Genomic DNA, 230,686 nt, shown 5'->3' with positions numbered 1-230,686 from the left:
GGGGGCCGCGCCATGGAGTGGGCGGTCTATTGCCGCGGCCGCTCGATCAAGCCTGGCCAGCGCATGACCTCGCAGCCGCGCAAGGAACCGGCGTGATCGATACCGACCTGCGTCTGGCGGACCTCGACTATCCGCTGTCGGAGCACTCGATTGCGACGACGCCCGCCCAGCCGAGGGACCACGCGCGGATGATGGTGGTGGATCGCGCCAATGATGAAGTCATCCATGCGCAAGTGAAGGATCTGCCGAAGTGGCTTCATCCCAATGATCAATTGGTCCTGAATGAAACGAAAGTCGCGCCGGCACGGGTCATCCTCAAGCGAGAGTCAGATGGCAAGCTCTTCGAAGGGCTGCTCGCGGAACATCGCGGCGCAGAGGCCTGGCTGCTGCTGGCCAAGAACAGCCGGAAGTTTCGCGCCGGCGACATGCTTCGGTTGCAGGCCGAGGATGGAACACAGGGCGCCGCGTTGATCTGCCGCGAAAAAGATCCCGAAGGTTGGCTCGTTGAATTCCCAAAGTCGGAGAATCCGCAACAGGCGCTGGAAACTTGCGGAAGGACGCCGCTCCCGCCCTACATTCTGCGCGCCCGCGGCGAGAAGCCGATGCCCGACGCCTTCGATCGCGAGCGCTATCGAACGACCTTTGGGAAGGATGCGAGCTTCCATTCCGTCGCGGCGCCGACGGCGGGATTGCACTTCACGCCGGAACTTTTGCAGCGCGTCGAGCAGGTCACGCAGCGAGCGCCGGTCTTTCTCACCCTGGAAGTCGGCATGGGCACCTTCAAGCCTGTTGAAGCGAAAAAGTTGTCCGACCACCCGATGCATTCGGAGCGATTCTCGGTTTCATCGCAGGCGATGGAGCGAATCCAATCGACGCGCCCGAAGGGCCGGATCGTGTCCATCGGCACGACCACGGTCCGTGCGCTGGAGAGTCTTCCCGATCCGCTGTCTGCCGGCGATTTTCAAGGGGAGACCAAGCTGTTCATCAAGCCGGGTTACGCCTTCAGGCATGTCGACGCCTTGCTGACGAATTTCCATCTGCCGCGCAGCACGCTGCTGAGCCTGGTGGGAGCCCTGGTCGGACTCGAGCGCCTGAAATCGCTCTATGCTCAGGCCCAAAAGATGGAGTACCGCTTCTATTCTTACGGCGACGCCATGCTCATTCTCTGAACCACTCATTCGCAAGCCGCACCCACCATGAAACTCAGCGAACTCGTTCAACACGTCAAGGGCCTCAAGCAAGCTGCTGCGGGCGATCCCGAGATCCGCAGCGTGATCGATGACAGCCGGGCCGCCCAGGCCGGCGCACTTTTTGTGGCGCGCACCGGATCGAAAGCCGCGGGGGCGGCCTTCATCGAGGACGCGGTGAAGCGCGGCGCCTCGGCGCTGGTGGTCAGCATGAACGACACTGTTCCCGCAGGCATCCCCGCCTGGCGCACTGCGAACCCGACGGCGATGGTGGCGCCGCTGGCCCACGCCTTCGCGGGTTTCCCATCCAAGCACTTGAAGATGCTCGGCGTCACGGGGACCAACGGCAAGACCACGGTTGCCTTCTTCGTGCAGCAGTTGATGCTGGCGGCGGGCTCCAAGTTCGGCCTGATGGGCACCATCCTGACCGACGACGGCAAGACCCTCGCGCCCGCGGAGCTGACCACACCCGGCGCCGCGGCCATCGCGCCGCTGCTCAAGCGGATGCGCGACAATGGCTGCAAGGGTGTGGCCATGGAGGTCAGCAGCCACGCGCTGGAGCAGGGGCGCGTGGCCGAAATCGATTTCGAGGTGGCCCTCTTCACCAATCTCTCGGGCGACCACCTGGACTACCACGGCACCATGGCGGCCTATGGCGACGCGAAGGCGAAACTTTTCGAGGGGCTGCGCGGCGACGCCATCGCGATTGTCAACGCCGACGACCCGATGCACGCGCGCATGCTGCGCGACTGCCGGGCGCGGGTGCTGCGCTGCGGAGTGGCCGGCGGAACGGCAACGCATGTGGATGTCGAGGCCAGCGTGCTCGAAGCGAGAATCGGCTCCATGCGGCTGCGCTTGCGCGGGCCCTGGGGCGAAGTCTCGGCGCGGCTGCCGGTGATGGGCCGCCACAATGCCACCAACGCGCTGCAGGCCACGGCAGCGGCATGGAGCCTGGGTTCCACCCGCGATGCCATCGAAAGCGGTTTGTCGACGATTCAAGCTCCGCCGGGTCGACTCGAGCCGGTGACGGCGCTTGATTCGCCTTTCGCGGTGCTGGTGGACTACGCCCACACCGACGACGCACTGCTCAATGTGCTGAGGGCGCTGCGCCCGGCCCTGCCGACGGGCGGAAGATTGATTGCGGTCTTCGGCTGTGGCGGCGACCGCGACAAGTCCAAGCGTCCGCGCATGGCGGCGGTGGCGTGCGAGCACGCGGACCTGGCCATCATCACCAGCGACAACCCGCGCACCGAGGATCCCGCGAGCATCGTCGAGGAGGTGGCCGCCGGAGTTCCCGCCGCCTCGCGCGGCAGCGTGATGAAGATGGTCGACCGACGCGAGGCGATCATGCATGCGGTCTCGCTGGCGCGGCCGGGCGACGCGGTGCTGATCGCCGGCAAGGGGCATGAGAACTACCAGATCGTCGGCACCGTGAAGAGGCCCTTCGACGATCGCGTGGTCGCACGCGAGGCGCTGGGCGCCGCGGAGTGCGTCAAGTGAAGGATTTTCTCACGCCGGAGGAGTTTGCTTCCGCCACCGGGGGAAAATGGCTCGATCCGGCGCCCGCCTCGATCGGGGGAGTGGCCATCGACACTCGCGGCGATCTCACGGGGAAAATGTTCCTGGCCCTGCGCGGCGAGAAGAGCGACGGTCATGCCTACCTGGACGCCGCAAAGAAGTCCGGCGCCGAGGCGGCGATGATCGAGCGGCGCGAGTGCACCTGCGACGGCCTTCCGCGCCTGTTGGTGGCGGATGTTCAAGCGGCCCTAACGGCTGCCGCCGTCGCCTGGCGAAAAAAACTTCGCTGCCGCACCGTCGCCATCACCGGCAGCGCCGGCAAGACCACCACGCGCCGGCTTCTGGCCGCGGCGTTTGAACCCTTCGGCCTCACGCACTCCAGCCCCAAGAGCTTCAACAACCATCTGGGTGTTCCGCTCACCATATTGTCGGCGCCGCGGGACACCAAGTTCCTGGCGGTCGAGATCGGCATGAACCACGCAGGCGAAATCGAACCGCTGGCGAAGTTGACGCGGCCCGAGATCGCCCTGATTGTGAACAGCGGCTCCACGCACCTGGGCGGACTGGGCAGCCGTGAGGCGATCGCCAGGGAAAAGTGCGCCATTGCGCGCGGCCTGGACACCTCGGGCATCTTCGTGATCCACGGCGATTCTCCGGGCCTGACGGAAATCGCCCGCACCGAACGCCTGCCCGCGGGTGGAGTGCTGCAACTCTTCGGTCAGGGGGGCATGTGCCTCTGGCGATTGCGCTCCCGCGAAGTCGCGGCGGACGGCACCCAGAAACTGGTGGTGCAGGGGCCGCGCTGCGAAATCCGCTTCACGCTGCGCCTGCCCGGCCACTACAACGCGATCAACGCCACCGGGGCCATCGCCGTGATCGGGGCGATGGGTCTGGACCCGCAGCGGGCAGCCGACGCCATGAGCGCAGTGGTTCCCTCCGAAGGCCGGATGGTCCGGGAGCGGGTGGGCCAGATCGAGGTCTACAACGACTCCTACAACGCCAACCCGGAGGCGGTGCTGGCCGCGGTCGCTTCCTTCGCCGAAGTTTCCGCCACGGCGCTGCGCCGCGTGGTCGCCCTGGGGGACATGCTCGAACTTGGGGAGGAAAGCCGGGCTTTGCACCGGATGGTCGGCGAGAAGCTGGCCAGCGCCTTCGATGGCAAGCCGCCCGATCTGCTGATGACCTCGGGGCCGCTGAGCGCCGAGATCGCGCAGAGCCTGAAGGCCTCCTCGCCGCAGGCCCAGGTGGAAATGGTCACCGACCTGGCCGCCGAAGCGCCGCGACTGGCCCGCCTGCTCAAGGATGGCGACGCGCTGCTGATCAAGGGCTCGCGGGTCAGCGGCATGGAGCGGCTGCTGGAAGTGGTGCGCAGCGCGAAATCACCCGCGGAGATCGCAAAGACTTCCTGACCAATCGTCCGATGAAGAACACAACGCATCATGCTTTTCAATCTCGTCGAACTCTGTCAGAACTGGCTTGACGAGCGGGGGCTCTACGCCCTGGTGCAGCTCATGTACCAGCTGGAGTTCCGGGCCTTGGTGGCGACCGCGCTCTCTTTCTGCATAACGGTCTTCGCGGGCCCCAAGGTGATCCGCTGGCTGCACCGCAGGAAAGTCGGCGATTCCCCGGAGTTCTACAACAAGACCCTGAACGAGCTGATGAAGTCCAAGACCAACACGCCGACCATGGGCGGCATCCTGATCGTGGGGGCGATCGTCATCAGCACCTTCCTGCTGGCCGACTGGGTGCACAGCCGACACGCCCAGGTCTGCATGATCGTGCTGCTCTGGCTGGCGGGCGTGGGTTTCTTCGATGACTGGCTCAAGTTGAACGCCCGCTTCCGCAAACTGAGCACGCGTGAGGGTCTCTTCATGTGGGAGAAGCTGCTCTTCACGGTGGGCATCGGGGCGATCGCCGGGTACTTCCTTTTCCGCGGCGCCCAGCACATCGACGCGACCGTGCTCAACCTGCCTTTCCAGCGCACCTATCCGCCCACGCCGATCGCGGAGATCATCGTGCAGCCGCCCAATGTCGCTCCGAATGTGGTGCTGCTATCGCTGGGCTGGTTTGTGCTGCTGGCCGCCTTCTGGATCGGCCTGATGAGCAACGCCGTCAACCTTACCGACGGCATGGATGGGCTCGCGGCGGGCACCGTGCTGATCGCGAGCATCGTGACCTCGATGCTGGTGGTGATCGCGGTCAGTCCGCGGGCGAGCTTCTACCTGATGGTTCCGCATGTGCCCGAGGCCCGCGAGTTGCTGGTGATCGTCGGCACCATGGCGGGGGCGTGCATGGGATTCCTCTGGTTCAACTTCCAGCCCGCGGCCGTTTTCATGGGCGACACCGGCAGCCTGGCCCTAGGCGGATTGCTCGCCACCATTCTTGTGGCGATCCGCCAGGAGCTGCTGCTGCCGCTGGTCGGCGGGGTCTTCCTGATGGAGGCCGGAAGCGTGGCCTCGCAGGTCGGCTGGTTCAAGATCACCAACAAGCTCACGGGGCAGGGGCGGCGCATCTTCCGCTGCGCGCCGATCCACCATCACTTTCAGTTGGGTGGCTGGAGCGAAAATCAGACCGTCGGGCGCTTTTGGCTGATCGCGCTGCTGCTGGGCATCGCGGCGCTGGCCATGCTGAAACTGCGGTGACGCGGTTCAGACCATAATGGAGCCGGTGAAAGACTTGACGCAGAACACCGAGGTCCCAATCCCTCCTTTGGTTTGGAAGGGTTGGTGGCTTTATTGTCTTCCTGCGTTCTTGGGTTTCGGTATCTTTTTTTTCGGTGATGAATACTTTGATGCAAGAGGCGGCTCGGGTTCAGGTTTGTCTGAAATGTTGTTTATGGTCATTTCGTTTAATGTGGGATTGTTTGCCAGTGTGCTCATTTGCTGGAGGAAATACCGACGACTTCGTTCTTGGCTTGAACGCTCCGATGGCTGCATGTGCACTGCATGCGGGTATGACTTGCACTTGGCGCAGGACGCAGGGGACTGTCCGGAATGCGGTCATCCCTATCGGCGAGCCGAAGCAATCGCGGCATGGGCCGCATGGAAGTCGACCGCATACTCCAGCTCGAATCTGAAAAAGATTTTTTCCCCATATTTCTCATTCTTTGGGTTTCGATTTCGTCGTAATGAATTTTTTATCGTGATCGCGGTCTTTCTGATAGCGAATAACGCAGGCGACTGGCTTCACGTCGGTCCAGACGGCACAGAAGTTTCACGGGCAGAAGAAGCGTTCGCTGCAGCGCACAATGCATCGGAAATGGCGCGGCAAGAGTGGTACCGCGTGATGGATCGAACAAGTGGAGCAACAGATGAGCAACGAAAAGCCGCCACCTTTACGTCGAATGCGACGGCGCAAGCGGAGACGGAAGTGATCGCCCGCGCGCATGAGGTATCGAAGGCCTGTCGCCGCGCGAGACGCAGGATCTTTGCGGGTTATACGGCGTTTTATTTGGGCGCGGCTTTCGCGTTTCTAACGAGAAAATACTGGCTTCCAGGTCGCGTCACACATTGAACAGGAAGTGCACCACGTCGCCGTCGTGCATGACGTAGCCGCGGCCCTCGCTGCGCATCTTGCCCGCCTCGCGGATCGCCTTCTCGGAGCCGTACTGCTCGAGATCCTTCACCAGGTAGCACTCGGCGCGGATGAAGCCCTTCTCGAAATCGGTGTGGATGACGCCCGCCGCCTGCGGCGCGGTGTCGCCGCGATGGATGGTCCAGGCGCGGATCTCCTTCGGACCCGCGGTGAAATAGCTTTGCAACCCAAGCAGGTCGTAGGCGGCGCGGGCCACCGTGGCCAGAGCCGGCTGCTTCATGCCCAGGCTCTCCAGCATTTCCTTGCGATCCGCCTCGGGAAGCTCCGCGAGCTCGCTCTCGATCTTGGCGCAGACGCAGATCACGAGGCCGCCTTCCTTCTTGGCCCGATCCAGGACCGGCTTCACCATGGGGCCTTCGCCGTTGAGGTCATTTTCCGCCACGTTTGCCACGTAGAGGACGGGCTTGGCCGTGATCAGGCCCAGGCCGCGGGCCAGTTTTCGCTCCTCCGGGGTGAAGTCGCCGCCGCGCAGCGGATCGCCCTTGGCGAGCACCTTCAGGGCCTTCTCCAGATAGGCGACCTTGGCGATCGCCTCCTTGTCGCCGCCGCGGGCGGTGCGGCGGAGACGATCCAGACTCGCCTCGACCACGCCCAGGTCGGCCAGGGCCAGTTCGGTGTCGATGGTCTCGATGTCGCGGATCGGGTCGGGCTTGCCGTCGACATGGACGACATCAGGATCCTCGAAGCAACGCACCACGTGAAGGATGGCGTCGACCTCGCGGATGTGGCTGAGGAACTTGTTGCCCAGCCCCTCGCCTTCGCTGGCGCCGCGGACCAGGCCGGCGATGTCCACGATGCGGACCGCGGCGGGAATGATCTTCTCGCTCTGGATCTTCTTGGCGATGACCGGCAGGCGATCGTCTGGGACGTTGACCACGCCCACGTTCGGCTCGATGGTGCAGAAGGGGTAGTTGGCGGCCTCGATGCCGGCCGCGGTGAGCGCGTTGAAGAGGGTGCTTTTGCCGACGTTGGGTAGCCCGACGATGCCGCATTCCATGACGAACTCCTGTGGGGGAAAATCTGAGTGTGAAGGGGGAACATCGTAGCGGGATTGCCGCCGCCGAGGCGATACGCTTGCTCCATGCCGTCGACCGACCGTCCCACCGCCCGCGCCCGCAAGCGGCTGATCTTTCTCGGCGCGCTGGCCCTGCTGGCGACGGCGGCGCTCGCGCTGCGGCTCTGGTCGCTGACCGTGATCGACGGCGAGGACCTGCGCCAGGAGGCGGAGCAGCGGCTCGACCGGACCATCTGGCTCCCCACCGTTCGCGGATCCATCGTGGACCGCCTTGGCCGCGTGATCGCCGAAGACATCCCCGCGTGGGACGTGGCCATCGACTACTCGGTGATCGACGGCTCATGGGTCCGCCAGCGCGCGACGCGAGCGGCGCGCAAGGCCTACGGGCGCTCACTGTGGACTCGGCTGACGCGCGAGGCGCGGGAGTCGACCATCGAGCTCTGCCTCGCCGGCGAGGAGGAGGCGCGTAACCGCATGCTGGATCAGGTCTCACAGCTCTGCGGCGTCGATCGCGCCAAGATCGACGAGGAGATTGAGACAATCCGCACCCATGTGCAGAAGCGCGCCGAAGCGACCTGGGCCAGGCAGCGCGAAGTGCTCGCCGCCAAGCTGGGCCACGATCCCGGCGACTCCTTCCACCCCGAGCCGATCCGCGAGCAGAAGACTTCGCATGTGATCGCGCGGCAGGTCTCCGACGCGGCGGCCTTCGCCATTCGCAAGCTGGCCGATGACTATCCCGATTCCGTCGAGGTGATCGACGCGGCGCGGCGCATCCGCCCCTGGGAATCCGCCGATGTGCGCCTGAGCCAGCAGACGCTGCCACGGCCGCTGCGCCGAACGGCCGACGCCAACATTCGCGTGAAGGGAGTCTTCGATCATGTGCTGGGGACAATCCGCGAAGAAACCTGGGCCGAGGATCTGGCGCGGCGTCCCTTTGTCAAAGCCGACGGCACCATCGATCCGGGCGGCTACCGGCCGGGTCCCGATCTCGTCGGCGGGCGCGGTCTGGAGGCGGCCTACGAGGATTGGCTGCGCGGCAGCCGCGGACTTCTGCGCACGCGCATGGACACCGACCAGAGCGAGCGCGTCGAGCCGGTCTTCGGCCGCCCGTTGCGGCTGACGGTGGACATCGAACTGCAGGCGCGGGTGCAGGCGATCCTGAATCCGGTGTTCGGCCTGGCCCGTGTGCAGGAGTGGCACCACGGCGAGGAAGCGGGGCTTCCCATCGGCGCTCCGCTGGCCTCAGCGGCGGTGATCGTCGAGGTGGAGAGCGGCGACATCATGGCCCTGGGAAGCTGGCCGACGCTGGCCGACGCCGAGGCGCTCACGGCCTCGGACCAGTTTCGCCTGCAGCCCGGCGTGAACCGTGCGACGGAGGCGATCTATCCGCCGGGCTCGATCGTGAAGCCGCTGGTCTATGTGGGCGCCGTCGGCGCCGGAAAATTTCCCGTGGGCGGAGTGGTCGAGTGCACAGGTCATTATTTCCCTGAGATCAACGACAAGGCTCGCTGCTGGATCTACCGGAAGCAGTTCGGCATGACCAACCACACCGCGCAAACCGGCGGGCCGCTGGCCGTGGAGGGCGCGATCGGCCGCTCGTGCAACATCTACTTCTACACGGTCGCGCACCGGTTCGGATTGCGACCGCTGGCCGACTGGTACCGCGCTCTTGGCGTCGGCTCGACGCTGGGCACGGGACTGCAAGGGCCGTTGCCGGCAGGGCAGCGCAAGGCCGGCGGCGAGTCGCCGGGCAGCGTTCCCAGCGAGGAGCAATGCTCCGCCATCGAGGCGCGGCACGATCTGTTCACGCCCATCATCATGGGCATCGGGCAGGGGCCGGTCTCGTGGACCACGCTGCAGGCGGCCAACGCCTACGCGACGCTGGCTCGCGGCGGCGAGATCCGTGACGCGAAGATTGTCGCGGACCCCAACGCGCTTCCACCCGATCGCCGCACCGGCCGGCTGGAGATGCCGGCAGAGGCGTGCCGCCGCGCGCTGGAGGGTCTGCGCGAATCCGTGGAGGAGAAGTTCGGCACCGGCCATCACATCAAGTACGACGACGGCACGCAGGAGCCGATCTTCGCCATTCCCGGCGTCACGGTGCGCGGCAAAACCGGCACGGTGCAGACCTCGCCGCTGGCGATGGACGACGATGGCGACGGCAAGCCCGACCGCATGCTCAAGGACATCGACCATGCGTGGTTCGTCGGCCTGGTCGGCGACGCTGGCGAGAAGCCGAAGTACGCCATCGCAGTGCTGGTCGATCGGGGCGGAAGCGGCGGCAAGGCGGCGGGGCCGATCGCCGCGCAACTGGTGTGGGCGCTGCTGGAAGAGGGCTATCTCGGCCCGGATCATGGCGCTGAAAAAGCCCGCCAAAGCAGGCAAAATCAGCCATTCACGCCTTCGACCGAGCCGCAGCCGATGGATCCCGAGGAGAGCGAAGGATGAGCGCCGCCGCGAGCATGACTTCGCCACCGTTGGGCTACACCGGCGGCCGCGCACTTGGGCGCGGCGGATTCTCCTGGCTCAACTCCGGATGGATCGTGGTCGCAGCGGCCGCGATGCTGACACTGCTTGGATGCGCCGCGATCGCGACCACCGAGCCATCGCTCGCCAAGCGACAACTTGTGCTGGCGGTATTCGGCATGGTCGTCGCCGTGGCGGCCTGCTTGCCCAGTCACAAGTTGCTCTCCAAGAGTGCGTGGCCCATGTATTTCATCTCTCTGTTCTTGCTGCTGCTGGTGCTGGTGCCTGGCACGCCGGAATGGATTGTGCGCCCCAAGAACGGCGCGCGGCGCTGGATCAGCGTGGGGCTGTTTGAATTCCAGCCGAGCGAGATCGCCAAACTGGCCCTGGTGCTGGTGCTGGCGAAGTGGCTGCGGCGGCCGCCTGCCCTTTTCAAGTGGCGCGGATTTTTCGCTCCCTTCGTCATCGCCATGCCGCTCTGCCTGCTGACGCTCATCGAGCCCGATCTTGGCTCGGCGATGCTCTTCATTCCGCCGGTGCTGGCCATGCTGCTGGTGGCGGGGGCAAGGAAGAAGCACATCGCCACGCTCATCATCGGAGTGCTGGTGATGGCGCCGATCTCCTACCCGTTCCTCTGGCCGCATCAGCGCGAGCGCGTTGATGCGCTGCTGGCACAGTTTCGCGGCGACGACCGCTACGCCCGCGATATCGGGTTCCAGGCGGACCGGGCAATGACGCTGGTGGGCTCGGGCGGTTTCGCGGGCAACGGACGCGACCACGCCGAGGCCCTGGTGCGCAACAATCATCTTCCTGAGGAGCACAACGACATGATCTTCGCCGTCATCTGCTGCCGGTGGGGGTTCCTTGGCGGGCTCTTCACCTGGGGACTCGGGCTGCTCTACGCCGGCGGCGCCGCGATCTGCGCGCTCTCCACGCGGGACTCCTTCTCGCGGCTCATCGCCACCGGCGTGGCGGCCATCGTCTTCACGCAGATCTCCATCAACACCGGCATGGCCCTGGGCGTGCTGCCGGTGACCGGTATCACGCTGCCCTTTGTCAGCTACGGCGGCTCGAGCATGGTCTCGGGCTGGTTCGCCACCGGAATTATTTTTGGACTCGGGTTGCGAAAGCCGCGCACCCTTGAAAGCCTCGGAGGCGTCCGATGAATCGCGTGCCCGCGCCGCCGCCGCACTTCCATGAAGCGCTCAAGTCGCAGTCGATCGAGCTCGATCCGGGCGACGAGGAGAAGTTGACGGAATTTTTGTCGCACCTGCTCCATGTCAACCAGCAGTTCAACCTGACCGCCATCAAGGACCCGGCCGAGGCGTGGGTCAAGCACATCGCCGACAGCCTGTCGCTGCTTCCATTCCTTATGGCGCTGGAGGCGAAGCAGGTCGCGGACATCGGTTCGGGGGGCGGGTTGCCGGGTATTCCGCTGGCCATCGCGATGCCGGGGACGCACTTCAGCTTGATCGAAAGCACCGGGAAAAAGGCTCGTTTCCTCTCGGAGGCCGTGCAGCGGCTCGGGCTCAAGAATGTCACGGTCCTGACCGAGCGCATCGAGGAGGCCGCCGCCTTTCGCCGCAAGGAGCGCGAGGGCATGGACGCGGTGACCTGCCGCGCCGTCGGACAACTGGCGTCGATCATCGAGCTCGCGGTGCCGCTGCTCAAGGTCGGAGGCGTGCTGCTGGCCATCAAGGGCGAGCGCGCTCCACAGGAGATCGCCGCCTCGGACAGGGCACTCGAATTGCTCCACGCCAAAGTTGACACCACCACGCGCACGCCGACGGGAACGATCGTCGCGGTCGTGAAGCTGGCGAAGACCTCGCGCCTCTACCCGCGCGACCAGGGCCTGCCCTCGCGAAAGCCGCTGGGCATCGTCGAAGCCAAGGACGCCGGCCCCGAGCCTCGCTAGGAAATCTCCGTGACGCTTCCCGCCGAATCAATGCTCTGCGAAGATGGCCCGCTGGCGCGGCGCCTTTCCGGCTTCGAGACGCGCCCGCAGCAGGTGGAAATGGCGCGGCGCGTGGAGGAGACGCTCGCCAAGCGCGGCCGTCTGCTGGTGGAGGCTGGCACCGGCGTGGGCAAGAGTTTCGCCTACCTCATCCCCGCGATCGCGCGGGCGGTGGAGGCCAAGGAGCGCGTGGTCATCTCCACCTACACCATCAGCCTGCAGGAGCAGCTCATCGAGAAGGATCTGCCGCTGCTTCGCGCCGCCTCGAGCGACGAATTCAGCGCGGTGCTGGTGAAGGGGCGCGGCAATTACGTCAGTCTGCGCCGCCTCAAGCTGGCCAGCGAGCGGCAGGAGCGGCTCTTCGGCGACGAGGAGGATCGCCACCAGTTGCACGCGATCGAGGATTGGGCCATGACCACCCGCGACGGCACGCTCTCCTCGCTGCCCGTGCTCAAGCCCGATTCGATCTGGGACCAGGTGCAGAGCGACACGCACAATTGCATGGGCAAGCGCTGCCCGACCTACGACAAGTGCTTCTACCAGTCGGCGCGGCGGCGGATGGAGAACGCCGACATCCTGGTCTGCAACCACGCCCTCTTCTTCAGCGATCTGGCGATGCGGGCCCGCGGCCGCGGCTTCCTGCCCGACTACGCCCACGCAATTTTGGACGAGGCGCATGAGATCGAGACGGTGGCCAGCGAACACTTCGGTTCGCGACTGACCGAAAGCGGCGTGCGGCATCTGCTGCGCACGCTCGTCTCCAGCAGCGGCAAGGGTTACCTGCCGCAACTTCGCCTGCAGAGCGCGGGCCTCGAGCGAGTGGAGCAGGCGGTGCGGAAGGTGGAGCTCTGCGAGCATGCCGCCGAAGCTCTCTTCATGGACCTGCGCCACCTGGCCCAGAACGGGTCCACGGATCCGGAGTCCGCCGGCGAGCAGCGCGTCCTGAGCGCCGCCGCCGTGGAGGACGCGCTGAGCGGCCCGATGGGCGAGTTGGCAGGCACGCTGCGGATGCTCCGCGAGTCGGCGGGGGAGGCGGACCAGTTCGAGCTGAACGCCTTTGCCGAGCGCGCGGAGGCCCACGCCAACACCTGCCGGGCGCTGGTCGCGCAGGAGATTCCGGGTTGCGTTTACTGGGTGGAAGCCCGGCGCCGAGGCCGCAAGCGCGGCCGCGCGACGGTCGAGCTGCAGGCAGCGGCCGTGGACGTGGCGCCGCTGCTGCGCGAGCAACTCTTCTCGCGGAATATTTCGGTGGTGCTCACCAGCGCCACCCTGGCCACCGACGCGGATGACTTCTCGCTGATCGCGCGGCGCCTCGGCTGCGACGACGCGCAGACTGTTCAACTGGGGAGCCCCTTCGATCTGCCACGGCAGGTCAAGTTCATCGTCGACGCGACCATGCCCGGTCCGGCGGACGAAGGCTTCGAGCCGGCGCTGGCCGACCGGATCCTGCGCCATGTGCGCGAGACCGATGGCGGCGCCTTCGTTCTCTTCACCAGCCTTGCCACCATGGAGCGCGTCGCCCGCGTCGTGGAGACGGAGCTCGGCCGCCAACAGCACCCATTCTTCGTGCAGGGCCGCGGACTCTCGCGCACCACCATGCTCGAGCGCTTCCGCGACGATACGCGCAGCGTGCTCTTTGGCGTGAACAGCTTCTGGCAGGGGGTGGACGTGCGCGGCGACGGACTTCGCAATGTGATCATCACGCGGCTGCCCTTCGAGAGCCCGGACAAACCGCTCACCAAGGCGCGCGGCGAGAAACTCACGCGCGAGGGGGGCGACTCCTTCCGCGATGACCAGTTGCCCCGCGCCGTGCTGCGCTTCCGTCAGGGCTTCGGGCGGCTGATCCGCTCAAGCCAGGATTTCGGGCGCGTCGTGGTGCTGGATTCCCGGATTCTGCGCAAGAGCTACGGCCGCGCGTTTCTCAAGGCTCTGCCCGAAGGCGTGGAACCGGAGATCGACGAGGGCGAGGGCATCGATCCGCCCGGTGTTGATGAGTGAAGGCATGGGCGCCGCAATCAACTCATTCCACTAGCACATATTTATCCAACTCCACGCGTTCAAACCAAATTGCCTGAATCGGCTTCTCCGGAGTGCCATCCTCATGCCAATTCGCATTGACGCTGATGGTGCTCCCTGGCATGTACACAAGCCAGTACACCACACGCACTCGAACTTCTCCCCGTTGCTCCACTGTGAGCAATTGATCCAGCGCATCCCGATGACGCAAGGATCCGAGGAAGTAATTCGGTTGAAGATCCGATCCCGCGATAGCCATGGGTCGTCGCCCCACGGTCGTTGTCGAATCGCCAACGGTGTATCCCGCAAACATCAGAAACAGTCTTGATCCACTGTCGTAGGCGACATGCGTCACACGAAGCACTGCGGGAAACATCTGACCCGCCTTCACATGAGATGGCACAATCATTTCTGCTGCAAATCCTTCGCCATAGAACCGTGCCAACAAGTTCTGCGAGATCTGTCCCGTTGCAGCCATCGATTCAAACCACCGGATCGAACCTCGGTTGTACTGGCTCTTTGCCCGCATAGCTAGAACTCTTTCTGCCATGGTCCAGATCTCCCAGGATTCCAGAGGGCGAGTCTCCAACTCCATCCAAACGGGCGGTGTGTTCAATGGCGCCACATAGAGAGACGCGCACAACAGCGGAGTGGGCAGGTATGGCGACAGGAACGCCATACAGGAGACCGGAGTCATCGCCACCACGGTTGTGCCCACCATAAACATCAATCCGGCAACGATCCACTTCGGTGGCCGCGATCGCCGGCCTTGCTTGAGATGGCCAAGCCATTCTTTGCCGCACTCCGGGCATCGGCGAGGCGCCTCGGCCGCGTCGCCAAACTGGAACTCGTATTCGCACTTGGGGCAATGCATCGATGTGCCGGCTCGATGTGTGAAAAATGTTCTCACGAGCATCCCGATCAATGGAAAGGACAGCAGCCACCACGGAAAGAGGTCGCCCGATCTCGGAAACCAGTCAAAGGCAATGGCAAGCACCCAGTAAAACGCCACGGTCATCAGCACGGCCATCAAGAGGTTGAGCCAGAGAAGTCTCTCGGGCTTCATCTTTTTTAAAGCGATCGCCAATCGCCAGTACAACGCAATTGTCACAACATCCACCATTGCGATCTCGACCGCTGACACCACCAATTCATCGACACCAAGGTGGCCCAACGCCGATTGCATGCAACCAACAAACATGGCAAGAATGGAATAAAGAACCAGGACCCAACTCAAGACGCGGGTACTTAGCGTTGGCGGTGCGAGATAGTGCTGTTTCACCACTCGCTCAAATCATATTGTCTCACGCTCGCGCCTTGCTCACGCCTTGATGATCGAGCTCTTGCCGTAGGTTCCGCCCAGGATCTTGGCGCTTGGCGCCTTCATCCACTCGTCGAGGATGTTGGCATAGACACCGCGGAAATCCTGTTTGAACTTCAGATCGCCCTGGTCCAGGTCGGTGAGGCTTGGATGGTCGCCGTGCACGCCGGCCTTGACCTTGGATCCGATCACGAACATTGGCGCCGCGGTTCCGTGGTCGGTGCCGCCGCTGGCGTTTTGCTTGACGCGCCGGCCGAACTCGCTGAAGACCATGGTGATCACGCGATCTTCCGCATGTTGCGCCGCCAATTCCTTCTGGAAGGCCGCCAGCGCATCGCCCACCTGCTGCAGCGTGCGGCCGTGGCTGCCCAGCTGCCCGGCATGCGTGTCGAAGCCGGACTTGGAGACGTAGTAGACGCGCGTCGAGAGGCCGTCGCGGATCAGCGCCGACACAATGCGAAGCTGGTCGGCGATGTCGGAGTTGGGCCAGGTCGTCAGCGGCGTCTTGCCGACGGCGGCGCGGATGCGGTCGCTGCTGAGCTGCGCGTCCAGCGCCGTGCGCATGAGGAAGGCGGCCTGGCTGTTCTCGGTGGTTTCGGGAAGCGTGCCGGCGCGGTTGATCTGCTGATAAGGCTCATCGAGGCTCTTGTGCAAGTCCTTGCCGAGCCAGCGGAACAATTCGGCGCTCTCAAAGGAGATCGGCTTCTGCAATTGCCCGTTGAGAGCCAGCGGCGCGGTGCGCCCGATGCTGATGGAGCCCTCGGGCAGCGGCGTGCCGTTGCAGGTGTTGTCGAAGTAGCGGCCGATCCAGCCGTTGCCCTTGGCGTCGGTCTTGGCGGTCTGCCAGATGTCCATGCTGGTGAAGTGGCTTCGGTTGGGATTGGGATAGCCCACGCCCTGCAGCACGGCGAGTTTGCCGTCGTCATACAAACTCTTCAGTCCCCTGAGCGAGGGATTCAATCCCAGGCCGCGCTGCTGGTCGAGCATCAGAGCCACGCCGGTCTGTCCTCGCGCCGTGCCGTTGGGCGCCGGAATGCCAATGGTGGGGCGCGCGTTGTAGTAGTCGTTCATCCCGAAGGGAATCACGGTATTCAAGCCGTCGTTGCCGCCGCCCAGCTGCACCACGACCAGGATGCGATCCTGGGGCAGACCCGCGCCGCCGGGATTGCCCGCGAGCTGCGAGATCATGCCCAGCGCCGAGTTCTGGATGAACTGCGGGATGGTGGTGACCATGCTGGCCAGGGCCACGCCATGCTGCAGGAAGAAGCGGCGCGAGTAGGGGGTGGTGGGTTCGCTCATGGTGGGCTCCCTAGCAGAGTTGGTATTCCGGCATGGCCGTGGTCAACGCGAGCACGGCGATGATTCGATCGTTGTCCAGTCGCTCGCCGCGACTCTTGGCGAATGATACGACTTGCTGCACGCGAAGCGGCGAGGGTTGCTGCGCCAAATTGAACTGAAGCAGGTACTCGATGCCGGCCGTCATGTCGACCGTGCCGTCCGGCTTGCGCAGATGGTCAACCAGATGCGTGGCGTCAAAGGGAATGTCACTGGCCTGCCACTCGTACATGTCGGGCTTGCGCCCCGTGAGCAGGTAGACCAGCAGATTCTGGCGGATGAAGAGGGTGCTGGTGTTGATCCAGCTGCGGCCGCCATCCCACCCCTTGACGTTGGGCGGGAAGAAAACATTCTGCCCCATCAGGTCGGTGGCGCTGGCCAGCGCGCTGAGCTCGCGCACCGGAGTGCGCAGGCTGCGCACCGCCTGCACGGTCAGCTGGATCGGGCTCTTGATGATCGCGCCGCGGTTGGCGGGCGAGTAGAAGTAAGCGCTCGAGAAGACCGCGTCCAGCAGCGGCTTGAATTCGTACTTGGAGGAGCGCAGCTTGTTGGCCATCGCAAGCACAAAGGCCTTCTGCTCCTTGGAGGGGTCGCCCGGCGTGTCGTTGACGAAGAATTTGAAGAGCTTGGCGGCGATGAACTCGGCGCATTCCTTGCGTGCCAGGATGAGATCGAGGAAGCCGTCGCCGTCGTAGGCGCCGCTCTTGCCCATGATGGTCTTGGTCGAGGTGTCGTGATTGTTGGCGTTGTAACGGAAGGTGTCATCGTCGAAGGTGTATCCGGTGAGCGCCCTGGCGCCCTCCTTGATGTCCGCCTCGGTGTAGCCGTGTCCTTCGCCCAGCGTGAAGAGCTCCATGAGCTCGCGGGCCAGGTTCTCGTTGGGCTTGGATTTCTGGTTCTCGTCGTTGTCCAGGTACTTGATCATCGCCGGATCCTTGATGATCCGGTGGGCCAGCTCCCCGAAATTGCCGGTGGCGAACTTCCGGAAAAGCTGGTTCTGCTGGAACATGTGGTAGCTGTCTTCGATGGTGCGGTAGCCGGTGGCGAAGTGGCCGTGCAGGAAGAGCGTCATCTTCTCTTCCAGCGGCCGCGGCGTCTCGATCATGCGCTTGATCCACCACTTCTGCAGCTCGGCGATCTGCTTGCGGTCGTCGCCCTGTCGGCGCTGGCGCTCGCGCTGGATCTTCGCCAGCGCCTCCTCGTCGTTGGATTGGCGGGCCTTGCGCGCCTCTTCGCGCTCCTCGTCGGTCGGCGGGCGCATGATGTCCTTTTCGAAGAGGTCCGCCTTGACCGGCTCGATCGGCTTCGCTTCGTACTTCACGAGCTGGTCGACCGCCTTGTCCAGCCCAAGATCCGCCAGCGAGCGGGCCTGCGCCGGCGTGCCGCCGAAACCGGCGCGGTTGAGCAGATGGACCGCCGCGTCGTAGTCGAACGACTTCGCGGGCAGGGGTTTCAGGGCGTCATCAAGCATCCAGGGTCCTCAGGTTCAAACCCAACAATCGTCCAAAGATCGCAGGTCGTTGAGTCGGTTGTCGCAATATTCGCACTCAGGCCGTGGAACGCCCCTGATCTTCGGCAATTTCAGGCTCTTTGATCGAATTGTCGCTTTGCCAGAGGGCCGCCGCCAGAATCACCCCGAGCGCGATCAGCAGAAAGGAGGTTCTCGCCCCCACCATGCCCCGCTCCGCCGCGATGGCGGCGACGAAGATGGCCGGCCAGGCGACCAGGCCCGGGACGCGCCGCAGCTTCAGCAGCAGCCACGCCGGAAAGAGCACGCCGTAGAAACCCAGCCATCTCAGATAGGAGGCCTCGCCCGGGCCGCTCAATGGAGCGCCGGGCGCCAGCAGCTCGCTCGCGGGCATCATCGCTGGGACATCCACGGTGATGGCGGTCAAAAGGTCCAGCACGAAACGGCCCAGCGCCATGCCGACCACGGGCAGGGCCAGCACCGACACGAAGCCCATCAAGCTCGGTCGGCCCGCGAATCGCGGCAGCCAGGCAGGCGCCGTCGCCCAGCCGCGCTTCGCTCCGGGGCTGGTCACGGCGACCATGGCGCACATGGTGAAGGTGGTCTGCATGACAATTTGCGCTGCGACCGGCCAGGCCAGCGAGGCGAGACCGGTGGCGGCGTCGAAGGTGGACGCGGCGAAGAGAAGTTGCGCCGCGAATGCCACTCCAAAGACCGCGAAGCAGTGGCGGCTCGGGCTCTGCTGCAGCGCGCGGTGGAAGGTCGGATCCAGGGCCGGACAAAGCAGGAATCCAAAGGCCATGAAGGGCGCGGCCCACGCCAGCGAGATCGGCGCCAGCGTTCCAGCGACGGGAGGATCGCCCAGCGACCCTGAGCCCGACATCGCGAAGAGCGTGAAGCTGGCAAGCGTGCAGAGTGTTCCGGCGATGATCCAGAAGCGGCTGCTTCCCGGAATCATGAGGAAGACCAGTGGAAGAAGTCGGCAGAGGTCCGGCCAGTTCATCGTGGCGTTGAGCGCGCCGTTCATGCCCAGCTTGCGGTCCGCCCACGAACCGAACCAGGATTGGTAGGCGATGGTGATCCAGGCGAACCAGCGGATCGACGGGGCGAAGCGAGCGACGAACTGGCGGCTGGATTCGGGTGTGAAGAGGTATCCGAAGGCGACGCATCCCAGAATGTTCGGCACCGCGAAGGCGAGGAAGCCCGGCCATCCCCACCATCGCAGCAGAAGGATCGGCAGGAACATTCCAATGCACCAGGTCCAGCTGCTGGCGAGATAGAAACCCCATCCCGCCACCTCGAGGGATCGTCGCATGCGCCGCATAATGCCCGCAACACGCGGCGCTGTCGAGTTCAGTTGTCGGCGGCGGCGTCGGCCTCGGAGAGCTTCTTCGATTTGCGCAGGGCCCGGGCCTTGGCCGCGGCCTTTGGCGTGCAATGGAAGATGATCCGACAGCGGCCGACCCGCTTGTCGCCGCGCTTCTTGCCCATCTGCTGGTGAATGTTGATGTCGAGGTCGATGTTGAACTCGCCGCCGGCCTTAACCAGTTCGTCGATGTCCTGCTCGGCGGCGATGTCGTAGAGTGCCGGGCCGACGCAGGGGCGCAGGAAGCGGTACTCCATCTTCTTGCAGACCACGAAGTAGTCGCTGCCGACCTTGCCGAAGAGGAAGAGTCCCGCCGCCACCTCGCTGTTGCCCAGCAGCGCCGCGCCCGCCATGGCGTTGTACCAGTTGCGGTTGCCGCGGCTGAAAGGAAGCAGTGCGGTGAAGCGGTTGGAATCGACGCGCCGCATGGTGATGCCCGAGCGGAAGGCGTAGGGCAGCCAGATCAGGCTGCACACCTTCTGCCAGAACCAGTTGCGGGTGCTCAGCCGGCTGATGAAGGCCTCGGCGCGCTCGCTCAGGGTCTTCTTGGCGACGGCCGGCTCGATCGGCGCTGTCCGAGCGACAGTCGTCGATTCCACCTTGGTGATCCGGGATTCCGCGGGGGCACTGCTCACGAGGCCATCTTAGGGGCAGTTGAAGCCCGCTTCTAGGGGCGAAGCCGCGTGCATGGTGACGCCGCGGTGTTCGCGGACGCTCGGAACAAGGTTCGATAGGCTTTGAGGCGATGCCGAAGCGCCAACTCGCCGTCTGCTCCTGGAGCCTGCGTCCGAAAGATCCCGGTGAATTGCTCGCCCGGCTGAGATTGGCCGGGATGGACCGCGTGCAATTGGCGCTGGTTCCACTGGTGGCGCAGCCGGATCTCTGGGGCGGCGCGATTGAATTGCTTCGCGGCGAGGGCATCGAAATCGAAAGCGGCATGCTGGCGATGATCGGCGAGGATTACTCGTCGATTGCGCGCATCCGCGAAACCGGCGGCGTGCGCTGCGATCAGCATTGGTCCGCCAACCGCGAGCGCGCCGGCCTGGTCGCCGACCTCGCGCGGAAACACGGCATCGCATTAGTCACCTTTCACGCGGGCTTCCTGCCCGAGGACACCGGCGATCCGCTGCGCGCCGTGATGCTCGAGCGCCTCCGCGAGATCATCGATCTCTTCGCCAAGCACGGCGTCCAGGTCGCCTTCGAGAGCGGCCAGGAAAAGTCGGCCACTTTGGAGCGGGCCTTGGAGGATCTGCAGAGGCCCGAGACGGGGGTGAACTTCGATCCGGCCAACATGCTGCTCTACGGACTCGAGGATCCGCTGCCGGCTTTTCGCCGCCTGCGCGAGCGCGTGCGCCAGGTGCACGCCAAGGACGCCATCGCCAGCGGTCAGTCCGAAGTCTGGGGCCGCGAAACCGCGGTCGGCGCAGGGCAGGTGCCGTGGAAGCTCTTCATGGAGCTGGTCGCAGCCCTGCCCAGGGAGGTCGCGGTGGTGATCGAGCGCGAAGGCGGAGAGCGCCGGGTGGAGGAAATTGCGGCTGCAAAAAAATTCCTTGAACCTATGCTTTCGTGAAGAGATTGCCCGATGCCCACCTATGTCTACGAAGTGGTCAAGCCTGGAGGAGAAGCCGGAGAACGCTTTGAAGTGTTCCAGCGGCTGAGCGATCCCGCGCTCACGGCGCATCCGGAAACCGGCGAACCGGTGCGCCGCGCGATCGTGCTGCCGCAGGTGCAGACCATGTCGGACAAGGGCCGCTACTCCAAGTCGAACCTGGAGCGGCTTGGCTTCTCCCGATTCGAGAAGCGGGGCGACGGCCACTACGAGAAGACCGCCGGGCAGGGGCCGGACGCGATCTCGGCGGATGACTAGGACTTCGCGCCCATGAAGCCATCGACGACGCCCGCCAAACGCGCCAAGGAATTGACGGAGCTCCTGGAGCGGGCGAACGAGTCCTACTACACGCACGCGGCCCCCTTCATGAGCGACCGGGAGTTCGACGATCTGCTCGCCGAATTGGCGGCCATCGAGAAGGCGCATCCGGAGCTGGCCGATCCCAACGGTCCTGCGTCGCGGGTGGGCGGCGCGCCGAGCAAGGGCTTCCAGAGCGCGGCGCACCGCGTGCCGATGCAGTCGGTCGACAACACCTACGACCTTGACTCCTTCCGAGAGTGGTATGCGCGCTGCGAAGCGACGCTGGGCGAGGCGCCGGTCGTAGTTGCGGATCCGAAGATCGACGGCGTGGCGATCTCGCTGCGCTACGAGTCGGGGCTGCTGGTCCAGGCCGTGACCCGCGGAGATGGCGCCACCGGCGACGATGTCACCGGCAACATCCGCGCGATCCGCAGCGTGCCGCTGCGGCTGAAGGGCACCGCTCCGCGGGTTCTGGAAGTGCGCGGCGAAATCTACATTCCGCTCACCGTCTTTGAACGCGTGAACGAGCAGCGCGAAAAAGATGGCGAGCCGCTGTTCGTCAATGCGCGAAACTCCGCAGCGGGAACACTCAAGAGCCTGGATCCCGCAGTGGTTCGCTCGCGCGGCCTGCGTTTCACCATGCATGGAATCGGCGAAGTCGATCCGATGAAGGAAGGCTGCTACTGGGACATGCTCGCGCACTCCAGGACATGGGGCATTCCAACCAGCGATCGAAGCGTGCGCTGCAAGGATTGCAAGTCGGCCTGCGCCGCGATCGAGCAATTCGACGCCGATCGCCATCAACTGGACTTTGGCGTCGATGGCATGGTGGTCAAGATCGACTCCTTCGCCATGCGCGGGAAACTGGGCTCGACCAGCAAGTCGCCGCGCTGGGCGATCGCCTACAAGTATCCCGCCGAGCGCAAGCCGACCACGCTGGTCCACATCGAGTGGCAGGTGGGCAAGGGGGGCACGCTCACGCCGCGGGCCACCATGGAGCCCGTCTTCGTGGGCGGCACCACCGTGCGCCATGCCACGCTGCACAACATCGAGGAGATCTGGCGCAAGGACATCCGCGTGGGCGACCGGGTGGTGATCGAAAAGGCCGGCGAGATCATCCCGCAGGTGGTCGAGGTGGATCTTTCCGCGCGAAAGAGGAGCAGCGCCAAGGTGGTCGCACCCGTGGAATGCCCCAGTTGCGGCAGCGAGCTGGAGAAGGAGGGGCCGAAAATTTTCTGCCGCAATCCGGCGTGCCAGGCGCAGTTCCGCGAGCGCGTGAAGTGGTTCGTCGGCCGCGACCAGATGGACATCGAGGGGCTGGGCGAGAAGGTGGTCGACCAACTCGTCGACGCGGGGCTGGTGAAGCGCTTCGCCGATCTCTTCAAGCTGGACGCGGCCAAGCTCGCCAACATCACCAGCGAAGCGACGACGGCCACAGGGACGCAGACGCGCAAGATCGGCCAGAAGACCGCGGAATCCATCGTGGCCTCGGCGGAGCAAGCGAAGAAGCGGGGTCTGGCCCGCGTGCTGGCGTCGCTGGGCCTGCGCCACATCGGCACCGCGGCGGCCAAGACTCTGGCCCGCGCCTATCCCGACGCGGACGCGCTGCTGAAGGCGACCCGCGAGGAGCTCGAGGCGCTGGAGGACTTTGGCGAGATCACCGCGGCGAGCCTGGAAAGCGATCTGCGCCGCAAGGATGTCCGCAAGATGCTCAAGGACCTCGAGAGCGTCGGCGTGGACCTGAAGAGTCCGCTGCACGGGGCGAAGTCAGTGGCGGGGGGCGACTCGCCCTTCGCGGGGAAGACGATCGTGCTCACCGGCACGCTGGAGAACTTCGAGCGCTCAGAGTTGACCGAGCAGCTCGAGTCGCTCGGTGCCAAGGTGACCGGTTCGGTCTCCAAGAAGACCGACTTTGTCATCGCCGGCAGCGACGCCGGCAGCAAACTGGAGAAGGCGCGGACGCTGGGCGTGCCGGTCTGGGACGAAAAGCAACTGGTCTCCGCGCTGGAACGGGCGAAGTCGCAGCGATGAATTGCCGCGATTTTGCGCTTACTTCTTGATGTCAGGCTTGGCGGCCAGCTGTTTCATCGAGATGATCTGCACGATGTCCACCGGAACATCCTTCGAAGGAATCGCACCTTGCGGCGTGTTGAGCGGCTTGCGGGTGGTCGGCACCACCTCGATCGCCTTGACCACATCCTGGCCGTCGATGACCTGCCCGAAGACCGCGTAGCCGGGGCGGCCGCTCTTGGAATTGAGGGCGGGATTGTCGACGGTGTTGATGTAGAACTGGCTGGTCGCGGAGTTGGGATCGTTGGTGCGGGCCATGGCGATCGAGAACTTGCTGTTGCTCAGGCCGTTGCCGCCCTCATTCTTGATCGGGGCGTTGGTCGGCTTCTGGGTCAGGTCGGTGGTGAAGCCGCCGCCCTGGATCATGAAGTCGCGCATGACCCGGTGGAAGACCGTGCCGCTGTAGTAGCCGGAGTTCACATAGTTGAGGAAGTTCTCGACGCTCGCGGGAGCATTCTTGTGGTCGAGCTCGATCACGACGTTGCCCTTGCTGGTCTCCATCACGACGTACATCTTGTCGGCCATGGGCATCGGCGCCGTGGCGGGGGCGGCCGGCGCGGGAGCCGTCGCGGTGGCAGGCTTGGGAGCCGCAGGAGCGGTCGGTGCCGAAGGCATGGGCTTGGTCGGTGCGGCCGCGGGCGCGGGAGTTGTGCTCGCAGCGGTCGAAGCGCTGGTGGAAGCGGCCGGAGCGCTCGCAGCGGTTGCCGCGCCCGGGGTCGACGCGCTGGAAGTCGAAGCAGGAGTCGAGGTGCTCGTCGCCGGCGCGGCGGTCGCCGCCGGGGTTGCCTCTTCGTGCGGCGTGACCGTTGTTTCCGTCGTGGACTTGCAGGCGCTGATCCAGGTGGCGGCGGACAAAAGACCAACAACGACGGCGGTTCGGATGGATGGATTCATGGTGTTCCTCATGGGGCGCGTATCGTAACCATTTCTTTTCGCGTGGCCGGGTCCGCCTTCCCCTCGTAGGATTGCGGCCCCGCCCATGAAGCTCCTTCGCTCGATCTCCGACCTCTTTTCAAATGTGAAGCTGGGGATCACGCTGCTGGTGACGCTCTTCGTCTACATGACCGTGGGCAGCGCCGGCATTGTCTATCCGGTCCACCCCAATCTCTTCCACCCCGACGCCTGGCGGCACGCCATGCTCCGGCAGTGGCGGCCCTTCGAGATGACGGAGTTTGAGTGGTTCCATTGGTGGCCCTTCACCACGCTGCTGGGGCTGATCGCCGCCAACATCGCCTGGACCACGCTGCGGCGCATTCCGCTGCGGCCGGTCAACTTCGGCGTGTGGACGATTCACACCGGCATCCTGACCGTGATCGCGGGAAGCGTCTGGTACTTCTCCACCAAGGTCGAAGGCGACGCGCCGGTGTCGCGGCGCGAGGTGGTCCTTGAGATCGCTTCGAGCGACGGCGCGGGCAAAGGCGCCGGCCGGCTGCTGGCTTCGCCCGGCAATCAGACGCGGATCCAGGCCGGCGGCGAAGTGTGGAGCGTGCAGGTGGCGTCGATCGATCCCTCCTGGGAGATCCGCACCGGAAGCGCCGCGGGCGAACATGCCTACAGCATCATGCTCGCGGTTGAGGGGCCGCGGCAGAAATTCATTCGCCAGGTGATCGCGGGGCATCCGGAATTGTCGGAGGACATTCTGTTCACCGGGGATGCGCAGAAGCCCATCGAGCGGGCCATGAAGGCCAAAGGCGTGCCGATCATCGAGCCTCTGCTCGTGGCTCGCGTGGAGTACGCGGGGCAGCGCTGGTTCTATTTGAAGAATGACCTGGTGAAGTCGTGGGCCCTTTATGTGCGCCGTCCCGGCGATCTCGCCTGGAGCATGCGGCCAATCGAGGGCCTGCCCTTCTACAACGACTCGATCTCCGAGCGCGGCCAGGCGATCTCGACCAGCGGCGATGAGCCGGTGTTTCCGATTGACGTGGCGATTCCCGCCGTCGCCGCGGACGATCCTTTTCGCGACACAGATTTTTTCGCCACCGGCTACCTGCGCTATGCCGTGGAGCGCAGCCGCCTTGGCCGCGGCGCGCCCAACAGCCCGCTGAATCCGGCCCTTCGCGTGCGGATCGAGCGCTCCACCGGCGCCTCGCGCGACTTCACGCTCTCCGCCTTCGACTCACGCGGCCGCGTCTCCGATGGCGACCTCATCCGGTTCCGCTTCGTCTCGTCGGCGCCGGAGCTGGCGCAGCGCACCCGCGACTCGGTGATTCAATTCACGCTGGAGGGCGCGGGCGAATTCGCCGTGTCGCTGACCACTCCCCCCGGCGCCGACGGATTCATTCCGATCGGGCCCGCCGGGCGCGGCTACGCACTGCGGATCTCGGCGGTCCAGGATGACATCGTGCTCTCGGGGGGCGAGGTGAGCGTGGCCATCGTCGACCTGCGCACGCCGCACGGCGAGTTCCGCCGCTGGATCTTCGATGATCCGGCGCTCAATCGCGACATGAAGGCCGGCGACAATCCCGATCCCAAATCCGCGCCGGTGAGCATGGCTCCCGAGCTGGTGGCGCGCTACGTGCCGGGCATCGGCCACTATCCCATCACGCTGATCGCGGGCCCCGATCCGGCGCAGCTCACGGTGGCGCTGGCCATCGGCGAGAAGCCCGAGATCCGCCCGCTCGCGATCGGCGAGTCCGTTGCCGTGGGCGAGGGGACGGCGATGCGCGTCATGGAGTACTTCCCCCGCGCCGTCGAAGAGTCGCTGCCGCTGATCGTGCCGGAGAATCAGCGAGCCAAGGAGACCGGTGAGCGACTGGCCATGGCGCGGATCGGCACCAGCAACGGCGAGTCCAAGTGGATCCGCTACAACGACTATGCCTTCGACCGGCCCGAAGATGTGCTGCGAAGGCAGGCCTTCCAGCCGGCGCGGATCCGCCTGGCCGATGGGCGCGAGGCGGAAGTCTTGTTTTCGCGCCGCCGCCTGCCGCTGCCTTGCCCGGTCGCGCTGGAGACTTTCACGCTGACGGCGAATCTTGGCGGCTTCACCGGCGAGACCGCGACGATCCGCGACTACACCAGCCAGTTGCGCTTCGGCGAGCCCGACGGATCATGGAGCGAGCCCCAGGCGGTGAGCGTGAACCAGCCCGTCGAGCGCAGCGGACTCTGGTTCTTCCAGGCGCAGTGGGATCCCCCCGACGCGGGCGAGGAGGGTGTGCCCGCCAGCGCCGGACTGAACTTCACGGTGCTGGGCGTGGGCTCGCGCCAGGGCGTCTGGCTGCAACTGGCGGGAGCCATCCTGGCAGCGCTGGGCATGTGCTACGCCTTCTATGTGAAGCCGGTGATCAAGCGCCGGTCGCTGGAGAAGTCCAAGAGCGCAGCGCAGAGCCGGCTGCATCCGACGACGGCCATGACCAGCGCAATGTTGCTGCTCGTCGCGCTCTTCATACCCGGCAGGGCGCAGGCGCAGCCACCCGCGCCGAACTCCGCAAGCGCCAGCATCACGGTGCGCGAGAGCGGGCTCGCGCCGCAGGGTTCCAGTGGAAATGACTTCGCCCGCGAGGTCGACCTGGCCCCGCTCGAGACGCTGGCCATCATGAACGAGGGTCGCATCAAGAGCCTGGGCAGCTTTGCCTTCAGCTACATGCAGGATGTCTCGGGCGGCCGAAGAATCGGTGGGCAAACCCCGCTCTTCACGCTGCTGGACCTGGCCCTGCGGCCCGATGCCTACGCCGACGCCGACGTGATCCGCGTGAAGAACGCCGAGGTCCGCGCCCGGATCGCCGAGGCCCTGCGGATGGCGGATCCCGCGCTGGCGGATCGGATGCGCGGCTTCCAATCCCACGGAATGATCGCGCGATCGCTGCTCTGGTCCGACGACGAACAGAATTGGATCGAGCCGGTCGCGCCGACCATGCGCCAACTTTCCGGCGACCTGATCCGCACCGCCAAGCAGGTCGACCAGCTGCGCGGTGCGATCGCGCTTTTGCAGCCGGAGCAGATCCTGCCGCGCCTGCGCGCGGTGCCGCCCGGCGCGGGTCCGGGGCAAAGTCCGGCGCCCGAACTCTGGCTGCCGCTGGATGACGCCGGCGGCGCGGCGGGGGAGCAATGGTTGAAGTTGCAGGAGGCGTGGCGCCTGGGGGACGCCTCCGCCGCGAGCCGCGCGGCGAGGGATCTCGCCTCGGCCGTGGCGGCGATCGATCCGGCGGCCTACCCGTCGACGGAGCGATTGTGGTGGGAGAGCTGGTACTTCCGCACCGGTCAAATGACCTGGACCTGGTTTTTCTTCTTCGCCAGCGTCGCCTTCCTGCTGCTGGGCGCCACCTGGAAGTGGCCGGTGGCAAGGCGCATCGGTCTGGTGATCTTCGTGGTCGCCTTTGCGCTCCAGAGCGCGGCCTTGCTGCTGCGCTGGTACATCAGCGGGCGCTGGCCCAACTCAAACATGTTCGAGGCGGTGACCACCTCGGCGTGGTTCGGCTCCTGCCTGGCCCTGGTGGCGGAGATCCTCTTCCGGCGCACGGCGGTGCGCGGGCTCTTCGCGCTGGGCGCCGCGGTGGCGAGCATGACGGCGCTGATGGCCTGCGCCCTGCTGCCGGCGCAGCTCAACCCCGCGATCTCCAACATGATGCCGGTTCTCCACGACATCTGGCTCTACATCCACACGAATGTGGTCATCTTCAGCTACGCGCTGATTTTCATGGCCGCGGTCTCGGCGGCGCTCTACCTGGCGTGGCGGATCGGCGGCGGGCCGCCCTCGCACGCGCGCATCGGCGGCGCCGGCGAGATGATGATGCTCAGCGCCGACGGCGTGCCCGCCGACGCGATGCCGGCCTCGCGCGTGGGCGAAGTCCTGGACGGCGTCACCATGACGCTGATGGAGCTTTCTTTCGTGATGCTCTGGTCGGGCATCGCCATGGGTGCCATCTGGGCCGACCACAGCTGGGGCCGACCCTGGGGCTGGGATCCCAAGGAAGTCTTCGCCCTCAATACCTTCGTGGTTTTCGCGGTGCTCATCCACACCCGCTGGCGCAGCAAGGACAAGGGACTCTGGACCGCGGTGCTGGCTCTAATCGGCGCCGGGGTGATGCTCTTCAACTGGATCGTGATCAACTTCGTGATCACCGGGCTGCACAGCTACGCCTGAGTCATTTTTTTGCCGACGCGCCTTCGGGCTTGGTCTGCTGTGGATAGATCAGCACGCGGTCGTGGGCCAGCAGGATCAGGTCGTCCTTGCCGTCGCCGGTGACATCGGCCACCACCCCCATGTTGGGCTCGAACTCCTTGGGCTCGCCGCCGGAGAACATCTTGCTCTCGAAAACCTCGAAAGCCGTCCCATAGTGGACCTTGCCGGACTGGCTGAAGGTCAGGATCTCCGCCATCTGGTCGGAGGCGTCCAGCGCGGTGACATCCAGAAACCCGTCGCCATTGATGTCGCCGACCACCAGCTCATGCTCGACGCGGCGCGGCTCGTCGCTCTTCCATGAGGCGACCTCCTCCAGGCGCCAGCGCTCGCCCTGCAGGCGCACCACCGCGAAGCTGCTGTCGCCGATCACCAGGACCACGTCGTTGTCATCGCCGCCCAGCGGGCCGGCGAAGATCTGATTGAACTTGAAGCCCGGCACCTCGATGGCCTCGCTCTGCTTCCATTCCTTCTTGTCGTTCTTGGAGAAGACCACCAGCCGGCCATTCTCGCGGTCGCCGGCCACGATCTTGTCTCCCATCAGCGCGATGCAGGTGAGCTTGGCGTCGGAGGCCTCGGCATTGATCTGCTTGACCACCTGCCAGCCCGGGCTCGTGCCCGCAGGCGGCGCGGGGTTGTAGGTCAGGGCCCGCACATAATTGCGGTCGGCCACCAGCAGCTCGCTCTTGCCGTCGCCCAGCAGGTCCAGGGCCGCGGTGTTGCGTCCGTTGGCGGCCTGCACCAGTCCGAACTGCCCCATGTCCTTGCTCTCGAAAACCTTGAGCTCGGCCTTGCCATCCTTGTCCATGACGTCGCGCACCATGATCATGGGCTTGTCGGGGGTGAAGACCAGCAGGTCGGTGTGGCCGTCGTGGTCGGCGTCCACGCTCAGGATGGTCTCGGGCCCGCGGCTGAGCGTGCCCAGGCTCACGCTGCGGTGGTTCTTGGGATCCATCGACTGGTCGCCCGTCACCGGGATCAGCTGCAGCGTGTAGTTGCGGCCATCCTTGGTGACCACGGCGAGCGTGGCGGCGCCGTTGAAGTCGACCAGGTTCATGGTGACCGGCGAGCTGCCCGCGGGGAGGGGAATCGCCTTGGGAAAGCTGATGCCATCGGTGCCCGCGTCGGAGCGGCCGACGATGCCTTCCTTTTCGGAGAGCAGGAAGACCAGCGCCCGCTGATCGCCTTTGGCGGATTGCGCCGCGATCGAATCGAGGTCGGAGAGCGCCGGGAACTTCTCCGGCGTCTCGAAGCCCTTGCCCGGCTTCTGGCGATAGAGCATGACCGCGTTCTCGCCGGTGTTGGTGGCCAGCAGGTCCAGGCGCCCGTCGCCGTCGATGTCGGCCACGGCAAAGTTCCGCTTCTTGTTCTGCGGGTCGTTGAAGGTGACGGTCTGAATGCTCGCCTCGCGGTCGCCGGCGCGCTTGATCGCCGACTTCGCCAGTTTGCTGAAGACGATGCGCTTGCTGGGTTTCTCGATGACGGCCAGCTGCGCCTGCTTGTCGCCGGGCAGGTGCAGGCACTCCGCCTCGCGCAGCGGCGGCATCTCGAAGCGGTTCTGCGGACCGATCACCAGCTTGTCGCCATCGACGCTGGTGAGCCAGATCCGGATCGGGCTGGAGTCCTCGGGCACCACGCCCGCCAGGTCGGTGGTGCCGTTGCCGTCGAAGTCGTCGGCCATGATCGCCACGATGCTGCCCTCGCCGGCGCTGAGCTCCAGCGGCGTGCCCACCTGGTCGTTGTCCAGCGGCCAGACCGAGATCTTGCCGCCGGTGTTGGTGATCAGCTCGGGCTTGGCGTCGCCCATGACGTTGGCCAGCAGCAGGTTGTCGCGGTTGCCCACCAGATTCTTCACCGGCACCTTGTGCACGATCTCGAAGACGCCGGGCTTGCTCTGCTTCACGAAGGCGATCGTGCCGGGCTGCCCCGCGTAGATCAGGTCCATCTTTCCGTCGTGGTCGAAATCGGTGGGCAGGACCGCCAGGATCTCGTGCGGAACCGAGATGACCTCGCGGCGGAAGCGCCACAACTCGGGCAGCTCGTTGGAACCCGGGGTCGGCGGCTTCTCGTCGCCGGGCTTGGCATCGGCGCGCTGGTAGTAGAGCTCGATGCGGCTCTTGCGGTTGTTGACCACCACCAGGTCCTTGAGCCCGTCGCCGTTGAGGTCGACCGCGATCATCGGCCCGGCCTTGGCGTCGATCTTCTGCACCTCGAGCGGGTCGAAGCCGAAGTGCGCGGAGAGGTCCGAGGTCGGCGGCGAGGCGAGCAGGGCGGCGGCCAGGGCGGGGGCGGTCAGCATCGGGGATCTCCGTAAGTCGGCGGTCGAAAAAGTTTCACAGGCGGGAGCGTACGGCCACGGACGGCGCGGCGGACGGGCTATCATAAGCCCGTGCAAAAAAGAATGTCATCGTCGGCGCTCGGGACGTTGGTCAGCGCCATTTTGTTCGGCGCCGCGATCGGGCAAGTCCGGGCGGATGTGATCCACCTGCAGAGCGGCTCGACCATCGACGGGCAGATCGTCAAGCGCAGCGACAAGCGGGTCTGGATCGACATCGGGGCGGACGTGCTCTCCTTCGACATGGAGGATGTCGCCAAGATCGACTCGGCCGCCGCGGCAGCCCCGCTGAAGGTGGAGAAGGACGACCTCTTCCACACCGCGGTCAACGCGCCGACGCAGAGTCCCAAGGAGCACGCCAGGACACTCGGCCCTGCGGTGGTGAAGATCAGCACGCCCAGCGGGCTGGGCTCCGGCGTCATCATCGACAAGGACGGTCACGCCATCACCAACGCCCACGTGGTGCAGGGCGAGCAGAAGCTCAAGGCCACGGTCTGGTTTCCCCAGAGCGACGGCACGCTCAAGCGCGTCGACATCGACAAGGTGGAGCTGATCGCGGTGAACAACCACCTGGACCTGGCCCTGGTCAAGATTCCGCAGCCCAAGGATGGCGAGTTCACCTTCGCCCCGGTCCAGAAGGAGGAGCAGCTGGACATCGGCCAGGCGGTCTTCGCCATCGGCAATCCGCTGGGACTGGAGCGCACGCTCACCCAGGGCGTGATCAGCACCACGCAGCGCAGCTTCGACGGGCTCACCTACATCCAGACCGACTGCCCGATCAATCCCGGCAATTCCGGCGGCCCGCTTTTCAACACCCGCGGCGAGGTGATCGGCATCACCAACATGGGCATTCGCGGCGGCGAGTCGCTGGGCTTCGCGATTCCGGCCCGCTACGTGAAGGACTTCGTGCGCAACCGCGAGGCCTTCACCTACGACCGCAGCAATCCCAACTCCGGGCACAACTATCACGATGGCCCGACGCGCTCCGACTTCGGCACGGCGAGCGAGCTGCTCGACGCCTCCGGGGCCGCCAAGTAAGCCGGCGCCTTCGCATCCATCCACACGTTTTCAAGGGAGCCTCATGAACACGCCGCTCAAAAGTCTCGTCGCCTTGTGCGCGATGGCGCTTTCGCTCGCCGCCCGCGCCGCCGACGAGGCGAAGTTCGAGTCGATCGTGCCCGAGGACGCCTGGCTGGTGCTCAGCGCCGAGAACATCGCCGCCACCCGCGAGCGCTGGTCGGCCACGCCGCTGGGCCAGTGGTGGCAGAGCGAGTCGGTGCAGGCGATCGTGAAGGAAGAGATCGAGGCGTCGCGCAAGAGAATGACGGCGCGGCGGCAGGAGCTGGGCGTGGAGGAGGACGCATGGAGCTGGCCCGCCTCCTTCGGGATCGGCCTCTACGTGGTGCATGACGAGGATCTGGATGCCGACCTGCCGCACTTCATCCTGTGCGGCACCTGGAAGGACAACCCCGACAAGGTCGCCACCATCTTCGACGCGCTTTTCGTGGAGATGCAGAAGAAGGATGCCGGCGCGGTGACCAGCCTGGACATCCGCGGCAAGCCGGCGCGGGCGATCCGCATTGCCGAGGAGCACCCGACGCCGAAGAAGAAGGCGAAGTCACGCAAGCGCGGCGAGGGCAACGCTTTTGTTCCCGACGGCGCCTTCGACCACATCGAGACGATCTACTACGTGCGCGACGGCGAGCGCTTTCTTTTCGGCAGCGTGAAACAGGACTTGGACGAGGCCCTGGGCGTCTACGAAGGGACCTCGCGGAAATCCGTCGCCGAGAGCGCCGATTTCAAGAAGACCCTCGACAGCGTCGGCCGCAACGATGGCTGGATGGTGCTGCTGACCTCGTCGCTGCACAAGGTGGCCGGGGCCGGCGGCCCGCAGATGGCGCTGGTGCAGCCCTTCCTGCAGACGCTCTTCGGCGACGTGCACGGCTACGGCTTCTCGCTTTCCTCCGAGGCGCCGGGGGCGCAGTTCGAACTGCTTTCGAGCATCGTGATCGAAGGTGAGCGCATGGGATTGCTGGCGCTGCCCAATCCGGCCCGCGTCGCCGCGCCGCCGCCCGCCTTCGTCGCCGGCGGCGCCAGCGGTTACGGCACGGTCAATGTGCAGTTTCCCCTGATCATGAAGCTGGTCGAGTCGGTGGTGGCCTCGCTGCCCGAGGAGATGGCGGAGCCCTTCGACGCCACGCTGCAGCAATATGGGCCCGATCTCACCCGCGCCTTTGCCCGGCTCGGGCCCGACGTGCACATCATTCGCCGCGACGCGCCGGAGCTCAACCCGGCCAAGGACTCTTCGAGACGATCCGGGGCCGACAAAGAGGAATCGCTCTACGCCATACGCTGCGCCGACGAGCAGGCGGTCACCACGCTGCTGAATCTCTTCCTGCCGGAGGCGGGCTTCGAGTCGCGCGACTTCAACGGCAACACCATCTTCGACGAGAAGTCGCGCGAGGCCTGCTGCGGCTTCGGCGGCGGCTGGTTCTTCATGGGCAACTCCAGCTTCGTCGAGCAGTGCCTGCGCACCTCGGGCAAAGACGGGACGGGCACGCTGGCGGAGACCCCGGTCTGCCGGCAGGCGCTGGCGGATGTCGGCACCAAGCCCGTGCTCTGCTGGGGCTACCAGGACATCCTGATTCGCCTGGATTCCAACCGCAGGGAGAGCGCGAAGTCGACGGGCAAGGTTTCCGTGGGCGTGACCTCGGCTCCCGACGACTTCGAGCACCGCATGGCGACGCGGGCCGGACTGGACATTCCCAACGACCTGATCATCAAGCTCCTGCAATGCGATGCCAAACTCTGGAAGGAGGCGATGGGTCCCGGGGTCTACTCCGTGACGGAGGAATCCTCGCTGCTGCTCACGCGCGTCCGGCTGCTTCCGCCGACGGCGCCGTGATCGCATTCAGAAAGTCCCCGAGAGCCCGGTCGAATTTTTCCGGATCGCCCTGGCGCAGATCGTCGTGGCGCTGGTAGCGCAGAATGGAAAGCGTGCCGCGCGGCGAGGCTTGCGCGATGCGTCGTGCGTCGTCTGCGGGCGAGATCGGATCACCGTCACCGGCAAGCACCAGCAGCGGCGCCTTGAGCCGGGCGGCGTCGATCTCGAGCGGTCGATCCATGCGGCCCAGAAGTCGAAGCGTCAGGATGGCGATCTCCGAGAAGGGCTGTTGCGGGAGCTCCTTCAGCGCCAGGCGGCCGGGAATTGGCGAGCGCAGCGTGCGGTAGGGTGAAAAGGCGATCACTCCCGCGATCGGAAGACCCAGCGGCTCCGCCAGCAGCGCCACTCGCAGGGCGATGCCCGCCCCCATGGAATGGCCCGCAAGAATCAGCGGCCTTCCCGGCGACTGCCGCGAGATTTCCTGCAGCGCGTGCAGGACGCAGGCGGGCTCGTGGGCGCCGACGGATGAAAGCGCGGCGCGATGCTCCCCATGCGCCGGCAGGTCCAGCAGCACCAACTCCGAACAGGCGCCGAGAAAGGGGCCGACCCGTGCCAGCGAGTCCCAGCGCGAGCGGCCCCACCCATGGACCATGAGCAGGATCGGCGCCAGCGGATCGGCGGCGCGTCCCGCGATGCGCCAGGCGGGGCAGGGATGGCGCTGCCCCGAGGAGCACTCGATCTCGTCGAACTTCAAATCGAGATCCGCCGGATCCTTCGCTCGGCCGGTGGCCAGCGCCCACGCCAGCGCCTTGCGCTGCGGCCTGAGCGCCTGCAGCCCCGTCATCACGCCGCCCCACACGCAGAGGATGGCCAACGACGCCGCGAAGAGCACCAGGAGTCCCCACGGCTGCGGCATGGCTACTTCGCCTTCAACAGGTCGGAGATGGCGCAATCGATGGTGTCGGCGGCGCTGTGCACCGATGACATGGATTGGTTGAGCCGGCTTTCAGTCGCGGCGCGCTCCGCGCCGGCGGGAAGCTGCGGAAGATTGACGCGCACGTTCCACGCCGCCGCGTCAGCGGCCGCCTCTGCGAGCTTCGCCGCGATCGCCAGGTCGCTGGCAAGATTGGGATTGCTGCTGGCCACCAGGGGCTGGAGCGTTTTCAGAATGCCTTGCGACAAGGTCAGGATGGCCATCGGTGCCGCGATCGCTTCGCGCAGCGCGGCGGGCTCCTCCGCGGCGCGCTTCGGATCGCCCGCGGGCACTTTCATCAGCGCCGAGAGCGCGCCGTAGGCGGCGGCGTCGCGGTCGGCCAGGGCCAGGGCCTCGCGCTGGGCGTGGTGCAGCGCATGGTGCGCCGCCTTGTTGGCCTCCTCGAAGGCCGCGTACTTCGGCTTGCCCAGGGTGTAGGCCAGCACCATGCATCCCAGCGCCGCGGCGTTGCAGGCGGTGACCGCGGCCACGGCGCCTCCGCCGGGGACCGGCTGCTTGGAGGCCAGGTTGTCGGCGAATTCCTGCAGCGACAGCCGCGACATCGCCTCGCTCATGCGCGAAGCTCCGCGCCGAGCTCCGCTTGCAGCGTCTTTACCAGCGCCTGCACCTCGAGGTCGATCTCCTCGCGGCGCAGCGTGCGGGCGGCGTCGCGGAAGACCAGCCGCAGGGTCAGGCTCTTGCGATCCGCGCCCGTCTGCTTGCCCTTGTAGGTGCCGGTGAAGGAGAGCGACTCCAGATGCGCCGGACGCGAGCGCAGGATGACCCCCTCGACCTCGGCCCAGGTCTTCTCGTTTCCAAGAATGAGCGAGAGGTCGCGCTCCACCGAAGGCATCGAGGGCAGCGCCGCGGCGGGTCGCTCCGGCGGCCAGTGCTTCAGCAGGGACTCGAGGGCGACTTCGGCTGCGATCAGCGGCTTCTCCAGGCCGAAAGCCTGGCGGACCGCGGGCGTGAGGAATCCGATGCGGCCGATCACCGCGCCGTCAATAGAAATCTCGGCGGCGGGATGCATGACCGAGTCCGATGCCGTCGGCGCGAAGCGCGCGGGCTTGGCGGCGATCTCATGCGCCAGCCGCTCGATCACGCCGCGCAGCGATCGGTAGCCCTCTTCTTCCTTGGCGGCATCCGCAATCATGCCCAGCGAGACCGATTCGCGGTGCTCCTTGGCGGCGTTGAGATGGAAGATCGAGGCGATCTCGAAGAGGCGCAGGGAGTCGATGGCGCCGCGGTCCTCGTTGATCTTGCGGGTCGCGAGCAATCCCGGCAGCACGCTCGGGCGCAGGCAGGGGGTTCCTCCCGCGCGCTCGTCCTCGATGCGCAGCGCCGCCAGCGGCGGGTGCAGCATCGCGTTGGCCGAGGCGTCGGAGATCAGCGCGTGGGTCACGCACTCCACGAAGTCCATCCCCGCCAGCGTGTCGCGGAGGCGCTCGCCGGCCTCCATCTTTGCATCGGGCGCCGCGGTGCGAATCTGGATCGACTCGCCCGTGGGGACGCGCTCCAGTCCGATGAGCCGGATGACTTCCTCGATCAGGTCCACTTCGCGCTCGATGTCCATGCGCTGCGGCGGCACCGTGCACTCGAGCAGATCGCCCTTGGCCTTCGGGGCGAATCCCAGCGTCTGCAGCGTGCCGGTCATCTCCTCGTCGGCGATCTCGGCGCCCAGGATCCGGCGGCACCGGGCTTTTCGCATGGAGACAATTCGCGGCGGCGGCAGGGGCGCTCCGGCCTCGACCACTCCCGCGCAGAGTGTTCCGCCCGCGGTCTCCAGGATCAGCGCGGCCAGTCGCTCGGCGGCGGCGTCGATCGACGCCGGATGCACGCCGCGCTCGAAGCGCTTGCTGGAGTCGCTGGCGATGCGGTGGCGCCGGCTGCTGGCGCGGACCTGCGATGGGTTGAAGGTCGCGGCCTCCAGCACGATGTCGGTGGTCGACTCCTTCACGGCGCTGGCGGCGCCGCCCTTCACGCCGGCCATCGCGACGGCGTTCTTGGCGTCGGCAATCACCAGATCAGCGGGGGTGAGCTCGATCGGAGCCATCTGCTCGCCCAACGGAAGGAAGACTTCCTTGGCCCGCGCCCGGCGCACCCGGATCTCGGGCCCCGCGAGCGTGGCCAGGTCGAAGACATGGGTCGGCTGCCCCAGTTCCAGCAGCACGAAATTGGTGCAATCCACGATGTTGTTGCGCGGAATCTGCCCCGCGTCGCGCAGGCGCTCCTGCAGCCAGACGGGGCTCGGCCCCACCTTCACGCCGCGAATCACACGAGCCGTGTAGCGCGGGCAGCCTTCGTGCTCCTCATTGGTCACCTTGATGATTTTGGATGCCGGCTCGCCCGTCGCGGGTTTCGCGCCCGAAGCCTTTGAAGCGGAATGCGATGCCGGCGGCTTCAGCGAGCGCTTGGTCCGCGCCGCCAACTCGCGCGCCAGGCCGTAATGGCAGAGGCAGTCACCGCGATTGCTGGTGGTCTCGATCTCCTGCCAGATGGCACCGTCGGGCAGCGTCTCGCGGCCGTCGAAGTTCAGACCGACCGCCGTGAGCGCGTCGGCCTGCTCCTCGGCGGTGGCCGGTCGATCCAGGTAGTCGTTGATCCATCGCACGCTGGTCCGCATGAGGGGAAGAGTAGCGAAGGCGCCGCCGGCAGGGTGCGCCGAGGGGCGTGGTACTCTTCGCCCGTGAACGCCGGTCGCACAATTCCTTTCGCGGGGCAAGGCTTCAGGCGCAGCGTGGCGCGCCGGTTCCTGCCGACGATGCCGCTTCTGCTTCTGGCCGCGCTCGCCGCTCTCCCGGGCTGCTCCGCGGCGCCGCCGGATCCGCTGGCGACGCCCAACTCGCTGACCTTCGACGTCACGATCCTCAGGGGAGAAAAGGTTCCCTTTCGCACCGAGGCGTGGCTGCAGCCCGGCAAGATGATCGTCTTTCCCGACGGGACGATGCTCGCCGACTTCGGCCCGAGCGTGAACACCCGGGTGCGGCCCGGCTCGGTCCGCGTGCTCTACCAGCGGCAGGTTCATGAGATGTGGGATGTGGCCAAGAAGCTTGGCTTCGGCGACCCGGAGCTTGCCGATTTCGATCGCAATCCCTATCTGGTCGAGCCTGAACCCAACGAAATCGTCTACATCATGACCTTTGCCGCCAACGAAGACCGCTGGACCTTTGTGCGGCGCTTCGACGGAGCGGCGAACCCCGATCCCGCGAGCGAGGAGTGGATGAAGGTGATGGCCCAAGCTGCTTTCGCCACCGATCTGACGAGCAATCAGGACCTTCCCATCCGCTACGACTTCGGCCCCGATCCCTACGCATGGTTCAGGCCGCCGAGAAAGTGAACGTGGGCGCGATGATTCGAATCCTGCGATGGATGCGGACCGGCTGCGCGATCGCGCTGGGATGCTGCGTCCTGTTCTGCGCCGGATGCGCCTCGCATGGCACGGGCGCCGCCGACTCCCCGGTCGATGGTTGGCGCTTCCAGATCACGGTGAAGTATCCCACCCAGCAGCGCTACGAGCTCTTCAAGATCACCACCGAGGGGCAGATCCAGTATGGCGGCGGCATGAACGCCATCAATGACATCACCACCTGGGAGACGGCGCTGACGCCGCAACAGGCGAAGGAATTCGTCGGCATGATGGGCGCCTCGCCGTGGGTCAAGCAGGCGCCCGATCGCGGCGACGACAAGAGCGAGCCGATGATGGTGGTCAAGTTCCAGCGGCGCGGCTCCAGCGAGCGCAATTTCACGCTCTACGGCAGCAACAGCGAGGCGGAGAAGTTCATCGCCTTCATGAAGGAGCTCTCGAAGCAGCGCTACGAGTCGATCCTGCAGAAACTGCCCGAGCCGACTGAGAAACCAGCCGCGCCAGCGCCTTCGACAGGAACTTCGCCTGCAACCAAGGCGCCGCCGGCGGAAGCTCCCGCGACAACGCCACCGGCACCGAAGCGCTAGGATCGCCCATGTCGCCGATTGTCGGAATCGATCTTGGCACGACCCACTCGCTGGTGGCCATCTGCGACGAGTCCGGCCCGCGCGTGCTGCTTGACGATCAGGGGCGGGCTCTGCTGCCAAGCGTGGTGCGCTTTCTCGGGCCGGGCAAGAGCAGCGTCGGCTGGAGGGCGAAACAGGAAGCGGCGAAGTTTCCCGAGTCAACCATCGCCAGCTCCAAGCGCTTCATGGGGCGCGGCCACAAGGAAAGCGAATCCATCGCCGCAGAACTTTCCGTCAGGCTGAAGGCCGGCCCGCGCGGTCTGGCCGCCTTTGACGTGCAGGGCACCGCAGTGACGCCGCAGGAAGTCGCCGCCGAAGTGCTCTCCGAGCTGCGCCGCATCGCCGAGTCGCGGCTTGGCGTCAAGGTGACCCGCGCCGTGATCACCGTGCCCGCCTATTTCGACGACGCGCAGCGGCAGGCCACCCACGACGCCGCGCGGCTGTGCGGCCTGACCGTCGAGCGGATCGTGAACGAGCCGACCGCCGCGGCCCTGGCCTACGGACTCGGTCGCAAGGGCAAGCCGGAAACCGTGGCGATCTACGACTTGGGCGGCGGCACCTTTGACGTTTCCATCCTGCGGATCGAGCCGATGGATTCCGCGGATCCCGGATCGGGCGAGGCCTTCCAGGTGCTCTCCACGCGCGGCGACACTCGCTTGGGCGGCGATGACTTCGATCAACTCATCGCGCAATGGCTGCAGAAGGAGTTTGTGGCGGAGCACAGGGGCGCGAAGATCGACGCCGGTCAGTGGACGGCCTTCGGTATGGCCGCCGAGCAAGCCAAGCGCGAGCTTTCCAATCGGGAGACGGCGACGATCGAAGTCCGCGCCGGCGGTGAGGCTGGAAAGGAACTTGTCCTGCGCCGCCAACTCACGCGTGCGAATTTCCAAATGATGATCGCCCCGCTGATCGACCGCACCATCGAGGCCTTCAAGCAGGCCCATCGTGACGCCAACTCGATCAAGATCGATCGGGTTGTGTTGGTGGGCGGTTCGACGCGGATTCCCTATGTGCGAGAAAGGGTGGCGGCACTCACGGGTTTGACGCCCTACACCGCGCTCGATCCCGACCAAGTCGTGGCCCTTGGCGCGGCGGTCCAGGCCAGCATTCTGGCAGGGGGCCGCAGGGATTTGCTGCTTTTGGATGTGATTCCACTGAGCCTGGGCATCGAGACGCAGGGGGGCGCCTTCGCCAAATTGATCCTGCGCAACTCCGCCATTCCCTCGCGGGCCACGGAGATGTTCACCACCAGCAAGGACAATCAGAGCGGCGTGCTGATCCATGTCGCCCAGGGAGAACGCGAGATGGTGGCGGACTGCCGCAGCATCGCTCGCTTCGAGCTGCGCGGACTTCCCGCCATGCCCGCGGGCATCCCCCAGGTCGAGGTGGAGTTTCTCGTCGACGCCAACGGCGTGCTCAACGTCTCCGCGGTCGAGCGTCGCAGCGGCATGCGAGCCGCGATCCAGGCGGCGCCGAGCTACGGCCTGACTGCCGCCGAGGTCGAGCAGATCGAGCGTGACAGCCTGACCCACGCCCGCGAGGACATGCACCGCCACCGCGTCACCGACCTGGCGGTCAACGCCCGCCTGGACGTGAAGTGGATCGGCGAGGCGCTCACTCGGACTCGCGAGGCACTGCTGCCCGCCTACGTCGCCGAGCTCGAAGGGGCGATGAAGGCCCTGCTGGCACTGTGCGACCAGGCGGAGCGAGATCCCGGGGCGGTCGACGCCAACGCCATGCAGAAAGCCAAGGAGCTGCTCGACCGGCAAAGCGTGCATCTGCACGAGACCTCCATCGCCCAAAGTCTTCGCGACATGCGCGTCTCGGCCGCGCCGAAGCCGTGAGCCGTCGTCCCGACTTGGGCGAAATGTTGAAAAGTTTTTAGCGCTTTCGGAAGTTTTTGACGTATAGTGCCCATGCCAATTGGCTCGCAGTCCATCGACGGATTGCAAAGGAGATCGACAGAGTTGACGAAGCAGGCCATCCCCCCGTTCCACATCGCATCCGCAACATCCGCGGTCACGCCCGTGACGCCTCCGGGCGAACCGCGACCGCGCAACGGCCGAACCTCCACTGAGCCCGTCTGGACAACTGAAGATTCCGTCGACCTGTACAACGTGCGCGGCTGGGGCAAGGGATTCTTCGATGTCAACGACAAGGGCCATGTCGTGGTGCTTCCCACCAAGACGCCCGGCGCCGAGATCGATCTGCACAGTGTGGTCGAGGGCCTGCGCGAGCGCGGCCTGAAGACGCCGGTGCTGGTGCATTTCAGCGATCTTCTCGAGAAGCGATTGAATGACATCCATGAAGCGTTCGCCGCCGCCATCAAGGAGCACAACTACAAGGGCGAATATGTCGGCGTCTATCCGATCAAGGTGAACCAGCAGCGGCGCGTGGTCGAGGAAGTGCGCCAGTACGGCATGAAGCTGGGCTTCGGCCTGGAAGTCGGCAGCAAGCCCGAGTTGCTCGCGGTGCTGGGCATGACCAGCGACACGCCCGAGCGGCTGATCATCTGCAACGGCTTCAAGGAAGCCCGCTACATCGAGTTCATCACGCTCGCGGCCAAGCTGGGTCGCACCATCATTCCGGTCATCGAGAATCTCACCGAGCTCAAGCTGATCGTCGAGTACGCGCAGCGCTACCAGATTCGCCCGCGCATCGGCGTGCGCGTCAATCTGAGCACCCCGGGAGCGGGCCGTTGGCGCCACTCCAGCGGAGCCAAGGCCAAGTTCGGCCTGAGCTTCAGCGAAGTGCTCGAGGTGCTTGAATACCTGCGGGCTCGCGGCATGGAGGATTGCTTCGAACTGCTCCATTGCCACATGGGCAGCCAGATCCACGAAGTGCGCCAGGTCAACGCCGGAGTCAACGAACTGGCCCGCACCTATGTGCAGCTGGTCAAGCTCGGCGCCGGCATGAAGTACCTGGACGTCGGCGGCGGCCTGGGCATCGACTATGACGGCAGCCAGACCAGCTTCGAGTTCAGCACCAACTACACGCTGCCCGAGTACGCCGCGACGGTGATCTACCGAGCGATGAGCGTCTGCGACGAGGAGGGCGTGCCCCATCCGACCATCGTGACCGAGAGCGGCCGCGCCATGGTCGCCCAGCAGAGCGTGCTGATCTTCGACACCATCACCGCGGATCGACCGGATCGCACTCGCGTGCCTGCGGAGCTGCCGGCGCTGAAGGCAGGGGAGGAAGAGCTGCCGCGACCGCTGCTGGAGCTCTTCGACACCTACAAGAACATCTCCGAGCGGCGTCTGATCGAGCAATACCACGACGCCAGCGAAGCCCGCGACGAGTCGAGCCGACTCTTCAGCCTGGGCTACATGAACCTGGAGCACCGCGCCCTCTGCGACGCGATCTACTGGGCGACCTGCGCCAAGATCCGCGACAAGTGCCGCGAATCGGAGGAGACCCCGGAGGAACTCGAGGATCTCGAGAGCCTCTTGAGCGACACCTACTTCGGAAATCTGAGCATTTTCCAAAGCCTGCCGGACATCTGGGCCATCCGCCAGCTCTTCCCAATTCTGCCGATTCACCGGCTCAACGAGAAGCCGACGCGCAAGGCCACCATCGCCGACATCACCTGCGACTCGGACGGCCGCGTCGACCGCTTCGTCGATGACCGCGACGTGAAGAAGTTCGTCGAGTTGCATGAGTTCGACGAGAATGAGCCCTACTACATCGGCGCGTTCCTGGTGGGCGCCTACCAGGAGACGCTGGGCGATCTGCACAATCTTTTCGGCGACACCCATGTCGCCCACGTGAAGTACGACGGCAGCGGCAACTGGTGGATCGACGAGATCATCGAGGGTGACGCGGTGCGCGACGTGCTCTCCTACGTGCACTACGACGTCAACACGCTGCTGGCGCAGGTCCGCCGCGAGTGCGAGAAGGCCGTGCGCATGAAGCAGATGACCGCCACCGAGAGCCAGTCGCTGGTCCGCATCTACGAGAGCGGCATCAACGGCTACACCTACCTCGAGCGGGAAATTCCTTCGATCGAAGGCTGAGCGGGGGCTTCACTTCGCATAAAACCGCGCTGCCGATCGAAGGGTCGGGCCGGTTCGGTCGCGCTCACTGACCCATCACATACGCAAAAACCATCGGAGCCACGATCGTGGCGTCGCTCTCAATGATGAAGCGCGGCGTCTTCGGCCCCAGCTTGCCCCAGGTGATCTTCTCGTTCGGGGTCGCGCCGGAATAGCTGCCGTAACTCGTCGTCGAGTCGGAGATCTGGCAGAAGTAACCCCACAGCGGGACGTTCTTCACGTGCAGATCCTGGTGCAGCATGGGCACCACGCAGATCGGGAAATCACCCGCGATGCCGCCGCCGATCTGGAAGAACCCGATCGAATTCTTGGGCGCCGTCTTCTGGTAGATGCCGGCGAGGTACTGCATGTATTCGATGCCGCTGCGCACCGTGTGCACATTCTTGATCTCGCCGGTGATGCAGTGCGAGGCGTAGATGTTGCCCAGCGTCGAATCCTCCCAGCCCGGCACGATGATCGGCAGGTTCTTCTGCGCCGCCGCCAGCAGCCACGAGTGCTTCGGGTCGTTGTCGTAGAACTTCTTCAGCTTTCCAGAAAGCAAAATCTTGTAGAAGAACTCGTGCGGAAAGAATCGCTTGCCGGCGCGGTCGGCGGCCATCCACTCGGAAAGCACGGCCTTCTCCAGCCGGCGGATCGCCTCGTCCTCGGGGATGCAGGTGTCGGTCACGCGATTCATGTGCCGCTTGTAGAGCTTCACCTCGTCCTGCGGCGTCAGCTCGCGCCAGTTCGGCACGCGGGCGTAGTAGGTGTGGGCCACCAGGTTGAAGATGTCCTCCTCCAGGTTGGCGCCGGTGCAGCAGATCATGTGCACCTTGTTCTTGCGGATCATCTCCGCCAGCGAAATGCCCAGCTCCGCGGTGCTCATGGCCCCGGCCAGCGTGATCATCATCTTGCCGCCCGACTTCAGGTGCTTCACATAGCCCTCGCTCGCGTCCACCAAAGTGGCCGCGTTGAAGTGGCGGTAGTGCGTGCGCATAAAGTCGCGGATTTTCATGGCTGGGGTCCTTGGGATCGAGGCGGTTTCAGGCCGTCAACTGCTTCATGCGCATGCTGGCCCGGATGAGATGGCAGCCGTTGAGAATCAATTGCACGCCGAAGAAGATGGCGAAGACGAAGATGGCGATGCCGGGCGCGAAGAGCATCACCGCGCCGGCGGCCAGCGTCAGCAGGCCGTTGATCAGGAGCAGCGCCCAGTGCATCCGGCCCGCCAGGCCCAGCGCCGCCACCACCTGGAAAATGCCGATGACGGTCGTGAACACTCCGAGCACCTGGGTCAGCGCCACCAGGCCTTTCTCCGGCGTGAACCAGAGCACGGAGCCGAGCAGGATCGCCAGGCAAGGTCCGACGAAGATCAGCAGGCTGTGCTGGCTGTGGCCCATCGTGCGCAGCGCGGCAAAGAGGCTCATCACGCCGATGACCACAAGGATGAGTCCGAAACCCGCGGCGAAGGTGAAGGCCGCGAGGAAGGGGACGAAGACCAGCGCCGCGCCGCCCAGCAGCAGCAGCACGCCATTGAGTGCGATCATCCACCACTGCGTGTTTCGAAGCGAGTTCGGCATGGCCGTTCGTTCCTTGGGGTTCGGGGCGAGTCGGAAGGAAGGGGAATCTACCTTCCGCCGGGGAATCCTGCGGCGGGGGATTCCCGCTGCGTCGAGTGGAAAGGAAGCCGGAGGCGTGATAGCGTTGACCCCATGAACGAGTCAAATCTTGCGTCGCGGCTTGACCGCGTGGAACGGTCGCTGTCACGGGTTCGCACCACCAATTTCGCGCTGATCGCGGCGCTGGCCGCCCTGCTGGTCGGCGGCGCCCAGACCGCCCCGCAGGACACCCTGACGGTGCGCCGCCTCGCGGTGGTTGACGCCGCGGGCAAGGAACGTCTGGTCCTCAACGGCGAGGATGACAACAAGGCCGCGGGCCTGGCGTGGTACGACGAGGAGGGATTCGTCCGCCTCTCCGCCAAGACCTATTCGAGCGGGCAGTCGAGCTTCCAGTGCCTGGACACCAAGGGCCAGAGCCGGATCGCCCTCACCACCCAGACCAGCGGCGAGAGCAGCCTGCAGTGGCGCGACCTGAACAACAAGCTTCGCATCGGCGCCTCGACCAAGGCCAACGGCGAGGCTTTCATGATCTGGCTCGCCCCCAACGGCAAGAGCCAGATCAAGATCTACACCGACGAGAACGGCACGGCCAAGTTCACCTCGGGCGGTTGAGCGACTCGCGAATCATTGATGGATCGCACTCGGCGGCGCGCCGCATCGCGGTCTTTGCGACCTATTTCTTGGCAGGCAGGAACTGCGCGATCAGCGCGCTGGCCGCCTGCTCGACCGCGGCCTTTGCCTTGTCACCGCCCTGGTTCGTCGCCACAAGCACACCAAAATCCTTCTGAGGCGAGAGCCAGACCACGCCATCGCTGAGGTGGCTGCGCCCGGGATGGCTCAGAGTTCGCCCGCCCGCCCATTCGCGTTCGGGCCGCATCCAGCCGCAGGCATAGCCGGACTTGTCCTCGGCGACTTCGCCGGCGAGCGTGTGCAGGTGCTCCAGCGTCTCGGGCTTCAGCAGCGGCGGAGTCGGCTGGTGCCCCAGGTGCACCAGACAAAACTTGGCCCAGTCGGTGACATTCATGTGGATGCGCGCGGCGGGCGTGACCGCCTCGGGGTTGACCAGGAAGGTCGGCAAGCCGGACTCGATGTGCGGATAGGGAGCGGTCACCTCATCCGCGCTGCCGGCGTTGCCGAATCCGGCGCTCTTCAAACCCAACGGCGCGAAAACCTTCTGCTCCATCAGCGTCTCGTAGGGGGTGTTGGTGATCGTCTCGGCGATGAAGCCGAGAATGGCGTAGCCCGCGTTTGAATAGAGATACTTGCCGGGAGGAAAGCGCGGCGGCTGCGAGAGGATCGCCTCCACATAGGCGATGCGCTGCTCCACGGGCGTGCCTTTGGCGCGCTTGGCCGCCTCCCAGATTTCGCTGGGACCATTGGGCCATGAGCCGCTGCGGTGGTGCAGAAGCTGGTCGATGGTCACGCCGGCAAAGTCTGGATTGATGGAACTGATGTCGCGTCCGACGAGGTCGCCGATGGTGCTGTCCCACTTCAGCTTGCCCTCGTCCACAAGGATGCCGATCAGCGTGGCGGTGAGAGGCTTGGTGGCTGTGCCAAGAAAGAAAGGATCGTCGCGAAGGACGGGAAATTGATTTGGGTCGAACTCAACTTTCGGGTCCGATCCCTTTTTCTTGCGAATTCCCGCGACGCCCGCTCCGAGGATTTTCCCATTCACGATGACCGCCGCGGCCATGCCGGGCAGATCGTTCTCCTTGACCACTTTGTCAAGGGTTGCGGCGATGGAGGCGTCGACCGCCGAGTCGGGCAAGGAGTCGTTCGACGCGGCAGGCGTCGCTGGTGCCGCGGATGCCGGCGCGGCGGCGGGCGGATTAGATGCGGGCGGAGCGGGGGCCGCAGGCGGAGCGGTCGCAGGATTCGTTGGGGCCGCCGGCTTGGCGGCGTCCGGTTTCTTGACCGGATCCGGCTGCTTCATCGTCACGGTGGGCACGCGCGGCGCCCCGGGCTTGTTCGACGCGCCGAGTTGCGAGAGGGTGAATCCGATTGCGATCACGCCGATGATCAGCGCCGCCATGCTGATCAGGACGCGCTGCGAGGAGGAAGCCGTGGGCGGAGTCTTGTGTGGTGAGGTGCTCATGGTTAGGGGTGCCGCATTATGCCCGAGTCTCAGCCCGTGTTCGCCTTCAGCGAGGATTCCAGTTCAGGCTTGATGGAGGCCCCCCACATGGCATAGCCCTTGGGCGAGAAGTGCAGGGCGTCGGGCATGATCGCCGGGTCGATCGTGCCGTCGGGCTGCACGAACTGGTCGCTGACGCGCACGAAGCGGGCGTGAGCTGGAAGGCCGCCCCGCGAGAGAGCCTGGTTGACCTGGGCGATCTTGCCGCGGGCGTCGTTCATGGTCTGGCCGCGCGGCGGAATGTCCAGCACGATCACCGTGGCGTTGGGGCATTGGCGGGCGATCACATCGACCACGGCGCGGATGCCGGCCAGGATGTCCTCGGGGCCGTCGCGGCCGGTGTTGTTGGTGCCGATCATCAGCACGACCACCTTCGGATCAACGCGGCCCAGCGGTGCCTGCTCGAGCCGCCACAGCACATGCTCGGTGCGGTCGCCGCCCACGCCAAGATTCATCGCGGTGTGCGAGCCGACCATGTTCTTCCAGTTGTCGGAGCCTTCCCAGCCCTGCGTGATGGAGTCGCCGATGAAGACGATTTCGGCATTGCCGGTCCGTGCCCGCTGCAGCACTTCATTCTGGCGAGGCAGCACGCCGCCCTCGCGCGAGAGCGGGGCGGTGGAGAGCCGCACCTGCGGGGCCTTGGCCGGGGTTTCGGCTTTGGGCGCGGCATCGGTTGGCGCCGCACCCTGTTGAGACGACGAGGATTGCACTGCACCGGGCGAGACATTCTTGCTGACGATGATGCATCCGCCCAGCAGCGCCGCCGAGCCGAGGAGAAGAACGAGGAGCAGTCGATTCGTTGATTGGGTTTTCATGGTTGGTCCTTGCGGTCAGAGGTGCGTTGATGAAGGTTACGGCGTGCGGGCTTGCCGCTCAATCACCAGCGAGGCATTGAGTTGATTCTGCAGGGCGTCGCCGCGCTGGTAGGTCGAGGGCTCGAAGCGGAAGTTCCAGCCGCCTTGCTTCTGAAGCTTGGCGACCAGCGACTCGATGTAGGGATGGCGCCGCGCGGGTGAAGTCCGCGTGGTGGTCGGATAGAGGTGCATGGAGCGCTTGGTGACGCGGAGCAGTTCCATCACGGAGTCGTGGTGCCACTGCTCGGTGAAGGGGGAATCGGGGAGGATGCCCCCCGAGGCGGGGTCGCTGTAGGTCACCAGCAGATGGGCGGTGAAGGTGTGGTCGAAGGACTCGTCCTTGAAGGGAAGCCGCGGCAGACTGGCGTTGATGTAGCGCGAGGCGCTGCGATCCTGCTGGAAGTCGCCCAGGAATATTTTCAGGGCGGCGTGCTTGTTGTCCGCATAGGCCGCCAGATCCAGGTCGGTGTAGGCGCCGCCATGGGCCGCCATGGCCTTGAGGGTGTAGGCGATGTCCTCCTCGCAGCGCCGGCGCAGCTCGTCGGCGTTGTGCACAAAAAGCGGATCGACGCCGACCGCGTGGACGCCGGCAGCGACTGCCTCGGCGACGAAGGAGCTCGGACCCGCGGGGCAGTCCAGCACGCGCCGCCCCTTGAGCGCATCAAGCGTGACGCCAAACATGGCGTGATAGTCGCCCGCCAGGCGCCCGAAGAACTGCATGCGGTCCAGGATGAGCGTGGGCTTGGTCACGGCGGCATTGTGACCGATGGGGGTGAAGCGGGTAAAGTGGACATCGGCCAAGGCGATTCGCCCATGCCATCGAGGTGCCCCTTGTCGATCCTTCGGAATCAAGTGTTTGAAACGGTCCGCAGGATCGTGCAGGTGGATCTGAAATTCTCCGGCATCCCGGTCGTGGACAGCCTGCAGCTGGTCGGCGGCGGGCTCGAGCTCGACTCGCTGGACCTGCTGATGCTGGTCACCGGCATCGACAAGGAATACAAGCACAAGATTCCCGCCCAGAAGCTCAACCGCGGCTCGATGGGCACGGTGGGGGAGTTCGTCGATTTCGTGCATGGCGAGCTCGCCGCGGCCGGCCTATGAGTTCGCCGCTGATCCACAAGCTTCCCCATCGCGACCCCTTTCTCTTCGTCCACGCCGTGCATTCGGTGGTGGCCGGGGCGATCGAGGCTTCCTGGAGCGTGGATGGAAGCGAGGCGTTCTTCCGCGGGCATTTCCCCGGCAATCCGGTCGTGCCCGGCGTGCTGATCATCGAGGCGCTGGCGCAGGCCGCCGGACTGGTCATGATTGCGCACGATCCCGATCGCATCCGCGCCGGCATGCTGGTGCAGAGCGACATCCGCTTCCGCCAGCCCGTGCGACCTCCGGCGACCATCGACTTGAGCGCCACCCTTGAGGGAAGCTTTGAACAGGTGCATCGTTTCAACGTGAAGGCGCGCGACCGCGGCGTGGTCGTGGCGGAGGGCACGCTCGTGCTCTCCATCACGCAATCCTGATTCAGCGGACCAGGTTGCCCAGGACCCGGGTGATGCCGCGCAGAAATGGCGTAGATGTGCCCGAGAGCCGCGCCAGGGTTTCGTCCAGCGCCAAAATCACCCGGTCGCATTCGCCGGGGCCGATGACCAGCGGCGGCGTGAACTTCAGGACATTCGATTCATGATCGGTGACCTGGCTGAGCACGCGATGCCGAGCGAGGATTTCCATGGCGAAGGCCTGCCCGAAGAGCGATCTCTCCAGGGATCCGAGTCCGGGGATCGCCGCGATCGCGCGCTCCACGGATCCCTTGTCCAAGCCGACGCCGATCATGAGGCCGCGGCCGCGCACGCTTGAGATGGCGGTGCGGCGCAGCGCGATCTCCTCGAAGCCGGCGTGAAGCCTCGCCCCCATTCGGTCAGCGTTTTCGGAGAGGCGCTCGCGGTCGTGGACCTGGAGCGTGGTGAGCGCGGCGACCATCGCCAGCGTGCCCCCCTGAAAGGTGGAGGTGTGGATGAAGGAGTTCGACATGGAGTCGAAGGTGCTCCGCCAGACGTCGCCGCGCACCAGTGCCGCACCGACGGGAACAAATCCGCCCGAGAGCGCCTTAGAAAGCACGACGATGTCCGGAATGCACCCGGGATCGTGCTCCATGGCGAGGAATTTTCCCGTGCGTCCGATGCCGGTCTGGATTTCGTCGACCACCAGCAGCGTGCCATGCGCGCGGCAGAGGCGCGACGCCTCCGCCAGGTATCCATCGTCCACTGTGAGGCAGGTCTTGCCCTGCACGGGCTCGATCAGGAAGGCGGCGAAGCGGCGCGAGGCCAGGGCGCGCTCCAGCGCGGCGAGATCGTTAAAGGGAATGCTCTGTGATTCCCCCAGCGTGCCGAAGCCCTCGCGCAGCTGGGGATTTCCATTGGCGGCCAGGGCGCCCAGGGTGAGTCCATGGAAGGCCTTGTCGCAGTGGAGCAGGGCGTCGCGACCCGTGAATCGCCGGGCGAGCTTGATGGCGCATTCGACGGCCTCGGTGCCGGAGCTGGTGAAGAGCGCGTGGCGCAGGTCGCCCGGCATGCGCGCCGAGAGGCGCTTGGCCAGCAGCGCCGCCAGCGGGTTCAGCTCGAATTGCACCCAGCCCGGATGCCCGCTCGCCAGCGCCGACTGCAGCGCCGCGACGACGTCGGGGTGCGAGCGGCCCAGCGCGTGCACCGCGAAGCCGGCGATGCAGTCGATGTACTCGTGTCCAACTTCGTCATAGAGAAACGGGCCGGCGCCGCGCACATAGACGCGATCGAATCCGGTGGTCCGCAGCAGCTTGGCGAAGTGGGGGTTCACATGCTCGGCGTACGCATGGTCGCCGTCGCGCCGCGCTTCGTCGAACAAGGACTGGAACAGATTGCACACATCGGACATCTCTCTAAGATAGTCCAATGCGTTGCGTCGCCCTCGTGCCGGCCTATCAGAATCTGGCGACGCTTCCGGGAATTCTCGACGAATTGGCACATGCAGGGCTGCCCATCCTGGTGGTGGACGACGGTTCGACCGATGGCAGCGCCCAGTGGGTCGGTCAATGGTGCCGCAAGGGGGAGAATCGCTGGATGATTTCACTGGAAGCCAATGGCGGAAAGGGCGCCGCGCTGGCGGAGGGTCTGAAGGAGGCCGCGCGGCGCGACTTCGAGGCCGCGCTGACCCTCGACGCGGATGGGCAGCACAAGGTGGCGGACGCGGTGCGGCTTCTCTCCGAATGCAAGCCCGGCCAAGTGATGCTTGGCGCGCGGGACGAGACCATGGCCGGCTATCCCGCCACGAGCCTCTTCGGCCGGCGCCTCTGGTCGCTGGGCATTCGCGCGCTGACAGGACTGGGAATGTCCGATCCCGTTTGCGGCATGCGCGTCTATCCGCTGCCGCGCAGCGCGAAGATCGAGTGCTTCAGCGGTCACTTCGCCTGGGAGGAGGAATTTCTGGTTCGCGCCGCGCGGCTGGGTGTCCTGATCGACGAGCGCCCCATCGCAACGGTCTACCTGCCCAAGCAGAGCCGGGTCTCGCACTACAGCCTGACGCGCGATTGGGGGGAATCCCTCGCGGTCTTCGCGGGGCTGATGATCGAGTGCCTCGTGCTGGCGATGCCGCTGCGAGGCAAGGATCAGCCGCTGCGCCGCCGCGACATGTCCTTCCGCAGGATTGTTGGATGCGCGGCCTTTGTTGGCGGTATGTGCGGGCTTTGGTTTCCCATGTGGTTCGCGGTGCCGCTGGCGGCGTGGATCGCGTGGAAGCTGCATGCCTGCTGGCCTGCGGCGGCGGGATGCGCCATCGCCTTCGCGCTGCTCTTTGGCTCGCTGCCGACATGGCTGCTGACCGGCTCGGTCGTGATGGTGGCCTTCGCCCTCACGCAGGCGGCGCGACTCCTCGATAGGAGCTGAAGATGCCCAATTCCAGGATGTGCCGGGTGCCGATGAATCCGCAGGATTCAAGCGCTTCGATGATGCGCGGCGGGCGCACCGCCTGCTCAATCGTCTGGGCCCAGTAGCGCATCATCGGGAACGTGGAGGGGCGGCCGCTGGTGACCACGCCGATCGTGGGGGCGCACCACTTCATGGCGAAGTCGAAGAGTCCCCTCGACGCGCGGCCCTCGGGGCGGGTCACCTCGAGGATCAGGATCCGTCCTCCCGGTTTCAGCACGCGCCGCGCCTCAGCGAAGGCGACGCGCAGGTCCTCGATGTGGCGCAGCATGTAGCTCATCGAGATGAAATCGAACGAGGCTCGATCGAAAGGGAGGCTCTCGGCGCGGCCGACCACGGTTTCGCGCACGCCGCGGCGGCGGGCCATTTCGAGCATGCCCGTGCTGGGATCGATCGCGGCCACGCGGCCGGCGGGTCCGACAATGTCTTGCGCAATTGAGGCGCAGAGCCCGGTGCCGCAGCCCACGTCCAGCAGCGAGGAGCCGGCGCGAAGCCCGCACTGCAGGAGCATGCGCCGGCGGTGCCAGCGTCCGCTGCCCAGGAATGGCGTTGCGCTCGAGGCGTCGTAGCGGCACGCGGTTTCGTCGAAAAGTTTTTTGGTGAAGGCCTCGCGGTCTTCCTGCGCCTCGAGCCCCGGCAAGCGCTGCAGGACCGGCTCGATGCGATCCGTGCCCGCGAGTCGCATCACCTTGCCGCTGGCCGTCTTGGGAAGTTCATTCCGAATGTCGAGCGATCGTGGCATGGCGTGCGAGGCGATGAGCGGCGCGAGGAAGCTGCGCAGCTCCTCGATCGCGGGGGCGGCGGCGCCGGGACGCAGTTCCACCTTGAGCCCGACGCGGTTGAGCGATTCGCCGGCGCGGATCGGGTGGATCATCGCCCGTGCAATGGCGGGATGGGACTCCACGGCCTGCTCGACCTCGATCGGGTTCACCTTCAGTCCGCCGACATCAAAGACGAGCTTGGCGCGACCCGTGATGCGAAAGGTTCCATCAACACCGCGCAGACCCAGGTCCCCGGTGCGGAAAAACCCCTCCGAAAGCAGGGGCATTCGCCTTCCCTTCTCGGCCAGGATCGCGTCGCCCATCGCATCGCTGCGGACGGCGATCTCTCCCTCGCGTCCATCGGCAATGTCCACGAGCCTTGAAGTGTTGGTTGCGTCCACGATCCGCACCGAGACGCCGGGCACCATGCGTCCGCCCTTGCCGCGATCAAGCCAGATGGTTCCCGTCTCGCTTGCTCCATAAAGATCGACGATGTCAACGGGAAAGGCGCGCAGCAGCCTCTTGCGCACATTGGGAGTGAGAGCGGCGCCGGCGACGACGATGCAGCGCAGCGCGGTGGCGGGCGGCGCATGCTCCGCGAGAGCCTCCGCGGTCGCCGGCACCAGGCACAGCGTGGTCGCGCCATCGGCGAGGCTCTGTGAGGCTGCGTTGACGGAGAAGGCACGGTGGGCGTGAATCCGCGCTCCTGCCAGGATCGGCGCGAGGCACGCATGCTCGAAGCCATAGGCGTGGGCCATGGGCATGAAGCAGGGCGACGCATCGCCCGGTCGGGTGAGTCCCTCCTGAAGGATGGTGGTGGCGACACGGTCGATTGCCTCGCTGGGGCGGAAGATGAAGCGGGAGTGTCCAGTCGTTCCCGACGAAAGCAGAACCACGCCCGCCGGGTCGGCGGAATCCTTCGTACATGCCGATTCGGATTGAGCCGATGCGCAGCGAGCTTCGTCCATCACCACGACCGCACCGAGATCGGAAGCGATCCGATCGGCGATCGTGCGCGGCAGGGGGCAGGGAACCAGCACCGGCACTCGCCCCGCGCCCGCGATCCCCAGGAGTGCGCACCAGAAATGGCTTCCCGACGCGATTGAGATCGCGACGAACGCGCCCGGCGCCATCCGTCCATCCAAAAAAGTTTGGACGCGGCGTGCGCGATCGGCGATGGACTCCCACGAATGTGCGCTTCCATCCGGATCGACCACCGCGATCTGCTTCGGCCGATCCGCGGCATGCCTTGCAAGCGCCTCCAGAATCAGCCGCATCAGGCCATGCTCTCCATGGGCGCCGCCAGGCGCAGCTTGAAGGGCCGCACTCGCGGCGCGATCGGTCGGCGCCGCTGGATGGAACACATCGTCCGCAGCAGGAGGCAGCGGGCGGCCACGCCGAAGGGAATGTCGTCGATCTCGCCGGCGAGCAGGGTGATGAAGGCGCGCTCGAGTCCGCGGGTTCGCCTGGGCGAGAAGAGCAGGTCGCGGAATCCCGGATCGTAGAAGCCCTCCACCAGCTTGAAGGCGCGGTTGGTGATTCGCGTGGTCCAGGCGTTGTGTCGGGCACGCTCGGCGGCCGGGCTTGCGCCCTTGATGATCCGGACCACGCCCGCCGCCGCTTGCTCGGCGCCGAGCAGTCCCAGCGTGAGGCCCGTCGACCAGACCGGATCGAGAAAGGCCGCTGCGTCGCCGATCAGGAAGTGCCCCGGCCCCGCGAAGGGATCGCAGCGATAGGTGAAATCGGAGATGGTGCGGTTGCGGTCCGGTCCGACCGCATTGGCCATGCGCTCGCGCAGGATCGGCGTGCGCTCGATCGCCCAGCGGAGGCGCTGGTCGGCAGGAACATCCAGCGAGGCGTGCAGCTGCTCGCGCGCCACGAACCCCACGCTGGTCCGCGTGGCATCCAGCGGAATCATCCAGAACCATCCCTCGTCCGCGATGACCAGGCCGAAGCAATGGTCGCCCTTGCCGCTGGGCCGCACCACCTTCTCGAAGTGCTCGAAGTAGGCCACGTTGCGCAGGAAGGAATGAAAGCGTCGCGTCGACCGCTCTCGCCCGACGGCGGTCGCCTGTCCGCTGGCGTCGATCATCCATTTGGCATTGACGGGACCCTGCTCGGTGTCGACCTGGACATCGCCATCTTCGAGCCGCGCGATCGCCTTCACGGCGCAGGAGGTGCGGACCTCGGCGCCGGACTCACGCGCGGTCTCCATCATCATCGCGTCCAGATGGATGCGCGCCATGTTGAAGGTCTCCCGGTCGCCGCTTCCAAAGACATCGCGGAAGTAGAAGTACTGCGGCCCATGCCGCCCGTCGCCCAGCGAGATCTCCACGCCGACCTTGCGCGCGTGAGGCAGGGCCAGGCACTTGTCGAGCACGCCGAGGCGGCGCAGGGCACGCTTGGTTCGGGGCAGGAAACTTTCGCCGATTCGGAAGCGCGGAAACTCGCCGCGGTCAAGCACCAGCACATCGAGTCCGGCCCGCGCCATTTCGATCGCCGCGGCGCTGCCCGCCGGGCCGGCGCCGATCACCAAGCAATCATGGGTGCGCGGCGAGGACATCGCAGATTCCCTCGATTTCCACCAGCAGCTCGCCGCGGCAGAGCGGCGCCTGCAGGATGCGCTCGACGCCGCCGCCGAAACGCGCCGCGGCCAGCTCCCGGACGCGGTCGAGATCGGCGGCCTCGCGCACATAGATCTGGAGCGACCGCCAGGCGCCCGCGGCGCCGGCCGCTTCCGCCAGCGACTGCAGATTGTGAATGGCCTCCTGGAATTGAAGGTCAATCGAGGCGTCGTGAACGGTGTCTTCCCCGACGACGGCCGCGGTTCCCGAGGCCATCAGGATCCGGTGGGTGGTCGTGCCGCGCACGAAGGCGGGCGGGACCGGGCCGAATTTTCGCGAGTAGAGCCAGGCCGGGCGCTGCCGCGGATTCTCCACCGTCACGAAGGGAGTTCGCAGGGCAAGAGCGTGAATCACCAGCAGTGCGCCGGCATGTCCGACGCAGGTGCCCGCGGGCACGGCAGTCAATTGATCGCTGAGCGAGCGGTATGCGTTGGTCCGTCCCTCGTTGAAGCGCATGTAGCGCTCGAGAAAATCGTCGTCGCGCTCGGTCGGTCGCGGCAGGAAGGCCCAGATGCGGCAGGGGCCGACGGGAAGTTCCGAGAGCGCGGCGAGGATTGCGTCCCGCGCGGCTTCGGCCAGTCGTTCGCCGAAAAGCTCCTGCGCCGGAACGCTTCGCGACGCAAGCGTGGCCTCTCCATCGTCGAAAGCGCGCGTCCATGAGGGAAGGTCGCGCCGCGGATCGCCGCTGGCCACCCATGCCTTGATCAGGCGCGGCTGGGCGTCGGTGGAGTTGGTGTCGGTCGTGGGCCCCATGCAGGTGCTCGTGAAGGGATCAGCGGCGGAATCGTCGATGGTGCATGCTACTGCGCGGTCATGCTCCAGCAGGCGCCATGCGGGTCGGATACAAGGATGGAGTAGGGTTCGTCGCGAGTCGATCGCAGTGCGTTGCCGACATACAGCGACGCCAGGGCGGATGCGGCGCCGAACTCGGCGATCGAAAGTCGTGTCGCGGCGCGATCGCTGGATGCGATGCCGCGATCCAGCGGGGATTGACTGGTGAACCACGCGCCGCATCTATGCCGCGGATCGAGTGCCTCCCGCATCGAGGATTCCGCCTTGGCAATGTTCAGCGCCGAGGTTCGGCCGACGCATCGATGCAGGGCAATCGTCTTGCGGCCTCTCGGGGTCGCAACGGCGGATGCGGGCTCAATCAAGATGGCGATGCCGGAAGAGCGCAGCGGAACGGGCTCGCCGGCGCACAGGGACATCAACCGCTCGGTCAGGGGATGCGCCTCCTCGGCGGCGACCACGATCGCCCGCGGCCAGGCGCGGGTTCGGATCTTGGCCGAGGCCAGCGCGACCGCCTCGACCGCCGCCGTTCGCCGTCCGATCACGCTCAGGCTGGCGGCGCGGATTCCCATGGCGATCGAGCAATGGGCGCTGCCGACGTTGGGAACGCTCTCGGCGAAGAGCATCGGGTTGGCGAGGTCGATCCCCGATCGGACCAGGTCGCGGTAGTACTCGTTCAGGAATGCCGGAGTGCCGGTCCAGTTGGCCGCGATGAGCGGCGTGTCGCGAAGCTCCTCTGGCGTGATGCCGCCGCTTTCCACCAAGTCGCGCAGCGCGGCGATCATGATTCGCGGCATCGAAGCGAATCGGCGGGTCTTGGCCCGGTCCAGCAGCGGAGTCAGCACCTCCTCGGAGAGGTGACCCCACGGACATCCTTCGCGCGCATGAGCCACCAACGCATCAATGCCCCGGCCCGCGGGTGAAACGGCGCCGACCGCGGTGATGCAGATCTCCGGACGGCCGCGCGCTTCCGATTCTCGCACTGCATTCACGCGGACTTGCGGAGGGTTGGCTCCCCGAACGACGCGCAAGGCCGCGTTCGCCCCGCCAAATCCAGCCGAAAGAGCGATCAGGTCGGCGGGAGCGCCGGCACGAACGGCTCCCTGAAGCAACTGGAGATCCGGAAATGCAGTCGCGTCGCGCCCGCGACCCGCCGTGGTCGGAGTGAAACCCGCCTCCGCGCAGCCCAGAGCCGCGACCAGCTCCAGCGCGCCCGCCGCGCCCAGCGGATGCCCCAGCCGGCTCTTGAGCGCGACCACGGGGATGCGCGGCAGGCTCGATCCGAAGGCTGCGCGATAGGCCTCGTACTCGGTGGCGTCGTTGGCCATGGTGCCGGTGCCGTGGGCGACGAGAAGTTGTGGCGGCGGGTTTGAGTCCGCGACCCGCGCCAAAGCCGCGGCGGCGCCGATGCCCTGGGGATGGGGATGCGTGAGATGGTGGGCGTCGCTGCTCTCGGCTGCGGCGGCAATGAATCCGATGATCGTGTCGGAGCGATCCCGCAACGCATCCTCGCCGCGTCGAAGCACCATCAGCGCGACGCCCTCGCCAACTTTCATCCCGGCGCGGTCGGGGCTGAAGGGACTCAGCGCGTCCGCCGCGACCAGCTGCAACGCCGCGAATCCGCCGTAGGGGAACTCCGAGATCGGGTCGTAGCCGCCGGCGATCGCCCAGTCGATCTCGCCCGCCTCCAGCAATGCGCAGGCATGCGAGATCGCCGAAAGACCCGAAGCGCAGGCGCAGGAGACGGTGATGGTGGGGCCGGTCAGGCCGAGATCCTGGATGGCGTGGCCCAGGACCGACGACGCGGTGGTGTGCCCGTAGTGCTCATCCGACTCGGCGGCGCGCCCGGCGTGCTCCAGGCGCAGGCCTTCGCCGCCATGGCGCATGCCGGCGAGGGTGGTGCCCAGCACCATGCCCCAGCGGTCGGGCGCCTTCGCGATCGCATCATGCTCCTTCGGCGAGAGCAGTTCCGCCAGCGTCCGGCGCAGCAGCAGCTCGGCGCGCCAGGATCCCATGCACGACGTCGAGTTGGGAATCTCGCCGGCGCCGGCGGCGAATTTCGGAGTCTGCTCCAGGTGCAACGGCACGCGGATGCCGCACTCGCCGGCACGCAGCGCCGCGACCATCTCCGCCACGGTGGTTCCCAGCGCGCCTTGCGCCGCGATCCTCATGATGGCGACCGGCTTCATGAGGTCGCTCCATTCATGGGCGGCCCTGCGGGGCGGGCGCCTCGCGCAGATCCATGAACGCCATCCACTGGTCGGGGTGGGCGCGGATGGCTCGCTCCATCGCCGCCACCAAGGCGCGCTGGGCGGGATGCGCCGCAGACTCGCGCGAGGTGATCGGCGCCGTCGGCGCGGGAATGACCCCGTCGCTCCAGACGCGGAAGCCGCGGTTGGTGCGGGCGCAAAACGTTGGAATGATCGGAGCGCCGGCGGCCGCCGCAAGTCGAACCGGCCCCGTCGGAAGATGCGCCTCCGGGTCGCCCAGGAAGGGCATCTTCGCCCCGTGCTGCCCCGGCATGACGCAATCGGCGTGCAGCACCACTGCCTCGTCCGCGTGCAGCGCGTCCAGCAGCTCGCTCCACGCGGCGACCCCGTCGGAAATGCGGTGCTCGATCACACCCAGGCGCCGCCTCAGACCCTGTCGCGCCCGCTCGAAGCGCGGCATGGGATCGGGCTGGAAAAGGACATGCACGCGCCGCTCGTGGCGGCAGAGCATCGCCAGTGCCGGCTCGAAGGCCCCCATGTGGACACCCGCAATGACTGCTCCGCGACCCAGCTCCCGCGCGGCGAGATAGTCCGCCGACCCGTCGAGATCCGCCACCTTGGAGCAGAGCTGGTCGCTGGTGAGGTCCTTCGACGCGAAGATGTCGGCGATCGAGCGCTGCATCGCGCCGAGCATTCGGTAGGCGCAGCGCACTTGCTGGCCGCGGGTGGAGCCCGGCCCCAGCGCCCGCGCGGCGTTGGCCACCAGGCGCGCCCGCCAGGCGCGCACAAAAAGGAAGGAGGTGGATTGGGCCACGAATCCGGCCAGCGGAGCGCAGGAGGGAAGGGACTCCAGGAGCCGGTGATAGATGTCGTCGGTGACGATGCGGGCCAGGTCGACGCGGGCGGCCGTCATGTGACCCCGGTCGTGGAGTGCGACGCCACGGGGGCAAGCCGTGCCGCCAGCTTTTCCAGAAAGGCGTCGGAAGCCTCATGCTGCTGGGCGACGATCGAGGAGCGGAAGCGGACGGTGACGCGGCTGCGCAGGCTCAGCATGCGCCGGGATCTCGGCAGCGCCTCGCGGGTCCCGTCGATGCGCACCGGTATCACCCGGCAGCGGGTCGCGATCGCGGTCAGGGCCACACCCGGGCGCAGCTTGCCCAGGGCGCCGTCGCGCGTGCGAGTGCCCTCCGGAAAGAGCACCACGCTGGCGCCGGTCTTGATCGCGTCGGTGATGACATCGACCGAGCGGTGCGGGTCGATGTCGCCCCCGACGAAGATCGCGCGGTAGGCGTGGGCGGCGAGCCCATGAAGGAACCAACGCTCCAGCCGCTCCCTCCACGGGGCCTTCGCGGGGGCGTGGTTGAAGCGGGTGTCGCTGGCGACGATGCGCAGCTTGCTGCGGCGCGGCGCCGGCACCGCATGAAAGATGATGGAGGTGTCGATGTGGCTTTGGTGGTTCGCGGCCAGGAGCACAGGCTCCTCGCCGGCGAGATCGCGCAGTCCGCCCTCGTCGACCACCTCGACTCGCATGAGGGTCCCGTGGCGCAGCGATTTGTTCAGCAGCGATTCGAAAAGACACCAGCCCGTCACGGCTGCGGCCTCGCCTGGTGGTTGAAATCCAGCTCGACCTCCGTGGTTCCCTCCTCGATCTCGAACTTGGAGTGCTCCCAGCTGGGAGGAACCATCAGGGGGCTGCCGCGGGAGATCGCCCACGGGTCGATCGGAATGCCCAGGCCATTGCGGCGGAACTCGCCGGAGTTGGTGGCGTCGAAAAAGGCCGACACGGAATAGGTTCCGACGGGAAGCTTGGCCATGACGCAGGGTTCGCCGGCGCGGGCGATGGGCACGATGGCGGAGCGCACCCACTGCTGGCCATGCATGAAGCTTTCCTCGCTTCCCCACAGCGCGACATAGATCGATCCCTCCGTGACATCCTCCGGCAGGCCGCTCATCAGGATGACGATCTTCGATGTGCCCATCTTACGCAGGGGATTGCTGGTGGAGAGGCTGCTGGTTTTCTTCGCCGCGCAGCCGAAGGCGCCGAGGGCAATCAGCAGCAGCGCCGCGCCAAGCCGGAAAGCAGTGGTGGCGGCGCTCATGGGATGATGGCTTCAAGGCGAGGTTTGGGTTGGGCGTCCGGCGCGCTCTTCGCGGGAGGGCGGGCGCAGAGGACGAAGCGGGCGCCCTTGCGGCGCTGCAGTTCGATCTCCTCGAGTCCGGCCGCCTGGGCGAAGGAGAGCGCCTCCTCCAGCGTGAAACTTCGCCGCACGCTCAGCATCGCGTCGTCGCGCACGATCCGGGAGGAGCCCAGCGTGGCGAGCCTTGCCCCCAGCAATCCGATGCGCGACCGCAGCAGATCGTTCCAGACCACAAGTTTCGTCGCGGTGTGGGCCATGCCGCGCAGCGCCTCGACTACGTCCGCGTCGAGCAGGTGGTGCAGCATCAGCGAGGCGTGCGCCACATCGAAACTTCCGGGGGCGAAGGTCGTGCCGGCGCCGAGGATGTCGACCTGCTGGAAAGTCATGCCCTCGCCTGACCCCGCCGCGCGGCACATCTCCACGACATCGGGATTGCGGTCGGTGGCGTGGACGCGAAGCCCCCAGCCTTTCCCGCGGGCGGATTCGATGGCGCTGCGCGCGATGTCGCCGATCCCCGCGCCGAAGTCGATCATCGAAACGCTGTCGCCGGCGGCGGGCTGGATGCGCGACTCGATGGCGTGGATGAGGTGCCGCGCTGCGCGGGTGAAGGAATTGAGGCGGCGCAGCACTCGGAACTCCGCTTGCAGCAAGCGGGTGTTCGGCCGTGGTGCATCCATCGATTCACGTTCAGTGGATCTCGGGGTCGTGGGATGCATTCTCATTGAAGATCTCGCATGGATGCTACCGCGGTGACCTCCGCGGCGAACGCGCGGCCCTGGAAGACGCAGGTTCAAACCCGCCGCGGAAACCGGGGCAGGAGGTGGGGGTACTCTTTGATTTCCGAGGTTGTCACGATCAACGAGAACAATCGTTTGAAGGAAACATGAGCACGCCCAGACCCGAACGCCATTTCCTTGGCTGGACCGAGAGCGCGGCGCAGAGCGTGGCGCGGTGGCTGAGCGAGCGGAGCGAAGCGCTGGCGGCCATGGTCGACGGCGTCCTGGATTTCAGCTCGGTGCTGGTGGTGGTGCCCGGCGCCGGAGCGCGGCGGCAGGTGCTGGCGGCGCTGCGCAATGCGATCAAGGGAGCGATGATTCCTCCGGAGATGGCCACGCCGGGGAAGTTCGTCCTCAGCGCCTTCCAGACGCCGGCGGGCGCATGCGTGGCGGGGCCGCTCGATCGTCTGGCCGCCCTCTCGCGGGCGCTGGCCAAGGAGGAATCCCTGCGCAGCACGTTGATTCCGGCGGCGCGCGGAACGTCGCTGGCGGCGCTGGCCCGGCCGGCTCGGCGTCTGCTCGATGTCATCGACCGCGCTGACGACGCGCACTGGAGCGTCGAGGCGATCGCCAGGCTCGATCTGCTGCAGGCGAGCCCCACCATGCGCGAGGCGTGGGAGCAGTTGGCGCAACTTCGCGTCGCGATGAAGGGCGAGCTGTCCCAGATGGGCCGCGCCAACGGCATGGAATTGCTCGAACGCAGCGACGTGATCGACCTCGCGGCCAGGGGCTGGAAGCCCCGGTGCGGCGCGTTGATCCTGGCGGGACTTCCCGATCTGGCTCGCAATGTCGCATTTCTCTCGCGAGAGCTGGCGGGCATGCAGTGCAATGGCGCGCCGGTGCAGGTGCACGCGCTTGTGCTGGCGCCGCAGAGTCATGAGAGCGGCTTCGATGATCTGGGCGTCGTCGTGGAAAGCGGCTTCACCAGCGGTCCGGAACTTGCGGACTCCATGATCGAGGTGGCGGAGGATCCCGCTGATCAGGCCGCGGCGGCGCTGGCCCGCTATTCGATGCTGGCCGGTGCGAGCGACACGGGGGACACGGCCCTGGTGCTGGCGGATGAGTCGATGCTGCCCACCATGTCGCGGGCGTTCGCCGAGCATGGTCGGACGGTGCATGCCGGAAGCGGGCTGCGGTTTTCCCAGACCGAAATCGGCAAGTGCCTGGAACGTCTGGAGCGGGCCGCGCAGAGCGGCGAACCCGCTTCATTCGTCGAGTTGATCCGCATTGCCGCGATCACCGGCGCGCCGGAGGACAATGCCATCGACCTTGTGCAGGAGCTGGACAAACTTCGCGAGCGGATGAAGCCGGGCTCCACCGCGGCGTTGTGGACGCGGTTCAAGTTCACCTCGGGCGAGGAGCGCAAGAAAGTGGCCGAGGCAATCGAGTCGAAGTTGAGCTGGTGCCTCGCGGACTTGTCTCCCGAGGCTGGGACAACGAGGCCGCTGGGCGAGCGCTGGGGGCAGTTGGTGCAGTGGATGCCCGCGATGTTCGCCCAAAGCGATTCCGCCGTCACCGCCCGTGCGCTGGAGGAATTCGTCAAGACCATGCGGCGGGCGCAGGAAAGCGCGGCGGCCGGCGAAGTGGGCACGGCGGCGGACGCGCTCTCGCTGGCGCTGATGCTCTGCGCGGATATTTCCGTGCCCGACTCGAGCGACGCGACCAGCGTGGACACCGTCGGCTGGCTCGAAACCTTGTTCGAGCCAGCGCGGAAATTCGTGCTGGCCGGCGTCTGCGAGGGCAGCCTGCCCTCCTCGCCCCAAGCCGATGGATGGTTCAACGAGGCCATTCGCCAACGCATCGGCCTGCCCAGCCGCGCCACTCGCTTCGCCCGCGACGCCTATCTGCTCAGCGCGCTGGCGGCGCGGAGCGGCGCGGACCAGCTGGCGATCATCGCGGGGCGATCAGGTTCCGATGGAGATCCGCTGAAACCCAGTCGCCTGCTCCTGCCCAAAGACCCGGTGGCGAACGCGCGGCGCATTCTGCTGCTCACCGATCCGCTGGCGGCGCCGATCCGGCACCGCCCTGTATTCCAATGGAAGGCGGGCAAGCGCAGCGCCTTCGCAATTCCGCCCGTGCCGCAAGCGAAGGCGCCTGAGGTGATGAACGCCACGGACTTCTCCGCCTACATCAAGAATCCCTATCGCTACTGGCTCGAGAAGATCCTGCAATTGAATGCCCCCGAGCCGGACGAAATGGAACTGAACGCCGCCGATTTCGGAAACCTGCTCCATGACGCGGTCCAGGGTCTGGCGGAGGAAAGCGTTGTGTCATTGGACGGCGATGTAGCGGATTACGAGGAGCGATGTCTGGCGCATCTCAAGAAGAAACTGCACGAGAAAGCTGCGCACAAATATGGCTCGTCCCTTCGGCCTTCGATCCAGCTGCAGGTGCGCGAAATCGAAAGGCGTCTCGCACACCTGGTGAACTGGCACCATCAGCAGATTCGGCTGGGCTGGAGCGTCAAAGTGGTCGAGTGGGCGACCATCGTCACGATCGATGTCGACGGTCAGGAACAGAAGATCTCGATGCGCGTTGACCGCATCGACTTTCATCCCGATCATGGCTGGCGCATCATCGATTACAAGTCCAGTGACAAGGGATTTGACTTCAAGAAGAAGGTCTTCAACGGCAGAGAGTGGATCGACCTGCAGTTGCCCCTCTACAAGGGATTGGTCGGTCAGTGTGCGGCGGACGAAGCTGCTCTCGCGGGCCTGGCGGAAGCCGCAGCGGACAAGATCGAAGCCGGCGTGCTTTCGATGCCCGCTTCCAATGAGCCCTGCGCCTGGTGTCCGCTGGCGGCGCCCGTGGAGAGCGGACTGGAAGCGGCACGCGAAGTCATCCGGTGCATCCGCGCCGGAAAGTTTGCCGACACCGGCGAGGATCAAGGCGAGAAATTTGCCCGCGTGCGGCGGGCGCTCTGCCTGCCCACGGGCGAGTCCGATGCGTCGGATGAATCCGGCGAGGGAGCGGCCGAATGAGCGTCCGCGCCAACGATCAAGCTCGCATCGAAGCTGCCGATACGGGATCCGGCATGAGTCGCATGGTCCGCATCGTCGCCAACGCCGGAAGCGGCAAGACCTACGAGCTCTCGACGCGTTACATCGAGATCATCGCCGCGCTGCTGCAGCGCGAGGCCCAGGGCGGCGAAAAGTTCAACGCCGCCTCCGTGCTCGCCACCACCTTCACCCGCGCCGCGGCGGGGGAGATCCGCAACCGCATTCTCAAGCGGCTCGCCGACGCGGTGCTGGGCGCCACACCAAAGGCCACCGCGGCCCAGAAAAAGGAGCGCGCGTCGCTGGAAGGCGACATCCTCAAGCGCAATCCGGAGCTTCGCACAGCCTTCGATCCGGCGCAGATCCTCAATCGATTGACCCAGGAATTCGACCGCCTGGAAATCCGCACCATCGACAGCGTCTTCACCCGCATGGCCCAGTCCTTCGGACGCGAGGCGGGCCTGCCGCTGCCCCTGCAATTCCTGAGCGAGGCGGAGACGATCGCGGCGTCGCGGCGGGCGCTGCAGCGGGTGATGGACGCCTCCGTCAATGTGGAGGCGGACGCCCAGCGATTGCAAAGTGTGCGCTCCGGTGTCGCGGCGAGTTCGGTGGAGCGTGTCCTGCTGGACAAGGTGGACAATGGCCTGACCGCCTACCGGGATTCGATCGCACCGGGGACCGATCCTGAATCGATTCCGCCCGCGTGGTCGCCGCCAAGTGAAAAAACTTCCGGAAAGCTGCTCGACGCAAGTCAGCTGGCCAAGGCCGTTGATGATTTACGGCGGGCCGTGGATGCCATGTCAAAACCCCGCAGCGGCTATGGCAAGATGCTGGAAGACTTAAATCCGCTTCCGCGCACAATGAATGAATGGCGCGAATGGAAGAAGGGGGGGCCGCAGGCGAGTGTCTGCGAAGATCCCCATGCACCTCTCTACTATCGCACTCCCATTCCCAGCGATTGCGTCGCCGCCATCCGGATGTTGCTTGGGCACATCGCCGCGATTGAGGACCGCGCCATCGGCGGCGCCGCCCGCGGCTGGGCGGAATTCCTGCAGCGCATCGACCAGGAGTGGCGGCGCATGATGGCCGAGGAGGAGAAGGTGACCTTTGAATCGGTCACCCGCTCGCTCTCGATCGCCATGCGTGACATCGACAAGAGCGACATCGCCTTCCGACTCGACGCCCGCATCGACCACCTGCTGCTGGACGAGTTCCAGGACACCAGCGTGGGGCAGTGGCTGGCGCTGCGGCTGCTGGCCCAGGAGATCGCCTCCACCAACGACGACGAGCGATTCCGCAGCCTGATGGTGGTGGGCGACCCCAAGCAGTCCATCTATGGATGGCGCGCCGGCGAGCCGCGGCTGCTGCGCAACTTTGAATCGATGATCCATGAGGGCCACGCCGAAGGGCGCATCGTGAAGCGCGACCTCTTCACCTCCTGGCGCAGTGCCCCGGTGATCCTTGGATTCGTCGACCACCTATTCAATCGCCTGCGAACGGGCGATGCCAATGTGTTCGCGGATCCTGAGGAGCCGAGCACGCAGAATTTCCAGGTGGCCTGCCGCAATTGGACCGAGGGCTACTGCAATCACGAGGCCGCGCCCAAGCACAAGGATCTTGCCGGGTGCGTGCAGGTCCGGGCGCTGAATTTCATCCAAGGCAATCGCGGGCAGATGCTGATTGAGGCCAGCGCCGCGATCGCGATCGAGCAATTTCGACGAGCCGGCGGCAAGATCAGGGTCGCGATTATCGCGCGGCGCAACAAGGATGTGGCCCGCCTCGTCGAGCGCATCCGCGCCATCTCGCCCGAGACACCCTGCGTGGCCCGCGCGGGGGGCGACCTGCAGACTTCGCCCGCGGTCGTGGCGTTCCTGGACGTGCTGCGCTTCAGCTCCCATCCCGGCGACACGATCAGCCTCTTTGGCGCGGCCACCACGCCGCTGGGGCGCGCGCTGGGACTGGATCCGCAGTGGGCGTGCCAGGATGCGCCGCCCGAAATCCGCAAGCAGCGGGACATCGCGCGCGGTCAGGCCGCCGCCGCGATCCGCCGGACGCTGGCCCAGCAGGGAATTGCCGGCACATTCTCGCAGTGGCTTCGCCGTCTCAATCACATCGACCAGCAGGAGAAGGCCGGGGAATCCATCTTCGACTCGAGCGACCGGCTGCGACTGGCGCGACTCATCCAGGAAGCCACGCAATTGGAGCAGGATTCGTCGCGCACCATCGATGACTTGGTGGAGTCGCTGGCCGCGCTGCGCGTGCAGGATCCGCCGAGCCACGAGATCGAGGTGATCAACATCCACCAGGCCAAGGGTCTGGAATGGGACGCCGTGATCTACCACGCGGGCATCGATGCCAAGGAGTCTTCGCGTCCCACATTCGCCGTTGATCGCGAGCAGGTGCTGGAGCCGCCCAAGTGCGTCGTGCCGTGGATCACTGCGCATCCGGTGCCCGAGCGCTACCAATCCACCATGGAGCACGCGGAGGATTTCCGCCTGCAGGAGCAGCTGAGCCAGCTCTATGTCGCGCTGACGCGGGCCAGGCAGGGTCTGTGGATCACCGCGGCAAAAAAGAAGGATAGTTTCGGTCCAACTCCCGCCGGAATGGTGTGCGAGGCGATCCTGACCATGACGGACGCCACGACGGAAATAAAGAATGGCTTTGAGATCACCACGCTGGGCAACGAGCAATGGACTCGGCCGGTGGGCGACACAAAGGAGGGCGCCCAAGATGGCGCCAAGGAAATTCGGGTCGCAGTGTCGGCGCCGGCGGCGCACGGGGCGAAAGTTCGCGCCCTTCGTTCGCCTTCGTTCGAGGCGGCTTCGGCGCCCGCAGTTGCACCCGCGTCAGGAAGTTGGACCGCGCGAGCGGCGCAACCGACTCGAACGCCGGGGAAATTGCTTGCGACCGAGCGCGGCACCATCGCCCACCTGGTCGCGGAAAGCGTGCGCTGGAGCGGCGAGTGGAAGCCCGATGCTGCGCCACTTGTCGCCAAGGCGCGGGCACTCTTTCCGCAGCGATCGCCGACGAACATCACGGAGGTGGTGAAGCGGACCATCGAACAGTTGCAATGCGGCGACATCAAGTCAATGCTCGCCAAACCCGAGGGCGATGCGGCGCTCTTCAATGAGCGCAAGTTCGTCCGCCTCTTCCAGAGCGGCGGCGTGCAGGAGGGCATCATCGACCGGGTGGAGCTGATTGGAAAACCAGGGCAATGGACGGGCGCCCGGATCATCGACTTCAAGACTGACGCATTCGACCGCGACACGCAAGACCAGCAGGCGTGGAAGCAGGAGCGGGCGGCGCACCACGCACCGCAATTGACCGCCTATGCGCAGGTCATCGCCGAGGAACATGGCCTCTCCATGACGAATATTTCGATGCATCTGGTGCTTCTGGAGGCACAAACCACTTCCTCTGTGTCACAAGTCGCTCTTGGCGAGGAGTAATCGCGTGCGTTTGCCCATGTGGCCGCAATGAAGGCGGCCCGCTCCCGTTGAAAAGAGTCCCGCTCGCGCCTCGACGCGCGTTGGGATTTGAATCAAGGCATGCTAGGATTTTCGCTGCTCCGCTGACTTCCTCGAAAGGAACACCAATGTCCGACCCGAACTCATCCGCCGCCGCACACGCCGAGACCGACGCCCACCGTGCTTCGATCTGCAAAGCCGCTTCCTGCGGACCCGGGTGCGGGCCGGATTGCCAATGCGGAAGCCGCCTTCAGAAATTGGAGACGACCACCAAGCGGATGCTCTTCTGCCTGTGGGTGGCGCTTTTCATCGCGCTCATGATGCTGGCGTTCGTCGTGGGTCGAAAAGTGCAGGGCCGCCGAACCATGGCTCCACGAAACATGATGGGGCAATTCGACCAGCGCATGCGGGCGCAGGGCGGACCGATGAACCGTCCGATGCAGAATGGTCAGGACGGCCAGATGCAAGGCGACCCGCAAGGTCACGGCAACAATGATGGCCCACGTGCCGATCAATTCCGCGACAACAATCGCGGGCCCGACGGCGACAAGCCGATGCGTCAACCTCGCAAGCGAGATGGCGTGCCGACGCCGCCGCCTCAGCCCAGCGCCAACTGAGCGACCTGGGATTCGGAAGTCTCAGCGTTCATTCGCGACGCGCTCGCGAGGGACGGCTCACCAATGCACTTGGCTGTTGTCGTCGACCAGCGAGTAGAAGCCCTGGCCTTCGCGGCGCAGCTTGCCCGCGTGCACCAGAGCCTCCCACACATCCATCGGGAATTCGCGCGGCGGAATCATCGCCTCGATCTTGTGCTTCGATCCGCCGCTCATGGGTCCGACGCCCAGCTTTGACTCGGCGTCGAGCTGGGCGAACTTCACGCGGCGGCGGAAGGTCTTGAGCGCGCTTTGCATGACCGCCGGGTCGACCACGGGGGCGGAGGGCGGCGGCGCGATGGTCTCGGAGGCGATCTCCTCGCCGCGCAGGCGGGCCAGCACGTGCTTCAGTTCGGTCACGTCGCGCGAGCCGACCAGGCGCATGATGGCGTTGGGGTCGACCTTGGCCTTGAGCAGCAGCTTGTGCACGCCGCCCCAGTGCGGGCCGGCGCCGGCGGCGTCGGCGGACTCAATCGCCGCGACCTTGGCCGCCAGTTCGCTCAGGAGTTGTTCGGGAAGCGGGGGCATGGGACGCACGCACTATATCGCGGAGGCTCAACGGCCTTGGCGCCAAACGGTGAGGCACGACAGTGCACTCGAGTGCGAGCACGCTTACGCGATGACGCGCCGCCGGTGGTTCATCACGCCAAACGCCAGTAGCAGGGCGGCTCCCGGCGCAGGCACGGGAGCCGCGCCCGGTTCGATGAAGCCGCTGGTCGTCGTTGCAGAGCCGCCGGCATCGGTCCACGAAAGATCGGCTCGCTTGATGAAGTAGGCCTTGCTCTGTTGATTGGGCGCCGTGGAGGACAGCACGGCCGTGTAGGTGTGCCCGGCCCGCAGCGTGATCGGAGCCGCTTGGAAAACCACATTGTTGAACTGTTGCGAGAACGCGGAGCTGCCCAGGGTGACTGAAAGCAGTGTGGTAGCGCTGGCCACGTCGTCGTTCAGCGTGATCTCATTGATCCGGAACGTGATGCCGGCGCTGGTCTGCGAACCGCGCTTCATGACCAGGCTCGCGCCCATTACATCGGAGACATCCTGGGTGACATGAAAGGTCCATGATTGCGTGTGGTTCGTGTCGCACTGCACCTGGGCGCCCATCTGGCCGGTGGAAATGTAGAAGCCCGCCTCGCTTCGGGCCGCGCAGAACAGGGCGACGCCGGCGGTGAAACTGCAAAGGATCTTGAGAGGTGTGGTGGACATGAATTAATCGCAGGTGTTCATAGACGGCATCAGCCGGTCGCATGTGCAGAATCGCATTGCATCCGCGTGGGGGCCGCGATCAGAAGGAATTTGCCGCACATTGAAAACGGAATAAACCGAATTGGGCCCGGCGCAAGCCGATAAATGCCTGTCGGCTGAGCGAATTCACGCAGGTTCGATGCGCCGTCATCGTCGCGCGGCGCAGCTCGTCTGCGTGCACCAGTACCATGCGCCGGTGACATCAGCCGCGGATCCCATTTCGTTCTCGCCACTCTTCAAGCCGACGACTCCGATCGGCATTCTTGACATCGGCGCCAGCCATGTCGGGACGGATCCGCCCTACAAGGAATTGCTCACCAGTGGTCTGGGACGGCTCATCGGCTTCGAGCCCAATGAAGCCGCGTGCGAAAAGCTCCGCCAGATGTTCGGCCCCCCGCACCAGTTCTTCCCCTACTTCATCGGCGACGGGAAAGCCGCCACCTACTACGAGACCAACTGGGTCGCAACCGGCTCGCTCTTCCGGCCCAACACCAAGCTGCTGGAGAAATTCAACATGCTCCACGAGCTCACGACCCCCGTCGCGGAGCATCCTGTGCAGACCACGCGCCTGGACGATGTGCAGGGCATCGGCGATGTCGACTTCATCAAACTCGACATCCAGGGCTCCGAGCTGAGCGTTTTGCAAAACGCCCAGCGCGTGCTCAAGGACGCCACCGTGGTTCAGGTCGAGGTGGAGTTCGTTCCGATGTACGAGAATCAGCCGCTCTTCGCCGATGTCGACATCTTTATGCGCAGCCAGGGATTCGCCTTCCACGCGTTTCCGATGTTCGGCAGCCGCTGCTTCAAGCCGTTGGTGGTCGACGCGAATCCCATGCAGGGGCTGAATCAATGCCTCTGGTCCGACGCGACCTATGTGCGCGATTGGATGAAACTGGATGAGCTGAGCCCGGACAAGCTCGGCAAGTTCGCGGTGCTCTGCGCCGACATCATCAAGTCGCCCGATCTGTGTCTGCACATCCTCACGCATCTGGACGCGCGCAGCGGCTCCACCTATTGCGGCAGCTATCTGAGGAAATTGCAGGGCAAGTAGGAATCGCCGCTCGATGTGCGCGAATCCCAACGAAGGGATTCAATGATGACCCCTTGAATCCGGCATGGCCCGTCGCATACGCTCGCCCGCAAGGAGAATGATGTGATGCAGTCAATGCGCAGTTTGGGTTTGTTCGGCGTGGTGGTGATGGCAGTCTTGGCGGGAGCCGCTTCAGTCAAACCGCCCGTTCCGCCGAAGCAGCAGGTGGGCGGCGGTTCGGCCATTCCGGCGGGGGACCCCGCTCCTGCAGAGGAAATCTTCCGCCCCTCGATTCTGGGCGGCCTGCCTGCGCAATTCACGACCGTGTCGGTGAAGAATGCCACGGCGCAGCGGCAATACTTCTACATCGTGCTCACGCCGGTCTCGGTGTCCAATCCCAGCTACCCGCACTCGGAAGAGATTTTCAACTTGGGCCAGGTGGCGTTCACGGGAAGTTTCGCGTCGGGCGAGGGGGTGATCACGCCGACCAACGGCCCGATGGGCACGGCGACACAGGGCCACTTCTTCCTGAATGCGGGAAACACGGCGTCCTTCGCGCCGCATCTGACCTTCTCTGCGAACTTCTATGTCAACGGCACGGCCGGCACCAACAACAGCCAGTGCATCACCGATGTCACGCAGGGGGTCGGCATCGGGGCCACCTTCGCGGAGGTCACGCTGAATGTGGACTCGCGGTACTTGGGCGGCGAGGTCGTCGACATCAGCGAAGTGAACGGCGTCAACGCACTCTGGGAGATGACGCTGCCGATTCCCGCGGGCAATCTGTCGATGGCGCCGCCGAACGGACACTACCCGTACTTCTTCAGCACCAGCGGATATCTGTTCCCCGCGCAGACGACGGTGCCCAACTGGGGAACCTTTGGCGCGAACCAGCTCATTCCGGTGCCGTCGATTGCCAACAACCCTGGCGCGGCGCCGACCTTCAGCGGCGATCGCAACGCGACGCTGCCCTATGGAGCCGGACATGGAACGGTGGGGGTCTATCCATTCGGCTGCGACAATTGCATCAGTCGCGACCAGCCGGGTTGCACGGGAAGCTATCCCGCCGCCAATCTGGTCGAGCAGACCAAGGAAATCTGCCAGGTCTATCGCGCGGCCCAGTATCAGACCGGGGGCAATGTCGGGATCATCCTGAAGCAGTTTCCGTATCCGTGAGTGGGCTGAAGCAATCGGCGATTGCACGATCGTATGACGAGCAATTCAAAATGAAGAGGTGGCCGATGTTAGTCTTTCCGCACCCATGCCCCTCAACGATTCTTCAGGAGACCAGCGGCCTCTGACTAGGGCTCAGATGAAAGAGGCAGCAAAGCGATTTGCCCAAGTATGGGAGGGCAATAACGGGATCAAACCAACCAAAGAAGAAAGTCATAAGCAGACTTGGTGGGCGGAACTATTCAAGGTGTATGGCATCGACCGAAAGTTGGTGGCAACATTTGAGGAGCCGATTCCTAATCTCAAGGGCTACACATCCGCCATTGATGTCTTCTACCCCGGCGTCATGATCGCCGAGCAGAAGAGCAGGGGGTGCTCAAAAAGCGAATTTGCCAAGGCTCTGAAACAAGCAGTTGACTATGTGCAGTGCTTCGCACGTGAAGGTAGACCGCACGAAGCACCCCGATACTTGGTCATCAGCGACTTCGAACGAATTCGGGTCTACGACCTGGAATCCGATGGTCTCAAAGAACCGCTTGCCAATTTCAAGACCATCGACTTGCCGAAGAACATCGATGCTCTGATGTTCATCGCCGGCAAGAAAGCCGAGCGGCCGGAGCACGAAGTTGGCATCAACATCAAGGCTGTTGAAGTCCTGGGCAAGTTGCATGATGCATTGGAGGCGGGGGGATACCAAGGACATCAACTCCAGCAATTCTTGGTTCGATGCTTGTTCTGTTTGTTCGCCGAAGACACTGATATTTTCCAGGACAACGATTTTTACGACATCGTCAAATCCACGCGCGAAGACGGCTCGGATTTGGGTGCCATGCTGGCCCATGCATTTCGCGTGCTCGACACTCCAACCCAGGAAGGCAAGCGCAACCCAAGCCCGCCGCCCCTGTTCGAGAACCTGCCGTATGTCAATGGCGACCTGTTCAAGGAAGATTTAGGGTTTACAAATTTCAATAGCGCCATGCGTGACGCCTTGGTGCGCTGTTGTGACTTTGATTGGTCGCAGATATCGCCTGCGGTCTTCGGAAGCCTTTTTCAATGCGTCATGGAGAGGGGCGAGCGGCGGCAGGTCGGTGCGCACTACACCTCCGAAGCGGACATCATGAAAGTCATTCGATCCTTGTTTCTGGACGAATTGGAACGGGAATTAGAGGGGTGCGGAAACGAACCGAATCGGCTTGTGAAATTCCATGAAAAAATTTCCTCGCTTCAGTTTCTGGATCCGGCCTGTGGTTGTGGAAACTTTCTCGTGTGCGCCTACAAGAACTTGCGACGACTCGAGCATGAATGCCTTGAGCGATTGTCGCAGTATGAGCGCAAGAAAAAGGGGGATGTCAAAAGGCACGGCCGTAATTTGGACCCACAAAAGCTCAAGGTTTCGCCAAGCCAAATGCATGGCATTGAGATCGGCGAGTGGCCCGCGCGAATTGCGGAAGTCGCCTTGATCCTTGCGGAGCGCCAGGAAGATCAAAAGATTCTGCATGGAATTTCATTCTCGCGCCTGCCGCTGCGAAATGTCGCCAAGATTCAACTTGGAAACGCGCTTCAACTGGACTGGAACCAAGTCCTTCCGGCGTCGCGCTGCTCCTTCATCATGGGCAATCCGCCATTCGTCGGGGCCAAGCTTCTTTCGGCGGATCAATCCAAGGACATGGAGCGGGTGACCGATGGCATCAAGAGCGGCGGCCTGCTTGACTATGTGTCGGGTTGGTATCTCAAATCCAGCGATTACATCAAGGGCACGCCGATTCGATGTGCCTTCGTTTCCACCAACAGCATCAGCCACGGCGAGCAGGTGGGCGTGCTGTGGGGCGAACTCTTCAAGCGCGGCATCAAGATTCACTTTGCCCACCGCACATTCCCCTGGGAGAGCGAGGCTCGTGGAGCGGCGCATGTCCATGTCGTCATCATTGGGTTTGGGCAGGGGGTCCCGACGGAGCGGCGCATCACGGACTATGAAACGTCCAATCCCCTGGTTGTGCAGGCGAAGAACATCAGTCCCTATTTGGTCGAAGGTGGAGACATTGTCATCACGAACCGGTCGACGCCGCTTTGCAAAGTTCCGGAGGCGGGGGTTGGCAACAAGCCAATTGACGACAGCAACTATCTCTTTACCTTGAAGGAGCGTGACGCTTTTATTGCCCAGGAGCCGAAGTCGGCGAAGTACTTCCGCCGATTCATGGGCGCGGACGAATTCATTTCAAATGTGCCGCGCTGGTGCCTTTGGCTTGGCGACACGGAGCCGGCGGAATTGCGTTCCATGCCGCTGGTTATGGAGCGTATCGCGGCGGTGCGGAAATTTCGTGAGGCAAGTAAAAGTCTTCCGACCCAGAATCTGGCTCGAACGCCAACGCGGTTTCATGTGGAGTTCATTCCGAAAGCTCCGTATCTGCTCATTCCGCTTCATACATCTGAAACGCGACGATTCATTCCGATCGGATACTTGCCAGCTGACACGCTTACAAGCAACAGTTGCTTAGTCATCGCTGATGCAAAACTCTTTCATTTCGGAATCCTAACTTCCACCATGCACATGGCGTGGGTGAAGCAGATCTGTGGGCGCATCAAGTCGGACTATCGTTATTCGGTGTCCCTTGTCTACAACAACTATCCATTCCCACAGGATTTCACGGATGCGAAACGAAAGTTGATTGAAGATGCCGCGAAAGCCGTTCTCGACACGCGGTTCCAATGCAAAGGTCAGACACTTGCGGATTTGTACGACCCAAGCGCAATGCCGCCAGCCTTGGTGAAGGCGCACGACGCGCTCGACCGTGCCGTGGACAAGTGCTACCGCAAGGAGCCCTTCACAAGCGAACGTGAGAGGGTGGAGTTCCTTTTCAGCATGTATCAGAAGCTGGAGCAACCCTTGCTTGGATTAACCGGCAAGGCAAAGAAGCCCCGCAAAGTTTCAAAGTGAATGTGCTTTGGCTTCAAGCGAGCAAAAGGGCTCGGATGCTCAACGTTCAACTTAGGAAGATCGGGAGAGGGGTTTTCCAAAAAAAGCTCTAGAAGCGGCCTCGTCACCTCCCCAAGGGACGGGCGGTCTGTTCGAGGAGGGTCAAGCCGCGGCGCAGTACGATGGGATAAACAGGCCATTGTCCTCGATTTGACTTTGCCGAACAGTGTGGTAAGATTCGATTACCATACGAAAGGGTACTTATGAACAAGGGCATTAAGTCGGATCGGGTAGTTGAGAGGATCGTAGGAGAACTGCTGAACAGAGGAGGTCGTCCGACCTCCATTGGTGACGGCTCGAACCTGATGCAAGCAGGTCTCACGAGTCAGGATGGCGTTGAGTTGGCCTGTGACTTGGAGGCAAGGCTCGGAATCACCGTTCCCGGCGACTTCAATCCGCTGGTGCACGAGAGGGAGAATCGCATGCGAACTCTTGGGGAACTCAAGGCATGGGCGCGTGCACAACAGCCGACCCCGGCAAAGAAAGGGGCCTGACCCGATGTCCGCATCAGGTATGCAACGTGATTCCATCGCAAACCGCCTGCGCATTGCGCGGGAGCAAGCGGGCCTGAGCCAGGGCCAGGTGGCCAAACTAATGGGTTGGCACCGACCAACAATGAGCCAGATCGAGGCTGGTCAGCGCCGCGTGGCTGCGGAGGAACTTCCACTCTTCGCCCAGCATTACCGCGTTTCTGTGTCCTGGCTGACGAAGACAGAGGACCCGGACAAAGAAGCGGTTGATCCCCAGCTTGAGCTTGCGGCGAAAGAGCTCAGGCGGCTCAAGCCCGCCGACCTCAAGCGCGTGATCAAGTTGCTCACAGCGATCGGGAAGAAAGGTGGCGCGTGATGCTTGCCACCATCGATGTTGCCCGGCTCGCACTCCGCCGCGCGATCGAACTCCGTAAACGGCTCGCTATCCCCACCGACCACGCTGTGTGCGCAGTTGATGTCGCCGAACAGCTGGACGTGGAGGTCTGGTACAAGCCGCTTCCCAGTTTGGCTGGAATGTACTCAGGAGGGGACGACCCGACAATCGTCCTTGGGTCAGATCGTCCCGCCGGCTACCAATCCTCGACTTGTGCGCACGAGATCGCGCACCATGTGTTCGGGCACGGCACGAAAGTCGATGAATACATCGAGGGTGCCGGTCGAAGTCGTGCACAAGACCCAGAGGAAATGCTCGCCAACCTCTTCGGCGGACACTTGTTGATGCCACAAGCCGCGGTGACTCGCGTATTCGGGTCACGCGGATGGTCGATGGCGAGGCCAACGCCCGAGCAGGTGTTCATCGCCGCGGGGCATTTGGGCGTTGGGTATCAGACACTCGTCCATCATCTCCGCTGGACGATCCGCTCCATCGCTGGTCCCGTGTTTGATCACTTGGTTGGGTTCCAAGCGAATTCAATCCGCCAAACAATCACAGGTCGCCCAACTTCCGAGAATGTCTTTGTCGTGGACAAGCACTGGTCGGACCGTCCCGTGGACCTTGTCGTTGGCGACTTGGCATTTCTGCCGGCCGGCTCCAGTATTGAGGGGAACGCCGTGGAGATCGTTGACCAGTCGGCCGACCGTGTGACCATCTGCGCGGTTCGACGGGGACTAGCACGAGCGGAGGATGCCCGTTCGGAGTGGAGCTCATTCATTCGCGTAATGCCAAAGTGCTACGACGGTGCTGCGGTGCACAGGCACTTGGAGGATCCCGATGAGCCATGACGCCATCGTCGTGCCCGCGGGAAACTTGTCCGTGGCGTGGGCGCTAGCCTTTGTGCGTGTGTTTGACGCGCCGAGGGGCGAACTCCCGCATCCGCTTGTTCTATCGATCACCGAGTTCAATGGTCTCCGCGAACCCGTTGAAAACGCCGAAATCCGAGCGGCGCTCGACCGGACGATCATCGCCATCAATCGGGTTGCCGGCAAACGCAAAGTCCAGAATGTATCCGCCACCGCGAGCACCATCTTCCCACACATGTGTTGGTCGCCCCGTGCTCCGCGCCCCGCTACGGAGCTTTTTGAGCACTACACAACGAGAGTGTTTCCTCGGCTCAAACGTATCTGTGGGCTCAATCGCCGCGGCACCTACTTCCTCCGGATGATTGATGCCACCGGGGTTCACGGTGTCGCCCTTGAGCCAAAGCGGGTCAATCAGCTTGGAGAAATCCTTCGGTGGTGGGAGCGCGATGAGGGCACGACCAGACGCAGTGCACTCCAGGTAAGCCTCTACGACCCGGCAAAGGACCACACCGGGGCCGCACTCGCCGGATTCCCATGCTTGCAGCAAATCAGCTTCAGTCACACCGATCAAGGGCTCGCTCTTTCGGCGTATTACCCTACGGAATACATCTTTGACCGTGGATACGGCAACTACCTCGGCTTGTGCCAGCTCGCGACGTTCATGGCCCACGAAATGGACCTGCCCCTCGCCCGCGTGAACATCTTTGTTGCCCTGCCCGAACGCGGCGGCGTTTCCAAGTCGGCCACACGGGCGCTCGCCACCTGCCTGCGAGGAATCGTGTCGGAAGCACCCGTAGCGGAGGAGGCTACTGCATGACCCTAGGACGCTTGATCATTTTGGAGGGACCTGATGGCGCGGGTAAGAGCACGACTTCACGGCTCTTGGCCGAGCGATTGCGTGCCGACGGCAAGGCTGTGTCATGTTTCGCATTTCCAGGCAACGAACCCGGAACTTTAGGGAAACTCGTTTATGATTTGCACCACAACCCCGCTGTATATGGCGTTACTCGCATCGATGCGGCAGCACTTCAGGTGCTTCATGCCGCCGCCCACATAGATGCTATCCGAACCCGAATTCGACCCGCATACGAGCGGGGCGATACCGTCATCATGGATCGCTTCTGGTGGTCCACGATTGTGTACGGCCGTGTTGCCGGTATTGACGATACGACCCTAACCCTGCTTCGGCAACTCGCCGAACACCACTGGGGTTTTGCAGCACCGACCGCCGCCTATGTGCTCATGGGGCGCAGAAGCGGTGCGGCGGCGCCATGTGACGACTGCAGTCGTCTCCACACCGCGTACTCGGAATTCGTGGAGTCGCTAGGAGTCTCGTTCCCAGTCCATGTCCTTCATGACGATGGCAACCACGCAGACAATTCCGAACTCATCCTGGGCGGATTGGCTGCCCAGCGCCCAACTCCTTCTGCCTGAGTAACTCGATGCCGCGCGCCACGACCAAGATCCGAAATCGCAAACCTGCGTCGACGATGCGCACTGCTCCGCCGTATGTGTTTAGCCGGCTGAGTCCGGTTAACACGACCCCGGTGTATGAGAGCTACTGGAGGTTTGCGGCTGAGCGTCAGGCGATCTTGATGAGACGAGCACGGGGCACCCTGTCGCCTTGGACGAACGACCCGGTGCTTCTGCGTCACAAGTTTACCAATGCATACCGAGCGGCTGACCGTGTGAGTCAGTTTCTGATCGCTCAGGTTATCTACCGTGGGTCCGATCGTGCCGAAGAGGTTGTCTTCCGCATACTACTGTTCAAGCTGTTCAACAAGATTGAGACATGGCATCTGCTCCAGCGTCACTTGGGCGAATTGGCTTGGAAGGGATTCAACCCGACCCGGTATGCGAGTGTGTTGACGCGCGCACGGACAACTGGACTCCGTATCTACTCTGGCGCCTACATCATGCCCTCTGGACGCTCAACGTTCGGTTCCGCAGAGAAACACCGCAATCACCTTGCTCTGATCAACTACATGATGAAGGATGGCATTGTGAACCGGGTCACGAGTGCGTCCTCTCTGGGAGCCGTGTACGAAGCTCTGCGGTCATACCCCACCCTCGGACCATTTCTCGCCTTCCAACTTGCGATTGATCTCAACTATTCACCGGTCATGGACTTCGACGAGATGACGTTCGTGGTGCCCGGGCCGGGAGCGCGTGACGGCATCGCCAAGTGCTTTGGTTCTCGGGGCGGGCTCAGCGAGGTCGACCTCATCAAGCTCGTGGCCGATCGGCAGGACCACGAGTTCGAACAGCGCGGACTGCAATTCGAGCGATTGGGAGACCGTCGTCTCCAGTTAATCGACTGCCAAAATCTGTTCTGCGAGGTCGACAAGTACGCCCGGGTGATCCATCCGAAGGTGATTGGACTGACAGGACGCACCCGTATCAAACAAGTATTCCAAGCTAGGCCCGAGCCGTTGGCGCTCTGGTTTCCACCGAAGTGGAAAATCAATGATTTGCTTTCCAAACAACTGCGACGGACCCGCACTTGAAGGTATTTGACGCACAATCTGCGGACGCTGTCTGGCGTCAAGCGGCTTCCTCAATCATCGGCCGCGTCGGCACTCACGAGGTGGGCTCGCGTGCCGGCAACACGGTTGAGATGTTGCACGCTTCAGTCTCGATCAGCAATCCTCGGGCCCGCTGGGTGGCGTCTCGATTGCCCGCTATGAACATCGCTTTCGCTATCGCAGAGGTGGTACAGATTCTTGCGGGGGCAGATGACGTGCCCTTCCTCGAACATTGGTTCCCGGTGTATGGCAAGTTTGTGGGTGGCGGCGCACGAGCGGCGGGTGCGTACGGCGCTCGGCTCCGAGGGCGATGGGGATTTGACCAACTCGGCCGTGCGGCCGCTGTACTGAGTGCGAACGGAGAGACACGCCAAGTGGTGCTCTCGATTTGGAACCCGCCGGACGATCTCCCGTCCGATGACGGCATTGCGAGATCTGGAGACGTGCCCTGCAACGTGCTCAGCTGCCTGAGGCTGGTCCATGGCCGACTTCATTGGCTTCAGACTTGTAGGAGCAACGACCTGTTCCGTGGCCTGCCCTACAACCTTGTGCAGTTCACGTTCATCCAGGAAGTCATAGCCGGATGGTTGGGTGTCGAACTCGGCAGCTACTCGCACGCTATAAGCAGTCTCCACGCCTACACGGATGCGCTAAAGGAATTCACAATCGACCCTGACCCTCCGCCGTTGTTCGAATCGGCCGACATCCGCCTTCCTCGCAATGAAGCAGAGTCTGCCTGGCGAGCGCTGTATCGCCTGGCCGTCGAACTGACTTCTTGCGACCACTCTCAACTGGTGAGACTTCCGTCCATCCGCAGCGCGAGTGGCCTAGGATGCCTGGAGCCGATGTACTGGATACTGGTCGCCGAGGATGCAAGACGGCGCGGGCTGCGTGACGAGAGCAACGAAGCAGCGAGCCAATCTCGCGATGACGCGCTAGCCATCATGTGGCGAAGATGGCTGGGCCGCTGCGACAAGTCCATCAAGGGGTGAATTGCGTGCCAGCGCGGTCGACCGGCTCCTGCTTGGCCGTAGTTGGCCACGCCGCTACCGAAATCCGGTACGCAGTCGTGCGTACCGCGCTAGATATCTCGCCCACGCAGACGCACGATGGCGAGACCCGTCGGGTTGTGCAACCGGTACTTGGGCATGCGCGGTGAAATAATGGACGTTGCCTAGCTCATAGGCAACTCTAAGGTCGAAAGTGTTAGTTACCGCCTTGCAGCACCGTTTGAGCCTCTCTGCCAAACATGGGCAGGTTCGCTAATTCGCGATCCGCAGTGCTATCACACGAAAGCGGGCAAAGGGACTCGAACCCTCGACATTCAGCTTGGGAAGCTGACGCTCTACCAACTGAGCTACGCCCGCAGCAAGGGTGAATTGTAACGAATAGATTGCACCCGCATGCCACGGACATCGGCGAGCGCCGCAACATTTCGCGCAGGTATCGATCAGGAGTGGCTCTCTGCTTCCTATGAAGCCTCGCTCGGTCGCGCCTCAAAAACTACGGGTCAGAGACGCACGCAGCTCGGCGCCTTCTACACGCCGCAAATTCTTGCGGATGTGCTCATTCAACTTTCGCTCACACCCTGGTTGAAGGACCATCTGAAAAGGTCACACGCTGCGTCAACGCGGCCCTGCCCTAGCGTGCTTGACCCAGCATGCGGCAGCGGAAATCTGCTCATCGCGGCCGCCCGCTCGCTCGTGAAAGCCGGTTTCGCCAAGGAGGCGATCGCGAAAAGTCTGCACGGCGTCGACATCGATCCCATCGCGGTTTCCATAGCGCGAACTCGGATTGCGCACATTCTCAAGTTGTCGCCAGCGGCAGCGAAGCAGTTCGCGAAACAAATTCGAGTGGGCGACGCGCTGTTTGAGAGGAGCCTCATCGGTTCCTTTGACATCGTTGTGGGCAATCCACCCTTCCTTAGCCAGTTGGGCGGCGCGACGGTGGTGCAGCGAAGCCGCGCCAAGAAATTGCTCGACCGCTTCGATGGCGTGGTGCGCGGCTACGCCGACATGGCCGGCGCATTCCTGGTGCTCGGCGCCGAGGCATTGAAGCCGGGCGGCCGCATGGCCATGATCGAGCCGATCAGCGTCCTGTCGGCGTCCCACGCAGAAGCGATTCGCGATCGCGTGAGCACTCTGGCCCAACTGGAGTGCATCTACTTTGATCGGCAGCGGTGGGTGAGCGCCTCGACGCATGTTGCGATTCTTGCTTTTCACAAAGCGAAGGGAAATGGGCGGTCGCACGCGCCATCGCTGCGAGTGCTGCCTGGCCCGGGCTTGAAGCTGTCGTGGCCGGAATGGAAAGGTCGCTGGAGTGCGGCCATGGCGGCGCACGCCGGAGTTCCCCGGGTGAAGTCCCGCGCATCGGGCGTCATCGGCGATCGCGCTCGCGTGGCCGCCGATTTCCGCGATCAGTACTACGGCCTGCGCGGCGCGATCAAGGATTCCCAGAGTTCGAGCGGCCTGCGCATTGTCACCACCGGCCTGATCGACTGGGCGCATTGCATGTGGGGCGAGAAACCGGTTCGGCTTCTTGGGAAAGCATGGAAGCACCCCGAAGTCAATGAGCGAGCCGCCGCCCGAGATCCCTACATGAAGGAGTGGCTCGCCGACGCCCGTCGCCCCAAGGTGATCGTGGCTGTGCAGACCAAGGTGATCGAAGCAGTGGTCGACGCGACCGGCCGCCTGGCTCCAAGCGTTCCGTTGATTCGCGTGGTGCCGCACAAGAGCGCGGACCTGTGGCGAATTCTGGCGGCTCTGCTCTCGCCGGTGACTAGCGCCGAGGCCTGGTGGCGTCACGCCGGTGCCGGGCTTTCTCCGAGCGCGCTGAAACTCTCCGCCAAGCAAGTCGCGGCGCTGCCGCTGCCGACGAACACGGCCGCATGGGACCGCGCCGCCAACGTGCTGCGCACATTGCACAAATCAAAGGGCGCGGCCCGCGAAAAACAAATCAACGAATTCGCCCGGCTCGCCATGGAAGCAGGAGAGGTGCCGCAAAAGGACCGCGCAGCGCTACTCGCCTGGTGGCGGCCGCTGATCACACGCCGCAGGGGACGCAACTGAAACTTCGCGACCAACCCGGTCGCCGTTTCACTTCGCTTCCGCTTTCGCTTCCGCCTTTGCTTTCTTCAACCTCAGGTTGGTGAGCGTGTTGAGCGCCTTCACCATCAGGAACACGCTTGCCGCCACGATGAGGAACTCGATGCACATGTTCAGGAATGCGCCGAGCTTGATCGCAACATCCGGAACAGCGGCAATGTTCGCCGCCGGGTTCGCCTCGACGCCCCTCTTAAGCACGATCTTCCAGTTCGACAGGTCCACGCCGCCGATCAGCATGCCGATGACGGGATTGATCATGTCCTGAACGAGGGAGTTCACGATTTTGCCGAACGCGGCTCCGATGATGACGCCGACGGCCAAGTCCATCGCGTTGCCTTTGAGCGCAAAATCCTTGAATTCCTGAATGATCTTCATAGCGAACCTTTCTGAGAGGGGATTGAATCAAAGCTCCATCATGAACCGAGCCAAGGTGAATCAAAGTTCCAGTTTCAAGCCGAAATAGCCGCGGAAGTCATTGCCCGTGGATCCATTGGAGGGCTGGCTCTGGTAGTCGTCGCGCAGGCCGGCGACCACGCTCAGGCCGGTGTACAAGTCGATCTTCATGCTCCACTCCAGCCGCGTCTGAATGAAGTAGTTGTTGAAGTTGGCCAGGTCGGGGGAGATGTAGCTGGAGAAATTCAGCTTCTGCCGCTCGGAGATCTGCCAGCCCATGGCAATTTCCGCGTAGCCGTTGGGCTGGGTCATGTCGGAGCTGCCGAACTCATGCGTGGCACCCAAACCGAGCTTGCCGGTGAGCGTGAACTTCTTGGGGTCGTCGAAGAAGCGGTAGCCGACTCCACCCCACGCGCTGATCCGGTTCTCCCAGTTTTGCGTCATGTCGTACTGGTACTGCCCCTTGCCGAACAAAAGCCACGGAGTCGGGTTGAGGAAGCGGTCGTAGGTGATGTTGGTGAGCAGGTTGTTGTCGGTGATGTTGCCGTTGCCGGATGAGCTGGTATTCGGGCTGAGCGTGCGGAAGTAGTACTCCGCGTAGGCCTTGAGCTTGTCGTCGATCGTTTCGCGGGTGACCTGGGCGGCGGCGCGAAGGTCGAACTGCGTGTTGACCGCGTCGACGAAGGTGGCGTTGAACTCGAACTGACCCTTCCAGACGGGTTCGTGCGGATCTTTGGCGGCATCGGCCGCGGCCTTGGCGAGCTCAGCGGGCGTGGCGACGACGGTGTAGTCGGCGGACTTGATCAAGGTGTCGGGCGCCTTGACTGCCTCGGAGGAGGGCTCGTTCGCGCGTGAAGTTTCCGCAGGCACGGACGCAGGTTCGGCCGCCTTCTCAGCGAATTTGGTTGCGGGCGCCTTCGCTGCCGCGTCGGCAGCGGGCGGCGTCTTTGCCACAGGGGGCGCGGGCAGCGCCGGCGCCGGCGAGATTTTCACGATCGCATCGCGATTGATCTTGAGTTCGCCCAGCAACGCGTGCTTGAGCATCACCACGCCGTCCTTGTCGCTGATCACCTCGCCGCGCAGCACTTCGCCCGAGTTCAACGTGACCAGGACATCTTCTCCCACCGCGAAGCCGAAGCAGACGCTTGAGAGCAAACAGAAGAACGCAAGGGCGCGAAGGATTGGAAAGTTCATGTGGTGGCCCAGAAGTCTTGAGGGGTTTGGGAACGAAGGGAAAGGCGCGCCGGGAAGATAGCAAGCCTTGTGCAACGCGTGGATTGGGTAGGATTCCGGTCATGGCGGTTCACCCAGCGCTTGAGAAACATGCTCTCTTCCGTGAGCCGCACCAACTCATCAGCCGCGTGAATTGCCCCAGTTGCTGGGTGGGTTTTGCCCCCAGCGAAACACTTTTCATTGCGGAGGATCGGAGGTTAATTGGCGACCCGGTCGCCGGTCCGGCGGAGCAATTGCGTTTTCTTCCGACGCGATTCGACCTGGGCGGCGCTGCATTCGATCCCGAGGGGGCACGCTGCACCCGCACCGCCTGCCCGCGCTGCCGCATCGAATTTCCCCGGGAAATGATCGAGCTGCCAAGCACCTTCATCAGCGTGGTGGGGGCCCCGGGCTCGGGCAAGAGCAACCTGCTGACGGCGATGACCTGGGGGCTGCGCCGCGAGCGGAGCCGCCTGGGAGTTTCAATCGTGGACACGGAGCCCAAGCTCAACGCTCGCCTCCATCGCGACGAGAATCTGCTCTTTGGTTCGCCGGATTCCAAAGAGCCGGTGCGCCTGGCCAAGACCGAAATCGCAGGCGATGCGCTGCTCTATCGCACCGTTCGCGTGAAAGGCAAGGAGGAGACGCTGCCTCTGCCGCTGGTTTTCAGTCTGCACCAGGGCGGGCACGAGGATCCCTCGATCGTCGTGCTCTACGACAACGCGGGCGAGCATTTTCTTCCCGGCGCCGACGCGGCGGCGCAGCCGGTGACGCGCCACCTCAGCCACAGCCGCGCCATCATCTTCATTTTCGATCCGACGCAGAACCCCAGCTTCCGCACCGCGACCAAGATGCCCACCTGGGAGGGCGCGACGATCCGGCAGGACCTGGTGCTCACGGAGACTTTCGCGCGGGTGCGCCATCATCGCGGCCGCCACGCCGCCGACAATCTGGATGTGCCGCTGGTGGTGGTGATCTCCAAGGCCGATGCGTGGAGCAAGGGCGCCGGCTTCGATCTGAGCAAGGAACCCTTCCTGGACAAGGGCGAACTTGATGCCGCCGCGTTGATGAAGATGGATCAGATGCTGCGGCCGATTCTTGAAAGCGCCTGCCCCGAGTTCATGAACGCGGTCCGCGCCGCGAGCTCGCGCACGTTGATCGTGCCCAGTTCGGCGTGGGGTTCGAGCGAGCTCACCGCCGGACGGCTCGGCGTGCGGCCTTCTGAAATTCGCCCGCAATGGGCCAGCGTTCCACTGCTCGCCTGCCTGCCGCTGGAGGTCGACGCGCTCGCCAACGCGTCGCTCTGGACATGAGCATCGAGCTGATCCACACCTCGCTGGCCCGCGGCCTGGATGGCGACAGCGGCTACACCGTGGCGGGGCGCACCGGCGGCATGCCCATGGCGATGTCGGACGCGTTGAGCCGCCTCTCCGGTCTGCCGCCCTGCTGGAGCGGGGCCACGCAGCGCGAGAAAACCATGCACGCCTTTCGCCGTGTCTCCTGCGCAGGGCAGGAGATCTCAGTTCTGAGCTGCATCGCCCCCAGCGGCATGGACTACACCGGGCGCGAGAACCGGCTGTCGCACCACCGCGTGATCGATGCGGAGGCCATGCGGAAATCGGATCCGGCGGCGCTGCTGGAGGATGGCTCCCTCTGGCTGGAGGAGTGGGTCGGCGCCGCGCGTGAATTGTCCAAGGGCGAGATCAAGCCTGCATCCACGCGCGATGACGCGCCGCTGCACACCTGGGAAAAAGTTTTCGGTGACGCGGGTTTCGCGGCGAGCGTGCTGGAGGCGGTGCAGAAAAGCGGCATCGGCCTCTGGCTGGTGGTCCCCGCGCATGGCAAGCGGTTGCGTCTGGCCGCCGAGATGGCTTCGCTGCTTCCTCTTGAGAAGCGCTGGCAAGTGACATTCGCCACGCGGCCGATTCCGCTGGGCGGCGAGGCGAGCGTGAAGATCTGCTTCGTGGATGAGCGCGAGCCGGAGCTGGCGACGCAGGCTGCAAACAGCGGGTGGATTCTGCGCGTCGGCAGTGGGGCACTTGCGGCCAAGCCGACGGGCACTCTGGCCGAGCGGGCGCGACATGGCGCCGACACGGCAGCTTCGACAGCGCGAGGCTCGGCAACGCGAAGCAATGGAGATCCGTCGCGGACCGGAACCGAAAAAGTGGATTGGCAAGCGCCGGCAAGATTGACAGCGCCGGGGAAGTCGGCCGCGCCGCGCTTGCAGGACTTGGTCGCCGCCAAAGTGCGCGAGGTTGATCGCGATACCGACGCACGCCAATCGAAAGCGGCGGAAGCCACGATTGAAGTCTGGCGAAGCGCGGAGAAGTCTTCCTCCAACAGCGCCTGGAAATGGTTCCTGGCCGCGGCCATCGTAGTCACCTCAGTGCTCTGGCTCGCCTTCAAATACGGGGCGACCATATGAGCATGCATGACCGCGACATCGTGGAGATGATCCGCCAGCTCGTGCTGCGCCAGCAGCCCGATCGCGAGGATGTTGCCAAGGTGGCGCAGGAATTCGCCCAGCAGGTGCGCAGCGTCAACAAACAACTGAACCAATGCCATCGCTGGATCCACGCCGGGCTCTTCGCCGAGGCGGTGAGCTACGGCGAGGCGCTCGACCTGGCCAAGACCGCCTCGCGTCTGCTGCTGGAGGGCATGTTCACCCAGTGGCGTGACCTCTGCCACGCCAGCAAGCTGCCGCCGCCGGAGTCGATCGACCAAAGCCTGCTCGAGCTCTACTCCGACGCCTGGTCGCGCTTCCATTCGCTGGCCCCGGCCGAGGCCAAGCACCGACTGCTCTCGCTGCAACGGGCGCCGCTGATCGAGCGGTTGAAGGCTCTGCGCGAGTTGGTGGAGCTGGACCCGCGGAATCCCGAGTGGCTGCGCAGCGTGACGCGACTGCAGCGCGAGGCCGCGGCGGAGCTGGTGCGGCTCGCCGGCGAGGTGCTGCAGAGCAAGGACGACGCGCTGGCGATCACGGTCTCCGATCTGGTCGACGCCTGCGGCGGCGCGATTGGCGAGCACCAGGAGCAGCTGGCGAAATTGCAGGTCTACGCGGTTGCCGCCAAGTCGCGCGGCGCCCAGCAGGCCGCGCGGGCCGCCTGCAACGACATGCACACCGCGGCGACCGCGATGAACATGGACGCGCTTCGCGCCGCCAGCCTGCGCTGGCAGGCCGCGATCGCCGAGTTCGAGCCCGACGCGGATCTGCGCCAGACCGCGGCGGCGAGCCTGGGCTTGCTTCAGGCGGAGCAGGATCGCGAGCAGCGTCAGAAAAATCAGCGCGATGCCGTCGCGCGGCTCGAACTGGCCCTGGACCAGGCGAAGTCCCACGATGAAATCCAGTCGCTGGTGAAGGCCGCGCGAAATCTCGACGCCATGCTGCCGGAGGCGATCGTGATGCGAGTCGCCGCCGTCGAGGATGCGCAGCGAGCCGTCGGCCACCGCAAGTTCGTGCGACGCGGCGTGGCGGTGGCGATGGCCACGGTGGTGCTGCTGGCCGCCGCGTGGTGGATCGTGCAGTGGCAGCAGTCGCTGGAGCAGGTCAACTCCATTGCCAAGGAGGTGGAGACGCTGCTTGTCGCGGGCGCGCCCGACACCGCGTCCAAGACGCTGGCCACCTGGAAGGAATCGCACCAAGAGCTCGCCGGCGCGCCGCAAGTCTCGGCGGTCGGCGCCAAGGTGGCCGCAGCCCTTGAAAAAGAGAAAACCGAAATCGCCCTGGCCCAGGCCGCGATCGACCGCGCCAAGCAGTTGGCGCAGACTCCGGCCTATCCGGTGGAGTTCGACAAGAGCGCGTCGGAGTTGCGGCAGATGGCCGAGCGGGCGCCCAAGTCGATGCAGCCGCAACTGCTGGCCGCCGCCGACCAAATGACGAGTCAAGCCGCGGCCAGCCGCACGGTTTCATTGGACAAGGCCAAGGCCGAGTTCAATCGCCTTGAGGCCGCACTCAATGCGCTGCCCATGACCGCGGCGGAGCAGGTCGATCCGGCGTCGTGGAACCGCAAGGCCGCCGAGTACCAGTCGATCGTGGACGCCGCGAAGATCGCCGCCAGCGCCGCCGTCACCAATCGCGACGCCCAGGCGATCGCGGAGTCGCTGCAGGCACTGGCCCTCAATGCCACGCGCTTGCGCGAGCAGGCAGAACAAAATGCCAAGATGTACGGCGAAGCTGCCGAGTTGCTGCAGGCCGTGGAGCGCATCCCGGCGAGCGAGTCCGCCTATCGCGACCTTTATGTGCGCCTGCTGCCGGTCGCGGGCGACTTGCTCAACCGCCGCAAGTTGCTCAAGGCCTACGAGCATGGATTGAAAGTCGCCGAGGGCGGCGCCGCGGTCGAGTCGTGGCGGCAGCAGATCGTGCCGGCGATTCTCTCGGGTCGCACCGGAAGCATGGGCGGACTTTCCGAGGTGGACTTCGGCGACGCGGCCACGGCGCGATCGCTTTCGCCGATTCTGGCCAAGCATCTGACGGATTTTCCGACCACGCCGCACGCGGAAGCTGCTCAGTTGCTGCAGGGGATCTGCAAGCGAACCTTGAGCAAGACCGCCAACACCGAGGGCATCGGCGCCGCGGCCGCGGCCTGGCTTTCGCAGTCGGGCTGGGTGAACCTGGGCGAGCAGTCGCTGGAGGATGGACGCAGGATCTACCGCAAGCGCACCGACCAGATGGGCAATCCCTGGGCGCAGGCGGTGCAGTCGAAGAACGATCTTGCCGTCGTGCCTGAAAATCTGAAGGCGCGCGCGCCGCTCAATGGAAAATTGCTGGGCGTCAATGCGCCGTGGGCGCCGTCGCAGGCGCTGGTGGCGGTCGCCGCCGACTTGCCGAAAGCCTCCTGGCGAAACGCCCGCAACCTTTGGCTGGACATGCTCGCCAAGCAGGCCGCGATGCAGCCGAGCAATCCCATTCTTTCCTGGCACATGCAGAAGGATTTGTGGAATGCGTGGCTGGAGTACTTCGCGGAGGAGCGCGACCCCGTCGACGCCGCCGCTGCCAAGTGGGTGCGCTCGCTCGAGTCGCTGCGCGCCATCTCCGCCAGCGATCCCTTTGTGGTGGCCGCCGGCGACCAGGCGGCGCGCTCCGAGGATGTGCGCAAGGTGGCGCTGCAGTCGCTCTCGCTCATGCCGGACATCCAGGGTCTCATCAAGGCCGCCAAGAAGCGTGACCAGGTCATGGATGAGGGCATGATTCCCGCCGCGAGCGTGGCGATCATGCTCGCGCCGCAGGACAACGCCTATCCGGTGCGCGGCATCGCCAACGGCAAGGACGCGTTGATCATCGGCAAGGGCGTCGAGGGCTCGTGGCGCTTCTTCCCGGTGCGCATCGAGAACAACGAAGTGCTCTTTGTCCGCGACACGCCCAATCCGATACCCCAGTCGCCGCAACTGATCTTCCTCCGAGGAGCCGTCAAATGACGCAAGTGCAAGGCCGCCCGCGTTCGCCATCCGCATCGACCCAAAAGCCGCTGCTGCGCTTCGCCTCCGTTGATCCGGAGGCGCGCCTCTCGCTTCCCTGCGGCACCTACACCACGCCCTCGCTCAGCAGCACGCTGCTCGGCTCGATCGCCATGATGCTGGTCGTCTACACGCCCGCCTTCCTCTTTCGCGGAACCGAGGCCGGCGCGCTGGTGTGGAAGTACCTGACCGCCTTCGAGCGCGTGCCGATCCTGATCATGTTCCTGAGCACCTGGAGCGTCAGCATCCTGGTGCTCAAGGCGCTGAAGATCGCGGCGCAGCGCAAGGCCTTTCAGATCCACTTCGCCCCCGACGATCCGGAGTGGAGCATCGCGCGGACCAACGCCATGCAGGTGGTGGAGGCGATCGAGTCCAAGGTGCAGGGGGTGGAGAGCTTCATGTACCTCAACCGCGTCACCGGCGTGCTGCGCACCATCCGCAACGTGGGCCGCGTGGGCGACATCGACGAGATGCTGCAGAGCCGCGCCGACAACGACGAGCTGCAGATCGACGGCGGCTATGTGGTGGTGAAGGGATTCATCTGGGCGATTCCCGTGCTCGGCTTCATCGGCACCGTGGCGGGACTTACGCAGGCCATCGGCAAGTTCGGCGGCGTGCTCAGCAACAAGGACTCCGACCTGCGCGCCATCACCGGACAGCTCACGCAGGTGATCGGCGGACTGGACACTGCCTTCGTCACCACCGGCGAGAGTCTGCTGGCGGCGCTGACCATCCATCTCTTTCTCACCTTTCTGCGCCGCGCCGACGACCGCTTCATGGACGACTGCCGCGACCAGTGCGCCCGCCACGTGACGGCTCGCGTCCGCGTGAGCGAGGGCGACCGCTGAGATGAGGCCGTCGCGTCAAAGCAACGACAATCCGGTCTCGTTCTTCTCATTTCAGGACGTGATGATGTGCACGATCGGCGTGACGATCGTGATCACGATGACGCTGATCCTGCAGGTCGGCGCCGCCGCAACCGCGGTGGAGCTGGTCGCCGCCGAGAGCAAGGCGGATCTGGGCAAGAGCCGCGCCGAGCTGGCCACGGAAGCCGCAGGATTGAAGGAACGGCTCAACCGCGCGGCGCAGAGCCACGCCCCAAACCAGGCGATGGCCCGGGGCGCGCTGCGTCAGGATCTTCGCTCTGAGCTTGAGAAACGCGACCGCGCCGCAGCCGTCGAGAAGGAGACCGAGCAGAAGGTGCGCGAGGCCGTGGCGCTTTCCAGCGCCGACCCCAGCGCCATCGAGGCCGCGGAATTGATCCGCAAGCGCGACGAACTGGAGGAGCGCCTCGCCTCCACACAATTGCGCCGTCGCGTGACCTACCTTCTGGCCGAGGATGATCGCAAGCCGGTGATCATCGAGGTCTCCGGCTCGCAGCTGGTCGCGGGCACCAACTCCGAGCTCGACTCGCCGCTGGCCCTTCCGCTCAACGACGCACAGACCGCATCGGCGCTCTTGAAGCAGTGGATCCAGAGCCTGCCCGACGCCTCCAAGCGCACGCTGCTTTTCGTGGTGAAGCCCAGCGGCGTGGCGATGTGGCGCGACATCACCCGCAAGTTCGCCGAGGATCCTCAACTGGGCGCGCTGCCGCGCGGCCTGGACCTGATCGAGGAGGACTCCTACACCAGCGAGCGCTTCCGGCCCGCCGCCACGGAGGCCAAACCGTGACCCGCCGCAAGCGGGCGGGGGAGAATTTCGACAGCCTCTACCTGCTGCTGGACACGGTCTGCAACACGTTCGGACTCTTCATCTTCATCAGCATCAACGTGGCGATTCTGGTGGGCACGCGCAACACGCAGAGCGTGGTGGAGGGCTTGATGCAGCAGGCGGAAGCCTCCGATCCGCTGGCCGGCGAGCGCGCCGCGATCAAGCGTCTGCGGGTCATGGTGACCGACGCCGAGCGCAAGACCTCCACCGAGACGGAGACCGCCGTCGCCAGCGGCAAGCTGGCGTCGCTGCGACAATCCAATGAGCGCAGCGCCCGCAAGGTGGAGGAGCTTTCCAGCATCCTGAAAGTCGGCGGCGAGCGCACCGAGGCGCTGAAGGTGGAGCTGCCGCAGCTCCGCAAGGAGATCGACCTGCTCGAGAGCGAGCTCAAGTCGGAGGCCTCCTCGCTGGACAAGAAAGTCCGCACGCCGCGGCGGCGCGAAGTGGAGGGGCTGCTGCCCGTGCAGGTGATCCTGTGGCGCGACCGCGTCTACTGGATCAATCCCTGGCGCGGTTCGATCGACGAACCCTGCGCGCGATGGAGCGAGTGGAATCCCAATGCGGTGGACCTGGCGGCGCGGCCCGAGAGCGTGATCCACGAATGCTTCCGCGGCGGCGGCCAGTGGATCGAGCGGCATGTTCCGCTGCGGGTGGATGGCGGGCTTGAAGTTGGGCTTGAAGGCGAGACCTCCTGGGAGCAACCGCTGAGCGACCTGCTCGACCGGCTTGCGACCACGAAGCATGTGGTGAGCTTGAAGGTGGCGCCCGATTCGCACCGCGCCTTCGGCCAGGTGCGCAACCTGATCGCGGAAAAAGGCTTTGCCTACGACGTCTCGCCGATTCAATTGGGCGACGGCGTTTACCGCGACGAGATCCGCGACGGCGTGGCGACGGCGCAATAGCGGCTCACCTTGCCATCGAAAAATGTTTAGATCGGCCTGCCGCACTTGCCGGCTCACGGCGCGGGCGGCGGCGCGGCCTGTGCGGCAATGCCGCGGTACTGGCCGCCGTACTGGTTCGCGATCCCCGTGAGCATGGCGACGTCCACATCCTGCCCGAGCCCGATGGTGTGGATGCGCGTCTGGTCAGAGCCGCCGTTGAGCTGTTTCAAAAGCTCGGCGGGATCGGCGTTGAAGTGCCCGTCGGTCAGCAGGAAGAGCTCATGCGGTGCGGGATTCAATTTGGTGAAGGCGTAGATCAGCGCGCCGCTGGGATCGGTGCCGCCGCCGGCGCCGACCTCCTGGATCTTCTTCAGGCATCCGTTGGCGCCGGCCGATCCCGCCAGCACCCAGTTGGGCTCAAGCATGAACGCCTCGTCGCTGAAGAAGAGCACCTCGAAGTGGCTGCCCGAGGGCAGGGCCATGATCGTGCGCGTCAGCTCGTTGCGCAGGGCGATGAGCTTGTCCCCCTGCATCGAGCCGCTGATGTCGCAGACGAAGCAGACATATTTTCCGCGCACCCGCGTGCCGAAGAAGTCGATGCCGCCGGTGGGCTCCTTGGTTCCCTGGCCGGATGCCGCCGTGGTGGCGGAGGGCGACGCGGCCGAGGAGGCGCCGCCGCTCGATGCGATCGTTGGTTGGGACTGCGTGGCCGCCTCGAACTCGGCGCGTTCCATGCGCCGATAGCGCTTGCCGTCCAGTTGCAGCGTGTCGTCCTTCTCGACGATCCACTTGGCGTCGTAGGGCAGCGGCTGCGCCGGAGGAACCACGCGCTTGGCGGGCTGGCTCGAAGTCGCGGGCAAATCCAGCGCGGTCGGCGAAAAGCGGCAGGGGGTCGCGGGGTTTTCCGTCATCGTCACGCCGCCGTTGAGGTCGAAGGTGGCCCGCAGCTCCGCGGCGATCACCAGTTGCGCGGGCGCGCCCCAGCTCCGGTAGATCTGCATCGAGCGCTGCGTGGGGCGGATCGCCAGGATCGACTGATCAAATCCGCCCGGCGCAAAATCCGGCTCGTGCTTGGAGGCGTCGACCTGCTTCCAGTAGCCCAGCAGCGGCGCGTACTTGGACTGCGCCACGGTCGACGCGGTTTCCGGCGCGGCGTCGCCATGCTCAACGGCGGCATCGGGCACGTCGGGCAGGGGGATGACGGATTCGGTGGCGGGAGTTTCGGATTTGGTCTCGGGCTGCGCGGTGGCATGCGACTCCTTGAGGCGCTGCGTCTCCTGGACAGTGGTGCCTGCGTTGGTGGCGTCGTCCTTCTTGGCGCCCGCGCGGTTTGCGTCGGCGATTCCCGAGTCGCCCGTGCCGGCGCCGCTTCGCCGGATGGTTCCTGCGCCCGCAGCGGGATCTCTCCGCCCGGCGCTCGTGTCCGTCGTAGAAGAGTTGGCGCCTGAAGTGGCGCTGGTCGCGGTGGTCGCGCTGCCGCCCGGGCCCGTGATTGATCCGCCGCTGGCGGAAACGGCGCCGTCGGCGGATTCTGCCACCTTCTTGGGCTTGAAGGGCTGGTTCGAGGCGCTTTGATTTCCGTTGACCGCATCGACGATCTTGATGAGCTGCGATTGGGAGCCGCCTGAGTCGGCGCCACCGCCCGCACCGCCACCGCCCTTGTTGCCGCCGGTGGCGCCGCTTGATCCGCCGCTGGCTCCACTTGCACCACCGCCGGCGCTGCCGCTTGAGTTGCCGCCCGCGCCGCCGCCCGAGCCGGTACCAGCGCCGCCTCCTGCACCACCACCCGAACCTGCACCTGCGTTGCCGCCTCCGCCAACACCACCACTAGCGCCGCCACTGGCGCCCCCTCCAGCACCGCCACCCGCACCACCCGCTGCACCGCCGGCACCGCCCGCGCCACCACCAACTCCACCACTTGCTCCGCCACCCGCACTTCCACCTGCGCCTCCGGCGGCTCCGCCACTAGCACCACTGCCGGTGCTGCCGCCCGGGTTTCCAGCGGCGCCGCCACTCGCACCACCACTGGCACCGCCACCGCCGCCATTGCCTGCGCCTCCGCCAGCGCCCGTGGTCCCGCCCGCGCCTCCACCTGCGCCACCACCCGCGGCGCCGCCCGAGCTACCAGCGCCGCTGCCTGCGCTGCCTGAGCCGGTTCCTGTTCCTGCGCCGGCGCCGGTTCCATTGCCACTTCCGGACCCCGCTCCGTTTCCAGTGCCCGATCCTGTTCCAGATCCCGTTCCGTTGCCGGTGCCATTTCCATTGCCCGAGCCGTTTCCGGCCCCACCCTTTGCGAGACCGCCACCCGTGACTGCGTTCTTGCCGGCGGGAATCGGAGTCGAAGTCTGCGTCACCGGCAGCGGCGCGAGCTTGGAATCCGCTTCAGGTTTGGTCGCCTGCGGAGCGACCTGTTTGGCGCAACTGGTGACAAGTGCCGCGCCGGCGCAGAGTGCGCCAAGGCACAACGCGCGAGTCAGCCAGCTTGGTTTCATTGCGAGATCCACCATGGAGCTTCCTTATCGGTCGGCGCGGCCGCGCCCGAACTATTCGCACATCGGGTCAGCCAGGATGCTACGCCGTCGATTCGCTGCACGAATTGTTTCTCAAGATCGCTCAGCGGATGCGCCGTGGACATTGAACCCGTGATCCAGGGGCGGCAGCGCTCCCAATCCTCCGCCCAATCCACGGGCACCCAGACCCCGTCGACCTGGACGCAGGTGAGCTGCCAGGTGGTTTTGCGACCCTGGACCGCCAGAAATGTCTTGGGGGGCAGCGATGAATTTTCCGTCACGAAGAAGTCGCTCGACTCGAGGGGAAGGATCCGCTCCTGCCCGTCGAAGAGCCGGTCCGACCATGGAGCCAGCGGCGCGTGCGCCAGCAGCGTGCGCCATGCCAGCCGGGCATTCGCCGAGAGATCGCTCTCCCAAGGCATCCGCTCCTTCCATGTTCCGGGGTTCATCCAGCCGCTGCCCGCGATGTCGGCGATGCCCTCGGCGAGTCGCTTGAGCACATCGATGTCATCCTCCGAACCGACCAATTGCTTGCAGATGCCCTTCGCTTGCTTCGAGGCGTGGGCGGCCAGCAGCGCGCTCTGCAGGTTGCGGAGGGACTTTGAAAGTTGCGCGGCATCAAAACCGGGATCGACTGGACCATTGGCCAGGCGGATCGCGGCCTCATGCAGCTCGTCGCGCCAGGTTCGCGGCAGTGAAGAGGCGAGCAGGCGAGCGTCTCCGTGACTCACGCTGATCAGGAGATTGCGGGCGTTGATGGCGGCTGGTTTCGGAAGCACGAACTCGATCAGCACCACGACCACGGCCAGCACCGTGATGGTGATCGCTCCCAGGATCAGCGTCAGCTTGCGCGAGCGCATCAGCCCGCCGCCCGCGCTCGGCTTCTTGGCGAGCGTGCCGAGTTCGGTGACGAACTCGCGGAATCGCGCGTGCTCCATCTCGGGGCAGGCCGTCAGCCAGCCGAAGAGTTCCTGCTGCTGCCGCGCGGAGAGCAAGCCCAATCGCAAGAGAGTCGATCGCGCCAATTCCGTGTCGCCCAGCCGGGCCGCCGCCACCACCTGCAGAAGGTCCAGCTCGTCCCGCGAGATGTCGCCCAGACGATCCACCGTCTCGATCGAGGCGCGGACTTGGGCGAACGTGCCGGGGTCGCCTTCGCGGGCGGCCTGCGCCGCCTGCCGCATGAGAGTGCTGAGGCCGATCGATGTCATGGAATGCGCGCGGAGGGATTCACTCCAAGGGGCGGCGGCGGGAACTCGATGTTGTACTTCTGGTCGTTGCTCAATTCCAGAAGCTGCGAGTAGAGCGATTGGCGGATCGACTCATTGGAGATGCCGACCGGCAGGGTCTGCATCCAGCCGGTCATGGCCTCGGGGCGGCTCAGCTCCTGAAGTTTGCTCTCCAGCTTCGCGATCGCGCGAGTGTCATCCGCGGAGAGCTTCCGCTTCGGATCCTTGAGCAAGTTGAGCTGGGCCTCGATGAAAAGACGCGCCACCAGCAGGTCGCTCTCCGCCAGCAGCAGGACGCTGGCGCGGAAATAGGATTCGGTGTCGCTCCTGTGCGCGGCGGCGACATCCACCAGCCGCTGCGAAGGCTTGCTCTTCAAGTCGATCCAGTTGGTCAGCTTGAAGGTGGACTTCAGATGTTTTGTCTCCGATGAGACCTGCTGCTGGATCGCGGCGAGCCGGTCCGCCTGATCCATGGATTGCTTGAGCCAGGCCTGCGGCTTCGACATCTCCGTGAACGGCGAAAGCTGGACGCTCGACAATTCGGTTCGCGCCTTGGACCAGAGCTCGCGCTCCGCCTGCGCGATGTTGGCCGGCTCCGGCGTGGTCGGCGCCGGCGAAGGCGTGGTCGTCGCAGGGGCCGATGGCGGATTTTCCGGCGTCACCGTGGCGGGCGGATTCCCGGCTGCCGCGGGTGGCGCGCCGACGCTCGGCCCAATCACGGGAGAATTGTTCGCGGTCGTTATCGGAGCGATCGGCGGAATTTCCGGCGCGGCCGGTGGAGCCGCCGCCGGTGGAACCGCAATCGCGGGCGTCGCATCGGCGGCCTGGACCGGTGCTTGCGGAGGCGGCGCGCCCGCGGGCTGGTTGCGCGCCCTCACGATCAGGTAGAGGATCGTCAGCAGGATCAGCACCAGCGCCAGCACGATCCATTGCAGGGATTTCAGCACCCGTGCCGCCAGCATGAGGTGCCATCGCACCTCCGTCGGTTCGGCGATGACGTTCAGGGCGGCGACGCGCTCATCCTCATCCAGGCCCAGGGCGGCGACCTTCTCTGGAAACCCCAGCGATCCGGTGAGCAGGGGCCAGCGCACATTCGGCGCCGCGGCGACGGATTCCGAAGCGGTCGCCAGCCGGACGCCGGGAGTCGCGGCAAACAATCCCAGTCCCCAGGAGAGCAGGCTTGCCTCGCGCTGTGGAAGCAGCTTCAAGAGCCGCAGCAAGGCGCGACGATTGGCGGGCTCGTCAGGTACCAGGGCGCAGGCGTTCTGATGGGGCGTGGCCAGCAGGATGTCGTAGAGGCGCCGCTCCAACTCGCCGGCTTGTGGCAGCAGATCTTCGCTCTCGCCCAGCGAGACCCAGTGGGGCTCCTTCTTCAGAAAGGCGCCGCGCTCAAAGGCGTTCTCGTCGCTCAGCAGGGACTCCAAGTCGCCGCGCACCGCCTCGCGCCAATCCAGCGCCGAAAAGAGAATGCTGCGCCGCTCCACGGTGTCGCGCCCCGCGACATCCGGCTCGCCGGGAAAGAGGCGGGTCAGGGCGAAGCGCCCGCCCGGCAGCAATCGCCCCGCGACCGAAGGCACCTGCACGAGCCGGTCGATCTCCTCCTGGCTCTTGGGCGCGCCGAATCCGAAGATGGAAAGGGCCCGCTCCTCGGCCTCGCTGACATCGTCGCTCTTGTTGAGCGTCTGATAGCCGTCGGTGGAGCCGAAGAGATGGGTGGAGACCTTGATCACAGGAACTGCCTCACCACCAGCCAGGTCAGCACGCCCACCGCGGTGAGACAGGCGAAGAGCACGACGTTTGCCCAGAGCCAGAAGTGGGTGTCCTTCTGCTGCGCCTCCAGGTCCTGCTTGATCTCGCGCTGGACAAATTCCTGCCGCGCCCGCCGGGTGCTCTCGGTGCGACGGCGAGCCCGCTCGGCGACGATGCGGCGCAGGCAGAAGACGATCGGGTTCTCCAATCCGCGCGCCGGCCGCGTGAGGTCGGGGATGTCCTTGCCCAGCGCGTCGCGGCGCGAGCGCACGGCACAGATGCCGAAGAGCGTCAGCGTGGGCACGATGCGCAGCAGGTTGTTGCAGTACTTGGTGGCGAAACCGCGCAGGCCGCCGTGGTGGCGGATCAGGTCGGCGTTGACGTCGATCTTGGTCAGCACCAGGCAGATCGGCACGGTGGTGCCGCCGGGCAGGCCGCGGATGAAGCGCAGCGCCTGCACCATGCCGTAGTCGTCGTCGGTGGACTCGCCGATCTTGCCGCTGGCCAGCACCTTGGGGTCAATCAGCAGCACGATGCCCGCGGCGCGCTGCACGTGGTCGATCAGCTCGGCGGTGTTGGCGTCCTCCACCTGCTCCACGAACGCGCGGCGGAAGACCTCGCCCGGATAGTCCAGGCTGACCATGGTGAAGGTGTGGTATTGCCAGGTGATCTCGAAGTCGAGATAGGTCGAACCCTCCGTCGCCGCCGGCCAATGGCGCTGCTCGCCCATCTCGGCGACGGCGTTGAGCAGGGCGAGATGGGTCTTGCCCGAGCTGGTCTCCATGTGCAGCGGGCCGTTGCCGCGCCAGGACTGCTCGTAGAGGCGCGAGAGGTAGATGGTCTTGCCGGCGCGGGTGCGGCCCAGCACCACGATGCGGTCGCGCACGGGCTCCTCGGCGGAACCGCGAATGGGCGGGGGCGTCGCGGCGGCGTTCTCCGAACTGCCGATGTGCGTCTCGCCGTCAATGCCCAGGTCGTTGGTGGCGTCGATGGAAAGCTCGAATTCGTCGGCACCCTGTGGCTTGCGGGGCGCGGAGGAGGGATCGTCGAGCGACATGGCTCAATGCTAATCGACTTCCGCCCGGCGCTGCGGGAGCCCGTCGGGTCGGCGAGTTGGTTAGACTCCGCCAAGATCCGCCGAAGGTCCCCATGAAGCCGAGACTCCCGCTCCCGAGAAAGTTTCCATGACCGACCCCAGCCCATGGAGCGACGGCGCTCCTACTCGTAAACCGAGTTCGTCCTCCGGCCGCTTTGCGCCGTCGATGGGATTGATCGTGGTCCTGCTGCTGCTGGGCGTGGGCATCGGCGGAGGCGCCGCCTGGTTGATGAACTCCGCCGCGATCGGCGCCAAGGAGCGCGAGCGGGCGGGGGCCGTCGCCGACTTGGCGGCGCTCTCGATCAAGATGGATGCCGCGGAGAGCGCGGCCCGCGACGCCAAGAAGCTGCTCGACGAGGCCCAGAAGAAGTCGGCGGACGCCGGCCGGCAGGCCGAGGAGGCCACGCGCCAGCTCGCCGACGCCCGCAAGGACGCCTCCAGCGTGCGCACCGAGCGCGACGAAGAGCGGGCAAAGTCCACGGTGCTGCGCGGCGAGATGGACAAGGAGCGGACGCTCGACGTCAACCCGGCGACCTTGCCGGTGGCGGATCTGTCCCGAGCGATCAACGGCGTCAAGGCCGTGCGCTGCTCGGCGGTGGTCTCCATCGCAACACCGGCGCCGGGCATGAGCGACACCGAGGCCAAGACCCAGCTCACGCAGGCTCTGACGGGCGTGGGCATGACCTGCTCCGAACAAAGTCCTGTGGAGATCATGCTGCTGGTCTCACTGAGCGATGAACAACCGCGCCGCGCCCTGGGCGTGATGCTGATGGTGGTGCGGGCGATGAAGGTGCCGGGCGAACCTTTGTCACGGCAGTCGGCGGTGTGGGGTCAGCAGCGGATCAGCCTGGTGAATTCGGCGTCGGCGGCGACGCAACTGGACGCCCTGATCAAGGAACTGGTCACGGCGATGAGCGCAGACCTAGCCGTGAAGTCGGGGCCGCCCTCCGCGCCTCCGGCCGCGCCGCCCGCGGCGGCGCCATCGAATACGCCCGTGACGCCGCCGGCGCAACCGCCCGCGACTGTGCCCGCCAATGGAACTCCCTAAGGAAAGCGGCACGGGGCAGCCGAGGTCGGTGGTGGTTCTCGCTGTCGTCGTCGCGGCCCTGGGATATTTCGTCGACATCTTCGACCTGCTGCTCTTTGCGCTGATCCGCAAGGCCAGCCTTCGCGAGGTGCTGGCCGCGAAACTTTCTGCGCTGCCCGCGGATCAGCATGACTTGCTCCTCAAGGACTGGGGCGTCTGGCTGGACAACATCCTGCAGATGAGCGGACTGATGGTCGGCGGCGTCCTTTGGGGCGTGCTGGGCGACCGATTCGGCCGGCTCACCGTGCTCTTCGGATCGATCCTGGTCTATTCGGTGGCGAACCTGCTCAACGCGGCGATCGCGGATGTCGATCCGAACGGAACGCTCGCGTTCCTGCACACCATCGGCCTGGGCAGCGCGATCCGCCAGTACGAAGTGCTGCGATTCGTGGCGGGCGTGGGACTGGCGGGCGAGCTCGGCGCGGGCATGACGCTGGTGAGCGAGCTCACGCAGCCGAAGTGGCGCGGCTTCGCCACTACCATGATCGCCACGCTGGGAATCATGGGGGCGGTGGTCGCCTACTTCGTCACCCAGTGGGTCGCCTGGCGCATGGCTTTCGTGGTCGGTGGTCTGCTCGGATTTTCGCTGCTCTTCCTGCGACTGGGCGTGGCCGAAAGCGGCATGTGGAGCAATCTGCGGACGAAGGCTCCGCGCGGATCGCTGCGCGTGCTCTTCTGGCCGCCGCGGCGAGCGTGGCGCTTCGCCTGCGTCGTGCTGATCGCGATTCCCATCTGGTTCGTCGTGGGCACGCTGGTGAAGTACGGCGACGTGATCGGCGCCAGCCTGGGACTGCCCGCCGACGCCAAGCCCGACCCCGGGCGCTCCATCATGTGGTGCTATGTGGGGCTGGCCGCGGGCGATCTCTTCAGCGGTCTGCTGAGCCAGTGGATGCACAGCCGGCGCAAATCCATTTTGCTCTTTCACCTGCTGACCATCGCTGGCATGGTGCTTTACTTCTGCGTGGGCAACCGGAGCCAGAGTTGGTTCTACGCCTGCTGTCTGGTGCTGGGAATCGGCAGCGGATACTGGGCGGTCTTTGCCACTACGGCCGCGGAACAGTTCGGCACCAACATCCGCGCCACCGCGGCGACGCTGGCACCGAATCTGGTGCGTTGGAGCGCCGGCGGCAGCGCGGCGCTCTGGGTATGGAGCGAGAAGTGGTTCACGGGCGATCCCGGCTCCGCCTGGAAGGCCGCGGTCGTGGCTGGCGTCGCCGTGATGATCGTGTCGATGGTCGCGCTGCTGGGCGTGAATGAAACCTACGCCGTGAATCTGGATTACGAAGAGGCAGGCTGAGCCGGAAATTGCGAGAGTGAATGGTCTTCATCCATTCCCTCAATGTTCCAGCAGGCCGGCTTCCATTCTTGCCATTGCGACCGCACTTCGCTTACCGGGCGCCAGTCGTGGCACTTCACGCATTCGGAGTTCGTGCCCTCGACGTTCAGGTCGCCGCCGCATTGCAGGCATACCAGGTCATCTTTCTCCGTGACTCGCCGGCACACGCGAAACGAGGCGAGGGCCGATCCGGTCTTGACCCAGATTGGGAATGCAAAGCCAAGAAGCGCAAACTTCGCCATCATGAGTCCAGGAGCTAGGGTGATGAGCAGACCGGCCAGCGCCGCCATGATCACAAAAACCAGCCCGAGCGAAGTCCATCCAACGCGGCGCATCCACGGGGGCAAGGCTTTTCTATCCACCTGAATCGATCCCGCAATCTCAGAAAGCCGTTTGAAGCGATCCCAGTACAGTCGAAGTCTCGCGGGATCGCAGTGATGACCGCATTCTGGACAAGGTCCCGGCATAGTCATGTCGGCGACGTCGAACCCGCAGTGCCCGCACAGGCAGCGACCGCTCTTGCGAATGTCATCGCACCGCGAAACGGTCCCCCAGATCGACCAGAGAAGCACGCCCATCAACCCAATCACGACAGTTACAAACAGAACCATACTGCTTAAAGCAAAGTTCTGATTATGCGGCAGCACGGCCTCAGCTGCATCGAACAAGCTGAAGGTCAGGAAACAGCCAGCCACGAACAAGTAGAACCATCGCTCATAGCGGCGCAGGATCGGCGGCAGGATGTTAATGAGCCAAGACACGGGCTCATTGTACTAGGGTGCGCTCGGATTCAAGCACGCGGAAAGCTTCCTGCGCCGTGTCGAAGGTGCGCACGCCGCCGTAGATCTCGGCGAATCCGGCCTGCTCGAGCACTTCGTGCGCCGCGGATTGCACGCCGGTCAGCGCCACCGGAATGCCCGCCTCCTTGAGGCGATTGATCGCGGATTCAAGATTCACGATGCCGGTCGCGTCGATCATCGGCACATCGGTCAGGTCGACCACGGCGGCATATTCGCCTTGGCGAAACTGCACTTCGCTCATGGCGCGCTGGGCGGCGCCGAAGAAGAGCGGGCCGCGAATCCGGTAATACAGAATTCCCGCGGGGGAGGCGCGGACCGTCTCTCCATGCTCGACGGGATTCAGTTCGACCGCCGAGAGCTCGGACATGCGCCGCATGAAAAGAATTGACGCGAGCACGAAGCCGGCGCCGACCGCGACCACCATGTCGAAGACCACCGTCAGCAGGAAGCAGATGAGCAGCGTGGCGCTGTCGCCCAGCGGCGCGGTGCGCACCACGAAGACGCAATGGCGCAAATCGCTCATGCCCCAGGCCACCATCACCAGCAGCGCGGCCAGGCTCGCCATGGGCAGGTAGCCCAGCAGCGGCGCCAGCGCCAGTACCGCGGCCAGCAGGAAGACCGCGTGCACGATCGAGGCCAGCGGCGTGGTGGCCCCCGCGCGGATGTTGGCTGCGGTGCGAGCCAGGGCGCCGGTGGCCGCGAAACCGCCGAAGAGCGGGGCAATCACATTGGCCAGTCCCTGCCCGACCAGCTCGCCGTCGGGGTCGTGGCGCTTGCCGGTGACGCCGTCGGCGATCACCGCGCTGAGCAGACTTTCAATGGCGCCCAGCAGGGCGATCGCCACGGCGGCGCGCAGCAATCCGCGCACCGTGTCGTAGCTCCAGTCGATCGCGGGCAACTGTGCGCTGGCGATCCAAGGCCAGGCAAAGTGCGGCGCCGCCTGCGGAATGCCCGCGACTTCGACGCCATCGATCATGGTGTGGAAGCGGCTGGCGATTGTTGCGGGTTGCCACGCGGGCACGAGCCATCCCAGTCCGATCGCGAGCAGGCTCACCAGCGGCAACACCACCAGCGCCGCGGGAATTTTCCGCCAGAACTTCGCGAAAACGATCAGCAGCATCAACGTCGACACGCCAAGAATCGCGTCCCCCATCTGAAAGCTTGCGAAGGCCTCGACGGACTGGATGAGTTTTTCAATGGCGCTGTCGCTGTGTTCGATGGTGAGTCCGAACATGTCCTTCAATTGAAGAATGGCAATGGACACGGCGATGCCCAGCGTGAATCCGGCGGTGACCGGAAAGGGGATGTATTCCACCAGGCGCCCCATGCGGAAAAAGCCCAGGGCCATCAGCGCCACGCCCGCCGCCATGGAGGCGATCATGAGACCGGCGACGCCGAACTGCGCAACCACCGGCACCAGGATGACAATGAAGGCCGCAGTCGGGCCGGTCACCTGCACGCGCGAGCCGCCGAAGATCGCGGCGACCACGCCGCCGACGATCGCAGTGTAGAGGCCCGCCTGTGGCGGCATGCCCGTGCCGATCGCCAGGGCCATCGAGAGCGGCAGCGCGACCACGCCCACGAGCAATCCGGCGAGCACGTCGCGGCCCAGTCCCCGCGCGGTAACGCCGTCGGCGATCGCGCTTCGACACGCGGTGAACATGATCGGCGTGGATGCGACCTTTTTGCCGCGAAACAGTTTCGCAATGCGCTTCACCGGCCGCGCCACTTGCGGTAGGTCTCGATCAACTGGTTGGTGCTGGAATCATGGGCCGGCTTCTTTGCCGCGCCTGACAACTCGGGAATGATGCGAACGGCCAGGACTTTTCCAAGCTCCACGCCCCATTGGTCAAAGCTGTTGACTCCCCAGATCGTTCCCTGCGTGAAGACCTTGTGCTCGTAGAAGGCGATCAGCCGGCCGAGCATGCGCGGCGAAAGTTTCCTCGCCAGGATGGTGCTCGAAGGACGATTGCCCTCCATCGTCTTGTGGATCGCGAGCCAGTGCGGAACTCCCTCGGCCTCGATCTCCGCGGTGGTCTTGCCAAAGGCCAGCGCCTCGGATTGGGCCAGCACATTGGCGGTGAGAATGTCCTGGTGCTCGCCCATCTCGTGCAGCGGCTCGGCGAAGGCGATGAAGTCGCAGGGGACCAGCTTGGTTCCCTGATGAATCATTTGATAGAAGGCGTGCTGGCCGTTTGTGCCGGGCTGACCCCAGACCACGGGGCAGGTCTGCCACTTCACATGCTTGCCGTCGCGGGTGACATGCTTGCCGTTGGACTCCATCTCCAATTGCTGCAGGTAGGCGCTGAAGCGATCCAGATATTGACAGTAGGGAAGCACCGCCAGCACATCCGCACCGAGGAACTGGTTGTTCCACAAGCCGACCAGCCCCATGATCACCGGCAGATTCTTCTCCAGCGGCGTGGTCTTGAAGTGCTCATCCATGTCGTGAAAACCGTCGAGCATCTCGCGGAAGCCCTCGGCGCCGACCGCGATCATGGTGGAGAGGCCGATCGCGGAATCCATCGAGTAGCGCCCGCCGACCCAATCCCAGAAGCCGAACATGTTCTTGGGGTCGATGCCGAACGCCACGACCTCCTTCTCCGCCGTGCTCACCGCCACAAAGTGCCGCGCCACACTCTTCACGTCGCCGCCCAGCCCCTTCATCGACCATTGCCGCGCCGTGTGCGCGTTGGTCATGGTCTCCATCGTCGTGAAGGTCTTGCTGCTGATGATGAAGAGCGTCTCGGCCGGGTCCAGGTCGCGCGTCTTCTCGTAGAAATCGTTGGCGTCCACATTGGAGACGAAGCGGCAGTCGATCAATGGATGGGCGAAGTTCCGCAGGGCGTCGTGGGCCATGGCGGGGCCGAGGTCGCTGCCGCCGATGCCGATGTTGACCACCGTCTTGATGCGCTTGCCGGTGTGGCCGGTCCACTTGCCGCTGCGGATCGCCTCGGAGAATTCGCCCATGTGGTCGAGCACGGCGTGCACGTCCGGCACCACGTTGCGGCCGTCGGCCTTGATGACTGCGTTGCGCGGCGCCCGCAGCGCCACATGAAGCACCGAGCGATTCTCCGCGTTGTTGATGCGGTCGCCGCGGAACATGGCGTCGCGGTGGGCCTCCAGTCCGCAGGCGCGGGCCAGGGCGAGGAGCAGTTGCAGGGTCTCGCGGGTCACACGCTGCTTGCTGAAGTCAAAGTGCATGTCCAGCGCGTCGATGGCCAGCTCGCTGCCGCGCTTGGGATCCTGCTTGAAGATCTCGCGCAGATGCAGCGGCTTCACCTTGTCGGCGTTGGCCTGCAGTGCCTTCCACTCGGGCCGGCTGTCCAGGGGCGTGATGGGTGAGATCGCTGGGGCGGTGGCGGTGGTCATGGTGGAGTCCTTTGTAAAAAGCCAAAGGTATCCCAACCGGGCGCCGATCGTGGAGGGGCGGAAATGGCCGCCGCGCGATGCGCCGCGGCCCCCGCATCAGCTAAGATTCGGGCCAAGGAGAATCGCATGAAAGCCACCGCACTTCTTTCAATCGCCGGTCAGAGCATCTGGGTCGACAACATCACGCGCAGCATGCTGCAGACGGGGCAGTTGAAGAAGTACATCGACTCCTACAGCGTGGTCGGCCTGACCAGCAATCCCACCATCTTCGAGAAGGCCATCACCGGTTCCAAGGACTACGACCCGCAGATCCGCGAACTGCTGGCCCGCGGCATCGATGGTGAAAAACTTTTCTTCGAGTTGGCGATCGCCGACCTGACCAAGGCGGCGGATCTGTTCAAGCCCACCTTTGATCGGACCGGCGGCGTCGACGGCTGGGTGAGCCTGGAGGTGAGCCCGCTGCTGGCCCGCGACGCCAAGACCACCATCGAGCAGGCGGTCATGCTGCACGGCAAGGCCAATCGACCGAACCTCTACATCAAGGTGCCGGGCACCACGGAGGGATTGGTCGCGATCGAGGAACTGATCTACCGCGGCGTTCCCATCAACGTGACGCTGCTCTTCAGTCCGAAGCAATATCTGGCTGCCGCCAACGCGTACTTGAAGGGGATTGAGCGGCGCCTCAAGGAGGGCAAGTCCCTTTCGGTCGAAAGCGTCGCCAGCCTCTTCGTGAGCCGCTGGGACAAGAAGACCGCGCCGGCCTTGCCTGAGGCGCTCAAGAACACCGCCGGCATCGCGGTGAGCCAGGTCAGCTACAAGGAATATTGCGAGCTCTACTCCAGCGAGCGCTTCCTCAAACTGCAGGCCGCGGGAGCCCGGCCGCAGCGGCTGCTCTTCGCCAGCACCAGCACCAAGGATCCCAAGCTCGCCGACATCATGTACGTCAAGGCGCTGGCCGCGGCGCGCAGCGTGAACACCATGCCCGAGGGAACGCTCAACGATTTCTTTGATCACGGAACGCTTGACGGATTGCTCCGGCCCGATGGCGGAACCGGCCCAACCACCGTGGCGGCCCTTGAAAAGGCGGGCTGCTCCATCGACAAGAACGGCGCTGAGCTGCAGGTGGAGGGCGCCGACTCCTTCAACAAGAGCTGGAACGATCTGCTGGCCCAGATCCACTCCAAGAGCGCGGCGATGGCGCATTGAAAATAGTTAGACTCCGTCCATGGCGAACTCCGACTTCGTTGGCGAACTGACCTGGCGCGGCATGCTGCACCAGACCACCGAGGGTCTGGCTGCGCACATGTCCACGCCGGGACGGGTTGCCTACGCGGGCTTCGACCCGACCGCCGACAGTCTGACCATCGGCAATCTTGTTCCTGCGATTCTGCTGGCGCGGCTGCAGCGCTGCGGCCACAAGCCCATCGTGGTGGTGGGCGGCGCCACCGGCCTGATCGGCGACCCCAGCGGCAAGAGCACCGAGCGGCAGCTGCTCGACCCGGTCCAGGTGCACAAGAACGTGCAGGGGCAGCGCAAGGATTTCGAGAAGATCCTGGACTTCACCGGCCCCAACGCCGCGATCATCGTGGACAACGCCGAGTGGCTGCTGAAGATGGGTTACATCGAGGTGCTGCGCGACGTGGGCAAGCACTTCAGCATCAACCAGATGGTGACCCGCGACAGCGTGGCCAACCGGCTGGAGAGCCGCGAGCAGGGGCTCAGTTACACCGAGTTCAGCTACATGATTCTGCAGGCCTACGACTTTGCCCACCTCTACAAGGCCCACAAGTGCACGGTGCAGCTGGGCGGCAGCGATCAGTATGGAAACATCCTCAGCGGCATCGATCTGATTCGCCGCCTCTCGCACGGCGAAGGCTTCGGCCTGACGGCGCCGCTGCTGCTGAAATCCGACGGCACCAAGTTCGGCAAGAGCGAGTCGGGCAATGTCTGGCTGAGCCCGGCGCGGACCTCGCCCTATCGCTTCCACCAGTTCTGGCTCAACGCCGCGGACGATGAGGTCGGCAAATTGCTGCGCTGGTTCACCTTCATGGATCGCGGCGCCATCGAGGCGCTGGAGGCGCAGCAGAAGGCCAATCCTTCGGAGCGGGCGGCGCAGAAGGCGCTGGCCGACTCCGTGACCGAGATGATCCATGGAGCGAAGGAGCTCGCTCGCGCCAAGGCGGCGGCCTCCGCGCTTTTCTCCGGCGATGTCCGCGCTCTCGACGCCCAGCTTCTGGGTGAGGTCACCCAGGATGTCACCACCACCTCCATCGCCGCCGGCTCGCTCGAGGGCGAAGGCACGGTGCTGCTGGACCTGCTCGCCGCGACGCCGCTGGCGGCCAGCAAGCGCGAGGCCCGGGATTTCCTGTCCGCCGGCGCGGTGAGCGTGAACGGCGAAAAGGCCGCAGCCGACGCCCGCCTGACCCGCAAGGATCTGCTGCACGGCACGACGATCCTGCTGCGCCGCGGCAAGAAGCAGTGGCACGCGGTGAAGGTCGCCAACTGATCAGGGAGATTTCGGCGTCACCGGCGCGGGCTCGGCGTCCGGCACGGTCGACGTCGTCGGCTTCGGCTCGATCTTCAGCGCGATTTCCGGATTCAGGATCTGCTTGCCGCCTACGCTCTCCACGCTGACCCGAGGCGGCAGGATCCAGCTCTGCACCGCCTTCTTGGCGATCTTGCTTCCCAGGTCGCCGCTGGTGAGCGGCACGATGGCGGTGACGGTGAACTTGCCGCTCTCGATTTCCTTCAGCGCGTCGGGCGGGCCGACCAGTGTGACGTCGCGCAGCACGCCGCCCTCCTGGTTGATGACGACGTCGAAGCCCTTGAGATCGGTGGGCGAGCCGGCGATCTGCACGCCGACGGTCGCCAGATTGAGGCTCTCGGTCTTGCGCCGCAGTGTGAAGGTCACCTCCGCATGGTCGGGCACGAAGGTCACCTGCTCCGGCTTCACGGGAACCGACTCCGGCAGGCGCAGTTTGGCCGTGGCCCTGTTCATGCCGGGCGTCAGGTCCTTGGCGTCCACCACCGCCTCCACCTGAATGCCCTTGACGGCTTCGGCGGCGGAGGCGGGCAAGGTGACCAGGGCCACCGAAGGATCGACCGAGGCGGATTCGAAGTCCGCCAGCGGAATCTTGACCACCAGCGGATATTGCGTGGTGGTCAGGCTTCCCACCAGGACCTTGGCGGACTCGGGTCGCGAGGCGAGCACCGTGGCGTCGGTGGCGATCACCTGGGGCAGGTCATTGATGGCGCTGGCGAGCATGACGTTGTAGGTGCCGTCGACCCCGGGGAAATTCTCGGTGCCGCTGGGGATCGCCACGCCTTCGTCCAGCAAGGTCTGGATGCGCTCGATGCTCGCAGGGCTGGCCTTCACCGAGAGCGTGATGGCAAAGGTCTTGGTGGGATCGACGAAGTGCTGGGCGGGATCCGAGGAGCGGAAGGCGACCGTTCCCTTGAGCTCGCGGATCTCGCGGGTGCGGTCCGCGGCCCAGGTCCAGATGAGCAGCGTGGCGATCATCGCCACGAAAATGGTCGAGATTCTCGAGGTCCAGTTGCCCATCACGCGCTCCGCCGCACGGAGCGGCCGTCGGAATCGTTCTCGGGCTGCTCGTGATCGTCGGGATGGCCCCGGTTGTCGTGGTGCTCGTGCGCGTCCTCCTCATGCTCCGCGGCGGCGGCCATCGTGGCCTGCGCGTTCACCTCGGAGTGAATGGTGTGGTCGGGCTGCACCATGATGGGCGCGTCGATGCCGCCGACTTTGCTGACAAAGCGACCCAGCAGCGAGCGCTGCTTGGGCCGGCGCAGACCGCGCGAGAGCCGGTGCCGCAGCCCCGCGGCGAAGTCTTCCTGGTCGACGGGCTCGGAGAGGTCGCCGCGCTCGGAGAAGCGGATGTGCCCGCTTTCCTCGCTGACGATCACCACCACGCAGTCGCTCTCCAGCGAGGCGCCCATGGCGGCGCGGTGGCGGGCGCCCAGCTTCATGCCCGCGATCGGATCGGCGATGGGTAGCTGCACGCTGGCAGCCGCGATCCGCTCGCCGCGGATGATCACGGCCAGGTCGTGCAGCGGGCTCGAGGGCCAGAAGATGCTCTCGATCAGCTCGGCGCTGATCCGGGCGTCGATCACCACGCCCTGGGCCACCAGCCCCGCGAGCGAGGTGCTGCGCTCAATCACGATGAGCGCGCCGAACTGGTTGCGGCTGAGGAACTCCACCGAGCCCTCCAGGGCGTCGACCACCGGATCGATGCGCCGCCGCTCCGAGGGGGACATGGTCTGGCCGATGCGGACCATCGCCTGGCGCAGCTCGGGCTGGAAGATCACCAGCATGAAGATGGCGATGGCGCTCATCAGTCCCTCGCTCAGGAAGCGCAGGCGCGAGAAGGATTCGCTGAAGAGGCCGGCGAAGCGGATGCCCAGCACCAGCACCGCGATGAGCACGATGATGCCCTTGAAGACGCCCGCGCCGCGCGTGCCCTGCAGGAACCGCAGCATGATCAGAACGCCAACGAAAATCACCAGCAATTCGATGGCGATGGCCACCGGCTGCCCGCCGTGAAAGAGCTGGGTGAGTCGATCGAACACGCTCGAACTGTACCACGCACCCTCGGGCCGGAGCGATAGGATCCAAGGGATGAACCGCGAAGCAACGCCACTTTCCATCGGCAAGGCCACCTACCTCTGCGCGGCCAGTGGCGAGGTGCTCGCGGCGGGCACCACCTGCATGTCTGCCATCCGCGAGGGCGCCGAGCAGCGCCTCGAGCGACTCGATTTCTCCATGGCGGCCTGGCTCGCCGGCGCCCGTCCCGAGGGCATGGTCTGCTTCTGGAAGACGGTCATGCCCGAGCCCGACCGCAAGCGCGGCATCGTGATCGACGACGAGGCGGTGGAGGAAATCTTCGAGCGCCTCGCGGGCGATGACCGGCCCAACCGCGTCGCGATCCGCTGGCTGCTGGCCATGATCCTGCTGCGCAAGCGCCGGCTCAAGCATCTGCGAGTGGAGCACCGCGACAAGCTGGAGGTCTGGCTCTTCGCGCGGCGCGGCCAGGCGGAGGGTGCGGCACCGGTCGAGGTGCAGCGGCCCACGCTGGACGATTCCGCGGTGCAGGCCCTGGCCGACGAGCTGGGCGAAATCGCCTCCTTCGATGGGTGAGTCGAGCGTGGCCATGCGCGACTTTGTCCTTGGCTTCGCATGCGTTCTGGGGATGGGAGTGCTTGCTTCTTGCGCTGCGCCACCCAGCACGACGTCGAGTGCATCGACCAATCCGAAAACTTCCACCGATGGACCATCGACCGGAGCGGGGGAATCCACAAATAACTCGCAGCCTCCCAGCGCCGCGTCGATCGTCGCTCAGCAGAATCACCGCGTTGCGGGATTGATGCGCTTCGCCGCACGCGGCAGCGCGGAGCTGCGCTGGCGCGACGATGCGGGCGACCACTTTGAACAAGCCCAGGTCGACCTGGCATGGCGAAAGGGCGGACAGGAAATTTCACTTCGCGCCGACAAGATGGGCGAGCGCCTGGCCTGGGCCGGCGCCAGTCCGACCCAGTGGTGGCTTTTTGAACCCAAGCGGGAACCCAGCCGTCTGTGGCTTGGCGCACGCAATCGCCCCGTGCCCGATTCGCTTCTGCCTTTCGCGGGGCCAGACGCGCTGCTTGAGTTGCTGGCCGCTTTGCCGTGGCCCGATCAAATCACCTGCACCAATGTCGATCCGGGAACTTTCACCGCAGAGTTTGCCCGGACGCCGCGGGGCGAATGGTCGAGGAGTCGCATTCAAGTGGACCGGGCGAACAACCTTCCGATCCATGTCTGGCTGCTTGACGCCAAGGGCCAGGCGCTGGCCGAGAGCGAATTGTCGCAGCCCGTGCTGGCGGCGATGGACCACCTGCCCATGGCGGACCGACCCATGGTGGCGAGCAAGATCATCTTGAAATCGGTTTCCAATGTGGGCACCTGGCAGATCTTCTGGGATGAGCCCGGCGCCCGCGAGGACCGCCTGAAGGATCGGCTCTTCGACCTTGAGGTGATCCGCTCCGTCATGCTTCCGGCGGAAACCATCGACCTGGAGAAGGCGCCGGCGAAGCAATGAGCCTGATCGCACGAGGCGGGATCGCCCTTCTGGCCGTCGCGATCGCCATGGGCGCAGCGACGGAAAAGAATTTCACCACCATCGCCGCCAGCTCGGGCACGCACCTCTGGTGGATCTTCAAGGGCGACGCGCAATTCGAGCTCCTGCACCATGCGGGAGTGGCACCGCCGGATCACTACCGGATCGCTGCGGCCTTCGTGGAGCGTCCCGTCGCGATCGCCGCCGACGGCGACAAGGTGTGGGTCGCATTCGCATCCACGTCGGGGCGAATGGAAGTTGTTTCGGGAGGCACGCACTTCAATCCGGCGAGCGAACTCTGGTTCACCACTCCCAATGGCAGCCTGCAGTTGTGTCCCAGCATTGCGGGCGAGTCACTGGAGTCCCTGGCCGCCTTCGACGGCGAGCCGTGGGCGATCGTCTCGGGCGAGCGCGGCGCCCGCTGCCTGCGCGGCGGCGCCTGGAGCGAGGTCGAGCTGCCCGGGGCACTCCAGACGGGCTCGCAGCGCCGGCTCGCCTCCACCGGTGGCGCCCTGAATGTGCTGGGCCGCGATTCCAGCGGCGCCCTCCTGCGCTTCAAGCGCGAGCGCGATCGCTGGATCGAGTCGGCGCTGGACGCCCCGGGATTTCTCTATGCCGTTGATCATTCGGCGCGCTTCGCCTGCGTGGCCAGCGCGAAGCCTTCCGAGGAGTCGCTCTTCTGGGTCGAGGCTGGAACGCTCGCGCCGATTGCGCCTGGGCCCGCGTTCAACCGGCAGGTCCTGGGACTGGGCGAGGGATTCGCCGCGGTGGGGGAGTTCGTCCAAGGCGCGCTCCACGAGTCGCCGATCACGCCGGAGCTGCAGCTGCTGCCCTCCGGCGCCTCACTGTTTTCGATGCCGATCCAGATTCAACTTCAGGAATCCACGGCCAGCCGGTGGTTCTACCTGCCCATCATCGGCGTGCTCTCCTTCGCGGCGCTCATCGCCGCCTTCATGGTGCGCTCGCTCTCCGCGCCGGACCTGACCGGCGAGGACATTCTGGAGAATCCCGAGATTGCCGAGTGGTCGCCTTTGGAGAAGGGACGGCGCCTGCTGGCGACCGCGATCGACCTGCTGCCCTGCGCGATTGCCGCGCTGGTGATCCTGGACGCAAAATTCACCGCCATCCTGGTGCCCCAGTTCTGGAGCGCCGACATCCAGCTCTCCACGCCCTACCTGGTGATGGTCGCGGCCGCGGTTCTCTTCTCCACGATGGAGGAGATCGCCTTCGGGTGCAGCATGGGCAAGCGGCTGGTGGGAGGGCGCGTGGTGGCGCTGGGCGGCGGGCCCGCGGCCTGGTGGCAGCATCTGGTCCGCAATCTGCTCAAGGGGTTGGTGCTGCTGGCGCCGGTTCTCGCAATCCCTAGTTTGTTCAGTCCGCACGGCATCGGCATTCCGGAGATTCTTTCCCGGACCGCGGTCGCGGAGGGCGAGCGCGACGCGGAGTGAGAGCGCGTTGGCCCGGGAATTTGTGGGGTTTGCGCCGCGATCGAGCCGATGCACTGGTGCAGTCGCGTCCGGCCGCTGCCGCGCGTATGGAGACTCGCGGCACGAAGCGCTCAAGGGGCACGGAGGCCCATGGTGACCAGGAGTTCCAGCATCAATCCGTTTTCGCGGAAGCCGCAGGTGTGGCTCGGCGCCCTGCTGGCGGCGGTGGTGCCCATCGGCGCGGTGACGTGGAAATCCTGGCGCTCCTCGACGACCGCCGCGCCGCATTCGGAAGCCGCGGCAAAAGTCGCACCCAAAATTTCACCAAGCGCGGCGGATCAAACCAATGCAGCGTCGACTCCGACCGCGTCCGTCGGCGGCATCCAGGCGTGGTTCGAGGGGGCCGCCAATCCCTTCCTCACCACGGCCCAAGCGAAGGATCGCCGCAACAAGGAGGCGCTGGCGAAGGTGGAGGCTGCCTTGAAGGGGCGCAGCGATGTGGAGGAGGTCCGCATCTTGGCGGAGGAGAGCGCCGAGAAAAACCCGAAAAACGCCCGCAAACCGGCGGCGGTTGTCTCCATCCGCACGCGCGGCGGCTCGCTGCCGCTGGAACTGGCCGACACCGCCGGCGCCCTGGTGGCTGCGGCACTGCCGACCCTGGTCGCCGAGGATGTCGAAGTGATCGACGAGCGCAACGGAATGCGAGTCCGCGCCCGCAGCCAGGACGCGAGCGAATGGATGGTGGCCCGCACGGCCCTGGAGATCGCCGCCGCGTGCGAGCAGCAGGAGTCAACGGCGGACCTCGTCCGCGGCGCGACGAATGAACCGCCCGCGGGCGCGCTTCCCGCGATCGCTCCGGGCGGCGGACCGAGGAACGCTCCGCCGTTGACCTCGCCGCGTGACTCGATGGTGGGGCGCAAGGCCTCGACGGATTGGATTCCCTGGTGGTCGCCGCCCGCGGCGATGGCGATGCTGGGACTCGCTGCGCTGGGATGGGGCATCGTCCGCAGCCGCATGGCGAACCATCACTACCCGCCGCTGGCGCTGACATCGAACCTGCCGATCGCCAAGCCGGAGCTCTGGAGCGAGCCGCTCGCCCTGGCCCTGCACACGGGGGTCGCGGAAAGGCCGGCGCTGATCGCGGCTTCGCTGGTAGAGCGCCTCGAGTCGGCGCCCTCGTCGCGCCAGGAGGTGGCCACGCTGATGCTGGAGCTGGAGCCCTGGGCGGCCTCGCGGATTCTTGCCGTGCTGCCCAACCGCTCGCTGGATGTGCTCGAGCAGGCGATCCGTCAGCCCGCGACCGCGGTCTCGCCGCAGCAGGTGCGAGCTCTTGCCGAAGCGATGATTTCGCTCCGCGCCGCCGCGTGATTTCAAAAACTCAGCGGCGCTGACACGCAGCAGTCGTTTTGATTCGCCATTGAAACCATCGTTCAGCCGCGCCGCGGATTGCGCCTTGGATCGGGCTCGCTGCTGGACGCCGGGACATGCGGCTCCCTTGGCTGATGCGTCGCCGCCGCGGCCATGCTGGCCCGCGTCGCGGGGGCCGGGCCCTCGAGCTTGGCGAAAAGCAATCGCCCCGCGTTGGTCTGCACGGAGTTTCCGACCGTCGCATCCACCGTCGCTCCGATGCGATTCACCGCGTCCTCGACCACCACCATGGTTCCATCGGGCAGATAGCCCACGCCCTGGCCGGCGGCCTCGCCCGCCTTGATGATCGCCACCGTCACCACATCGCCCACGCCGAAGGTTGGACGCAGCGACGCCACCATGGTGCCGATGTTGACGATGGTCACCCCCTGGATCTTGCCCACCGACTCCAGGTTCGAGTCGGTGGTGAGAATGCGCAGCCCGTCCCCCTGTGCGGCCTCAAGCAGCAGGCGGTCCACGCTCAGGCCGGAGACGCGGAAGTTCTGCAGCGAGACCTCGGTCCAGGCGTTCTCGCGCAGCTTGATCAGGTTCTCCAGGCCGCGCCGCCCGCGCGTGCGCTTGGACCGGTCGGAGCTGTCGGCCAGGCGCTGCAGCTCGTCCACCACGAAATTGGCGATGACCAGCGGTGCGTCGAGCAGCTTCGTGTTGGAGAGCGGAATGATGCGGCCGTCGATGAGCACGCTGGTGTCCACCAGCCAGGGGCGCACGCCGCGGCGCGTGCGGCTGAACTCCACGTAGGGAATCACCAGGCGGAAGTCGTCCTTGGTGTTGAGCACCACGCTCACGCTGAAGTAGCAGATGATCAGGCCGACGACCGACTTGCTCAGGTTCAAGTAGATCTTCACCGTGGCGTCGCCGATTTCCCAGGCATTGGCCACCGTGTCCAGCAACGCGCCGAAGGCCACGGCGCCGACCAGCCCGAAGCAGACGCCGATGTAGATGCCGACCACGCCCGCCATCCGCTTGTTGGGGGTCAGCGCGTCGATCACCACCACCAGCACGCCGACCGCCACCGTCGCGATCACCAATCCAGCGATCATGGAGAAGCTGAAATCGAACGTGGTCTTCACGCTGCTCACGGTGAGCAACGTCAGGCAGACCAGAAGCACGATGAACAGAAACCGCACCGCCTGCATCATGAAGCGGCCGCTGCGGGCGTCGGTGGATTCCACGCTGGAGAGCGGCGGATCGCTGGTGGTCGCGGAGAAGCCGCCGCCGACCTCCGGAAGGTCGTTCGATTCTTTGCGTTTTTCCTCGGGGGAATCCGCCGGTGTCTCCTGGGGCATGGCGCGATTGTACGGCGGCGGAGGGCGAGGCTAGGATTCGGGCTTCAGTGCTTTCGAGGACGGTCGGGCCCGCTTGATGGACGCCATGTGAACCTGGTCAGAGCTTGACGGCAGCAGCCATAAGCAGCGGAGCCCATGCAAGCGCCAGCCTGACCGTCCTCGGAAGCATTGGGATGGATCGAACCTTGGCGAAGAAACCCAAAACAACTTCCGAATCCGGCGACGCCACTGCGATGCCCGAGGCGCTCATCCCCGGAGCCCTGGAGCCGGTCGCCCGCGCCGATGGATCCACCGGCGGCTACACCGTGCTGGCGCGGCGCTACCGCTCCGCCCATTTCGACGAATTGATCGGGCAGGAGAGCATTTCCCGCACGCTGCAGAATGCGATCGCCATGAACCGCATCGCCCATGCTTACCTTTTCTGCGGCACGCGCGGCGTGGGCAAGACCAGCATGGCGCGTGTGCTGGCCCGGGCCCTCAACGCGCCCAAGGAATTGACCCAGGCCGCCGCCATCTCCGCCAGCATCCTGCGCGGCGAGGACATGGACGTCATCGAGATCGACGGCGCCAGCAACCGCGGCGTGGACGACGCCCGCGACCTGATTTCCAAGGCGGGCATCCTGCCGGCGCGGAGCCCCTACAAGATCTACATCATCGACGAAGTGCACATGCTCACCACGCCGGCCTTCAACGCGCTGCTCAAGACCATGGAGGAGCCGCCGCCGCACGTGAAGTTTATTTTGTGCACCACCGAACCGCACAAGGTGCCCGCGACCATTCAGAGCCGCTGCCAGCGCTTCGACTTCAAGCCCATCGCCACGGGAAAAATTGCCGAGCATCTGCGCGCCGTCATTGGCAAGGAAGGCCTGAAGGCCGAAGACGCCGCCATTCACCTGGTCGCCAAGCTCGGCAACGGAAGCATGCGCGACGCGCTGAGCCTGCTGGACCGGCTGATCGCCGCAGCCAGCGGGGACATTTCCACTCGGATGGCCGAAGAGGTGCTGGGTCTTCCCGACGCGGGACTGGTCTCGGCGGTCACCACCGCGATCGCCGACGGCGACGCCAAGGCCGGGCTCGAAGCCGCGGCGGCGCTGCTGGAATCAGGCTGTCCGGCGGAGCAGGCTCTGGAATACTTCGCCGCGCGGTGGCGCGATTTCCTGGTGGTGCGGACGTGCGGCAAGGAGACGGACCTGGTGGATCTTTCCGCGGAGGGCCGGGCGATGGCCGCCAAGCAGGCGGATCACTTCGAACCTCACGAGCTCGTGCATTTTGTGGCGGTCTGCGAGGCCGCCATCAAGAGCATCCGCAACAGCGGCTCGCCGCGGACGATCTTCGACGCCACCGTGGCGAGGCTCTGCCTGCACCGCGAGTTCCAGCGGGTGGAGCAAGCCGTCGCCGGTGTGTCACGCCCCATCGAGGGCGAAAAAAAAAAGGTAGGTAGCCCGGAGGCGGCGGGGGCGGGCTTCACGGCTCCCGCTGCGCCGAGGAGTTCGCTCGCCACGCCGACGACCCGGCCCGCTCAACCCGCGGCTCCTGTTGCGGCGCCAAATTCATCGCTCTCTTCCAATGATGCACTCAGCGCCGAGGAGGCCTGGAAGAAAATCTCGACCGTGGCCAACTCGACCCCCGAGCGCACGCTCGCGGAGTCCTTCGTGCCCGTGTCGCTGCGCGACCGCAGGCTCACGCTTCGCGCCGCCGAGAACGCCGGCGGCGCCGCCAACTACGCCGCGCGGCGCAGCGAGATGCTGCAGACCATGGCGACCCGGGCGCTGGGCCCCGGTTGGAAGCTGGAGTTCGAGGCCGCCGCCGAGGCGCCGCCCCAGGCGGTCAAGCCGATGCACGGACTCGACAAGGATCTGCTGCAGATGCCGCTGGTGCGCGAGGCCATGGAGGCCTTCGACGCGATCGTGGTCAAGGTGGAGCAGCCCGGCGCCGCGCTGCTGGCAGCCGCGCCGCCGCAAACCGATTCGGCGGAGGCGTAGGATCGGACCATGGCGAAGGAGCGCACCAATTCCGCCCAGCCCGAGCCGGTCACCCGGCTGGTCGACGAGCTCTCGCGCCTGCCCGGCGTGGGCCGTCGCACCGCGGAGCGGCTCGCCTTTCATCTGCTGAAATCCACCCGCGAGGAGGCCATGCGCCTCTCCAAGGCGATCGCCGACGTGAAGACCGACGTGCATCATTGCAGCGTCTGCTGGAACCTGACCGACGGCGATCCCTGCAGCATCTGCGCCGACGCGCGGCGCGACGCGTCGATGGTGATGGTGGTGGAGCAGCCCAAGGACCTGTGGAACCTGGAGCAGACCGGCATGTTCCGCGGCGTCTACCACATCCTGATGGGAAGGCTCTCGCCGCTGGAGGGCGTCGGCGCCGACAGCCTGACCGCCAACGATCTATTGCGCCGCGTGCGCGAAGCGTCAAAAAATGCGCGGGGTGTCAAAGTGACAGAGGTGATCCTGGCGCTCAATCCCGACATGGAGGGCGACAGCACCGGGCTCTATCTCGCCGAACCGCTGCAATCCCTGGGGGTCCAGGTCACCCGTTTGGCGCGCGGACTTCCCGCGGGCAGCCAGATCGAGTTCGCCAACCGCGCCGCTTTGGCAGACGCCGTCGCCGGACGTCGTCCGATGAGCTGATTCGACGCGTCGCGTCCGCGCCGCCGCCGTAGTATGTGCGGATGCGTTTCGACCTCTCGCAAAAACTCCGCACCTCACAGCAGCTGCGCCTGGCGCCGCGGCTGATCCAGAGCATGGAAGTGCTGCAGATGCCGCTGGCCCAGTTGCAGGAGCGCGTGGAGCAGGAGCTGGAGCGCAACGTCGCCATCGAGCAGGTCGAGCCCGAGGCCGGCGACGAGGAGCCCGCCGAGGCGCCCGAGGCGGTGGAGCAGGAAATCCCGGAGAAGCCGCTGCTCAGCGGTGAAAGCGGCGAGACCGGCGAGGCCTTCGAGCGGGCCCGCGAGTTCGAGCGCGACTACGGCGAGGGGGTGCAGGCGACGCGCCGCTCCGACGGCGACCGAGACGTGAAATACGAGATGCTGGCCCAGACCGCCGCCCGGCGCGAGCCGCTGAGCGAGCAGCTGCGCAAGCAATGGAGCCTGATCGAAACCGACGCCGCCACGCTGGAGGCGGGCCGGGCGATCCTGGATTTCGTGGACGACGACGGCCTGCTCTCTGCGGACCTGGAGGCGATCGCGGCCCATGGCGCCAAGGATGGAACGCAGGACGGGACGAAAAACGGAACCAAGAATGGAGAGCACGAAGGCCGGCACTTCTCCGCCCGCGAACTGGAGCGCGTGCTGCCGCTGCTGCAGCAGTGGCTCGAGCCCGCCGGCGTGGCGGCGCGGGATGTCCAGGAGAGCCTGCTCATCCAGATCGACGCCAAGCTGGACTCGCGGCGCTGGAACGAGCGCCCCTCGGCGCAGGACGAGGCGGCGTGGAACGACGCACGCATCCTGGTGCGCGATTACTACGACGACTTCCTCGAGAACCGGCTTCCCAAGATCGCCTCGCGCAGCGGCATGAACGTGGAGCGCATCGAGGCCGCCAAGGAGCGCCTGCGCCGCCTCACCATCTCGCCCGGCCGCGACCTGACCGATGAGACCGAGCGCCCGGTGGTGCCCGACGTCATGGTCGAGTTCGACCCGGAGCAGGACCGCTACATCGCGGCGATCTGCGACGGCTCGGTGCCGCCGCTGCGGGTAAGCACGCGCTACTCCGCCATGGCGGAGCGCGATTCCACCGATCCGGCGACCAAGAAATTCGTGCAGGACGGCATCCGCTCGGCGAGCTGGCTCATCGACGCCATCACCCAGCGCAAGAACACCCTGCTGAAGGTGGTGGAGATCGTCCTGGAGCGGCAGCGCGAATGGTTCGACGAGGGCTCGGGACATCTGCGCCCGCTGCCGATGATGGATGTGGCGGAGCGCATCGGCGTGCACGTGGCAACGGTCAGCCGCGCCGTCGCCGGCAAGTGGATGCAGACGCCGCGCGGCCTGGTGGAGCTGCGCAAGTTCTTCACCGGCGGCACCGAAAACGCCGATGGCGAGAGCGTGAGCTGGGAGGCCGTCCGCACGGTGCTGCAGGAGATCGTCGACGCCGAGGACAAAACCCGGCCGCTCTCGGACGAGGCCATCGCCACGCAGTTGCGCGAGCGCGGGATCACCATCGCCCGGCGCACCGTGGTGAAATACCGCGAGCAGATGGGCATCCAGCCGGCGCGCCGCCGACGACGACACACCAATGGAGAGCACGCGTGAGTCAGGCTCTTGAGACGCCGGCCACGGCGATGCTGCAGCGCTGGGGGCCCGGTGTTCGCGCGGGCATGACTCAAGCCGAGGCCGCCACGTGGTGCCGAGAGTTCACCCGCTCGCGCAGTGAGAATTTTCCCGTGCTCAGTGCGCTGCTTCCGGAAAAGTCGCGCGGTGACTTCGCGGCGATCTACGCCTTCTGCCGCTGGGCCGACGACCTGGGCGACGAGGCGACGAGCCCCGAGAAGGCGCTTGAGCTGCTCGCCTGGTGGCGACAGGAATTGCAGGAGTGCTACCGCGGTGCGCCGAAGCACCCCATCATGGTCGCGCTGGCGCCGGTGATCCAGCGCCACGATCTGCCCGAGCACCTCTTCGACCAGCTGATTCAGGCCTTCGAATGGGACAACCGCCAGAACCGCTGGGAATCCATGGATGAGCTTGAGCGCTACTGCTCGCTCAGCGCCGATCCGGTGGGGCGTCTGGTGCTTGCCGTGCTGGGCGAGTCGCGCGACGAATCCATCAGCGAGCTGTCGGATTGCGTCTGCACCGCGCTGCAATTGGTCAACCACTGGCAGGACGTTCGCCGCGATCTGCTGGCGCGCGACCGCATCTACCTGCCGCGTGAGGCGTGGAATCACATCCCGGACTTCGAGGAGCGGCTTCTGGCCACGGCGCGGCAAGGCTGGGCCCCGGATCTGGAGTTCCTGCCCGCCTACCGTGAGATGCTCGCCAAGCTCTGCGACCACACCGAGGCGCTTTTCAACCAGGGCGACGCGCTGCTGGAAGGGATTTCCCCGCGCTCGCGCCCCGTCGTCGGTCTCTTCGCCGCCGGAGGCCGCGGCGTGCTCAGGCACATCCGCCTCTGGGACTACGAAACCTGCATCCGCAGGCCGAGCATGGGCCGCGCGGAGAAGCTCCTCCTGATCGCCAAATCCTGGCTGGCCTCGCGCCTGGGACGGAGCGCGGCGTGAATCCATCCCTCCAGGAGGCGGTGGAGGCGTGCGAGACCATCACGCGGCAGCGGGCCCGCAACTTCCACTACGGACTTCGGCTCACGCCGCCCGATCGGCGCTGGGCCATGTACGCGGTCTACGCCTGGATGCGCGAGGCCGATGACCTGGTCGATGACATCGAGCGCGATCCCAACGAGCGCAATCGGCGCCTGCAGGCCTACCGCGAGGCGACCGACGCAGCGCTGGAGGGCCGCGTGCAGACGCAGACGCCGGCGCTGATCGCGCTGACCGAGGCGGCGAAGCGCTTCAAGCTTGAGAAGCAGGAGTTTCACGACATGCTCGACGGGCAGGTCAGCGATCTCGAGCCCGCGAAATTCGAAACGTGGCCGCAGCTGCGCCGCTTCTGCTACCAGGTGGCGGGCACGGTGGGTCTGGTGTGCATCCGTATCTGGGGCTACCGCGGCGAGGAGGCGACCAAGCTGGCGGTGGAGCGGGGGATCGCCTTTCAATTGACCAACATCCTGCGCGACTTCCGCGAGGACGCCGACAGCGGGCGCTGCTACCTGCCGCTCTCGGAGTTCCAGGCGATGGAATTGACGCCGGAAATCGTGCGCGACTGGTCGGCCCCCGACCGCTGCGGCGAGTTCATCCTCGCCCAGTGCCAGCGCGCCCGCGCCCATTACGACCGCAGCGCGCCGCTGGACAGCATGATCGATCCTTCGTGCCTGCCCACGCTCTGGGCGATGACGGAGATCTACAAGAGCGTGCTGACCAAGATCGAGGCCGATCCGCAGCTGGCCGTGCATGGGCGGGCGCGGCTCAGCGCCCTGCGCAAGGTGTGGATCGCGCTGCGGGCCAAGCGCGCCCACGCCGGGGCCGCGCGGTGAGGAGAGTGGCGATCGTCGGCGGAGGCATCGCCGGAATCGCCGCGGCGATCCGCCTGGCCGAGGCGGGACTGACGCCGATCGTGCTGGAGACACGAAAGAAACTCGGCGGCCGAGCCACCAGCTTCGCCGATCCGCGCACCGGAAAAATGCTGGACAACTGCCAGCATGTGGCGATGGGCTGCTGCGTGAACCTGCTGGATTTCTACCAGCGCCTGGGTGTCCTCGATCGGATGCAGTGGCATCCGGCGACCTATTGGGCGAATCCGCCCCACGCGCCCGACGAGATGCGCGCCGGTTGGCTGCCGGCGCCGGCCCAGTTCACCGGAAGCTTTCTGCGGATGCGCATGATCTCGCTCATGGACAAGGTCGCGATCGCGCGAGCCATGCTCAAGCTGATGCGGCTTGGTTTCGCGGGGCGCGATCGCTGGCGCGGGCGAGTCTTCCTGGAGTTTCTCACCGAGACGCGGCAGACCTTGAATGCGATCCAGCGTTTCTGGGAGCCCGTGGTGGTGAGCGCCTGCAACCTGCCCTCGTCGCGGGTGGACGCGCCCTTCGCCATGAAGGTGTTTCAGGAAGGGTTTCTCAGTCATCGCTTCGCCAGCCAGATGGCGCTGAGCGCCGTGCCGCTGCTGGATCTCTACGACCCCGCCGAGTCGATCATCGCCCAGGCCGGCGGCGAAGTCCGGCTTGGCGTGAGTGCCCAGGCAATCGCTTTCGATGGGCGGCGCGCGACCGGCGTGGTGACCGACGAGGGGCTGGTCGATGCGGTGGCGGTGATCTCCACGGTGCCGCCCGATCGACTGCAGAAATTGTGCTCGCCCGTTTTGCAGGCGGCCGACGCGCGGCTGCAGCACCTGGATGAAATTTCCACCAGCCCGATCCTGGGCGTGCATCTGGTCTATGAAACCCCGGTGCTCAAGCAACCGCATCTCGTGCTGCCCGCCCGCGCCACGCAGTGGCTCTTCAACAAGGGCATCGACGAGTCAGGCCGGCAGCACATCCACGCGGTCATCTCCGCGGCCGACGCGTGGATGGAACTGGACGAGGCGGAGATTTCGCGGCGCGTTCGCCTGGACATTGAATGGGCCTGCCCCGATGCCCGCGGCCGCGAGCCGGTCGAGGTGCGCTCGGTCAAGGAAAAGCGGGCAACCTTCGCCGCGCTTCCCGGCTTCGAGGCGCTGCGGCCCGGCCCGCGCCCGTGTCCGACCGGCGGCGTCGACAATCTGATCCTGGCGGGGGACTGGTGCGACACCGGTTGGCCCGCCACCATGGAAGGCGCTGTGCGCTCGGGCTACGCCGCGGCGGATGCCATCACCAATCAATCGTCGCTCCAGGCCGATCTGCCCGTGGCGATTCTGGCCCGCGCCGCGGGTCTGGGTTGAGCGAGCCATGAGCGGGCCCGACCAGGCGCTGACGCAGGAAATTCTCGAAACGCTGCGCGGGGCGGGCTTCGCGCTCTATGGAATCTGCCGGGCCGAGGAAACCTCGCATCGCGCGCAGTTCAATCAATGGCTGACGGAGCTTGGCTGCGGCGAGATGACCTACCTCACCGAGCACATCGAGCAGCGGATGGATCCCGGAACGTTCGTGCCCACGGCGCGATCGATCATCTGCGTCGCCGACCGTTATGCGAGCGGCGAGCCTGACCCGAAAAATGTCGGAGCCTCGCCGCGCGGCCGGATCGCGCGCTACGCGCGCGGCCGCGACTACCACCGCGTGATCCGCGAGCGCCTCGAACCCATCGCCGACGACCTGCGCCGCCGCCATCCCGGCAACCGCTTCCGCGTCTGCGTCGACACAGCGCCGATCCTGGAGCGTGAGCACGCCCAGCGGGCGGGGCTGGGCCGCGTCGGCAAGCACACGCTGCTCATCGGCGAGGAAAGCGTCGGCAGCTGGATCATGCTGGGGGAGATCGTGACCTCGCTCGACCTGGCGCCCTCGCAGGCGGTCGCGGGCGATCCCTGCGGCACCTGCACGCGCTGCATCGACGCCTGTCCCACGCAGGCCATCGAGCCGTGGAAGCTCAACGCCCAGCGCTGCATCTCCTACCTCACCATCGAGCATCGCGCCGAGCCCGCGGCGTGGTTCGAGGGTCGCAGCGATGACTGGCTCTTCGGCTGCGACGCCTGCATCGAGGCCTGTCCGCATTCGCAGCCGCGCGAGCGATCGGCGCGGATCAAGCCCCATCCGCACTACCAGCCGCTCCACGCGGACTTTGATCTGGCCGAGGTGCTGCAATGGAGCGAGGAATCGCAGGCGGCGATGAAACTTTCCAAGGTGCTGCTGCGGGCGAAGCTCTCGATGTGGAAGCGCAACGCAATGCTGATCATCGCGGGGAGCGAAGCTGCGACTTGGTCGCAAGCGCTGGTCGCGGCGCTTCAGAAGATTTCCGACGACTCCGCGGAGGAGCCATGGCTGCGGCAAAAAGCCGCGATGCTGCTGCAACGGCGCGGCAATGCGAGCCGGTGAGAGCCAGTCCGCACGAGCGGGAATTCAAGACAATGATGGAGTCGCCGGTGGATCGGCCGGCGGCGTGGTCGCGGGATCCGCGGGTGGGGCGGGATCGGTTGGCGGCGTCGTTGATGGATCGGCAGGCGGTACTGCGGGGTCCGTGGCAGGTTCCGCAGGTGGTGTCGCCGGATCCGTCGCAGGTGCCGTCGCGGGATCAGTCGCCGGTGGGCTCGCCGGATCAGCGGGTTTCTCTGCAGCTGGATCGGCGGCCGGTGCATCGCCCGCGGGCGCATCCTTGGGCGCCTCGCCCTTGTCATCAGTTTTCTCGGGAGTCTTGACCGGCGCCTTGCCTCCGGTCAGATTTGCCTTCGCCTGCTCGATGCCCTTGCGGAACTTTCCCGCGTTGTCCTCGGCGCTGCCCTCGGGAAGCCCGGCCAGAGCGGCCTCAAGGGCCTCGGCTGCCTTGGCAATCGCGGCGCTGCGCGTGGTCTGCGCTGCCGCGGCGTCTTTGGTCCACGAGCCATCGGGATCGACCTTGGCGGCCGCGTTGTAGGCGGCGATTTCCATCGAGGACGCGCCCGCGCGCCGCTCCGCCATCGCGGCCAGCGACAATTGCGCCGCGACCAGCGAGGACTTGGCGCTCTTGGCCATCTCGCTGCCGCCGCTGGAGGCCTGCTGAGCCAGGCTCACGGCCTTCTCCAGGCTTTCGATCGCGCCGTTGTAGAGCTCCCCGGCCTTGGCCGATGCGTCGCGCGTCGATTTCGCAGAGGCAAGCGCCGCCTCGCGGTATTGCCCGGCGATCTTGGCCAGATCCTTCACCGAGGCCTCGCGCACCGACTCGATCTTTTCGATGGCCTCGAGACCCGACTTGTTGCGGTCCAGACTTTCCTGGAAGGCCGCGCCGGTCTTCGAGGCGAGTCGCTGCTCCAATGCCGTCTGCTGAGTGTCCAGATCCAGGGTCGCCGCCTGGCTGCGGTATTTGCGCGAATCGGCCAGCGATTTCTGCGACTGGACGGTCAATTGGAATCCGCCGATCGGACCGGCGGCCGCAGCCTGCTGCTTCAGCTCGCCCGCCTTCTTCTCCAGCTCCAGCGCGTTCTTTTCGTGGGCGGCGATCGTGCTGTTGGCGCTGTCGACGACGCTCTTGAGCTTGTCGGACTGGGCCGAGATCGCGGTCACCGCCATCTCGCCGGCTTGGCGGTCCTGCTCCAGCATCGCGCGGGCCTCCGGCGGCACCTCCACCACGGAACTCTTGGAAAGCATCTGGAACTGGTGGCTCAGGCTGGCAAGAAAGATCGTGTCATCGGCGTCGGTGCGCTGGGCCTTCTCGATCTGCTCGATCGCCGCCGCGTCCAATCGCGCCGCCTGCACCAGCAACTGCGAACCGATCATTGCCATGGCCGCCTTCTGGCTGGCCATGGAGCCCGCGGTCGGCGTGGCGCTGGCCGCGATGCTGCGCAGCTTCTCGGCGCTGGCCCGGTTGCCCGCAGGATCGATCGCGGAAACTTCCGCCATCGCCTTCTGGCTCGCGGTCACGGTGTCCTTGAGTTTCTTGGCGGCCTCGCGCTGCGCCAGCGCCGCCTCGTCCATGCAGCCGCTGAGGCAGCCGCAGAAGAGGACGAGCGAAACTGCCGCAAGTTGAGTCGGGGAGCGCATCGGGGGATTCTAACGAGGAAATGGCTATCGATCGGGCCCGCTGCCGGGCTCCAGGGCCCGCGGACTTTTCAGCGAGGGCGGGGTGTAATCGATGGGGTACTCGGCGCGCGGCTGGTGCATGCCGCGGATCCACAGCAGGGCGTCGTTGAGCAGGGATTCGCGGCCGGGAATCAGGGCGGGCTTCCAGCCGGGGACGTCCGGATGGGGGAACTTGGCGTCGATCCTCGGCCGCGCGTATTGGATCAGCAGCGACTGGTCAGGGTGGGCAAAGTCAATCAGGGGCGGCTTGCCCTCCAGCGGCGGCGAGCGCAGCAGGATGAGCAGGTTGGTGTAGCGGGTGCGCTCGTTGCGGTAGTCGGTGGAGAACATGAAGAAGCCACCGCCGTTCAGGCCGCCGTGACAGCGGCTGGTGGAGCAGTTGGGGATCAGCCAGGTGTCGTGCACGCGGCGATGAAAGAGTTCCAGCGCGATGGGCTCGCCGGTGACGGTGATGTCCTGGTAGAGCTCGCGCGCCTTGAGCGCGAAGAGCAGCTTGAGCAGCTGCTCCGGGCTCCAGGTGTCCATGGCCTTGCGGGCGTCGGGATCGGCGGGCAGCAGGTCGCTGGTGGCGTAGCGGGCGATGATCTTGCGGGCGAGATCGGGGCTTGCCTCCATGCGCGGCGGCCGCTCGAAGTTGACCTCGAAAACCTTGAGGATGTTCACGTCGTCGGGGCTGAGTCGCTGCGTCGGCAGGCCGGGCTGATCCATGGTGGGCTTGGAGGATCCGGTGCGGGGCTTCTTGTTCTTGGAGCTGGTGGAATTGCCCGAGGCCTGGATGCGGATCAGCGCGTCGGCGCGGGTCATCAGGTCATGGGCCTCCTGCGAGTCGTAGGAGCGCAGAATTTCCGTGAGCTCTTCCTTGGCGGCCAGCGGCTGGTTCTGCTCGAGCATCCACTTGGCCAGCTGCACGCGCTGCGGCCAGGCGGTCGGCGCAATGCCCGCCCGCAGCGCGGCGAGCGAATCCTCGAAGGAGGGGGCCAGCTCAAGGGCCCAGAAGTTGTCGCGCGGCAGCGTGACCTCGATGTTGGCGATGCGGACGCGGGCCGAGTTCAGCTCGTCGCGGATCAGCTCGGCTTCCACGCGCCGGCCGTCGCGGAACTGCACGATGACCGGCGTGCCTTCGGGGGCGTCCAGCAGAGGGAAGACGCCCAGCAGCAGCGACTTGTCGAATGATTTTTCCAGGCCCTCGGGCGTGCGAATCACCAGCACCGAATCGTCTTCGCGCACGATCGTGCCACCGCTTTCCTTGAAGCGGTCGATGAGCACGCGCACCTGACGCGGTGCGGGCGCGGCGACCGGCGGCGCCTCGGGTATCGAAGAATCGGCGTTGGAGGGAGGCTTGGTCGAGGGCGCTGTTGCAGGCGCAGTTGGAGGTGTTGCCGTGGGAGGGTTCGCGGGCGAAGTCGCTGCAGGCGGGGCCGGCGGCGTGGTCGCGGGCTCTGCCGGCGGAGCGAGCAAACATAGGAAGAGGCTCAAAAACATGGGTCGTCGAGCATTCTGACATGAATCGCCACGCGTGCCAACTGCGGCTCCCCAGAGCGCCGCCGCGGCAGGATCATGAGTCAACGTCGCAAGATTTCGGGTAGCGTTTCCACAGGAGAATCCCCTATGAAACTTGGCGTCATGAGCGCGTTGTTTTCCGGTCGGCCCCTGGATGAAGTCTGCCAATTCCTCGCCGAGCATGGGCTTGAGGCCATCGAATTGCCGGCTGGCGCCTATCCCGGCAAGGGATTTTTCGACCCGAAGAAGGTGCTCTCAAGCGCCAAGGAACAGGATCGCATCAAGAGCACGCTGCGGGATTACGGGCTCACGCTCAGCGCGCTGGCGGTGCATGGCAATCCGGTGCACCCCGACAAGAAAATCGCCCGCGACCATCACGCCGCGTGGGAAACCGCGGTGCAGTTGGCGCCGAAGCTTGGCACCGACATCGTCATCACCTTCAGCGGCTGCCCTGGCGGCAGCGCCCGCGACACGATGCCCAACTGGGTGACTTGTCCGTGGCCCGGCGAGTTCCTGAAGGTGCTCGACTATCAATGGAACAAGGTGCTCGTGCCCTATTGGGCGAAGGCCATGAAGTACTGCGCCAAGTTCGACGTGCGCACTGCCATCGAGCCCCATCCGGGATTCTGCGTCTACAACAGCGACACCATGATCCGTCTTTCGCAGGCGGCGATGAAGGCTTCGAAAGTGCGCGGCAAGCCGAGGCTGGGAGTCAATCTCGATCCCTCGCATCTTTTCTGGCAGGGGATCGATCCAGTGCTGGCGGCGCAGGACCTTGGCGAGGCGGGACTGCTCTTCCATGTGCACGCCAAGGACACGCGGCTGGATTCACATGAGGGGTCTCGCAACGGGTATCTGGACGCGCGGCCGTACGACAATCTGCACGAGCGGTCGTGGAGCTTTTGCACCTGCGGGTCGGGGAACGGGCACGAGTTCTGGAAACCCTTCGTCGCCATGCTGCGGCGTCAGGGCTACGACCACGTGCTCTCCATCGAGCACGAAGATGCGCTCATGAGCATCGAGGAGGGGTTTGTGAAAGCCGCGGATTTCCTGCACGATTGCATCATCCACGAGAAGGCCGGCAAGCCGTGGTGGATTTGATCACCGTTGCTGAACTGAAATGAAACTTTCCTTCTCACTGGCTGCGGAAGCAGATGGACCTGAACTGGCCGCTCTGCACCGTGCGGCCGCTGAAGAGCTCTTTCGCACATTCGGCAAGGGACCTTGGACCTCGGCGTCCTCCCTCAAAGGCCAGTGGTTCAGCGCCAAGAACCTGCGCGTGGTCGTCGCCCGCAAAGGCAGGCGCATCGTCGGCACGCTCGACCTGCACACCAAGAAGCCCTGGGCGATCGACGTCTCCTATTTCGCGCCGGTGAAGAAGCCGCTTTACCTGACCAGCATGGCGGTGTTCCCCACGATGCAGCGCAAAGGCATCGGGCGCCAGCTTCTCGAAGAAGCCGTGAAACAAGCCCGATCCTGGCCGGCCGACGCGATCCGCCTGGATGCCTTCGACGCCGACGCCGGAGCCGGCGAGTTCTACGCCAAGTGCGGCCTCCGCGAAGTCGGCCGCGTCACCTATCGCAAGGCTCCGCTCATTTACTTCGAGAAAGTGTTGACGAAGTGAGCGACTGATAGCACCTCGCTCACGGAGCAAATGCTTACACTGTCCGCGGTCTTGGAAATCGTCGCCCCGGAGACTCCGCATGCTCGGCCATCTTCTACAACTTGATTTGGAAGAGCTCATCCAGGAAAAGAATTGGGACGAGTTGCGCAAGGCCATCGTCGGTCTCACCGACCAGGACTTGGCTGAGCTGGCGATCGACCTGCCGGCCGAGGACGAGGGCGTCATCTTCCGGCTGCTTCCACGGGACCGCTCCGCCTCGGTCTTCTCCTATCTGCCGGTGGAAAAGCAGGAGGAGCTGATCCAGTCGCTCACGACGGATCAGACCCGAGACATCTTCGCCGCCATGACGCCCGACGATCGCGTTCGCCTGCTCGACGAATTGCCCGCGGAAGTCACGCGTCGCCTGCTGGATGTTCTGCCGCCCAAGGAACTCGCCGCCACCCGCGCGCTGCTCAACTATCCGCCGGGAACCGCCGGCCACTTGATGACGCCCAACTACGTCGCCCTGCGCTCCGAGATGACCGTGGAGCAGGCCTTGGAGCACATCCGCCGCTCGCCCAAGACCACCGAGACGCTCAACATCGTTTACGTCGTGGACTCCAGCGGCAAGCTGATCGAGGATCTCCGCCTCGCCACCGTGATCCGCGCCGAGCCCGGAACGGTCGTCGGCTCGCTGCAGGATTCCCCGGTGGTGACGATCCCGGTGCGGGCGACCGAATCCGAGGTCGTCAAGTCCTTCGAGCACTACGATCGCACCGCGCTGCCCGTGGTCGACGCCGACGGAAAGATGCTGGGCATCATCACGGTGGACGACGTGCTCGATGTCGCCCGCAAGGAGGCCACCGAGGACATGCAGAAGCTCGGCGGCATGGAGGCGATCGATACGCCCTACACCCAGACGCCCTTCCTGACCCTGCTGAAGAAGCGCGGCGGCTGGCTCTCCGTTCTTTTTCTGGGAGAGATGCTCACGGCCTCGGCCATGGCGCACTTCCAGATCGAGATCGAGAAGGCGGTGGTGCTTGCGCTGTTCATTCCGCTCATCATTTCCAGCGGCGGCAACTCCGGCTCGCAGGCGACCACGCTGATCATCCGCGCACTGGCCCTGACCGAACTCAAGCTTTCCGACTGGTGGCACGTGGCCCGACGCGAGCTCGCCTCGGGCTTGCTGCTGGGCACGTGGCTGGGATTCATCGGTTTCCTCCGCGTCTATCTCTGGCAGCACATCGGCTGGTTCGACTACGGCCCGCACTATCTGCTGATCGGCGTGACGGTCTGGCTGAGCCTGATCGGAGTCATGACCTTCGGCACGATCGTTGGAAGCATGCTGCCTTTCATGCTCAGGGCTGTGAAGCTGGATCCGGCGACAAGCTCGGCGCCTTTCGTGGCGACGCTGGTCGATGTCACGGGACTGGTGATCTACTTCAGCGTCGCGGCCTTGATCCTGCGGGGAACCTTGCTGTAGAAAATCCCGCTTGCGGCCAACTCGTGCGCTACAGCGCATTCGCCGGCAATCAAGAATCTCGACAAGCGGGTCAGGAGTAGCTCAGCAGCAGCAGGCCGACATCGCCGCCGTCGACTTCGCCCGACTCGTCGAGATCGGTTTCGCAGTGGTCGCATGGGCCGAAGTCAAGCAGCACCAAGCCAAGATCGCCGCCGTCGACGGATCCGTCCTCGTTGATGTCGCCAAACTCCGGCTCCGGCGCAAAGCTGACCGTGAAGATCTCGCTGTCTGAGAACTGGCCGCTGACATCGTGCAGGTACATCTGCAGCTCGAAGCTTTCGCCCACCTGGCCGTCAAAGATGTGAAACACCGGGTGGTAGTCGAAGAAGGGAGTGCCCAGCGGCATGATGTCGCCGAAAGACATGGGATTCGGGCCGTTGTAGACCTTCAGGCCGTAATCTGCGCTCACGAAGATCGCCTGGATGTCGCAGGTCTCGCTCATCGTGTAGAAGTCCTCGTCGGGCTCGTCAAGCTCCGCGGAGTGGATTCCGATCAGCCCGGTCGCGTAGCCGTCATAGCCTGGGAAGACCGAGACTTCGATGTGTCCGGGCTGATGGAAGGCGACTTCGGCGACCAGCTGGCCCGCCGAGTTGCGGCCGATGTGAATTTCCTTCTCCTCGTCATGGGCGAAGGCCGCCGACGAAGTGGCCAGCGAGACGATGGCAACGAGCGGGAACATGCGCCGCTTGAGAAGCGAGAGTTGAATCATGCCCGCAAGATACTCGCAATTTGCCTTGATTCAAGCACATAATAAAGAGTTTCGGTAGGTGAGCGGCAAGAAAAGTGCTATCAGTCGCTCAGACAACGCTCCGGGCTCGCAGACTCGCCCTGCGCTAAACTCGCTTGGTGATAGCACTTTTCTCGCCGCTCACGAACAATCGCATCAACTGTTGCAAGGGCCGAAGCTGAGCAGCACCAAGCCAATGTCGCCGCCATCGACCTCGCCCGAGCCGTCGAGATCCGTGGAGCAGCCGGGGCAAGGCCCGAAATCAAGCAGCACCAAACCAATGTCGCCGCCATCGACTTCGCCGGAGCCGTCCAGGTCGCTCGGGCAGGGCGGCGCATATTGCGAGGCCTTGTACGCCTGAGCGATGCCGTAGCCAGTTACAAAGAGCGGATCGGGATGCAGGCCGAACTCATCCGACTGCGTGGCGGTCGCGAAGAGCGCCTGGCGGATGGAGTCCACCGTGAAATCGGGCCGCGCCTGCAGCATGCAGGCCACCGCGCCGGCCAGGACCGGCGTGCTCAGGCTGGTGCCGCTGACCGCGCTGAAGCCCGTCGCGGCGGTGCTGTTGATCGTCGCCGTCTGCACTCCCATCGCCAGGATCTCCGGCTTCACGCGGCCGTCGAAGGTGGGGCCGCTGGAGGAAAATTCCGCGATCGCACCGGTGTCATACACCGCGCCGCAGGAGATCACCTGCAGCGCGTCGGCCGGCGCGATCAGCGTGTTGGTCGCGGGATCGGCATCGTGGCCCTCATTGCCCGCGGCGGTCAGGCAGATCAGCCCGTTGGCGGTGGCTTGATTCACCGCGATCGTGGTGACCGCAGTGTGTCCGTCCATGTCGTCCTGTGAATACCAATCGATGTAGCCCAGCGAGCTGGTCGCCAGATCGGCGCCGTGAGCCTCGACGAACTCCAGCCCCCCGACGTACCAGTCCTCCTCGATGGAGGTCTCAGTGTCCACCTTCTCGGTCTTGGCCAGCACGAACTTCGCCTCGTAGGCGGTGCCCACGAGTTGATTGGGCATGTAGGCCGCCATCGTTCCCAGGATCCAGGTGCCGTGCTTGTGCTGCTCGGAGTAGTCGCCGGCTTCGATGCCGGTGTTGCCGTCGTTCTTCACGAAATCCCATTCGGCAATCACCTGCAGCGGATGCTCGGCGCTGTGGAAAGCCTCGTGGACGCGGTTGAATCCGCAGTCCAGCACGCCGATCACGATGCCCGCGCCGCGGTAGCCGGCGTTGTGCAGATTCCGCAGGTCGATCTGGTCCGTCTGCGTGGCGGCGTTGCCATAGAAGTCGCTGCCGAACCTCTGGAATTCCGGCGCCGCCGTGAGCGAATCGCATTCATCCTGTCCGATTGAGCGACCACGGCGGACGCCCTCGACGCGGAGTACGCCGGGAAGTTGCTTGAGCGCCGCGACCTGGGCGGGCGTGGCCATGGCGCTGACGGCGTTGAGCCAGCGGCTGGTGACGCGGATGGTGGCGCCGGTGGCGGCGACCGCGTCGGTGAATTCCGTTGGCACCGGCACATCGCGGACATCGACCAGTCCCGGCAGCGTCCGTCGGTGGGCACGGCGCTCGATGGCCAGGTCGGTGATCGCAGTGTCGCAGGCGTCGCAGGGCGCGGTTCGCGCCTCGCGGAAGAAGACCCACACCGGCGAGGCATCGCCAATTTTGGAAGTCGCAATGTCCGACGCCGATGTCCGCGCGTGCCCGAATTGCCGCGGCGCGTTGTCCGCGGCAAGCAGCAACGATGCGATCGAGGCAAGCACAAATTGCGGGGCAAGGGTCATCACCCCATTATGGACCCAGATCCATGCTTCACAGGGGGAAAATCTGAGATTTGGCGAAAAAAGTGATTTCAGAAAGTCCGAAATAACAACGGACACTCAGCCTATTCATCCGGCGTGTGCCGCACGATCCGCCCCTCGACCAGGAAGATCACATCCTCGGCGATGTTGGTGGTCATGTCGGCGATGCGCTCGAAGCGCTGAGCGATGGTGAGCATCTCGATGGTCTGTCCCGAGGTGGCGACATCGCGAGGAATTTCCTGCCTTGCCCAGAGCAGCACTTCCTTGTGCAAGTCGTCCACGCGCTGGTCGGCGCGGCGCACCTGCCGGCAGAGCGAGGCGTCCTCGTTGGCCATGGCGGCCAGCACATCGCTGAGCATCGTGCGGCTGGCGAAGGCCAGGTCGATCATGGCCGGCGGCAGTGCGGGTCCGTCGGTGGCCCCGAGCTTGATGAGTTTCTTGGCGATGCCGCGGGCGAGATCCGCGATGCGCTCCAGCTCGTTGCTGATGCGGATGACCGCGAGAATCAGCCGCAAATCACCCGCGACCGGCTGGGCCAGGGCCAGCAGCCGCATGCAGGTCGCCTCCAGTTCCAGCTCCATCTGGTCCACCTCGGCGTCGCCGGCGCGGACCACCTCGGCCAGCTGCAAGTCGCCGTCGATCATCACCTCGATCACGCGCGTGACGCGCTGCTCCACCATGGCCCCCATGGCCAGCAGGTTGCGCCGCAAATCCACCATTTCATTTCGAAGATCGACTGCCATTGTGGGTTCCTCTGAATCGTGGAGTGCGCCGGCTCAGCCAAAGCGGCCGGTCACGTAATCCTCCGTCTGCTTGTTCCTGGGATTGGTGAAGATGCCGTCGGTCGGGCCCGCCTCGACCAGCTTGCCCTCGAAGAAGAAGGCGGTGAGGTCGCTCACGCGGGCGGCCTGCTGCATGTTGTGCGTCACCACCACGATGGTGAAGGTCTGGCGCAGCTCGCGGATCAGGGCCTCCACGCTGGCGGTGCTGCGCGGATCCAGCGCCGAGCAGGGCTCGTCCATCAAAAGCACTTCGGGACCGACCGCGATGGCGCGGGCGATGCAGAGCCGCTGCTGCTGGCCGCCCGAGAGTCCCAACGCGCTTTGATGCAGGCGATCCTTGACCTCGTCCCAGATCGCCGCGGCGCGAAGGCTGGCCTCGACCAGCGCGTCCAGCTCGCTGCGGTGGAAGCGCTTGTGCAAGCGCGGCCCGAAGGCGATGTTCTCGTAGATGCTCTTGGGAAATGGATTGGGCTTCTGGAAGACCATGCCCACGCGGCGGCGCAGCTCGACCACATCGAAGGCCGTGTCCAACACGTCGTCGTGATCCAGCAGCAGCACGCCTTCGGCGCGAGCGCTGGGCACCAGGTCGTTCATGCGGTTGATCCAGCGCAGGAAAGTGCTCTTGCCGCAGCCGGAGGGACCGATCAACGAAGTCACCCGCTGCGAGGGAATGTCCAGCGTGATCTTGTGCAGCGCTTGGAATGTGCCGTACCAAGCGTTGAAATCCTTTGCCCGCACCGTGACCTGCTCGGCGCCGGGCGTTCCGGGCGCGGAGATCGCGGCGGGTTTGGCAAGAATGGGTGCGGTTCGGTCGGGCATGGGTTTGAAGTCTTGCAGCGGCATGTTCAGGCGAGCGGCTTGCGGAGCTTCTGTCGAAGATAGACCGCGATGCCATTGAAGCAGATCAGCACGAGGAGCAGGATCACGATCGCGGAAGCGGCGAGCTGGTGGAAGGCCTCCTGCGGCCGACCCGCCCAGTTGAAGATTTGAAAGGGAAGCACGGTGAAACTATCGGTGAGGTTATCCGGTGTGCTGGCGATGAACACCGGGATGCCCAGCACCAGCAGCGGGGCGGCCTCGCCGACGGCGCGGCTCATGGCCAGGATGGCGCCGGTCAGAATGCTGGGCAATGCCGCGGGCAAGGTGATGCGCGAAACCGTCTGCCAGGGCGTGGCGCCGATGGCCAGGCTCGCCTGCCGCAGGCTCGAGGGCACGGCGCGCAGCGCCTCGCGGCTGGAGATGATCACGATCGGCAGCACCACCAGCATCAGCGTCAATCCGCCCGCGAGCAGCCCCTGGCCGAAGGGCAATTGGAAATGCCACCACGCGTCGGCTGGGCCGAAGCTCCATGCGGCGTTGCGGTCGCTGCCGAAGAGGCCGAACATGCGCGTGAAGGCGGTCAGACCCAGAATGCCGTAGACGATGCTCGGCACGCCCGCGAGGTTGCGGATGTTGAAGTCGATCAGCGCGGTCCAGCGGTTCTTGGGTGCGAACTCCTCCAGATAGATCGCCGTGCCGATGCCCAGCGGCAGGGTGAGCGCCGCGCAGATGCCGCAGACCCACACCGTGCCGATGATCGCCGCATAGATGCCGGCGTTCTCCGGCCGGCGGCTGGCGAAGTTGGTGAGAAATTCCCAGCGCACGATGCGGGTGAGTTGCGTGAGGTCGCCGTGGCCGAAGACGGCGCCCGCGGCCTCGCTGTTGAAAAGAAAGTGCGACCCCTGCATCACGATCGAGAGGATCAGGATGGCCAGGATCACAATGGCCAGCGTGGTGCTGGCCAGGCAGAGCGCCAGAAACGCGCGATTCTTGAAGACGCGCCGGGCGCGGAGCGAAGTGTGCGGTGCCGCGGCGTTCATTCGTAGGCCTCGCGGAAGCGCTTCAGCAGCAGGTTGCCCGCGATGGACAGCACGAGCGTGAGCGTAAACAGCACCATCGCCACTGCGTAGCTGGAGAGGTTTTCCACGCCGAAGGCCGGAGCGTCGCCCAAAAAGATCTGCACCATGTATGCCGTCATGGTCTGCACCTGGTCCGCGGGGTTGAGCGTCATGTGGGCCAGCCCGCCCGCGGCCAGCGCCACCACCATGGTCTCGCCGATGGCACGCGTGATCGCCAGGAAGCAGCTGGCCATGATGCCGCTCAGCGCCGCCGGCGTCACCACCTTCATGCTCACGTCGAACTTGGTGCTGCCCAGGGCATAGGCCCCCTCGCGCAGCGAACGCGGCACCGACTGCATGGCGTCCTCACTCATCGAGGCCACGATGGGCAGGATCATGATGCCCACCGCGATGCCCGCAGCGCCGGCGTTGTAGCCGGAGAAGACCTGCGTGCCAAAAAGAAAATTGCAGGCGCTCTGCAGCGCCGGCGTGATCACCAGCAGCGCGAAAAAGCCGTAGACCACGGTGGGCACGCCGGCCAGGATCTCGATGACGGGCTTCAGGATGGCGCGACTTCGCGGCGTGGCGTACTCGCTCATGTAGATCGCGGTGATCAAGCCCAGCGGAATGGCGGTGACGGCGGCGACCGCGGCGACCAGGAAGGTGCCGCAGATCAGCGGCCAGATGCCGAAATGCTTCTCGGCGCCCAGCAGCGGACTCCAGGTCGTCCCGAAGAGGAAATCCGTCAGCTCGATCTCGGGCAGCTGGATGAAGGCGACGGTCTCGCGCAGCAGGATGGCGATGATGCCCACCGTGATCGCAACGCTGATGATCGCGGTCACCCCCAGCACTCCGCGAATCGCCCTCTCCCAGAGGTTGCGCACCAGCGTGGAGCGCGGCGTGCCGCGCCGCGCGAGGGCGGCCGCGGAGGAGGCGGCTTGGGCGGAGAGTGCGTTCATCAAGATCGGCGGATTATTTGTAGACGCTCAAGATCGGTCCCTGCACCTTGTTGCCGCCCGCGTCGAGGTACTGGGTTCCCGGCTTGCGCGCCTTCCAGTTCGCCGCGGCGCGGTCGGTGATGGCCGTTGGCAGCGGCGTGTAGCCGACCTGCTTGGAAAGCTTGGCGGTGTTGGCGACATAGAAGTCGACGAAGGCCGCGATCTCCGGCCGCTGGGCGGATTTTGCGTTGACATAGATGAAGAGCGGGCGGCTGAACGGGGTGTAGGTTCCATCCTCGATGGTCTTGGCATTGGGCGTGACCGCTCCCTTGCCGCCGTCGACGGGCACCAGCTTGAGCTTGCTCTGGTTCTCGCTGTAGTAGGCGAAGCCGAAGTAGCCGATCGCGTTCTTGTCGCCGGCGACGCCGGTCACCAGCACGTTGTCATCCTCGCTCACCGAGAGATCGGAGCGGATCTTGCCCTCCTTGCCGACCGTCGCCTCCTTGAAATAGTCGAAGGTTCCGCTGTCGGTGCCGGGACTGAACACCTTGATCGTCTCGGCGGGCCAGGCGGGATTCAGGTCGGACCATTTCTTGGCGGGATTGTCGGCAGTGAAGATCTTCTTGATCTGGTCGACCTTGAGCTCCGTGACCCAGGTGTTGGCGGGATTGACCACGATCGAAAGGCCGTCGAAGGCGACCGGGATCTCGATGAAGTCGATCTTGTTGTTCTTGGCCATCTCCACTTCCGATTGGGTGATCGGCCGGCTCGCATTGGAGATGTCGGTCTCGCCCGCGCAGAATCGCTTGAAGCCGCCGCCGGTGCCGCTGATGCCCACGGTGGGCCGCGACTTAGGGGCCCTTGCCTGGAAATCCTCGGCCACCGCCTCGGTGATCGGATAAACGGTCGAGGAGCCGTCCACCTTGATCGAGCCGGTCAGCTTGGAGAGGTCCGCATCCGCGGTTTGCAGCGCGGCGGCCAGCGCCAGGGGAAGGGCCAGGAAGGAGAGGGCGAGCGAAGCTGGGAGTCTCATGGGTAATCCTTGGGGCAGGTGGGGTGTTGGATCTTCGACGCGGGAGTAGAGTCGCCGGACTTCGTTCAGGTTTGGTTAAGAAGGTCGTTGGAATTGGGCAATTTGTCTGATTTCATGGGGACTCACGTTTTCGCGACTGGAATGGCGAGGCAGAAGCGGCTGCCGCGGCCGATCGCGCTTTCCACGGAGACTTCGCCGCCATGCACCATGGCGATGTGCTTCACGATCGCCAGTCCCAGGCCGGTGCCTCCCTCGTCGCGGCTCCGCGCCGTGTCCACGCGGTAGAAGCGCTCGAACAATCTCGGCAGGTGCTTCTCGTGAATGCCCGGGCCCTGGTCCACAACGGTGATCCGCGCCATGCCTCCGCCCTCCTCGTCGCTCGCGCGGGCGGTGATCTCGATTGCCGATCCGCGCGGCGCGTAGCGGATGGCGTTGCTGACCAGGTTGCCGATCGCCTGTTCGATCAGCAGCGCGTTGGCGTGCAGGCGCAGGCCGGGTTGGAGGTCGCGCTTGAGCGTGACGCCGCGGGCCTCGGCGGCCAGGCCGAGCTCGGCGTCGACCCAGTCGATGAGCTGGTTCACCGGGGTGCTCGCCATGGTGATGCGCTCCCGGGTGTTGGGGGACTCCAGGAACGAGATGGAGAGCAGATCCTCCACCAGCGCCGCCAGCCGCGAGGCGTTGCGCTCGACGATCTCCAGGAAGCGGTGCACCTGCCCCTCGTCGGCGAATCCGATCTGCTGGATCGTCTCGATGTAGCCCTTGATGTTGGTGATCGGCGTGCGCAGCTCGTGGCTCACATTGGCCGCAAAATCGCTGCGCATCCGCTCCAGGCGCTGCTCCGAGGTGACGTCCGCCACCAGCAGCAGCGCGCCGACCGGTTGTTGCCACTCGTCGCGCAGCGTCTCGACGGCGGCATCCACGATCGAGCCCGGCGACGTGGAGGGCTCCATCAGGCCATGCCGCCGCTCGCCGTCGCGGTAGCTGGCCTCGAGCATGGCGTTGACCTCGGGAATGCGGCCGAGTTCCTGGAAGAGGCGTCCCGGCGCGGTGGCGGCGTCGAAGCCCAGCAGGCGCGCCGCCGCGGCGTTGGCGGAGAGGACGCGCTGCTGGGCGTCCAGCACCACCAGACCGTCGCGCATCGACTGCTCGAAGAGCTGGCGCTGCAGACGCTCGCTCTCCAGGTCGCGCCGGGCGCGGTCGTGCTGCTCGGAGACCGAGGCGCATTGCTGCGAGAGCTGCGAAAGAAGCGGCCGGCGAAAGATCGGAAAGCTGGTTGCGGCGGCGCCGGTGCGGGCGCGGCGCAGGGCGTCGTTGAGCCGCTCCACGTCGGCGGCAAGGCGCATCTGCTGGATTCCGGCCAGCAGCACGGCGGCGATGGCGATCACCGCGGCGGTCTCCGGCGCGAAGGCGGCCCAGGCGCCGATCGCGATCAGCGCCGTTGCGAACCAGCCGAGTGCGGAGGAGGCGATGGGTTTCATTCAGCGAGAGCTTCGCGGCTCTCGCTGAAACGATACCCGACACCGCGGACCGTCTCGATCAGGTCGCCCACCGCGCCCATCTTGCGGCGCAGGGCGGTGATGTGGACGTCCACGGTGCGGTTGGAGAGCACGATGTCCCGGCCGTGCACCGCGGCGATGATCTGATCGCGCGTCCGGACGAATCCAGGCCGCTTGGCCAGGAACTGCAGGATGCCGTACTCGGTCAGGGTGAGGTCCACCGTCTTGCCGCCCAGCAGCACAACGTGGCGGCCGGAGTCGATCACCAGGTCGCCGCCCAGCAGCGACATGCGGTCGGTGTCGACCGGGGCGGACATGCGCGTGCGTCGCAGCGCGCTCTGCACGCGGGCCACCAGCACCTTGGGGCTGAAGGGCTTGGTGATGTAGTCGTCGGCGCCGAGCTCGATGCCCGTGACGATCTCGCTCTCCTCGCCCTTGGCCGTCACCATGATGATCGGCATCGTGCGCTGGTCGTGCGTCTGGCGAAGGCGCCGGCAGACTTCCAGGCCGTCCACATCGGGAAGCATCAGGTCGAGCACGAGGGCGTCGGGAGGGGACTTCTTGACCGACTCCAGGGCGGCGCGGCCCGAGCGCGCGATGGCGGTCCGGATCCCGGCGCGCTTGAGGTGCAGCTCGATCAGCTCCGCGATTTCCTTCTCATCCTCGACGATCAGGACTGAATGCTGTTCCATGGCTCGAAGTTAGAACTCCTTGGGCTTGGTGCCGATTTTGATTTGGTTAAGATTGTGTTTCGTCTCTGGGCAGGCACCAGAGTCCGTCGCGGCAATTGGATGCGCCGCGATGTGTGACGCTGGAGAGCGTGGTTGGATAACCGTCCCACGCCAGCGCGGCCAGCACCGCCATCGCCACCGACTCCCGCGCGGAGACATGGATCGCCGCGGCGACCTGCGTGTTGTAGACCGGCTGGTTGACGAACTCAGCGATTTTTTGTGCCAGCGTGGCATTGAGCGCCCCGCCTCCGGCCAGCAGCACCTCCTGCGACGGCGTGGCGCTGGAGGTGATCGACGTGGCGATCGCCCGCGCCAGGGCGTTCACCGCGGTCGCCAGCAGGTCGCACGAGGTCAGCTGAGAAGCCCATTGATTGACCCATTCGAAGCCCTCGTCGCCGCTGCCGAGGGAGCGGTTCTGGGCCGTCAATTTCTTCAGAGACTGGGTCAGGGCGCTCTCGGCCGCGGGGTGGACGCTGCCCTTGGCGGCGTTGCTTCCTTCAGGATCGAAGTCAATGTCCAGAGCCAGCTTGGCGGCGTGGTCGAGGATGTGATTGCAGGGGCAGACGTCGCAGCCGCTGATCTTGGCGGGGTCGTCCACGCTCGAGGGCAGCCAGGTGATGTTGCAGAAACCGCCCAGGTTGACGATGGTCCGCGGGCGATGCCCACGGAACAGGATCCAGTCGGCCAGAGGGGTGATGGGCGCGCCCTGTCCGCCCGCGGCCAGGTCGGCGCCGCGCAGGTCGCTGGCAACCGGACAGCCCAGAGCCCGCGCCACCGGATAGGGATTGATGATCTGCCACGAGAGTGGCGGCGCGTGGAAAATGGTCTGCCCATGCAGGCCCGCCACCTTGACCGAGACGGTGGTTCCGGCGCTGCGGTTGTAATTCTTGAGCAACTCCGTGGCGCAGGCGGCGTGGAAATTTCCAAAGTCCAGGGCCAGTCGCAGGAAGTCGCCCGCTGAAAACGACTTGCCCAGCGAGGCGGCGCGCAGCCGCGGTCGCAGCGGGCCCAGGTCGAAGGTCTGGTGGTGCAGCAGCGAGGCGTGCGAGCAGAGTCCGCGGTCCTTGATCTCCACCAGCGCCAGGTCGAGCGCGTCGAGGCTCGTGCCGGTCATCGCTCCAAGGGCCACGCGCGGACTCGACTGAGCCGCTTCGAGCGTTGAGCTGGAGGAGAGCCGTTCCACGAGGGCATCCTCCCCGCCCGGATCCGTTCCGTCGAGCAGTTTTGGAGGGGTTTCGCTACATTTACTCCATGCGAAAACGAATTCTGGTCACAGGTGGCGCGGGATTTCTCGGTTCGCACCTGTGCGACCGCCTGGTCAAGGCGGGCCACGAGGTCATCTGCCTGGACAACTTCTTCACCAGTCACCGGGGCAACGTCGAGCACCTGATCGGCAAGACCAATTTCGAGCTGGTCCGCGCCGACGTGACCAATCCCGTCCAGTTTGAGGTGGATCAGATCTACAACCTGGCCTGTCCCGCGGCGCCCGGCCACTACCAGTACAACCCCATCAAGACGCTCAAGACCAGCGTGATGGGGGCGCTGAATGTGCTCGGCCTCGCCCGGCGCGTGCGGGCACGCGTGCTGCAGGCGAGCACCAGCGAGGTCTACGGCGATCCCAAGGTCCATCCGCAGGTGGAGACCTATTGGGGACACGTCAATCCGATCGGGCCGCGCGCCTGCTACGACGAGGGCAAGCGCGCCGCCGAGACGCTCTTCTTCGACTACCACCGGATCAACAAGGTGCCCATCCGCGTGGCGCGCATCTTCAACACCTACGGGCCGCGCATCCATCCCTTCGACGGCCGCGTGGTGAGCAACTTCATCCGTCAGGCGGTGGCGGGGCAGGACATCACACTCTTCGGTGATGGCAGCCAGAGCCGCAGCTTCTGCTATGTCGACGACTTGGTGGAGGGCCTGATGAAGCTGATGGACGCGCCGGATGCATGCACGGGTCCGGTGAACCTGGGCAACGCCAACGAGTTCACGGTGAAGCAGCTGGCGGAAAAAATCGTCGCCATCACGGGAACGAAATCCAAGATCGTCACCGGCCGGCCGCTTCCCGCGGACGATCCATCGCGTCGGCAGCCGGACATTTCGCTGGCAAAAAAGGCGCTCGGTTGGGAGCCCAAGGTTTCCCTGGATGATGGATTGCGTCGCACCATCGAGTGGTTCAAGACCATCGACCTGACCGATTACCGCCCGCCCACGCCGAATTTTGTGACTTAAGGGAAAAAGGGCCGCCATTTTCGAAATCGACTGAATGGGGGGTAGATTTCACGCAAGAATTCAACCCTAAAAATTACCGAACAAAGGGTTGACGAGCCGATTGGATTCAGGTACCTATCAGATACCGAACAGATGATTCTGCATTGGAGCAGGTCAGATGCGAGGGAAAATCAATGTTCAGGCGGTTTCAAACTCGTTTCTCAAAAAGAAACAATGACCAAGGAAGGTGACACAATGGTTTCAGCAAACACAGTCGCAGCGGATGCAAAGGGCGGAGTCATGAACGGATCGGGCAAGGACGCGAAGTCGGATCCGCGCGCGGCCACGGCCGCCGGTACGGGGAATTCGAGAATCTCGTCAGGAAATCCAGGCGCGGCCGTGGCGTCGAGCCCCGAGTCCGCTACAAATCGTCAAGCAGCGAAACCCGCCGCAGCGATTGGCGGAGCCAGCGCAACGGAAAGGCCAGGCATGTCCAAGCAAGTCATCGAGTCGAAGTCCGAACCCAAGTCCGACAAGGCTTCCACGGCCAAGGAGAGCGCCAAGGAATCCAGCGATCAGAAGGCCCGATTTAAAGCCATCGATCAGGCGATGGGCCAGATCGAGAAGGCCTATGGCAAGGGAAGCATCATGCGCCTCGACGGCAATCTTCCTGCGCCGATCCAGGGCATCTCCACCGGCGCGCTGAGCCTGGATCTCGCCCTGGGCGGACGCGGACTGCCGCGCGGACGCGTGGTCGAGATCTTCGGGCCGGAGTCCAGCGGAAAGACCACGCTGGCGCTCACAGCCATCGCCAACACGCAGCGCGAAGGGGGCGTGGCCGCGTTCATCGACGCCGAGCATGCGCTGGATCCCTCATGGGCGAAGCGCATCGGCGTGAATCTGGATGAAATTCTCGTTTCGCAACCGGACACGGGCGAGCAGGCGCTGGAAATCTGCGAAATGCTGGTCCGCTCCAACGCCGTCAACATGGTGGTGATCGACTCGGTCGCGGCGCTGATTCCGCGGGCCGAGATTGAAGGCGAAATGGGCGACAGCCACATGGGGCTCCAGGCCCGCCTGATGAGCCAGGCTCTTCGCAAGCTGACCGGCGCCATATCCAAGAGCGATTGCGTCGTGGTGTTCATCAACCAGCTCCGCGAAAAAATCGGCGTCATGTTCGGCAGTCCCGAGACGACGACCGGCGGCCGCGCGCTCAAGTTCTACGCCTCGGTCCGCATCGACATTCGCCGGATCGGCCAGATCAAGGAAGGCGATCGCATCGTCGGCAACCGGGTGAAGACCAAGGTGGTCAAGAACAAGATGGCCCCGCCATTCCGCGAGGCGGAGTTTGACATCATGTTCGACGAGGGCATCTCGACCTCGGGCGACGTGCTGGACATGGCGGTGAACGAGGGCGTGGTGGAGAAGAGCGGCTCGTGGTTCAGCTACGGACCGACCCGTTTGGGCCAGGGCCGCGAAGGCGCCAAGCTCTTCCTGCGGGAGAACCTGACGCTTCTGGACGAGATCCGCAAGACGGTCATGGCCAAGCGCCTGGCCAATCCCGCCGGCACTCCCGTGAAGCTGAAGGATGAAGCCGAGAGCGACGACGACGATTGACGCGCACGCGGGGAATAGGCGGTTCTCGACGGAGCCGCCTATTCCCGCGATCGAATCGCCAGATATTGCGTGGCGACATATTCCATCAGGCCCCAGACGCCGCCTTCGCGGCCGAATCCGCTCCACTTCACACCGCCGAAGGGAGCGCGGGCGTTGCTGGGTGCCGCTTCGTTGACGCCGATCACGCCGCACTGCAATTGCTCAGCGACGTGGCGCGCGGTGTCGGAAGCGCCGAAGACATAGCCCGCAAGACCCCAGGGGCTGGAATTCGCGACCTCGATCGCCTCATTCGGTGAACCGACGCCCATGATTGGTACCACGGGGCCGAAGGTCTCCTCGCGGTAGCAGAGCATGTCCGGATTGCATTCGGCGATCACCGTGGGCTGGAAAAAGCGATCGGGGCGGTCGGGAAGTTTCGCGGTCTTTCCGCCGCACAGGATCTTGCCGCCGCGAGCCATCGCGTCCGCCACATGGGAGCGGACCTTGGCCACGGCCGCTTCGTTGATGAGCGGTCCGATCTGTGAACCCTCCTCCATGCCCGGGGCGACCTTCAGGCTTGCTGCGGCGAGCGCGACGCGCCGGCCGAACTCGCCGGCGATGGAGTGATGCACCAGGAAACGGTTCGGACAGATGCAGGTCTGGCCCGCGTTGCGGAACTTGGCTTGCACGGCGCCCTGCACGGCCAAGTCCAGATCGGCGTCCTCGAGCACCAGGAAGGCCGCGTGACCACCGAGCTCCATCGAGCAGCGGACCAGTTGCTTGGCGGATTGCTCAAGAAGAATCCTCCCGGTTTCGGTGCTGCCGGTGAAACTGAGCTTGCGGACACGGCCATCCTCGAGCCAGGCCGCGGCGATCTCGCGCGGCTCGCCGGTGAGCACGTGCAGGCAGCGCGGCGGCAGCTCGCTCTCAAGCAGAATCTCAGCCAGGGCAAAGGAGGAGAGCGGAGTTTCCTCGGCGGGTTTGGCCAGTTGGACGCAGCCGGCCGCCAGGGCGGGGGCCGCCTTGCGCGCCAGCATCGCCAGCGGAAAGTTCCAGGGGGTGATCGCAGCGCAGACTCCGATGCCCCTCATCCGCACGACCCCGCGAACGCCGGGCCGCTTCAGGGGCGCTTCGACATCGCGGAGCATGCGGATTTCGTGGGCGGCGCTGGAGAAATAATCCGCGGCGTACTGCACTTCAAGGCGGGCCTCGGCCAGCGGCTTGCCGCATTCCAGAGTGATGATGTTGGCCAGTGAATCCAGCTTGGCAGCCATCAGCGCCGCGGTCCTCTCCAGGATGCCGGCGCGATGATCCGGCGCTTCGGCCTCCCACTCGGGCTGGAACGCAAAGGCGGAATCCAGCGCCGCCCGCGCCTCGGCCGCGCCACACATCGGCACCGCGGCGATGACCTCGTCGGTGGCGGGGTTGCGGACCTCGAAGCGCCGCCCCGAAACGGACTCCCTCCACTGACCGTCGATCAAATTCCGCGTTTCCATGGGCGCTCCAAGCGTACACTTGGCCCAGAGGTGACCCATGGCCAAAGCAATTGTCGATCCCAACGAGCTCCGTCGATTCGCCGCCGACCTGAAGAAATTCAATAGTGACGTGCAGACTCAGATGTCGCGCGTCGGGGCCTCGCTGGGCGGACTGCAGCAGACTTGGCGCGACCAGGAGCAGGTGAAGTTCTCCGAGGAGTTCGAGCAGACCATGCGGGCACTGCAGAAGTTTGTCAAGGCCTGCGACACGCACATCCCGTTCCTGGTCCGCAAGGCGGAGCGCATCGAGGAATACCTGAACCAGCGCTGACGGCGCCGCACCGCCGAGACTCTCCATGGATCCGCAGCAGGCCAATCTCCAGTCGATCGACGTGCTCGAGCGGACCCGCGCCGCCTTCATCCGCTGCCGCGAGGAGGTGGGCTTGGCGCTCTCCGAGGCCGACACCGAGGTCGATCGCATGGTGACCTGGCTGCAGAACGACCGCGTCAACTATTGGCGCAACCGCATCAACCGCCTGCGCGAGGACCTGAACAACGCCCGCAGCGCCCTCTTTCGCAAGGAGACGGTGGTCAGCAGCAAGGACTCCAAGCCCAGCACCGTGGACGAGCGCAAGACGCTGGCCAAGGTGAAGGCGATGCTCGAAGATGCCGAGAAGCGCGCCGCCCGCACCCGGACCTGGGCCCAGGCCTTCCCCCGCGAGCAGGCGCTCTACAAGGGGGGCACCTCCGCGGTCTCCGCGATGCACGATCGCGACCTGCCCGCGGCCATCGTCGCGCTGGGCAAGATGGCGGTGTCGATCGAGCGCTACGTCCGCGGCGAGCCGCCCGATCTGACCAAGCTGCTCGAGGATGAGATCGCGCAGAGCGAGAAGACTACCAGCATGCGGCGCGGCGCCGGCGAGGCGCCCGCATCCGTTGATGAGGGCGCGAACGAGACGACGAAGGAAGAGGAGCGCCCCTCATGAGCGTCGAGGGCGGACGGCAGCGACTCTACGGCGCCTTGAAGGAATTCCGCATCAAATGGTCGGAATCCGAGAGCCAGTGGAAGGACCAGGCCTCGCAAACGCTGGAAAAGAAATACGTTGTGCCCCTGGAGGCCAGCGGCAAGTCCGCCATCCAGGCCATGGAAGTCATGCGCGATCTGATCGCCCGGATCCGCAGCGATTGCAACGATCCCAACGCGCTCCAGTAGCGCCGGCCGGGTCGGGAACGAATCCACTTGTACGATAGACCGCAGTGATCGACGCACCACCGGACATCGAGCATCCCGATCCCCTGAAGGAGTGCGGAAGGCGCTGGACGCTGCTGCGCAAGGCTTGCCATGAGTACGCCCAGTCGCTGGCGGGATCGCGCGAGAAAATGCTGAAGCTGCGCGAGGCGGAGCTGTCGCGCCACCAGATTGAGCTGAACCGCATCGAGCAGGAGCGGCAGCAGCGCGCCGACGAATGCGAGAAGATCCGCGAGGAGGGTCTGCGCGTCGCCGGCGCGGAGGCCGATCAGGAGCTCAAGAACATCGAGGATGGGGCTCGAGTCCGCGCCGAGGAGATCAAGAACAATCTCCGCGAGAATCAGCATTCCAGCAAGCAGCACATGGAGGAGGCCATCTGGCTCGCCGAAAGCGTGCTGGAAACCGGGGAGGCGGCCCCGCGCGTCGAATTCGAGGAGACCCGCAGCCGCATCGTCCACCTGCAGACCACGCTGAAGGAATCACTCGCCGCGGCCCTGGTGCAATTGAGGCGATTTCGCCAGACCCGCCCGCCGCCGCACCCGGTCGACTTGAATTTTTCGCCCAAGGCGTGCGAAGGGATCCTCACCACCCAGGCCGGGATCGCCATGGATGCGGTCGAGCGCTTTCGCAAGCTGAAGATTCCCGGGCTGCTGCGCGGACCGATCCTCCTGGTTCCCTCGATCCTTCTCACCGGAACCCTGACGGGAGTCGCGGCCATGGCGGGCGTGCGCGGCCTGCCCTTGCTGGGGGCGCTCGGCGCGGGCGTGGTGCTGAGCTTGGTCGGCATCAGCGCCCTCTGGTTCATGGCGCGCACGCAGGTTCGTCGCGCCTGGATTCCGATCTCGATCGCCGAGCAGATGGGCGCTGCGGCCGGCGAGGCCGCCTTGAAGCTTGCGGCCGATCAGCGCCGCGCCGCGACGGCCGCCGCGGTCGCCACCCGTGACCGCGAAGTGAAGGCCGCGAAGGAGAAGTGGAAGCCCATCATCGAGGATCTGCAGGAGAAGAGCCGCACGGCGCTGCACCAGGCGCGTCGGCAGCGCGACGAGCAGCTCGCCACGGTCGGGGCCCGCAAGGCGAAGCGTCTCCAGGAGATCGAGGCCGTGGCGCAGGCCGCCCGCGCGTCGTACGAAAAGGTCGAGAAAAGCGCGGCTTCGGCGGAAAAGAAAAAGACCGCCGAGAACCGGGCGGAACTGGACGCGATCGAGCAGACTCACGCGGCGCAGCGCAGTGCCGCATGGCTGAAGCAGCGGGATGCCTTCAAGGATTGGACTGCGGTCATGGAGGAGAAGGGCAAGTCGCTGATGGCGGATTGGCAGGCGTCGGCTCGCGAGGACAATCTGCCCGGGCACATCTCGGAGGGCCTGGCGTTCGGCCGGTTGAAGCTCGACCTCGCGTCGGTTGCCGACGGCATGCCCGCCGAGCCTGATTGCGCCTGGAGTCCGTCGGCGGACGCGCCGCCCTCATGGGAGATACCCGCCTTCCGCCCTCTGCCCGAGGCGCCTTCGCTCCTGGTGGAGACCCCGCTTTCAGGTCGCGACAAGGGGCTGGAGATGATCCAGAGCGCGGCGCTGCGATTGCTCACGCAGGCGCCCCCCGGCAAGGTGCGCTTCTACTTCTTCGACCCCGTCGGTCTGGGCCAGAGCTTCGCCGGTTTCATGCACCTGGCCGACGAAATGGAGTCGCTGGTGGGGGAGCGCATCTGGAGCGAGCCGCGCCACATCGAGCAGAAGCTGACCGACCTGACCGAGCACGTCGAAACCGTGATCCAGAAGTACCTGCGCGACGAATTCGACACGATCGCGGACTACAACCTGCAGGCGGGTGAGCTGGCCGAGCCGCTGCGCGTGATCGTCTTCGCCGACTTTCCCGCGGGCCTGAGCGATGCCGGCAGCAAGCGCTTCGCCAGCCTGCTGCAGTCCGGGGCGCGCTGCGGCATCCACTTCCTGCTGCTGCGCGATCCCGCCCAGCCGCTTCCCGCCCAGATCAAGGAGGAGGAGCTGCTGCAGCGCTGCCAGCGCATTCAGTGGAAGCAGGATCGCTTTGTGGTCGACGCACCCGGGCTCGAGGACGTTCCCTTTATCCCCGCCACCATGCCGGCAGCCGCGCTGCTGCAGACGGTGCTGAAAAGCGTCGGACGCGCGGCGAAGGCGGGCTCACGCGTCGAAGTTCCCTTCCAGGCCATCGAGCCCGGCAAGGAGCAGCGCTGGAGCTCCTCCAGCGCCAAGATGCTGCGCGTGCCGGTGGGCCGCAGCGGCGCCAACAAGTTGCAGTACGTGGAGATCGGCGAGGGCACGCGACAGCATGTGCTGCTCGCCGGCAAGACCGGCTCCGGCAAAAGCACGTTGCTGCACGCCCTCATCACCAATGTGGCGCTCTGGTATTCGCCCGACGAGGTCGAGCTCTGGCTGATCGACTTCAAGAAGGGAGTCGAGTTCAAAGCCTACGCGACCAACGGGCTGCCCCATGCACGGGCGGTGGCGGTGGAAAGCGACCGCGAGTTCGGCCTGAGCGTGCTGCAGGGTCTCGACGCCGAGCTCAAGCGCCGCGGCGACCTCTTCCGCATGGCGGGCGTGCAGGATCTCGCCGCGTGGCGGCTGCTGGGCAAGCCCGATCCGATGCCGCGCACGCTGCTGATCGTCGACGAGTTCCAGGAGCTTTTCGTGGAGGAGGACAAGGTGGCCCAGGACGCCTCGCTGCTGCTGGACCGCCTGGTCCGCCAGGGCCGCGCCTTCGGCATGCACGTGATCCTGGGCTCGCAGACCCTGGGCGGCACCTACGCGCTGCCGCGCACCACGATGGGGCAGATGGGCATCCGCATCGCGCTGCAATGCAACGAAGCCGACTCGGCCATGATCCTCTCCGATGACAACACCGCGGCGCGCCTGCTTTCGAGGCCGGGCGAGGCGATCTACAACGACGCGGGCGGATTGATCGAAGGCAACAGTCCCTTCCAGGTGGTGTGGCTCACCGATGTCCAGCGCGACGAACGGGTGCGCGATCTGGCCACAGCCGCCCGCACCCGCGGCGTTGCCGACCGCAAGATGATCGTCTTCGACGGAACCGCATCGGCCCGCATCGAACAGTGCCAGCCGCTCAAGGAGCTGATTGCCAAGCCGCCTGCGTCGGGCGTGCCCGCGCTGCAGTTCTTCGTCGGGAATCCGGTGGCGATCCGCAACGCCAGCTCGGTCACGTTCCGCCGGCAGTCGGGGGCGAATCTCATCGTCGTCGGCCAGCGCGAGGACGTCGCCACGGGCTTGAGTGTGGCGGCGCTGGCCAGTTTCGCGGCGGCGACCCGAACCTTGCCCGGGCGGGTCGTGCTGCTCGACGGCACCACACCCGATTCACTCACGACGGGCGCGCTGCAGGCCGCCGTCGAGACGCTCAAGCTGAAGGCCGAGCTTCCCGGCTACCGCGACACCGACGCCGCCATCATCCAGCTGGGTGTCGAAGTCGCCCGGCGCGTCGCGGAGGGCCGGCAGGATCAGCCGCCGATCCTGCTGATGATCCACGGACTGCAGCGATTCCGCACTCTCCGCAGGGACGAGGACGATTTTTCCGTCTCCACGGACGGCCCGCCCAAGCCGGACAAGGTCTTCGGAGGAATCCTGCGCGACGGCCCCAGCGTCGGCGTTCATGTGGTGGCGTGGGCCGACACGGCGCCGAGCCTGCAGCGCTGCATCGACCGCAACGCGCTGCGCGAGTTCGACAGCCGCATCCTGATGCAGATGAGCGCCGTGGACTCGAGCTACCTGATGGACATGCCCACGGCCTCGCGCCTTGGGGCCGACCGCGCCTTGATCTTCAGCGAGGAGAAGGGGGCCACCGAGCGCTTTCGTCCCTTCGAGATTCCCTCGACCGAAGTGCTCGCCGCGCTCTTCCACTGATAGAACTTTGGGCTGTGGAGCGCTCAGCGCCGGGCTCTGACCGCGGCGCCCGTGCTGGCATGGAGCTTCTTCACGCAGGAGCTGACGATGGCGGCGGCTTCAGCCAGTTCCTCGCGGGTCGTGAATCGCGAGAGGCTGAAGCGGATGCTGCCGTGGGCGAGCAGCGGCGGCACGCCCATGGCCAGCAGCACCGGCGAGGGGTCGAGTGACCCGGAACTGCACGCGGCGCCGGCGCTGGCGCAGACCCCCCGGTCGGAAAGCGCCAGCAGAATCGCCTCCGCCTCGAGCTGGGGAAATGCGATGTTGCTGGTGTTCCAGAGTCGTGGAGCTGCGGCGCCGTTGACCACGGCGTCCGGCAGAGCGGATCGAATCGATTTCTCAAATTCATTTTTCATCAACTCCATGGCGAGCCGGTCCGCGGAGAGGAGCCACGCCATGGATGCCTCGGCGGCGGCAGCGAAGCCGGCGATCCCCGGAACATTTTCGGTTCCGCCGCGACGATCGCGTTCCTGCGGTCCGCCCACCACCTGGGGTGACAGACCGACGCCGCGGCGGACGAACAGGGCTCCGGCCCCCTTGGGTCCATGCATTTTGTGCGCGGAAAAGGTGGCCAGGTCCGCGCTCGACAAGGACACATCGAAGGGAACCCGTCCGGCGGATTGGGTCGCGTCGGTGTGGAAGAGAATTCCATGCTCCCGGCACAAGGCTCCGACCTCGCCCGCGGGAAGGAGGACGCCGGTCTCGTTGTTGGCGGACATGAGAGACACCAGCGCGAGCTCCTTGGCATGCTTTGTCAATACATCGCGCAGGTGATCGAGATCGACGGCGCCCGTGCCGGAATGCTGGATCCAATGGACCTTGCATCGGCCCTCGGACTCCAGGCGTTCCGCCAGGTTTCGGACCGCAGCATGCTCAAGCCGGCTGGTGACGATCGCGCTCTTCTTGGGGTGCGCCTCCAGCACCCCGTGCAAGGCCAGCGCCACGGACTCGGTGCCCCCGGAGGTGAAGATCAGTTCACGATCCGAACAGTCAATCAGCCGGGCGACGACTTCGCGGGCCCGCTCGATCAGCGACCGCGCGGCTTGGCCCAGACGGTGGACGCTGCTGGGATTGCCCCAGTTCTCCTCCAGCGCCTCGCGCATCGACTCCACGACCGCTGGCAGCGGCATGGTGGTCGCGTTGTTATCCAGATAGATCACAGGGCAAGGGTAGGGCCGTGGCGAGGCGCCGCAAACACACCGCGGTCACGCCCCTCAAAAACACCGGAAGCCCGGCCAAGGACCGGGCTTCGGGAATGCGGATGAGAGGAATCGAACCTCCATGGGTGTGACCCCACAAGAACCTGAATCTTGCGCGTCTGCCAATTTCGCCACATCCGCAAGAGGGCAAAGTGTACTCAGCCGCCTTTGGGCTTGCCTGCCGCTGAAAAACAACCTTCCGAAGGGCCTTGCCCAAGCGGGCAGGGCCATGTCCGTCAATCCTCGGAGTCGTCGGGCACATCCTCGCCGGTGTCGAGCACTTCGCCGTCGCCGGCGTCGTCCCCGTCATCCTGAGAAACCAGGAAGCTGGAGAGCCGCTGGCTCCGCACCGGATGCTGCAGCTTCTTCAGGGCCTTGCTCTCGACTTGGCGCACGCGCTCGCGGGTGACCTTGAAGATGCGTCCCACTTCCTCGAGGGTGTAGGTGTATCCGTCGCCGATGCCGTAGCGCAGCTTCAGAATTTCTCGCTCTCGGTAGGTGAGGGTCTTGAGCACGTCGTTGATGCGCTGGCGCAGCAGCTCGTTGCTGGCCGCCTCGGACGGGCTCGACTGCCGCTCGTCCTCGATGAAGTCGCCGAAGTGGCTGTCCTCGCTCTCGCCCACGGGGCGGTCGAGCGAGATCGGATGGCGGCTGATCTTCATCACGCGGCGCACTTCCTCCGCGGGCATCTTGGCCTTGGCCGCGATCTCCTCGCCGGTGGGCTCGCGCCCCAGCTCCTGCAGCAGGTGCTTCTGGATGTTGCGCAGCTTGCTCATGGTCTCGATCATGTGCACCGGAACGCGGATCGTCCGCGCGTGGTCCGCGATGGCGCGGGTGATCGCCTGGCGGATCCACCAGGTCGCGTAGGTGCTGAACTTGTAGCCGCGCTGGTATTCGTACTTGTCCACGGCGCGCATCAGGCCGGTGTTGCCCTCCTGGATGATGTCCAGGAAGGGGAGTCCGCGGTTGCGATACTTCTTGGCGATGCTGACCACCAGGCGGAGGTTGCCGCCGGAGAGGTCGCGCTTGGCCTGCTCGTACTCGCCGAAGACGCGCTCGATCGCCTTCATGCGAGCCTCGAGCTCCTCGGGCTCCTCGAACACGATGGAGCGCAGGCCGGAGAGCTCTTCGCGCATCACGATCTGGTCCTCGGGGTCGAATCGCTCCGGGAATTTCTCGGCCTTCTGCAGCTGACGGATCAGCTCGCGCATCTTGCGGTGGATGGACTGCAGGCGGCGCATCAGCGGCTGGATGCGGCCGGTGCGCAGGCAGCACTCCTCCAGCAGCGTGGTCACCTTGCGGCGGCGCAGGCGCAGCTCGCTCCGAATGGCGCTCTTGCGCTCCGCGGAGATCGACGAGTCCTCGAGTTGGTTCCACTGCCGCTCGTTGAGCACGATCAGCTTGGCGATGGTCTCCACGTTGACCGGAATCCGCGCCGCGATCTTGCCCTTGGCGTCCTCCTCGGCGGTGGAGATGCGCATGGTCCGGTCGAAGGGCAGCTTGCCGTCGCGCACCTGCTTGAGCGTCTCGGTCGCCAGGCGGGCCACGTAGTCGCTCTCGAGCGTCTTGCGGCGGAAGATCATGCGGGTGGTCTCGATCTTCTTGGCCAGCCGGATCTCCTGCTCGCGGGTCAGCAGCGGGATGGTTCCCATCTGCGTGAGGTACATGCGGATGGGATCGTCGATGCGCTTGCTGCCCTGCTCGGCGAGGGCCTGCTCCAGGATCGCCTGTGCCTCCGCGTCGTCGAGGATCTCATCGTCCAGCTCCGCCGGATCGGGTCCCGCCTTGGTGGAGGGAACCTCCACGACATCCTTGACCTGCTTGGGAAGCTTGGGCTGCGTGCCCGCGCCGAGGATCGGCGCCGGCGGCGGTCCCTGGATGGCGGCCGGAACCGAGATCGCCTTCTCCTTGCGGTGCTTGGGATTGTCGCGGTGGAACTTCAGGTTGGTCTGCAGCGGCGCGTCGATCGGCGTCAGCTTGTTGCGCTGCACCTCGACCTCGTCCATCATGTCGATGCCATTCTCGCTGAGCAGAACAAAGAGCTCGTCGATCCGGTCGGCGTTGACGAACTCATCCGGCAGGCAGGTGTTGAGTTCCTCGTAGCTAATCCACTTCCGCTGCTTTCCGGTCTCGACCAGGCGGCGAAGGGTGGCTTTCAGATCTTTGATGGCAAGGCTCACGGTTCAGCTCCAATTCTCTGTGAAAGGGTGGAAAAATCGGTCAAGAGAGATCCGCAGACGTTCGCGTCGCGGTTTCAGTTCGCGCGTCATTTCGTGCATTTCGGGCGATGGCGGTGGGGTTATGGCCTCCTCGGCGCAATTGCGCAAGGCGGGCGTCGGCGTCGACTGGGTCCAGGAATCTTTTCGAGTCCGGCGCCGGTTCGGCGTCGTGCAAGAGGCGGTCGAATTCAGCGGCGGTGCGGCGAACGGCCTCCGAGGGATCCGTCGCCTCGTGGCGTCCGCTTCCCATCTGGAACAGCTCGACGCAGAGGCCCTTCAGTCCGGGATCGTCGGTGTCGGCCTGCACGTCCTGCACGTGGAAGGGTCGTCCGGATTCAAGCCGTTCCACGAGCAGATTCCAGATCTGGCGCAGATCGGCCTGCTCGAAATGCTCCGGAGTGAACGCCTCGGAAACAGGCAGAAGGCCCTCTTCGCCCAGGGCCACGCGGACCTGCGCGGCGTCCGGGTCGGCCATGAGGGCCGCGAGGAAATTCCGCTCCGCGGTCCGGCGGGCGCGCTGCCGGGCGCTGGAGGGCGGAGCCGGGGCGGCCGGGGCCGGCGCGGTGTCGTTCAATTTCAGCTCGGAGCGCGACTGCGGCATCGCCTGTTCGAGCGTGCGCGCCGCGACGCCGGTGAGCTTGGACAACTCGGTCATCACGAAGCTGCGGCGGATCGGCTCCATCGATCGAAATCCCAGCTCGCCGAGTTTGCGCAACAGTTCCTGCAGGCGCTGCTGCTTCGCCGACATGCCCTCGGAGGATTGGAGGTTGGCCTTGAATCGGCGCACCATCCAGGAGAGGGCCTCTTCGCCTCGGGCCAGCGCCGCGTGGAACTCTTCCAGGCCGTTGGCTCGTTGCAGCAATTCGTCGGCATCCAGGCCGTCGGGCAGGGTGGCGATGCGAACGTCGACCGGGACCGCCAGGAAGGTCTCCACGGCGCGGTCGGCGGCGCGCTCGCCGGCGAGGTCGGGATCGAACACCACGGTGATGCGCTCGGCCATGCGCTGCAGGGAGCGCGCGTGATCCCTGGTGAGGGCCGTGCCCAGGGTGGCCACGACATTGGTCACGCCAGCCTGGTGCAGGGCGACCGCGTCGACGTAGCCCTCCACCACGATCGCGTGCTTGGTCTCGATGATGGTGCGCCGCGCCCGGTGCAGGGCGTAGAGCGTGCGGCCCTTGGAAAACAGCGGGGAATCAGGGCTGTTCAGGTACTTGGGCTCGTCGTTGGGATCGAGGCGGCGGGCGCCCAGGGCGATCGGATTTCCGAGCTCGTCGTGGATGGGAAAGAGCAGGCGGTTGCGGAAGCCATCCATCGGGCCGCGCTGTCCGCTGCGGATCAGGCCCAGGGCCTCGAAGCTCTCGCGCGGAATCTTCTCGCCGGTGTTGGCGTTGTGCTTGGCCAGGCGCTCGACCTGGCGCACGAGATGATCCCAGCCTTCCGGAGCGGCGCCCAACTGGAACGCCTCGCGGGTCTCGGCGCTGAGCGAACGGTCATCCAGATGAGAGCGCGCCGCGGCGCCCAGCGTGTCGTCGGCCAGGCAGCGCTGGTAGAACTTGACGGCCGCGGCCATGGCCTTGCGGAGCAGCTCCTTGCTGGTGGCGGGATTCTTGGGGGCGTCATCGCGCGTGTCGCGCAGGGCGATGCCGCACTTCTGTCCCAGGAACTTCAGCGCCTCCCGGAACTCCATCTTGTGGTAGTTCATCGCGAAGTCGATGGCGTTTCCGGCAGCGCCGCAGGCGAAGCACTTGTAGAAGGCGCTTCCCTTGTGGGTCACCACCGCCAGGCTCGGCGACTTGTCGTCATGGAATGGACAAAGCCCCACGTGCTCCCGGCCGCGTGGCTTGAGAGAAACGTGCTCGCCGATCAGGGACACAAGGTCGGTTGCGTCCAAAATGAGATCGCGATCGCTTTGTTGCGAAGTCACCATCGCCTGCTTTCATTCAAAAGAACCACCTGCAATGCAAGACCCGTCCATGGGTTTGCCGCGGAACCACCGAGAGCCTTTCAAGGCCGCGACCTTGAAAAACCTCCGCCGATGCGAGCATCGAGCGGCGTTTTTCCCGTGGAAGAGCCGTTCTGAGCGCGGGACTCCCGTGCTCAAAACCTTCAACCACCGGACCAAACGGACCTACAACTGGGTCCAACATTCGCTCGGCAGGCAGGTTTGCTTGTGAAATGCGTTTGTGGATCGACCTTGATCCTGCATAGTCATCGAAGCCTTGATTCGCCGAGGGACGGGGAAAGTTACGCCGAAAAATCCCGAAGTCAATGATGAAACCTGAACAATTGCTCAAAAAACGCCATTGAAGGGCAAAAATAGAGCCAAATCGGGGTTATTCACCGACGGGACAATTCCATGCCGCGAGATTCAGGAATCAGACGCCGGCGGCGGCTTCTTTGCGAGGTCGCGTGTAGACGAACTTGCGGCGAAGGGGCTTCTCGACCAGTCCGGAGCGGATCGCGCGAACACTGGCCTTGATGCGGGTGGGCTTGCCATCGATGACCGCCGTGACATTCTGCAGATTCGGCTTGAATGTCCGCTTTTTCACGCTGGTGGTCTTGATGCCGACTCCGCCAAGGTACTTCGCCTTGCCGCGTCGCTTGAGAACATTTCCAGAAGATGTCTTGGATCCGGTGAAGTGGCAGACGCGTGGCATGATTCGATCTCCTCGTTGGGTCGTCGAGTGTACTGGAAACGGGATCGGGGGTGCAAGTGATAGGCCGATGTTTTCAGCCGGAATTTCAAGATTTCACGGTCAAATGAGCAAGTTCAAGCAGGGTCTCAACGATCCGGGCGTCGCCCTCGTTGAAGCTGCCGACCTCGAAACTGTCCAGGTCGAGGACCCCCCAGGGGCGGCCGCCGGCTTCAAGGCAGGGAACGACCAGTTCGCTCCGGTCCCTCGGATCGCAGGCGATGTAGTCCTTGCCAAGTTCCGCGACATCGCGCACCACAAGGGTCTTGCCGGTCTTGAAGCAGGAGCCGCAGGCGCCGTGCAACCCGATGGGGCTGCAGGCCGGCTTGGGTTCGCGTTCCGCCAGCAGCATGCAGGTGGCGGAAGCGTCCGGTGCGTCAGCTTCGTAGAAACCCATCCAACTCACGCCGCAATCCCTGAGCCGGGGCCACGCGGCGTCCAGGAAAAGGCGCATGAGCCTCCGGCGATCCGCAGATGCGCGCGACATCCGCGCGAGTTCCAATTCGATGTCCCGCCAGGGCCGCGCGCTGGCCATGGCGCTACGCGGTTTCTTTGATCAGGTGCCGGATCGACTTCAGTGAAGTCTTTTCCGTGATCGCCTTGGCGTCGAGCGTGTAGACGGCGTTCACGTTGTCCATCTCAGGCAGGTGGTACATCAGCTCGAGCAGGATCTCGTCGAGCACCGCGCGGAGGGCGCGGGCTCCGGTCTTGCGCTGTAGAGCGCGGTCGGCGATGAGCTCCAGCGCGTCCTGGGTGAAGACCAGGTCGGCGCCCTCGAGCCGGAAGAAGTGCTGGAACTGCTTGATCAGCGCGTTCTTGGGCTCGGTGAGGATGTTGATCATGGCCTTGCGGTCCAGCGGCATGAGCGGGCAGAGGATGGGCAGGCGGCCGACGAGCTCGGGGATCATCCCGTACTCGAGCACGTCGTCGGGGGTGATCTGCGAGAGCAGTGCGGCGATCTCGGCCTCGCGGTTGGTGGTGGCGACCTCGTTGGAGAAGCCGATGCGGCGCTGGCCGATCCGCTTCTTCACGATGTTCTCGATGCCGTCAAAGCTGCCGCCGCAGATGAAGAGGATGTGCGTGGTGTCCATCTGGATGTACTGCTGCTCCGGATGCTTCCGGCCGCCCTGGGGCGGGACGTTGGCCACGGTGCCCTCGAGCATCTTGAGCAGGCTCTGCTGCACGCCCTCGCCGCTCACGTCGCGGGTGATGGAGACGTTCTGGTTGGTCTTGCCGATCTTGTCGATCTCATCGATGTAGATGATGCCGCGCTGGGCGCTCTCCAGGTCGAAGTCCGCGGCCTGCAGCAGCTTGAGCAGGAGGTTCTCGACGTCCTCGCCGACGTAGCCGGCCTCGGTCAGCGTGGTCGCGTCGCCGATGGCGAAGGGCACGTTGAGGATGCGCGACAGGGTGCGGGCCAGCAGCGTCTTGCCGGTGCCGGTCGGTCCGATCAGCATCACGTTGCTCTTGTCCAGCTCGACGGGTGAATTCTCCAGGTCGATCTGCGTGAGCCGCTTGTAATGATTGTGCACGGCGACCGCAAGTGATCGCTTGGCGAGGTCCTGGCCGATGACGTACTGGTCGAGGAACTCCTTGATGGTGCGCGGCGTGGGAATCTGGCCGAACTGCGGGCGCGATCCGCGCACGCGCCGGGTCTCCTGCTTGAAGATGTTCTGGCAGAGGTCCGTGCAGTTGGAGCAGATGTAGACGTCGTTGGGGCCTTCCACCATTGGGCCCACTTCGCGGCTGGTCTTGCCGCAGAAGCTGCAGGTGGTCACCTTGCGGCCCTTGAAACCCGTGCCGTCACCGCCGGAGCCGCCGCTTGGAGGTCGTCCGCCCGACCCGCCGCCGGGAGGTCCGCCCGAGCCCGATCCTGAGGTCAGGTCGATGCCGTCGCGCTTGCGACCGGAGCCGCCGGCGTTCTGGTGCTCGTGTTCGGGACGGGAGGATTGTGGATTGGGCAATGGATTCATGATGGCGCCGGTGCGGACCGGCGTGGGTGCATTATGCACGGGGAGTCTACTGGGTCTAGTGCGATTCACCGGGGAAATGGAATGATCGGCGGAATGACCGGAACCCCTTCTCCTTATTGGACGGACCTTGGCGGCAGGAACTACCGATCCGGTGGTTTGGCGCCGGTTTTGCGGTCTGCACCATCGGCCGGCGGCGCAGAATGTCCCGCCGCGGGGTTGGCCTGGTGCATGAAGTTCGCCTTGGCCCGCTCGTATTCCTCCGGCGTGATCTCGCCGCGCTCCTTCAGCCGGCGCAGGTCATGCAGCGTGAATCCCTCAGCCGAGGCGTCGGAGGCATCGCTTGTCAACATCCGCCGCGCGGCGCTCATGATGAAACCGCCAATCACCGCCACCACGACCAGCGCTCCGAGCCATGGAAGAATCTGCCGGAACAGGTCGGTCGCGGCCAGCGTGGTGGGCACGGTCAACCCCGGAAAAGGCTACTTCTTCGCCTTGGAGGATTTCGAGGACTTGTCATCCGGCTTCTCGGATTTCGCGTGCGGAGCATGCGATTTCTCCGACTTCCCGTGATGGGCATGCGGCTTGTCGGCCGCCGGGGCCTTTCCCTTCAGGGCGGCGCGCTTGCCGGCGATCTGCTTGTTCTGCTCGTCGTTCCATTGCTCTGCGGGGATGTCGGTGAATTTCGCCTTCTCCAGGATGCGATCCGCGGTCTTGTGCTCGCGGATGGAGTGGGCGAGTTCGTTGAGCTTGCCGGCCTTCTCGATCTCGTTGCGCAGCTGGTCGGGACGCGTGCCGCGCTGCATGGCGATGCCGGCGATCCGGGCGTTGAGCTCGGCTTCGGTCACGTCGATCTTCATCTCCTCCGCGAGGCGGCCCAGGATGAAGAAGAGCTTCAGGCGGCGCTGCGTGTTGGCCTCGCTCTCGCCGCGGATCTCCGCGAGCTTGGTCTCGACCTCGTTGGGATCGACGCCGCGCTGCAGCAGGTCCATGCGGGCCATCTCGATGTTGCGGGTGCTCTGGGCCAGGGTCAACTTCTCCGGCAGCGGGAAGTCCACGGACTTGGCCAGGAAGGCGTAGACCTGCTCGCGCTCGGCGGAGCGCTGCTCGGCGTCGCGCTGGCGCTCCAGGGCAAGGCGCACCTGGCCCTTGAGGTTGTCGACGGTGTCGAGCGAGAGCTTCTCGGCCAGACCCTGCTCGGAGAGCGGGTCGATCCGGTCGGCGTCCTTGACCTGCAGCTCGATGCGGATGGAGGCGCCGCGAAGATCCTCGCGCTCATGCTGGTCGGGACCCGTGGTCTTGACGGTGATGTGGTCGCCGACCTTCTTGCCCTCGGTGCGCGGGCCCAGATCCTCGACCATCAGGCCGAGCAGCTGACCCTTGCCCTCGTCGGCGGTGTCCGGAATCACGACCAAGGCGCGGTCGTTGCTGAAGAAGGGCTCCTCTTCGCTGTTCTTGTAGGCCTTCACTTCGCAGAGCAGGCGGTCCAGCGGCTGGAAGGGGCCGGTGATACGCGCCGCGTTGCCGAAGCGGTAGCCCTGGCGCCGGATCTCGAGGTCGACATGCTCATCACCAATCTCAAAGATGGGCCGCTTGACCTCGATGCCGTCGGTGTTGGGAAGCTTGAATTCCGGGGCGACCTCCACCTCAATGCTGAAGGTGAAGGGCTTGCCGACCTCGATCGCCGCGTCGCGGCTTTCGGGGGCGATTTCGGGAGCGCCGACCGGCTGCAGCTTGTTCGCCTCGATCGCCTGGCCGTAGGCCTCCGAGAGGATCTGGTCGCGGGTCTCCTTCAGCAGCGCGTCGCCGAAGCGGCGCTGGAGCAGCTCGCGCGGGGCGCGGCCCTTGCGGAAACCCGGCAGCGCGGTCTCGTTCTTCAGGGAGCCGTAGCCGGTTTCGAGGCGCTCCTTCACGGCCGCGGCGGAGACCGTGACGGTGATGCGCTTGCGGGCCGGACCCGCATCTTCAATTTTGACCTGGTTGGTTTCGGCGATGGGGGCGGATGGGCTCATGGATCTCTCTTTTGAAAGGACTCACGCGAAAGCTTGAGGGCCGGAAAGTATATGAAAACGGACCCGTCGTGAGGGACGGGTCCGTCGATGAAACTTGGGTAATCGCCAAAAATCGTCGAATCGACGCAAAAAACTTCCGATTCAGCGGTTCAGCAGCATCTCGGCGTAGGTCGGCAGGGTCCAGAGCTCGTTGGGCACCCACGGCTCGATCGCGTCGCACGCCTGCCGGGTCTGGGTCATGGCCGGCACCACTTCGTCGCGCACCTGGCGCATGTGCTTGTTGGCGTCATCGACATGCCGCGCTTCCGACAGCTCCAATGCCGCCAAAGCGGCGCGAAGGCTGGAGACTTTCTTCATCCAGTCGCGAAGAGCGGCCTCGTCCTCGGGGCATTCCATGCCGGCCGCCTGGCTGGCTCCGACCACGTCGGCCAGCTCGGCCTGCCATTTGCTGGCCACGGGAAGCACGGTCTTCTTCACCATCGTGATGAGCGTGCGGGCCTCGATGCGGACCACCTTGACGTAGGTCTCGACGAGCACGTCGGCGCGGGCCTTCAGTTCCACCGGGGAAAGCACGCCGTACTTGGAGAAGAGGTCGCGCGCCGACTTGGTCGCGAAGCAGGGGAGGGACTCCGCCGTGCTCTGCATGTTGGGCAGGCCGCGCTTGGCGGCTTCCTTGTGCCAGGCCTCCGAATAGCCGTCGCCGTCGAAGCAGACGCGGCGGTGCTGCTTGACCAGGTCCTTGAGCACGGCGCGGACCGCGGATTCCATCTTGGCCTCCGAGGGATTCTTGCCGGCCTTCTTCTCGAGTTCGGTGGCGACATGGTCCAGGCTCTCGGCGATCATGGTGTTGAGCACGGTGTTGGGCCAGGCCACGCTCTGACTGCTGCCCACGGCGCGGAACTCGAACTTGTTGCCGGTGAAGGCGAAGGGGCTGGTGCGGTTGCGGTCGCTGGCGGCGCGGGGAAGCATGGGCAGCGTCTTCTCGCCCAGGTCCAGGCTGCCGCCGCGGATGGTCTTCTTCGGGCCGCCATTCTCGAGCTGGTCGAGGATGTCGGTGAGCATCGATCCGAGATAGATGCTCATGATGGCCGGCGGCGCCTCATTGGCGCCGAGACGGTGGTCGTTGGCGGCGCTGGCGATGCTGGCGCGGAGCAGGGCGGCGTTGGTGTCGACGGCGCGGATGATGGCGCAGAGGAAGGTGAGGAACTGCAGGTTGTTGTGGGTCTCCTCGCGCGGATCAAGCAGATTGACGCCGGTGTTGGTGGAGATGCTCCAGTTGTTGTGCTTGCCGCTGCCGTTGACGCCGGCGAAGGGCTTCTCGTGAATCAGGCACTCAAAGCCGTGCTGCCGCGCCGTGATGCGCAGGATGTGCATGCAGAGCATCTGGTGGTCCGCCGCGATGTTGGCGTTCTCGTAGGTCGGGGCCAGTTCGTACTGGCCGGGGGCGACCTCGTTGTGCCGGGTCTTCACGGGGATGCCCAGCTCGAAGAGCCGGGTTTCCGCGTCGGTCATGAAGCGAATGACGCGGTCGGGGATCGCCCCGAAATAGTGGTCGTCCAGCTGATGGCCCTTGGGGGCGGGAGCGCCGATCAGCGTGCGACCGGTGATCACCAGGTCGAGCCGCCGATTGAAGAGCTCGCGGTCGACCAGGAAATATTCCTGCTCGCAGCCGAGGGTGGTGATGACCTGGGTCACGCCGGTGTCGGTGCCGAAGAACTTCAGGATGCGCAGGGCCTGGTCGTTGACGGCGCGGATGGAGCGCAGCAGCGGCGTCTTCTTGTCGAGCGCCTCGCCGGTCCAGCTGACGAAGGCGGTCGGAATGCAGAGGGTGGTCACGCCGCTGGGATTGCGTAGCAGGAAGGCGGGGCTGGTCGCGTCCCATGCGGTGTAGCCGCGGGCTTCGTAGGTGTCGCGGATGCCGCCGGAGGGGAAGCTGCTGGCGTCGGGCTCGCCCTGGATCAATTGCTCGCCGGAGAGTTTCTCGATGGCGGTGCCGTCGCTGAGGATCGAGAGGAAGGCGTCGTGCTTCTCGGCGGTCATGCCGGTGAGCGGTTGGAACCAGTGGCAGTAATGGGTGGCCCCATTCTCGACGGCCCAATCCTTCATCGCCACGGCGACGGTGTTGGCCACGGCCGGATCGAGCGGGCGGCCGTCGCGGATGGTCCGCTGCAGGCTGGCATAGACGTCGCTGGGCAGGCGCTTGAGCATGGTGTCGCCGCAGAAGGTCAGGGTGGCAAAAACATCGCTGGCGCGGACGTGCTGGACGGTCTTGGAACTGTCATTGGACATGCGCATCTGGGACATTTCTTCTCTCACGATTGGTGGTTTTGGGGCGAAATCCGAACCGATCCTCCCGAAAGGGCGAGGATCAAACGAGGTTTGAGCATAGCAATTTTGTCGGTCCGAGTTCGAGGCAACTTCAATGAATTTCGCGAAGTTTCAGCGATCCCGGCGTTTTTTCTCGTGCAGGTCGAACTGAATCCGCAGCCAACCGCGTCTCAGCTTACGGAGAGAAATTCCAGACGATCCGTCGCAGTGTCCAGCAATGCGACCGTGAATTCGGCGGCGCGATGCAGGGCGCCGGGATTGATGATCCGGGTCGGGCCATGCCGCTCATCGCGGCAAAGATGCGTGTGGCCGTGGAGCAGATAGTCGACGCGCTCCGCCAGCGCCGCGGCAACGCAGGCGCTGTCGTGGCCGTGGGTCAGGGCGAAGGACCGGCCGCCGAGCTCGAAGCGGGCCAGCGGATGCTGCGGCTGCAGATCTAGTGCGAGTGCGTAGTTACTGAGCGCGCGCCAGTTGGGGTCGCAATTGCCGAAGACCAGGTGGGCACGTGTTCCCGCGAGTTGGTCGAGCACCTGCTCGCTCTCGATGTCGCCGCAGTGGGCGAGCTCCTCGGCTCCGCGCGAGAGCAGCAGCTGGACGGCGTTGCGCGTGCGCTCGTGACGGCCGTGGCTGTCCGAAAGGATTCCGAGTTTCACCGTCGCATCGTCGCGTCGAATTGCGGGCATGGCAAGCCGCTCGCGTTCCCGGCTGCGCCGGGCCGATTCGGGCACGTTCCCGGCGGCGCGCGGCGAGTTGGCTCGCATACCCGACCCATCCCATTGTCGATGGGCTAGGCTAGGGCCATGTCCAAGCCGCTTCCGCTTCGCACCCGTTTCGCGCCCAGCCCCAGCGGGCATCTCCATGTGGGCGGCGCGCGCACCGCTCTTTTCAACTGGGCCTACGCCAAGGGCCGTGGAGGCAAATTCATTCTGCGCATCGAGGACACCGATCAGAAGCGATCGAGCGATGCCGCGAGCGTGGGATTCCTGAAGGATCTGAAGTGGCTCGGCGTCGACTGGCAGGAGGGTCCGGTCTTTGAGGATTGCGGCGGCGGCGAAGCCGGACCCTATTTCCAGAGCGAGCGTCTGGAGACCTACAACAACTATCTCGATCAGCTGGTCCGCGAGGGCAAGGCCTACCACGCATTCGACACCGCCGCGGAGCTGGATGCGGCCCGCAAGGAATCCAAGTCGCGCAACGTCGCCTACCGCTATGACCGCAGCAAGTCCGAGTCGCATTCGAAGGCCCAGGTTGAGGCGTGGCTCAAGGAAGGCCGCCCCTCCGTGGTCCGCTTCAAGACGCCTGCGGGGGCGATCACCATCCACGACGAGATTCTCGGCGACGCCACCCTGCCCGAGGGCGAGGTCGACGACTTCGTCATCCGCAAGGCCGACGGCTTTCCTACCTACCACTTCGCCGTGGTCGTGGACGACGAACTGATGGGCGTGACCACCGTGCTGCGGGCGCAGGAGCATTTCAACAACACCGCCAAGCACATCGTGCTGCAGGACGCTCTGGGATTCCGCCGGCCGGCTTACGGGCATCTGCCGCTCATCTTCAATCCCGACGGCAGCAAGATGAGCAAGCGCGACAAGGACAAGGCGCTTCGCAAGACTGCACAGGAGCGGAAGCTCACCGCGCCGCCGCCGGGCACCGTGGATCCGGCGCGGTTCACCGCATGGATGGGCGACAAGAATTCGCAGCTGGATTTCGCCGAAGCCACGGCGATGGCCGCCGCCCTGGGCATCGACCTCCCCGAGATCAACGTGGATGATTTCCGCCGCTCCGGCTACCTGCCCCAGGTGCTGTGCAATTTCCTCGCCCTCAACGGCTGGGGGCCGGGCAATGACCTGGAAAAGTTCGACAACGCCTACCTCTGCGAGCATTTTGCACTGGACCGGGTGCTCAAGACCCCCGCCAAGTTCGACCGCGTCAAACTGCTGGCCTTCAACCTGGATGCGCTGCAAAAATTGTCGCGCGAGGAGTTCAGCGCCATGGCCCGGGCCCACGGCGAGGCCTACCACCCCGAGTTCATGCGGAAGATCACCGCGGAGCAGTTCAACCTGCTGGTCAACGCCAGCCACGAGCGCAGCAAGACCCTGGATGAATTGTTCCGCGTCAACCGCTGGCTGGTTCTTGGCGACGAGGCCGTGAGCTGGGAGAAGTCCAAGTCGATCGAGAAGGCGCTGCTCGCTGGAACGCCCAGCGGACTGGACCGGCTGCGGGAACTCAGGGCCGTGCTTGAGCGGGTTGCCGCCTGGACGCCCGCCGGCATCGAGGAGTCCATCCGGGAATGGGCGGCCTCGGCGGGGCTGGCCGAGCAGATCGGCCAGGTCGCCCAGCCCCTGCGGGTGGGCGTGACCGGATCCACGGTGAGCCCGCCGATCTTCGACACGCTGGCGATCCTTGGAAAGAGCAGCAGTTTGCGGCGGATCGATCGCTGCCTTGAGGCGTTCGCGGCGTCCAAAACGTGAAGTGGAATTGCGTATACTGTTCCGCTCACGGACTGTTGGCGCAGTTGGCTAGCGCGTCTCCATGACACGGAGAAGGTCACTGGTTCGAGCCCAGTACAGTCCACTTCGGCGATTTGCGATTCCCCAGGAGTTCGACCCATGGCACACGTTGACCACACGCTCAAGCAGTTGTTCGCGCATCCGACGTCCCACAACCTGCACTGGCGGGACATCGTGCACATGTTCGAGGGGCTGGGCGCCGTGTGCGACGAGACCAAGAAGGACCACTTGAAGGTAAAGCTCGCCGGGAAGGAAATGTCCTTCTCCATTCCCAAGGGCGGCAACCACACGCTCAACAGCGACGCCGAAATCGGGGCCATCCGCCACTTCGTAAAGGATTGCGGCCTGGCCCCCGAGAAAGCGCGCTAGACCAGGCCACCTCTTTCACGTCCACATCGGCTCACCGCGGAGGTCAAAGCGCTCTCAGTGCGGAATGTTTCCGCCCCAGGTCGAGTGCTTCTTGAGCTGGGCCACTTCGTCCATCACTTCTGCCTTGCGTGCGGCCCATTCGGGACTGGCCAGGATCGCCTTGGCCAGTTCGGCCGCGCCTTTGAAGCCGGCGAGGATGTCGGTCGGGTAGTGCACGCCCCCCTGAACCCGCGAGTATCCGCACAACTGGGCGTACTTGGCCAGTTGCTCGGCGCGCTCGGGAACGAGATCGGTCAGCACCAGGCTCATCACCATCGCGCGGATGGCGTGGCCGCTGGGATAGCAAAAGGAGTCCTCCAGCGGAATGCAGGGTTTCACGCGTGCATCGGTGGCGTAGGGGCGCGGCCGCTTGAAGTTCTTCTTCGCGGCGTCGTTGGCCTTCTTCGTGTCCTTGATGGCGTCCATGACCAGCGCGTAGGTCTTTGGGTACCAGTCACGCTCGAAGCGCGCGCCCAGGGCGCGGTTGAAGAAGGGCACGTCCACATTCACGCCGGTCCACGCGGTCTCCTCGTCCAGGGCGTTCCGGTCGGTCTGCTCGAAGAGCACCGTGCTGATGTCGGCGAGCTGCTCAGGCGATCCCAGTGCCGGAGGCGGACCCACGATCGCCGCCAGATCCACCTTGGCGCATTCGGGGAAGATCCAGTCGCTCTTCGCGCTGGCCTTGCCTTCGCGCTTCTCGCCGGCGAGCACCTTTTCGGTGGGCTTGGCCGAACCCGCATCCTGGTGCGTGAAGGCGCCAGCGGACAGGAGTCCGGCCATCAGCAGGGTGAAAGCCGCGGCGCCTGAGAACACATTCCAACGATGCTTGATGTGATTGTGTCGCACGGTGAGGTCCTTTGCTATCAGAGGTATCGCCCCGCGGAACGGCGGGCGAGGATGTTAATGTAGCCCTGCGTGATCGATACCACCCGGCAAAGACGTGGCACGGAGCGTTGGATTGCATGGGGATCCTGGATCATCCTGGCATTGACCTGGCTCGAAGCCGCTCGCGCCTGGCCGGGGCTGCCGGCCCGGATCCCGATCCACTTCGATCTGCTTGGCCGGCCCGATTCCTTCGCGGACAAAAGCATGGCGACTTGGTTTTTCCTGCCTTTGTTGGCGACCTTCATGAACCTTGGGCTGGGTTTGATCTATCCCTTGGTCCGCTGGATGACCCTGAACCATCCGCAATACGTCAACATGCCATCGAGAAGGTGGTATGCATTGAATTCAGAGGCCCGCCTTCGCTCCATCAATCCGGTGCTGCGTTTGATCGGGGTGCTGCGATTGCTTCTCTGTGCGATGTGGTTGTTCCTGGTCGCGGCAAGCTCCCTTGTGGCCACCGGGGTTTGGGCGACCTTGCCGGTCTGGCCACTCTTTGCCTTCATTGGGTGCATGCTGTCCAGCGTGGTCTGGTTGGTCGTCGCCTCCTTGCAGGGGGTGGAAAAAGAAGTGCAAGATTCTTCCACAGGGTTGTGAAAACCTATTGCAGGAAGCGGCTGACGAGGTCACCATGATGTCATGAGTGCCTCATTCATCAAATCCTGCGGAGCGCCGATGGTCTTGAGCTTCGGCGTGATTCTGGCCGCATGCACGAGTCCGCAGAATCAATCCTCCGCGCCTTCCCCGGAGCCGGCGACAACGACCAATCCATCGGATGCAACGGCGGGCGCAACGAAAACTCCTCCGGCGACGGCGCCCGCTGCGACGGCGGCGGTGCCGGGCGAGGGTTGGATCACGCTCTTTGACGGCGGCGATCCGGCCAAGACCTTCCGCGGATTCAAGAAGGATTCCTTTCCGTCCGGTTGGACCGTCAAGGACAGCTGCCTGGTGCGCACCGGACCGGGCGGCGACCTGATCACGCGCGAGCAATTCCAGAACTTCGATCTGACCCTTGACTGGAAGATCCAGAAGGGCGGCAACTCCGGCATCATGTACCACGTCTCCGAAGATGCGGAGGCCACGTACGAGACGGGCCCCGAGATGCAGATCCTTGACGATGATGCGCACAACGATGGCAAGGACCGGCTCACCTGCGCCGGATCCAACTATGCCCTGCATCCTGCGCCCAAAGGCGTCGTGAAGCCCGTCGGCCAGTGGAACTCGGTGCGCATCCTCTGCAACGGCAACCATGTGGAGTACTACTTGAACGGCGTGCAGACCTGCTCGTTTGATGTCGGCAGCGCGGATTGGAAAACCCGGCTTGCGGCGAGCAAATTCTCGAAAGTCCCGCTCTACGCAACCAAGACCAAGGGTCACATCGCGCTGCAGGACCACGGCGATGAGGTCGCCTTCCGCAACATCCGGATCAAGCCGCTTCCCTAGCGGCGCGGCGAAATCGCACAAGGTCGAATCGGGCGCCCTCGCGCGTCAGGCCATGGCTTTCCATTTGATGTTGCATCCGATGCTCGGCTTTTGCTCCGTGTTCGCGGAGCGACCGGCCAGCACCGCGTCGATCGCGGCGCGAAGATGCTTGCCATCGACCGGCAGCGTGTTCTTGGGCCGGCTGTCATCGAGCTGCCCGCGGTAGGCGAGCTTGTGGGCGGCGTCGTAGAGGAAGAAATCCGGGGTGCAAGCCGCCTGAAATTGCCGCGCCACTTCCTGGGTCTCGTCGAAGCAGTAGGGGAAGGTGTAGCCGGCGTTCTTCGCTTCCTTGGCCATGTGTTCGGGGCCGTCCTGCGGGTGCGTGCCAACGTCATTGCTCGAAATGGCGACGATGGCGAGCTTGGAGGCGTAGTCCTTGCCCAACTTGGCGAGCTCGCCGCGCACATGCACGACGAAGGGGCAGTGGTTGCAGATGAACATCACCAGCACCGGACGGCCGGCGAAGTCGCCGGAGCGCACGCGGCGGCCGGAAGTGGTGTCGGGCAGGTCGAAGCGGGGCAGTGGGGTTTTCAGTGCAGTCATGCAGCTTTCGGTGGCGGCCATGCGGATCTCCATTTTGTCAGGTGCGGACGGACCGCTTCATCGTAGACTTTTTTGAATGGCCAGGCACCGCGACGAAGGACCCAGCGAGGAGGATCTCCGGCGCTACGGCGTGGACGCTCCCGACGCCGAAAGCGCGGTGGTCTACTGCCCGGATTGCGGCAGTGAGATGCATCCCGACGCGGAGATCTGCCCCAAGTGCTTCTGCTTCATCGAAGGGCAGCGGCTGCGCCGGCCCCCGCTGAAGGAGCGGACGCGCAGGGCGCGCACCGTGCTCATCGTGCTGCTGCTGGTGGCCGCCATGCTGCTGCCGCTGCTGGCGTGGCTGCGCTGGTGATGGCAGCCCTATCCTTGCCGCATGGCCAACATTCAACAGCAACTCGCATCATTGCAAACCAGCGTCAAGCGTCAGCGTCTGCTCAACATCGGACTTCTTGGGATCATGTTTTCGGGTGGACTCATCGCGGCGGTCCGACCGGCCGGCGATGCAACGTTCGACATGATCACGTGCAAGGGATGGAAAGTCGTGGACGCGGACGGCAAGGTGAGGATCGCCTCGGAAACCAACGACAATGGCAAGGTGGGTGTGGCGTGGTACGACCAGAACGGAACGAAACGGATCGTTGCATCAACCTATGTCAATGGAGATGCGAGCGTGACGTTGATGGACAAGGACGGAGTGCGGATCGTGGCGGCCATCCTGGCCGATGGAAGCGTGTCGCTGCCAACCAAGGATCTGACGCCGCCGAAGAAGCCGTGAGATGCGGAATCCGACCCAATATCAAAATGAAAAAACCCCCGAGAACTCGGGGGCTTTCCTGCACTTTCGAGTCGTGGCCGGACTTCACGAAAGTGGTCGAATGCCTCGAGCAGGACTCGAACCTGCGACCCGCTGATTAAGAGTCAGCTGCTCTACCAACTGAGCTATCGAGGCGAAGGGAGGAGCGTAACGAAGCCGGAACACCTCGGCAAGGTGATCCTTCCTAGGTTTGCTCCTGCGGCGTCACAGGGCCCTTGGCTCCATGGCAATGCTTGAATTTTTTGCCGCTTCCGCAGGGACACATCTCGTTTCGCCCGACGACCGCCGATGGCTGGCCGCTCTGCGGCCGCTTGGACGCGACGTGCGTGGTGACCACATTGGCCGCGGGAGCCGCCGGAGTGGCCGAGGCCAGGGGAGGCAGCGCCGGCTTGCCGGCGTCCGGAGCGGGCGCGGCCTCGGGCTTGGGCGCTTGCGGCACCAGCTCGCCCTTGAGCAGCACCTCGGTCAGGCGGTTCTGGATGCCTTCGAGCATCTCGTTGTAGAGCCGCGCCGCTTCCTTCTTGAATTCGATTCGCGGATCCTTCTGGCTGAAGGCTCGGAATCCGATGGCGTCGCGGATCTGGTCCATGCCGCGCAGGTGGTCCTTCCACGCGTTGTCGAGGGTCTGCAGCATGACCCAGCGCTCGAACTGCGAGAGCTCGGCGCGCATGGATTCGCGGATCCGTGCCTCGACCGTCGCCTTGGGATCGGCCGGGAAGGCCTTGCGGTCGTGCTCGGTCAGTTCCGACTGGTACTCCACCAGGAGCCAGGCGTTGACGGCCTCGACATCGGCGCCGGCCGCGAGGCATTGCTCGGCCCGGGCCGCGATGCGCGAGTCGTCAAACTTCCGTGCCTCGGTCATGACCAGATCGCGCAGCTCCACCGGATTCGAGCTGGGCAGCGATTCAGGCCGCCAGCCGAGCTGGTAGCGCCCATTGACCCAGGCGCAGAAGGAAGTGATCGCCCCCTGCGCGTCGGACTGCAGCCGCGCGCTGGTGTACTTGATGACGAAGTCGATCGGATAGGCGCGCTCGCGTTCGGCGTAGGCCTCCAGCGCCCGCTTCACCAGCCGGTCGGAGGCCACCTTCAGGTCCTCGGCGCTGGCGAACTCGGCGGGATCGATCTTGACCGAGAGGTAGCGCTCCGCCCAGAGTGAGAGCTCCTTGGCGCTGTAGTCCTCGATCAGGATCGAGTCCAGCGGCGTCAGGTCGATTGCCTCGATGTGCTTGTGCGAAGCCTCCTCGATGCGCTGCCGCACGGCGCGGCGGTCGCCCGCGCGGATGAAGTCTGCATCGATGGTCATCCCGTAGGTGTCGGAAGCCCATTTCTGGAGACCGGCCACGTCGAACTCGGCAGGGTCCATCTCCTCCGGCATGATCTCGGCGACCACCAGCTCGATCTTGTGCTGGGCGTCCTCCAGGGCGTCGACCACCAGCATCTTGTGGATCTGGTCGCGGTCCTTGCCGCGGATGCGCGAGGGATCGATCTGCACGCCCATCTTTTCGCGGGCCCATTCGGAGACGCAGTTGGCCACATGCAGCGGCCCGAGGTAGAGCGCCACCGCTTCGTGAATGGCAGGTTCCAGGAATCGCCAGGTGGCGCCGCGGATGTCGAGGCTTTCCAGGATGGGCTGGCGCAGGCCGTAGAAGCCTTGGCGCTGATACTCCATCGGCTCGTCGTATTCCAGGATCTGCTTGCGCATCTGGAAGTTGCGCTCCTCCACCTTGCGCTGAGCCTTCTCGACGGCGCGGTTGAGCATCGGGGCCTCGATCGAATCGCCCTCTTTCATGCCCAGCTTGGAAAGCAATCCCAGCGTGGCCTTGCCCGCGAAGATCTTCATCAGATCGTCCTCAAGGCTGAGGAAGAAGCGGCTGCTTCCCTTGTCGCCCTGACGACCGGAGCGACCGCGGAGCTGATTGTCGATGCGCCGGCTCTCGTGACGCTCGGTGCCGATGATGTGCAGGCCGCCCATGGCCTCGACGCTGGTCCAGAGCTCGAGCCGGTGCAGGCGGAAGCTTCCCAGCGCATCGAGCTCCTTGAGCAGGTCAGCCTCCGACGCGGCCTGAGCCCGCTTCTCGGAGACGCCGCGCAGCTCGACGACCCAGTGGCGCAGCAGGGCCAGCCTGGCGGCCGTGTCATCCATCGCCGCCACGGTGGCGCGCTCCATCTTGGCGCGGCGCACCAGCAGGTGCTTGTGGATCGCCCCGAGAATCCGGGCGTCATCCCAGGCGGCCTCGACCTCGCGCGGCGCCAGGTCGCGCTTCTTCCAGTGCTCGATCAGCGCGGCGCGGTCGATCTTTCCAAGCTTGATGTCGGTGCCGCGGCCGGCCATGTTGGTGGCGACCATCACGGCGGCCAGCTGTCCGGCGTTGCTGACGATCTCGGCTTCGCGCTCATGCTGCTTGGCGTTGAGCACCTCGTGCTTGATGCCCGGCCCCTTGGAGAGCATCCCGCTGAGCTTTTCGCTCTTGTCGACGCTGGTGGTTCCCACCAGCACCGGCCGCCCGATGTCGTGCAGCCGCGCAATCTCGTCGATGATCGCCTTCCATTTGTCCTTCTCTCCCAGGAAGACCAGGTCGTGCCGGTCCTCGCGGCAGGCGGGCACGTTGGTCGGAATGCTGACCACGTCCAGGCGGTAGATCTCGTGGAACTCGGTGGCCTCGGTGTCGGCGGTTCCGGTCATGCCGGCGAGCCGCTTGTAGAGCTTGAAGTAGTTCTGGATGGTGACGGTCGCCATGGTCTGCGTCTCGTCCTTGACCTTGACGCCCTCCTTGGCCTCCACCGCCTGATGGAGTCCGTCCGACCACTGGCGTCCGACCATCTTGCGGCCGGTGTTCTGATCGACGATCACCACGCCGCGATCGCCGTCGCCGTCGGTGGCGACCACATAGTCGCGGTCGTGCTGGTAGACCACGTGGGCGCGGATCGCCTGCTCCAGCAGATGGGGCATGTCCATGTTCTCGCCGACGTAGAAGCTGCCGACGTTGGCGATGCGCTGCGCCTCGCCGATGCCGTCGTGGGTGAGCACGGCCTTCTTCTTGTCGAGCTCGACCTCGTAGAACTGCTTGAACTGACCGCGCTTCGCCTCCAGCTGCGGCAGGCGGGCGCGGGCCTCCTGCATGGCCTTGCGCATCTGGGGGATCGCGGCCTTGTCGCGCGCGTTGCGGATGTCGCCCTCGAGCGTGCTGAGCTCGACGCGACAGGCCTGCACCTGCTCGTCGGCCTCGGTCCAGGGTTTCTGCGCCTCGACCAGCTTGATGGCGATGGTGTTGGCCATCTCGTAGCGGGGGCGCTGGCGCTCGGCCAGGCCGCTGATGATCAGCGGGGTGCGCGCCTCGTCGATGAGGATGCTGTCCACCTCGTCCACGATGGCGAAGTCGCGGGAGCGCTGCACCTGGTCCTCGGGGCGCAGCTTCATGTTGTCGCGCAGGTAGTCGAAGCCGAACTCCGCGGTCGTGCCGTAGACCACATCGCAGCGGTAGGCGGCGCGCTTCTGCTCCTGGTCCTGCATGTGCTGGGGATGGATCGCGCCCACGGTCAGGCCCAGGGCCCGGAAGAAGGGGAAGGTCCAGTCGCGGTCGCGCTGCACCAGGTAGTCGTTGACGGTGACCACGTGCACCTGCTTGCGCTCGCAGGCGTTGAGGTAGCAGGCGAGCGGGCCCACGATGGTCTTGCCTTCGCCGGTCTTCATTTCGGCGATCTGGCCGGAGCTCAGGACCACGCCGCCGATGATCTGGACGTCGAAGGGGCGGGCGCGGAAGGGCGGACGGCTCTGCGGATAGATCTCGCGCACGGCGTCGTAGAGCGGCACCGGAATCTCGACGAAGAGCCAGCTGGGGACAGGCTCGTTGCCGCCGAGAAAATCACCCTCGGCCTTCGCGGCGGGAGTGGCGTCCATGACCGCCTTGGTCTCGTCGAAAAGTTTCCGCGCCTCCGCCGGAAGGCATGCCGGATCAAAGCCGGTGGCGGGGTTGAAGATGTTGCGGATGCCGACCGCGCGGTCCATCGCCTCGCGGGCCGTCGCCAGCATGTCGGGCATCAGCGACAGCGGCGTCTCCCCGTCGGCGATCCGCTTGCGGAACTCGGCCGTGCGGGCCAGAAGTTGCGCGTCGGTGAGGGCCCGGATGGAGGGCTCGAGCTTGTTGACGGCGCTGACCACCCGCAGGAAGCGGTTGATCATGCGCTGATTGCGAGTGCCGAAGATCTTGCGAGCAATGGCTCCGAAAATTGGAACGCCCATGGAAGTGGCTCCTGAAAAGAGTGCGCCGCGCCCAACGGCGAAACGCAGTGATGGTCTTGAAAAAAGAGGGAAAGGGTCCGGTCCGACTCAGCGCGTGGGCGGAGGCAGGTCCAGGACTTTCCAGGCCGCGGCATCGGAGGGGGTCTCCGCGCACACGGTTGCGGTCGATGCGGTCGGAATCGTGCCGCAGGCGGTGCAGAGCGACGATGGGGCGACCACTCCGGCGGCGTTGGGCGCCCCGGTCACGGGCGTGAACGAACACAGCGAGCAATTGGCGTGCACCGCACCCATTCCGCTTCCGGCGAGGACGGTGACCGCCATGGCGCTGAGGAACATCACCGCGATCAGGGCGGCGGGGCGAAGATGGACTGTGGAGCGCTTCTCGAGCACGGATCGAGCCTACGCGAGGAGGTGGCCCTGCGGCAAGTGAAAGAGGACGAAAGTTCTATCATTCGATTGTGTCGGCAACCATAACTTCCCCTCAAACCCATGTTTTGCGGATCCAGGGGATGCATTGCGCCAGCTGCGGCTTGACGGTCCAGAGAGAGCTGGAGTCCCAGCGCGGCGTTCACCGAGCCAGCGTCGATCACGTCGGCGGCCTCGCCACGGTCGAGACCGACGCCGCATGTTCGGACGGAGATCTGGTGAAGGCCGTGGTTCGAAGCGGCTACAAGGCCGAACCCGTCGAGTCCGAGCTGGATTCCGCGGCGCTGCAGGCCGAGGCGGAGCAGAGCCAGATTCGATCGGAGCGACAATGGAGGCGACGCAGCCAGATCGGATTCGCGATCTGGATTCCCATGGAAACTTTGCACTGGATCTCCATGTCGCGGGGGACGCACAATTCCACGGTGGATGCGATCCTGCTGGCCGGAAGCACGCTCTCCATGGTGCTCGTAGGCAGCGGCTTCTGGCGCAGCGCGTGGACGGCCTTGCGCGTCGGACGCACCAACATGGATGTCCTGATCGCCCTGGGCGCGACGACCGCCTACGTCGCCAGCCTGGTGATCTTCCTTGCGCAGCGCTTCGATGCCTTGCAGGGAGAGACGACCTGGTTCAGCGAGGCGGCGGCGCTGCTGGCGATCATTTCACTGGGCCACTGGTTCGAGGCCCGTGCCACCAAGTCCGCGGGCATGGCGGTCCGCGAATTGCTGGAGCTTCAGCCCGAGCAGGCCGAGCGCCTCGACGCGGTCGGCGCGAGCGCATCGATCCGCTCGCAGGACATCAAAGAATCAGACCTCATCATGGTGCGGCCGGGCGGACGGGTTCCCGTCGACGGCGTCATCGCCTTTGGCGAGGCGGACCTGGACGAGTCCGTCATGACCGGGGAGCCGCTGCCGGTTCGGCGCGGCGTGGGCGAGCCGGTGAGCGCCGGCACGATGTGCTTCTCGGGCATGCTGCATGTGCGGGCCACGACCTCGGGCCGGACCACCTCGCTGGGCCGCATCGCCCGGCTGGTGCAGCGGGCGCAGACCAGCCGCCCGCCCATCCAGCGCATGGCCGACCGCGTCGCGTCGGTTTTCGTTCCGCTGGTGCTTGCGATCGCGGCCGCCGCGGCGATCGGCTGGGGACTCGCGGGTTCATGGCCGACCGGCATCGCGGCGGCAACGACGGTGCTGATCATTTCCTGCCCATGCGCGCTGGGGCTGGCCGGCCCGATGGCGGTGATGGTGGGCGCCGGCGAGGCGAGTCTGCGCGGCATCCTGATTAAGGACGCGGCGGCCCTGGAGCGTGCCGGTCGCGTCGACACGGTTCTCTTCGACAAAACCGGAACGCTGACCCGCGGCGAGCCCGTGGTGACCGGCATCGAGCTGCTGGGAACACTTTCGCTTCAGGAGGTGATCGCTCTTGCCGCTTCGGTGGAACACGGCAGCGAGCACCCCATCGCGCGGGCCATCCTGCGCCGCGCCGCCGAGGCATCGGTGGCGATTCCCGCTGCGACGGGCTTCGAGTCGACGCCGGGGCTCGGGGTTCGAGCCCGCGTCGGCGGCCTCACTGTGGAGATGCGCCGCGACGCGACTGCCTCGTGCGTGCTCCTGGTCGATGGCGTCGCCGCGGCTCGCTTCGCCTTGGCGGACTCGCTTCGGGAGGGAGCGAGGCAAGTAGTCGAATCCCTGCGCGCCCATGGGATGTCCGTGGGACTGGTCACGGGCGATCGGCGGCCCGAGGCGCTGCGGATTGCGAAGGAATCCGGCATCGATCCGGACATGGTGACGGCCGACTCGACGCCGGAGGGAAAGCTCGAGGTCATCCGCCGCTTCGGCGAGCGAGCCATCATGGTGGGGGACGGCGTCAATGACTCGGCGGCGCTGGCGGCCGCGGGTCTGGGGGTCGCCATGGGAAGCGGCACGTCGATCGCCGGTGAAAGCGCCCCGGTGGTGCTGGTCGGCGGTCGGCTCGCGGCGCTGCCGGCCATGATCCGCATCTCGCGGGCGACGCTGCGCTGCATGCGGCAAAATCTCTTTCTGGCCTTCGTCTACAACGTCGTGGCCATTCCACTGGCGGCCTTCGCATTGCTTGGGGTGTACGGTCCGGCCATCGCCGCGGCCGCCATGGCCTGCAGCGACGTCAGCGTGGTCGGCAACGCGCTGCGATTGAAGTGGTCATTGCGGCGCGATCGCGCCTGAAGTCATTTTCCCTTCGGCGCTGCATTGCTCGCGGGAGCCGGCGTGCCGGCCGGAGCGGTGGGGGCGGCGGAACTTTTCTCGCCCTGCGTCTTCTTGTAGATGGCGTAGGCCTCGGGCATCTCCTCCTGCAGGCGCTCGATGCGGGTCCCCTCGCTGGGATGCGTGGAGAGCCACTCGAAGGTGGTTCCGCCGCGGGATTGCATCCGCTTCCACAGCGTGATCGCGGTGCGGGGGTCATAGCCCGCCTGGGCCGCGATGAGCAGGCCGAGATTGTCCGCTTCGCTTTCCTGCATCCGGCTGTAGGGCAGCAGCACGCCGCCCTGAAGTCCCAGCGCGGCGGCCTGGGCCACGGCGCTGCTGTTGGTCGCGGCGCCCGCAGCGGCGGCTCCCAATTGCGCGGCGGCGCCGCTGGACATGCGCTCTCCGCCGTGACGGGCGATCGCATGGGAGGCTTCATGGCCCATGACCACGGCGATCTCGTCGTCCGACTGGGCAAAATCGATGATTCCCGTGTAGACCGCGCCGTAGCCGCCGGGAAGCATCCAGGCATTCACCATCTTGGGGTCGTCGACCACGGTCCATTGCCACGCCATCGAATTGGCCATCTCGGGATAGCGCTGCTTGGCCGCCGCGGCAATCCGCGCGCCGATGGTCTGGATGCGGTCGTTGACGGGGCCGGAGCTGAGGACCTTGGCTCCCTTCATCTCCTCCTGATAGGCCTGCTGACCCATCGATTTCTCTTCGCTCGTGGAATAGACATTGAACTGCTTGCGGTTTGTGCCCGCAACCGTGGTGCAGGCGGCCGGCGCGAGTGCAACCGCGCCGAGCAGCAGGAGCGCGATGATCACAGGCGGCGCCTGGAAGATTCGAACAGGGCCGGCGGCGGTCCGCGGTGCGCGCGAGCGGCAAGGATTGTGGGTGTGGTGCATGGGGTCCTTTCAAAAATAGCCTAGCTCGGATTCGAACCGAGGTCTTTCCGATTATGAGTCAGACGCTCTGGGCCACTGAGCTACTAGGCCATCCGCCGACTGTAGTATCCGACTGTGAATCGTATCGAGAAGATTTTCGCGGAACTGCGCGCGAAGAAGCGCAAGGCGCTGATGCCTTTCGTGGTGGCGGGATTTCCCGCTCCGGGCACCCTGGCGTCGACGCTGGAAGCCCTTCAAAAAGCCGGGAGTTCGATCGTGGAAATCGGCATCCCATTCTCGGATCCGATCGCCGACGGACCGGTCATCGCGCAGGCGATGCATCACTCCCTTTTGAAGGGAACGACACCCGAATCCATCCTGAAGGAAGTGGCTCACATCCGCCCGCGGATCGCCATGGGCCTGGTGGCGATGGTCAGCGTCTCCATCGTGCAGCGGCTGGGCAATGAGAAGTTCATTCGCGCGCTGGCCGCCTCGGGATTCGATGGAATCATCATTCCCGATCTCGATTTGGACGCCGCGCGGCCGATCGTGGTCGCCGCGGAATCCAGCGGCATGGCGCTGGCCATGCTGATCTCCCCGCTGACGCCGCAGGAACGAATCAAGAAAATCGTCGCGATGTGCCGCGGCTTCGTCTATCTGCTTTCCAGGGCCGGCATCACCGGCGAGCAGGGCGGCGCGCCCGACATCGACGAATTGGTGCGCCGAGTTCGCGCCGAGACGACCTTGCCGCTGGCCGTTGGATTCGGCATTTCAACTCCCGAGCATGTGCGCGCCGTGGTCCGCTTCGCCGACGCCGCGATCGTGGGCAGCGCATTGGTCCGGTCGATGGGGCAGGGGGAGCCCGATCAGGCACTTTCCCGCGCCGAGAAGCTGACCCGGGATCTGGTCGAAGCTCTTTAGCAAGCAGCCATCGGCGACGGTCGATGGCATCGATCCCCTCGCTGCCCCGGATTCAGTTGCGCTGGTAGCGACGAAGCACGCCGATCACCACACCCTGGATCACGCACTCCTTCACGATGATCGGCTCGAATTCCGGATTGGCCGGCTGAAGTCGAATGGTGCCGTCGCGTTCCTTGAAGAAGGTCTTCAACGTGGTCTCGCCCTCGGGAAGGAGGGCGACGACGCGCTCGCCGTTGCGGGCGACGCTGCGCTGCTCCACGATCACATAGTCGCCGTCCAGGATCCCCTCGTCGCGCATGCTCATGCCGTCCACCTGCAGCGCGAAGAGATTTCCCCGCTGCCCCAGGCGCGTTCCGAAAATGCTGTCGAGCCGCAGCGTCTCCGATTGCTCGTACTTCTCCACCGGGTGTCCCGCGGCGATGCGGCCGACCAGCGGAAGCTCGTTGTCGGAGGCCTGATCGCCCGGCAGCTCCGCGTCACCCGCAATCTCCAAAGAGCGAGCTTTGTTGGGCTTGCGAATCAGCGCGCCTTTCTCGATCAGGGCTTCGACATGCTCGAAGACGGTGACCTTGCTGACGCCGAGTTCGTTGGCGATTTCCTGCATGGTCGGGGAAAAGCCCTTGCTGTTCCTGCAGTCGCGTATGAGGCGGAAGATCTTGATTTGTTGTGGGGTCAGTGTCATGGACATGGTGTGAAGTCCTCGCAAGAGTGTTGGACAGGGCAAGTTGGGCAGACCAGCGGCCATGCCGCCAAGGCGAAGGCGCGGCGCTGCCGGACGAAGGTGACAACGGAGACGAAGTGCATGGGGTCGGTTCCTGGACCGTGTGATTGAAAGGGGAGCGATCGATCCAGCGCCATCGACGAATCCCGAGCAGTCGCTCCATCCAATCCGAGAATTCCCGAACCAGGGAGCGCTGGCTGCGGGGTGCCACGCCGGCGACCGCCATCAGCCCGCCGCGAAAGGGGTGGTAGCTGGTGACGAACGATCCCCCGGGACCGAAGCGAAGGAGTGGCTCGCTCGCTTCCTGGGATTGAACCTTGGCGGACTTGCTTCGAGCCGAGGAGTCGCGGCATTCCGCGGCGCGATGAAGCGGATTCCCGCTCTGAAAGATCCGGCCGAAGTTTTGAAAGGCCGTGAATCGAGGGGCTGACAATGCTGAGGAGTTTGAAAGGGTCATGGGATTTCTCCAATTGATTGAACTGAGCAGTTGGAGATGCATCGGCATGTGGACTAGGGGTTCTGCACATTTTGTTCGGTGCATGTTAGCCGTACAAAACACGATCGTGGGCCCAGGGGCCTGGAAATCTTCAAAAGTCTGCTAGGCTTCAAAAATGCCCATTTTGAGCGATCCACCGCCTTCTTTTTCCCCTGAAATCCGGGCTCAGTTTGCCCTGGACCCGGGGTTGACCTTCCTGAACCATGGTTCGTTTGGGTCGGTTCCACGACCCGTTCGGGAGGCTCAGGAAGCCTGGAGGGCCAAACTCGAGGCGAGCCCCATCGAATGGATCGGCCGCCGCAACACCGAGACTCTGGCCTCGGTCAAGCAGCCGCTGGCGAAATTCCTGGGATGCCGGCCCGGCGATCTTGGTTTCGTCACCAACGCCACCGAAGGCATCAACGCCGTCCTTCGCTCGCTGCGCTTCGAGCCGGGCGACGAGCTTCTCACTTCCGACCACGTCTACAACGCGATCCGCCAGGCCATGAAGAACCGCGCGCAGGAGAGCGGCGCCCGCTACGTCGAAGCCGAGATCCCTCTGCCGGTGCGAAGTCCGTCGCAAGCCATGCAGGCACTTCTGAGCGCGGTCACGCCGCGCACCCGTCTGATCGTGATCGATCACATCACCAGTCCGACGGCGCTGCGCTTCCAGGTGGAGGAGATCCTGAAGGCGGTGAAGGGAACGCGGGCGCAGGTCCTCGTGGATGGCGCACACTCGCCCGGGGCCATTCCGCTTTCGCTGGATTCCCTCGGCGCGGACTATTACGCCGCCAACCTGCACAAGTGGGTCATGGGTCCGCGCGGAAGCGCCTTCCTGTGGGTGCCGGCACGGCTTCAGCCGGGCATCCATCCCTGCGTCATCAGCCATGAGTGGGGCAATGGTTTTCAGAAGGAGTTCGACTGGCAGGGAACCCGGGATTTGTCCGGATGGAACGCCTTGCCGGCGGCGATCTCGTGGCTGGAGGAAATCGGCTTGGAGCGCATCATGGATCACAATCACAGGCTGGCGGCGTGGGCGCATCGCCTGCTTTGCCGTGAACTTTCCGTTGAGCCGATCTCACCGCTGGACGGCTCGATGCTCGCCTGCATGGCCAGCATCCGGCTTCCCGATGCGCTGCTGAAGAGATTCGAGCAGCCCGAGGCGTTTCAGAAGCAGCTCTACGAGGCGGACCGCGTCGAGGCGCCGATCATCCCATGGAAGGAGGGATGGCTGCTGCGCATGAGCGCCGCCATCCACAATGTGCCGGCCCACTACGAGCGCCTCGCGGAGGTTCTGCGAAAGTATCTCGCTTAGCGCGGCAACTCACCGGGCGATGGCGCCGGCATCGCGCCGAGCGGCAGCGCCTACCATGCGGGCCGCATGACGGACCCCAAGAAACCCGCCGACGTCGGATTGCCGATCGTCTCCGCCGCGGGGAATGCCGGGCCGACGATCCACAGTCGGCTTGGAGACGAGACGTTCTGGCGGATCGCGCGGGCCTTCTACGCGCGCGTCGAGGTCCATCCACGTCTGCGTCCCATCTTTCCGAAGGACTTGGACGAGCCCATCCGCAATCAGGCGGAGTTTCTCATCCAGTACTTCGGCGGTCCGCACGCCTACAGCGACCGCAAGGGTCATCCGCGCTTGCGCATGCGCCACGCCCCGTTTCCGATCGACATGGCCATGCGCAACGACTGGGTGGAGTGCATGCGCGGAGCGCTGACCGACGCTGGCATCCCGGAGCCCATCTTCGCCGAGATGATGGCCTACTTTGAGCGCACCGCGACCTTCATGATCAACAAGCCGTGAGCGACGACACGCCGGCCGCGCTCAATTCGGGTTGGTGACCACGGCCAGATCCTTCCGGCCAAGCTGCTTGATCGCCTTCTCGGCCGCGGCGCGAGATTCGAATCCGCCCAGGTAGACGTTCCAGACCTTCTGTCCGCTCCTGGACTTTGCCGCCGCGACCCGCGGCGCGTCGATGCCGAACCGCGCGGCCGCCTTGGTGAGCTCCTTGGCGCGGTTCTTGGCGCTGGTTTCCAGGACGAAGCTTCCCGCCTGAATCACGAAGGCGTCGGCATCAGCCTTTTTCCCGGCGTTTTTGGAATTGGATTTCGACGCCGCGGCGCCGGCGTTCTTGGCGGGCTTGCCGGGGGTGTCGTCCGCCGCCTTCGCCGGCTTGGTCGGTTTGGCAGCCGGGACCTTGGCGCTTTTCTTGGATTTCTCGGCGGGCGCAGGTGAGGAATCTTTTTCGAATCCGCTGGAGGGCGCGGCAGCAGGCGCGGGCGAGGGCGCGCTCTTGGGCGTTTCCAGCGCGCTGCCGTTGATCGACATGGAAGGTCCGGCCATCGCAAGAATCTTGCCGGCCCGCGATGGATCCCTTGAGGCCGCGGCGAGGTCCCGCGCCCGCTGCGCCGATTCGCCGGAAAGTTTCCCCGCGGCAGCGTCGTAGTAGTTCGCGGCTTCCGGGTAGCGGCTTCGGTGCACCATCAGGTCGCCAAGCATGACCTTGCTCTCGCCCGCGGTCTGCGCGTCGCCGCTCTGCTCGGAGACCTGGAAGCGCGACTGGGCCTCGTCGTAGTTGCCGAGCTGGTAGGCGGAGAGACCGGCGAGGAAGGCGGCCTGGTCGCGGACGGTTCCCGAGGAGTCCTTCTGGACCTCACTGGCCTGGTCGAGGGATTGCTGCCAGTTCTTCGACTCGTAGCTGGCGATGGCGGGGTCGAGCCGGTCGGGATGCGTCGTCTGGCAGGCGGCCGCGCCGGCGATGGCGATCAGCCCCGCAAGGCGCAGAAGCCTGCGCCGCCAGGAGCGAAACGATGATGCGGGTGCGGCGATCGAGATGTTCAAGTGGTCCAAGGGATTTCCTTTCAGCGGGCACGTCGAATTGAGGGCCCGTTTCACTTGGCGTACTGTATCGCCCGGCGTGAAACTTCTCCTCGACATCCAGCGGCAACTTCTGCTCCATCCGGCGCATGTCTTCGTGCAGGACGACCAGCGCCGCTGGAATGGATTGACCCTGCTCGTGGCCGCCTGGCACATGGCCCGGGCGATTGAGCGAACCACGGCACGCGCACAGGTGGGGATCATGCTGCCCACCAGCGGCCTGTTTCCGGCGGCCCTGCTGGGGGCCTGGATGCTGGGGAAGACCGTCGTGCCGCTCAACTACCTGCTGTCGCGCGACGACCTGGAATACGTCTGCCGCGACGCGGGCATCGACTGCGTCGTGACGGTCAAACCCATGCTCGACTTCATCGGCGGGCCGACGGCCTCGATGAAGCCGCTGCTGCTGGAGGGAGTCACATTCGGCGGGATCCCGCCGATCCGCCGGAGCAAGCGGCGCTCCGACGACGAGCTTGCCGTGCTGCTCTACACCAGCGGCACCAGCGGCCGACCCAAGGGCGTCATGCTCAGCTGCGGCAACCTGCGGGCGAACATCCGGCAGGTCGTGCAGTGGGCCAGCTTCACGCGCCGGGACGTCATGCTTGGCGTGCTTCCGCAGTTTCATTCCTTCGGCTTGACGGTGCTGACCCTGCTGCCCCTGGCGATCGCGGCCAAGGCGGTTTACACCGCTAAGTTTGTGCCGCGGCGCATCCTTGAGCTCGGCAAACACCACCGGGCAACGGTCTTCGTGGCGATCCCCTCCATGTATCACGCAATCAACGGCCAGAAAAGCGGCGGCGCCGAGCACCTGGGCATGCTCCGGTATGCCGTGAGCGGTGGCGAGCCGTTGCCCGCAAGCGTGGCCGACGCCTTCTTCGCGAAATTCGGCGTGCGCATCGCCGAGGGATATGGTCTGACCGAGACGAGCCCCGTGACCAACTGGTGCCTTCCCGAGGAGTACCGGGCGCGCAGCGTGGGGCGCCCGCTGCCGCAGGTGGAGGAGTGGATCGTGGATCCCCAGGGGAACCGCCTGCCCGCCCATCAGGATGGCGAGATCCGGATGCGCGGCCCCAATGTCATGAAGGGCTACTGGAACCTGCCGCAGGAAACGGCGCAGGCCTTCGACGAGCGCGGGTTCTTCCGCACGGGGGACATGGGGCGCTTCGACGATGACGGGCATCTTTTCATCACCGGGCGCCTGAAGGAGATGCTGATCATTGGCGGCGAGAATGTCTTTCCGCGCGAGATCGAGGAGGCCATGAACCGCCACCCCAGCGTCAAGGCGAGCGCCGTGATCGGTGCCGCGGATGAGAGCCGCGGCGAGACGGCGCTGGCCTTCGTGGAGATGAATGAGGGATTCGCCTTCGACGAGTCCGCGCTGCGGGCGCACTGCCGGGAGCATCTCGCCCAGTTCAAGGTGCCGCGCGGCATCCGCTGCCGCCGGGAGCTGCCGCGCAACGCCACCGGGAAGATCATGCGCCGGCTGCTCAGCGCGGATTTGCCCAGCGAGACTTGAAGCCCGCCGAATGCGTCAGGGGCAATGACCGAAATTCAGGAGGATCTGGCCGATGTCGCCGCCATCCACTTCGCCCGACCCATCCAGATCGGTGTAGCAGAGGAAGCAGGGGCCGAAGTCCAGCAGCACCAGTCCAAGATCGCCGCCATCGACTTCGCCGCTGAGGTCAAGGTCCTCGGGGCAGCAGGAATGGCTGGTGCCATTGGGAGCGATGTGAATCGTGGCGAAGCCCGTGTCGCCTGCGAGCGAGGCGAGACGGATCAGATAGGTCTCGCCGCACTCCGCCGCAAGGACGAGTCGGCTGCCTCTTGTCGGATTGCAGAAGAGGCTGTCGTCCGAGCAGGCCTGCGCCACCAAGGCTCCGCACGTTCCGGAGAACACATCCATGCGAGTGTCGAACTCGACGCCGCACACGTCAACTTGGTAGTCGCCGTGGATGCCCGCGGGCGTGCTCCAGCGGAACCAGACATCGCCGCCCATGGGTGAAGGATTCGCCGGGCAGGCGAACACCGGCAGCCCGGGCGAGGATCCCAGCAGCGAGACCACAGTGGATCCCGAGGCAATGTCCATCGGCGAGGCGCAGGTGTCATTGCTTGGTGCCGGCGCGCCGCAGTCCAGCGCCGCGCGAACGGCGCAATCCTGGTCCCACGTGGTTTCACAGCAGGATGGAATCGAGGCGCAGACCAGCGAGCAGCAGGCGGGATTGACGCAACTGGGTGATGCGTGGACTTCGTAGCAGTTGCCGGTGGCGTTGGTGCAGGGCAGGGCGCAGGCCGCGGCCGTCTCAAGCTGGAACCAATAGTCGCCGTCGGCGCAGGCGAAGGCCTGGTTCGAGATGGCGCCGTTGACGCCGGGGGCGATCACGATCCAGTATTGAGCGGGGGGCACGCAGGTCCATTCGCGGTTGGGAGTGCAACCGGCGGCGTTGACCATGAGCAGCGCCCCGGGCAGCGAGGTCTCGGTCGCGTTGACCGGAGTCAAGGCGGCGAAGATGGGGCGCTCGCCGGCGAGCGTGATGGCGACCTTGACGTAGCCGTCGTGGTCCGTGTCGGCGTTGGTGAGATTGATGGAGTAGACATCGACGTCCACGACCGTGGCCCCGTCGTTGGTGAGGTACATGTTGCCGCAGATCGTGGCCTGCGCCGCGATGGCTTGCGGAATGTTGGGGCCGGTCGCGTCGGGGCGGATACTGGGATCGTTGGCCCGCGTGCCGCAGACCTCCGCCTCATGGGTCGAGCCGTTGGGGCAGGAGAGGGAGCAGGTGGAGTTGCACAGATCCTGTGCCAGATAGACGCAGATGTCGTCCCAGATCACCGTGCAGCAGTTGGGCAGGCCGGCGCAGACCGACTCGCAGCAGGCGGGATCAGAGCAGCTGGAATTGCCGTGCGGCTCAAGGCAGCTGCCCGCGGTCGGGTCGCCGCACTCCTTGGGAGGCGGGAGCATGCAGTTGTCCTGGGCGGAAAACGCGCAGGTGAGATCCCAGCTCGCCTCGCAGCAGAAGGGATCGATGTTGCAGACCACTCCGCAGCAGGTGGCGTCGGCGCAGGAGGCCTTCTCGTGGGAAATGAAGCAGGATCCGAGCCCTGGGATGCCGCAGACTTCGCAGACCTGGTTCGCCCAATTCAGGCAATTCGAGTCCCAGTTGGTTTCACAACAGGGCGGCGAAAATCCGCAGACCGTCTCGCAGCAGGTGATGTCGACGCAGCCTGAGCCGACGTGCACTTCGCCGCAGGGGCCGAATCCGCAGCCGGTCTGATCGGCGCGCGTCCCCTGGAGGCACAGACAAAATGCCGCGATCAACGCACCAAGTCCGCATCGGTTCCTTCGATGAAACCAGGAGAGCAGTTGACCCCGAGCTTGGATTGAAAAATGCTTGAACACCATGCCGCAGCCAGTTGAAAAGGGCTCCAAACCAAGACAAGAAAGTGGATTGGAACGCATCAAGGCACTATAAGTCCGGTCCCGATTCGGACAAGGTTCCAGAAAGATTGAGACAGGGCTAAGAATCGCAACTGCCGTAGGAAAGTAAAGCGATTCCAATGTCTCCCGAGGAAACTTCTCCATCGCCATCCAGATCGGCGGGACCGCCAAAAGCCCCGAATTCAAGGAGAATCAGCCCAAGATCGGAGCTGTCGACCTCGCCGGATCCATCCAGATCCGCCAAGCAAGGACAATCGATCGTGGAAACGGGATCAATGGAAAGGGTTATGAGCCCTCCGGAACCCCAACCTCCCACGCGGACCAAAGCAACTGATCCGCAAGTCAATTGAAACTCGGCGCTGGCGCCTTCGCCTGCGCAGGCGTCGTCGCTGCAGGCCAGCAGGTTGCCGCCGCAATCGCTGTACACCGCGAGGCGTGAGTCGAAGTCCGGATCGACACAGGTGCTCGCCTGAAAAATCCCTGATGCGTTGGCCGTGAAAGCGAACCATGCGTCATGGGTGAAGGCCAGTCCCGCTCCCTCGTCGCAGGTCGCGGGAAGCCAGGCGGCTTCGCTGGTGGCGTTGGTGGTGTCCACGACCACCGGGCCGACGCCGATGGGAAGAGCCATGTCGCATCGATCGTTCACCAGGGGCTCGGGAGTGCATGGGGAGAGTTCGGCCTGAATGGCGTAGCGCGACCGCTCGTCGGAGCAGGCAATGCTCTCGAACAGGATGGATCGCACCGCGACCCGGATCACGCCCGCTGGAACGCAGGCTTGGGTGACGGATGGGCAGCCGTCCACGCCCTCGGCGAGCGTGGTGGGGGGGCATTGACCATCCACGATCGCCACGCTGATCGCGCCCTGCGTCCACAGTTCGATGCGCAGCAATTGCGGTGTTTCAAGGGTGATCTCGAACCAATCCACATCGCGATCCGTTTCCGTCGACCAGGCGCGTCCGCCAAGTTTCAGGTTGGGGATCAGGGCCCGGACCTCCTGCATCGCATCGCAGGAATGCGGCAGATCGTTCTCGCAGATGATCGACTCCTCGAGATCCGGTGTTGGAACCTCGCATGCCGTGGTCGCCCGGCAGGCGTCGCAGAGCACGCCCGCTTCCAGCGCGCAGCGCTCGTCCCATGCCATGAGGCAGCAGAAGGGGTCCAGCAGGCAGACTTCGGCGTTGCACTCCGGATTCATGCAGCCGGTGCCCGCGTGGGCCGCGCAACAGGGCTCCTCGCCGTTGGCGAGGGCGGGACGGATTCCAAGCAGCACGCTCAGGGAAATCAGCCAGACCATGTGGACCCGGTTGGTGGACAAAGGGGATTCGAACAGATCACCGAAGGAAAGAACAGACTTCTTGCGCATGCGTTCGATGTGGCGGTTCATCGTCGGCTCCATTTCTCCGCATTGGGCGGTGATCGAATGATGGGGCCTGCCAATGCATGTTTTTGGAATGACGCCTTTTTTCCGAAACATTTTCCAATCCCTGCGATTTCTTCCACGCGCCCGCCATTCCTGTGCAAAACCACAAGGTTCCAGCGGATGGGTGGTGGGAAAGGACCGCCCTTGCTACCGTGCCGATCCCACGACCTGATTTTCATCGCCGCTCTTTCCGGAGAACCCCATGCTCGTGCTGAAAAGTTTGATCTTCGCGGCGCTTGGCCTGGGCGCGGTGATTTCGCTGCCCGGTTGCCAGGCCGAGGAGTCGCCCCACATGATGGAGATTCGGCGCGTCCCGCGCAGTTCGAGCCCGTCGGGAACTTCCAACACCATCACCGACCTCGGCGAGGTGCTGGATCTGGAGACCTCGCTCGAGAAGACCATCGCGGTGGGCCAGGAGCTGAAGGTGGGGTTCGAATCCAACGCCGGCACCGGCTACGAGTGGCAGTGCCAGCTCACCGATGATCCCTTCATCGCGGTTGATCGGCCACCGGAAATCAAGCCCGTGGACACAGGCATCGTGGGCGGGCGCATTCTCACGATTTTCCAGCTCCATGGGATGAGCGTGGGCACCGCCAAAATCACCTTTGTGCTCGTGCGGCCCTGGGAAAAGTCGGCGGCTCCCTCCAAGTCGATCACTTTGACCCTGCATGTTGCGGGGTTCGTCCCGTCCCCGTGAAAGCCTTCGCCATGCGACGCATTCAATCGCCGTCGTTTCGTTCGCTCAGGACGATGGCGCGTTGGATCCGGGGATCCGCCTTCGCCGCGGCGATCCTGACGTCAACGCTCTTGGCCGCGCCACAAAGTGCGGAGGGCCAAGCCGCGCCGCCCAAGCCGGAGCGAATCCGGGTGATGACGCTCGATCTTGGCAGCGGCTCCGAGCGAGTGTCGTTGACGGATCCGGAGCGGCTCGATCGAGCCCGCAGGTTGTTCGAGGAATTTCCGGCGGACATCGTTTTCGTCGCGCATGCCGGCAGCCTCGCCGAGGGGCTTGCGGCGACGCTCCATCGAAGCTGGATCGCATTGCCGGCGGCGGGCGCCGGATTGATCACCGACTGGAAACCCGCGCCGGCGAAGGAAGGTGAGCTCTGGCGCGGGCTGGGCGCACGGCTGGTCGCCGCGGACGGTCGCGAGGTCGTCGCCTTTCCGATTCAATTTCCCTTCGCGCCCTACCAGCCCTACCAGGTCAGCGGCGTCGCCCATGATGCGCAGCCCTTCATCAACGGCGCCGAAGCCGCCATCGAGAGCGCCAACACGACGCGCGGACTCCACTCCGAGCATCTGGCCGTCGCCGTCCGCGCCGCCAATGCCGCCGGACTGGCCGTGGTCGCCGCGGGAATGGTGAACGAGCCCAGCGGCGCCGATTGGTCCGATCTGGCCGTGCGCGCGGAGTTGTGCCCGATGCGCATCGTCTGGCCCACGGTCCGGAATCTGGAGCGAGCCGGCCTGCGCGACGCCTATCGCACGGTGCATCCGAACGTGGTCGACGCACCGGGCCCGACCTGGCCCGTGATCGCCCAGAAGCGCGACCGCTCCGATCGGATTGATTTCATCTTCACCAATGCGCGGCTTGATTGCGGGAAGATCGAGGTGCTGGGCGAGGCGGGCCCCGCGAGTGCGCGCCATCCGAAGCCGCTCAAGGGCGGCTTGCCGGGCGAGCACCGAGCGCTCTCGGCCGAGCTTGAATGGGCCGCGAAAAAATAATTCCGCTCACTTCGCGGGCGAATTCGGCGCGGCGACCGTGGCTGCTGGTTGCGTCTTCGGCGAAACGCCATTGGGCAGCGGCATCGTGCTCGTCGATGGCGGGCTGTCGAGGGTGACCGGCGCCCTGAAGCAGGCGAAGTTGAACGCATAGGCGGGAACGCCTCCCGAGGGGCCGAACGCGGCGCTGCAGCCTCCCAGAACCAGCAGGATGGAAAGCGATGCCAGGGTGCGAATCTTTTTCATCGTGAAATCCTCCGAGGAAAGGAGTGACGGCGACCCAAACGCGAAAGCGGGAGACGAGACTTGAACTCGCGACATGCAGCTTGGAAGGCTGCCGCTCTACCACTGAGCTACTCCCGCAAAGAGGTTTTGATTGTACTACGGGCTTTTCTAGCGTCGAGTCGGTGTTAGTTGATGCATCCTGATGCAATGAAAAGCAAGGTAACTGTGTACAGTTCTGTGTACAGGGGGAAAGTGCCAAATTTGAAGTGGAATCACTATTAGAAATCCTAAGTGGTCGCCTTTCAATTTTTGGAAGTAATTTCGTTGCATTCACCTTATCTTGCATGTCGAGATCAACATAAAATGCATCAGTTGTTCTGTAATCTGAATGACGCAACATCTCTTTGGTTGATCCCTGCGGCACTCCAGCACGAGCAAGGTTCGTACCCATTGTTTTTCGAAATGAATGTAGATCAACTACGGCACCCTTTTCGTTGAATTTTGGAATCCCTGCTCGTTTCAAATCTTTATCACGAGTTCTATCCGTCACTGTTGTTGGGAAAACTCGTTTGGCATTTGATGGCTGTTTCGACTTGTGATCCTGAAGAATCTCTACAAGTTCAGGTAGCAAAGGAAGAACGCTATTTCGGCGGGATTTTTCAAAACGGAATGTAACTGTAGGTAGGGGGCTCACGAGATCAAGATCGGTCCATTCGAGTTGTTGTAGATCACCCTTTCTAAAACCAAGCATTATGACTAGGGCATACCACGCTTCTCTTCCCCTTGGTCTTGCAACCGCTAATAAATTTTCAATTTGTTCCGTTGTAACTGTCCGTCGAACTCGTCTATGGTCAAGTTTTTCATTTTTCTTAGGAATGTTTACAAGCGGACTAGAAGGTAGGCGACTGTCCTTCACACACCAATTTACAAAAGCACGAGCAATTTGAAGTGTCTGGTTCCATGAACGAGCTGACAAGCCTTGGTCATGCCTCCCATCAAGATATTGCTCTAGAGATTCAGACGAGATGTCTTGAAGTTGCGAAACATTCGAGAAAGCAAACCAACTTGTTAGTTGATGTCTCTTTTGCTTAATATGCTTTTTAGCTTGCTCATCTCTATTGCAATGAGCCAAGTAATCATCAACATGTGCTTCAATTGTTTTCTTAGATTGTGTAAGAATTCGATTTTGAGTGGAATTGATGAGCCCCATTTTTAGAAGGGTTACTTCATCTGTCCATTTATTCAATAGTCGATTCGCAACCGATTGGTCAGATGTACCTGTTGAACGTGTAATTCGCTTTCCAGATGCATCAAAATAAATTCCATACCATATTTTGCATCGACGTTTCAAAGTGCCAGTGCCACGAGTCCGTTGAGAATGGGTTCGAGTTTTCATCGTCGCTTTCCCTTCTTTTGCATTTGTTCTGTCAAATATGCATTGATGACTTCAGGCGAATAGCGAACACATCGACCTAGAGGGAACCAAGGAATCAAGTTTTGATTCTTTAGCGTCCATAAGTGGCGTACAGAAATTCCTAGAAATTTTGCTGCCTGTTTTGAATCAAAATATCTCGAAGCAATGCCCGGCACTGCCGGTTGCACAGATTCCGGTAGCGCCATCCTCGAATTTGTATTTAGTTTCAGATTGTCATTCTTCTCAATGCCATCGCCGCTCGCATTATCAGTATTTAAAAAATCCACAAAAAGCCTTTCCAACCATGCAATCAGTAACACGGGAACGATCTTCTAAGTGGATAATTATACCATATAATAACACCCTTGTCAAGCGAATAACTGACAAAATCTAATAATATATCCAGAAAGAATGGAATAAAGATGTAATAGAATTGTTAAGTGGGCAGAAGCATTAAATAAAACTAGCAACTCTATTTACCATCCCCGGATTGCCATTATGGCAGTATCATCAAGTTACTTTATAATCCTTACGCGACAGTAGGGAACCAAAGAGTCCGTTCGAAATCACGCATTTAGAGGTGCCCCGGGGTACAGGAAAGCCTTGCCAACCTCTGTAACACCATTTAGATGTCGCTAAAGGCGTTCCTGAAGGTAATCCTGCGGTTAGTTGTATTTCCAATTCTTTGATCGTAGACGAAGAATTTAAATGAATAAAAGTTGTTGAATTTGTTCATTTTCTTATCAATTACTGTTTTGCTGGCAAGTTCCAAAATCAAGAGGCCGAGATCGGCACAATCAACTTCACCAGAACAATCTGAATCGCTGTTACAGATTGAACGATAGTAATAAGCTGTAGAATTTTTCCCGCTGAAGCTGGACCTAACTTGGGGGGGGAGGCCCATATTATGGAATGCCCGACACAGGGAGGTATTAAACGTTGATAAACATTTAATGGTGTTTCGCAGCACTAAACGTGTGTTAATGTGCCCCTAATGTGCCGGTTCGTATTCCTTGAATAGGGGTGAAACTCGTGGCGACTGTTCGCTCTAAATTTCTTTTCTTGGGAGTCAATGCTTCGTTGAGATACACGTATCCCAATTCCTGCATGGCGTGTACAAACTGCAAAGCAGCATCGCGAATCTGAAGGGCCGTGAGATTGTTCGTTTCGCAAACGGGATTGAGAGCGTTACGCGACCACAAAGACTGATCTTCTTGCAGGATGTGAACGCCAGCTACGGTCAGATTCCCATACAGGTTTGTTCCGTCGTGCGGGGTCAATCCGTAAATTTGGACTTCGTTTGGGCGTGATTCGCAAAGAAATCTAAGTGTACAACCCAAACTTGCAATATCATCAGAGGGTAAACCCAAAATCACACTAACCCTAGACCGGATGCCACATTGTCGGCATAGTGCAAGCGCCGTTGAAACATCTGACATCGACAGGTTTTTTTTCACATCATCAAGAACCCTATCGTTTGCAGATTCTAATCCAAAACTTATCTGTACACAGCCAGCCGCAGCCATCTGTACTAGAAGTTCTTCGTCTACACAATCGGCGCGCGTAAGGCATGACCACCGTACTCGGATTCTTCGAAGCAGTAGAAGACTGCAAAGTTTCAAGATCCGATTTCGATTTAACGTAAACGTGTCGTCGGCGAAGTAGATGTCACTCGCGCTATAATGTTGCACTAATCGTTCTATTTCCTCCAGTACCCTTTCGGGACTGTGATAACGAACAGAATGTCGCCAGAAGGCAGCAGAGCTGCAAAATGTGCATCGAAATGGACAGCCACGAGCGGTGAAGAGCGACCACTGACCGTATTGCTTCCAACGGAAAGCGTCAATATCGGGTTTTGGTAAGCAATCGAGATCTGTGATGAATTCTGCATCCAAGGTGGACTCAACTTTATTTCCTGTTCGCCAGGTCAGGCCGGGAAGTTGATGCCAATCCCGATTGGCAAGTATGGCGCTGCACAGAGCGGTAAAGGTCGTTTCTCCTTCACCTCGAACCACGATATCAACAACATTTGTCCGGACAAGTTCCTCTGCCGTTGATGATCCTACCTCGCCACCACCAATCATGATGGTGTTAGGCAGTGATCTTCTTAATGCTGCACATTCACGTCGCGCCCAATCGACCGACATGTCGCTGTGGAATTGCACGCCGACAATTGGCACGCTTAAATTGGAGGACTGCAAGCGTATAAGTGTCGTGTAATCGGTCGCTATGTTACAATCCAGCACTTCCGCGGAAATCCCGTGGGACCGTAGTACTGCGATAAGAGAAGCAAGTCCGAGGGGCAAACTCAGCGCTTCTTCGTCTGCGAATGGGAAAAATGGTTGAATGAGCAATACATTGACGTTTTTCGGTAACACTACTTTCGTTGTGGGAATTAATTTGGGCAGCATCTTTGCGGCGTACGTTGCCGGTTGTGCGAGAAGTTCAGGCAAGCAGATCATCGGAAACCACCGAAGCTCCGAGTGGTGTTCAGGCTCTGCGTTTACAGGATTTCCTAAAAGCTCGACGAGATAGCAAAGTGAAGCTATGGGAGAATCCAATTCATCAATTGCATATTGGAACTGCCCAATGTATCGAATTATCTGAGACGCGGATGCGAGTTCCTCTTTCAGTTCACGAACCAATGCCTCATGTGGTGCTTCTCCCGGTTCTACTCGGCCACCGGGAATGGTCCATTTGTCAGCCTCGGGACTTTGACGACGGCGCAGCAAAAGAATTTGATCCCCAGATGAGTTAAGAATCACTGCGCCAACGCTTATTTTCATATATTCCCGCCTTTTGATTTTCGTCTCTGCACCGACATACTGCCCGTACCAAGAGAATTCAGTTGAGATTGATGAGAGTCGCAAAAATCCTCTAACCCCAGGCTGTCTTCCTTCCACAAATACTCAAAATGCTGCTTCAGGATTTCGTAATAACTATGACCCGAGGGAGCGATCTTGTGACGCGCTAGATGAAATGAAACGAAATAATTCTCGATTCGATTTCCCAATTTTCCCAAATGGTACGGATCATAAATCATGTCCGTTTGTGTAAAAAATACGGCGCAATAAATGCTAGTGTCAGTAAATCGAACGTCGAAATTATTATAACGATTATAAAGTTGAATCATTAGATCAATGCGTAGCTTTGAATCGAACCGCGTCACGTCATTCAAATGATCGCGCACTTGTTTTTCTCTACAAAACGGATTTTGGATGAGAAGTCGAAACGATTTGCCGTCGTTCAGCTTAGGACGAAGTGTTTCCCAGTGTCGAGCCAATGAAGGATCAATATAGGACGCCGATGAGAGGCTAAGTAACGAGTAATCGCTGCCCGAGTTAATGATCTCTCGCGTCTTGTGATTTCGCGCATCTTGTTCCTTCGGATCTTGCATATTGTAAATATTCTGCATTCCAAAGGAGATCAGTCGGGCGGGAAGCAAATTCGCCGGCGCACCATTCGTATTTACGAATTTACCTGCAGGAGGTAAAGTTGGTACGGAAGTATCTTGTCGCTTGCCAAACAAGGCTTCAGGCCGGAAAAAGGTAATGATTGCGACGATAATAATTAGGAGGAGTAGTACGCTCAGCATGCCAAAAATGGCATAAGTGCGATCGGTGCCAGATGCTAATCCAGCCACAATACCAAACACCACTTCGACAACAATCAGTGCTAGGGCAAAAAAGCCAAGTGGAGTTTGAACAGCTTTGAGAATTTCGGCCCTGTTTGCTATTCGCATTTGATCTGGCCGCTGTTTAACTATCGGCTCTTTCCCTTATTTGGCGATTGGTTCGTGGGCTTTAGCGAGATATTGTTCTGCGACGCGATGTGCCGTACAGCCGCTTCGGTTCGTCCGGTTAAACCGGCAATTACGCGAGTAGGCGTGTTGCCCTTGGCCAGAACCTTAACCTCTCGAACGACGGCAGGCGTGATTGGTTTGCCACTATTCTGGTCACCCTTCCATTTACCCATCTGAATCTCCATTCTCTCAACGTAGTGAGCGCTAAATCAATGTCCCCACTATCTCAAGCTATTGCCGCATCGGCGGAATGGCAACATTGTAGACCATAGACCCTGATCGTGCACATCCAATTGGTCGCTCGTCCATGCGAACAGCAGGAAACATCGTTTCGATTACAGCGGTGTTCAACTTGCGTCAGCGCGCGATCGCGTGTTACGTACAATTAACTCAATGGCAAACGCTCGTGCACTGACCTTCAGCGAAGCTTACGGATTGACGCTTGATGGGTCGGAAGAGTGGTTTGACCCCTGCATCGTCCTAGATTCTCCGCTTTGCATTGATCCGTTCTTGATGCTCGATTTGGAGCAGGAGGACGAGTTCAAGGGCGCGCATGTTGAAGTCGTCGAGTTCTTTCAGCGCCAATACCACAGGGTTGCCAAAGCCGGAACTGATATCTCTTCTTCGTCAATCCAAACGGTCATTCAGGCGATGCACATGCCCGAAGCGGGAGAACTGTGTCTTGGGTACAGCGAAGGAACCGAAGGTGCGGGGACTGGAGCGGGCCTGGCTAGACTCATGGTTCAGGCAATTATGGCTTCTATTGCGCTCGGATTGAAGGACATCAAGCACTTCGAGGAAATTAGCATCCTTGGCGGCAGTATCGGTCCTGATCGGATTAGCGACGCCACGGCCGGGATTTCCAAGTGGAGATTTGCCCTCTATACCGCTCGGATCTGTGCCGAGCTGAAGATCCCGATGGAGAAGAGACCACTTGACCGAGCTCGGTATGACTTGGCGCAGGATCGTTGGGTGGCGGTCGATGCAGTTGTTCCTCTGAATCCCCGGACAGGGAAGCCGTTACTTCTCACGCCGCAACGGTTTCTACGGCACCTGCCCACCTTGGGTAGCACTGAATTCAATAAGTACGCTGAGCGGCAATGGAGAGAACACCACCGTGAAGAACTTTCAAGAAAGCTTGTCACCTTCGACAAAGTAAAGGTCCTCGAAGCAGCTCGAAAGGACGAGAAAACACGCGGCGAGTTCATGAAGATGGCCGCCCAAATTGGCGGCAAGCCCTATGACTTCAAGCGAGACCGTATGGGCGTGACAATGCAGAAAGCCGCGTTCGATCATTTATCGACTCATCCGTTCCAGTTCACGCCCCCAACTACCGGAGCTGAGATGAAACGGTTTGTACTCGCTCTAGCGAATTACTTTAAGCACTTCATTGAGCAGCAGAAAGGGTGGGAGCTACTGTGGGATGGAACCCAACAAAAGGGGGAAAAGGCTGTTCAGCGGTTGATGTTCGGGCTGGTCTTTCTGATTTGTGCTAAGAACAACGTTAGTGTCGATCCTGAAACAAACGCGGGCCGCGGGCCTGTTGACTTCAAGTTTTCGTATGGCTTTAACGCCAAGTGTCTACTTGAAGCGAAACTGGCAAACAATACTAAGTGGATTCGCGGCGTGACACAGCAGCTTCCTACCTATATCGTTGCGGACGTTGGCAAGTATGGTGTTTACTTACTTGTGGCGTACGACGACTCCCAAAATAGAAACATCTCGCAACTTAAATTCGCCGCCAGTTCCGTGGCATCGCGAGGCATCGAGATCGATGTTGTAGTGGTCGATGCGTCTCGGAATAAACCGTCGGCATCAAAACTGTAGTTCAGGCCCCAGCAATTGATTGCACACTCAATTCTCCATGTTAATGGAATAAAAAATGAAACACACAATTCAAGAACCAGAGTCAAGTCAATGGTCTACTCCCCCGATCCTAGTCCAGACAAAGTGAGAGTTATGCGAGACACTGGACCGTTCTCAATTCGACTAGGAATTCAATCTAGTGGAACCTAACAAGTGGTTCACTACTTCTCGAATGGTGTGGTTCATGGTCGTATTCTCTAAATGAATGACAAGCATCAGCTATGCTCGAAGCCAAATCGGAAACAGAAGCATGAATCAAGTGCCAAATGTCTTTATCCCAATCGATGTACCCAAAGATGAATTTAGTGAATTTCTGTCAATTGACAATAATAGAAGAATATTCTTTTCTGGGAAATATGGGATTGGAAAAACACTATTTTTAAAGAAATTTTTTGAAGCAAATCGGAAATACGATACATATCATCTTTACCCCATTCGTTATCAAATTACAAGCAATGAAAATATTGTTGAACTATTAAAATATGACATCCTCGTTGAATTGCTCAAAAAATATCCAGATGCATTTCAGGGCGAAAACATAAATGGTGTTAAGGATTGGGTTGAAATATTCTATGCATTCGTTAGGGAAAAGGCATCAGCAAATGGAGTTTTACGATCAGTGATAACTACAGGAGAAAACGCATTGGCTATTGCTCCTGATCCTATTCTGCAAATACTGGGCAAACTTGGGCGGCCATTGAAAGAATTGTTGAAACTTGACAAGGAATTCCAAAAATTTAAAGGCGAGTATATTGAACGCGACAATAAGGTTATTGAGATGTTCTATAAAAAAATCGAATCAATGGAAGGCATCGTTGATACAGATTATATAAGTCACTTACTGCGACTGAAGATAAATGAATTAAAAACAGAAACAAAAAAAAGCGTACTCATATTGGATGACTTTGATAGAATCGATCCAGAGCATGTATTTAGGATATTGAATGTACTTTCTGTACATATGGATGATGACGATGAAAATAAATTCGGCTTTGACCGAATTGTAATTGTTGGCGATGTTCAAAATCTTCGGAGTATATATCGCCATAAGTACGGAGCATTAGCTGAATTTTGGGGATATTTTGATAAATATTTTACGATCAGGCCATTCCAGTTCGGCAATAAAGCAGCAATTGCAACTAGAATACCCGAACTGCTATTGCAAATCAAACATGGCGATCCGGGTCTAAAAAATGTTATTGGTCAAAGTAGTGGGATAATAAATTTCATATTATATGAAGTATTGAGTCGTGCATTTGAGAATGGTATGATGAATCTTCGCCAACTATATAAGCCAGTTAAATACTCATTTCCAGAAGTGCGATTTGGCGTATATCCGTTCGAATTTACGAAAGAGTTGGACCATGCGGTAAAATTAAACCATGCTGTACATATTAGTATCAAACTGCTTATCGCCCTCTTGGGGGACAGAGAACACCTTCTTGAGGTATTAAAAAATACTAAAAAATCATTGCCTGATATAGATTCTGATAAGACGGCTAACAATTCAAATCAACAATACGCAATTGCTGCGAGGCCTATGATTAAGTTTCTGCTTCCTCTGCCATTAAAGCCGGGAGACACTGTGTGGCTTGACAAGTACAGGCTTATGATTCGGGAGAATTATGAAAGCGGACTTTGGATTTATCCGGAAGTTACACAATCGAAAGCGCAATATTTTTATGATGTTCTCATTGAATTTATCGAAAAAGTAAAAATTGATGATTTGACATCTGAAAAATAAGAATAAGTCATGTGAGATGAGAGTAAGTCTTATTGAAATTAATATAAAATGTATGCAGTCATTGATATGGATTCAATGCAGATCTAAAAATATATTATTGGAAGTGGAAATTTCATTTCCACTTCGCATCCGGTATGGTTGAGTGTAAAGACCCCTTGTTAAGAGGTCTTTACAAGTCTTATCCGTATAAGGTCTCGGTAAAGGCAAGTCTTGCACCATTATGGCTGGGATTCAGCCCACTACAGACTTGCATGAGTGCAATAGGCTGGTTCCTATTGGGGTGAACTAGGGTCCAAATGTTCACTTCTTGAAGCAGATCGGGTCTCTGCAGCTCTTCACAATCCTTCATCACTTCTGAAGTGGATGATTACTCCCGTTAGTCCCCATTTATGTGACCACACTTACTGGGGTCGGGGCAGTGTCCACAACGGCGGTGGAAAAAGGATGTCAGACAAAAAATCACTTGTCCAGAAATATGTATGTAAAGATTGACCCAATCAGAACAAATCTTTTAAAATTCAAAAAAATGTGAATTGTGGATTCAAACCGTGAAATATTGGATTTTCAATAGATGTAAATCAGCATGTTTCAAGGACCCCATTTCCAGCTCAAAAATGGGGGTGAAGAGGATTGTAAAATTGCCAAAAAAATTTTAAAAAACACCCACACTTAGAAGCCAATGGCTAGCCAAATGGAACTTAGCGGGGACCCATTTCCTAGGAACTGTTCGGACAGGAGTACTCTGACCTCATTCTCAGCGGATTGAGTCCAGCAGGGTGGGGTGTTTAAAAAGGGGATTCCCGGCTGTTAATAGGTACAGGGGATTTGCCCCACATTAGTCTTTGGAACCGTCTGGAAGAGATCGTAGAGCGTTGTGGGGGGTCTCATTCGATCACCGAACGAATTAGGGCCAATAGCCCTTTCTGAACAGGTTCAGACAACCCATTCCAACATTTAATTAAAACTGTTAGTTCTTGAGGAACGCAAGGCGATGCAGGGCAACTGTGGTCAGTTGAGTATGCAGAAGCGGTACGGGTTCTTGAAACAGTGGAATTTAAGCCCGAATTGAGCAGGGGTGGCTGCTTGGAAGGCTGCCGCTCTACCACTGAGCTACTCCCGCAATGAGAGCCGAAGTGTACGGCCTTGCCCCGAATTGTGGCATCCGCCGCGAATCGCGGCAAGCCGCGGCATCCCGTCCTGGTGTCATCCGAAGACGCTGGGCAGGTTGGGGTACATCCAGCGGATGAAGGTGTTGAGGAACTGCGCCAGCACCAGGTTGAGCATGATGATGGCCATGAAACTGGCCACGAAGCTCGCGGTCGCCGCCTGGCCGACGCCGGCGGCGCCGGGCCGGCAGTTGAACCCCTTGTAGCAGGACACCAATCCGATCGCGGCGCCGAAGAAGAGGCTCTTGCACAGCCCACCCAGGGGCTCGCGCCACGAGACGAATTGCGCCGTCCAGTACCAGTAGTCCGCGCCGCTGACGCCGAAGACCTTCACCGTGACCAGCCACGCGCCCAGGCTGCCCAGCATGTTCGAGTAGATCGTGAGGATGGGGGTCATGATGGTGCAGGCCAGCACGCGCGGCACCACCAGCTGCTGCACGGGGTCGGCGGCCATGGCCCGCATCGCGTCGAGTTGCTCGGTGACCCGCATGGTGCCCAGCTCCGCCGCCAGGGCGCATCCCACCCGGCCCGCCACCATGACCGCGGCGAGCACCGGGCCGATCTGCTTCACCACGCTGACGTTGATGATGCCGCCCATGCGGTCCTCCTGGCCGATCGCCGCGAACTGGTTGTATCCCTCCAGAGCCAGGATCATGCCGATGAAGGCGCCGGTGATCGCCACCACCGGAATGCTCATCACGCCGACCGCGTAGAGCTGCGGCCCCAGCAGCCGCCAGCGGAAGCTCTTGGCCGGATGCAGCAGGATTCGGTGGAAGGTGGCGGCGATGAAATCGGTGAAGCGGCCGAAGCCGCAGATGGCATCCGTCACATACGAGCCCAGGGCAATGACTGCGTTGTCCGCCATCGAGCCCGGAGCATAGCCGCCGGCTTTCGCCGCAATGTCCCCGAACGCGCCGCAAAAAGAAATGGACCCCGGATTGCTCCGGGGTCCAAAGATTCAATCAACTCATGGAACGCTTACTGGCAGGCGCCGAAACTCAGCAGCACCAGTCCGATGTCGCCGCCGTCGACTTCGCCCGATCCGTCAAGATCGGTCATGCAGCCCGGGCATGGACCGAAGTCCAGAAGCACGAGGCCGATGTCGCCGCCGTCAACCTCGCCCGATCCGTCCAGATCACCGAAGCAATTCGAGCCTTCGCCGGGGCAGGTGATGTTCGCCTGTCCGGGACGATCGGTGATCGTGTCGGGATTGGTGATGTCGCGGACGCCGGCCCACCAGTAACCGACCGGTGAGCAACGGTAGATGTGATACGCAAGGCCGGTCACATTCGGACCAATCCTCGATGCGTACCACCATTCCTCGGTGGTTCCGGTCGGAGCGGCATGGACCGTTCCCACGATCGAGATGGAGTCTTCGACGCCCGCCCATGGAGTAGTTTCCATGACGCCATCGTCGTCGGCATCCAGATCATCGTTGAGCGCACCGCTGAATCCATCCACCAGCATCAGGGTGAGGTTGTCGCTGTTCTCAAGGTTCAGCGTGGCCACCTGCAGATCACCGGGGAAATCCAGGGCGATGCCGTCCTGGGGATTTGCGCCCTCGGTCTTGAGCGTGATCACGAAGAGACCCGACTCCGGCACCACCTGTCCGGTGAGCGGCACGACGCACTCGATCACACCCGACTTGGTGACGTTGGATCCGTCGCCGACCACGATGAAGGTGAGGGCGGAGAGGTCGGTTCCGGGTTCAGCCTTGATCTCGACGTACTCGTCGACATCGGTGTTGACTTCATCGAAGCGGGCTTCGTTGAGGTACGCGATGGGCGAGCCGCCGCCGCAGGCAGTCAGCGTTCCCGCCGCGTCGACGCAGAGTTGATCCCAGATCACATCGCAGCAATCCGGAGCCACATCACACACGGCCTCGCAGCACGCCCGGTTGAAGCAGTGCGCGTTGTCGTGAGGCATGAAGCAATCGCCGGCGGCGCCGTCTCCACAGTTGTAGATGGCCGGCAGCGAGCAGTCGGCGTTGTCGGCCCGAGGCGTGTCGTAGCCCACGGTGACCGCGCTGGGACCCATGGTCCAGGTGCCGTCCGACGTGCAGCGATAGACATGCTCCGGCAGGCGGTCGACGGTGTCGACGTTGTGCGGTCCGACCACGGTCGAGGAGTAGGCCGCGCCCACGTCCGTTCCATCGGTCAGGCTGACGGAGTCGATGACCGAGATCCACGGCGTCGTGTCGAGCGTGCCGTCGTTGTCGGTATCGAGATCGTCATTGCGCGAGCCGTAGAAGTTCCAGGCGAGCATCACCGTGCCGGTCTTGTTCAGGTCCAGGGCCAGGCCGCCGCCGCTGTTGTAGTTCGGCGTGACGCCCGCAATGTTGAACCCGTTCTCCACCATCAGGAAACGGCCTGAGGAATCGAGCTGCAGGCCGTCGAGCTTGGTGGCCGCATCGACCACGCCGCGCGGATCCTGCGGATTGGCGTCCTGGTCGTTGATGATCACCACGGTGACGCCGTTGAGGGATGCATTGGGCGGTCCGACGATCTCAAGGTACTGGTTGAGCGGCAGATTCGCCGTGCGTGTCGACTCGTCGCTGGTGCGGATTTCATTCAGCTGAATCGCCGGCGGGCTTCCGCCCTGCAGGCAGTAGCCAAAGGAGGTGTCGGTGCAGTTGGTGTCCCACGCCGTCGTGCAGCACGCCGGCAGAAGGGTGCAGACGGTGGAGCAGCAGGCGCCGTTGTCGCAGCCCGGACCCGCGTGGGCCGTGAAGCAACTTCCGCTTCCGGCTTCGCCGCAGTTGGAGCATTCCGGATTCACAGCGCTTGGGGAATCAAGGTTCGCAGCGCCCGCAGCGACGGGATCGAAGAAGCCGTTCTTCCAGGAGCCCTGGGGCGAGCAGCGATAAACATGCGCGGCGGGATTGATGCCGTCGGCCTTGGAGCGGAGCACATTGCCGCCCGCCTCGACGACGGGGGTGTACCACCATTCCTCAGTGGTGCTGACGGGAGGTGCCGCCGCGTCGGTCTTGCAGACGGCCACGCCGTCGACGACCGCAGTCCATGGAGTGACATCCAGGACGCCGTCGTCGTTGGTGTCGAGATCCTGTCCGACCGCGACGTTGCCCGTGTAGTTGCGCACGATGATGTGCGTGACGTTGTCGTTGTTCTCAAAAATCAACTTGTCGGTCTGCAGGTTGCCCGCCTTGCCGAAGGCGATGCCGTCCTGGCCGCCGGTGTTCTTGAGCGTGATCAGGAAGAGGCCGTTGGCCGGCATGGTCTGACCGGTGAGCGGAATGATGCATTCCACGACGCCGGACTTGAGCGAAGCCGTGCCGTCGCCGATCACGAGGTAGGTCAGCGAGCTGAGATCCGCGCCAGGCTCGCCGGAGAGCTCCGCGTACTCGTCGTTGTCGGTGCCCTGCTGGTCGATGCGCACTTCATTGAGCTGGACGACCGTGTTGCCGGAGGCACAGACAGGATTGGCGGCGCCGGGGGTGTCATGGGTCGGGGAAACGTCGGCGAATCCGATCTGCCAGACCAGTGTGGTGGGGCAGCGCTGCACCTTGCTGGGGAAGGAGCCGCCGTCGGGTCCGATTGTGTCCGCGCTGTAGACGTAGTCGGAACTCTGTCCGTCCTGCGGAGTGAAGGCGACCAGGGCGACCGACGAGGAGATGGAGGACCAGAAGGTCGTGTCAATGGCGCCGTTCTGGTCCGCATCAACAATGTCGCCGACTGAGCCGGTGAAATTCTGCACCAGCATGTGCGTCTTGTTGTTGTCGGACTGGAAGTCGAGGAAGGAGAAGAGGTCGGGGGTCGTGAGCGTGTAGGAGGGCTCCGCCACCACGTAGAAACCGCTGGCGGGAATGACGCCGGAGAGCTGGATGGCGCTCTCGATGTAGCCATTCTGCATGCCCATGATGGCGAAGTCGTCGTTGCCGATGACCAGGTAGGTGTAGGTGGAGAGATCGGTGCCGGCGGTGCCGGAAATTTCCGCGTAGATCTCGGTGTCGATGCCGGTCTGCTGAACGCGAATTTCGTTGATCGACTGGGCCAAGGCCGCAGTTGTGGTGGCAAGCATGAGTCCAGCGACGAGGTGGTTGGTTCGCATAAAATGGGCCCTGAGATGGATGCAGCACATGATCCGTTACCTTGGAATCCTTCCAAGGTCGATGAAGCCGGCTATGAACTGCAATCCCAACATAACCCTATTTCAGGCCCACTCAAGCACAAAGTTGCCAATTCATCAAAACCTTTTGGGTCGTGAACGGGACCTGAACCTCGCAGTCCTCACCCTGATTTGATTCGCGGGAGATTTGCGGATTTTTTCGAGGCCGATAATGAAAAAGGCGTCCATTTCGGGACGCCTTTTGAGTGGCAATTGAGGAACAAAAAGCCTTGATGGAGGCCTTATTTCGTCGGCTCGTCGTCACCCTTCTTGGAGCGGACCGGCGCGGCGGCCGGTGCCCCCGAGGAGCGCTCGGTCGGATCACCCGAGGAGAGGATGGGGATGGTGAGCGGGCTGAGGAAAATCTCCACGCGGCGGTTGGCGGCTGCGCCGTTGGGTCCGTTGGCCACCACCGGACGGTATTCGCCATAGCCGGCGACCTGCATGCGGTTGGCGGCGACGCCGTCGGAAACCAGCGCGTCGCGCACGCTGATGGCGCGGTGGGCGGAGAGGTACATGTTGGTCGGGTGCTGCGCCGCGACCTTGCGGATCGGCACGTTGTCGGTGTGTCCCACAACCTTGACCTCGAACTGCTGCGCGACGGGTTGGTTCAGGATGCCCGCGAGCTTGTCGACGAGGGTCTTGGCCGCGGGCTTGATCGCGACCGAGCCGGAGTCGAAGGTGAAGTCGCTGGAGAAGCGGAGCATGCCGGTGCGTGCGTCGAAGGTCAGAATGTCCGGGTACTGCGCCGCGAGATCCGTCAGCGCCTTGTTCAACTCGGCGGGCAGCGGGCCGACGCCCATCTCGCCGACCTGCTTGAGCAGCCGCTCATAGTCGGCGAGCAGCTTGTCGATGTCGCCCTTGGCACCGGAACGCAGGCCCTGAAGTTGTTCGAGATCAGCAGCGGCCGCGGCCATCTGCGCGCGGAGGCGCTCCTCATTGGTGCGCGCGGTCTGCAGATCGCTCTGCGTCGCCAGCAGCGTCTGCTCCTGTCCGCGGTAGGCTGTCAGCAGGTCGTCGTACTTCTGCTGAGGCACGCAGGCCGCCAGCAACACCGGAACCAAAGTCAGAAACGTGATTCGCTTCCATGCCATCGAAGGATCTCCAGTAAACGGTTCGAAAGCGATCTCAAGCGATCGCCGAAGGCGGGGAGTGTAGCCGAAGTGGGCGCCATGCGACGAGGAAATTGCACCGTGTTCCATGCGGCCGGCGGCTGCGACGGCCTGGGCCGGACGTTCGAGCCCGCGGCGCTGCTGTTCGAGGGCCGGAACCTTCGTGCCGCGGGAACTCCACAGGAGATCGGCACGATTGCGAATGCCAATGTCGTGGTGCGGCCGCGCAGCGTGCTGATTCCCCCTTTGGTCAACGCCCATGCGCATCTGGACCTGACCGACATCGGAACGGTGGAACTGGATCGAAGCGCCCCGGGTGGGTTCGCGGCGTGGCTGGCGAGCATCATCGGGCTCCGTCCCAAGACGCCGGAGGCGATCCGCCGCGCCGTGAAGCATGGCGCGGAGCTGAGCCTCCGCGGCGGCGTGGGCTGGGTGGGCGACATCGCGGGACTGCGGTCGATGGACGCCTTCGAGGCGCTGGCGGAGGCTCCGCTGGGCGGCGTCTCCTTCCTGGAGACTTTCGGCCTGCATGGGACGCGCGAGGCGGAAGCCCTCGAGTGGATCGCCTCGCTGAAGCCGCAGACCCGCAATGGCGTGACGCTTGGAGTTCAGCCGCACGCGCTCTACTCGGCGAGCGACCGCGTCTTCGACGCCGCGCTTGAATGCGGTCTTCCCGTGAGCACGCATCTGGCCGAGAGCGCCGAGGAAACGGAATTCGCCCTGCGTTTGGAGGGCGCGCTGGTCGAGCTGCTGCGCAACGCAGGAGTATGGAGCGACGCGATCCCGGTGCGGAAAGCGCGTCCGGCGGAATGGTTCGCCCGGCGGATGGCGGGGCGCTCGTCGCACGCGGTTGTGGCGCACGTCAACGAAGTCACCACCGAGGAAATCCGCCTGCTGCGCGAGCGCGGCGCCTGCGTCGCCTACTGCCCGAGATCCAACGCTTTCTTCGACCGGCCCGGCCCGGCGGGGGAGTTGCATCGCTGGCGCGACATGCTGGCCATGGACCTCTGCGTGGCGATCGGCACGGACGGCGTGGTGAGCCTGCGGAAGGAGGAGCACGCCCGCCGCCTCTCGCCGCTGGACGAGATCGCGCTGCTGCGCCGGCGCGGCGGCGCGGACGACGCGACCCTGCTGAAAATGGCGACGGTGCACGGACTTCGGGCGCTGGGCGTGCCCGAGGATCAGGCGACCTTCGCGCCCGGGGAGAAGATGGGATGGCTGGCGGTGACCGGCCCCGGGTCGGAGGGGTCGCTCGGGGCGATCTTTGATCCTAAGAGCGAAATCGAGTGGATCGTCGCTCCCCGGGAAATCGGCGAGAGCGGTTGACCTGCGGGATTCCCGACCTAGGCTAAGTCCATTCCTCGCGGGCGCCGGCGAGGCAGCCGATGGAGTGCAGGCGTTCGAATCCAAGTTTTGGCGGAGATTGAACCGATACACCAAGAGAGACCCGTGTCGACCGAGCAAACCCAACAACCGAACCTGGACGTGGACCTCAGGCAGCTCGCCGCGAAGGCGGGTCCCTATCCGCCGGTGGCCTACCGCTTTGTTCGTGAGGGTCTGTCGCGCACCGTCGAGGTGATCCACAGCCAGGAATCCACCGAGGCCGACCGCCATGTGTCGGGCCAGCAGCTCTGCATGGGGCTGCGCGAGTACGCCATCGAGCGCTACGGCCTGCTGGCGCCGGTAGTGCTGCGCAGCTGGCACGTGCACCGCACCGACGACTTCGGCCGCATCGTCTTCGCCATGATCGATGCGGGTCTGCTCAGCAAGACGCCGCAGGATTCCTTTGACGACTTCCGCGGCGTCTTCGACTTTTCCGAGGCCTTCGGCCGGGACCGTCTGGTCAACGCGATGCAGCATCGCTGAGTCTCGCGCCGACGCCCGCGCTGCGGGAATCGCTTAGCATGTCGCGCATGCACGACGACAAAAGTACGACGCGCCTCTCCAAATTGCATCTCTGGCAGATCCAGGGGGTCCGCGACGCGATGGTCATCGGGCTGCTGGTGCTGCTTTTCTACGCCGGCTACGCGATGCGCTCGGTGACGGTGCCGCTGCTGATCGCCTTCGGCCTGGCGTACTTGGTCGAGCCGCTGGTGGAGAGCCTGTGCCGGCGCTTCCGCATGTCGCGGCCCGCGGCGGTGGGCACCATCATGGGCACCGCGGGACTGGGGCTGCTCTTCGTGATCGCCGTCACGCTGCCCATCGTCATCGGGCAGAGCGTCTCCTTCGTGGAATCCTTCCGCAGCGGCCGCTTCAACGCGGCGATCGACCGCGCCCAGTCGGTGGTTCCCGATCCCTACAAGGAGCAGGTGAGCAAGATCCGCTCGTGGTTCAGCGAAAATGTCGGGTCGGGCAGCGGCATACCCCCGGCCGCGCCCGCCGGCGCGGCGGCGGATGCGCCGACGGGGGCCTCCGGCACTCCGAACGGCGCAACCGAAACGCCGGCTGTCAAACCGGTTCCCGCGGAGGCGAAGTCGACCCAGCAAGTCAACCAGGAAGTCATCGAGCGGGCGGTCGAGGAGGCCCTGAACAAGCGCGGCATCGTCACCGGACAGCCCGCCATCTCGTGGACCAACATGTTCGGCTCCAGCGTGCAGAGCGTCTTCGCCACCGCGATGGAGTTCCTGACAATCGGATTCCTGACCGCGCTGATTCCCTTCTACTTCTGGTTCTTCTCCATCAGCTTTCCGGCCGCGGTCAAGAAGCTGCGCGGGTTGATTCCCGAGAACCACCGCGCCGGCACCGTGAAGCTGATCGCGGAGATGGACCACGCCGTGAGCGGCTTCGTGCGCGGGCGCATCGTGATCAGCCTCATCATGGCGGTGATGTTCGCCGTCGGATGGAAAATCTGCGGCGTGCCCTACGCGATCACGCTGGGCCTGGTCATCGGGCTCTTCAGCGTGGTGCCCTATCTCTGCGCCGTCGGATTGCCGATCGCCATCGGCCTGCTGCTGGTGGACCAGCTCATCCTGCCCGAGGAGGCGCGGATGAGCTGGCTGTGGATCGTGCTCGGGCCGACGCTGGTCTTCGCGATCGTGCAGACCCTCGAGGGCTACGTGCTGATTCCGATCATCGCCGGTCGGGCCACCGACCTGGGGCCGGTGAGCATTTTCGTTGCGGTGCTGGCGGGGGCGGCCCTGGCGGGGGTGTACGGCATGCTGCTGAGCATTCCGGTGGCGGCGTGCCTGAAGATCTACGGCCGCGAGGTGATGATGCCGCGGGTGAAAGCCTGGAGCAAGGGCGAGGCCGAGGACCTGCTGCCGATGAAGTGAGGCGGCGGCGCGCCCGCAGCGCTCAGCGCTTCTTCCGCGCCTTGAACTTGCTCTTGATGCTCTCGGTGTGGGTGGACTTGCGGCCCATCAGCCCGGCCAGGCTGGGCGCCGCGCCGGGGCCGCCGGCGGACATCTCCTTCATGGCCTTCATCTTTCCCATGGCGCCGAGACCCGCGAGCTGCGAGGTCATCTTCTGCATGACCTCGAATTGCTTGACCAGCTTGCCGACCTCCTGCTGGGTGGAGCCGCTGCCCGCCGCGATGCGCCGCGCCCGGCTCTTCTGCTGGTCGACGCGCTTCACATCCTGGCGCTCGGCCGGCGTCATGCTGCGGGCGATGCCCTCGAGCCGGTCGAGCTGCCCGTCGTCGACGTTGACGTCCTTGATCATGGAGCCGACGCCCGGAAGCATCCCCAGAATTTGTTTCATGGGTCCCATGCGGCGCAGCGACTTGAGCTGAGAGAGGAAATCGTCCATGGTGAACTGGCCCTTGGACATGCGTTCGGCGAGGCGCTGCGATTCGTCCTCGTCGACTTCCTTCTGGGCTTTTTCAACCAGGCTGACCACGTCGCCCATGCCGAGCATGCGTCCGGCGATGCGCTCCGGATGGAAGGGCTCCAGCGCGTCGAAGCGCTCGCCCACGCCCACGAAGAGGATCGGGGCGCCGGTGACGTACTTGGCGCTCAGCGCCGCGCCGCCGCGGCTGTCGGAGTCGAACTTGCTCAGGATGATGCCATCCACGTGCAGGCGATCATGGAAGGACTTCGCCGCGATCAGGGCGTCCTGGCCGGCCATGGAATCCACCACCAGCAGCGTCTGGTGCGCCTCGGTCGCGCGGCGCACACCCTCGAGTTCCTTCATCAGCGATTCATCGACATGGAGCCGACCCGCGGTGTCCACGATGAGCGTGTCGAAGCGCCCCTCGCGGGCGGCGCGATAGGCGCGCTGCGCGACTCCCACCGCGACGCCGACGGCCTTGCCATATTCGGCGCAGCGCTCCGGCTCGCCGAAGAAGGCCACGCGGGCGCCGCCCTTGGCCTCGGCCGCGACCTGCTCGACGACGATTCGCAATTGCTCGACCGCGGCGGGCCGCTGCAAGTCGCAGGCGGCCACCAGAACGCTTCGGCCCTGCTCGCGCAGCCGCGCCGCAAGCTTGCCTGCGGTGGTGGTCTTGCCGGAGCCCTGCAGTCCGCAGAGCAGCACCACGGCGGGGCCGGGTGAGACCTGGATGATGTTGGGATCCACCGGCCCCATCAAGTGGACAAGCTTCTGATGCACCAGGCCGATGATTTCCTGGGCGGGCTTGAGGCTCTTGGTCACCTCGGTGCCGATCGCCTCCTGCACGACCTCATCGCAGAAGTGGCGCACCACTTCGACGTGCACGTCGGCCTCGAGGAGCGCGGTGCGCACATCCTCCATGGCCTCGCGGACGTTGTCCTCGGTAATCTTGCCGCGGCCGGAGAGGCGGCGCAGGGCGTCGCCCAGTCGTTCCGAAAGAGACTCGAACATGATGGGGGAATCCTAGCCGGGAAGGGCGGAGGATCAGGAGGCGTGGATGGCGGACTTCGCCGCACCCTGCCGCGCCTGCGGAACCGCCTCGACCGCCGCGCGGATGGTGCGGGCGATGTGCGCGGCGTCGATGCCGGCCTCGGCGAGCTGCTCGCGGCGCTCGCCCTGGTAGATCCACTGGTCGGGCAGGCCCAGCCGGGTGACCAGGCGCGTGTCCAGCCCGCGCTGGTTGCACGCCTCCAGCACGCAGCTGCCGAATCCGCCGCGCAGCGAGTGATCTTCAATCGTCACCACGGGCACGCCCTTGCTCAGGAGCGATTCCAGAAGTTGAATGTCGACCGGCTTGGCGAAGCGGGCGTCGTAGAGGTTCACGCGGTACTCGCCGTCGAGGGTCTTGACCGCCTCCAGGCTCTCGATCGCCATCACGCCGTAGGCCAGGACCGCGGCGTCCGGAGCGGCATGCTCCACGAGCGCACGGGACTTGCCCAGGACAAAATCGGGGCAGGCCTGATCGGCGAAGGCCGCGCTGACCGCGTCGCGCGGATAGCGCAGGGCACTGAGGCCGCTGTCGTGTTTGCGCATGAACTCAAGGGCCGCCTTCAGGCTCGGCTCGTCCATCGCCGCCATCAAGACCGCGTTGGGCAGCGAGGCGAGCAGGGAGATGTCGCAGAAACCGTGGTGCACGGCACCGTCGCCGCCCACAAGGCCGGCTCGATCAAGAAGCAGTCGAACCGCGAGTCCCTGCAACGCGACTTCCTGGAAGGCCTGGTCGAAGGCTCGCTGCAGGAAGGTGCTGTAGACGGCGAAGAAGGGCTTCCATCCCGTCTTGGCGAGCCCGGCCATCATGTCCATGGCGTGGCTTTCGCAGATGCCCGTGTCCCAGGTGCGCTCGGGGAATGCGGCGGAAACCTTGGAGATTCCCGTGCCGTCGGGCATGGCGGCGGTGCAGGCAACGACCTTGGGATCGCGCTTCATCACCTCGACCATGGCCTCGCCCAGGGCGCTGGTGAAGGAGCGCGAACTTTTCTTGAGCTCGATCCGGCAGCCCTCATTCTCCATGTCCGGCACCGTGAAGGGGCCGGGCGAATGGGTCGCCGAGGGATCGGATTCGCAGAAGGAGAAGCCCTTGCCCTTGACGGTCTTGACGTGCAGGACCATCGGGCGGTCGAAGTGCTTGGCTTCGGTGAAGAACTCGATGAGCGAGTTGAAGTCGTGCCCGTCGATCGGTCCCACCGCGACGATGCCGAAGTGCTCGAACCAGGCATCCTGGCTGATCGCGGCCTTGCTCATCTCGCCCATGCGGTGGTAGAGGTCGGACATTTCGCGCCCGCCCGGGATCAACTTGGCGACGTCCTTGGCGCGCTTCTTGAATTCGGTGTAGCCGTGGCTCATGCGCATCCGGTCGAAGTAGCTCGCCAGGGCTCCCTGAGGCTTGGCGATGCTCATGCCATTGTCGTTGAGGACCACCAGGAATTGCCGCCGCAGCGTGCCGGCGCTGTTGAGGCCTTCCATCGCGACGCCGTTGACGATGCTGGCGTCCCCGATGAGGGAGACCACGCGGCGGCCGTTGGGAGTGAGGCCGTCGAATCCGTCGCCGTTGAGCTGATCGCCGCGGGCCATTCCCACTGCGGTCGAGATGGCGGTGCCGGCGTGGCCGACGCTGAAGAGGTCGTAGGCGCTTTCGCGTGGCTCGGGGAACCCCGCCATGCCGTCGCGCTGGCGCAGCCGGCCCAGCAGCGGCTGGCGTCCGGTGAGCAGTTTGTGCGTGTAGCACTGGTGGCCCACATCCCACAGCATGCGGTCGCGTCCGAAGTCAAACACATAATGCAGGGCGATGGTCAACTCGACCACGCCGAGGTTGGGGGCCAGGTGGCCACCGGAGGTCATGCATTGGTCGCAGATCGCTTTTCGAATTTCAGCCGCGAGCTCGGGCAACGCCGACGGAGGAAGGGCTTTCAGATCGGCGGGAGAATGAATCGAAGGAAGGAGGGCCATTTCGGAGTTCAGTGCGGCGGGCGAAGTGCCTGGTGCGAAGTCTAGCGGAAGTTTTCCGGAAAGTCGCCCCTGGGGTGGCGCATTTTGCGGACCATGGATCCGGGATTCATCGCGTCCGCGTGGCCAGCGCCCGCGCCATTGTGCGCAGCGGCTCGGCCGCGGCGCCCATCGGCTTCAAAAGCTGCTCGCTTTGCTCGTGCAATGCACGGACATGCTCGCGGCTCCACTCCACGCCGTGGACGGCGGGGAAGGTGATCTTGCCCTGGGCGGCGTCCTTGCCCGCGGATTTTCCCAGATGTTCGCTGGACTGCGTTTGGTCGAGGATGTCGTCGACGACCTGGAACATGAGCCCCATGATCTCGCCCCATTTCGTGAGCCGGTCGAGCGACTCGGGGTTCGCCGCCGCGGCGAGGGCGCCCATGCGGCAGGCGGCGCGGAGGAGCGCCCCGGTCTTGCGGTTGTGGATCAGCTCCAGTCGCTGCTGCGGAGTTGCCTCCTTGGGAAATCCTCCCAGCGTGTCGAGCACCTGGCCGGAGATCATTTCGGTGGTCGCCCAGGCCAGCTCGCGGGCGATGTCGGCGGCGCCGCTGCGGCAGGTGAGGGCTTGTTCCATGGCGATCGAGAGCAGCGCGTCGCCGGCGAGGATGGCCAGCGCCTCGCCGAAGGCCACGTGCGTGGTGGGACGGCCGCGGCGGAGGTCGTCGTTGTCCAGCGCGGGCAGGTCGTCGTGGACCAGGCTGAAGGCGTGGATCATTTCAATGGCGACGGCGGCGGGCAGGGCCTTCTCGGGATTTCCTCCCGCGGCGGCGCAACTGCGCAGGCAGAGCAGGGGCCGCACGCGCTTGCCGCCGCCAAGCAGCGCGTAGCGCGCGGCCTCGTCGAGCTTGACGGGAAGCCGGCGTTCGGCCAAGGCCTGGGTGAGCGCGCTCTCCACGCTCGCCAGCAATTCGTCCTCGCTCCTCGGAATAGGCGACTTCATCTCAAGCATCGCGCCCAGTATAGAAGAGCCCATGGGAAGTTCCTATGATGCCCCGATGGGCAATGTCTTCAACGAGTTCCTCGGCTTCATCCAGCACGGCGGACCCGTCATGTACCCGCTTCTGTTCCTGAGCATCTTTTCGCTCTCGCTGACCGTGGAGCGGATTCTGTTCTGGTCCCGGGTCGGCTCCCGCAAGGCGCGCGGCGAGGTGGAAACCCTGATCGAGGCCCTGCGGGCCGGCAAAAGGGACCGCGTGATTTCGCTCTGCGACGGCAGCACGCTGCCCGACATGGCCGTGGCGGCGCGGATGGCGATCGACGGCAGCGACGATGGCGTGGCTGCGGCCGCGGCGGAAATCCAGCGGCACCGGCTCGAGCGCTTCTCGGTGATCCTCTCCACCATCATCACCGCCAGCCCCATGATCGGGATTCTGGGCACGGTGATCGGCATCATCAAGAGCTTCCAGGTGCTCGGCACGCAGAGCGGCCTCGCGGATCCGCGCGGCGTCTCCGGCGGCATCGGCGAGGCCCTGATCACCACCGCCAGCGGACTCGCCGTCGCCCTGCTGACGCTCTTTCCCTACATGGCCTTCAAGGGCCTGGCCGACCGCGCACTGGGGCGGATGGAGTCGGTGATCGCGGCGGCCCAGATCGGCTTGCCGCGCCGGCCGACGCGTTCACGCGAGCTTGACGAGGATCCGGTTTCAAGCCGTCCGGAGCCCGTGGAATCGGTCAGGTGAGCAGCGGCATCCGGCTTGAACTCATCAAGGGCCAGGGCGGCCCCTTCGAATTTTCCGCTGCGGACGCGGTGACCCTCGGCCGCGCCTCCGACAGCGTGATCCATCTGAACGATCCCCACGTCTCGCGCCGCCACGCCTCGCTGAGCTGCCTGCGCGACAAGTGGACGCTGGTCGACAACGGCTCGCGCCAGGGCACGCTCATCAACGGCACGCTGCTGCCGGCGCAGAAGCCCTGTGTACTGGCCCACGGCGACCAGCTGGGCATCTTTCCCTTCGTGCTGCGGGTCGACCTGGGCGGCGAGCCGATGACGCTCATCGATTCGCTGACCGAGACCTCCGTCAACCATGTCCGGGCCGTCGAGCCGGAGGAGCTTGAGAATCTCGCCGGCCAGCGACTGAAGGTTCTGCTGGGAGTGGCGGCCAAGATGCAGGAAGCCCAGGATGAAAAGGCCCTGGCCCAGACCGCGGTGGCCGCGCTGCTGCAAGGCACGGGATTCGGCCGCGCCTTGCTGCTGCGCGGGCACGACGGCTCGGGGTACGAAGTGCTGGCGCGGGAAATCCAGGGTCGCCACGGCGACGAGGAGGCGCGGATCAGCCGCACCCTGCTGCGAGCGGCGTCGGCGGGAAGGCCGGTCCGCCTCGACGAGGCCGCCGAGATGCAGATGGCCGAGAGCATCGTGGGCGAAGGCGTGACCGCCGCGCTCTGCGTGCCGATCCTGCTGGGCATGAACGTGGAGGGATTCCTCTACCTCGATTCGACGGTGGGCTCGGCGCCGGGATCCGACGCCGCGGCCTTCGCTCAGGCGCTGGCCCAGTTCGTCGGCATGGCGCTGGGGGAGATCCGGCGCCGCGACTTGGCCGACCGACAGCAGCAGATCCACCGCGAGCTCTCATCGGCCCACGCGGTGCAGCGCCGGCTGATGCCGCCGGAGCAGGGATCAATGGGACCCTGGCGATGGAAATTCCATTCCGAGCCGGGGCGCGTGGTGGCGGGCGACATCGTCGGCGCCGGCGCCGGGCCCGAGGGGTTCTGGTTCTTCCTGGGCGACGTGGCGGGCAAGGGGATGGGCGCCGGCATGCTGATGGCCAGCATCCAGGCCCATCTCGCTGCCGAGCTGGAGCGCGGCAGCGCGCTGGTGGATGCCCTGAACGCGACCAACGCCTACGTGCGCCGCCATCGCGACGAGACCGAGTTCGCCACGCTGATGGCGATGCGCCTTTCGGACGACGGACGCTCGATGCAGATGGTCGACGCGGGCCACGCAATGGGGGCGATCGTTCGCAAGGGAGCGCCCGCAATCGCCATTGAGTGCCGCGGCGGCACGCCGATCGGCATTGTCGAGGATCCCTATGAAAGCAGCGAGATCCCACTGCAGCCCGGGGACCGGATCCTGCTCTTCAGCGACGGCGTCTGCGAGCAGCAGAACGCCGAGGGGGAGGAGCTGGGGATCAAGCGCGTGCTGGCCTGCCTGCAGGAAAGCGGCGACGAGTGCGAGGATGTCGAACGGGTGATGGCGCTGCTGCGCGAGCACGCGGCGGGCGTTTCATTCGCCGACGACGTGAGCGTGGTGAGCCTGGCCCACGGTCACTGATCGTGGATCGTGCCGGTGTGCATGCGCCGCGCCTTCTGGGCGTTGGTGATGTCCGCCAGGTTCAGGAACGCGCGCATGTCATCGAGGACGCCGTAGTTCTCCATCTTGGTGCTGCCGTCGCCCTTGGCGGAGGGGATCTGCTTGGAGTAGCGCATGAGCGGCATCGCCTGATCGGTGTAGAGCGCCAGGCTGGAGATGTCCGAGTTGGAGATGGTCCAGATCCGCTCCTCGCCCAGCCAGGGCGGAGTGATCCACGCGGCGCCGGGCGCCGTCGGATCGGGATCGCGGTAGCCGGCCTTAGCCTCGCGGTTGACCGGGCGGTCGCCGTGGGTTGGGGGCGGGCCGAGCGACGCCATCGCCTCGTCGGATCCGGGGAGGCCGCGTGAATCGGCGCCGGGCATCGGCGTGTTCGCCTGCAGATAGGCGGCCGGACAGAAGACCGTCATGCGGTCGGGCACCGTGATGCCGCCCAAGGTGCGCGCCATCGGATTGGCATCGTGGTCCGCGTTGGTGGCGATGCGCTTCCCATCGGTGAAGTAGGGGCGCGGAGTGCCGGGAGGCAGGTTTGACTTGTTCGAAATTTCCCACCAGCCGCCGAGGTAGTAGGCGTTGTAGCCATAGGCGGGCTGCAGCGCGGCGGCGCTGCCGGTGAGCCCGCTGGGAACCATCGACGCGAGCCAGGTGGTCAGGTAGGTGCTCTGGACCTTCAGCGGCGGAATGGTGTAAAGCGTCTTGGGATCGCTCGAATTGGAGTCGTCGCGGTAGCCCAGCATCATCTCCCACGAATAGTCGAGGTAGGGGGCGAGCCGCCAGGGATAGGTCTGGGCGACGGCGCGATCGAGCTTGTCGGTGGACTGCCCCTCGATCTTGCCGCTCATGCGGTAACTGACATTCCACTTCTTCTGCACATCGACGGAGAGGAAGCCGGGGATGCACTGGTCGTTGTACTGGTTGGCATAGAGCGACCAGCCGGTGAACATCTGGCGCAGGTCGCTCATCTGCTTGGAAGTCTTGGAGGTCCGGAAGACGCTGGAGATGCCGCCGATGAGCAGCGCCATCAGCAGCGAGATGATCGAGATCACCACCAGCATCTCGACGAGCGTGAAGCCGCGATGTGAAGTGCGCCGTCTCATCGACCGCCCACCGTGATCTTCTCGACCAGTCCCTTGCGGATCTTGTCCACGCCCGAGCCGAGCTCGCCGATGGGATCCGGCGGCACGATCTCCACGATCTTCTCGCCCAGCTTGGCCTCGCCGCGGCGCACCCGCGCCTCGAACTGCTTGCATTCCACCAGCAGCCGGTCGAGGATCTCCTCCTCCGGCACATTGGCGACCTTCTGCCCCTGCACGTAGATGATGCCGCGGCGGTCGCCGGCGAAGACTGCGACGTCGGCGCCCTCGGCCTCGCCGGGGCCGTTCACGATGCAGCCCATGACCGCGACCTTGATCGGCAGCGAGACTTCCTTGGCGAGCTTGGCCTCGACTTCCTTGACCAGTGTGAAGAGATCGACCTGGATGCGGCCGCAGGTCGGGCAGGCGATCAGCTCGACCCCCTTGCGCTCGCGCAGACCCAGGCAATAGAGAATTTCCAATCCATCCTTGACCTCGTCGATGTGATCGCTGGCGTAGGAGAGCCGCACGGTGTCGCCGATGCCGTTGGCCAGCAGCGTGCCCAGCGCAATGGTCGAGCGGATGGTGCCGGTCGACTTCGGGCCGGCATGGGTCACGCCCAGGTGCAGCGGATGGTCGAAGCGCCGGGAGATCTCGGTGTAGGCGTCGATGCACAGCGAGGCGTCCATGCTCTTGGCGCTGATGACGATGTCGTGGAAGTCGCGCTCCGCGAAGATGTCCAGGTACTCCTCCAACTTGGCGATCATCAGGGCCAGCAGGTGGCCGGAGCGGTGCCCCTCGAAGTACATGCCCAGCTCCTCGGCGCGGCGCTTCTTGTCGCGGCGCTCGATGATGGAGCCTTCGTTGACGCCGATGCGGATGGGGATTTTCCGTTCCTTGCAGGCGTCGATGACCTGCAGCACCTGGTCGCGATCGCTGATGTTGCCGGGATTCAGGCGGATCTTGTGCACGCCGGCCTCGACGGCCTCGAGGGCGCGCTGATAGTGGAAGTGAACGTCGGCGACCACGGGCACCCGGACCTGAGGCAGGATGTGCACCAGCGCCTCGGTGTCCTTGCGCTCGGGCACCGCGACGCGCACCAGATCGGCGCCGGCATCGGCGTAGCGGTTGATCTCCTCGACGCAGGCGTCGATGTCGTGGGTGAATCCGGCGTTCATCGTCTGCACGGAGACCGGGGCGTCGCCGCCGATGCGCACCCGTCCCACGCGGTCGTCTCCAACGGTCACCTGACGGGTCTTGCGACGTGTCTGCATCCCGCGAGTGTAGCGGCAAGAGGCGCCGGATCGATCGCCGCCGCTCAGCCGCGAGTGGGTTATCTTCCGCACATGAACGAATTGCCCGCCTGCCCACCGTTCCTCAAGACCCGGCTTTCCATCATGATGTTTCTGCAGTACGCGGTGTGGGGGATCTGGCTGCCGGTGCTCGGCGGTTACCTCGGCTCGGCGGTGGCCAAGGGCGGTCTCGGATTCACGGGCACGCAGATCGGCATGATCCTGGGCACCGCGGGCGCCTGCGGCGCGATCCTGGCGCCCTTCATCGCGGGACAGGTCGCGGACCGTTTCATGAACGCGGAAAAAGCCCTGGGCATCTTGGTGCTCCTGGGCGCGGCGGCCAACTGGTTCCTCGCGTCGGCGAAGACCTACGACTCGTTCCTTGCGGCATCAATCGTCTACAGCGTGCTCTACATGCCCACGCTTTCGCTGTCGAATTCGATCGCCATGACGAACCTGCCGAATTCCAACAAGGACTTTCCGCGGGTGCGGGTCTGGGGAACGATTGGATGGATTGTGGGCAGTGCGGCCTTTCCGCTGCTCTGGCTTCAGGATCACCTCCACCTGACCGCGATCCCGTGGTTTGTGCAGGGAACCGAGAAGGCGGACGCGACCGCGCTGGTTCCCGACGCGCTGCGGGTCTCTGCCGTGATCAGCCTGATCTACTGCTTCTTCGCCTTCTCGATGCTGCCCAAGACGCCGCCCAAGGGGAACTCGCCCCATCCGCTGGCCTTTCTCGAGGCCTTCGCCCTGCTGAAGCGGCGCGGCGTGCTGGTGCTGACCTTCGCGGCGGTGGTGATCTCGATGATCCACAACATCTACTTCATCCGCACCGCGAGCTGGCTGGAGAGCGTCGGCTTCACGAAGGCGACCGCGCCGGCGGCGATGACGGTCGGCCAGATGGTCGAACTGTGCACCTTCGCGGTTCTGGGTTGGTTCATCGCGAAGCTGGGATTCAAGCGCGTGCTCACGCTCGGCGCGTTCGCCTATTTTCTGCGCTTCGCCTGCTTCGCCAGCGCCACCTCACCAACGCTGGCGTACGCGGGGATCGCGCTGCATGGCCTCTGCTACCCGTTCTTCTTCGCGTGCGGATTCCTCTTCATCGACGGCGAAGCGCCGGCGGACGCGCGGCACAGCGCGCAGACCGCCTACGGCATCGCGATCCTTGGCGTGGGCCCGATTCTGGCCGGCGTCTACAACGGTTTCCTCGACAAGGTGAGCATGGCTTCACCTGCAGGTTTTGCGGCCACGTGGCAGGGCATGTTGAAGGATTTTGGCGTCGCCATACCTGCGACCGGCTCAAGCTGGCCCGCAGTCTGGTGGACCGAGTCGGCGATGGGCGCCGTGGTCTTCCTCGCGATGCTGCTGCTGATGCCCAATCGAAAATCGGCGCCGGCACATACCTGACTGTCGTGCGGCGGCCAAGCTTTGGTCGATGATTCGCCCGTCGGCGGCCGAAGTGTTTTAGCCGGCCCGCGCGATGGGCGGCTGCACTTCCGCTTCCGGATGGATCGCCAGATTCTGGACGCCGCCGGGAAGGATGAACTCGATCACGTTGTCGCCATCCTTCACGGGCAAGCCTTCCATCGTGGAGATCGCGGGACGCGGGTTGTCGATCTCGTGCTTGGTCAGCAGGGCCTCGAGGGTTTTCTGCTGCGCCTCGTCCACCTTGGACCACGCCTCGCGGCCGCGGCAGCGCGGGAATCCGCTGCAGCCCAGCCACGGGCCGCGCTTGCCCAGGCGGAGATTCAACTTGCGGGTCTGGCACTTGGGGCAGTCCAGGTCGGTGAGCAGCGGCGGCACCGAGGGCATCTTGATGCGCCCCTTGGCGTCCACGTTGATGATGAACTGCGGCTTCTCCTTGGGCTCGGCGACGGCGGTCGCGCCGCCGGAGGCCTCCAGCGCGAGGGCCTTCTTGGATTTCTTGCGGGCCTTGGGCTTGGGCGGCCGCGGCGGCAGGTCGCTGGTGATGAAGCGGCCGAAGCGCCCGGTGCGCATCACCATGGGTTGGCCGTTCTCCGGGCTGCGGATGTTCACGCGCTCCGGCAGCAGGGGCCGGCCCTCGCGGTCGACGGGGGCGGCGTAGTTGCAGGCCGGGTAGGAGGCGCAGGAGAGGAAGTCGCCGTTCTTGCCGAAGCGGTAGCCGGTCTTGCTTCCGCACTTGGGGCAGACGAAGGCCGCGGGCTTCATTTCCGCCTTGGTGTGGTCCGCCAGCGCCGCCTTCTTCAGGTCGATGTCGAGCTTCTTCCAGAAGTCGCGCAGCATCTGGTGCCACTCCATCTTGCGCTGGGCGACGTCGTCCAGCTCCTTCTCCATCTCGCGGGTGTAGCCCACCTCGATGATGTCGTCGAACTGCTCGATCAGGAAGTCCGTCACCTTCTCGCCCAGCGAGGTGCTCTCCAGGCTGGTGCCGCGGCGCTCGACGTAATTGCGGTCGACGATGGTGCGCACGATGCTGGCGTAGGTGCTGGGCCGGCCGATGCCCTCCTTTTCCATGTATTCGATCAGGCTGCTTTCCGAGTAGCGGGACTTTGGCGAGCTGAAGGACTGCCGCGCATCGATGGAGAACGGGGCGAGCTGGTCGCCGCTCTTGAGCTTGGGCAGCGGAGCGACGTCGGCCATGCGCGGGGCGACGCGCAGGAATCCATCGAACACCAGCACGCGGCCGCTGGCCCGCAGCACGGCGCCGGTGGGCTGGTCGGAGCGCTCGAAGAGCACCGTGGTGCGCTCGAACTCGGCGTCGGCGGTCTGGCACGCCATGAAGCAGCGCCAGATCAGCCCGTAGACCTTGGCCTGGTCCTCGGGCAATTCGCGCTGGGCGACGGATGGATCGCGCGAGGGATCGGTCGGCCGGATCGCTTCGTGGGCCTCCTGCGCACCTTCAGTCTTGTTCTCGTAGAAGCGGGGCTTCTCGGGCACATAGGAGTCGCCGAAGTTCTGGCGCAGATAGCCGCGGGCCGCCTCGATCGACTCCGGGGCGAGGTTCAGGCTGTCGGTTCGCATGTAGGTGATCCAGCCCGCCTCGTAGAGCTGCTGGGCCAGTCGCATGGTGCGATCGGCGGTCAGGCCGAACGCGCCGCCGGCCCGCTGCAGCGTGCTGGTCTTGAAGGGCGGATAGGGGCGCGACGTCTCGCGCTTGCCCTCGACGCTGGACACCTTGTAACGCGCCTTGGGATCGAGTGTCCCGGAGACCTTCACATGGAATGCCGCCGGACCCTTGCCGGCCGCATTGGGGGTGCGCTCGGCCTGGACCTGCTTCAGCCCGACGGCCTCCGCGGCGCCGGCCGCCTCCTTCGAGAGGTCGCGCGGGGCATTGCTCTTGCAGGAGACATCGAACTTGGTGCCCTTGATCTCGATCAGATCCGCCTCGAAGCCGCCGTGGTCGGCGAGCCACTGGGCCTGCTCCTTCTGGGTGGCGCCCTTGCCGCGCTCGTCCACCTTCGCGGCGAGCGCATTCCAGGCCTCGGCGAGGCCCGCGGCCTTGGCGACCTCGTCGGTGAGCCGCACGCAGACGCTCCAGCTTTCATCGGGGATGTGGGCTCGGATCTCGCGGTCGCGCTCCACAACAATGCGCGTCGCCACGCTCTGCACGCGGCCGGCGCTGAGTCCGCCGGCGACTTTCTTCCAGAGGATCTGGCTGACCGGATAGCCCAGGATGCGGTCGAGGATGCGCCGCGCCTGCTGGGCATTCACGCGGTCCATATCGATCGGACGCGGATGGGCGAAGCCTTCGAGCACCGCCTGCTTGGTGATGGCGTTGAAGACGACGCGCTTGGCGACCTTGGGATCCACGTCCACCAGCGCCGCCAGATGCCACGCGATCGCCTCGCCCTCGCGGTCAAGATCCGTCGCAAACCAGATGTCGCTGGATCCCGCGGCCAGCTTGCGGATTTCGCTCACCAATCCCTTGCGGTCGGGATTGATGACGTAGGTCGGCTCGAAGGTCTGGTTCTCGATGTCCACGCCCGGCACCAGCTGCTTTACACCCTTGGTCGCCTTAGCCGGCAGGTCGCGAATGTGGCCGCTGCTGGCGATCACCTTGTAGCCGCGTCCCAAGTATTCCTGAAGCTTCTTGGCCTTGGTCGGGCTCTCGACGATCACCAAATGGGAGCCGCCGATCGTGGCGACCGGGCTTTTGGCGGCCTTGGACGAGGGTTTCCCCTTGTTTTTGGCTGCTGACGGGGATGATTTCGCTCTGGACTTGGCCATATAGAAGGAAGGGATGAATAGCCGACCCTATCGACTCGTCAAGTCGGCGGTGCACAGAAACGAGTCCGAGAACGGGGCCGCAGCGGGGTCAGGAGCTTCCAAAAAGTGCCGTGAGAGCTTCCAGAGTGATTTTTTCAAAAATTTTATTTTCTGTTTTCAAGGTGAGGCATCTTTGCGAAGTTTGGAAGCGCCGCAGCCAGGTGCGCTGCTGCTTGGCGTAGCGGCGTGTCCGGATCTTGATCGCCTCGACGGCCTCGTTCAGGGAGCAGCGGCTTTCCAGTGCGTCGAGCAATTCGCGATAGCCCACCGCCTCCAGCGCCTGCGGTAGAAGGGGCTCGGAGCGCGTGAGCCGGTTCACTTCGTCCAGCCAGCCGGCCTCCACGAATTTCTGAACTCGGGCATTGATCCGCTGGTTGAGGGTCTCGTTCTCCAACTCCAGCAGCAGCATGTGAAAGCCCTCGGGAATGTTCGGCGCGCCGCTGGCCCACTGGCTGCGCGTCGAACTGGCGGGCGCGCCGGTGGCGCGGGCGATCTCCAGGGCGCGGATGATGCGCCGGCGGTCGTTGGCGTGCAGTCGCGCCGCGCTTTCGGGATCCACTTGCGAAAGCCGCTGGCGCAGGGCTTCCGCGTCGAGTTCCTCAAGGCTCCGGCGAAACTCGGGGTCGGGGCGGGCGCTTTCCACCATGCCCTCAAGCAGCAGGCGCAGATAGAGATTGGTCCCGCCCACCACGATTGGCGTGCGGCCGCGCGACTGGATCCCGGCGATCGCGCGCTGCGCCTCGCGCAGCCAGTCGGCGGCGCTGAAGGCGTCGCGGTGGGGATCGGCCAGGTCGATGGCGTGGTGCGGCACCTGCTCCCGTTCCGCGGGTGTGGGCTTGGCGGTGCCAATGTCCATGCCGCGCCACACCTGCATGCTGTCGGCGCTCACGATCTCGCCGCCGCCCGGCACATGGAGCGCCAGCCACAGGGCCAGGGCACTTTTGCCCGAAGCCGTGGCGCCTGCGATCACAATGGCGTGGTGTTGCATCGAGGTTCGGGAGGACTTTCTATCATCTTCGCTTGGAGAACATTGTGCCCAAGAAAACCATCGACCAACTCGACGTCCGCGGCAAGAAGATCTTCATCCGCGCCGATTTCAACGTGCCCCAGAATGAGGATGGCTCCATCAGCGACGACCGCCGGATCCGGGCCACGCTGCCGACCATTGAAAGCGTGCTGAAGCGGGGCGGAAGCGTGATCGTGGCCAGCCATCTTGGCCGCCCCGAAGGCAAGGGAATCGAGCCCGCCTTCAGCATGTCGGCGGTGGCCGTTCGGCTGGGCGACCTGCTCAAGGGCAAGGCCACCAAGGTGCATCTGGCCGGAGGATTGCCCAGCCAGGCTCAGGCCGAGGCCAAGTCGCTCAAGAGCGGCGAAGTGCTGCTGCTGGAGAATCTGCGCTTCGAGAAGGGGGAGAAGAAGGGGGACCAGGCCTTTGCCGCGGCGATCGCCCCCTATGCGGATGCCTATTGCAATGACGCCTTCGGCGCCAGCCATCGCAACGACGCGAGCATGCTGGCCCTTCCGCTGGCGATGAAGCCCAAGCCCTGCGTGGCCGGGCTCTTGCTGGCCAAGGAGTTGAAATTCCTGGGCGAGACGCTGGAGAAGGCGCGCAAGCCCTTCGTCGCGATTTTGGGCGGCGCCAAGGTCAGCGACAAGTTGCCGACGCTGGAGAACCTGATCGGCAAAGTCGATCTGATCATCGTCGGCGGCGCGATGGCCTACACCTTCCTGCTGGCGCAGGGAACAGCGGTGGGCGCGAGCCGCATTGAAAAAGATCTGGTCGACAAGGCGAACGGCATTCTGCAATTGGCGCAGAGCCGCGGCACGCGCGTGCTGCTTCCCGTGGATCATGTCTGCGGCAGGGAGTTCAAGGCCGGTACTGAAACCAAGATTTCTTCGGGGTCGATCCCCGAGGGCTGGATGGGACTGGACGTCGGCCCGCAGAGCGAGAAACTGTTCGCGGGTGAAATTACCAAAGCCAAAACTGTGGTGTGGAACGGGCCAATGGGGGTCTTCGAGATGGCGCCCTTCGACCATGGGACACGGGCTGTGGCCGACGCGGTGATCCAGGCCACCAAGAGCGGCGCCACCACCATCGCCGGCGGCGGCGACACCGCGGCCGCGCTGGAATTGGCCGGACTCTCCGGCGGCTTGTCGCACGTCTCCACCGGCGGCGGCGCCAGTCTGGAGATGCTCGAAGGCAAGCGCTTCGAAAGCCTCGTTCCCATCGAAGAGGCCTGATCCACCGCGTCCAACCCTAGACTCTCCTTGAACTGAAACACTCCATTTGAGTAGATCCAACTCCATGAAACACAACTTCATCCGCTCCCTCTGCCTCGCCTGCCTCTGCATTTCTTCCCTTCTGGTTTCCGCGGCCCGTGCCGATGACGAAGAGCTGGGCGTCGGCAAGCCGCCGCCGAAAATCCAGATCTCCAAGTTCGTCAAGGGCGATGCGCCGGACACGGGCCGCGACGAGGGCTGCGTCGTCGTGGCCTTCTTCGTCCTGAAGGAGGAGAAGAACGCGGGCATGTTCTCGGCGCTCAACGCCGCCCAGAAGGAATTCGGCGCCAAGGGGCTGCAGGTGGTGGCGGTCTCCAAGGAGAAATTCGAGGACATCGAAAAGTCCTTCTCCAAGGCCGAGCGAACCTCAATGGCCATCGCCGTCGGCGCCGACGACTCGGAGAACACCTGGAGGGCGTGGATCGACGCGGCCAAGCTCGACAAGCTGCCGCAGGCCTTCATCGTCAGCCGCGGCAAGATCGTCTGGATCGGCAGCCCGCTCGACAGCTCGCTCTCCTCCATCCTGCGCAAGGCGGTGGTGGGCAAGTACGACCCCAAGCTGCAGAAGAAGGCCCAGCCGCTGCTGGATGCGGCCCGCAAGTCGCTCAAGGTGCGCAACGTGCAGGAGGCCTACAAGCACTACGACGAGGTCATCGACCTCGACAACGTCTTTTTCCTGGACGTGGTGCTGGAGCGCTACAAGGCCACGCTCAAGAACGAGACCGACCCCAAGATCGCCGCGGATTGGATCCAGAAGATCGCCAAGAAGTGCGGCAACGTCACGGCGCAGGGAGAGATCGTCTCCACGATCGTGCTGGACTCCGAGATCGAGCAGCGCGACCTGGAGTCGGCGCTGATCATCGCCGAGTCGATGCTGGGCAAGAACGCCACCGCCGGGCTCGAGGCCAAGGCCATGGTCTTCGCGGCCAAGAAGGATTGGAACCAGGCGATCGACCTGCAGACCGACGCCTGGATGGGCGCGCCGCAGGCGGACAAGCCGATGGCCAAGCAGCGACTTGAGGAGTACCGCGCCGCGGTCAAGCGCCAGAGCGGGAAGACTCCCTAGCGTGGCGCCGGACAAGGACCTCTTTCGAACGCCGCCCGCTCGGGCCATGCTGGCCGCCAGCGTCCTGTCGGCGGACTTCGCGGCCCTGGGCGCGGCCAGCCGCGAGGCCCTGGGCGCCGGTGCGTCGCTGCTGCATGTCGACATCATGGACGGGCACTTCGTCCCCAACCTCTCCATGGGGCCCGCCATCTGCGCCGCGCTGCGGCGGGCCTGCCCGGACGCATTTCTCGACGTGCACCTGATGGTGACCGATCCGCGAAAGTTCCTGGAGCCCTTCGTCAAGGCCGGCGCGAATTCCATCTCCTTCCACGTCGAGGCGGAGAAGAATCCCCGCGAGCTCGCGGCCGCGGCGCGGAAGCTGGGCGTGTCGGTGGGTCTGGCCAGCAATCCCGAGACGCCGACTTCGGCCATCGAGCCCTATCTGAAGGATTTCGACCTGCACCTGGTGATGAGCGTGCACCCCGGCTTTTCGGGGCAGGGCTTCATCGAGGATTCCCTGAAGAAGACCGCGTGGATCCGCGAGCGCGTTGGAGCCAAGGCGCGGATCGAGATGGATGGCGGCGTTGATTCCGCCAATGGATCGCGCTGCGTCGCGGCGGGCGCCGATGTGCTGGTCTCGGCCAGTGCGCTCTTCGGCAGGGGCGCCATCGCGCCGGCGGCGAAGGCGCTGCTCGATTCGTTTTCGACCGCGGGTCGGGTAGACTGAAACGCGATGGCCGAGACGAGCTGGGAATCCTCTGGATTGTTGATGGCCAAGAAATCCGTTCCCGACGGGCTCTGGGTTTCCTGCGACAAGTGCAACGCCACGCTCTTCCGAAAGGCCCTCGAGTCCAACCTCATGGTCTGCCCGCAGTGTGACCACCACCACCGCCTTTCGGGGCGGCAGCGCGTGGAAACCCTGGTCGATCCAGGCTCCTTCGAGCCCATGAACGCCACCATGGCGCCTTGCGATCCGCTGGAATTCTTTGACGTCCGCAGCTACAAGGATCGCGTCCAGGAAGCCCAGGAGAAGACCGGCGAGAACGACGCCATGCAGACCGGGACCGCCTTCGTCAAGGGACGAAAAGTGGCGATCGGCTGCATGGATTTCACTTTCCTTGCGGGCTCCATGGGCAGCGTGGTGGGGGAGAAGCTCGCCCGCCTGATCGAGTTCGCCACCGACCACAACCTGCCGCTGATCATCGTCAGCTGCTCGGGAGGCGCGCGGATGCAGGAGAGCGGATTCTCGCTCATGCAGATGGCCAAGACCAGCGCCACCCTGGCCCGCTTCGACGACGCGCGGGGGCTCTTCATCAGCGTGCTGGCCGATCCGACCACCGGCGGCGTGACCGCCAGTTTCGCGATGCTGGGCGACGTCATCCTCGCCGAGCCGCGGGCGCTGATCGGATTCGCCGGGCCGCGCGTCATCCGTCAGACCATTCGCCAGGATCTTCCGGAGGGATTCCAGACTTCTGAGTTTCTGCTTGAAGCAGGATTTGTGGATCGCATCGTGCACCGGTCCAACTTGCGCAGCGAGATCGGGCGAGTGATTGATTTTGCAGGCAAGTAGCAGCGGAAGTTTCAAATTCGTTCGCTCGGCGCAGGTGGCAGGCCTCTGCGGCCTCGGGTCGGCGCTGATCGCGCTCTCGCTGGACCCATTCAACGCCGCGTGGCTGGCGCTGCCGGCGTGGGCGCCGCTGACGCTGGCGGCGCATCTGACCAGCCGCTGGCGGCAGGAGGAGCTCGTCGTCGACGGCGCGTCGAGACTGCGGGACCGCCGCGCCGCCTGGCGTCTGGCGTTGATCGCCTGGGTCATCGGCAGCCTGCGCTGGTTCTGGCTCGAAAGCTGGATCGGACCCGTCAGCGAATATGGCTGGCCGGCACTGGCCATCGTCATGGGAGCCTTCGACGCCCTCTACGCCGTGGCCCTTTCGCGCAGCGGCCGCTCCACGCGCTTCCGCAACTGGCCCCTGGCGCTTCGCGCGGGCATCATCCTCTGTGGCTGCGAGTGGTTCCGCGGCCGCGTCTTCATGGATGGCTATCCCTGGTTCATGCCGGCCCAGCCGCTGATCGACTTTCCATGGCTCGCACAGAGCGCCGAGGTGATCGGTGCCGCGGGTCTCGGGTGTCTGCCGGGAGTGATCGCGGGAGTTTTCGCCGCGCTGGCCGCGCCGCCGCGGACGCATTGGCGCACCGGGGTCGCCATCGCCGCGCTGTTCTCGGCCGCACTATTGTGCTTCGGGTTCCTGCGCCAGCCGAACTTCAAGGATTCCGAGTCGTTGCGGGTGCTCGTGATCCAGACCAATGTTCCACAGAGCAACAAGATGGCGCCGACCCGCGAGATGCAGCAGGAGCAGTTCGACACCGCGATGCGGATCACGGTGGAGGCCTTGAACGCGCTGCGCTCCAGCGGCCCATCGCCCGACCTGATCGCTTGGCCGGAGACGGTGCTGCCGGGCGTGGGCCTGGAGAGCGACGCGATCATGCTGCAGCGCGAGCGGGGACTCTGGCCCGCCGACCGGCTGACGTCGCAGCTTGAGCGATTGGTCTCCGAAGGCGGCGTGCCGCTGCTGGTGGGCAGCTCCGCCTACGAGGGTCTGCGGATCGAAGGCATGCAGTACAAGTGGAACCGCCACTACAACAGCGGCTACCTGCTCAAGCCCGGCGGCCGACATGAGCGCGTCGACAAGGTCGTGCTCACTCCCTTCGGCGAGACCATGCCCTACATCTCCTACTGGAAGGCGCTCGAGCAGGCGCTGCTGGATTTCGGCGGCCGCGGCATGGAGTTCGACCTTTCCACCGGCGAGAGACCGCGCACGTTGTCGATGCAGACGTCGAAGGGCCGCGTGGCGCTGGCGGTGCCGATCTGCTTCGAGGACACCGTCTCGCGGGCGGTGCGCGGTCTGGTGAACGCCGACGAGGGCGCCGACGCGATCGTGAACCTGAGCAACGACGGATGGTTCGGTGATTTCGATCCGGCGCGGCGCCACCACGAGCAGGCCGCGCGGTGGCGCTGCGTGGAGTTGCGCCGCTCGCTGCTGCGCGTGGTCAACACCGGCGTCAGCGGGGCGTTCGATCCGGCCGGCCGGCGCATCGGCGAATCGCTGCCGGCCCGCAAGGCGGGATGGATGGTCGCGTCGCTGCCGCTGGAACGAACCCGAACCCTCTTTGCTACGATCGGCGATGTATTCTCCTGGACCATGTTTCTGGCCTCGTTCCTCATGTACTGCTTCCCCAACAAACGAAAACACACGACTCATTCGGCGGGGGCGGCCGCGGCAGCCATGCTTGCCTGCGTTTTTATTGCGGGATGCAGCGACTCCAAGCAGACGAAAATGCCCTCCTGGAGCAGCAAGGAGCAGAGCGTTTCGCCCGAGGGCGACGCCACGCTGTCTCGCCGCAGCGCGTCCAAGCCGACGATCCCCGTCTCCAACTCAAGCGACCTGGGCCGCAGCGCGAGGCTGGTGCTGGACGAGGCCTCGCGCAATCCCGACCGCGCCCTGCGGGCCCACGCCATCGAGGCGATGCAGCATGACTTGACGATCTTCGAGCCCGCCGTGCGCCGCGGGCTGGCCGACCCCGACCCGAGCGTGCGCTTCGTTTCGGCGATGAGCGTGGCCAAGGTGAGCCTGCCGGGGGCGGCACCGCTGCTGGAGCCGCTGCGCCTGGACCCCAACGACAGCGTCCGCGCCGCGGCGATCCTGGCCCTGAAGCGCTGCGGCGTGGAGGTGGATCCCACCCCGCTGGCCGCGATGATCTTCGCCCAGAGCGCCGAGCTGCGCGGTAACGCGGCGATCGTGCTGGGGGAGCTGGGCAACAAGTCGGCCCTGATGCTGCTCAAGGATGCCGCCCACCACCCGATGAACCGGGCCACCGCCTCGGCGGTCAAGATCGTGAACCTGCAGATCGCCGAAGCGATGGTGCTGCTGGGCGACACCACGGAGATCGAGCCCATCCACGCCGCGCTCTTCTTCCGCTCCGACCAGAGCGAGTGCATCGAGCTGGCCTGCGAGATCTCCAGCCGGATCGCCGACCAGAGCGCCCTGCCCATGCTGCAGCGGCTGATCGAGGCCAACGGCACGGACATCCGGCCGATCGAGATCCGCCTCTTCGCCGCGATCGCGGTGTGCAAGATCATGAAGCCGGCGCCGGTCAAGCTGGCCGAGCTGGGCACGATCGCGTCGCGGGATCCCAACGTCCGCGTGCGGACGCTGGGCGCCAAGCTCTTCGGCGTGGTGGGCGGACCCGACACGGAAGCCACGCTTTCCAAACTGCTTCGGGACCGCGAGCCCGAGGTCCAGGTTGCCGCCGCCGGAAGCATCCTGCGCCGCCAGGCGAACGCGCCGACCTCCACCATGGCGCCGGTGCCGGTCCAGCCGCCTCCGCCCGAACCGGCGGCATCGGAACCTCCAAAAGATGCTAAATTGGAGATTCCTCGTTGACATACCCACCCGGATGAGGGTAGATATCTCGGCGGCGAGTGGGGCGTAGTCCGCGAGACCTGTTGGGAATCCTTTTGATGGAGTTTGGCCTGTGCATATTCTGACCAAGATCTTCGTTGTCCTGACCTCCCTGCTGACCGTCGCCCTCGTTCCGCTGGTGATGCTCAACACCGCCAATGAGGAAACCTTCAAGAAGAAGTGGACCGACGAGCAGGTCCGCGCCACCATCGCCGTCTCCGCCAAGGACACCGCGCAGCGCCTTCAGGAAACCGAAGTCCGCGCCGTCACCGACCTGGCCAAGGATCTGGAGATGAAACTGGGCAAGGCCCAGGTCGAGCGCGACGCGGCGATTGCCGAGGCGGCACGCATGACCGGACTCGTCGCCAGCACCCAGGCGCAGCTCGATCGGCTCACCAGCAACCTGCAGGTGCTCTCCGAGAGTGACAAGATCAAGTTGGAGCTGGTCTCCAACGTCTCGAAGGAATTGACCACGCTCCGGTCCAGCCTGACCAAGGCCGACCGCGACAACGTGCAACTGGACGACCAGGTCGCCAGCCTCACCAGCGAGAACGAAGTGGTGAAGGCGCAGCTCCGCCAGGTGCAGGAGCAGCTCAAGCAGGCCAACGACGAGCGCGACAAGCAGGCCAACGAGATGAAGGCCGCCAACGACCAGCTCAAGAAGTACGGCACCTACGCCGGCGCCCTGCCCACGGCGCGGCCCGGCGCCACCAGCGGCGACGCCCGCATTCCCGCCGACCGCGCTCTGAGCGCCACCATCATCAATGTGCGCCGCGGCACCGACTCCACCATGGCCGAGATCAACGCCGGCAGCCGCGACGGCGTGCAGCCGGGCTGGGTGATGAGCATCGCCGACGGCGGCAAGTACATCGGCAACCTGCGCATCACCACCGTCGACGTCAACCGCTCGGTGGGCGTGGTCGAGTTGGAACAGGTCGGCAAGGGTGAGGTTCGGACCGGCCTGCGGGTGCTCGCCCGCAAGGGTGAGTGAGTCTTCCATGCGGAATTCGACATGAGCCAGTTCAACCCCAACATCCCGCAACGCAAGCCGACGCTCAACATCTACTCGGCCCTCCTTGCCGCCAGCGTGCTGCTGTTGCTGGTCGGGAGCGGCTGGATTGCCCTGAAGAACATCGAGCTCACCTCGGGCGGATCGACTCAGGGCGGGGCGTTCGAGTACGTTGAATACAAGGGCAAGTGACCGCGCGGGCGGCCTTGCGAGCGTTCCGTTCCGCATGAACGGTGTTGCATCGACGGCATCGGCCGCACGATCGAGGATGGAGCTCCCATGGGTCTGAAATCTCTTCTTGGTTGGTTCAGCGTCGACATGGGCATCGACCTGGGCACCTGCAACACCCTGGTGTGCGTGCGCGGCGAGGGCATCGTGCTCAACGAGCCGAGCGTGGTCGCGGTGCGCAAGGGAACCAACAAGGTCCTCAACGACGGCACCGCGGTGGGTTTCGCCGCCAAGGAGATGCTGGGCAAGACGCCGGGATCGATCAGCGCCATTCGCCCGCTCAAGGACGGCGTGATCTCCGACTTCGAGATGACCGAGGCCATGCTGGCCTATTTCATCCGCAAGGTGAACGGCCACGGCCGCATCTTCGGTCCGCGCGTCGTCATCGCCGTGCCCAGCGGCATCACCGCCGTTGAGAAGCGCGCCGTGCTGGACAGTGCCGAGCGCGCCGGAGCCCGCAAGGTCTATCTGGTCGAGGAGCCGATGGCCGCCGGCATCGGCGCCGGTCTACCGATCATCGAGGCGACGGCCAGCATGATCGTCGACATCGGCGGCGGCACCACCGAAGTGGCGGTGATCAGCTTGGCCGGCATCGTCTATTCCAAGTCGATCCGCGTGGCCGGCGACAAGATGGACGAGGCGATCATCCAGTATTTAAAGCGAAAGTATAACTTGCTGATCGGTGAACGCACCGCCGAGGCGATCAAGATCACCGTCGGCAGCGCCTATCCCAACGGGGAAATCAAGACGATGGAGATCAAGGGTCGGGATTTGGTGGCGGGCGTGCCCCGGGTGATGGAAGTCAATTCCGAGGAGATCCGAGAGTCCATCGCCGAGCCGGTGCATGCCATCGTCGAGGCGATCAAGATCGCTCTCGAGCGCACTCCTCCCGAATTGGCGGCGGACATTATCGACAAGGGCATCGTGCTTGCCGGCGGAGGGGCCCTCTTGGCTCATCTCGACGTCCTGATCCGCGAGGAGACGGGGCTTCCGGTGACGATCGCCGACGATCCTCTTTCTTGCGTGGTCCATGGTACCGGCAAGGCCTTGGATCAGCTGGATTCGCTCAAAGGGATTACGGTGAATTCGTATTAGCGCCGTGGCGTCCGTCTAGGATGTCCGGTCGCCTCTTCCAGGTCATCGAACTAAACAAAAATCTCGGGCGCTTTTGCGTCCGGCATGGGGCTTGGAATGTTCCGTTTCCGGCAAAAATGGAAACTAGGTTTACTGATGGCCGCGCTGCTCGCCGCCACGGTGTATTTTTCCGCCGCCGCTGAGAGGTCGCCGAATCCGACTTGGTACCAGCGCTGGTCGCAAAAGGCGGTGTCTCCCGCGGCGAAGGTTTTATCTTCGGCGTATTCCTGGGCGCATTCTCGTTTTGGCGAATATCTTGAGTTGAGCGGCGCTAAAAAGGAAAACCTGGCCTTGAAAGGCCAGCTGCAAGAGTTGCAATCCGAGCTTTTGAAGGCCCGCGAGGAGAATCGCGGCATGAAGGCGGCGGAAAACCTCTTCTCCGAGAGCGGCTTCGCGAAGGCCGAGGCCAAGGCGGCGCGAGTGGTCGGCTACGATCCCGTCTCGGTCTTCCGCAGCATCACCATCGATCGTGGCACCGAAGACGGCGTCGCGCCCGACCAGGCTGTGGTTTCGGGGGGCGGCGTCATCGGTCGGGTGATGAAAGCCGGGAGCCGCAACAGTCAAGTTTTGCTGGTGACCGACTTGAACAGCTCGGTCGATGTGCTCGACGCCCGCACCCGCGCCCGCGGACTATTGGTGGGCAAGCGCCAGGATTTGGGCCTGCGGCGCGAACGCTGGCTGACCCAGGCCGAGTACGTTTCGGCTTCCGAGGAAATTCGCAAGGGCGACCTGCTGCTGACGTCGGGCTTGGACGGGATCTTCCCCAAGGGCTTGCCAGTCGGCGTGGTGAGCCGCGTGAAAAAAGATGACAGCGGATTGTTTTGGCAGGCCGAGGTCGAGCCCTATGCCGAATTGAACAAACTGGAAGAAGT

General features: G+C 64.4%; 184 protein-coding genes, 6 tRNA genes, 1 other RNA gene and 1 pseudogene (1 of these 192 cut by a window edge). 101 read left to right on the top strand and 91 right to left on the bottom strand.

Annotated features, from left to right (window positions below):
* The 6 genes in view from K8R92_10085 to K8R92_10060 are tightly spaced (at most 34 nt apart) and all read left to right on the top strand, a layout consistent with a single transcriptional unit that may run on beyond the window.
* Positions 1 to 96 carry the 3' end of a methionyl-tRNA formyltransferase gene (locus K8R92_10085; protein MCE9620245.1) on the top strand. 867 nt of this gene lie to the left of the window's left edge, so the window shows 96 of its 963 coding nt (coding positions 868–963); its start codon lies beyond the left edge, outside the window; its stop codon occupies positions 94 to 96.
* Positions 93 to 1,169, top strand: coding sequence for a tRNA preQ1(34) S-adenosylmethionine ribosyltransferase-isomerase QueA (queA, locus tag K8R92_10080; protein MCE9620244.1), 1,077 nt, complete (start codon positions 93 to 95; stop codon positions 1,167 to 1,169). The genes K8R92_10085 and queA overlap by 4 nt, the downstream gene beginning before the upstream one ends.
* A 27-nt stretch (positions 1,170 to 1,196) precedes the next feature.
* Positions 1,197 to 2,687, top strand: coding sequence for a UDP-N-acetylmuramoyl-L-alanyl-D-glutamate--2,6-diaminopimelate ligase (locus K8R92_10075; protein MCE9620243.1), 1,491 nt, complete (start codon positions 1,197 to 1,199; stop codon positions 2,685 to 2,687).
* The gene (locus K8R92_10070) at positions 2,684 to 4,114 is read left to right on the top strand and encodes a UDP-N-acetylmuramoyl-tripeptide--D-alanyl-D-alanine ligase (protein ID MCE9620242.1); all 1,431 of its coding nucleotides are present in this window, start codon (positions 2,684 to 2,686) and stop codon (positions 4,112 to 4,114) included. Before K8R92_10075 ends, K8R92_10070 begins: the two co-directional genes overlap by 4 nt.
* Before the next feature lie 30 nt (positions 4,115 to 4,144).
* On the top strand, positions 4,145 to 5,347 hold the full coding sequence (gene mraY, locus K8R92_10065; GenBank protein ID MCE9620241.1) for a phospho-N-acetylmuramoyl-pentapeptide-transferase: 1,203 nt from the start codon (positions 4,145 to 4,147) through the stop codon (positions 5,345 to 5,347).
* Between the two features lie 34 nt (positions 5,348 to 5,381).
* On the top strand, positions 5,382 to 6,218 hold the full coding sequence (locus K8R92_10060) for a hypothetical protein (GenBank protein MCE9620240.1): 837 nt from the start codon (positions 5,382 to 5,384) through the stop codon (positions 6,216 to 6,218).
* On the opposite strand, the gene ychF is transcribed toward K8R92_10060, so the two are convergent.
* Positions 6,208 to 7,296 (bottom strand): redox-regulated ATPase YchF, encoded by a 1,089-nt coding sequence (gene ychF / locus K8R92_10055; GenBank protein MCE9620239.1) that lies wholly within the window; start codon positions 7,294 to 7,296, stop codon positions 6,208 to 6,210. The two genes, K8R92_10060 and ychF, sit on opposite strands and share 11 nt — an antisense overlap.
* Positions 7,297 to 7,380: 84 nt before the next feature.
* Here ychF and K8R92_10050 point away from each other — a divergent pair, with 84 nt between their 5' ends.
* The 4 genes from K8R92_10050 to K8R92_10035 are packed head-to-tail and all read left to right on the top strand — an operon-like array spanning position 7,381 to position 13,732.
* A complete protein-coding gene (locus K8R92_10050) occupies positions 7,381 to 9,762 on the top strand; it encodes a hypothetical protein (protein MCE9620238.1) in 2,382 nt (793 codons plus the stop codon).
* A complete protein-coding gene (locus tag K8R92_10045; protein MCE9620237.1) occupies positions 9,759 to 10,946 on the top strand; it encodes an FtsW/RodA/SpoVE family cell cycle protein in 1,188 nt (395 codons plus the stop codon). The genes K8R92_10050 and K8R92_10045 overlap by 4 nt, the downstream gene beginning before the upstream one ends.
* Positions 10,943 to 11,695, top strand: a complete 753-nt coding sequence (gene rsmG / locus K8R92_10040; protein ID MCE9620236.1) for a 16S rRNA (guanine(527)-N(7))-methyltransferase RsmG — start codon at positions 10,943 to 10,945, stop codon at positions 11,693 to 11,695. Before K8R92_10045 ends, rsmG begins: the two co-directional genes overlap by 4 nt.
* A 9-nt stretch (positions 11,696 to 11,704) precedes the next feature.
* Positions 11,705 to 13,732, top strand: a complete 2,028-nt coding sequence (locus K8R92_10035; GenBank protein ID MCE9620235.1) for a helicase — start codon at positions 11,705 to 11,707, stop codon at positions 13,730 to 13,732.
* A gap of 22 nt (positions 13,733 to 13,754) precedes the next feature.
* On the opposite strand, the gene K8R92_10030 is transcribed toward K8R92_10035, so the two are convergent.
* From K8R92_10030 to K8R92_10010, 5 genes are all read right to left on the bottom strand, one after another.
* Positions 13,755 to 15,032, bottom strand: a complete 1,278-nt coding sequence (locus K8R92_10030; GenBank protein MCE9620234.1) for a hypothetical protein — start codon at positions 15,030 to 15,032, stop codon at positions 13,755 to 13,757.
* A 39-nt stretch (positions 15,033 to 15,071) separates the two neighbouring features.
* Positions 15,072 to 16,370 carry a DUF1501 domain-containing protein gene (locus tag K8R92_10025; protein ID MCE9620233.1) on the bottom strand — a complete coding sequence of 433 codons (1,299 nt, stop codon included), beginning with the start codon at positions 16,368 to 16,370 and terminating at the stop codon, positions 15,072 to 15,074.
* Positions 16,371 to 16,380: 10 nt separating this feature from the next.
* Positions 16,381 to 17,877: a DUF1800 domain-containing protein gene (locus K8R92_10020; GenBank protein ID MCE9620232.1), complete on the bottom strand. Its 1,497-nt coding sequence runs from the start codon at positions 17,875 to 17,877 to the stop codon at positions 16,381 to 16,383.
* 76 nt (positions 17,878 to 17,953) lie between these two features.
* Positions 17,954 to 19,189, bottom strand: coding sequence for a hypothetical protein (locus tag K8R92_10015; protein MCE9620231.1), 1,236 nt, complete (start codon positions 19,187 to 19,189; stop codon positions 17,954 to 17,956).
* Between the two features lie 38 nt (positions 19,190 to 19,227).
* Entirely contained in the window at positions 19,228 to 19,875 is a 648-nt protein-coding gene (locus tag K8R92_10010) for a DUF4442 domain-containing protein (GenBank protein ID MCE9620230.1), read from the bottom strand.
* 110 nt (positions 19,876 to 19,985) lie between these two features.
* Here K8R92_10010 and K8R92_10005 point away from each other — a divergent pair, with 110 nt between their 5' ends.
* Genes K8R92_10005 through ligA form a run of 3 tightly spaced genes read left to right on the top strand, consistent with a single transcriptional unit; the run spans position 19,986 to position 23,180 of the window.
* Positions 19,986 to 20,810: a sugar phosphate isomerase/epimerase gene (locus tag K8R92_10005; GenBank protein MCE9620229.1), complete on the top strand. Its 825-nt coding sequence runs from the start codon at positions 19,986 to 19,988 to the stop codon at positions 20,808 to 20,810.
* A 12-nt stretch (positions 20,811 to 20,822) separates the two neighbouring features.
* Positions 20,823 to 21,107 (top strand): zinc ribbon domain-containing protein, encoded by a 285-nt coding sequence (locus K8R92_10000; protein MCE9620228.1) that lies wholly within the window; start codon positions 20,823 to 20,825, stop codon positions 21,105 to 21,107.
* A 12-nt stretch (positions 21,108 to 21,119) separates the two neighbouring features.
* The gene (ligA, locus tag K8R92_09995) at positions 21,120 to 23,180 is read left to right on the top strand and encodes an NAD-dependent DNA ligase LigA (protein MCE9620227.1); all 2,061 of its coding nucleotides are present in this window, start codon (positions 21,120 to 21,122) and stop codon (positions 23,178 to 23,180) included.
* An 18-nt stretch (positions 23,181 to 23,198) separates the two neighbouring features.
* Here the strand turns inward: ligA and K8R92_09990 are convergent, their stop codons facing one another.
* Positions 23,199 to 23,750, bottom strand: a complete 552-nt coding sequence (locus K8R92_09990) for a peptidylprolyl isomerase (GenBank protein ID MCE9620226.1) — start codon at positions 23,748 to 23,750, stop codon at positions 23,199 to 23,201.
* Here K8R92_09990 and K8R92_09985 point away from each other — a divergent pair.
* The gene (locus tag K8R92_09985) at positions 23,734 to 24,141 is read left to right on the top strand and encodes a hypothetical protein (protein ID MCE9620225.1); all 408 of its coding nucleotides are present in this window, start codon (positions 23,734 to 23,736) and stop codon (positions 24,139 to 24,141) included. The two genes, K8R92_09990 and K8R92_09985, sit on opposite strands and share 17 nt — an antisense overlap.
* Positions 24,142 to 24,198: 57 nt before the next feature.
* Positions 24,199 to 28,299, top strand: a complete 4,101-nt coding sequence (gene ccsA, locus K8R92_09980) for a cytochrome c biogenesis protein CcsA (protein ID MCE9620224.1) — start codon at positions 24,199 to 24,201, stop codon at positions 28,297 to 28,299.
* A 1-nt stretch (position 28,300) separates the two neighbouring features.
* Here ccsA and K8R92_09975 read toward each other — a convergent pair whose 3' ends face one another.
* Positions 28,301 to 30,634, bottom strand: coding sequence for a VCBS repeat-containing protein (locus K8R92_09975; GenBank protein ID MCE9620223.1), 2,334 nt, complete (start codon positions 30,632 to 30,634; stop codon positions 28,301 to 28,303).
* 90 nt (positions 30,635 to 30,724) lie between these two features.
* Between K8R92_09975 and K8R92_09970 the strand changes: the two genes are divergently transcribed.
* On the top strand, positions 30,725 to 31,708 hold the full coding sequence (locus K8R92_09970) for a trypsin-like peptidase domain-containing protein (GenBank protein ID MCE9620222.1): 984 nt from the start codon (positions 30,725 to 30,727) through the stop codon (positions 31,706 to 31,708).
* A gap of 43 nt (positions 31,709 to 31,751) precedes the next feature.
* Entirely contained in the window at positions 31,752 to 33,575 is a 1,824-nt protein-coding gene (locus K8R92_09965) for a hypothetical protein (protein MCE9620221.1), read from the top strand.
* On the opposite strand, the gene K8R92_09960 is transcribed toward K8R92_09965, so the two are convergent.
* From K8R92_09960 to pheT, 3 genes are read right to left on the bottom strand one after another with little or no spacing between them, the layout of a single operon-like run.
* On the bottom strand, positions 33,538 to 34,470 hold the full coding sequence (locus tag K8R92_09960; GenBank protein ID MCE9620220.1) for an alpha/beta fold hydrolase: 933 nt from the start codon (positions 34,468 to 34,470) through the stop codon (positions 33,538 to 33,540). The genes K8R92_09965 and K8R92_09960 overlap by 38 nt on opposite strands.
* A gap of 2 nt (positions 34,471 to 34,472) precedes the next feature.
* Positions 34,473 to 35,102 (bottom strand): cyclodeaminase/cyclohydrolase family protein, encoded by a 630-nt coding sequence (locus tag K8R92_09955; protein MCE9620219.1) that lies wholly within the window; start codon positions 35,100 to 35,102, stop codon positions 34,473 to 34,475.
* A complete protein-coding gene (gene pheT, locus K8R92_09950) occupies positions 35,099 to 37,150 on the bottom strand; it encodes a phenylalanine--tRNA ligase subunit beta (GenBank protein ID MCE9620218.1) in 2,052 nt (683 codons plus the stop codon). Before pheT ends, K8R92_09955 begins: the two co-directional genes overlap by 4 nt.
* 114 nt (positions 37,151 to 37,264) lie before the next feature.
* Here pheT and K8R92_09945 point away from each other — a divergent pair, with 114 nt between their 5' ends.
* The 4 genes from K8R92_09945 (at position 37,265) to speA (ending at position 42,533) form a co-directional block, all read left to right on the top strand.
* Positions 37,265 to 37,864 carry a hypothetical protein gene (locus tag K8R92_09945; protein MCE9620217.1) on the top strand — a complete coding sequence of 200 codons (600 nt, stop codon included), beginning with the start codon at positions 37,265 to 37,267 and terminating at the stop codon, positions 37,862 to 37,864.
* Positions 37,840 to 38,478, top strand: coding sequence for a hypothetical protein (locus K8R92_09940; GenBank protein ID MCE9620216.1), 639 nt, complete (start codon positions 37,840 to 37,842; stop codon positions 38,476 to 38,478). The genes K8R92_09945 and K8R92_09940 overlap by 25 nt, the downstream gene beginning before the upstream one ends.
* An 8-nt stretch (positions 38,479 to 38,486) precedes the next feature.
* Positions 38,487 to 40,361 (top strand): Fe-S protein assembly chaperone HscA, encoded by a 1,875-nt coding sequence (hscA, locus tag K8R92_09935; protein MCE9620215.1) that lies wholly within the window; start codon positions 38,487 to 38,489, stop codon positions 40,359 to 40,361.
* Between the two features lie 72 nt (positions 40,362 to 40,433).
* A complete protein-coding gene (gene speA, locus K8R92_09930; GenBank protein MCE9620214.1) occupies positions 40,434 to 42,533 on the top strand; it encodes a biosynthetic arginine decarboxylase in 2,100 nt (699 codons plus the stop codon).
* Between the two features lie 64 nt (positions 42,534 to 42,597).
* Here the strand turns inward: speA and K8R92_09925 are convergent, their stop codons facing one another.
* Complete coding sequence (locus K8R92_09925) at positions 42,598 to 43,566, bottom strand: deoxyhypusine synthase family protein (GenBank protein ID MCE9620213.1); 969 nt, start codon at positions 43,564 to 43,566, stop codon at positions 42,598 to 42,600.
* A 28-nt stretch (positions 43,567 to 43,594) separates the two neighbouring features.
* Positions 43,595 to 44,131, bottom strand: a complete 537-nt coding sequence (locus K8R92_09920; protein ID MCE9620212.1) for a DUF308 domain-containing protein — start codon at positions 44,129 to 44,131, stop codon at positions 43,595 to 43,597.
* 132 nt (positions 44,132 to 44,263) lie between these two features.
* On the opposite strand from K8R92_09920, the gene K8R92_09915 reads away from it, so the two are divergent.
* Positions 44,264 to 44,782, top strand: coding sequence for a hypothetical protein (locus K8R92_09915; protein MCE9620211.1), 519 nt, complete (start codon positions 44,264 to 44,266; stop codon positions 44,780 to 44,782).
* Between the two features lie 61 nt (positions 44,783 to 44,843).
* On the opposite strand, the gene K8R92_09910 is transcribed toward K8R92_09915, so the two are convergent.
* The 3 genes from K8R92_09910 to K8R92_09900 all read right to left on the bottom strand — a co-directional run bounded on the left by K8R92_09910 (position 44,844) and on the right by K8R92_09900 (position 47,908).
* Positions 44,844 to 46,265 carry a beta-lactamase family protein gene (locus K8R92_09910; GenBank protein ID MCE9620210.1) on the bottom strand — a complete coding sequence of 474 codons (1,422 nt, stop codon included), beginning with the start codon at positions 46,263 to 46,265 and terminating at the stop codon, positions 44,844 to 44,846.
* Between the two features lie 29 nt (positions 46,266 to 46,294).
* Positions 46,295 to 46,840 carry a GDSL family lipase gene (locus K8R92_09905; protein ID MCE9620209.1) on the bottom strand — a complete coding sequence of 182 codons (546 nt, stop codon included), beginning with the start codon at positions 46,838 to 46,840 and terminating at the stop codon, positions 46,295 to 46,297.
* Between the two features lie 315 nt (positions 46,841 to 47,155).
* Positions 47,156 to 47,908 (bottom strand): hypothetical protein, encoded by a 753-nt coding sequence (locus tag K8R92_09900; GenBank protein MCE9620208.1) that lies wholly within the window; start codon positions 47,906 to 47,908, stop codon positions 47,156 to 47,158.
* A gap of 102 nt (positions 47,909 to 48,010) precedes the next feature.
* On the opposite strand from K8R92_09900, the gene K8R92_09895 reads away from it, so the two are divergent.
* Together K8R92_09895 and K8R92_09890 are read left to right on the top strand one after the other, a co-directional pair.
* Positions 48,011 to 48,259 (top strand): acyl carrier protein, encoded by a 249-nt coding sequence (locus K8R92_09895; protein ID MCE9620207.1) that lies wholly within the window; start codon positions 48,011 to 48,013, stop codon positions 48,257 to 48,259.
* Positions 48,256 to 48,672: a beta-hydroxyacyl-ACP dehydratase gene (locus K8R92_09890; GenBank protein MCE9620206.1), complete on the top strand. Its 417-nt coding sequence runs from the start codon at positions 48,256 to 48,258 to the stop codon at positions 48,670 to 48,672. Before K8R92_09895 ends, K8R92_09890 begins: the two co-directional genes overlap by 4 nt.
* A gap of 1 nt (position 48,673) precedes the next feature.
* Here K8R92_09890 and K8R92_09885 read toward each other — a convergent pair whose 3' ends face one another.
* Complete coding sequence (locus K8R92_09885; protein MCE9620205.1) at positions 48,674 to 50,059, bottom strand: aspartate aminotransferase family protein; 1,386 nt, start codon at positions 50,057 to 50,059, stop codon at positions 48,674 to 48,676.
* A 17-nt stretch (positions 50,060 to 50,076) separates the two neighbouring features.
* Here K8R92_09885 and K8R92_09880 point away from each other — a divergent pair, with 17 nt between their 5' ends.
* Entirely contained in the window at positions 50,077 to 51,066 is a 990-nt protein-coding gene (locus tag K8R92_09880; GenBank protein ID MCE9620204.1) for a glycosyltransferase family 2 protein, read from the top strand.
* Here the strand turns inward: K8R92_09880 and K8R92_09875 are convergent.
* Genes K8R92_09875 through K8R92_09840 form a run of 8 tightly spaced genes read right to left on the bottom strand, consistent with a single transcriptional unit; the run spans position 51,032 to position 60,256 of the window.
* Positions 51,032 to 53,143, bottom strand: a complete 2,112-nt coding sequence (locus K8R92_09875; protein ID MCE9620203.1) for an AMP-binding protein — start codon at positions 53,141 to 53,143, stop codon at positions 51,032 to 51,034. The two genes, K8R92_09880 and K8R92_09875, sit on opposite strands and share 35 nt — an antisense overlap.
* Positions 53,143 to 54,429: a tryptophan 7-halogenase gene (locus K8R92_09870; GenBank protein MCE9620202.1), complete on the bottom strand. Its 1,287-nt coding sequence runs from the start codon at positions 54,427 to 54,429 to the stop codon at positions 53,143 to 53,145. Before K8R92_09870 ends, K8R92_09875 begins: the two co-directional genes overlap by 1 nt.
* Positions 54,407 to 55,243, bottom strand: coding sequence for a hypothetical protein (locus tag K8R92_09865; GenBank protein ID MCE9620201.1), 837 nt, complete (start codon positions 55,241 to 55,243; stop codon positions 54,407 to 54,409). Before K8R92_09865 ends, K8R92_09870 begins: the two co-directional genes overlap by 23 nt.
* Positions 55,244 to 55,290: 47 nt before the next feature.
* Positions 55,291 to 57,468: a hypothetical protein gene (locus tag K8R92_09860; protein MCE9620200.1), complete on the bottom strand. Its 2,178-nt coding sequence runs from the start codon at positions 57,466 to 57,468 to the stop codon at positions 55,291 to 55,293.
* 13 nt (positions 57,469 to 57,481) lie between these two features.
* Positions 57,482 to 58,402, bottom strand: coding sequence for a lysophospholipid acyltransferase family protein (locus tag K8R92_09855; protein ID MCE9620199.1), 921 nt, complete (start codon positions 58,400 to 58,402; stop codon positions 57,482 to 57,484).
* Complete coding sequence (locus K8R92_09850) at positions 58,399 to 59,079, bottom strand: 1-acyl-sn-glycerol-3-phosphate acyltransferase (GenBank protein MCE9620198.1); 681 nt, start codon at positions 59,077 to 59,079, stop codon at positions 58,399 to 58,401. Before K8R92_09850 ends, K8R92_09855 begins: the two co-directional genes overlap by 4 nt.
* Positions 59,076 to 59,588, bottom strand: coding sequence for a DUF2141 domain-containing protein (locus tag K8R92_09845; GenBank protein MCE9620197.1), 513 nt, complete (start codon positions 59,586 to 59,588; stop codon positions 59,076 to 59,078). Before K8R92_09845 ends, K8R92_09850 begins: the two co-directional genes overlap by 4 nt.
* Positions 59,585 to 60,256, bottom strand: coding sequence for a methyltransferase domain-containing protein (locus tag K8R92_09840; GenBank protein MCE9620196.1), 672 nt, complete (start codon positions 60,254 to 60,256; stop codon positions 59,585 to 59,587). The genes K8R92_09845 and K8R92_09840 overlap by 4 nt, the downstream gene beginning before the upstream one ends.
* A gap of 254 nt (positions 60,257 to 60,510) precedes the next feature.
* On the opposite strand from K8R92_09840, the gene K8R92_09835 reads away from it, so the two are divergent.
* From K8R92_09835 to K8R92_09825, 3 genes are all read left to right on the top strand, one after another.
* Positions 60,511 to 63,384, top strand: coding sequence for a PD-(D/E)XK nuclease family protein (locus K8R92_09835; GenBank protein MCE9620195.1), 2,874 nt, complete (start codon positions 60,511 to 60,513; stop codon positions 63,382 to 63,384).
* Positions 63,381 to 66,848 (top strand): UvrD-helicase domain-containing protein, encoded by a 3,468-nt coding sequence (locus tag K8R92_09830; GenBank protein MCE9620194.1) that lies wholly within the window; start codon positions 63,381 to 63,383, stop codon positions 66,846 to 66,848. Before K8R92_09835 ends, K8R92_09830 begins: the two co-directional genes overlap by 4 nt.
* A 146-nt stretch (positions 66,849 to 66,994) precedes the next feature.
* On the top strand, positions 66,995 to 67,483 hold the full coding sequence (locus K8R92_09825; GenBank protein MCE9620193.1) for a hypothetical protein: 489 nt from the start codon (positions 66,995 to 66,997) through the stop codon (positions 67,481 to 67,483).
* 57 nt (positions 67,484 to 67,540) lie between these two features.
* On the opposite strand, the gene K8R92_09820 is transcribed toward K8R92_09825, so the two are convergent.
* Together K8R92_09820 and K8R92_09815 are read right to left on the bottom strand one after the other, a co-directional pair.
* On the bottom strand, positions 67,541 to 68,047 hold the full coding sequence (locus K8R92_09820) for a hypothetical protein (GenBank protein MCE9620192.1): 507 nt from the start codon (positions 68,045 to 68,047) through the stop codon (positions 67,541 to 67,543).
* A gap of 84 nt (positions 68,048 to 68,131) precedes the next feature.
* The gene (locus K8R92_09815) at positions 68,132 to 68,722 is read right to left on the bottom strand and encodes a hypothetical protein (protein MCE9620191.1); all 591 of its coding nucleotides are present in this window, start codon (positions 68,720 to 68,722) and stop codon (positions 68,132 to 68,134) included.
* 178 nt (positions 68,723 to 68,900) lie between these two features.
* On the opposite strand from K8R92_09815, the gene K8R92_09810 reads away from it, so the two are divergent.
* From K8R92_09810 to K8R92_09765, 10 genes are all read left to right on the top strand, one after another.
* Complete coding sequence (locus K8R92_09810) at positions 68,901 to 69,812, top strand: FkbM family methyltransferase (GenBank protein ID MCE9620190.1); 912 nt, start codon at positions 68,901 to 68,903, stop codon at positions 69,810 to 69,812.
* 105 nt (positions 69,813 to 69,917) lie between these two features.
* Positions 69,918 to 70,967, top strand: a complete 1,050-nt coding sequence (locus tag K8R92_09805) for a hypothetical protein (protein MCE9620189.1) — start codon at positions 69,918 to 69,920, stop codon at positions 70,965 to 70,967.
* An 85-nt stretch (positions 70,968 to 71,052) separates the two neighbouring features.
* Complete coding sequence (locus K8R92_09800; protein MCE9620188.1) at positions 71,053 to 73,899, top strand: class I SAM-dependent DNA methyltransferase; 2,847 nt, start codon at positions 71,053 to 71,055, stop codon at positions 73,897 to 73,899.
* Positions 73,900 to 74,141: 242 nt separating this feature from the next.
* Positions 74,142 to 74,432 (top strand): acyl carrier protein, encoded by a 291-nt coding sequence (locus tag K8R92_09795; protein ID MCE9620187.1) that lies wholly within the window; start codon positions 74,142 to 74,144, stop codon positions 74,430 to 74,432.
* 4 nt (positions 74,433 to 74,436) lie between these two features.
* Positions 74,437 to 74,784, top strand: coding sequence for a helix-turn-helix domain-containing protein (locus tag K8R92_09790; protein MCE9620186.1), 348 nt, complete (start codon positions 74,437 to 74,439; stop codon positions 74,782 to 74,784).
* On the top strand, positions 74,784 to 75,650 hold the full coding sequence (locus K8R92_09785; GenBank protein ID MCE9620185.1) for an ImmA/IrrE family metallo-endopeptidase: 867 nt from the start codon (positions 74,784 to 74,786) through the stop codon (positions 75,648 to 75,650). The genes K8R92_09790 and K8R92_09785 overlap by 1 nt, the downstream gene beginning before the upstream one ends.
* Positions 75,640 to 76,485, top strand: coding sequence for a thymidylate synthase (locus K8R92_09780; GenBank protein MCE9620184.1), 846 nt, complete (start codon positions 75,640 to 75,642; stop codon positions 76,483 to 76,485). Before K8R92_09785 ends, K8R92_09780 begins: the two co-directional genes overlap by 11 nt.
* Positions 76,482 to 77,102, top strand: coding sequence for a hypothetical protein (locus K8R92_09775; protein MCE9620183.1), 621 nt, complete (start codon positions 76,482 to 76,484; stop codon positions 77,100 to 77,102). The genes K8R92_09780 and K8R92_09775 overlap by 4 nt, the downstream gene beginning before the upstream one ends.
* An 8-nt stretch (positions 77,103 to 77,110) precedes the next feature.
* Positions 77,111 to 78,175, top strand: coding sequence for a hypothetical protein (locus K8R92_09770; protein ID MCE9620182.1), 1,065 nt, complete (start codon positions 77,111 to 77,113; stop codon positions 78,173 to 78,175).
* 176 nt (positions 78,176 to 78,351) lie between these two features.
* On the top strand, positions 78,352 to 79,185 hold the full coding sequence (locus tag K8R92_09765) for a thymidylate synthase (GenBank protein MCE9620181.1): 834 nt from the start codon (positions 78,352 to 78,354) through the stop codon (positions 79,183 to 79,185).
* Between the two features lie 302 nt (positions 79,186 to 79,487).
* Here K8R92_09765 and K8R92_09760 read toward each other — a convergent pair.
* Positions 79,488 to 79,560, bottom strand: a tRNA-Gly gene (locus tag K8R92_09760).
* Between the two features lie 36 nt (positions 79,561 to 79,596).
* On the opposite strand from K8R92_09760, the gene K8R92_09755 reads away from it, so the two are divergent.
* Positions 79,597 to 81,261: an SAM-dependent methyltransferase gene (locus tag K8R92_09755; protein MCE9620180.1), complete on the top strand. Its 1,665-nt coding sequence runs from the start codon at positions 79,597 to 79,599 to the stop codon at positions 81,259 to 81,261.
* Between the two features lie 27 nt (positions 81,262 to 81,288).
* Here K8R92_09755 and mscL read toward each other — a convergent pair whose 3' ends face one another.
* Positions 81,289 to 81,672: a large conductance mechanosensitive channel protein MscL gene (gene mscL / locus K8R92_09750; protein MCE9620179.1), complete on the bottom strand. Its 384-nt coding sequence runs from the start codon at positions 81,670 to 81,672 to the stop codon at positions 81,289 to 81,291.
* Between the two features lie 60 nt (positions 81,673 to 81,732).
* Positions 81,733 to 82,884 (bottom strand): DUF481 domain-containing protein, encoded by a 1,152-nt coding sequence (locus tag K8R92_09745; GenBank protein MCE9620178.1) that lies wholly within the window; start codon positions 82,882 to 82,884, stop codon positions 81,733 to 81,735.
* A 101-nt stretch (positions 82,885 to 82,985) separates the two neighbouring features.
* On the opposite strand from K8R92_09745, the gene K8R92_09740 reads away from it, so the two are divergent.
* Genes K8R92_09740 through K8R92_09715 form a run of 6 tightly spaced genes read left to right on the top strand, consistent with a single transcriptional unit; the run spans position 82,986 to position 90,968 of the window.
* The gene (locus tag K8R92_09740; GenBank protein MCE9620177.1) at positions 82,986 to 84,215 is read left to right on the top strand and encodes a hypothetical protein; all 1,230 of its coding nucleotides are present in this window, start codon (positions 82,986 to 82,988) and stop codon (positions 84,213 to 84,215) included.
* On the top strand, positions 84,212 to 85,327 hold the full coding sequence (locus K8R92_09735; GenBank protein ID MCE9620176.1) for a hypothetical protein: 1,116 nt from the start codon (positions 84,212 to 84,214) through the stop codon (positions 85,325 to 85,327). The genes K8R92_09740 and K8R92_09735 overlap by 4 nt, the downstream gene beginning before the upstream one ends.
* A 2-nt stretch (positions 85,328 to 85,329) precedes the next feature.
* Positions 85,330 to 88,317, top strand: coding sequence for a hypothetical protein (locus K8R92_09730; protein ID MCE9620175.1), 2,988 nt, complete (start codon positions 85,330 to 85,332; stop codon positions 88,315 to 88,317).
* Positions 88,314 to 89,204 (top strand): MotA/TolQ/ExbB proton channel family protein, encoded by an 891-nt coding sequence (locus K8R92_09725; protein MCE9620174.1) that lies wholly within the window; start codon positions 88,314 to 88,316, stop codon positions 89,202 to 89,204. Before K8R92_09730 ends, K8R92_09725 begins: the two co-directional genes overlap by 4 nt.
* Position 89,205: 1 nt before the next feature.
* Positions 89,206 to 90,027 (top strand): hypothetical protein, encoded by an 822-nt coding sequence (locus K8R92_09720; protein MCE9620173.1) that lies wholly within the window; start codon positions 89,206 to 89,208, stop codon positions 90,025 to 90,027.
* Entirely contained in the window at positions 90,024 to 90,968 is a 945-nt protein-coding gene (locus K8R92_09715; GenBank protein ID MCE9620172.1) for a hypothetical protein, read from the top strand. Before K8R92_09720 ends, K8R92_09715 begins: the two co-directional genes overlap by 4 nt.
* Before the next feature lie 53 nt (positions 90,969 to 91,021).
* On the opposite strand, the gene K8R92_09710 is transcribed toward K8R92_09715, so the two are convergent.
* Genes K8R92_09710 through K8R92_09695 form a run of 4 tightly spaced genes read right to left on the bottom strand, consistent with a single transcriptional unit; the run spans position 91,022 to position 97,489 of the window.
* Entirely contained in the window at positions 91,022 to 93,454 is a 2,433-nt protein-coding gene (locus K8R92_09710; protein MCE9620171.1) for a VWA domain-containing protein, read from the bottom strand.
* A complete protein-coding gene (locus K8R92_09705) occupies positions 93,436 to 94,665 on the bottom strand; it encodes a hypothetical protein (GenBank protein ID MCE9620170.1) in 1,230 nt (409 codons plus the stop codon). The genes K8R92_09710 and K8R92_09705 overlap by 19 nt, the downstream gene beginning before the upstream one ends.
* Positions 94,662 to 96,413: a hypothetical protein gene (locus tag K8R92_09700; GenBank protein ID MCE9620169.1), complete on the bottom strand. Its 1,752-nt coding sequence runs from the start codon at positions 96,411 to 96,413 to the stop codon at positions 94,662 to 94,664. The genes K8R92_09705 and K8R92_09700 overlap by 4 nt, the downstream gene beginning before the upstream one ends.
* A complete protein-coding gene (locus tag K8R92_09695) occupies positions 96,410 to 97,489 on the bottom strand; it encodes a GTPase domain-containing protein (protein ID MCE9620168.1) in 1,080 nt (359 codons plus the stop codon). Before K8R92_09695 ends, K8R92_09700 begins: the two co-directional genes overlap by 4 nt.
* A 127-nt stretch (positions 97,490 to 97,616) precedes the next feature.
* Between K8R92_09695 and K8R92_09690 the strand changes: the two genes are divergently transcribed.
* Both K8R92_09690 and K8R92_09685 read left to right on the top strand, forming a co-directional pair.
* Positions 97,617 to 98,576 carry a hypothetical protein gene (locus K8R92_09690; protein MCE9620167.1) on the top strand — a complete coding sequence of 320 codons (960 nt, stop codon included), beginning with the start codon at positions 97,617 to 97,619 and terminating at the stop codon, positions 98,574 to 98,576.
* The gene (locus tag K8R92_09685; protein ID MCE9620166.1) at positions 98,563 to 99,912 is read left to right on the top strand and encodes an MFS transporter; all 1,350 of its coding nucleotides are present in this window, start codon (positions 98,563 to 98,565) and stop codon (positions 99,910 to 99,912) included. Before K8R92_09690 ends, K8R92_09685 begins: the two co-directional genes overlap by 14 nt.
* Here K8R92_09685 and K8R92_09680 read toward each other — a convergent pair.
* The 3 genes from K8R92_09680 to pgi are packed head-to-tail and all read right to left on the bottom strand — an operon-like array spanning position 99,894 to position 104,123.
* Positions 99,894 to 100,712, bottom strand: coding sequence for a hydrogenase maturation nickel metallochaperone HypA (locus K8R92_09680; GenBank protein ID MCE9620165.1), 819 nt, complete (start codon positions 100,710 to 100,712; stop codon positions 99,894 to 99,896). The genes K8R92_09685 and K8R92_09680 overlap by 19 nt on opposite strands.
* A 4-nt stretch (positions 100,713 to 100,716) precedes the next feature.
* The gene (locus K8R92_09675; protein ID MCE9620164.1) at positions 100,717 to 102,414 is read right to left on the bottom strand and encodes an STAS domain-containing protein; all 1,698 of its coding nucleotides are present in this window, start codon (positions 102,412 to 102,414) and stop codon (positions 100,717 to 100,719) included.
* A 50-nt stretch (positions 102,415 to 102,464) separates the two neighbouring features.
* Positions 102,465 to 104,123 carry a glucose-6-phosphate isomerase gene (gene pgi, locus K8R92_09670; GenBank protein MCE9620163.1) on the bottom strand — a complete coding sequence of 553 codons (1,659 nt, stop codon included), beginning with the start codon at positions 104,121 to 104,123 and terminating at the stop codon, positions 102,465 to 102,467.
* A gap of 126 nt (positions 104,124 to 104,249) precedes the next feature.
* On the opposite strand from pgi, the gene tal reads away from it, so the two are divergent.
* Positions 104,250 to 105,329: a transaldolase gene (gene tal / locus K8R92_09665; protein ID MCE9620162.1), complete on the top strand. Its 1,080-nt coding sequence runs from the start codon at positions 104,250 to 104,252 to the stop codon at positions 105,327 to 105,329.
* A gap of 19 nt (positions 105,330 to 105,348) precedes the next feature.
* On the top strand, positions 105,349 to 106,629 hold the full coding sequence (tyrS, locus tag K8R92_09660; GenBank protein ID MCE9620161.1) for a tyrosine--tRNA ligase: 1,281 nt from the start codon (positions 105,349 to 105,351) through the stop codon (positions 106,627 to 106,629).
* Here the strand turns inward: tyrS and K8R92_09655 are convergent, their stop codons facing one another.
* Positions 106,630 to 107,685 carry a hypothetical protein gene (locus K8R92_09655; GenBank protein ID MCE9620160.1) on the bottom strand — a complete coding sequence of 352 codons (1,056 nt, stop codon included), beginning with the start codon at positions 107,683 to 107,685 and terminating at the stop codon, positions 106,630 to 106,632. It lies immediately after the preceding gene.
* Positions 107,685 to 108,707 (bottom strand): diadenylate cyclase, encoded by a 1,023-nt coding sequence (locus K8R92_09650; protein ID MCE9620159.1) that lies wholly within the window; start codon positions 108,705 to 108,707, stop codon positions 107,685 to 107,687. Before K8R92_09650 ends, K8R92_09655 begins: the two co-directional genes overlap by 1 nt.
* 49 nt (positions 108,708 to 108,756) lie before the next feature.
* On the opposite strand from K8R92_09650, the gene K8R92_09645 reads away from it, so the two are divergent.
* The 4 genes from K8R92_09645 (at position 108,757) to K8R92_09630 (ending at position 113,025) form a co-directional block, all read left to right on the top strand.
* On the top strand, positions 108,757 to 109,275 hold the full coding sequence (locus tag K8R92_09645) for a hypothetical protein (GenBank protein MCE9620158.1): 519 nt from the start codon (positions 108,757 to 108,759) through the stop codon (positions 109,273 to 109,275).
* On the top strand, positions 109,268 to 110,212 hold the full coding sequence (locus K8R92_09640) for a hypothetical protein (GenBank protein MCE9620157.1): 945 nt from the start codon (positions 109,268 to 109,270) through the stop codon (positions 110,210 to 110,212). The genes K8R92_09645 and K8R92_09640 overlap by 8 nt, the downstream gene beginning before the upstream one ends.
* Entirely contained in the window at positions 110,209 to 111,678 is a 1,470-nt protein-coding gene (locus tag K8R92_09635) for an RDD family protein (GenBank protein MCE9620156.1), read from the top strand. The genes K8R92_09640 and K8R92_09635 overlap by 4 nt, the downstream gene beginning before the upstream one ends.
* A gap of 129 nt (positions 111,679 to 111,807) precedes the next feature.
* Positions 111,808 to 113,025, top strand: a complete 1,218-nt coding sequence (locus K8R92_09630) for a hypothetical protein (protein ID MCE9620155.1) — start codon at positions 111,808 to 111,810, stop codon at positions 113,023 to 113,025.
* A gap of 62 nt (positions 113,026 to 113,087) precedes the next feature.
* Here K8R92_09630 and K8R92_09625 read toward each other — a convergent pair whose 3' ends face one another.
* Positions 113,088 to 114,371 carry a hypothetical protein gene (locus tag K8R92_09625; protein MCE9620154.1) on the bottom strand — a complete coding sequence of 428 codons (1,284 nt, stop codon included), beginning with the start codon at positions 114,369 to 114,371 and terminating at the stop codon, positions 113,088 to 113,090.
* Positions 114,372 to 114,432: 61 nt separating this feature from the next.
* Here K8R92_09625 and ffs point away from each other — a divergent pair.
* The 8 genes from ffs to queG all read left to right on the top strand — a co-directional run bounded on the left by ffs (position 114,433) and on the right by queG (position 122,923).
* Positions 114,433 to 114,529, top strand: an RNA gene (ffs, locus tag K8R92_09620) — signal recognition particle sRNA small type.
* A gap of 75 nt (positions 114,530 to 114,604) precedes the next feature.
* Positions 114,605 to 116,353: a DNA polymerase III subunit gamma/tau gene (gene dnaX / locus K8R92_09615; protein MCE9620153.1), complete on the top strand. Its 1,749-nt coding sequence runs from the start codon at positions 114,605 to 114,607 to the stop codon at positions 116,351 to 116,353.
* A 9-nt stretch (positions 116,354 to 116,362) separates the two neighbouring features.
* Positions 116,363 to 117,004, top strand: a complete 642-nt coding sequence (gene recR / locus K8R92_09610) for a recombination mediator RecR (GenBank protein MCE9620152.1) — start codon at positions 116,363 to 116,365, stop codon at positions 117,002 to 117,004.
* Between the two features lie 41 nt (positions 117,005 to 117,045).
* The gene (gene rpoN / locus K8R92_09605) at positions 117,046 to 118,623 is read left to right on the top strand and encodes an RNA polymerase factor sigma-54 (protein ID MCE9620151.1); all 1,578 of its coding nucleotides are present in this window, start codon (positions 117,046 to 117,048) and stop codon (positions 118,621 to 118,623) included.
* Positions 118,620 to 119,585 (top strand): squalene synthase HpnC, encoded by a 966-nt coding sequence (gene hpnC / locus K8R92_09600; protein MCE9620150.1) that lies wholly within the window; start codon positions 118,620 to 118,622, stop codon positions 119,583 to 119,585. Before rpoN ends, hpnC begins: the two co-directional genes overlap by 4 nt.
* Positions 119,582 to 120,454, top strand: a complete 873-nt coding sequence (locus tag K8R92_09595) for a phytoene/squalene synthase family protein (GenBank protein ID MCE9620149.1) — start codon at positions 119,582 to 119,584, stop codon at positions 120,452 to 120,454. Before hpnC ends, K8R92_09595 begins: the two co-directional genes overlap by 4 nt.
* Before the next feature lie 5 nt (positions 120,455 to 120,459).
* A complete protein-coding gene (hpnE, locus tag K8R92_09590; protein ID MCE9620148.1) occupies positions 120,460 to 121,836 on the top strand; it encodes a hydroxysqualene dehydroxylase HpnE in 1,377 nt (458 codons plus the stop codon).
* A 7-nt stretch (positions 121,837 to 121,843) separates the two neighbouring features.
* The gene (gene queG / locus K8R92_09585) at positions 121,844 to 122,923 is read left to right on the top strand and encodes a tRNA epoxyqueuosine(34) reductase QueG (protein MCE9620147.1); all 1,080 of its coding nucleotides are present in this window, start codon (positions 121,844 to 121,846) and stop codon (positions 122,921 to 122,923) included.
* 24 nt (positions 122,924 to 122,947) lie between these two features.
* Here the strand turns inward: queG and K8R92_09580 are convergent, their stop codons facing one another.
* A complete protein-coding gene (locus tag K8R92_09580) occupies positions 122,948 to 124,561 on the bottom strand; it encodes a hypothetical protein (GenBank protein ID MCE9620146.1) in 1,614 nt (537 codons plus the stop codon).
* A 24-nt stretch (positions 124,562 to 124,585) separates the two neighbouring features.
* Positions 124,586 to 126,082: a hypothetical protein gene (locus K8R92_09575; protein MCE9620145.1), complete on the bottom strand. Its 1,497-nt coding sequence runs from the start codon at positions 126,080 to 126,082 to the stop codon at positions 124,586 to 124,588.
* A gap of 126 nt (positions 126,083 to 126,208) precedes the next feature.
* Here K8R92_09575 and K8R92_09570 point away from each other — a divergent pair, with 126 nt between their 5' ends.
* The 3 genes from K8R92_09570 (at position 126,209) to mgtE (ending at position 129,186) form a co-directional block, all read left to right on the top strand.
* Positions 126,209 to 127,201, top strand: coding sequence for a sugar phosphate isomerase/epimerase (locus tag K8R92_09570; protein ID MCE9620144.1), 993 nt, complete (start codon positions 126,209 to 126,211; stop codon positions 127,199 to 127,201).
* 19 nt (positions 127,202 to 127,220) lie between these two features.
* A complete protein-coding gene (locus tag K8R92_09565) occupies positions 127,221 to 127,724 on the top strand; it encodes a GNAT family N-acetyltransferase (GenBank protein MCE9620143.1) in 504 nt (167 codons plus the stop codon).
* A gap of 79 nt (positions 127,725 to 127,803) precedes the next feature.
* Complete coding sequence (gene mgtE, locus K8R92_09560) at positions 127,804 to 129,186, top strand: magnesium transporter (GenBank protein MCE9620142.1); 1,383 nt, start codon at positions 127,804 to 127,806, stop codon at positions 129,184 to 129,186.
* Positions 129,187 to 129,256: 70 nt separating this feature from the next.
* Here mgtE and K8R92_09555 read toward each other — a convergent pair whose 3' ends face one another.
* The 10 genes from K8R92_09555 to K8R92_09510 form a co-directional block, all read right to left on the bottom strand.
* The gene (locus K8R92_09555; protein ID MCE9620141.1) at positions 129,257 to 129,934 is read right to left on the bottom strand and encodes a hypothetical protein; all 678 of its coding nucleotides are present in this window, start codon (positions 129,932 to 129,934) and stop codon (positions 129,257 to 129,259) included.
* 174 nt (positions 129,935 to 130,108) lie between these two features.
* On the bottom strand, positions 130,109 to 131,737 hold the full coding sequence (locus K8R92_09550) for a S8 family serine peptidase (protein MCE9620140.1): 1,629 nt from the start codon (positions 131,735 to 131,737) through the stop codon (positions 130,109 to 130,111).
* 101 nt (positions 131,738 to 131,838) lie between these two features.
* Positions 131,839 to 132,498, bottom strand: coding sequence for a phosphate signaling complex protein PhoU (gene phoU, locus K8R92_09545; GenBank protein ID MCE9620139.1), 660 nt, complete (start codon positions 132,496 to 132,498; stop codon positions 131,839 to 131,841).
* A 33-nt stretch (positions 132,499 to 132,531) separates the two neighbouring features.
* A complete protein-coding gene (pstB, locus tag K8R92_09540; GenBank protein MCE9620138.1) occupies positions 132,532 to 133,356 on the bottom strand; it encodes a phosphate ABC transporter ATP-binding protein PstB in 825 nt (274 codons plus the stop codon).
* A gap of 26 nt (positions 133,357 to 133,382) precedes the next feature.
* Positions 133,383 to 134,396: a phosphate ABC transporter permease PstA gene (gene pstA / locus K8R92_09535; GenBank protein ID MCE9620137.1), complete on the bottom strand. Its 1,014-nt coding sequence runs from the start codon at positions 134,394 to 134,396 to the stop codon at positions 133,383 to 133,385.
* Positions 134,393 to 135,373, bottom strand: a complete 981-nt coding sequence (pstC, locus tag K8R92_09530; GenBank protein ID MCE9620136.1) for a phosphate ABC transporter permease subunit PstC — start codon at positions 135,371 to 135,373, stop codon at positions 134,393 to 134,395. Before pstC ends, pstA begins: the two co-directional genes overlap by 4 nt.
* Positions 135,374 to 135,386: 13 nt before the next feature.
* Positions 135,387 to 136,385 (bottom strand): PstS family phosphate ABC transporter substrate-binding protein, encoded by a 999-nt coding sequence (locus K8R92_09525; GenBank protein ID MCE9620135.1) that lies wholly within the window; start codon positions 136,383 to 136,385, stop codon positions 135,387 to 135,389.
* A gap of 122 nt (positions 136,386 to 136,507) precedes the next feature.
* Positions 136,508 to 137,863 carry a PAS domain S-box protein gene (locus K8R92_09520; protein MCE9620134.1) on the bottom strand — a complete coding sequence of 452 codons (1,356 nt, stop codon included), beginning with the start codon at positions 137,861 to 137,863 and terminating at the stop codon, positions 136,508 to 136,510.
* A complete protein-coding gene (locus tag K8R92_09515; GenBank protein MCE9620133.1) occupies positions 137,860 to 138,573 on the bottom strand; it encodes a response regulator transcription factor in 714 nt (237 codons plus the stop codon). The genes K8R92_09520 and K8R92_09515 overlap by 4 nt, the downstream gene beginning before the upstream one ends.
* A 46-nt stretch (positions 138,574 to 138,619) precedes the next feature.
* The gene (locus K8R92_09510; protein ID MCE9620132.1) at positions 138,620 to 139,795 is read right to left on the bottom strand and encodes an anhydro-N-acetylmuramic acid kinase; all 1,176 of its coding nucleotides are present in this window, start codon (positions 139,793 to 139,795) and stop codon (positions 138,620 to 138,622) included.
* A 68-nt stretch (positions 139,796 to 139,863) separates the two neighbouring features.
* Between K8R92_09510 and K8R92_09505 the strand changes: the two genes are divergently transcribed.
* Both K8R92_09505 and recA read left to right on the top strand, forming a co-directional pair.
* Positions 139,864 to 140,841 carry an SDR family oxidoreductase gene (locus K8R92_09505; protein MCE9620131.1) on the top strand — a complete coding sequence of 326 codons (978 nt, stop codon included), beginning with the start codon at positions 139,864 to 139,866 and terminating at the stop codon, positions 140,839 to 140,841.
* 468 nt (positions 140,842 to 141,309) lie between these two features.
* Positions 141,310 to 142,437, top strand: coding sequence for a recombinase RecA (gene recA, locus K8R92_09500; GenBank protein MCE9620130.1), 1,128 nt, complete (start codon positions 141,310 to 141,312; stop codon positions 142,435 to 142,437).
* A 38-nt stretch (positions 142,438 to 142,475) separates the two neighbouring features.
* On the opposite strand, the gene K8R92_09495 is transcribed toward recA, so the two are convergent.
* The gene (locus tag K8R92_09495; protein MCE9620129.1) at positions 142,476 to 143,912 is read right to left on the bottom strand and encodes an NAD-dependent succinate-semialdehyde dehydrogenase; all 1,437 of its coding nucleotides are present in this window, start codon (positions 143,910 to 143,912) and stop codon (positions 142,476 to 142,478) included.
* A 37-nt stretch (positions 143,913 to 143,949) separates the two neighbouring features.
* On the opposite strand from K8R92_09495, the gene K8R92_09490 reads away from it, so the two are divergent.
* From K8R92_09490 to K8R92_09475, 4 genes are read left to right on the top strand one after another with little or no spacing between them, the layout of a single operon-like run.
* Complete coding sequence (locus tag K8R92_09490; protein ID MCE9620128.1) at positions 143,950 to 144,222, top strand: WXG100 family type VII secretion target; 273 nt, start codon at positions 143,950 to 143,952, stop codon at positions 144,220 to 144,222.
* Between the two features lie 25 nt (positions 144,223 to 144,247).
* Positions 144,248 to 144,877, top strand: a complete 630-nt coding sequence (locus tag K8R92_09485) for a hypothetical protein (protein MCE9620127.1) — start codon at positions 144,248 to 144,250, stop codon at positions 144,875 to 144,877.
* Positions 144,874 to 145,104, top strand: coding sequence for a hypothetical protein (locus tag K8R92_09480; protein ID MCE9620126.1), 231 nt, complete (start codon positions 144,874 to 144,876; stop codon positions 145,102 to 145,104). Before K8R92_09485 ends, K8R92_09480 begins: the two co-directional genes overlap by 4 nt.
* 44 nt (positions 145,105 to 145,148) lie before the next feature.
* Positions 145,149 to 149,024: a cell division protein FtsK gene (locus tag K8R92_09475; GenBank protein MCE9620125.1), complete on the top strand. Its 3,876-nt coding sequence runs from the start codon at positions 145,149 to 145,151 to the stop codon at positions 149,022 to 149,024.
* A gap of 23 nt (positions 149,025 to 149,047) precedes the next feature.
* Here K8R92_09475 and K8R92_09470 read toward each other — a convergent pair whose 3' ends face one another.
* From K8R92_09470 to K8R92_09420, 11 genes are all read right to left on the bottom strand, one after another.
* Complete coding sequence (locus K8R92_09470) at positions 149,048 to 150,223, bottom strand: cysteine desulfurase (protein ID MCE9620124.1); 1,176 nt, start codon at positions 150,221 to 150,223, stop codon at positions 149,048 to 149,050.
* 96 nt (positions 150,224 to 150,319) lie between these two features.
* Positions 150,320 to 150,403, bottom strand: a tRNA-Leu gene (locus K8R92_09465).
* A gap of 95 nt (positions 150,404 to 150,498) precedes the next feature.
* Positions 150,499 to 152,430 carry an RNA polymerase sigma factor RpoD gene (rpoD, locus tag K8R92_09460; protein MCE9620123.1) on the bottom strand — a complete coding sequence of 644 codons (1,932 nt, stop codon included), beginning with the start codon at positions 152,428 to 152,430 and terminating at the stop codon, positions 150,499 to 150,501.
* A 52-nt stretch (positions 152,431 to 152,482) separates the two neighbouring features.
* On the bottom strand, positions 152,483 to 154,408 hold the full coding sequence (gene dnaG, locus K8R92_09455; protein ID MCE9620122.1) for a DNA primase: 1,926 nt from the start codon (positions 154,406 to 154,408) through the stop codon (positions 152,483 to 152,485).
* 448 nt (positions 154,409 to 154,856) lie between these two features.
* Positions 154,857 to 155,138 carry a 50S ribosomal protein L28 gene (locus K8R92_09450; protein MCE9620121.1) on the bottom strand — a complete coding sequence of 94 codons (282 nt, stop codon included), beginning with the start codon at positions 155,136 to 155,138 and terminating at the stop codon, positions 154,857 to 154,859.
* Between the two features lie 85 nt (positions 155,139 to 155,223).
* Positions 155,224 to 155,628 (bottom strand): GAF domain-containing protein, encoded by a 405-nt coding sequence (locus K8R92_09445; protein MCE9620120.1) that lies wholly within the window; start codon positions 155,626 to 155,628, stop codon positions 155,224 to 155,226.
* A gap of 85 nt (positions 155,629 to 155,713) precedes the next feature.
* Entirely contained in the window at positions 155,714 to 157,147 is a 1,434-nt protein-coding gene (gene clpX, locus K8R92_09440) for an ATP-dependent Clp protease ATP-binding subunit ClpX (GenBank protein MCE9620119.1), read from the bottom strand.
* Between the two features lie 140 nt (positions 157,148 to 157,287).
* The gene (locus tag K8R92_09435; protein MCE9620118.1) at positions 157,288 to 157,614 is read right to left on the bottom strand and encodes an SHOCT domain-containing protein; all 327 of its coding nucleotides are present in this window, start codon (positions 157,612 to 157,614) and stop codon (positions 157,288 to 157,290) included.
* Between the two features lie 12 nt (positions 157,615 to 157,626).
* Complete coding sequence (gene tig, locus K8R92_09430; GenBank protein MCE9620117.1) at positions 157,627 to 159,156, bottom strand: trigger factor; 1,530 nt, start codon at positions 159,154 to 159,156, stop codon at positions 157,627 to 157,629.
* A 141-nt stretch (positions 159,157 to 159,297) separates the two neighbouring features.
* On the bottom strand, positions 159,298 to 161,445 hold the full coding sequence (locus tag K8R92_09425; protein ID MCE9620116.1) for a glutamine synthetase III: 2,148 nt from the start codon (positions 161,443 to 161,445) through the stop codon (positions 159,298 to 159,300).
* 209 nt (positions 161,446 to 161,654) lie between these two features.
* Complete coding sequence (locus K8R92_09420; GenBank protein ID MCE9620115.1) at positions 161,655 to 162,245, bottom strand: YfcE family phosphodiesterase; 591 nt, start codon at positions 162,243 to 162,245, stop codon at positions 161,655 to 161,657.
* A gap of 39 nt (positions 162,246 to 162,284) precedes the next feature.
* Between K8R92_09420 and gltX the strand changes: the two genes are divergently transcribed.
* From gltX to K8R92_09405, 3 genes are all read left to right on the top strand, one after another.
* Positions 162,285 to 163,955 carry a glutamate--tRNA ligase gene (gene gltX / locus K8R92_09415; GenBank protein MCE9620114.1) on the top strand — a complete coding sequence of 557 codons (1,671 nt, stop codon included), beginning with the start codon at positions 162,285 to 162,287 and terminating at the stop codon, positions 163,953 to 163,955.
* 29 nt (positions 163,956 to 163,984) lie between these two features.
* Positions 163,985 to 164,058 (top strand) — tRNA-Val (locus K8R92_09410).
* Positions 164,059 to 164,093: 35 nt separating this feature from the next.
* Complete coding sequence (locus K8R92_09405) at positions 164,094 to 164,363, top strand: hypothetical protein (GenBank protein ID MCE9620113.1); 270 nt, start codon at positions 164,094 to 164,096, stop codon at positions 164,361 to 164,363.
* 54 nt (positions 164,364 to 164,417) lie between these two features.
* Here the strand turns inward: K8R92_09405 and K8R92_09400 are convergent, their stop codons facing one another.
* Positions 164,418 to 165,248, bottom strand: coding sequence for a phosphatase PAP2 family protein (locus K8R92_09400; protein ID MCE9620112.1), 831 nt, complete (start codon positions 165,246 to 165,248; stop codon positions 164,418 to 164,420).
* Between the two features lie 69 nt (positions 165,249 to 165,317).
* On the opposite strand from K8R92_09400, the gene K8R92_09395 reads away from it, so the two are divergent.
* On the top strand, positions 165,318 to 165,881 hold the full coding sequence (locus K8R92_09395) for a DUF1648 domain-containing protein (protein MCE9620111.1): 564 nt from the start codon (positions 165,318 to 165,320) through the stop codon (positions 165,879 to 165,881).
* A gap of 42 nt (positions 165,882 to 165,923) precedes the next feature.
* Positions 165,924 to 166,727, top strand: coding sequence for a DUF1080 domain-containing protein (locus K8R92_09390; protein ID MCE9620110.1), 804 nt, complete (start codon positions 165,924 to 165,926; stop codon positions 166,725 to 166,727).
* 45 nt (positions 166,728 to 166,772) lie between these two features.
* Here K8R92_09390 and K8R92_09385 read toward each other — a convergent pair whose 3' ends face one another.
* The gene (locus K8R92_09385; GenBank protein ID MCE9620109.1) at positions 166,773 to 167,330 is read right to left on the bottom strand and encodes a thioredoxin family protein; all 558 of its coding nucleotides are present in this window, start codon (positions 167,328 to 167,330) and stop codon (positions 166,773 to 166,775) included.
* A 55-nt stretch (positions 167,331 to 167,385) separates the two neighbouring features.
* On the opposite strand from K8R92_09385, the gene K8R92_09380 reads away from it, so the two are divergent.
* Both K8R92_09380 and K8R92_09375 read left to right on the top strand, forming a co-directional pair.
* Positions 167,386 to 167,664, top strand: a complete 279-nt coding sequence (locus tag K8R92_09380; GenBank protein ID MCE9620108.1) for a hypothetical protein — start codon at positions 167,386 to 167,388, stop codon at positions 167,662 to 167,664.
* A gap of 21 nt (positions 167,665 to 167,685) precedes the next feature.
* Positions 167,686 to 168,087 carry a hypothetical protein gene (locus K8R92_09375; protein MCE9620107.1) on the top strand — a complete coding sequence of 134 codons (402 nt, stop codon included), beginning with the start codon at positions 167,686 to 167,688 and terminating at the stop codon, positions 168,085 to 168,087.
* A gap of 101 nt (positions 168,088 to 168,188) precedes the next feature.
* Here K8R92_09375 and K8R92_09370 read toward each other — a convergent pair.
* The 3 genes from K8R92_09370 to K8R92_09360 all read right to left on the bottom strand — a co-directional run bounded on the left by K8R92_09370 (position 168,189) and on the right by K8R92_09360 (position 172,756).
* Positions 168,189 to 168,261 (bottom strand) — tRNA-Lys (locus K8R92_09370).
* 49 nt (positions 168,262 to 168,310) lie between these two features.
* Complete coding sequence (gene secA / locus K8R92_09365) at positions 168,311 to 172,366, bottom strand: preprotein translocase subunit SecA (GenBank protein ID MCE9620106.1); 4,056 nt, start codon at positions 172,364 to 172,366, stop codon at positions 168,311 to 168,313.
* Between the two features lie 87 nt (positions 172,367 to 172,453).
* Positions 172,454 to 172,756, bottom strand: coding sequence for a hypothetical protein (locus tag K8R92_09360; protein MCE9620105.1), 303 nt, complete (start codon positions 172,754 to 172,756; stop codon positions 172,454 to 172,456).
* 119 nt (positions 172,757 to 172,875) lie between these two features.
* Between K8R92_09360 and cadA the strand changes: the two genes are divergently transcribed.
* Complete coding sequence (gene cadA, locus K8R92_09355; protein MCE9620104.1) at positions 172,876 to 174,990, top strand: cadmium-translocating P-type ATPase; 2,115 nt, start codon at positions 172,876 to 172,878, stop codon at positions 174,988 to 174,990.
* Between the two features lie 2 nt (positions 174,991 to 174,992).
* Here cadA and K8R92_09350 read toward each other — a convergent pair whose 3' ends face one another.
* Entirely contained in the window at positions 174,993 to 175,838 is an 846-nt protein-coding gene (locus tag K8R92_09350; protein MCE9620103.1) for a M48 family metallopeptidase, read from the bottom strand.
* A gap of 97 nt (positions 175,839 to 175,935) precedes the next feature.
* Positions 175,936 to 176,009: transfer RNA gene (locus K8R92_09345), tRNA-Met, on the bottom strand.
* A gap of 24 nt (positions 176,010 to 176,033) precedes the next feature.
* Between K8R92_09345 and trpA the strand changes: the two genes are divergently transcribed.
* Positions 176,034 to 176,819: a tryptophan synthase subunit alpha gene (trpA, locus tag K8R92_09340; GenBank protein MCE9620102.1), complete on the top strand. Its 786-nt coding sequence runs from the start codon at positions 176,034 to 176,036 to the stop codon at positions 176,817 to 176,819.
* A 52-nt stretch (positions 176,820 to 176,871) separates the two neighbouring features.
* Here the strand turns inward: trpA and lexA are convergent, their stop codons facing one another.
* Complete coding sequence (gene lexA, locus K8R92_09335; protein ID MCE9620101.1) at positions 176,872 to 177,501, bottom strand: transcriptional repressor LexA; 630 nt, start codon at positions 177,499 to 177,501, stop codon at positions 176,872 to 176,874.
* Positions 177,502 to 178,151: 650 nt separating this feature from the next.
* On the opposite strand from lexA, the gene K8R92_09330 reads away from it, so the two are divergent.
* Positions 178,152 to 179,330: an aminotransferase class V-fold PLP-dependent enzyme gene (locus K8R92_09330; GenBank protein ID MCE9620100.1), complete on the top strand. Its 1,179-nt coding sequence runs from the start codon at positions 178,152 to 178,154 to the stop codon at positions 179,328 to 179,330.
* A gap of 66 nt (positions 179,331 to 179,396) precedes the next feature.
* Positions 179,397 to 179,825 (top strand): globin, encoded by a 429-nt coding sequence (locus K8R92_09325; GenBank protein MCE9620099.1) that lies wholly within the window; start codon positions 179,397 to 179,399, stop codon positions 179,823 to 179,825.
* 21 nt (positions 179,826 to 179,846) lie between these two features.
* On the opposite strand, the gene K8R92_09320 is transcribed toward K8R92_09325, so the two are convergent.
* Complete coding sequence (locus K8R92_09320) at positions 179,847 to 180,863, bottom strand: SPOR domain-containing protein (GenBank protein ID MCE9620098.1); 1,017 nt, start codon at positions 180,861 to 180,863, stop codon at positions 179,847 to 179,849.
* 76 nt (positions 180,864 to 180,939) lie between these two features.
* Here K8R92_09320 and K8R92_09315 point away from each other — a divergent pair, with 76 nt between their 5' ends.
* The gene (locus K8R92_09315; GenBank protein ID MCE9620097.1) at positions 180,940 to 182,412 is read left to right on the top strand and encodes an AMP-binding protein; all 1,473 of its coding nucleotides are present in this window, start codon (positions 180,940 to 180,942) and stop codon (positions 182,410 to 182,412) included.
* Between the two features lie 15 nt (positions 182,413 to 182,427).
* On the opposite strand, the gene K8R92_09310 is transcribed toward K8R92_09315, so the two are convergent.
* Together K8R92_09310 and K8R92_09305 are read right to left on the bottom strand one after the other, a co-directional pair.
* Positions 182,428 to 184,212 (bottom strand): hypothetical protein, encoded by a 1,785-nt coding sequence (locus tag K8R92_09310; GenBank protein MCE9620096.1) that lies wholly within the window; start codon positions 184,210 to 184,212, stop codon positions 182,428 to 182,430.
* A 199-nt stretch (positions 184,213 to 184,411) separates the two neighbouring features.
* Positions 184,412 to 185,716 (bottom strand): hypothetical protein, encoded by a 1,305-nt coding sequence (locus tag K8R92_09305; protein MCE9620095.1) that lies wholly within the window; start codon positions 185,714 to 185,716, stop codon positions 184,412 to 184,414.
* Between the two features lie 238 nt (positions 185,717 to 185,954).
* Between K8R92_09305 and K8R92_09300 the strand changes: the two genes are divergently transcribed.
* Both K8R92_09300 and K8R92_09295 read left to right on the top strand, forming a co-directional pair.
* Positions 185,955 to 186,449: a protease inhibitor I42 family protein gene (locus K8R92_09300; protein ID MCE9620094.1), complete on the top strand. Its 495-nt coding sequence runs from the start codon at positions 185,955 to 185,957 to the stop codon at positions 186,447 to 186,449.
* A 53-nt stretch (positions 186,450 to 186,502) separates the two neighbouring features.
* Positions 186,503 to 187,474 carry a hypothetical protein gene (locus K8R92_09295; GenBank protein MCE9620093.1) on the top strand — a complete coding sequence of 324 codons (972 nt, stop codon included), beginning with the start codon at positions 186,503 to 186,505 and terminating at the stop codon, positions 187,472 to 187,474.
* A 6-nt stretch (positions 187,475 to 187,480) separates the two neighbouring features.
* Here the strand turns inward: K8R92_09295 and K8R92_09290 are convergent, their stop codons facing one another.
* From K8R92_09290 to K8R92_09265, 6 genes and pseudogenes are all read right to left on the bottom strand, one after another.
* Positions 187,481 to 187,717 carry a hypothetical protein gene (locus tag K8R92_09290; protein ID MCE9620092.1) on the bottom strand — a complete coding sequence of 79 codons (237 nt, stop codon included), beginning with the start codon at positions 187,715 to 187,717 and terminating at the stop codon, positions 187,481 to 187,483.
* Positions 187,718 to 187,762: 45 nt separating this feature from the next.
* Positions 187,763 to 187,834, bottom strand: a tRNA-Gly gene (locus K8R92_09285).
* Positions 187,835 to 188,042: 208 nt separating this feature from the next.
* Positions 188,043 to 188,723: pseudogene (locus K8R92_09280) on the bottom strand (tyrosine-type recombinase/integrase).
* 365 nt (positions 188,724 to 189,088) lie between these two features.
* On the bottom strand, positions 189,089 to 189,430 hold the full coding sequence (locus K8R92_09275) for a helix-turn-helix domain-containing protein (protein ID MCE9620091.1): 342 nt from the start codon (positions 189,428 to 189,430) through the stop codon (positions 189,089 to 189,091).
* A gap of 660 nt (positions 189,431 to 190,090) precedes the next feature.
* Positions 190,091 to 191,896 carry an NUDIX domain-containing protein gene (locus tag K8R92_09270; GenBank protein ID MCE9620090.1) on the bottom strand — a complete coding sequence of 602 codons (1,806 nt, stop codon included), beginning with the start codon at positions 191,894 to 191,896 and terminating at the stop codon, positions 190,091 to 190,093.
* Positions 191,893 to 192,852 (bottom strand): hypothetical protein, encoded by a 960-nt coding sequence (locus K8R92_09265; GenBank protein ID MCE9620089.1) that lies wholly within the window; start codon positions 192,850 to 192,852, stop codon positions 191,893 to 191,895. Before K8R92_09265 ends, K8R92_09270 begins: the two co-directional genes overlap by 4 nt.
* A 453-nt stretch (positions 192,853 to 193,305) precedes the next feature.
* On the opposite strand from K8R92_09265, the gene K8R92_09260 reads away from it, so the two are divergent.
* Together K8R92_09260 and K8R92_09255 are read left to right on the top strand one after the other, a co-directional pair.
* Positions 193,306 to 194,739 carry a hypothetical protein gene (locus K8R92_09260; GenBank protein MCE9620088.1) on the top strand — a complete coding sequence of 478 codons (1,434 nt, stop codon included), beginning with the start codon at positions 193,306 to 193,308 and terminating at the stop codon, positions 194,737 to 194,739.
* Positions 194,740 to 194,983: 244 nt separating this feature from the next.
* Positions 194,984 to 196,522 carry a hypothetical protein gene (locus K8R92_09255; GenBank protein MCE9620087.1) on the top strand — a complete coding sequence of 513 codons (1,539 nt, stop codon included), beginning with the start codon at positions 194,984 to 194,986 and terminating at the stop codon, positions 196,520 to 196,522.
* 1,203 nt (positions 196,523 to 197,725) lie between these two features.
* Here the strand turns inward: K8R92_09255 and K8R92_09250 are convergent.
* From K8R92_09250 to K8R92_09240, 3 genes are all read right to left on the bottom strand, one after another.
* On the bottom strand, positions 197,726 to 198,553 hold the full coding sequence (locus K8R92_09250) for an ABC transporter permease (protein ID MCE9620086.1): 828 nt from the start codon (positions 198,551 to 198,553) through the stop codon (positions 197,726 to 197,728).
* Positions 198,554 to 198,666: 113 nt separating this feature from the next.
* Positions 198,667 to 201,726, bottom strand: coding sequence for a hypothetical protein (locus K8R92_09245; GenBank protein MCE9620085.1), 3,060 nt, complete (start codon positions 201,724 to 201,726; stop codon positions 198,667 to 198,669).
* A gap of 329 nt (positions 201,727 to 202,055) precedes the next feature.
* Positions 202,056 to 202,907 carry an OmpA family protein gene (locus tag K8R92_09240; GenBank protein ID MCE9620084.1) on the bottom strand — a complete coding sequence of 284 codons (852 nt, stop codon included), beginning with the start codon at positions 202,905 to 202,907 and terminating at the stop codon, positions 202,056 to 202,058.
* 99 nt (positions 202,908 to 203,006) lie between these two features.
* Here K8R92_09240 and K8R92_09235 point away from each other — a divergent pair, with 99 nt between their 5' ends.
* From K8R92_09235 to K8R92_09225, 3 genes are all read left to right on the top strand, one after another.
* Positions 203,007 to 204,251, top strand: a complete 1,245-nt coding sequence (locus K8R92_09235; GenBank protein MCE9620083.1) for an amidohydrolase family protein — start codon at positions 203,007 to 203,009, stop codon at positions 204,249 to 204,251.
* 123 nt (positions 204,252 to 204,374) lie between these two features.
* Positions 204,375 to 204,791 carry a hypothetical protein gene (locus K8R92_09230; GenBank protein MCE9620082.1) on the top strand — a complete coding sequence of 139 codons (417 nt, stop codon included), beginning with the start codon at positions 204,375 to 204,377 and terminating at the stop codon, positions 204,789 to 204,791.
* 47 nt (positions 204,792 to 204,838) lie between these two features.
* Positions 204,839 to 206,197 (top strand): AI-2E family transporter, encoded by a 1,359-nt coding sequence (locus K8R92_09225; protein ID MCE9620081.1) that lies wholly within the window; start codon positions 204,839 to 204,841, stop codon positions 206,195 to 206,197.
* Positions 206,198 to 206,219: 22 nt separating this feature from the next.
* Here the strand turns inward: K8R92_09225 and ffh are convergent, their stop codons facing one another.
* From ffh to K8R92_09210, 3 genes are all read right to left on the bottom strand, one after another.
* A complete protein-coding gene (gene ffh, locus K8R92_09220) occupies positions 206,220 to 207,704 on the bottom strand; it encodes a signal recognition particle protein (protein ID MCE9620080.1) in 1,485 nt (494 codons plus the stop codon).
* A gap of 33 nt (positions 207,705 to 207,737) precedes the next feature.
* Positions 207,738 to 209,699 (bottom strand): 1-deoxy-D-xylulose-5-phosphate synthase, encoded by a 1,962-nt coding sequence (dxs, locus tag K8R92_09215; protein MCE9620079.1) that lies wholly within the window; start codon positions 209,697 to 209,699, stop codon positions 207,738 to 207,740.
* A gap of 106 nt (positions 209,700 to 209,805) precedes the next feature.
* Complete coding sequence (locus K8R92_09210; GenBank protein MCE9620078.1) at positions 209,806 to 210,711, bottom strand: polyprenyl synthetase family protein; 906 nt, start codon at positions 210,709 to 210,711, stop codon at positions 209,806 to 209,808.
* Between K8R92_09210 and K8R92_09205 the strand changes: the two genes are divergently transcribed.
* Complete coding sequence (locus K8R92_09205; GenBank protein ID MCE9620077.1) at positions 210,710 to 211,417, top strand: MotA/TolQ/ExbB proton channel family protein; 708 nt, start codon at positions 210,710 to 210,712, stop codon at positions 211,415 to 211,417. The genes K8R92_09210 and K8R92_09205 overlap by 2 nt on opposite strands.
* A complete protein-coding gene (locus tag K8R92_09200; GenBank protein MCE9620076.1) occupies positions 211,414 to 213,009 on the top strand; it encodes a SpoIIE family protein phosphatase in 1,596 nt (531 codons plus the stop codon). The genes K8R92_09205 and K8R92_09200 overlap by 4 nt, the downstream gene beginning before the upstream one ends.
* On the opposite strand, the gene K8R92_09195 is transcribed toward K8R92_09200, so the two are convergent.
* Both K8R92_09195 and ispG read right to left on the bottom strand, forming a co-directional pair.
* The gene (locus K8R92_09195) at positions 213,003 to 214,142 is read right to left on the bottom strand and encodes a type II secretion system GspH family protein (protein MCE9620075.1); all 1,140 of its coding nucleotides are present in this window, start codon (positions 214,140 to 214,142) and stop codon (positions 213,003 to 213,005) included. The genes K8R92_09200 and K8R92_09195 overlap by 7 nt on opposite strands.
* Positions 214,139 to 215,392 carry a flavodoxin-dependent (E)-4-hydroxy-3-methylbut-2-enyl-diphosphate synthase gene (gene ispG, locus K8R92_09190; GenBank protein ID MCE9620074.1) on the bottom strand — a complete coding sequence of 418 codons (1,254 nt, stop codon included), beginning with the start codon at positions 215,390 to 215,392 and terminating at the stop codon, positions 214,139 to 214,141. Before ispG ends, K8R92_09195 begins: the two co-directional genes overlap by 4 nt.
* Positions 215,393 to 215,464: 72 nt before the next feature.
* On the opposite strand from ispG, the gene K8R92_09185 reads away from it, so the two are divergent.
* Entirely contained in the window at positions 215,465 to 216,817 is a 1,353-nt protein-coding gene (locus tag K8R92_09185) for an MFS transporter (protein ID MCE9620073.1), read from the top strand.
* Positions 216,818 to 216,874: 57 nt separating this feature from the next.
* Here the strand turns inward: K8R92_09185 and topA are convergent, their stop codons facing one another.
* Both topA and miaA read right to left on the bottom strand, forming a co-directional pair.
* Positions 216,875 to 219,619, bottom strand: a complete 2,745-nt coding sequence (gene topA / locus K8R92_09180) for a type I DNA topoisomerase (protein MCE9620072.1) — start codon at positions 219,617 to 219,619, stop codon at positions 216,875 to 216,877.
* Between the two features lie 88 nt (positions 219,620 to 219,707).
* Positions 219,708 to 220,646, bottom strand: a complete 939-nt coding sequence (gene miaA, locus K8R92_09175; protein ID MCE9620071.1) for a tRNA (adenosine(37)-N6)-dimethylallyltransferase MiaA — start codon at positions 220,644 to 220,646, stop codon at positions 219,708 to 219,710.
* 44 nt (positions 220,647 to 220,690) lie between these two features.
* Here miaA and K8R92_09170 point away from each other — a divergent pair, with 44 nt between their 5' ends.
* The 9 genes from K8R92_09170 to mreC form a co-directional block, all read left to right on the top strand.
* Positions 220,691 to 221,899: a phosphoglycerate kinase gene (locus K8R92_09170; protein MCE9620070.1), complete on the top strand. Its 1,209-nt coding sequence runs from the start codon at positions 220,691 to 220,693 to the stop codon at positions 221,897 to 221,899.
* Between the two features lie 64 nt (positions 221,900 to 221,963).
* Positions 221,964 to 223,004 carry a peroxiredoxin family protein gene (locus K8R92_09165; protein MCE9620069.1) on the top strand — a complete coding sequence of 347 codons (1,041 nt, stop codon included), beginning with the start codon at positions 221,964 to 221,966 and terminating at the stop codon, positions 223,002 to 223,004.
* A gap of 46 nt (positions 223,005 to 223,050) precedes the next feature.
* A complete protein-coding gene (gene rpe / locus K8R92_09160) occupies positions 223,051 to 223,710 on the top strand; it encodes a ribulose-phosphate 3-epimerase (protein MCE9620068.1) in 660 nt (219 codons plus the stop codon).
* A gap of 6 nt (positions 223,711 to 223,716) precedes the next feature.
* Positions 223,717 to 224,553: an acetyl-CoA carboxylase, carboxyltransferase subunit beta gene (gene accD / locus K8R92_09155; GenBank protein ID MCE9620067.1), complete on the top strand. Its 837-nt coding sequence runs from the start codon at positions 223,717 to 223,719 to the stop codon at positions 224,551 to 224,553.
* A 34-nt stretch (positions 224,554 to 224,587) separates the two neighbouring features.
* Positions 224,588 to 227,425 (top strand): apolipoprotein N-acyltransferase, encoded by a 2,838-nt coding sequence (gene lnt / locus K8R92_09150; protein MCE9620066.1) that lies wholly within the window; start codon positions 224,588 to 224,590, stop codon positions 227,423 to 227,425.
* A gap of 91 nt (positions 227,426 to 227,516) precedes the next feature.
* A complete protein-coding gene (locus tag K8R92_09145; GenBank protein ID MCE9620065.1) occupies positions 227,517 to 228,434 on the top strand; it encodes a hypothetical protein in 918 nt (305 codons plus the stop codon).
* A 21-nt stretch (positions 228,435 to 228,455) separates the two neighbouring features.
* A complete protein-coding gene (locus tag K8R92_09140) occupies positions 228,456 to 228,644 on the top strand; it encodes a hypothetical protein (protein ID MCE9620064.1) in 189 nt (62 codons plus the stop codon).
* Positions 228,645 to 228,731: 87 nt separating this feature from the next.
* Positions 228,732 to 229,775 carry a rod shape-determining protein gene (locus K8R92_09135; GenBank protein ID MCE9620063.1) on the top strand — a complete coding sequence of 348 codons (1,044 nt, stop codon included), beginning with the start codon at positions 228,732 to 228,734 and terminating at the stop codon, positions 229,773 to 229,775.
* Between the two features lie 135 nt (positions 229,776 to 229,910).
* The coding region (gene mreC, locus K8R92_09130; GenBank protein MCE9620062.1) for a rod shape-determining protein MreC at positions 229,911 to 230,686 on the top strand (776 nt) is incomplete at its 3' end.

It is taken from the genome of Planctomycetota bacterium (assembly GCA_021414025.1).
Classification (GTDB): Bacteria; Planctomycetota; Phycisphaerae; order Phycisphaerales; family SM1A02; genus SYAC01.
The sequence above is the reverse complement of the archived record's forward strand: the minus strand, read 5'-3'. Positions and strand labels throughout refer to the sequence as shown.

Excerpts from the sequence above, each read along its gene's own strand:
- K8R92_09240 (MCE9620084.1), bottom strand. The coding sequence starts at position 202,907 with ATGGCATGGAAGCGAATCACGTTTCTGACTTTGGTTCCGGTGTTGCTG.
- pstA (MCE9620137.1), bottom strand. The coding sequence starts at position 134,396 with ATGAACGCCGCGGCACCGCACACTTCGCTCCGCGCCCGGCGCGTCTTC.
- K8R92_09565 (MCE9620143.1), top strand. The coding sequence starts at position 127,221 with ATGAAACTTTCCTTCTCACTGGCTGCGGAAGCAGATGGACCTGAACTG.
- K8R92_09775 (MCE9620183.1), top strand. The coding sequence starts at position 76,482 with ATGACCCTAGGACGCTTGATCATTTTGGAGGGACCTGATGGCGCGGGT.
- lexA (MCE9620101.1), bottom strand. The coding sequence starts at position 177,501 with ATGACACTGACCCCACAACAAATCAAGATCTTCCGCCTCATACGCGAC.
- K8R92_09630 (MCE9620155.1), top strand. The coding sequence starts at position 111,808 with ATGGTGACCAGGAGTTCCAGCATCAATCCGTTTTCGCGGAAGCCGCAG.
- K8R92_09975 (MCE9620223.1), bottom strand. The coding sequence starts at position 30,634 with ATGCTGACCGCCCCCGCCCTGGCCGCCGCCCTGCTCGCCTCGCCGCCG.
- K8R92_10045 (MCE9620237.1), top strand. The coding sequence starts at position 9,759 with ATGAGCGCCGCCGCGAGCATGACTTCGCCACCGTTGGGCTACACCGGC.
- K8R92_09955 (MCE9620219.1), bottom strand. The coding sequence starts at position 35,102 with ATGAGCGAGGCGATGTCGCGGCTGTCGCTGCAGGAATTCGCCGACAAC.
- K8R92_09495 (MCE9620129.1), bottom strand. The coding sequence starts at position 143,912 with ATGGAAACGCGGAATTTGATCGACGGTCAGTGGAGGGAGTCCGTTTCG.
- K8R92_09675 (MCE9620164.1), bottom strand. The coding sequence starts at position 102,414 with ATGTTCACCGCGTGTCGAAGCGCGATCGCCGACGGCGTTACCGCGCGG.
- recR (MCE9620152.1), top strand. The coding sequence starts at position 116,363 with ATGGCGAAGGAGCGCACCAATTCCGCCCAGCCCGAGCCGGTCACCCGG.
- K8R92_09855 (MCE9620199.1), bottom strand. The coding sequence starts at position 58,402 with ATGACGGCCGCCCGCGTCGACCTGGCCCGCATCGTCACCGACGACATC.
- K8R92_09290 (MCE9620092.1), bottom strand. The coding sequence starts at position 187,717 with ATGAAAAAGATTCGCACCCTGGCATCGCTTTCCATCCTGCTGGTTCTG.
- K8R92_09260 (MCE9620088.1), top strand. The coding sequence starts at position 193,306 with ATGGCAAACGCTCGTGCACTGACCTTCAGCGAAGCTTACGGATTGACG.
- K8R92_09330 (MCE9620100.1), top strand. The coding sequence starts at position 178,152 with ATGCCCATTTTGAGCGATCCACCGCCTTCTTTTTCCCCTGAAATCCGG.
- K8R92_09265 (MCE9620089.1), bottom strand. The coding sequence starts at position 192,852 with ATGCGAATAGCAAACAGGGCCGAAATTCTCAAAGCTGTTCAAACTCCA.
- dnaG (MCE9620122.1), bottom strand. The coding sequence starts at position 154,408 with ATGGTGACTTCGCAACAAAGCGATCGCGATCTCATTTTGGACGCAACC.
- K8R92_09380 (MCE9620108.1), top strand. The coding sequence starts at position 167,386 with ATGGCCAGGCACCGCGACGAAGGACCCAGCGAGGAGGATCTCCGGCGC.
- K8R92_09785 (MCE9620185.1), top strand. The coding sequence starts at position 74,784 with ATGCTTGCCACCATCGATGTTGCCCGGCTCGCACTCCGCCGCGCGATC.
- tig (MCE9620117.1), bottom strand. The coding sequence starts at position 159,156 with ATGAGCCCATCCGCCCCCATCGCCGAAACCAACCAGGTCAAAATTGAA.
- hscA (MCE9620215.1), top strand. The coding sequence starts at position 38,487 with ATGTCGCCGATTGTCGGAATCGATCTTGGCACGACCCACTCGCTGGTG.
- K8R92_10020 (MCE9620232.1), bottom strand. The coding sequence starts at position 17,877 with ATGCTTGATGACGCCCTGAAACCCCTGCCCGCGAAGTCGTTCGACTAC.
- K8R92_09420 (MCE9620115.1), bottom strand. The coding sequence starts at position 162,245 with ATGCGAGCCAACTCGCCGCGCGCCGCCGGGAACGTGCCCGAATCGGCC.
- K8R92_09450 (MCE9620121.1), bottom strand. The coding sequence starts at position 155,138 with ATGCCACGCGTCTGCCACTTCACCGGATCCAAGACATCTTCTGGAAAT.
- K8R92_09555 (MCE9620141.1), bottom strand. The coding sequence starts at position 129,934 with ATGATTCAACTCTCGCTTCTCAAGCGGCGCATGTTCCCGCTCGTTGCC.
- K8R92_10000 (MCE9620228.1), top strand. The coding sequence starts at position 20,823 with ATGCCCACCTATGTCTACGAAGTGGTCAAGCCTGGAGGAGAAGCCGGA.
- K8R92_09210 (MCE9620078.1), bottom strand. The coding sequence starts at position 210,711 with ATGGGCTCTTCTATACTGGGCGCGATGCTTGAGATGAAGTCGCCTATT.
- K8R92_09305 (MCE9620095.1), bottom strand. The coding sequence starts at position 185,716 with ATGAACCGCCACATCGAACGCATGCGCAAGAAGTCTGTTCTTTCCTTC.
- K8R92_09730 (MCE9620175.1), top strand. The coding sequence starts at position 85,330 with ATGCATGACCGCGACATCGTGGAGATGATCCGCCAGCTCGTGCTGCGC.
- K8R92_09270 (MCE9620090.1), bottom strand. The coding sequence starts at position 191,896 with ATGAAAATAAGCGTTGGCGCAGTGATTCTTAACTCATCTGGGGATCAA.
- K8R92_09245 (MCE9620085.1), bottom strand. The coding sequence starts at position 201,726 with ATGCTTGCCACCACAACTGCGGCCTTGGCCCAGTCGATCAACGAAATT.
- K8R92_09825 (MCE9620193.1), top strand. The coding sequence starts at position 66,995 with ATGTCCGACCCGAACTCATCCGCCGCCGCACACGCCGAGACCGACGCC.
- ccsA (MCE9620224.1), top strand. The coding sequence starts at position 24,199 with ATGAAGCTCCTTCGCTCGATCTCCGACCTCTTTTCAAATGTGAAGCTG.
- K8R92_09990 (MCE9620226.1), bottom strand. The coding sequence starts at position 23,750 with ATGCCCATGGCCGACAAGATGTACGTCGTGATGGAGACCAGCAAGGGC.
- K8R92_09890 (MCE9620206.1), top strand. The coding sequence starts at position 48,256 with ATGAGTTCGCCGCTGATCCACAAGCTTCCCCATCGCGACCCCTTTCTC.
- cadA (MCE9620104.1), top strand. The coding sequence starts at position 172,876 with ATGCATTGCGCCAGCTGCGGCTTGACGGTCCAGAGAGAGCTGGAGTCC.
- ychF (MCE9620239.1), bottom strand. The coding sequence starts at position 7,296 with ATGGAATGCGGCATCGTCGGGCTACCCAACGTCGGCAAAAGCACCCTC.
- K8R92_09860 (MCE9620200.1), bottom strand. The coding sequence starts at position 57,468 with ATGAAGCCGGTCGCCATCATGAGGATCGCGGCGCAAGGCGCGCTGGGA.
- K8R92_09810 (MCE9620190.1), top strand. The coding sequence starts at position 68,901 with ATGCGCCGTCATCGTCGCGCGGCGCAGCTCGTCTGCGTGCACCAGTAC.
- mscL (MCE9620179.1), bottom strand. The coding sequence starts at position 81,672 with ATGAAGATCATTCAGGAATTCAAGGATTTTGCGCTCAAAGGCAACGCG.
- K8R92_09185 (MCE9620073.1), top strand. The coding sequence starts at position 215,465 with ATGAACGAATTGCCCGCCTGCCCACCGTTCCTCAAGACCCGGCTTTCC.
- K8R92_09195 (MCE9620075.1), bottom strand. The coding sequence starts at position 214,142 with ATGAGACGGCGCACTTCACATCGCGGCTTCACGCTCGTCGAGATGCTG.
- K8R92_09515 (MCE9620133.1), bottom strand. The coding sequence starts at position 138,573 with ATGGAACAGCATTCAGTCCTGATCGTCGAGGATGAGAAGGAAATCGCG.
- K8R92_09925 (MCE9620213.1), bottom strand. The coding sequence starts at position 43,566 with ATGAAAATCCGCGACTTTATGCGCACGCACTACCGCCACTTCAACGCG.
- mraY (MCE9620241.1), top strand. The coding sequence starts at position 4,145 with ATGCTTTTCAATCTCGTCGAACTCTGTCAGAACTGGCTTGACGAGCGG.
- dnaX (MCE9620153.1), top strand. The coding sequence starts at position 114,605 with ATGCCCGAGGCGCTCATCCCCGGAGCCCTGGAGCCGGTCGCCCGCGCC.
- K8R92_09815 (MCE9620191.1), bottom strand. The coding sequence starts at position 68,722 with ATGTCCACCACACCTCTCAAGATCCTTTGCAGTTTCACCGCCGGCGTC.
- queG (MCE9620147.1), top strand. The coding sequence starts at position 121,844 with ATGAGCGGGCCCGACCAGGCGCTGACGCAGGAAATTCTCGAAACGCTG.
- K8R92_09625 (MCE9620154.1), bottom strand. The coding sequence starts at position 114,371 with ATGCCCCAGGAGACACCGGCGGATTCCCCCGAGGAAAAACGCAAAGAA.
- K8R92_09385 (MCE9620109.1), bottom strand. The coding sequence starts at position 167,330 with ATGGCCGCCACCGAAAGCTGCATGACTGCACTGAAAACCCCACTGCCC.
- K8R92_09205 (MCE9620077.1), top strand. The coding sequence starts at position 210,710 with ATGGGAAGTTCCTATGATGCCCCGATGGGCAATGTCTTCAACGAGTTC.
- ffh (MCE9620080.1), bottom strand. The coding sequence starts at position 207,704 with ATGTTCGAGTCTCTTTCGGAACGACTGGGCGACGCCCTGCGCCGCCTC.
- K8R92_10075 (MCE9620243.1), top strand. The coding sequence starts at position 1,197 with ATGAAACTCAGCGAACTCGTTCAACACGTCAAGGGCCTCAAGCAAGCT.
- K8R92_09490 (MCE9620128.1), top strand. The coding sequence starts at position 143,950 with ATGGCCAAAGCAATTGTCGATCCCAACGAGCTCCGTCGATTCGCCGCC.
- K8R92_09920 (MCE9620212.1), bottom strand. The coding sequence starts at position 44,131 with ATGCCGAACTCGCTTCGAAACACGCAGTGGTGGATGATCGCACTCAAT.
- pstB (MCE9620138.1), bottom strand. The coding sequence starts at position 133,356 with ATGCCCGACCGAACCGCACCCATTCTTGCCAAACCCGCCGCGATCTCC.
- mgtE (MCE9620142.1), top strand. The coding sequence starts at position 127,804 with ATGCTCGGCCATCTTCTACAACTTGATTTGGAAGAGCTCATCCAGGAA.
- miaA (MCE9620071.1), bottom strand. The coding sequence starts at position 220,646 with ATGCAACACCACGCCATTGTGATCGCAGGCGCCACGGCTTCGGGCAAA.
- K8R92_09140 (MCE9620064.1), top strand. The coding sequence starts at position 228,456 with ATGAGCCAGTTCAACCCCAACATCCCGCAACGCAAGCCGACGCTCAAC.
- K8R92_09520 (MCE9620134.1), bottom strand. The coding sequence starts at position 137,863 with ATGAAACCCATCGCCTCCTCCGCACTCGGCTGGTTCGCAACGGCGCTG.
- secA (MCE9620106.1), bottom strand. The coding sequence starts at position 172,366 with ATGGGCGTTCCAATTTTCGGAGCCATTGCTCGCAAGATCTTCGGCACT.
- K8R92_09740 (MCE9620177.1), top strand. The coding sequence starts at position 82,986 with ATGGCGGTTCACCCAGCGCTTGAGAAACATGCTCTCTTCCGTGAGCCG.
- K8R92_09445 (MCE9620120.1), bottom strand. The coding sequence starts at position 155,628 with ATGCGCCTTTTCCTGGACGCCGCGTGGCCCCGGCTCAGGGATTGCGGC.
- K8R92_09255 (MCE9620087.1), top strand. The coding sequence starts at position 194,984 with ATGACAAGCATCAGCTATGCTCGAAGCCAAATCGGAAACAGAAGCATG.
- rpoN (MCE9620151.1), top strand. The coding sequence starts at position 117,046 with ATGCGTTTCGACCTCTCGCAAAAACTCCGCACCTCACAGCAGCTGCGC.
- K8R92_09695 (MCE9620168.1), bottom strand. The coding sequence starts at position 97,489 with ATGTCGCTCGACGATCCCTCCTCCGCGCCCCGCAAGCCACAGGGTGCC.
- K8R92_09805 (MCE9620189.1), top strand. The coding sequence starts at position 69,918 with ATGCAGTCAATGCGCAGTTTGGGTTTGTTCGGCGTGGTGGTGATGGCA.
- K8R92_09570 (MCE9620144.1), top strand. The coding sequence starts at position 126,209 with ATGAAACTTGGCGTCATGAGCGCGTTGTTTTCCGGTCGGCCCCTGGAT.
- tyrS (MCE9620161.1), top strand. The coding sequence starts at position 105,349 with ATGGCGAACTCCGACTTCGTTGGCGAACTGACCTGGCGCGGCATGCTG.
- K8R92_09875 (MCE9620203.1), bottom strand. The coding sequence starts at position 53,143 with ATGCGGCTGATTCTGGAGGCGCTTGCAAGGCATGCCGCGGATCGGCCG.
- K8R92_09685 (MCE9620166.1), top strand. The coding sequence starts at position 98,563 with ATGGAACTCCCTAAGGAAAGCGGCACGGGGCAGCCGAGGTCGGTGGTG.
- K8R92_09635 (MCE9620156.1), top strand. The coding sequence starts at position 110,209 with ATGAGCCTGATCGCACGAGGCGGGATCGCCCTTCTGGCCGTCGCGATC.
- K8R92_09390 (MCE9620110.1), top strand. The coding sequence starts at position 165,924 with ATGAGTGCCTCATTCATCAAATCCTGCGGAGCGCCGATGGTCTTGAGC.
- rsmG (MCE9620236.1), top strand. The coding sequence starts at position 10,943 with ATGAATCGCGTGCCCGCGCCGCCGCCGCACTTCCATGAAGCGCTCAAG.
- K8R92_09745 (MCE9620178.1), bottom strand. The coding sequence starts at position 82,884 with ATGAACTTTCCAATCCTTCGCGCCCTTGCGTTCTTCTGTTTGCTCTCA.
- K8R92_09645 (MCE9620158.1), top strand. The coding sequence starts at position 108,757 with ATGAACCGCGAAGCAACGCCACTTTCCATCGGCAAGGCCACCTACCTC.
- K8R92_09425 (MCE9620116.1), bottom strand. The coding sequence starts at position 161,445 with ATGTCCAATGACAGTTCCAAGACCGTCCAGCACGTCCGCGCCAGCGAT.
- K8R92_10050 (MCE9620238.1), top strand. The coding sequence starts at position 7,381 with ATGCCGTCGACCGACCGTCCCACCGCCCGCGCCCGCAAGCGGCTGATC.
- K8R92_09870 (MCE9620202.1), bottom strand. The coding sequence starts at position 54,429 with ATGTCCTCGCCGCGCACCCATGATTGCTTGGTGATCGGCGCCGGCCCG.
- K8R92_09725 (MCE9620174.1), top strand. The coding sequence starts at position 88,314 with ATGACGCAAGTGCAAGGCCGCCCGCGTTCGCCATCCGCATCGACCCAA.
- K8R92_09640 (MCE9620157.1), top strand. The coding sequence starts at position 109,268 with ATGGGTGAGTCGAGCGTGGCCATGCGCGACTTTGTCCTTGGCTTCGCA.
- K8R92_09250 (MCE9620086.1), bottom strand. The coding sequence starts at position 198,553 with ATGGCGGACAACGCAGTCATTGCCCTGGGCTCGTATGTGACGGATGCC.
- K8R92_09915 (MCE9620211.1), top strand. The coding sequence starts at position 44,264 with ATGAACGAGTCAAATCTTGCGTCGCGGCTTGACCGCGTGGAACGGTCG.
- K8R92_09865 (MCE9620201.1), bottom strand. The coding sequence starts at position 55,243 with ATGGGGCCCACGACCGACACCAACTCCACCGACGCCCAGCCGCGCCTG.
- clpX (MCE9620119.1), bottom strand. The coding sequence starts at position 157,147 with ATGAATCCATTGCCCAATCCACAATCCTCCCGTCCCGAACACGAGCAC.
- K8R92_10005 (MCE9620229.1), top strand. The coding sequence starts at position 19,986 with ATGCCGAAGCGCCAACTCGCCGTCTGCTCCTGGAGCCTGCGTCCGAAA.
- K8R92_09820 (MCE9620192.1), bottom strand. The coding sequence starts at position 68,047 with ATGCCCCCGCTTCCCGAACAACTCCTGAGCGAACTGGCGGCCAAGGTC.
- K8R92_09505 (MCE9620131.1), top strand. The coding sequence starts at position 139,864 with ATGCGAAAACGAATTCTGGTCACAGGTGGCGCGGGATTTCTCGGTTCG.
- ispG (MCE9620074.1), bottom strand. The coding sequence starts at position 215,392 with ATGCAGACACGTCGCAAGACCCGTCAGGTGACCGTTGGAGACGACCGC.
- K8R92_09770 (MCE9620182.1), top strand. The coding sequence starts at position 77,111 with ATGCCGCGCGCCACGACCAAGATCCGAAATCGCAAACCTGCGTCGACG.
- K8R92_09480 (MCE9620126.1), top strand. The coding sequence starts at position 144,874 with ATGAGCGTCGAGGGCGGACGGCAGCGACTCTACGGCGCCTTGAAGGAA.
- K8R92_09295 (MCE9620093.1), top strand. The coding sequence starts at position 186,503 with ATGGCGCGTTGGATCCGGGGATCCGCCTTCGCCGCGGCGATCCTGACG.
- topA (MCE9620072.1), bottom strand. The coding sequence starts at position 219,619 with ATGGCCAAGTCCAGAGCGAAATCATCCCCGTCAGCAGCCAAAAACAAG.
- K8R92_09965 (MCE9620221.1), top strand. The coding sequence starts at position 31,752 with ATGAACACGCCGCTCAAAAGTCTCGTCGCCTTGTGCGCGATGGCGCTT.
- K8R92_09735 (MCE9620176.1), top strand. The coding sequence starts at position 84,212 with ATGAGCATCGAGCTGATCCACACCTCGCTGGCCCGCGGCCTGGATGGC.
- K8R92_09960 (MCE9620220.1), bottom strand. The coding sequence starts at position 34,470 with ATGCCGCAGCCGTGGGGACTCCTGGTGCTCTTCGCGGCGTCGTTGGCC.
- K8R92_09575 (MCE9620145.1), bottom strand. The coding sequence starts at position 126,082 with ATGTTTTTGAGCCTCTTCCTATGTTTGCTCGCTCCGCCGGCAGAGCCC.
- K8R92_09790 (MCE9620186.1), top strand. The coding sequence starts at position 74,437 with ATGTCCGCATCAGGTATGCAACGTGATTCCATCGCAAACCGCCTGCGC.
- accD (MCE9620067.1), top strand. The coding sequence starts at position 223,717 with ATGGCCGAGACGAGCTGGGAATCCTCTGGATTGTTGATGGCCAAGAAA.
- K8R92_09550 (MCE9620140.1), bottom strand. The coding sequence starts at position 131,737 with ATGACCCTTGCCCCGCAATTTGTGCTTGCCTCGATCGCATCGTTGCTG.
- K8R92_09885 (MCE9620205.1), bottom strand. The coding sequence starts at position 50,059 with ATGTCCGATGTGTGCAATCTGTTCCAGTCCTTGTTCGACGAAGCGCGG.
- K8R92_09720 (MCE9620173.1), top strand. The coding sequence starts at position 89,206 with ATGAGGCCGTCGCGTCAAAGCAACGACAATCCGGTCTCGTTCTTCTCA.
- ligA (MCE9620227.1), top strand. The coding sequence starts at position 21,120 with ATGAAGCCATCGACGACGCCCGCCAAACGCGCCAAGGAATTGACGGAG.
- K8R92_09880 (MCE9620204.1), top strand. The coding sequence starts at position 50,077 with ATGCGTTGCGTCGCCCTCGTGCCGGCCTATCAGAATCTGGCGACGCTT.
- K8R92_09690 (MCE9620167.1), top strand. The coding sequence starts at position 97,617 with ATGACCGACCCCAGCCCATGGAGCGACGGCGCTCCTACTCGTAAACCG.
- K8R92_09300 (MCE9620094.1), top strand. The coding sequence starts at position 185,955 with ATGCTCGTGCTGAAAAGTTTGATCTTCGCGGCGCTTGGCCTGGGCGCG.
- K8R92_09655 (MCE9620160.1), bottom strand. The coding sequence starts at position 107,685 with ATGGGCAACTGGACCTCGAGAATCTCGACCATTTTCGTGGCGATGATC.
- speA (MCE9620214.1), top strand. The coding sequence starts at position 40,434 with ATGCCAATTGGCTCGCAGTCCATCGACGGATTGCAAAGGAGATCGACA.
- K8R92_09135 (MCE9620063.1), top strand. The coding sequence starts at position 228,732 with ATGGGTCTGAAATCTCTTCTTGGTTGGTTCAGCGTCGACATGGGCATC.
- K8R92_09830 (MCE9620194.1), top strand. The coding sequence starts at position 63,381 with ATGAGCGTCCGCGCCAACGATCAAGCTCGCATCGAAGCTGCCGATACG.
- K8R92_09765 (MCE9620181.1), top strand. The coding sequence starts at position 78,352 with ATGAACATCGCTTTCGCTATCGCAGAGGTGGTACAGATTCTTGCGGGG.
- K8R92_09755 (MCE9620180.1), top strand. The coding sequence starts at position 79,597 with ATGCCACGGACATCGGCGAGCGCCGCAACATTTCGCGCAGGTATCGAT.
- K8R92_09165 (MCE9620069.1), top strand. The coding sequence starts at position 221,964 with ATGAAACACAACTTCATCCGCTCCCTCTGCCTCGCCTGCCTCTGCATT.
- pstC (MCE9620136.1), bottom strand. The coding sequence starts at position 135,373 with ATGAACGCACTCTCCGCCCAAGCCGCCTCCTCCGCGGCCGCCCTCGCG.
- K8R92_09910 (MCE9620210.1), bottom strand. The coding sequence starts at position 46,265 with ATGAGCACCTCACCACACAAGACTCCGCCCACGGCTTCCTCCTCGCAG.
- K8R92_10025 (MCE9620233.1), bottom strand. The coding sequence starts at position 16,370 with ATGAGCGAACCCACCACCCCCTACTCGCGCCGCTTCTTCCTGCAGCAT.
- K8R92_09835 (MCE9620195.1), top strand. The coding sequence starts at position 60,511 with ATGAGCACGCCCAGACCCGAACGCCATTTCCTTGGCTGGACCGAGAGC.
- K8R92_09780 (MCE9620184.1), top strand. The coding sequence starts at position 75,640 with ATGAGCCATGACGCCATCGTCGTGCCCGCGGGAAACTTGTCCGTGGCG.
- K8R92_10015 (MCE9620231.1), bottom strand. The coding sequence starts at position 19,189 with ATGCGACGATCCCTCGAGGTGGCGGGATGGGGTTTCTATCTCGCCAGC.
- K8R92_09705 (MCE9620170.1), bottom strand. The coding sequence starts at position 94,665 with ATGACATCGATCGGCCTCAGCACTCTCATGCGGCAGGCGGCGCAGGCC.
- K8R92_09375 (MCE9620107.1), top strand. The coding sequence starts at position 167,686 with ATGGCCAACATTCAACAGCAACTCGCATCATTGCAAACCAGCGTCAAG.
- recA (MCE9620130.1), top strand. The coding sequence starts at position 141,310 with ATGTCCAAGCAAGTCATCGAGTCGAAGTCCGAACCCAAGTCCGACAAG.
- K8R92_09225 (MCE9620081.1), top strand. The coding sequence starts at position 204,839 with ATGCACGACGACAAAAGTACGACGCGCCTCTCCAAATTGCATCTCTGG.
- K8R92_09795 (MCE9620187.1), top strand. The coding sequence starts at position 74,142 with ATGAACAAGGGCATTAAGTCGGATCGGGTAGTTGAGAGGATCGTAGGA.
- K8R92_09800 (MCE9620188.1), top strand. The coding sequence starts at position 71,053 with ATGCCCCTCAACGATTCTTCAGGAGACCAGCGGCCTCTGACTAGGGCT.
- rpe (MCE9620068.1), top strand. The coding sequence starts at position 223,051 with ATGCTGGCCGCCAGCGTCCTGTCGGCGGACTTCGCGGCCCTGGGCGCG.
- gltX (MCE9620114.1), top strand. The coding sequence starts at position 162,285 with ATGTCCAAGCCGCTTCCGCTTCGCACCCGTTTCGCGCCCAGCCCCAGC.
- phoU (MCE9620139.1), bottom strand. The coding sequence starts at position 132,498 with ATGGCAGTCGATCTTCGAAATGAAATGGTGGATTTGCGGCGCAACCTG.
- K8R92_09710 (MCE9620171.1), bottom strand. The coding sequence starts at position 93,454 with ATGGTGGATCTCGCAATGAAACCAAGCTGGCTGACTCGCGCGTTGTGC.
- K8R92_09940 (MCE9620216.1), top strand. The coding sequence starts at position 37,840 with ATGGTTCAGGCCGCCGAGAAAGTGAACGTGGGCGCGATGATTCGAATC.
- K8R92_09485 (MCE9620127.1), top strand. The coding sequence starts at position 144,248 with ATGGATCCGCAGCAGGCCAATCTCCAGTCGATCGACGTGCTCGAGCGG.
- pgi (MCE9620163.1), bottom strand. The coding sequence starts at position 104,123 with ATGACCACCGCCACCGCCCCAGCGATCTCACCCATCACGCCCCTGGAC.
- K8R92_09845 (MCE9620197.1), bottom strand. The coding sequence starts at position 59,588 with ATGAGCGCCGCCACCACTGCTTTCCGGCTTGGCGCGGCGCTGCTGCTG.
- K8R92_09405 (MCE9620113.1), top strand. The coding sequence starts at position 164,094 with ATGGCACACGTTGACCACACGCTCAAGCAGTTGTTCGCGCATCCGACG.
- tal (MCE9620162.1), top strand. The coding sequence starts at position 104,250 with ATGAAAGCCACCGCACTTCTTTCAATCGCCGGTCAGAGCATCTGGGTC.
- dxs (MCE9620079.1), bottom strand. The coding sequence starts at position 209,699 with ATGGCCCTCCTTCCTTCGATTCATTCTCCCGCCGATCTGAAAGCCCTT.
- K8R92_09580 (MCE9620146.1), bottom strand. The coding sequence starts at position 124,561 with ATGCGCTCCCCGACTCAACTTGCGGCAGTTTCGCTCGTCCTCTTCTGC.
- K8R92_09325 (MCE9620099.1), top strand. The coding sequence starts at position 179,397 with ATGACGGACCCCAAGAAACCCGCCGACGTCGGATTGCCGATCGTCTCC.
- K8R92_09525 (MCE9620135.1), bottom strand. The coding sequence starts at position 136,385 with ATGAGACTCCCAGCTTCGCTCGCCCTCTCCTTCCTGGCCCTTCCCCTG.
- pheT (MCE9620218.1), bottom strand. The coding sequence starts at position 37,150 with ATGCGGACCAGCGTGCGATGGATCAACGACTACCTGGATCGACCGGCC.